Source organism: Acinetobacter sp. NEB 394 (genome assembly GCF_013374795.1).
Taxonomy (GTDB): Bacteria; Pseudomonadota; Gammaproteobacteria; order Pseudomonadales; family Moraxellaceae; genus Acinetobacter; species Acinetobacter johnsonii.
In genome coordinates this window covers 2,363,777-2,594,462 of sequence record NZ_CP055277.1, presented here as the reverse complement: position 1 = coordinate 2,594,462, position 230,686 = coordinate 2,363,777, and the positions used below count along the sequence as shown (strand labels likewise).

The window sequence follows — 230,686 nt, the reverse complement described above, 5'->3', positions numbered from 1 at the left end:
TTGATGCGATTTGTAGAATTTTACCGATCGCAGCTTCAACCTATTACCGGACTCTAGATCTCTGCGATGAGAAGCATTGCTTCGCAAGGGAACATCGAGCAAAGCGAGATTTACATGACTTGCATCATGCTGAGGAGATTAAACGAATTTGGAAGGAAAGTTCAGGTCGATATGGTGTACGTAAAGTCTGGCAAAAACTGAAACGTGAAGGCTATATTATTGCACGCTGTACTGTTGCTCGATTAATGAAAAAGCTAGGTATACAAGGTGTTTGGCGAGGTAAGAACAAACAAACCACCCGTAGCCGAGATGACCAAAAACGAGCACCTGACTTGGTGAAACGGAATTTTAGAGCTGATCAGCCTAATCACTTGTGGGTTGCTGACTTTACCTATATTCAAACAAATTCAGGCTGGGTCTATACCGCCTTTATTATTGATGTGTTCTCACGAGCAATTGTTGGATGGAAAGTATCTACACGGATGAATACAGATATGGTACTCGATGCACTTGAGCAAGCATTGCACGATCGAGGCATGCCAAAGAATGTGATTCATCATTCCGACAGAGGTGTGCAATATCTTTCCATTCGCTATACCAATCGTTTAGAAGCAGCAAATTTACGAGCATCAGTCGGTACAACGGGTGACTCATACGATAATGCTTTGGCTGAAACGGTGAATGGCTTATACAAAACAGAGGTGATTGAATATCTAAAAGCAGATTGGCAAGGTTTAGCAGATGTACAACTTGCGACACTAAACTGGGTAGATTGGTTCAATAAAAAGCGTGTACACAGTGCACTGGGTTATGTATCGCCTTTTGATTTTGAAGCAATGTACTATGATAAGATTAACCCGTTAGGTCAGGTGGCCTAACTTAAATAAAAAGTCTCCGACAAACCCGGTACGGTTCAGCTCCAGATTACACCACGCTTTGTAGAAGACAAAAGCATATTAATATTGTAATCAGCTACCAAAAAAGTAGCGATGGGCTGCATCTACTCATGGACTCTACAGGCATGAAGTTTCTAGGTGAGGGCGAATGGAAATGCAAGAAACATGGACCTGAATATCGTCGCCAATGGCGTAAACTTCATATTGGTATAGATGCTAAAACCCTACAAATACGAGCAGTTCAGCTTACAACCAATGTCAGTGATTCACAGGTGCTTGGTGATTTACTTAATCAGATTCCACAAGATGAGCAGATTAACTGTGTTTATACCGATGGAGCTTATGACACCAAGCAATGCCGTGAGGTCATTGCAGATCGGCAAGCGCATGCGGTGATTCCACCTAGAAAAAATGCGAAACCATGGAAAGATACAAAGAGTAGCTCGCTAGAGCGAAATGAATTACTTCGAACAATTAAACGTTTAGGCAGGACACTATGGAAAAAATGGTCAGGCTATCATCGTCGAAGTTTGGTTGAAACTAAGATGCATTGCATCAAATTATTAGGAGATAAACTCAGTGCAAGGAGTTTTGATAGCCAAGTGAATGAGATCCATGCACGTGTAGCAGTCCTTAACAGATTTACGGAATTAGGTCGACCACTTACCCAAGTTACGCCTTAAATTTGGCTCAATTAGGGGCGCTTTGCATTTCAAATCTTTGTGCAACAAAGCCTGTCTGAAATATTAATCGTGGTCATGATGTACCTCTATTTTACTCATCGAACAAAAACGAAGATTTACCCTAACCTAATTTCTCGTAGTCATGAGCTTTTTAAATACAACACCAACATATTATGTCTTAAAATTCACGAAGTATAAAAATTGTCAGTCTGTGTTTTATTTATAGAGTGCTAAGTTGATTAAATTATGCTGATGTTATTTTTATTTTCAATTCAGCCAACGTCTATTTACTGAGTTTCCAGCATTATTATAGTGGATAACTTTTGCATAATTACCTACGGCTGTTGCATTATCAGGAATATCTTTGGTCACTACACTCCCTGCACCGATGGTGGCATTATCGCCAATTTTAACATGATCGATAATACAGACATTTGGGCCAATATATACATTATCGCCAATTACAGCGGCCTGCCGACCGCCATTGGCACCAATCGTTGTAAACTGAGAAAGGTTGACATTGTTTCCAATCACAGTAGTTGGGTTGACAATCAAAGGTCCCCCATGACCGATGAACAAGCCATAGCCAATTTTTGTGGTGCAGTGGATATCGATTCCGTATTTCTTCTTCTTATAATAAAAAATAGGATAGGCCAGTTTGCCGATCCACGATTTTGAAGCCGAAAGACGTAACCAAACGCTAAAGTTAAAACCACGATTAAACAAATAAGTTTTGAGAAATGAACTTAATTTCGTATTGCCACAATACCGATATAAATCACTCAAAATCAATTGAACTAACATGGAAAAGAACTCATAGGTTGAATGCGCGATTTTACTTGATTTGACGCTGAGATGTTATCTCGATTTTGCCTTTCAGTATGGTCTCTTATTTTTAAAAAATATCAATTGGCTTTTATTTGTACAGTTGTTTCGAAATGTCATAGGCACTTGTCGAGAGTGAAAAATGCTTTTATATTGTACTTACAGTAGGTCGATAACTAAGACGCTACGATGTAGTTGGACGGATCAATGACAGCTCGTTGAGTTTGGAACGAAATGTTCAAGCAATAAATCAGCACTAGCCTTCCAACATAGAAAAGCTCGCAGCAATGCGAGCTTTTTTTATGTAAAAAAAATATGACTATGTATCTCGGTTGTTAAGCATATTTGATTTAAGTTTATGATTTATAGTTATGATTTTGAAAATATTTATATAAATTAACATTGCGATAAATTCTAACAACTCTAAGGGCGGTGTTGGAAAAAACTTGTGCTATAAGATTAAGCAGAGCTAAAAAAAGAAAAGGAAAATGACCATGACTCAGCTTGTAGATGTAAAGGTAAAGGACCAATACAGCCAAACTTATAATGTGAAGGCCCAGTTAAGGCAAGTACCTGAAAACTCCGAAGCAGAACGTTTGGATTTGTTTAAACGAATTGAACATATCGTTGTTGATGGTGAAGTGATTCTGCCTAGTATTGAACTGTTATTTGAAAGTCGGCAAACTGAGAGTATATACCGAGTTGTTGATTAACCTTTTTGAAAAAAGCCCATGTCTACATGGGCTTTTTTTTATGGGCGATCTACGTCGAGTTGCGTTATCCCATTGCAGTATATAAGAGATAAATTTTTTTGAGCGATTATCTTGAAGGTCATAAAATAAAATCAGCATTTCACTTCACACATAGTTATTATTTATCAAGCTGTTTGATGAATGGTTCGAGTAACCATTGTGCCAAAGTATTATAAAGTCGAAGAAAAACATTAAGATTTATTGCCTGAATGATAAAACAATAGATTGCTAATCAAACTCGTAGTCTTTAAATCTTAACTAAGGCCGAAAAAGACTCAATTATTATCCTTTGAATCTATTTATTTAGGCTGCCTGCAAACGCAACAGTGAGTGATTGATCTGTTGTAAGTGTTGGTTGAGTACTATGGGTTCTATTCGACTTTCCTGTAACGTCGTAATCCATTGCATTTGGCAGCGTTTGAGACTGTGTAAGTCTGTCGCCGATTGAATTTGAAGAATGAGTTGTTTTGCCATTAAGCCACAATAACGTTGTAATAAGCTCATCATCAAATCGCGTGTTTCTTCAAAGCTATAAGCTTTAAGCGGTGGGGCTGGGCTTTGTGTAGGGGTGGGTGGTGAAGGAGTCTGCGCTGTGCTGTCTAAATCTATTGGATTGACGTTATTCTGACTATTTTCGAGTACAGACGTCGATGATTGAGCCTCCGATGACGGCTGTATTGGGCTAGAGACGCGAGATGTTTGTATGGAATGAATTAAACCTAATTCAATTAATTGTCCGAGGATTTCAGGCGTTGCGATGCGTTGTTTGAATTGGTCAGCCAATTGTTCAAAATCTTCTGTACCAATTAAAACCAATAGTCGTCTTTGACGTGCATTGAGTGGGATATGACGTTGTTGTAAAGCATCTAAACCCAATGCTGTTTTTTGATAATGATTCATACCTTAACTTACTCCCCCGAACAAATAAATTAAGGCTGAACATACAGGGCGAAAATTACAACAATATTAAGAATTTATGACAATACATTTTAGAGCGTTTTAATGCTCGTATTTTCTAAAGCTTTACGTAAATACGGATCGAGTTCATCTTGACGCATTAACCACTGAATATAGTCAGCAGGGAGTTCGGCAATCGCTGTTCCGCGATGCTTGCCAAAATTAATGATTCGCGGAATACGAGCATCTTCAGAGACAGCAAATAATTGCTCCATGCTGTTTATTTTTAATTGATGAACCACATGCATTAAAATATTGGCCGTTAAAATAATATCCATATCGGCACGATGAGCTTTTTTAATCATTTCACGGGCTTTTTCACTGCCTTTTGAAATCATATAAATGAGTGCCGAAATATTGTGCGCTTCAGCATCAGGCCAGACCAAACGTGCAAGGGCGAGTGTACAAATCGCTTTAATATGAGAAGTATCGACACCACATTTTTCGATAGCCCGAATATCATAATCAATATTATGACCAATGATGTACTGTGTTTCAGCAGGTAGTTTAAAGGTCGTATAGTGCGGCTTCCCAACGAGGTCTGACTCTAAAATATGATGCACAGCCATCGCTGCGAATGAGATCGGTTCATCGACGGTATAGAGCTGATCAAATACTTGGCTTTTGTCTAGGCTTAATTTGCCATTTGCAATTTTAATCGGTGCATATGCAATCTCAATGGGTTGACCATTTAGGGTATGGGTTTCTGTGTCGAGAATAATGGCTTGCATGTGCATATCCGAAAATTAAAAGCTGAATAAATTTATCATTTTCAAGACTATCAAGACAGCCCATGACAGCTGGATTTGTGGTTTATTCGCTTATTTTGTGCGGTGATGTTGTTTAAATCATCTGGTGAATCTGCGTGATTAGAGATCAGACTTTATTGAGCAAGGGAAAAGTTGGAAGCTACTTGTCGATTTATTTAGGCAGATTGCAAGGAAAATGATTGCTTAAAATAAAAATGATTCTTTGGGATTCAGCTCAAACAAAGACTAGGAGAATGTTCTGCATCTAAATTCAGTTGTAGGGTCAGGATTTATTTTAAACTTCAAATCACTAGTTTTTATAACAAAGGCGAGTATGCATTTGCAGACAATGTTCACTTTGTATCATTCTCGTAAATGGTCTTGCCACGCGTCATTTTGAGGCGTAAATCATTAATGTATTCAAGTGATTTGAATCGTTACAACAAGAAAAAATGTCATAAAGGAATTTTAAGATGAAAAAACATATATTGGCCGTGTTCGTCAGTAGTTCTATGCTTGTTTTAACAGCTTGTGGAGGAGGGGATGGCGATTCAACTTCTGTTGGTGTGGATGATGGGATTCCTAAAAACAATATTGTTAATCCAGTCGTAACGACGCCAACAGCATATACAGCTACAGATATGTCAGCTACGGCTGGTGAAAGTGTAGTCATGACTTATAAAATGCTGGGTCAGGACAATAAAGAAACTCGCGCAACAGCATTGCTTTTTACCCCTAAAACAGTACCCCCCGCGAAAGGTTGGCCAATAGTGGTGTGGGCACATGGTACTACTGGTGTTGCTGATATTTGCGCGCCAAGTAAATCTTCTATGGATCTCGATGTAAAATCGATGATTAATGAGTTACTTAGCGCGGGATATGTCGTTATTGCTCCTGATTACGAAGGACTGGGAGAACCAAGTGGTACAGAAGCCCATCCTTATCTTAATTTAAAAAGTGAAGCTTTTTCGATTACAGATGCAGTAGTTGCAACACGTGACTACTTAACCAAGCAAGGTAAATCGGTTTCAAAAAACTGGGTGACGGTTGGACACTCACAGGGTGGTCATGCTGCTTTAGGTGCTGGTGAATATCAAAGTCGCGCGCAGTTAGATTATAAAGGGACAGTTGCGATTGCACCTGCGTCTAATTTAAAAACGATCTTTCAAGTGGGGGCTGCAAGTGTTGCAAATTTGCCAGCAACTCAACAGGTTGCTACTTATACTTCACTGAATACCTATGCTGCACTCATCACTGCAGGTATGCAAAATCCACCCAATATAACTTTGTACGGGCAAGTGTTTGAGTCTGAAGCAGCCCGTATTGCACGAACGGCTGAATCGGCATGTTCAGGGACTGTTTCTGTAAATTACTATACGGAAATGTGGGCTTTAGCGACTGGTTATAACACATTAAATGGATATTACCCAAAAACAGGATTTCTAGATTTGCCAGTCATAAAAAACTTTTTAGATAACACATCTCAGCCTTTGAAGGTCAAACAAACAGCGCCAATTATTATTTATCAAGGCACCAATGACACGACTGTTCCAAGAGCGATTACGAATATTTTATATGCTGGAGCTTCTCAAGCTGGAAACAATATTCGTTATGTGACTGATGATAGTGAAACGACGAAATGGACCCATACCACATCGTTTAGTGAAAATATCGATGATATTGTTGATGATGTCAAAACTCTCATGCCAATTCAGTAATTTGCTTTGACTCAAATCGCTCATGGCGTTCTGCTTCATGAGCGATTTTTTATTTAAAACTGCGTAAAGTTCGTTCTCGAAATTTATAAACTTCATGCTACAATACGCGCCAATCTTAGCACGGCTTAAAAGCCCTAATTTCATAGGACCTCGCTAATGTTTGCCAATATCTCAATTGCTGAATTTGATCCAGAAATCGCGCAAGCAATCACAAATGAAGATGCTCGCCAAGAAGCGCACATCGAACTGATTGCTTCTGAAAACTATTGCTCTCCAGCAGTAATGGAAGCACAAGGTTCAAAACTTACAAACAAATATGCTGAAGGCTACCCAGGCAAACGCTACTACGGCGGTTGTGAATATGTAGACGTGATTGAACAATTAGCGATTGACCGTGCTAAAGAGCTTTTCGGTGCAGATTACGCAAACGTTCAACCACATGCAGGTTCACAAGCAAACTCTGCTGTTTACTTAGCGCTTCTTAACCCAGGAGACACTGTTTTGGGTATGAGCTTGGCTCACGGCGGTCACTTGACTCACGGTGCAAAAGTAAGCTTTTCTGGTAAAACATATAACGCAATTCAGTACGGTTTAAACCCTGAAACTGGCGAGATTGATTACGAAGAAGTTGAACGTTTAGCAATTGAGCACAAGCCACGTATGATCGTTGCTGGTTTCTCTGCTTATAGCCAAATTGTAGATTGGCAGCGTTTCCGTGACATCGCGGATAAAGTTGGTGCTTACCTATTTGTAGATATGGCTCACGTTGCTGGTCTAGTTGCTGCTGGTGTTTACCCAAGCCCAGTTCAAATTGCTGACGTAACAACAACCACTACACACAAAACACTTCGTGGCCCACGTTCAGGTTTAATCCTTGCGAAAGCAAACGAAGAAATTGAGAAAAAATTACAATCAGCTGTATTCCCTGGTAACCAAGGCGGTCCATTGGTTCATGCGGTAGCGGCTAAAGCAATTTGCTTTAAAGAAGCAATGGCTCCTGAATACAAAGTTTACCAACAACAAGTGGTGAAGAACGCTCAAGCAATGGCTGAAGTTCTCATTGCTCGTGGTTATGACATCGTTTCTGGCGGTACAGAAAACCACTTGTTCTTGTTATCTCTTATTAAGCAAGATGTAACAGGTAAAGAAGCAGATGCATGGTTAGGTGCAGCTCACATTACTGTGAACAAAAATGCTGTACCAAATGACCCACGCTCACCATTTGTGACTTCTGGTATCCGTATTGGTACACCGGCTGTGACGACTCGTGGTTTCGGCGAAGCTGAAGTGCGTGAACTTGCTGGCTGGATCGCTGATATCTTAGACAGCAAAGGTGACGAAGCTGTGATTAACGCTGTTAAAGCGAAAGTTGAAGCTGTTTGTGCGAAATTTCCTGTTTACGCAAACTAAGTTCTGACTTGAGAAAGCCCCCTCAAGGGGGCTTTTTTTATAGCATTAAAAAATCAAAATCAGTTGAAATGTAATTTAGACTGCATTTCTGATATAACAGAAGTTATAGGCTAATAAATTATTTTTAATAAGAATTTTATTCATACCGTATTCAAATAGGAATGCAGCACATGGCAAACCCAGCAATTATCATTTCTGAGCAGGATCTTCATCGTTTAGAAACGATGTTAGAACATCAGCCTAAACTTACACCGACCATGCAGTTGCTTGAAGAAGAATTGGCACGTGCCGATGTTGTTGCTCCACAAGATATGCCTGCCAATGTGGTAACGATGAATGCAAAAGTTTTACTGACCATTGCGCCATCTACAGAAGCATCTGAAATTACCTTGGTTTATCCGCATGATTTTAAAGGCGAGAAAGGACAGGTCAATGTTGTAGCCCCAATTGGTGCAGCAATTCTTGGCTTAGCTGAAGGTCAAGAAATTGAATGGCCACAGCCAGATGGTCAAATGATGAAAGTCAAAATTGAAAAAGTGGTTTATCAACCTGAGCGTGAAGGCGATTATTTATAATATCGAACACCCCAATTTAAAGCCATGTTGATCATGGCTTTTTTTATGACTTCAAATATGCGTTTTTTTTCATAAAGGATTGTAACTCCATAGAAAATAAAAATAGAGTATGTATTGATTGGATCTTTTATTTCTACTCAATAGGTTTGGGTCCTAGTACGAATAGAGGACTTAATAACAGATATAACCTTCGTGATAATTTTTACGGCACAAAAGATGTCACAGCATTTTTGCAAAAATCTACATGTTATTTGACATAAAAGCTGTACTATAAAAATGATTTTATTCAATTTCTTTATTGGGTTAAAGCACTATGGCACAAATTGACGTTCTTGTTCCTTTAAGGGATATACCAGTCAATTCAGATGAACTTTTAAGTATCCAGCGTAATGATTTGGTTCCGTTGCTGAACGATCAATATCGTCTCAATCATTATGCAGATAGTGTCATTCAAGCGCAGTCTGCGCTGTTAAATGGAATAGACCCGCAGCTCACTTTACAGTTGAGCCAAACCATTGAGCAACTGATCCAGTCACTGGCTGACTCAAAAAAATATCTGAAGAAGCGTAAATTTAATGGGCTACAAAAGTGGCTCGGAATTGATATTGAATATGGTTCAACCCAAGTTGAATACTATAAAAAACTGGATCAGCTGTTGGATCGAGCCAATCATCTCAGCCAAAAATTGCAAATAGAAATTCAAAAGTCACAAGCACGTTATCAGCAGCTCACTGGTTTACGTGAGCAAATGGCCAAATATGTATCTGCGGCTGAAGCATTTTTAATGGAATATCCTAAATTTGTGAAGAATGCACATCCTTTAGATAATTTTGCAGAACGTTTATCCAAGAAAATAAACAGCTTGCAGACTTTGCAAAGCAGTAATGATATTGCGATCACTCAAATGCAATTGTCTCAGCAGCTTTCATTGAGTTTGTTGGACCGATATAAAGAGGCACAACAGGTCTTGATTCCAGCATGGCAATATCATGTCAAACAATCGCAGCAATCAAGCTCGACAATTGAACTGGAAAAGCTCGATAATAGCCGTGAAAAATTGATTCATACCTTAAAAAAATCACTACAGAAACCAACACTTTAAGAAATAGATTAGGTGAATTATGACCAACTCAGAACAAAACAGTCTTGTGGTAGAGCCAACCACCGAAGTGATTGAACATAAGTTTCAACAGTTAAATTTGCAAGAAATTGGCTTGCAACAAGATGACTTCAATGCGGTCTTGGCAGCACGGAAAGAGTTGGCAGAAATCAACCATAACGCCGTAGCGGAGTATGGTAAAAATATTGCGACACAAACCTCAGGATATACTGATGAGTTGTTAAATTTGGTGCAAAATAAAGACCTTGATGAAACTGGGCAAAAGCTGAATCAGGTGGTACAAGTTGCACAGCAGCTCAATACCTCAAGTATCTTAAATAAAAAGAAAAATTCAGGTTTCTTCGGTGGCTTGATAAGCAAAATTAAAGGCGCAAAGAATAATATTGATATGCACTTTAATACCACCAAAGAACAGATTGATACTTTGGTGAAAGAAATTGAAAAATCGCAGTCTGGTTTAAAAGCACGTGTTGATACGCTCGATCGGATGTTTCATGGTGTGCAAAGTGAATATAAACAGCTCGGTGTGTATATCGCGGCGGGTAAGTTGAAACAAGATGAAATTCAGCAGGAAATCTCAACACTGACTTCACAGGCACAAGATCAAACCACGACACAGAGAGTTTACGACCTCAATCATTTAGCCAATAATTTGGAAAAACGTGTAAGTGATCTGCAGGTTTTACAACAATCAGCCATGCAAACATTACCGATGATTCGTATTATCCAGTCTAATAATTTGATGTTGGTCGATAAGTTTTATGCGATTAAAAACATCACATTGCCTGCATGGAAAAATCAAATTAGTTTGGCGATTTCTTTAAATGTGCAGAAGAATAGTGTGCAGTTGGCCAATACCATTGATGATGCGACCAATGACTTATTGAAGCGTAATGCCGATTTGTTACATCAAAACTCAGTAGATACAGCAAAAGCTAATCAACGTTCAGTGATTGATATTGAGACGCTTGAACATGTACAAAACACCCTCATTAAAACAGTAAATGATGTGATTCAAATACAAAAGGAAGGGATGCAGAAACGTGCGGAAGCAACCACACGTTTGCGTAGTTTGCAGGACAATTTGAATCAACTGGTTTTAGACTCAAGTTCTAATCGTACGACACCATCTTAATGCCGAGTTGGGTGGTCGATAGAGGAGAAGTATTTGCCTTCCTTAGATGAGTATGTTGTTCAGCCTCAGCACATTGAACAAGGCGTGGTTGCACTCAAACAACGTCAACGTAAACTGAGTTTATGGTGTATGTTAAGCGCCGCCTTGTTTATTGCTTCCAGCATTAGCTATTTTCTACAACCTGATTTTGTCTATAGCTTTTTTGGACTGAGCACTGAAATACAGCAACTGCATATGCCCATGAGTGTCGATGAAAATCTCGCATCACTAGGACATCAGCCAGATTATTTTCTGAATTTGCTGTCGTGGTTTGGTTGGCTTGTGCTCAAGATTATGGTGTCTTTTATTGGGGCATTTGTATTGGTGCACTATGCACGGAAAATTCATTTTTTCTATGTGCGTTTTCAATCTTTTATACTGAAGTTTGTGGCATGGCTGATTGCCTTTATTCTGCTTTGGTCATGTCTGACCTATGTGCAATATGATTTAAAAGATGATGAAAGCAAGGCTTTTCAGCAAATCGTACACTACGATAAAAACATTCAGCAAAGTGAAATAGCACAGTATTTGCAGCAGTCTCAAATTCAAATGCCTGTAAAGCATTATTTGCTTGCACAGACGGCATTGTTACACCAACCTGTCGATAAAAATGCAGCCATTCCGCATGTGCTTGCTCTGGTCCAAGCAGAAAAAAATGATTCACATTTTATTGAATATGGGTTTAAGCCTGAACAGTTATGGACGATGCAGTATCAGCTTTATGGCAAAACACTCACGCCGATGGCTGCAAGTGTAGAAAAACAAGTTCAGCAAGCAGCACAGTTTACTACGGTCATGCAATTCTTCTCGCTTATCTTGATGCTACTGATGGCAGTCCTGTGTCTTGTGTTGTTTGGTTTGACGCGTCAGTTAAAAGCTAGAACTTTAAGAATTGAACAGCGGATGCAGAGTGAATCCTAAGCTTTGACTTCATAAAAAGTTTTATGGGGTAGTGAGACTTTTTATGAAGAATATCTTTAGATCTGAAAAACCGATTGCTAAAATAAAAACAAACTGTTTTATCTATTTTTAGATTTACTCTATGATTCTTTTATCAAATAATTTTACAGACTGCTTTGGAGAGCTTAACCATGTTAGATCAAAATACTTCAGCTCAATTAAAAACACTTCTTGAACGCCTTGAAGCTCCGATTGAATTGGTTGCGACTTTGAACGGTTCTGAGAAATCAGACAAAATCAAAGAATTAGTTGAAGAGGTTGCAGCACTGTCTCCACTGGTGACTGCACGTTTTGATGGTAAAAACTCACGTGCACCTAGCTTTGGTGTAGCAAAAGCCGGTGAAGAGCCACGTGTGTTCTTTGCGGGTTTACCGATGGGACATGAGTTTACCTCTTTGATCTTGGCATTGTTACAAACCTCAGGTTACGCACCCAAAGTATCAGATGAAGTTTTGGCTTCAATCAAAGCTTTGGGCATCCAGTCTGACTTTGACGTCTTTGTCTCATTAAGCTGTCACAACTGTCCAGACGTGGTGCAAGCGTTGAACCTGATTGCTATTTACAATCCGGGCACGACAGCAACGATGATTGATGGTGCATTCTTCCAAGACGAAGTCGAAGAACGCAAAATCATGGCTGTACCAATGGTGTTCCAAGACAATAACCATATCGGTCAAGGCCGTATGACCTTGGAAGAGATTGTTGCCAAACTGGATACCAATTCCGCAGCCAAAGAAGCTGAAAAACTCAATGCCAAAGATGCTTTTGATGTTTTAGTGATTGGTGGTGGTCCTGCGGGAAATACCTCAGCCATTTATGCTGCGCGTAAAGGCATTAAAACCGGGATTGTGGCTGAACGTATGGGTGGTCAAGTCATGGATACCATGGACATTGAAAACTATACCTCAATTCAAAAGACCCAAGGGCCGAAGTTTGCCGCTGAAATGGAAGCACATGTCCGTGAGTATGGTGTGGACATCATGAACTTACAACGTGTTTCTAACATCAAAGGTGCAGATGAGACCGCGAATGGCTTGGTTGAAGTCACTTTAGAAAATGGTGCAAAGCTTGAATCTAAAACGGTCATTCTTTCTACAGGGGCACGTTGGAGAGAAATGAATGTGCCGGGCGAAGCAGAATACCGTACTCGTGGTGTTGCTTACTGCCCACACTGTGATGGTCCCCTGTTTAAAGGCAAACGTGTTGCCGTAATTGGCGGAGGGAACTCAGGTGTCGAAGCCGCGATTGATCTTGCTGGGATTGTTGAACATGTAACTTTGGTTGAGTTTGATACCAAACTACGTGCCGACCAAGTGTTACAAGACAAATTGCATAGCTTGCCTAACACTACGGTGATCCTGAATGCACTCTCGACCGAAGTTGTGGGTGATGGTTCACAAGTGACGGCATTGAAATATAAAGACCGTGCAACTGATGTAGAACATACGGTTGAGCTTGCAGGAATCTTTGTGCAAATTGGTTTATTACCAAACACTGATTTCTTAAAAGAGACTGCTGTTGAGCTTTCAAACCGTAATGAGATTATGATTAACGATCGCAACGAAACCAATGTCAAAGGTGTATTTGCCGCAGGTGACTGTACGACTGTGCCATACAAGCAAATCATCATTGCCACAGGTGAAGGCGCGAAAGCATCTCTGTCTGCTTTTGATTATATTATTCGTTCTGGGCTGTAAGTGTGAAATGAAAAAGCCAACGCTCTCCCAAAATATACGTTGGCTTTTTCCCTTTATGTTGTATCGCTGATCTTTGGTTTTACCCTTGATAGGAACTGAGTCACTAACAGCTCAGTTCCTTTTTTTCGTTTAAAGCAAATATCTTGCACAAAGAAAAAGCCAAAGTGCTCCCCAGTCACTTTGGCTTTTTCATTTAGTTTTTGTTTATTGTTATTCTTTGCCCAGTTTTTGTTTTGAAACTCTGAGTGTGGTCAGTACTCGGTTTCTTTTCTACTTTCCCCAAGGTTAGACGCTAAATAAGTTCAATCCTTTAAATTTTTCTAACAGTTGTTGCTGTGTTTCAACGTGTTCTGGATGTGGCTCGATACAGGCAATTGGGCAAACATCGACACAGGTTTGGGTGTTATAAAAACCAACACATTCGGTGCAACGGCTGACATCTATTTCATAAATTTTATCACCTTCAAAAATAGCGGTATTGGGACATTCGGGAAGACACATATCACAGTTAATACATGCATCCGTTATTCGTAATGCCATGGCATCATCCCCTCAACTTGCAACATAGGCCAGTGAAGCTGCTGAAATGTCAGCATTTGAATGCGGTAAGTTACGAATAAGTAGGGCATAGCGCATATCGACATCAGCAGGAATAGGGATTTCAACCACATGCCCTGAGCCTTTCGCTTCAAGTATTAGATTGCCTTTTTTATCGAGGATTTCTGTTAGTTCAAAAGTGATGTTGCCTGAAGTGGTCATGAGTTCGAGCACATCGCCCACTACAAAACGGTTTTTGACATCGACTTTCAGATAATCGCCATTGCGTTCCAAAATTTCACCGCAGTATTGTTGATGGTCAAAACTGGATGAACCATTTTCATAGTTTTGATATTCGCTATGTACGTGGCGACGTAAGAAACCTTCGGTATAACCGCGGTTGGCTAGACCTTCGAGTTGTGTCATGAGTGATGGGTCAAAAGGTTTACCTGCAAGCGCATCATCTATGGCTTTGCGATAAATTTGGGCGGTACGCGCACAGTAAAAATAAGACTTGGTACGCCCTTCAATTTTTAAAGAATGGATGCCCATTTGAGTCAAGCGCTCAACATGCTGCACCGCGCGCAAGTCTTTTGAGTTCATAAAGTAAGTACCATGTTCGTCTTCTTCAGCAGCAAACATGTCTTCTTCATGACGTTGTAGTAATACGGGTTCATCGAACTGATGTTGTGCTTGCATATGCAGTTCATCAGCATCAGAGTTTGAACAGCAATTGGAGTCTGTATTCAGATTTTGGACTGGGATTACATCACCATTTTCATCTTGATGAGTCTCATGTACTTTGTATTCCCAACGGCAAGCATTGGTACATGCCCCTTGATTGGCATCACGTTTGTTCATGTAGCCTGAAAGCATGCAACGTCCAGAGTATGCCATGCATAGCGCACCATGCACAAAAACCTCAATTTCCATGTCAGGCACTTGCTGCTTAATTTCTTCAATTTCATCAATGGATAATTCGCGGGACAAAATGACTCGAGTCAGTCCCATGTTCTTCCAAAACTTCACTGTAGCCCAGTTAATGGCATTGGCTTGAACCGAAAGATGCACATCCATGTCTGGAAAATGTTCGCGTACCATCATAATCAGACCTGGATCTGACATGATCAAGGCATCGGGTTGCATCGCAACCACAGGTGTGAGGTCGCGAATAAAGTTTTTGAGTTTTGAGTTATGTGGTTGGATATTGACGACCACATAAAACTTTTTGCCTAAGTCATGCGCTTCTTGAATGCCGATAGCCAGATTGTCATGGTCAAATTCATTATTGCGCACACGTAAACTGTAACGAGGTTGTCCGGCATAGACTGCATCTGCACCATAGGCAAATGCATAACGCATATTTTTAAGCGAACCTGCAGGAGAAAGAAGTTCAGTAACGTGATGAATGCTCATGTTTAAACTAAGGCATATAAAAAATATGGGTTTATTGTAGGGCTTTAAAAAATAGATTCAACCTAGTAAAAAACTCGGAATTTGAGCGGGGGATAGACGCGAAAATCACACATTCAAATGTTCGATTTGAGTGCTAAATGGTAAATGTTTGAATATATGATTTTATGTGGCTAAGGATAAAAATGAATTTAAATCCCCTTGTTTTATAAAGTAAAAGATCTGTTATATAAAACTTATTCGAGGTTCTAATCATCAAAAAATTGGAGTTCTTTGTGGCCTTTTATCCGAAATAATTAGAGATCATTTTTATTAGATTTGATGTGTGGCTAGATTTTTTATTTCTGAAATTATTAAAAAATTAAAGAAAATAAGAATAAAAATCCTACATTGACGATGTAAGGTTCGGGTAAATAGGTAGCAAAACCGAGTAATACCCATATTCTAAATTCTGCGTTGATGTGTTTTATACATCTAGCCCTGCTTCAAGATGTCTTAAAATTTGACAATCATCAATGGTTGATTGAGTTGCGCAAGACTGCCGAAATTGTTGTAGTTGTATCTGGAATTTTTGTAATTCAATGATTTTTTGTTCGACTTGTTTCAAATGCTCATCGATCAGTTGATTGACCGCACTACAGTCTTGTTGAGGCTTTTGCTCCAGTTCAATCAGGTATTCAATTTCTTTGAGTGAGATATCCAGCGCGCGGCAACGTTTAATAAAAATGAGTCGTTTAAGTGCATCATCTTGATAATAGCGATAATTATTGTCCCCGCGAAAAGAAGGCTCTAATAAATGCTTTTTTTCATAGAAACGAATGGTATCGGCACTTAATCCCGTTTTATGGACTAAGTCTTTCATCAAATAAATAGCAGATGAGTTTTGTTGATTCATTTTGCTTGACCTTAGAGCGACTCCATAGTTTTTAATCATAATAGAAAATGATTAGGTCTGGATAGAGGTTGTGTATATGGCATGTTCTTCTTGCAGTTGTGCACCCGCACCGCAAAAGCCAAATAGTAAGTTTAGAACGGCATTGTGGATAGCCTTATTTATCAATTTAGCTATGTTCGTGGTGGAGCTTATTGGTGGAGCTTATGCACATTCGTCATCCTTATGGGCTGATTCTTTAGATTTCTTTGGTGATGCAGTCAACTATGGTATTTCCCTAGCGGTGCTTGGTGCGAGTTTATATTGGCGGGCGACAGTGGCACTGCTCAAAGGCATGACCATGGCGTTGTTTGGCTTGGTGGTGATTGGTAAAGTGATCTATGCCTATGCTTTGGGAATTCCACCTGAAGCTATGACCATGGGGGTGATTGGTGTGATTGCTTTGCTTGCGAATGTGGTTTGTGCCGTCATTTTATATGCCTTTAGAGAAGGTGACTCTAATATGCAATCGGTCTGGCTCTGTAGCCGAAATGATGCGATTGGGAATGTGGCAGTTATTTTTGCTGCAATAGGTGTGTTTGGTACTGGCAGTTTGTGGCCAGACATAATCGTGGCAGGCATTATGGCGACTTTAGGTATGACAGCGGGTTATCAAGTGGTGAGCAAAGCATTATCTGAGCGTAGATTACAGCTCGAGAATTAAGAAAACGCTAAATTTCTTAATCAAAGTAAAATTATTTTCCATAAAAATGCTCCGCAGCTGCTCGGAGCATTATGTTGTTTACATAATAAGAATAAAACTCTGCTCATTTGTCGGATTGATCTGGCTATAATGGCGCCTAATTTATGATCGCTGTTTGCGATCGACTATGACTGAAACTTACTTTTTAAAAATATAGACGATGATAAATACAATCACTCAAGTGTTTGAGCAATTGGGGTTAAGTGCACAAAAACGTGCCATTCATTCACAATTTTCACATGCTGCATTAAATCATGACATCTTTTTACAGCATATTGAAGGCACCCATGCATTAAACCAAGGTTTAAATGTTGAATTGATCTGCCTCTCAACCAATGCCCTGATTCCACTCAAACAATTTATCGGGGTACAAGTCGCGGTCGATCAGGTCACAGACCAAGGCACATTATTTCGCAGCACAGGGATCATCACCCAAGCCGAACAAGGACAAAGTGATGGTGCACTGACCCTGTACAAACTTCGCTTAGAAGATGCAACGGCACTTTGGCATAAACGTCGCAACAGCCGAGTGTTTATGAATAAAAGTGTGCGAGATGTCAGTGAAATACTCTTTAAGGAATGGCAGAGTAAAAGTCCGCTATTTGCTGCTAGCCTCAGGCTTGATCTTTCTGGTTTAAATACAGAGACCGATGTTCGTCCCTTCATCATGCAGTCAAATGAAACCGATTATGACTTTCTAACACGGCTCTGGCGCAGTGAAGGCATCAACTGGCTGATTGATGAAGCTGAACTCTATGTGCCTCATACTCGTCATCCGATTCAAGCCCAAAAACTTAGACTCTTGGATGACAACAGTCAGTTTCAAGCCTTAAAGCGTCGACAGATTCGTTTTCATCGTTCTAGTGCTACCGAACAACAGGATAGCATCATCAGTCTGAGTGCGCAGCGCAGCCTACAACCGACTGCAGTCCATATCCAACGTTGGCAAGCCGATCACCTGAGTCAAGAAGAAGGCGCAGGTTCAGTCCAAAGCGGCTTTGTTGCACAAACCTAGCCTATAAGGTTTATTCAGTCCTATAATTTCAAAATGAATAAACCTACTCCTAAAACTTATCGTACAACCAACTGGTCTTCCTATAATCGCGCTCTCATTAATCGGGGCAACATTTCCATTTGGTTTGATCCAAACACTCAGTGGTATGCACAACCACAAAACAAGCAAGGTCGAAATCAAACTTACTCCGATACGGCTATTCAATGCTGTTTAATGATCAAATCTTTATTTAGACTCTCTGAACCGTACCGGGTTTGTCGGAGACTTTTTTATTTAAGTTAGGCCACCTGACCTAACGGGTTAATCTTATCATAGTACATTGCTTCAAACTCAAAAGGCGATACATAACCCAGTGCGCTGTGTACACGCTCTTTATTAAACCAATCGACCCAGTTTAGTGTCGCAAGTTGTACATCTGCTAAACCTTGCCAATCTGCTTTTAAATATTCAATCACCTCTGTTTTGTATAAGCCATTCACCGTTTCAGCCAGAGCATTATCGTATGAATCACCCGTTGTACCGACTGATGCTCGTAAATTTGCAGCTTCTAAACGATTGGTATAGCGAATAGAAAGATATTGAACACCTCTATCGGAATGATGAATCACATTCTTTGGCATGCCTCGATCGTGCAATGCTTGCTCAAGTGCATCGAGTACCATATCTGTATTCATCCGTGTAGATACTTTCCATCCAACAATTGCTCGTGAGAACACATCAATAATAAAGGCGGTATAGACCCAGCCTGAATTTGTTTGAATATAGGTAAAGTCAGCAACCCACAAGTGATTAGGCTGATCAGCTCTAAAATTCCGTTTCACCAAGTCAGGTGCTCGTTTTTGGTCATCTCGGCTACGGGTGGTTTGTTTGTTCTTACCTCGCCAAACACCTTGTATACCTAGATTTTTCATTAATCGAGCAACAGTACAGCGTGCAATAATATAGCCTTCACGTTTCAGTTTTTGCCAGACTTTACGTACACCATACCGACCTGAACTTTCCTTCCAAATTCGTTTAATCTCCTCAGCATGATGCAAGTCATGTAAATCTCGCTTTGCTCGATGTTCCCTTGCGAAGCAATGCTTCTCATCGCAGAGATCTAGAGTCCGGTAATAGGTTGAAGCTGCAATCGGTAAAATTCTACAAATCGCTTCAACACCATATCGATCTTTATTGTTATGGATAAAATCCACCATTATTTGTGTGGGCGGTCGAGCTCCGCCTGGGCGAAAAAAGCGGCTGCTTTACGTAGAATTTCATTGGCACGCTTTAATTCTTTAATTTCACGTTCCATTTGCTTCATTTTTTCTTGATCAGATATCTGTTGTACTTTAATAGGATTTTGCTGATCTAAATGCTTTTGATGCCAGGCACGAAGTGTTTCAGGAGTACAACCAATCTTAGGCGCAATTGCTGTGATTGCAGCCCAAGTAGAAGGATAATCTTTTTCAGATTCAATCAATAATTGAACCGCTCTTTCTCTGATTTCAGGGGTATATTTTAATTTTGTCATCGGGGTAGTCTCTCAGAATATTGACTCTCCGACAAACCCGGTACGGTTCACTCTTTACGCATGGTCACAGGTTTTGTTCAAAGTCTGATTAAACTTTGTGGATTAAATTGGACCGCACCAGATTACAGTACGCTTTGTCGAAGACAAAAACATATTGATATTGCGATTAGCTATCAAAAAAGTAGTGATGGGCTACATCTACTCGTCGACTCAACTGGCTTAAAGTTTCTAGGTGAAGGTGAGTGGAAACGTAAGAAACATGGACCTGAATATCGTCGCCAATGGCGTAAGCTTCATATTGGCATCGATGCTGAAACCTTGCAAATACGTGCAGTACAGCTTACTACAAATAATGTGAGCGATTCGCAAGTACTCGGTGATTTACTTGCTCAAATTCCCTTAGATGAACGAATTGATTCGGTCTATACCGATGGTGCTTATGACACGAAGCACTGCAGACAAGTCATTCTAGATCGAGATGCACATGCGCTCATTCCGCCAAGAAAAAATGCAAAACCATGGAAAGATCAGAAATTGAGATCTTTAGAGCGGAATGAGTTACTGAAAACAGTTAAACGTTTAGGAAGAACGCTTTGGAAAAAATGGTCTGGTTATCATCGTCGAAGTTTAGTTGAAACCAAGATGCATTGCATCAAACTATTAGGTGATAAATTAACAGCAAGGAGTTTTTCTAGTCAGGTGAATGAGATTCATGCACGCATAGCCGTATTGAACAAATTTACAGAATTAGGTCGTCCTCATACCCAAGTTGTCACTTGAATTCTGTTCAAATGAGCAGAGTGTTATCTTTTAAATCTTTGTGCAACAAAGCCTGATGCAAATAAAATTAAAGTAGGTCAGAAAATATTTATTGGGAGTTCTAGTGCGTCAAATGAAATGATGCTTCAAGTCGCGGCTCCTAAAGAAGGTTATTTTATTGAAATAGATTATATTGTAAATGCTGGGGAGACTTTATTAAGTATCGCAAAAAAATATAATTTAAACGCAGAAAGAATTAAAAAAGATAATAAAATAATTGATGCGTATAGTCTTTATTCCGGTCAAAGACTAAAGCTAATAAATCATTCTGCAAAGTTTTTAGGCCTAAGTAATCAGAAGCTGATATTAAGTAAATTATATACTGAAGGTTTATTCCCAGTTACTAAGGTTGAGGGAGATTATACCCGACAAATTTCTGTAACTATTGGAGCACAGTTGTGGGAGATACTAGGGGCTTCTTTAGAAATAGGGGTTGCCTATGATGCTCGTGGTAGCTGGATGCTATACTATGCTGTTGAAGATTCTATAAGTATTGATAAAAATGCGATAAATTTGCATGATGGAAATGTAAAAAAATTAAGTGATGATATTGGATTTTCTCTTGCAGGAAGTAATATTAAGACTAATGCGAAACATGTTTCGGAATTGACTGGAGCAGGATATAGTCTAACAAACAGTGTTAACTTAGGAGCTTATAATGTGGGAGTTGTAAATGTAAAATCTAAGACAAAAGATTATGAAACTGGAGAGGATAAAGATATTGATGGGGTTGGTGGTGTGGGGCAGATAAATATAGGGAAAAAGAGTATAAAGACCCCAAGTATTGATCATCAAGTTGGAGCCTCAATTGTAATTCCTTTATTTATTTATAATAGAAAGGTTAAAAAGTGATTTAATCGTTCTTATTGGGATTTTTCTTATACTGGTCTAGCCAGTATATAGATTTTCCTAGTTCGTTTTTATCTTTATAGCAAAGAGAAATATTGTATTGTGCAAGATCATAACCCTGTTCTGCATATGGTTTTAATAACTCTATTGCTTTATCAATATTTTTTTCTGTCCCTTTACCATTTCTATAAAGAATGGCTAATTTAATTGCAGAGGCACTATAATTTTGATTTGAAGATCTCGTATACCAATCAAATGCTTGTTTGTAATCTTGCTTAACTCCTCTACCATAATAGTATACTTGTCCTACATTAAACTGACCGGCAGCACTACCATGATCTGCAGAAAGTAGAAACTTTTCTAAAGCTTTTGTTGAATCTTGTGGAAAGATGATCCCATTTTCATAATATATACCAATATAATTAATAGCTTCATAAGAACCAAGCTTAGCTGCTTTTTCAAAAAGGGTTAATGCTTTTTGATAGTCATGCTCTTTTTTTGCACTGTTAAATGCTATTAAGCCTAAGTTATGTATTGATGGGGCATGGTTTTGTTTAGCTGCTAATGTATACCAATGAATAGCTTTTGCTTCATCAGTTTCACCATTAAATCCATATTGATAACTTGCACCAATATCATTTTGAGCGGTTGGATTCCCTTGTTTCGCTAACTCGAATAAAATTGGAAAAGCTTTATCATATTGGTCATTATTGATGAAATTTTCTGCTTGTTTTAGCTTTTTGTTTGTTTCTTGATCATAAATATATACTGTTTCTGAATTTGAGTTCTTCGTATTTGTAGCGTGCTCTTGTTTTGTACTACCACATGAAATCAAGAAGATAAGTGATGCAAGAACCAAAAGATTTTTCATAGAAATTTTAAACTTTAATGGAACATAGATAACAATGAATTTTAATTTAAATTTTTATATATAACAATTAATTAGAAGTTTTATTGTTTGTTTTTTTGTAACAAGATAACCTATTTTTATAAAAATTAAGAAGATTAAATACTACAAACTATAAAGCATGAAGCGTATATCGTTAAAGTGAAACCAGTAAAACTTATAATATCAGTGGAAACATGTTATTAGGAAATTTTGGACTGTATGGGGGGACTATAGCTGGGGCAAAAATTGGCTTAATATTAGCGCCTACAACAGGTGGGACATCAATTTTACTTGGCAGAGTAGTAGGTGCTGGAATTGGTGCTGTATTATTAGGTGTTGGGTCTGGTTTTGCGGGTAGCTATGGTGGAACAACGATTGCTAGAAAATATACTGGTGTGTGATTAAAGGGTTTGTTTATGAATGAGGTTTTATCAGTAATAAAAGAAATGGTCTTTAATAATAGTATTTTTCTTAATGTAATTGTTTTATTATTATCTTTAATATTTTTTTGATGATTTTTACATACATTTATAATAAAATTTATATAAAAAATTACAAAGACGATTTTTTTGATTTGTTTTTTGGTAAAGAAAATAGTTTGGTTTTTAGAGAAGTTGGTGGAGATTTGGTTGTTGTTGCATATTGGTTTTTAATGCGTTATTCTTTTGAGTTATTTTTATCAAGAAAAACAAAATTTCCTTCTTATGAAGATATTTTAAATAAACCATTTTACATGACACCTAATGCTTATAAGGAAAATATTAGACTTCCGTCATAAATCAAAAAACGTACAATTTATTTGATCTTAAATTAATCAGCAAAATTATTTAATTCAAGAGATAATCCTTGGATGAAATTCAAAGATATTCAAAAATTATCAGACGTTAAGTTTCGTAGGCTTAGCGGTGTTAGTTGGGCTACATTTAACCTCATGTTGGCCGAGCTAAATAAGCATTTACCTCGTCATATTGGTAAAGGACGACCGCATAAATTACCGTTGGAAGATCGTTTGCTCTTATGTATAGAATATTGGAGAGAATATCGAACATTTTTCCATCTTGGTATGAGTTACGGTGTATCTGAAACGAGTGCAATTCGTATCACACGTGTTATTGAAGATACCTTAATCGGTTCTGGAAAATTTAACTTGCCAAAACAACTTCCTAATCGAGATGAAGTGGATTGGGAAGTTGTTGTGATTGATGCAACTGAAATATTAGTTCAACGTCCAAAAAAAACAGAAGAAATGGTATAGCGGTAAAAAAAGCGACATACCTTTAAATTTCAGCTATCTATGCACTATACAACAGGTGAAATACTGAGTGTATGTGGAAGTCATGGAAGCATGCATGATTTTAAAATATTTAAAAAAAGCATGAGGAAATTAAAATTTAAGCCCTTTTTTATTGTTGATAGGCTTTGTTGCACAAAGATTTAAAAGATAACACTCTGCTCATTTGAACAGAATTCAAGTGACAACTTGGGTATGAGGACGACCTAATTCTGTAAATTTGTTCAATACGGCTATGCGTGCATGAATCTCATTCACCTGACTAGAAAAACTCCTTGCTGTTAATTTATCACCTAATAGTTTGATGCAATGCATCTTGGTTTCAACTAAACTTCGACGATGATAACCAGACCATTTTTTCCAAAGCGTTCTTCCTAAACGTTTAACTGTTTTCAGTAACTCATTCCGCTCTAAAGATCTCAATTTCTGATCTTTCCATGGTTTTGCATTTTTTCTTGGCGGAATGAGCACATGTGCATCTCGATCTAGAATGACTTGTCTGCAGTGCTTCGTGTCATAAGCACCATCGGTATAGACCGAATCAATTCGTTCATCTAAGGGAATTTGAGCAAGTAAATCACCGAGTACTTGCGAATCGCTCACATTATTTGTAGTAAGCTGTACTGCACGTATTTGCAAGGTTTCAGCATCGATGCCAATATGAAGCTTACGCCATTGGCGACGATATTCAGGTCCATGTTTCTTACGTTTCCACTCACCTTCACCTAGAAACTTTAAGCCAGTTGAGTCGACGAGTAGATGTAGCCCATCACTACTTTTTTGATAGCTAATCGCAATATCAATATGTTTTTGTCTTCGACAAAGCGTACTGTAATCTGGTGCGGTCCAATTTAATCCACAAAGTTTAATCAGACTTTGAACAAAACCTGTGACCATGCGTAAAGAGAGTCTAAATAAAGATTTGATCATTAAACAGCATTGAATAGCCGTATCGGAGTAAGTTTGATTTCGACCTTGCTTGTTTTGTGGTTGTGCATACCACTGAGTGTTTGGATCAAACCAAATGGAAATGTTGCCCCGATTAATGAGAGCGCGATTATAGGAAGACCAGTTGGTTGTACGATAAGTTTTAGGAGTAGGTTTATTCATTTTGAAATTATAGGACTGAATAAACCTTATAGGCTAGGTTTGTGCAACAAAGCCTATCAACGATAAAAAAGGGCTTAAATTTTAATTTCCTCATGCTTTTTTTAAATATTTTAAAATCATGCATGCTTCCATGACTTCCACATACACTCAGTATTTCACCTGTTGTATAGTGCATAGATAGCTGAAATTTAAAGGTATGTCGCTTTTTTTTACCGCTATACCATTTCTTCTGTTTTTTTTGGACGTTGAACTAATATTTCAGTTGCATCAATCACAACAACTTCCCAATCCACTTCATCTCGATTAGGAAGTTGTTTTGACAAGTTAAATTTTCCAGAACGGATTAAGGTATCTTCAATAACACGTGTGATACGAATTGCACTCGTTTCAGATACACCGTAACTCATACCAAGATGGAAAAATGTTCGATATTCTCTCCAATATTCTATACATAAGAGCAAACGATCTTCCAACGGTAATTTATGCGGTCGTCCTTTACCAATATGACAAGGTAACTGCTTATTTAGCTCGGCCAACATGAGGTTAAATGTAGCCCAACTAACACCGCTAAGCCTACGAAACTTAACGTCTGATAATTTTTGAATATCTTTGAATTTCATCCAAGGATTATCTCTTGAATTAAATAATTTTGCTGATTAATTTAAGATCAAATAAATTGTACGTTTTTTGATTTATGACGGAAGTCTATTATAGTTACTGATGATATATTTCTTATTTGTGCTTTTTTAATTATTCCTTTTGGGATTCTATTGCTGTTATTTACATATATATATAATAGACTTCCTTCATAAATCATTTTTCAATCAATTTAATTGTTTATCTTTCACCCAATCTAAATTGTATATGCCAGCAAGTAAATTAAACCGCAGGTTTAATCTTTTACGACGATTTCTATATACACAAGATAAAATCTTAAAACATTTCATCCTTCCAAATACATGCTCTACTTGAATTCGTCTACGACCAATCTCTCTATTTAACTTTTTTAATTCAGAATCTAGTTTTTCAGTTTTCTTTGCTTTAGATGGCATGAGGCATCCAAAACCCAATTTCTTTATCCCTAAATACCCCTTATCAACAATAAAAAAGGGCTTAAATTTTAATTTCCTCATGCTTTTTTTAAATATTTTAAAATCATGCATGCTTCCATGACTTCCACATACACTCAGTATTTCACCTGTTGTATAGTGCATAGATAGCTGAAATTTAAAGGTATGTCGCTTTTTTTACCGCTATACCATTTCTTCTGTTTTTTTTGGACGTTGAACTAATATTTCAGTTGCATCAATCACAACAACTTCCCAATCCACTTCATCTCGATTAGGAAGTTGTTTTGGCAAGTTAAATTTTCCAGAACCGATTAAGGTATCTTCAATAACACGTGTGATACGAATTGCACTCGTTTCAGATACACCGTAACTCATACCAAGATGGAAAAATGTTCGATATTCTCTCCAATATTCTATACATAAGAGCAAACGATCTTCCAACGGTAATTTATGCGGTCGTCCTTTACCAATATGACGAGGTAAATGCTTATTTAGCTCGGCCAACATGAGGTTAAATGTAGCCCAACTAACACCGCTAAGCCTACGAAACTTAACGTCTGATAATTTTTGAATATCTTTGAATTTCATCCAAGGATTATCTCTTGAATTAAATAATTTTGCTGATTAATTTAAGATCAAATAAATTGTACGTTTTTTGATTTATGACGGAAGTCTAATAAAGTCTATATAAAGAATAATCAGAGAGATTTTTTGGTTTTCTTCTTTGGAGAGAAAGGTGGAGATGATTTTTCTAGAGTTGGAGGAGATTTGGTTGTAGTTGCTTATTGGTTTTTAATATATTACTCAAATTAGGCTTTGTTGCACAAACCTATCTGTAAAGGGTTTTTCAGCGATATAATTTTCAAATGAAGAAGCCTACACACAAAATCTACCGCACAACCAATTGGCCCGCATATAACCGAGCACTCATGAGTCGCGGAAATATTGCCATTTGGTTTGATCCTGCTACGCAATGGTATGCGCCATCAAAAGGCAAACAAGGGCGAAATCAAACCTACTCCGACGCAGCCATCCAATGCTGCTTAATGATTAAATCCTTATTCCGTCTGTCTTTACGTATGGTCACTGGCTTTGTGCAAAGTCTGATTAAACTTTGCGGATTAAATTGGATAGCTCCAGATTACACCACGCTTTGTAGAAGACAAAAGCATATTGATATTGTAATCAGCTACCAAAAAAGTAGCGATGGGCTGCATCTACTCATGGACTCTACAGGCATGAAGTTTCTAGGTGAGGGCGAATGGAAATGCAAGAAACATGGACCTGAATATCGTCGCCAATGGCGTAAACTTCATATTGGTATAGATGCTAAAACCCTACAAATACGAGCAGTTCAGCTTACAACCAATGTCAGTGATTCACAGGTGCTTGGTGATTTACTTAATCAGATTCCACAAGATGAGCAGATTAACTGTGTTTATACCGATGGAGCTTATGACACCAAGCAATGCCGTGAGGTCATTGCAGATCGGCAAGCGCATGCGGTGATTCCACCTAGAAAAAATGCGAAACCATGGAAAGATACAAAGAGTAGCTCGCTAGAGCGAAATGAATTACTTCGAACAATTAAACGTTTAGGCAGGACACTATGGAAAAAATGGTCAGGCTATCATCGTCGAAGTTTGGTTGAAACTAAGATGCATTGCATCAAATTATTAGGAGATAAACTCAGTGCAAGGAGTTTTGATAGCCAAGTGAATGAGATCCATGCACGTGTAGCAGTCCTTAACAGATTTACGGAATTAGGTCGACCACTTACCCAAGTTACGCCTTAAATTTGGCTCAATTAGGGGCGCTTTGCATTTCAAATCTTTGTGCAACAAAGCCGTTTGAAGTTGCTGGAAATACAGAGCCTGTTCAGGTTTATAGCATTGTGTGAATAGCACCCAAATATCGTCTTCATGATTGTCATCGTTAGCAAGGGTTGTATCATATGTTTCTGCAAGGCCATGACATGCATAGTAGCCTTGGGTAAATAAAGGATCATAGGCTGCGAGATTAGTTCTGAGTGCTTCACTAAACTTAATCACTTGTAATTCAGTACAAGCCAAAATGAGCAGCAAGTCTGCATAAGAATGAATATGTTCTTGAATAAATTGTGCGATTGCAAATGCTTCAGGCTTGGTCTGTTTTTGATCGGCGACATTGAGTTCAAGTTGCTGCATCAGTTGAAGAAAATAGACCAAATGCGATTTAGAGGGCGAGCTTTTCTCTAGTTGGTGGGTATTAAAACCCAATTCATCTAGAAGATTTAGTGACAACAAATAACGTGCATATATCTTGGCTGCAATGCGGTCTTGCTCCACGATATTACTGTCGTGCTCAAGTTGCAGCGCTTGATACATAGCCATACTCAAAGCATCAGTGAAAATTTTAACAATGGCAGTAATATAATTCAGATGAATAAATTTCAGCTGCTCAAGGCTCAGTTGGCATTGATGCAGCCGTGTCAGTATCGGATGTTGGAATAAAATATGTTCAGCTGTCGTTTGCTTTAAATGGCTGATCGCTTGAGTATTGGCTGCCCATGACGTTGAGCTTAAGGATCGTTCAATAAAGCGCAAAACTTCTGCGCGGGTATGTTCAGACTGGGTGAAGGAAAGTGCATTCATATACGAGGTAAATTTTAATTGTCATCATTTTTATCATAGTGAAAAAGACTCGATTCTTCTAGTGTTTTATTTATCTTAAAAACTATATATTTCAAATGGTTATTTTAATATTGATATTGTTTCTTATAAAAAAACGGTGTTGATCTAAATTTGATATATAATATCGTCTTCAATCGATGTATTTCGTTTTCATGTGCTGTTCTTTTGGGTTAATGGCTTAATTTTAAAGTTTTGTGCATCAGGTAAAATAAATGTCAAAAAAAGAAGACATCATTAACACAGCGCTTAATCTCTTTAACTCACATAGTTATAATTCTATCGGTGTGGATCGGATTATTAGCGAGTCTGGCGTTGCTAAAATGACGTTTTACAAATACTTCCCATCTAAAGCTAAATTAATTGAAGAATGCTTAGTGACCAGAAACCAAAATTTACAGCAGTCGCTTGAAGCGACGATTGCTGCATGTGACCCAAGTGATTATCTCTCCCATATTCGTGCAATTTTTGAATGGTACCATGCTTGGTTTCATAGCGCGGATTTTAATGGTTGTATGTTCCAAAAGGCAGTTGAAGAAATTTCAAAAATTTATCCTTCTTCACTACAGCCCGCAATTGATTATAAAGAATGGTTAAAAGGCAAGTTATGTCAGGCTTTGAATCGTCTAGGTGTGAAGCAGGATGAACAGTTGGCGGCTTTTTTATCCAGTATTTTGGATGGCATGACCATACAGGCGCAAATCGATCCGAAGCAAGTGCATTTGGAAGATTATTGGAAGCGTGTAAATACTTTAATCCAAATGGAACTTTCAGCTGTCTAATGTATCAACTTTAATCTTAGAGTTAACTCAATACACATTATATTGCTGGCTTAAATGAGTTTAAAATAAATCAAGTACAAATAAATAAGCGCCATAACGGTTAAGTTATCGCGCTTTGCTGATAATGATTATGTTCCATATCGCACATTATTTGACAATAATGCATGATATGAATATGAGCAACTTAATGTGCCTTCTTATATTTTTTGTACCCTCTGAATGTTTTCGGTCATTCAGTATTTCAGCAAAAATAGACAGACTTGTCTGTTTTGCTGAATTATAGAGACTTTGTGGAGAAAAACAACCAATCTCTCATTATTTTGGCTGAAATTTATTCATTATGCTTAATATTCCTTAAAATATGTAGGGTATTCATTATTTATTGTGTTATTCAGCCGAATAATTAAGGCACCTTGGGGGTAAATAAATGGTAAATTCATTGATTGGTTCAATCAGAACACTATAGGGTTTGAGCTGATCTTCATAGCATACAAGATTGAGCCTTGCTAAAAGTTCAAAGCGAGCATAATGCAGCGTTGCAGGTTTTGGATGTAAGCGCCCATGCCACACACGATAGCTGCCGAGTTTTCCATCGCGGCGATGGTAAAATCCTGCCAAAGGATGAGTCAAGAAGACCTGATAACTTTCTAAATTGGGAAAGCCTTCAAAATGCCATGGGTCATGTTCGGACTGAGACAAATGCACATCTGAAGTGGCCCATGCCGATTGAGTCCGCATTTTATATTGTGTATATCGACCCTCTGCATCTTGCTGACAATCAAACTCAATCTGTGCAGGATGCCACGGTAGTTGCCAGACATAACGAGGAACGATTAGCGTCCAAGAGTCCAAAGTCGTTCCTAAAAACCAAACACAACGTTCCTGTGTTTCCTGATCAATCACGTAGACCCGATAATTGGTTTGCCCCATAGTGAATTTTGGAAAAGGGTAAACCGCAGAGCTGAAATCTACATCGATGAAGGGCACTACCGACATCAGTGCATGTTGTTTGCCTTGGTATTGGACCGTGTCTAATTTAAATCGCGCTGGAATGATCTCTTTAAACTGCGCTGGGTCAACGGCATAAGTAATGAGGGCAAAATGCTGGAGTTTGCACTGTACATCGAGACCGCTGGGCTTGGGTTTTGGATGTAAATAGTCTTTAAATTTGAGTTCTGGAAAGGTCATGGGTTTAAATTCTAGATTTGTTATTTTTTTAATATTAGATAAAGCTATGCGTAGAGTAAATAAAAAACCGAAGCCTAAGCTTCGGTTTTTTAATATCTTTATACGATCTTATTTTTCAACGAATGCACGTTCAATCACGTAGTCACCAAGTACACCCATACGTGGCGACTCTTTTAAACCATGTTGGTCTAGAAGTGCAGCAACGTCATCGAGGAATGCAGGGCTACCGCAAAGCATTGCACGGTCCGTTTCTGGGTTGAAACGTGGTAAACCGATCTTCTCAAAAATCTCACCAGTTTCAATTACAGTTGTGACACGACCTTGGTTTGGATACTCTTCACGAGTAACCGTTGGGTAGTAAACCAATTTATCTTTAATGCCTAGCTCTTCAAAGAACTCATTGTTCGGAAGTTCGTCTAAAATAAGGTCTTGGTAAGCCAATTCAGAAATGAAGCGTGTACCATGAACCACAATCACTTTCTCAAAACGTTCATAGGTTTCAGGGTCACGAATGGTTGCCAAGAACGGCGCAAGACCTGTACCAGAAGAAAGCAGGTATAAGTTTTTACCTGGGTTTAAGTCATCAAGCACTAAAGTTCCAGTTGGTTTTTTAGATACCAAAATTTCATCGCCCACTTTAACTTTTTGTAAAATAGAGGTTAACGGGCCATCTGGAACTTTAATTGAGAAAAACTCAAGTTCTTCTTCGTAGTTTGCACTAGCAATAGAATAAGCACGCATTAACGGTTTGCCATTTACTTCAAGGCCGATCATCACAAATTGACCGTTTTTAAAACGTAGAGCAGTGTCGCGCGTCGTTTTAAAAGAGAATAAAGTATCATTCCAATGGTGGACGTGAGTAATCTTTTCGACGTTGAAAGCAGCCATTAAAGGTCTCAATAAATTATCAAATTAGAACAGGTTGCTATTCTAATCTAAAATCATTCTCGATAAACTGAATATATTTAATTGAGCTTATTAGAAAAAGTGATGATGACTGAGTTAACCTTGCCGATTATTGGCTATATGCACTCTTCTTATAAGGAAAAGTTTGGTATTCCTCGTCAGCCTAATTTGGTTCAGGTGGAATCGTATATTGAAATGTTAGCGCCCTATAATGATGTTCTAGCTTTTGAAGGGATTGAGGCATTTAGTCATTTATGGTTGGTGTGGCAGTTTCATGACAATAAAAATCCAGAAAAAAACCAGTTTCGTCCACAAGTTCGTCCGCCACGCTTAGGAGGGAATAAAAAAATAGGGGTGTTTGCTACGCGCAGCATGTATCGGCCTTCACAGATTGGTCTATCGGTGGTAAGGCTCAAGTGTGTCAAAAAAGAAGGGAAGTCAGTTCGAGTGTATGTCACAGGAAGTGATTTACTAGATGGCACCCCAATTGTTGATATTAAACCTTATATTCACTACTCAGATGTAGTTATAGATGCGGAAAGTGGCTATGCGCAAGATGAACCTAAACGTAAATCGGTGATATGGTCGGATCGGGCGATCGAACAGAAGCAGCAGCTTTTGATGAGTGAAAAACTTTCACTACAGACCGTACAAGAGCTTGAAGCCGTTTTATCTTTAGATCCCAGACCGGCGTATCAGGATGATGAAGCGCGAATTTATGGGATGAAATTTGCAAATTTAGATGTGAAATTTAAAGTGAATGAAACGTGTATAGAAATACAGGAGCTATAAGCTCCTGTATCGATTCAAACTTAAACCCACTGAGTTATTCGGAATAGATTTAAAACTTCAGGTTTTGTTTTAAATAATTTGCTGCAACTGAATTGTATAAATCACAACCTTTATTTAAGCCATCTGCCTTAGTTAAACGAGCGGTTTTCTCGTCGACAGACACATTCATTTGATTTATTCGCTCTTTCTCTGATTGAATATCATTTGCAAGATTGGACTCTACGCCAGCAGTTTCTTTTGAACTTGTATAGTAGGCGCCTTTATATTGAGTGTATCCACTAAAAGCGTGTGCTTCGGTTTCATCGTGGCTGTAATGATAGGCAAGCGCATTATTAAATTTTGTGTATTTAAAATATTTCTGCCCAGTTTGGCTGGCAAAAGCCGTTGCGTATTCATTAAAGTCCTGTTGATATACATCTTCTGCTTCAGATAAGAGTAAATATTCCTGATTATTGGAGTATTCTGTTTCCTGTAAACAGGTTGAACCCGCTGGGAATTTTAATGCTTGGTATGCTTTTAATTTTGTATTGATTTCATCTGGATACTTCACGCTATATTGAGGATAGTCCAAGTTCCAATTCAGGTCAGGGTCTACAGTTGAAAGTACGCTTTCACCAGCAATATTACGCTGAGCCACAGTTGTGGTGAATTCTAAACCTGTAGATCCGATTGCGGAATAAGGCCGAAGTTTGATTTGATTATTGATGAAGGTCATTTGGCCAATTAAAGCGCCATAGCTATTGGTAGGGCCGAATGTTTGATACTCGCCTTGTTCAGTTAAGTAAATTTCATTTGTATCATCATCTGCATCGAAAGTAGCATAAGCTTTGCCATCAGCCAGCGTAATTTTTGTATTTAGCACGCCGAAATCAACAGCTTGAGTATGTGAGTCATACCAATAATCAATACGAACAGTTTCCCATTGTTGGGCTGTATTTGTATTATTAGAGTTATTATTTGAAGAATTACTGGATGTTGAGTTATTGCTAGTACTGGTATTGTTAGAACTATCAGAACTTCCGCCACCACACGCGCTAAGCATTAATGCGCTAAAAACTGCAAGCGATAATATTTTAAATTTCATAAAGATCCTGATTCAAAAATATATTATTAATAAAGTTATTGTTTAAAAATGAAGCGGGCTGATTATAGATTAATATGATGAAAATAAAAAATTAAATTTTATAAAAATTAATTATTTAAATAGAATTAATCAATCGTCCACCAAAGTAGCCCAATCAATACCAGCATATGCAAAATCTGAATCGGGGCAAAAGCAATAAAGTATTGCTTACCACCTGTTAAGGCGGCATTAACGGATTTGGCAACAGCGTGTGCAGCCAAACCTAAGATAAATGCTGACATTGCTGCCGTGTCTGCCGGTGCTCCTTGCATCACGACTGTTGCCATCGCTGCATGAATTTCAAATAAAGAGGCCAACAAAGTCCCAGCGATTAAACCTGCATCTCCCAGCCAAAGGTTGAGTCCATACACAACCGCTTGGATGAGCGTCAAAGTCAGAGCAATAATGCCAGCCTCTTTTAGGCTAAACATGCGTGAATCAGTGGGTTGATGTTGTTCTTGCGCAGGTGCAGATCGTACCAACATGTAGGCACAGATCCCTAAAAGGACACTTGCCACAAGGGTCGGCAGCAGTATGGTTTTGAGCCAAAGTATACTCACACCTGCAACTATTATCAGCAATTGCAACAAAGTTGCAATACAGGACATGAGTGCTGCACCTGCATTGGGTTTGGCGAGTGCTCGACCTGCACGTACTTCCATGCCTAAGCTTGCAACAGTTGCTGTACTGGATACAAAACCTGAGGCGATTGCCGATAAAATCATGGCATTTTTAGTGCTCAGCAGTCGTTTGGCAATATGCGCAAGCGCTTGAACAGCAAGAATGAGTGTGACTAATTTTAAAATAATATGGGGATTCAGCACAGCACCCCATAAAGGCGTATTTGGCGTTAAGGGCAGGGCAATTAAAATCAGCGCTAGGAGAAAGATACCGTCTTTAAACTCAGCCTCGGTAATCCATTTTCCCGCAATGCTGTGCATCGGATGTTTGGTCATTAAAATAATGGTCAGGAGCACGGCTAAACCTGCCGCTAGAGGTGTATTCCATAAGCACATCGCCCCGATAAAATAGGTCATGACAAAGGCAAGCTCAGTGGTTGAACCCAAATCTTCTGTTTGGTTTTTCATTGAGAATATAACTATGCCGCCGATGATCAGCGCACCGACAATGCCAATATTGACACCAAATAAAAAACAAATAGCACCGAGGAGTGCACAAATTGCAAAGGAGCGTAGTCCTGCAAAGCTCTGTTGGTTTTCACGTTGTTTACTTCGTTCACGCTCTAAACCAATCAATAGGCCACAGCCTAATGCTGAAGCCAAGGTAATGAGGACCTCAGATAAAGCCAAGCTGTTGATGGGAATTGCGCTGAAGTCCAAGCCTATCTCACAAAAGCTAATGATCTATCTAAAATATAGGCGAATGCTGAAGGTGGATTCAAGTTAAAAGAGCAAGATTTGTGAGTAAATTCGTGATTATATTTATGAGCTTGGCTACTCCTCAATATTTGTGGGATTTGCTTATGCTTTGTGCGAATGAATACAGAAAATCTTGCTATAGTGGGGTTATGTTTGGGGACGTATAACAATGAATTTTAATTTTGAAATTGATACCACTTGGTGCTTAGATCAACTCTTTAAAGATGGGCGAATTACTGAAAAAGAAAAAAATCTAGTACAAACCTCGCACCGTCAACGCGATCAATTGAAGTGGCATCCATTACAGTGGATTGCTCATTTTAATCTGGTGGATCAGTCGCATCCACAGTCGAGACTGACATTAAATCGGCTCTGTCAGTGGTTAGCCGAAAAGACCCAATTACCGTTTTATGTGATTGATCCGCTCAAAGCCGATGTGCAAGCTTTGACTTCGGTGATGTCTCAAGAATTCGCCTTCCGCAATAAAATCTTGGCTGTTGAAGTTCAGGCCAATCAAGTGTTGATTGCAACAGATCAGCCGTATATGGAAGATTGGATCGCAAATTTGGAGCACAATGTTGCACCAAAAAAAATCCAGCGTGTATTACTCAGCCCTGAACAATTACAGCGTTATATGGTGGAGTATTATCAGGTGAGCCGTGCTGTCAGTAATTCACAGAAGTCTGGGAGTTATGACCGTGATAATAAAGGCGTTGAAGCACTTTTACAGTTGGGCGATAGTCAAAACCCTGATGCCAATGACCAACACATTGTTAAATTAGTCGACTGGGTTCTACAGTTTGCTTTTGAGCAAGGTGCCAGTGATATTCACTTAGAACCACGTAAAGACAACGGCAAAGTTCGTTTCCGTATTGATGGGGTGCTGCATACGATTTATAACATGCCTGCCAATACTTTAACCGCGGTGATTTCACGGATTAAAATTTTAGGTCGAATGAACGTGGCAGAGAAACGTAAACCACAAGATGGGCGTTTAAAAACACGGACACCGAAAGGACAAGAAACAGAACTGCGTCTTTCGACTTTACCGACTGCTTTTGGTGAAAAGTTGGTGATGCGTATTTTTGACCCTGAAGTTTTAGTGCGTAGTTTTCAGCAGTTGGGTTTTGAAGGGCATTTGCTCAGTGATTGGCAAGCGCTGACTTCGCATAGTCACGGCATTATTTTAGTGACAGGGCCAACGGGTTCAGGTAAAACCACCACGCTTTATTCTTCTTTGAAACAATTGGCTACCGAACAGGTGAACGTCTGTACCATTGAAGACCCGATTGAAATGTTAGAACCGAGTTTTAACCAAATGCAGGTGAATACAGGTATTGATCTTGGTTTTGCTGATGGTGTTCGCGCGCTGATGCGTCAAGACCCTGACATTATTATGGTCGGTGAGATTCGTGACCATGATACGGCCAATATGGCGATTCAGGCCGCACTTACAGGGCATTTGGTGCTGTCAACTCTGCACACCAATGATGCACCTTCCAGTCTAACGCGTTTGCATGATTTAGGCGTACAACCGTTCTTAACCGCGGCAACCATTTTAGGGGTATTGGCACAGCGTCTCGTACGTCGTTTATGTCCACATTGTAAAGTTGAAAAGCAAATCAACAGCCAAGAATGGGAGCATCTGACTTTTGATTACATTATGGAAATGCCTGAAAAAGTCTTTACCGCAGTCGGATGTGAAGAGTGTCGTCAAACGGGCTACAAAGGACGAGTCGGCATCTATGAGTTTATGCCTGTGAGTTTAGAGGCGAAGCAACTGATTGGCGCCAATGGTGACTTGACTGCATTACGTCAACAAGCCAAAAAAGAAGGCATTGAGCCTTTAAGAATTGCAGGGGCTCGTAAAGTTTTAGAAGGCGTCACTACGCTAGAAGAAGTGTTACGTGTTGTCCCACTCAACTAAGCGTTTAATGCGTTACTTGAAGCTTTCTTAAGATTCAGCTCATCTAGCTTTGGTTTAATGACTTCATCGAATAGGTGAACAATTAAATAGAGGTACTGGATATGAATATGATAATGAAAGCGTTATTGGTTGCTGGTGTTATTGGCTCAACCACTGTCGCTGTAGCAAATACGGCAGTGAACCAAGCGGCAGTTGCTGCTTCAACACCAACTACAGTTAAGCATGCGTTAACATTAAAAGATGACAGTCACGTCCAGTTAAAAGGTTATGTGGTCAAAGCCATTGGGGATGAGAAGTATGAATTCCGTGATCAAACCGGTTCAATTACTGTCGACATTGATGATGAATTATGGGGTGGCAAAGCAATTTCGGCTAAAACACCTGTAACCATTATCGGTGAAGTAGATATTGACTACAAACCAGCAAAACGCGTTGAAATTGACGTAGATCAAGTGAAATTCTAAACACACTTACCCAAGCTCAATTCAATTTTGATTGGACTTTCTTAAAAAACCACAGGGCTTCGATTGGATCTTAGCCCTGTGGTTTTTGTATTTTGAGCCATTTCACGGCATGATCTAAACAATCGTAATAAGGCAGGTTAAGCAGTGCGGATATTATTGGCAGAAGATGATGCCTCTCAAGCTGAGAGTATTAAAACTTGGCTTGAAATGGATGGCTACAGTGTCGATTGGGTGGAACGGGGTGACCATGCCATTTTAGCCATTGAACAGCATCACTATGACTGTGTGCTTTTAGATCGTGGTTTGCCGCATGCCACAGGCGATGACATTTTGCTGAAAGTCCGTGGCAAGAACCTCTCGACTCCTGTGATTTTTCTCACAGCGCGTGACAGTATTCGAGATCGAGTCGAAGGTCTAGACTTGGGCGCCAATGATTATTTGGTCAAACCTTTTAGTCTAGAGGAATTATCTGCTCGAATTCGCTTACAACTTCGACAGCAACAGCATAGCAGCTCGCAGGTATTGAGTTATGCCAATATCCAACTCGACCCACAAGCCAAAAGTGTGACTCAAAATGGTCAAGCTGTTAATTTAACTGCCAAAGAGTTTCAAATTTTGCATAAATTGATGCTCAAGCCCGAATATGTTGTTACGCGGGAACAACTTGAGGAAAGTCTTTATGCATGGGGCGATGAAATCGAAAGTAATGCGATTGAGGTCTTTATTTATCAATTACGAAAAAAACTCGGTAGTCATTGTATTAAAACCATACGTGGTTTGGGCTACAGAATGAATCAGGACACATAATGGCTCAGCCAATTTCACTGCAGCGTCAGCTTGTTAAAAGTTCGCTCCTCAGTTCGATACTGGCGGGGCTTTTGGCATTGCTGATGTTCATTGGGGTGTCCGTTTATCAGACCATGTCTATGCAAGATGAAATCATGGATGAAATGGCCGATATGTTGTTGGCAGATGATTTAACGGTCAGCAATGGTCAAGCTTTGGCAGAGCTTAGTGATGAGTTTGATATTCGCTATCGACTGGATAATGCACAGCAACTTTTGACTGCATCCGAAGATGTACCTGAAAAAATTACCGTGGATCATTTGAGTTTGGTTTCAGATGCACCTTATGGTTTTTATTGGTCAGAGCAGAAACTGTGGCGTATTTATACTGCACAGGATAATCACGGTTTACTGGTTCAACTGAGCCAGTCGATGTCCGAACGTTTCCATGCCTTTTGGCAAAGCATCCTAGTTTTCAGTGGTGTGTTGTTTTTAGTCTGGTGTTTACAGTGGTTGTTGATGCATTTTGCCATTCGACGTAAATTTCGAGTGATACATCAAGTTTCCGAGCAAATTTCAAATAAATCGGTCAATGATTTAGCACCTATTTCTATGCCAGAACCTGAGCTGATTGAGTTGCAACCGATGCTGTCTCAACTGAATGCCTTATTGGCGCGTTTAGACCAAGCTTTAGTGGCAGAGCAGCGCTTTACCGCGGATGCTTCACATGAGCTACGTTCTCCACTTTCTGCGATACAAATGCGACTTCAGGTGCTCAAGCGCAAGTTTCCTGAACTTGAAAGTGAGTTCAAACCGATCCAACAAGATGTCAGTCGTGGGGTGCAGGTGTTGGATAATCTGTTGTTGCTGGCACGTCTTGACCCTGAGCAAAAGGAAAGCTTGGCGAAGACTAAGTTTGACTTCAGTCTGCTAATGCAGGACGTGATTAAAGCTTTACAGCCGTTTGCGGACTCAAAACAGATTGAAGTTCAGATGGTTCTTGCAAAAGAGGTCTATGTATTTGCCAATGAACAGCTTTTATTCAGTGCACTACGGAATGTACTTGATAATGCGATTCGTTATAGTCCTGAGCAGGCAAAAGTTTTTGTGACGCTGACGATTGAAAGACAGCAGCTCAGACTGAGTATTGAAAATAGTGGACATGGGGTCGATTCTGCGGTTATCCAACGTTTAGGTGAACGCTTCTATCGGGCTTTAGGTACAAAAACACAAGGTTCAGGCTTGGGCTTATCGATTTGTCAGAAAATTGTCGATTTACATGCAGGGCAGTTGTTATTTAGTCCATCCGACTTAGGCGGTTTAAAAGTGGAGCTGCTGTTAAATAGGGTTGAGCCTTAGAAGTGCAGATTGTGATCTGTGATAAAAACAGCATAAATGATCAAACTTAAAGACACTAAAAAGCAGTACGCGCTGACATACTGCTTGTTTCCACGATTATTGTTATTGGGTTTTTATAGTTCTTATTTGGTAAGAATGAGTCGATTATTGCGAGTGAGTCGTAGACGATACTCTTCTCCAGCATGCATAATGCGAATTTCACGGCCTAGGGCAAATAAGTTGTTTGAGTGTAGCATTGGTAGTGAATGGGCTGTTTCGTTACGAGTAAATAAGCTAAATGGTGCGTTCATTCTGGCGACTCCGTGGTATATGTTGAACGATTTAAATGATAATCATTATCGAATGAGGCTGTCAACATTTTCTCGCTGAAAATATAAAAAACTTCAATATCGTTACATGCAATCACTCAATACACTACACATCTGAAATGGAATCTGATTATGTCAAAACCTTTGGTTCAAGTTGCTATAGCCATCCTTTTACATCAAGGCAAAGTGTTGGTGGGCTGGCGCCAGGCGGAACAGCATCAGGGCAATAAGCACGAATTTCCTGGAGGGAAGGTGGAAGCAGGTGAAACGCCTGAGCAAGCTTGTCGCCGTGAAGTGTTAGAAGAAGTAGGAATTGATATACAAGATTGGCATGCTTTTGACTGTATTCAGTTTGAATATGACGATGTGATTGTCAATTTGCATTTATTTCATGCCGTAGTATCAAATCATCTATTGGCAGACATTCACTCACCATGGGCGTGGTTCAAGCGTGCCGAATTACAAGATCTTAACTTTCCAAAAGCCAATCAGGCCATTTTGAAGCGACTTTATGCTGCACCCGTGATTAAAATTTCAGATCAAATCGATGTGTTGAAAGATTTGCCTGAACAACAAGTGCTGTATTGGCGAGTGCCTGCCAGTCCTGAACATATTTTAAAAATTGCAGAACTGAGTGTAGAACAATTGGCTCGGGTGATTGTCAATATAGAACTATGGAAAGGTTTAAATCCCCTACAACAGCAGGCAGTTGCGGCCATACACCTGAAACAATCTCAATTGATGCAACTGAGTAAAGGGGAGTTGAACGTTGGGCAGCGTTATATAGCGGCCTGTCATGACCGTAGCAGTGCTGAACATGCACAAGAAATTGGCTGTGATGCTCTTTTACTCAGTCCCGTACTTGATACACTCAGCCACCCCAATAGTGAAACTTTGGGTTGGCAACAGTTCAGTTTGATTGCAGAAGAGATTCATATCCCAATTTTTGCTCTCGGCGGCTTACAGTTAGCCGATTTAGCCAAGGCACAAAGTTATGGTGCTTATGGTATAGCAGGGCAGCGCTCCATTTAACGGAGCACGCTTTTAAGACAGACTTTTGATTGCTGTTTGGGCTTGTTGAATGGTTTTCTGATTCTTCTGCGTTTGACCCGCTTTTAAGATAACGCTCCAAAGCTGCTTTTTCATGGCATTGCTTTGGGCATAACTCAAGCCGCGACGTGCAAGCGATTCCGCATTTGCAGGTTGTTTTTGTTGATTGGCAATTAAAGCCAAATACAAAAAGGTCTCACTCGACTGTGGCGCTAAACGCTGTGCTTGCATGGCGTAGCTTTGTGCTTGACTCCACTGGCCTTGGCGATAGGCCGTTTGCGTTTTTTGCATCAGGCTTTTAAAAGCAGGAAGCTGTCGCCCATCATCAAACTGTTGTTTGCTTTTCTGTTCAGGAATCACAATCTTCTGACGTTGAATTTCTTCGCGGTCATAAGGGTGAATTGTGACCCCTGAGGATGTTTTCTGCTCTTTATCCGCCTGTGTCGGCTTTTCAGGTATCTTTTTTTCAGCTGGCTGTGGGAGGCTTTGACAGCCTGCCACAGTCACGATGGTTGCTAAGATACTTAAACGTTTAAACCACATCAAAATTTAAATCCGTCCTATTTATTCAGGTTCATAGCTACCACTCGAAATGACTTGCGTCTCATCTTCTAAGTTTCGTTGCATGTTCGATTCACTTTCACGAATATAGTTGTCTATGCTGTCGCCTTGTTCAGGTGTAGCTTGGTAACCATCTGTTTCAGGATTGTAAGTGGGTTCAACTTGATAATGCGGTAAGCCACATGTGGTTGCTTTGCGTGGTACGGTGTTTCGCAAGAGGGGAATATACATTGCACCCTCACAACCTTGAGCGGCAAGATAACCCGTGCCACGATCAATCCAATGCCATTGCACATCATCCGGTTGGCGTAAGTTGACTGGTTTTTGACGCAACTGGCTCATTACATTGGTCCACACTGGCAACGCGCCTGAAGAACCTGTTAAGCCAGTTTGTTTGTTGTCATCTAAACCTAGCCAAACCACAGAAACATAATTGCCCGAGTAACCTGCAAACCACGAGTCACGGGTGTCATTGGTGGTTCCAGATTTGCCTGCAAGCTGAAGCGAGTTCGGTAAAGTGTTATAAGCCGAACGACCTGTACCTGAGGTCATCACTTGTTGTAGACCATAGTTCAGGACATAGGCAGAAGCAGGGTCAATAGTTTGTTGGACATTTAAACCATAACGGGTCAGCAAGCGACCATTTTGATCGACCACAGTACGAATGGATTTAGTCGGATACTTAAAACCGCCTGTGGCAAAGTTGCCATAAATGCTGAGCATTTCCATTGGAGACATGTCTACCGCACCCAAGAAAATGGATGGATAGGTTGGGATGTTACTGGTCACACCAAAACGTTTTAAGTGGTTACTAAACGTCGATAAACCAAACTCTTGACCAAGGCGAACTGCTGACAAGTTATATGAATTAGACAGTGCTTGTACCATTGGCACAACGCCATGTTCACCACCACTATAGTTCTTAGGTGTCCATGCTTTACCATTGGCTTGAATACCAATGCTACTGTCTTCAATTGGGCTGGCCCAGTTGTAACGTCCCGACTGAATCGCACTGAGGTAAATCACTGGTTTAAGCAGTGAGCCGACTTGACGTTTGGCATCGAGTGCACGGTTAAAACCCGTAAAGTCTTGGGTTGAACCAACCGCTGCAACCAATTCACCATTTTCAGGATGCGCAACCAATACCGCACCTTGCAGCTCTTTCAGACGGCTTGAGCCACGGCTTAAGCGACTAACAGTCGATTTAAAGGCATCTTGAATTTTGGTTTGGGCAATTGGATCGAGCGTTGTAAAGATGCGTAGACCTTGGTTGGTCAAATCACCTTCTTGGTATTCGGTACGTAACTGACGGCGTACAATGTCTAAGAAATCTGGGAAACGTGAAGGGCCGAGAGTTGGTTTGGCAATCACATTTAAAGGGCGAGCTGTTTCAGTTTCATATTGTTCTTGGGTCAGATAGCCCATGACCAACATGTTGTTTAAAACAATATTACGGCGCTTTTTCGCAGCTTCTGGGTTACGCCAAGGGTTATATAAGGTTGGACCTTGTACTAGACCCACCAAATAAGCTTGTTGCGCAATATTTAGCTCACGCAAAGGCATGCCGAAGTAAAACTGCGAAGCTAAACCATAGCCATTAATAGAATAGTTGCCATTTTGACCGAGGTTCACTTCATTGAGATAGGCTTCTAAAATTTCATCTTTGTCATAGTGAAATTCGACCAATAAAGCCATAAATGCTTCATTGACTTTACGCTTAATGGTTTTTTCAGGGGTGAGATAGAAGTTTTTCACCAACTGTTGGGTCAGTGTTGAACCACCTTGACGTTTTCCACCCGTGACATTACTCACAATCGCACGTGCCGTACCACGAATCGAAACGCCGTGGTGACTATAGAAATTACGATCTTCTGTTGCAATTAAAGCCTCAATTAAAGGCTTAGGTACTTTGTCGAGTTTAATCAGGACACGGTCTTCATTATGCTGCGGATAAATCCCGCCAATCAGCATTGGCTCTAAACGTGCAATCCCTGTAGAAGAGGGTTTAGTTGCACTGACTTCAGCCACTTGCTCATCGGCAAAGGTGACTTTAAGCACTTGTTCAGGCTCGACACTATCACCGAAGTCAAAGCCACGGGTGTGTACATATAGCTCATTGCCAGAACTGACAAAGTTCCCTGATTTGGTATAGTTTTCCGAGGACTTATAGCCCAAAAGTTTTAACTCTTGAGTGAAGTCAGCCTGACTGACAGGGGCATTGGTATACACTTCGAGCGGGCGTGCGAATACCTTCGCAGGAATGTCCCAGCGCTTGCCTTCAAACTTGTCACGTACAACGGAGTCGAGTCTTATTAAATAAATACTAAACACCAAGAATGCTGCAATGACTAAGATGCAGAAGATCAGTGCAATTAAACCTATGCCACGTTCTGACTTCATAAATACGAATAAGATCCTGAGAAATTGTGCTAATCATGCGAAGCTTTTCGCTAATTTGCAATAATTAAACTGTGAACAAACTGAAATATAGACAATTCCGCGTATAGCAGCAGTCACTTTAGTTTTTGAATCAATTTAAATAAATAATGTTATGATAGGCGGGAATCGTAGCGGAGCGATGTTGCAGGTGCAAATTTCACATAAAACATTTCGAAACATAGGCTTAATTGGACGTCCAGATAAGTCTTCAGTTGTCGAAACCTTATGTCTTATTCATGATCATCTACTCAGCTTAGGGTTACATCCCGTTTTTGATGCGCAAACCGCTGAACTGGTTCCTTATAAAAACACGCAAACGGTGAGTCGTGCACTTCTAGGTGAAGTGGTCGATTTGGTGATTGTGGTGGGCGGGGATGGCTCACTTCTGCATGCTGCACGTGCCTTGGTTAAATTTAATACCCCTGTAATGGGTGTAAACCGAGGGCGTTTGGGTTTTTTAACCGACATCAAGCCGACTGAAGTGATTTTTAAGCTCGATCAAGTCTTAAAAGGTGAGTTTCAGTTAGATCGTCGTTTCTTATTGGAAATGGAAATTCGCTCAAAGGGCGAGACGATTTATGATGCGATTGCGCTAAACGACGTGGTATTACACTCGGGTAAGTCGGTGCATATGATTGACTTCGAACTTAATATCGATGGTCAATATGTCTACCGTCAACACAGTGATGGTTTGATTGTATCGACGCCTACGGGTTCAACAGCCTATTCGTTGTCAGGTGGTGGCCCAATCGTGCATCCGGGGATGGATGCGATTGCTTTGGTACCGATGCATCCGCATACCTTGTCTTCACGCCCAATTGTGGTGGGTGGACACAGTGAAATTAAGCTTCTGATTCGTGAAAACCGTGTCTTGCCGATGGTCAGTGCCGATGGTCAACACAGTGTTTCGCTCAATGTGGGTGACAGCTTACATATTCGTAAGCACCCCTTTAAACTGAATTTATTACATCCACCGGGTTATGATTTTTATATGTCATGCCGAACTAAACTTGGGTGGAACCAAGATTTTGACTCTTTTCAACAGGATTAAATCATGAATATTGAACAGATGCTTTCTATTTTAGATGCCGATATTGTTGAGCGTTTAAAAACAGCTGTAGAAATTGGTAAATGGCCAAATGGCGTTGCGTTGACTGCTGAACAACGTCAAACTTGTATGCAAGCCGTTATTGCTTGGGAGCATCAGAATACTCCTGAAAAAGAACGTACGGGTTATATTGATAAAGGGCATAAAGAAGAAGGTGAGGAGTGTGATTCTCATGTGCCTGAACCAGAATTTAAACCTATTCGCTTTATTTAATTGATTAAAAATACGTTGAGTCGCTCAGCAACAGATACTTGGTGATTCAACAACTGAATCTAAAAAGAAAATAACCTGTAAAACTGTTTCAATCATTATGCTTATAAAAATAATAAAGCTCACTCGACTCAGTTTATTCTTCATTACTGCAATTTCGAGCAATGTATTTGCTGAGACAGCAAGTGATGCAAGAAAAATTGAATGTTTATTAGATGTTTCTGTTTTACCGAGTCAAAATTTTCAAAATCCAGTTACACAATACACATCAATGAAAAATGATGGTTATCCGATGTTGTTGATTGGAATAAACATCCATAACGCCCATGCAGGTGAAGCATCGAAAAAGATAAAAAGCCATCAGCTCTATTGTTCAAGCCTCATTGGACAAAAAAAAGAGTAAGCGTCCGCTGAACCCCACTTTTCTTATTTTCTCAATATCCCGATAGTGTCCATTATTTATTAAATGGACATTATGTTTATGGCCTTAGACACTTTTATAGACACTGAACAAACGACAGAAAGAACCCGCAGAATCTTCGCAACTGAGTTTAAACAGCACCTGGTCGAGCTTTGCCTGCAGCCAGACACATCGGTGGCCAAGGTGGCAATGCAACATCAGATCAATGCCAATCTGCTACATAAATGGATTCGCCAGTCCAGATCAATGGTCCCGGCATTAAAAAGCCCACCCAGTCCACAGACCGACTTTCTTCCCGTCATTCTTCACCCGACTCCAGTCAGACAAGAAACACCTCCACCACCTGTGCCGGAGAAGAATGCTGTCGCTCATATCAGGATTCCATTGCATAAGGAACAAGGTTCCGCAAGGGATCAGATGATCGAGATCGACTGGCCGGTGGAGTCGGCAAAGGAATTACTGCCTTTAATTCAGGGCTTGATCAAATGATCCGTATCGATGAAATCTGGCTCTCTACCCAGCCGATGGATATGCGTGCAGGTATGGATACGGCCATGGCTCAGGTGCTGAGAGCCTTTGGCTATATCAAACCGCATTGTGCTTACCTGTTCTGTAATAAACGTGGCCATCGCATGAAAGTGCTGGTGCATGATGGACTGGGTATCTGGCTGTGTGCCCGGCGGCTGGAACAGGGCAAATTTCACTGGGCTCAGGTTCACCAGGGTGAAACCGTGGCGATCAGCCCGGAACAGTTACAGGCACTGATCCAAGGTTTAGCTTGGCAGAGAATCGGACTGCAGCAAGTGGTAACAATGCTCTAAACCAAGCTCATCCATTCTGCTATTCTCCAAACGTTTTATTTACACATATTCATGATCTCAGCCATACTGTGGTCATGAATACGCTGCCTGATTTAAGCCAACTGACCCATACACAACTGCTGGAATTTACCCGGCAGTTGGCGATTCAGCATCAGTCTCTAGCGCAATCAAATCAACAGTTAGATACCAAGGTTCAACATCTAGAAGTATCAAATCAACAATTAGATGCCAAAGTTCAACATCTTGAAGCATGCAACCAACATCTCTCTATTCTCACGCAAAAATACGAGCATGAGCTCGCACTATTTAAACAGCATAAATTCGGCAGTAAAAACGAACATCTAACCGCAAAACAAATCCACCTATGGGACGAAGCGGTTGAAGAAGATATCGCAGCGGTTGATCTGGAACTGGAACGACTGAATGCAGCTAAAACCGATGCAGCTGCGCAGAAAGCCACAGCCAACAAACCTAAACGTCGACCATTACCAGATCATCTACACACCATCCGTATTGAGCATGAACCTGCATCGACAGAATGTGCCTGTGGCTGTGCCTTGCGTCGTATCGGTGAAGATATCAGTGAAAAACTGAATTTCAGACCGGCACAGTTCTATAAGGAACAGCATATTCGAGGCAAATGGGTGTGTGATCAATGTGACACACTGACCCAACAAGCAATGCCGGCCTATGTGATTGAGAAAGGCATTGCCAGTCCTGAATTACTCAGCCATGTACTGGTATCGAAGTATGCAGATCATTTACCGCTGTACCGTCAGCGCCAGATCTTTCTACGCGCAGGTGTTGATCTGTCCAGATCAACCTTATCTGACTGGATTGGTCGCTGTGGTGTAGAGTTAGAACGCCTAACCGATGCATTAAGAAAGGTGATCCTACAGCAAGCGGTGATTCATGCAGATGAAACACCCGTCACCATCATGCGGATGGATGATAAAGATAAAAAACCGAAGAAAGGTTATGTCTGGGCTTATGCAACAACCCAATATAATCCAGTTCAAGCCGTGATTTATGACTTTCAAGACAGTCGCTCTGGTGAACATGCCGAAGCCTTTCTAAAAGATTGGCAAGGTCATTTAGTCTGTGATGATTACAGTGGCTACAAAGCACGCTTTAGATCAGGTAAAGTCATTGAGGTGGGCTGCATGGCGCATGCCCGTCGTAAATTTCATGAACTGCATGTGACCAAAAAAAGTCAGGTCGCTGAACAGGCATTACTGATGATTCAGAGACTGTATGCCATAGAAGCAGAACTCAGGAAAAAGACGGATGGTACAGCGCAACACCGCCGCGAATACCGACAACAGCATAGTCAACCGGTGATGCAACAACTCTATGAATGGCTCAACCAACATTATCTGACGGTGCCGTCGAGTTCTCCAATTGCCAAGGCTATCAATTACACTCTGAAGCGTTGGCCAGCTTTAAGTCGCTATTTGGATGATGGCAATCTACCGATTTGCAATAATTGGGTCGAGAATCAGATGCGTCCCTGGGCGTTGGGGCGCAAGAACTGGTTATTTGCAGGTTCGCTGCGCAGTGGTCAGCGAGCGGCCAATATCATGACTTTAATCCAGTCGGCAAAACTGAATGGGCTGGATCCGTATGCCTATTTAAGTGATGTCCTAAAAAGACTACCCACCCATAAAGTCACAGAAATTGAGGATTTGCTACCACACCGTTGGAAACCTGAACCTCGTTAAAACATAGTAATGGGGTTCAGCGGATGCTTACAAAAAAGATGTTTATTTATCTGGCCCTTATCAATCTAAAAAAATTGATATCCATATTGGTGATCAGTTGATACTCAGAAATATTCATTCTTCAGGAAAGCATTATCCTTACTGGGCCGACTTTTACTGGATCGAAAAGCGTGACGAATAACGTTTGAACCGTACCGGGTTTGTCGGAGACTTTTTATTTAAGTTAGGCCACCTGACCTAACTGGTTAATTTTATCATAGTACATTGCTTCAAAATCAAAAGGTGATACATAATCTAGCGCACTATGTACACGTTCTTTATTGAACCAATCCACCCAGTTTAGTGTCGCAAGTTGTACATCCGCTAAACCTTGCCAATCTGCTTTTAAATATTCAATCACCTCTGTTTTGTATAAGCCATTCACCGTTTCAGCCAAAGCATTATCGTATGAGTCACCCGTTGTACCGACTGATGCTCGTAAATTTGCTGCTTCTAAACGATTGGTATAGCGAATGGAAAGATATTGAACACCTCTATCGGAATGATGAATCACATTCTTTGGCATGCCTCGATCGTGCAATGCTTGCTCAAGTGCATCGAGTACCATATCTGTATTCATCCGTGTAGATACTTTCCATCCAACAATTGCTCGTGAGAACACATCAATAATAAAGGCGGTATAGACCCAGCCTGAATGAGTTTGAATATACGTAAAGTCACCCACCCATAGTTGGTTTGGATGATCAGCATTAAAATTACGTTTCACTAAATCATCTGCCCGTTTTTGGTCATCTCGGCTACGGGTGGTTTTTTTGTTCTTACCACGCCAAACACCTTGTATACCTAGCTTTTGCATTAATCGAGCAACAGTACAGCGCGCAATAATATAGCCTTCACGTTTCAGTTGTTGCCAGACTTTACGTACACCATACCGACCTGAACTTTCCTTCCAAATTCGTTTAATTTGTTCAGCATGATGCTCATCATGTAGATCTCGTTTCGCTCGATGTTCTGGATTGTCAGCGAGATCTAAAGTCCGGTAATAGGTTGAAGCTGCAATCGGTAAAATTCTACAAATCGCTTCAACACCATATCGATCTTTATTGTTATGGATAAAATCCACCATTATTTGTGTGGGCGGTCGAGCTCCGCCTGGGCGAAAAAAGCGGCTGCTTTACGTAGAATTTCATTGGCACGCTTTAATTCTTTAATTTCACGTTCCATTTGCCTCATTTTTTCTTGATCAGATATCTGTTGTACTTTAATAGGATTTTGCTGATCTAAATGCTTTTGATGCCAGGCACGAAGTGTTTCAGGAGTACAACCAATCTTAGGCGCAATTGCTGTGATTGCAGCCCAAGTAGAAGGATAATCTTTTTCAGATTCAATCAATAATTGAACCGCTCTTTCTCTGATTTCAGGGGTATATTTTAATTTTGTCATCGGGGTAGTCTCTCAGAATATTGACTCTCCGACAAACCCGGTACGGTTCAGTTCACGCTTTTGTTTGTCTACTCAGCTCAGAAAAGAGTACGCCAAAGCTGCTTGGCTTGTTGCATGGCATCGCTATATGTATCGCAGACCCCCATGGTATATAGTGCAATCCCAATGGTTTCAGTCACTGCCATTTCACCATACTCATGCTGTTTTTCACCCAGCCAAACTGCTTTAAACTCACCTAAATCTAGCTCTTCTTCAATTGGGCTTCGATTGTCGGTAAGTTTAGGTAGCTCATGTTCGTAGAGTTCACCATTTTTAATGCCGCAGATCAGTGTTTTGGCATCTGGGTTACGTTCAAATTCACCGCCTTCACCTTTAATGACCGCACTATTTTGATAGCCCAGTTTAAATGCCGCTTGCTGATGCGAACCACGATAGGCCGGGTGGAAAATAGCTTGCAGGGTTGCTTTGGCATTAAAAGGATTGATCAGGCGCGCAAGGGTATGAATGGGTGAGCGAAGGCCCATAACATTTCGTAGGGAAATTAAGTCACTTAAAATCGGGGAGATGGCGTGCAGCGGTAAATATGCAAAATTACGCGACGCTAATTCCTGTTCCACATCTGCTTGAGTTTGGCAAATATTAAAATCGAGATACTCCAATACCTGTTCAGTATAAATACGGTTAATGGTATGACCTGATGCACCGTGCATCACGACCTTATAACCTGCTTTGGCTAAAGTCAGTGCCGCTAAGAGAAACCATGGATAGTGTTTACGCTTGCCTGCATAAGAAGACCAGTCTAAATCGACCTCTAAAGGCGTGAACGGCAGTTGATCTCGTGTGGCCTGAACAAAGCCTGCCAGTTCATCTACAGACTCTTCCTTAACCCGAAGTAGCATTAGGAATGCACCGAGCTGTACATCTAACACTTGATTTTTCAAGATCATATCAAAGGCTTGGTAAGCTTCTTCATAACTGAGTGAGCGCGCACCATTTTTCCCTTTGCCAATAATGCGAACAAACTGGGCAAAAGGGTGCTCAGCATCTTTATAAATATTTCTTTTGTTGTTCATGGAAAAACCAAAGTAAGTGAAGGCTGTGTTGTGCTATTTTAGTGGAACAATCAAAAAAAACAGCACTTTTAATTTTAAATAAATTTTTCACCATTAGACTAAAGTATGAGTCATATTGTTTAGATTTTATACATTATGATTGAAATCAGTTTACTTTGATTAAAGAATGTTAGGTAAAATTTACCCAATAATTGTGACTCGCTAGTTTTTAGTCTCTCCCATTGCAGTAAATATGAATGAACTGTGATTTTTGTCACATTGCTGTTGTTTGTACACCATGAGTTTTTTACCCGGTGTTTGGATGCGGTCCAAACTGTGGGCTTTTTTGTGTTTATCAGAAAGCCCACTACCTATGAGGAAGTATAGGTATGCCGATTTTTTCAGTCTTTTGATTTACAGAAGTATTCGTTATGACTAAGAAACCAATCTATAAGTCACTATATTTTCAAGTTATTGTCGCGATTATTGCGGGTATATTAGTAGGACATTTTTTCCCTAGTGGTACGCAAGTTATCAATGGCGTTGAAAAATATGTACCCGGCTGGGGTGAGCTTTTTTATCCTCTAGGTCAAGGCTTTATTAAGCTGATCAAGATGATTATTGCGCCAGTAATTTTCTGTACCGTCGTGAGTGGTATCGCGGGTATGGAAAGTATGAAGTCTGTGGGTAAAACAGGCGGTGTTGCGCTACTTTACTTTGAAATTGTATCGACGATTGCACTGTTGATCGGTTTACTGGTCATTAACATCTGGAAGCCAGGTGTGGGCATGAACGTTGACCCTTCAACTTTGGATACTTCTGGTATCTCGAAGTTTGTTGAGTCGGGTCAGCAGCAATCGACTGTCGACTTCTTCATGCATATTATTCCAAACACCGTGGTTGGCGCATTTGCTGAAGGTGAAATCCTACAAGTGCTACTCTTTGCCTTGATGTTTGGTTTTGCATTACATAAATTGGGCGATGCAGGTAAACCTGTACTGAAGTTCATCGATCAAATTTCTCATGTGTTCTTTAACATTGTAAACATGATCATGAAACTTGCTCCAATTGGTGCTTTTGGTGCAATGGCATATACCATCGGTAAATATGGTATTGGTAGCTTGGCGCAACTGGCTCAGTTGATTATCTGTTTCTACATTACTTGTTTACTTTTCATTTTCTTGGTTCTAGGTACTATTTCACGTCTTTGTGGCTTCAGTATTTTGAAAATGATTCGTATGATTCGCGAAGAGTTGTTGATCGTACTGGGTACCTCATCTTCAGAGTCGGTTCTACCGCGTATGCTGAAAAAGCTTGAAATTGCAGGTTGTGAAAAGTCAGTGGTTGGTTTGGTTATTCCAACAGGTTATTCATTTAACTTAGACGGTACCTCAATCTACCTGACAATGGCAGCGATCTTCATTGCACAAGCGACCAATACTCAGCTGGATCTTATGCACCAAGTGACTTTATTGGGTGTGTTATTGATTTCATCGAAAGGTGCTGCGGGTGTCACAGGTTCAGGCTTTATTGTAATGGCTGCGACTTTGTCAGCTGTTGGTCATATTCCAGTGGCGGGTCTTGCTCTCATTTTAGGTATTGACCGTTTCATGTCTGAAGCACGTGCCTTAACCAACTTGGTGGGTAACTCATTGGCAACGATTGTTGTTGCGAAATGGGTGGGTCAGTTAGACCAAGAAAAACTACATTTTGCACTAGCAAACCCAGATGAAGTAGACCGCCAAATGGCTGTTGAAGAAAATGCTCACGCATAATTTCAGTTCATCTTAAAAAGGAAGCCGAATGGCTTCCTTTTTTTATGCGCATAAAAAAATGGCCTGATGCGGTCATGACAGTTGCCTTAAAAATGGCTAGCATGTGAACTGAATAATAAAACAACGTCACTACAAGGAAGAAACATGTTGAATTACGATGCAGACTTAGAACTATTTCGCGATAACTTTCGCCGTTTTATGAATGAACAGATTGCACCAAACTATGAACAGTGGGAACGAGAAGGATTAATGCCGCGCTCAGTCTGGAATGCCTTGGGTGAAAATGGCTTCTTATGTGTCGATGTTCCAGAGGAATACGGTGGTTACGGTGTTCCAACGCATTATTCACTGATGTTGGTGGAAGAGTCGGCACGTGCGGGTTTTAGTGCTTTATCGACAGGTATTTCTTGTCACTCTGAAATTGCTGCGCCTTATATTTTGCACATTGGAACGGAAGCGCAGAAGCAGTACTGGTTACCGAAAATGGTGTCAGGTGAAGTGGTCGGTGCGATTGGAATGACGGAACCGGGTGCGGGTTCAGACTTACAAGCCATGCGAAGTAATGCCATTTTGCAAGGGGAGCATTATATTCTAAATGGCTCTAAAACCTTTATTTCCAATGGGCAGCATGCCGACCTTGTGGTATTAGCGGTGAAAACTGATCCGCAAGCCCGAGCAAAGGGTGTTTCATTGATGTTGGTCGATACCCACTTGGATGGATTTAAAAAAGGCACCAACCTCGACAAAATTGGGCTACATTCGCAAGACACTTCTGAGCTGTTTTATGACAATGTTAAAGTGCCAAAAGACCAGTTATTGGGACAAGCAGGTCAAGGTTTTGCTTATTTGATGCAAGAGCTACCACGAGAGCGTACAGCAATTGCAGCAACGGCTATAGGGGCAATTCGTGGTTCGATAGATGTCACTATCCAATACGTCAAAGAGCGTCAAGCCTTTGGTCAACATATTTCGCAGTTCCAAAATACACGTTTTGTTTTGGCTCAAGCCAAGATTGATGAACAAGCCACAGCTGCTTTTTATAATCAAAACGTTGAGCTTTATATGCAAGGCAAGTTAGATGTCGAAACTGCAGCTGCGCTAAAAAGCTTTTCAACGGATATGCAAATGAAGGTGGCAGATAATTTATTGCAGCTCTTTGGTGGCTATGGCTATATGAGTGAATATCCAATTTCACGTTTCTTTGTCGATGCACGTATTCAACGCATTTACGGCGGGACCAATGAAATTATGAAAGAAATTGTCGCACGTAGCTTACTTGGGCGTTAAGCCTAGGTGCTGATATAAACATGCGTAAAAGAGCCTCAAGTAGGCTCTTTTTTATCGGTTCAGTACCAATAAACTTTCTTGAATAAAGGCGGGGAGGTCATATCGGGTTTGCGATGAAATGTATAAATTATTGTCATTCACAACACCTGTGTCATAAAGCACGGCACCTGCATCTTTTAAGTCTTGATGAAGGTGATGGATACACGTCATGCGTCTACCTTTCACAACCCCAGCATGCATTAAAATTTGCGGAGCGTCTGCGCTGCATAAAATAGGTTTTTGCGTGTTTGCAAAGTGCCTGACAAATAAGACATAGCGTTCATCTTGGCACAGGTTGTCTGGCGAAAACCCACCCGGGATGAGTAAGGCATCGAAGTCATGCACAGAGGCATCATCGATACTTTGGTCAATGGTGACAAAAGCTTTACGCTTTTTGCCATAAATGATTTTGCCAGCCTGACTTTCAAGGTTAATAATACTATGCCGAGCTGCTCGAAATGCTTCTACGGGTTCAGCATATTCGGCATCCTCAAAGTCATAGGTGACCAAGACTGCAATTTTTTTGTGCATGACAGTACCTACAGTTCATTATTGTTTTGTTTTATTGAGACTATAGAGCAATCGCTACTGCTGCATACTCTCTTTGTTATGAATACGTCAACTTAAGTAAAGCATATTTTAAAAGATATTCTAACGCACTGAAATACGGATGAATGGTGATTTTTGTGAAGGTGTAGCAAAATTTTTCAAAAGCTAGACAGGGCTTTAAAAGGGAAGAGCTCAGACTCGCAAAACATCGTCGTGGTATTTGGATTGGGCGATATTCTATGCATAACAGCAAGAAGAAAATAGGCAGGGCTCAGTGGTTTTATTGATGTCTATTATTGGGGCAGTTTATTGATAAACTTGATGATTAAATCAACTGTATGTTTTTAGCACTGAAACATACAAAGTCTTATTGCGCAAGATTTCAAAGCTAACTATTGTTATACTGTTTGCACAATGTATATGAAGGGCGACATAACAATGATCCAAGACGATCAAAACACAACGACTTCTCTTGACCTTAATCAAATCCGTCAGGATATCGACTCTGTTGATCAACAGATTCAACAGCTTATTAACCGTCGAGCGAAACTGGCGGAAGCTGTTGCAAAAGCAAAATTTGCTTCTGAAGAGAATCCAATGTTTTACCGTCCAGAACGTGAAGCGCAAGTTTTACGGAATGTTATGGAGCGTAATGAAGGCCCTTTGTCTGATGTGACCATGGCACGTTTGTTCCGTGAAATCATGTCTGCATGTTTGGCTCTAGAAGCACCGCAAAGTATTGCATTTTTAGGTCCTGTCGGTACGTATACGCACTCTGCGGTGTTAAAGCACTTTGGACATGATGCTGTGGTTCGTCCTTTACCGACTATTGATGAAGTGTTCCGTGAAGTGGAAGCAGGCAGTGCACACTATGGTTTGGTGCCGGTAGAAAACTCGTCAGAAGGTGTGGTCAATCATACTTTGGATTGTTTTAAAGCCTCACACTTAAATGTGATTGGTGAAGTTGAATTGCGTATTCATCACCAGTTTCTTGTGTCTGAAAACACGCGTAAAGACAGCATTAAACAAATTTATGCGCATCAGCAAACTTTGGCGCAGTGCCGTGCATGGTTGGACGCACACTATCCAGGTGTGGAACGTGTTGCTTTAAGCTCGAATGCTGAAGCGGCACGTCGTATTCGTACTGAATGGCATTCGGCTGCTATTGCATCTGATGTTGCAGCAAGTATTTATGATTTAGAAATTTTACACAGCAATATTGAAGATAATCCTGAGAACACTACACGTTTCTTGGTGATTGGTCGTGAAAGAATCCCGCAAAGCGGTAATGATAAAACGTCATTGCTGATTTCTGCACATGATCGTGCAGGTGCATTATTGGAAATCCTTGCACCATTTGCAAAGCACAACATTAGTTTGACCAGTATCGAAACGCGTCCAGCACTGCCTGAAAAATGGGCTTATGTTTTCTTCATCGACTTAGAAGGTCATGTGGAACAAGACAATGTTAAAGCGGCGATTGAAGAGATTCGTCCACTTGTGAAAGAAGTTCGAGTATTGGGTTCATACCCGATTGCAGTACTGTAATCTCTAAGGTGGTTGGGTTTGTTCCAAACTCAACCATGTACACCACTTGTAAGAATGGAAAGGTCACATGTCGTTTGCTCCAGCCAATGAAGGTATTGCGAAGTTAAAACCATATCAACCAGGTAAGCCAATCAGCGAATTAGAGCGTGAATTGGGAATGACCGATATTGTTAAGCTTGCTTCAAATGAAAACCCTTTGGGTTGTTCGGACAAAGTAAAAGAAGCAGTTGCTGCTGAATTGGCGGAAATTGGACGATATCCAGACGGTGGTGGTTTTATCTTGAAGGATCAAGTTCATACGCAGTTTGGTGTAGCACATGATTGTATTACTTTAGGCAATGGCTCAAACGATCTACTTGAAATTTTTGCCCGTGCATTTGTTTCAGATAAAGACTCGGTAGTGTATAGCCAACACGCATTTGCAGTTTATGCTTTGGTCACGCAAGCCATCAATGCTGAAGCGATTGAGGTACCTGCTCAAGGTTTTTCGCATGACCTTGACGCGATGGCGGCGGCAATTAAAGACAATACCAAATTGGTGTTTATTGCAAATCCCAATAATCCGACAGGAACTTGGTTTGAAGAGGCCGAATTTGAGCGCTTCATGCAAAAAGTACCGAGCCATGTGATCGTGGTTTTAGATGAAGCTTATGTGGAATATTTCCCAGAAAACTTTAATAGCTTAAAGTTTTTAGCACAGTATTCAAACCTGATTGTTAGCCGTACCATGTCGAAGTGCTTTGGTTTAGCGGCATTACGTGTTGGCTTTGCTTTGGCATCGGTAGAAGTGACAGACTTCTTAAATCGTATTCGTCAGCCGTTTAACGTCAACCATTTAGCCATGGTGGCAGCAGTTGCTGCACTGAAAGATGAAGATTTCATTGAGAAATCACGTGTGGTCAATAAAGCGGGCATGGTGCAACTTGAAACAGGGTTTAAAGCGCTAGGCCTAAACTATGAGCCTTCTCGTGCTAACTTCATTTTGGTCGATATACAAGCCGATCCTGCACAAATTTTTAATGCTTTATTAAAAGAAGGGGTGATTGTTCGTCCTGTGGGAATCGCCAATCATTTACGAGTATCGATTGGAACTAAAGCTGAAAATACGAAATTTTTAACGGCTTTAGCCAACGTACTAGGTTTAGAGGCGAACGCTTAAATTATGTCTGCGCCACTGTTTGAAAAAGTTGCATTTATTGGTCTTGGGCTGATTGGTTCAAGTCTTGCACGGGTGATGATTGCTGAGGGTTTAACCCAAAATATTGTAGCCTCTACACGTTCTGAAAAAACCTTACAGGATGCCAAAGCTTTGGGCTTAATCCAACAGGGGTATAGTGATCCTGTACAGGCGGTTCAAGGTGCGGACTTGGTGGTTTTGGCCTTGCCTGTTCGTGCAACGCAAAAAGTCTTGGAAACCATCAAACCATATTTGCAAGAACATACGATTATTACCGATGTAGGCAGTACCAAAGGCAATGTGGTCGACGCGGCCAAAGCCGTGTATGGCGAAGCATTACCTGCTGGCTTTGTACCAGGGCATCCCATTGCGGGTGCAGAACATACAGGTGTGCATGCAGGTAAGGTCGATTTATTTGCAAATCATAAAGTGATTTTGACACCGTTACCAACCAGTGCTGATTGGGCCGTAGAGAAACTGATCCAACTGTGGCAAGCTGCGAAAGCAGAAGTGATTTGTATGGATGTGGCCAAGCATGATGAAGTCTTGGCGCATACCAGTCATCTTCCGCATTTGATGGCTTTTAACTTAGTTGAACAACTGGCAAACCGTGAAGATAATTTAGACATTTTTCGCTATGCTGCAGGGGGATTCCGCGATTTTTCTCGAATTGCGGCAAGTGACCCACAAATGTGGCATGACATCTTTTTTGCCAATAAAAAAGCCATTTTAAATGCCGTAGATGGTTTTGAAAACCAACTGGCAACGATTCGTAAACTCATTGAAGATGAAGATTCACATGCTTTAATGGGCTTGCTCGGACATGCGCAAGCAGCACGCCAGCATTTTAACCATATGCTCGCTCAAAAACCTTTCATGGAGAACAATAAAGTGACGACACAGCAATTCACCATATTACCGGGTAAAAAGAGTTTCCAAGGTAAGTTTAGCGTGCCAGGTGATAAATCTGTGTCACACCGTTCAATCATGTTTGGTGCAATTGCGGAAGGAACGACGCATGTGACAGGTTTCTTGGAAGGTGAAGATGCGTTAGCAACCTTACAAGCTTTCCGTGATATGGGCGTGAGCATTGAAGGTCCTAAAAATGGTGAAGTGACGATTCATGGTGTGGGCGTAAATGGCCTAAAAGCACCAGCAAGTGCGCTTTACATGGGTAACTCAGGGACTTCGATGCGTCTACTTTCAGGCATGCTTTCTGCACAAAAATTTGACTCTGTCATGACGGGTGATGCATCACTGTCGAAGCGTCCAATGGAACGTATTGCTAAACCGTTACGCGAAATGGGCGCACAGATTCAAACCACAGGTGAGCGTGGTACACCTCCTGTTTCGATCACTGGAAACCAAGCTTTACAAGGCATTCACTATGACTTGCCAATGGCATCTGCGCAGGTGAAATCTGGGATTTTATTGGCAGGTTTGTGGGCGGCAGGTGAAACATCTGTTACCGAACCAGAACCTACGCGTGACCATACTGAACGTATGCTACGTGCATTTGGTTATGACGTGAAAACAGAGGGCAACCGTATTTCACTGCAAGGTGGCGGTAAGTTAGTCGGTACAGAGATTCAAGTGCCATCAGATATTTCATCGGCTGCTTTCTTTATGGTGGGTGCTGCGATTACCGAAGGTTCAGACGTCACTTTAGAAGCAGTGGGCATTAACCCAACGCGTACAGGTGTGATCGAGATTTTGAAGCAAATGGGTGCGAACATTACGGTTGAGAATGAACGTATTGCAGGCGGAGAGCCGATTGCAGACATTCGTATTCAAGGTACACGTACACTCAAAGGTATTCATATGCCTGAAGATCAAGTGCCATTGGCGATTGATGAATTCCCGGCATTGTTCATTGCTGCTGCATGTGCTGAAGGCCAAACCGTATTAACGGGTGCTGCTGAGCTACGTGTGAAAGAATCAGACCGTATTCAAGTGATGGCGGATGGTTTAAAAACCATGGGTATCGATTGTACACCGACTGACGATGGCATCATCATTGAAGGTAAAGGTCGTTCAGGTGAGTGGGGCGCGATTTTCACCGGTGGCGAAATTGAATCACATCATGATCACCGTATTGCGATGAGTTTCTCAATGGCAGGTTTACGCACCTCTGGTGAAATTAAAATCATTGGTACTGAGACGGTTGCCACAAGTTTCCCGACCTTTACGCAATTAAGCAATCAAGCCGGTTTAGCGATCCAGGTCACTGAATAAGACTAAAGCTTAGATATTTTGTGCGAGAACAGCCAAGCTTTTGCTTGGCTGTTTTGTGTTAAGCCATTATGCTAAACCCATATAACAAAAAAGCCTTTGGGATGATCAATGAGAAAATTACAATTTACTGCACAGCATGGACAGCAGCAGGATGTAAATGAAAGCGGTGTGGTACAGAAGCAAGTACAAGACCTACTGGTTCAAAAGTTAGGTCAATTTGGTTTTGAAACTTTGCCACAAAGTGGTGATCAAGTGGCTGTGAGTGTCGATAATCATACTTTGCCGCTGTCTATTACGTGCCAAGGTCATGACAGCGAAGGAAATCTGGTGTGCGAAATTGCCTCTTATCCAGATGAAGAGCAAGACTGGTTAGACCGAATTGCTGAACGAAGCTTGTTGAACCAACTTGCACAAGCGGTTGAAACTACACTAAAAACAGATAAAAGTTTTACTGAATTTGAGTGGAAGGGCTAATTGAATACATAAAAAATGCTGAATTGGTTTTTCACAATTCAGCATTTTTTAGGACAGAACACGTTTAATATTTTGATGGGTCAACGCGCTTATAACTGTATTTGCTAGAAGCCTTATTCCACACGTAACCAAGTTTGGCTACGTCCCACAGCAGAAACGCCTAAATATCCTCTTAAGAATAGCTTTTTACCATTTGGGCTAATTTTACCTTTTAGGCTATACAGCTTGCCTGAAACGGGATCAATGATTTTGCCATGCGTATAATTAATATTATTTTCAGTTTTTAAACCGGTAATCACTTGCATACCAATAATAGGCTTATCGGTGTAGGGTGCAGGGCAGTTGGTGCAAAACTCTTTTGCTGTATAACCTGGACGAGGTGTTGCTTTCAGTGCAGTTCCAGCATAAGTCCCGTTGGCTTGCTTTTCAATTTTCACCAGACCTTTGGGTTCTCCAGTTTTATCATCGATATAACGCCAAGTTCCTATAATGTCCTGAGCACAGGCAGATGTGGTGGCTATAGTGACTAAAACTGCCCCGAGAATTGTTTTCATAAAATCCCTGAATATTTTAAAAATTATTTAAATGAATAGCTCTCACGAGCTAAGATGTTGATTGTATAATTTAGTATTTGAAAAAGGTTATGCAGAATATACCAAGTTAAAAAAGATATAGTTGCATAATGTGCCATGATACGGTTTGAAGCTTCGCGGATATTTAAATGTGGGGAGCGTACGGTTTTGAAGCGATCCAATATGGAGTTCAAAAGAGATCATCAAAAAAACATAGAAGATGAAATAAGTGATTAAAAACGCGCTGTCCAGATCAAGACAATAAAATAAAGTGATACCTAAATGTGTAATCAAAGAAAAGTGCGAAGTGAAATGCTGGAAAACTCAAGAAAGAAATGTTCTAAAGAAGATCATCATTTCTCTCTTGAACTCCTTTAAGCATTAAATCCACAGAAAACGTGTAATTGCGATACGTAACTGCTTTAAATAACCTGTAAAGAAATGGTTTGCGCCCGGTAATACAGTCACTAAATGGCGCTGTGGTTTAGCCCACTGGATCATATCGGAGAGCAATGTGACATCATCGGCTTCACCATGAATAAACAAGATGTCACCTTTAAGTTGTGGTGTTACATAGTGGCGCACACCAGCGACCGTTGCCGTTGGTAGACCACATAAAATGGTCTGTTTTGGTCGAATTTCTTCTTGTAAAGCATCATAGCATTTTGCCATGACATGCGCACCGAAACTAAAACCACCTGCATAGAAGGGTAAAGTTGTATGTGCTGCACGAGCATGCTTAATCACTTCAAGAACATCATCAGTTTCGCCGTGACCTTCGTCGTGTAGACCAACACTTTGACCTGAGCCACGGAAACTTGGACGGTACACAATACAACTACGTTCTAAGAACATTTGCGCAAGTAATGCAGGAACCTTGTGTTGAGGTGTACCACCTTGGAGTGGATGGGGGTGAGTAACTACCGCGAATCCTTTCACTTCACCCTGTGGATAATCTACAAAAACTTCAATTTGCCCAACTGGACCTTGTATGAACATCTGCTCAGACATAGAGAATCGATACATATAACAGGAGAATGGGCTAGTTTAACCGTTTATGCTTATTAAAAACACAGATTGGCAATAAAATAAGTCTACTGATATAGTCTGTTTAATTGTTTTTTAATCAGGTTATCTATGCTTGCCCTTGTTTCTCCTGCCAAAACTTTAGATTACCAAACTGCTTTACCTACCGATGCGTATACACAACCCAGATTGCTGCAACATTCCCAAGAATTGATCGAAGTTAGTCGCAAACTGTCAGCAAGTGAAATTGCAAGCTTAATGAGCGTCAGTGAAAAAATTGCCACCTTAAACGTTGATCGTTTTCGCGATTGGCAGCCAGAATTCAACTTTGCCAATGCGCGACAAGCCATGTTTGCTTTTAAGGGCGATGTCTATACTGGTTTAGATGCTTATCATTTTTCAGAGTCAAACATTGAATATGCACAGCAACATTTACGAATGCTCTCTGGTCTATATGGTTTGCTACGTCCATTGGACTTGATGATGCCGTATCGTTTAGAAATGGGCACTAAACTTACGAACCTTCGCGGACACAATTTGTATGAGTTTTGGGGCAATCACATTACTGATTTAATCAACCAAGATTTAGAACAGGCAGGTTCTAAAATTTTGCTGAATATTGCTTCTGATGAATACTATAGATCTGTGAAAGAAAGCAAAATCCAAGCAGAAGTTATTAAACCTGTGTTTTTAGATCAGAAAAATGGCAAATATAAAGTCATTAGTTTCTATGCCAAAAAAGCACGTGGTTTGATGGCGCGTTATATGATTGAAAACCAAATTGATCAAATTGAAGGGTTAAAATCATTCCAAACAGATGGTTATTATTTTGATGTTGACAGCTCATTAAAAGGTGAGTTGGTCTTTAAACGAGATGAACAGGCAGCATAACGAAAGGGCCTTCCAATGGTGCAGTATACAAAACAGTTTCAGGACTATTGGGCGCTCACCGCAAAGCAATTGAGTTTGGATGAGGATACCACTCAAAATTTCTATGCGTCGCTGTATGACGCCTATTGTGAAGTACAGCGCCATTATCATAGCATTCAACATATTGTTGAATGTTTAGAGCATTTTCATCAGATCAAAACCCACTTGGACGATACTTTGTCTGTTGAGTTGGCCATTTGGTTTCATGATGTCATTTATAACCCGAAAGCACATGATAATGAGCAGCAAAGCGCCGATTATATGCAACGGATGCTTGAAAATGTGCTTGGAGCTGAGCAAATTGCCAAGATCTATGCATGGGTTTTGGCAACCAAAGCACATACACCGACCGCTGACACTGATTTGGCTTATCTATTGGATATTGATCTGGTTATTTTAGCCAGCGATCCTATGCGTTTTGCTGAATATGAACGCCAAATTCAGCAAGAATATGCTTGGGTTGAGCCTTCACTTTATGTGCAGAAGCGTCAGCAAGTGTTAAGGCACTTTTTAGAAACGCAACCACTGTACCAGACGCCATTTTTCCAAAAGTGCTATGAGCGTCTTGCTAAGCAGAACTTAGCCCAAACTTTAGGTGTTTAAAGCCCTTTAAATGCTTCGATAGCACGAATACGACTGGATTTTAAATCGACGATTGGTTGGGGATAGTCCAAATCCATATTCTGTTGCTTCGCATAAGGCTCATGAATGCTTTTGGCATCTAAAAGTGCAAGCTCTGGTAGCCACTGTCGAATATAGTCACCATTGCTATCAAATTTCTGAGATTGGCTCACAGGGTTAAAGACTCGGAAGTAAGGTACAGCATCGGTGCCCGTGGAGGCACACCACTGCCATCCGCCATTATTGGCAGCTAAGTCACCATCAGCCAAATGTTGCATAAACCATTGCTCGCCCAGTCGCCAATCAATCAACAAGTTTTTAGTTAAGAACATTGCAACAATCATACGGACACGATTGTGCATCCAGCCTGTCGCAAGTAGTTGCCGCATACCTGCATCTACAATTGGAATACCAGTACGACCTTGTTGCCATGCGTTTAAATCTTCAGGCGAATCTCGCCAAACAATACGCTGTGTGTTGGCTTTAAATGGCAGATGTTTAGATACATGTGGAAAATCAAATAAAATATGCTGATAAAACTCCCGCCAAAGTAATTCATCTAACCAAGTCTGCTGGCCCGTGTTATCAATCATAAATTGACCGTGTTGAGCACGAAACAGGGCATTGAGACACTGGCGAATCGACACGATCCCGAGATTTAAATAAGCCGAAAGTTGGCTGGTGCTATTTAAAAATGGAAAGTCTCTCTCTTTTTGATAGTCACTAACTTTGTGATCAATAAAATCATCGAGCACTGAAAGCGCATATATTTCCGTTTCAGGCCAATAGGCTTTAATTTGATTTAACTCATTCGTATTCACATCAATCAGTGATTCAATGTGTGGAATGGCTGTATTTAAATCGGCAGGAAGCTGTATAGGTTGCTGTGCAGAAGGGAGAGGGTAACACTGCGGTAAGCCAATATTTAAGCGCTCATAACAGGTTTTTTTAAAAGCGCCAAAGACTTGATAGGGCTTACCAGATTGGTTACGAATACTGTTTAAGGGAAAGAGGGTTCGATCTTGGAAGAGCGTAAATTCAATGTGCTGCTGATTTAAGCATTGTTGAACTTCGGCATCGCGCTTAAGCTCATTCACGCCCATTTCGATATTTGCAAAGATTTGTTGTACTTGCAGTGTATGACATAAAGATGAAAGCCGACGTGGAATATCTTGCCACAGCGGAATATTTAGAATGAGCAAAGGAATATTCAGCTGAGCAAGGCTCTGTTTTAAATCGTGCAATTGTCTGACATATAAATCAATTTTTACAGCCGCGTCATGATGTAATAGCCACTGTTGTGGGGATAGGATCACTAAAGCCAACATAGGTCCATGTTGGCTTGCATGCCAAAGTGCAGCATGGTCGTGTATGCGAAGATCTTGTCTAAACCAAATTATGTTCATAAAAGGTTAATCAACTGTAATTTTTTGAAATATAAAATATTACAAAATTGAGCACTTTAATCATATTCTTTTCTCACGCGTTTAACTTAATCTTATGTTATTGAAATAATTAAATCAGAAAAAACTATAAAGTGTGAAGATGCTTTTTATCTGATAAATGTGTTGCACTTTGTATTATTTGTTATGATTTGTAATCATGCTAAAGCAGTTGTGGATATTGTGAATGTCATGAAAAAAATTCTAATCCCTATTTTTGTAGCTGCAGTTTGTTTGCTTGGGTTTGCTGTTTTTCAGGATACAGAAACGAAAAAACAGCAACAGTTGAATCAACTGATGAACAGTACTGAGCCTAAAGTGCAAAAGTTGAGTCCTCTCTCAAAGGCAAAGGCCGTGCCTGAACAAGTCAGTAGCCCGCTTCAAAGTGATGCTGAAGCAATAATCGAGCAGGTCTCCATTAAAGTACTTTGACGTTTAAGATAGAATAAAATCATGTGTAAATGACTTATCATGTTGAATTTTAATTAAAAATAAATTTAAAACAATTAAAAATCAGTGTGTTATAATTCGCGCCAAGATATATTGAATTTTAGACTTTGAGTCTAAAATGACTTTTTTGTTGAAAGCTGCATACGGTTTATGCGGCTTTTTTGTTTAGGTATATATGGTTCGACCCTGCGTTTGAATCATTCATGGCTAAATAAACTTTTCCTAAATTGAGGAAATTTGGCATATTCATTGCTTTAACTTCCAGAAATTTAATCAGATTTTCATCGTACTGAGTGTCGAAATTTTTTGGCAGTTATACAGTTTTAAAAGTTTATTTACAGGGGCTAGGTCATGACGACTCCTAATCCATCTTCAGAAAATATGCTCGAGCGTATGTTCAAACTGAGTGAAAATAAAACCAGTTTTCGTACAGAGCTTCTTGCAGGTGTAACCACATTCTTAACCATGTGTTACATCATTATTGTGAATCCAATGATTTTATCCGAAACGGGGATGGATCATGGTGCTGTCTTTGTAGCGACTTGTCTTGCAGCCGCAATTGGCTGTTTGGTTATGGGTATTGTTGCAAATTATCCAATTGCATTAGCACCGGGTATGGGCTTAAACGCTTACTTTACCTATTCGGTGTGTATGGGTATGGGTGTGCCTTGGCAGACTGCTTTAGCTGCAGTGTTTGTATCAGGTTTGGTGTTCATTGCGATCAGTATGTTTAAGATCCGTGAAGCCATTGTGAATGCAATCCCAATGTCGCTTAAGCTTGCGATTGGCGGCGGAATTGGTTTATTCCTTGCGCTGATTGCTTTAAAAAATGCAGGCGTTATTGTGGACAATCCAGCGACTTTGGTTGGATTGGGCGACTTAAAGCAACCGACGGTTCTTTTGGCTTTATTTGGCTTCTTGATGGTGGTTGTACTGCATCACTTTAAAGTGCGTGGTGCTATTATTATCAGCATCTTGGCTTTAACTGCAATTTCAACAGCAATGGGCTTAAGCGAGTTTAAAGGTGTTGTTGGTGAGATTCCATCAATTGCTCCAACTTTCATGCAAATGGACTTTGAAGGTCTATTTACGGCAAGCTTAGTGGGTGTGATCTTTGTATTTTTCTTGGTCGATTTATTTGACTCAACAGGTACATTGGTTGGCGTGTCACACCGTGCAGGCTTACTGAAAGATGGCAAGCTTCCACGTTTGAAAAAAGCATTATTTGCAGACTCAACCGCAATTGTTGCTGGTGCAGCATTAGGTACATCTTCGACGACACCATATATTGAGTCGTCTGCGGGCGTTGCTGCTGGTGGCCGTACAGGTTTAACCGCAGTTGTGGTCGGTGTGTTATTTATCTTATGTTTGTTTTTAGCACCCTTAGCTCAATCTGTACCCGGTTTTGCAACAGCTCCAGCATTGTTATTTGTTGGCGTGTTAATGATTCAGGGGATTACCCATATTGATTGGGATGATATTACTGAAGCCGTTCCTGCGTTCTTAACCATTGTATTTATGCCATTTACCTATTCAATTGCAGATGGTATTGCGATGGGCTTTATTAGCTATGCATTGGTTAAATTGTTCACTGGTAAAGCGGCGACTGTACCGTACATGGTATGGATTGTAGCTGTGCTTTGGGCATTAAAATTCGCGTTATTTGGTGGCTAATTCATCAAATAGTGATAAGGGTGTAAACTCAGTTTACGCCCTTTTTTATTTTTAAAGAGGAAAAGATATGAGTCAATTGGAGCTCATTCGTGCTTTACCAAAAGCTGAATTGCATGTGCATATTGAAGGGACATTTGAGCCAGAACTCATGTTTGCAATCGGACAGCGTAATCAAATAGACATTCCTTATAAGTCGGTTGAAGAAGTGAAACAGGCTTATAATTTTCACAATCTGCAATCATTTTTAGACATTTATTATGCAGGTGCAAATGTACTGATTCATGAGCAAGACTTTTATGACTTAGCTTGGGCATACTTTGAAAAATGTGCCGAAGATCGTGTAGTGCATACCGAAATGTTCTTTGATCCACAAACGCATACTGACCGCGGTATTGCTTTTGAAACAGTGATTAATGGTCTGCAACGCGCATGTGATGACGCCAAGGCAAAATTTGGCATTAGTTCGCATTTGATTATGTGTTTCTTGCGTCATTTAAGTGAAGAAGCAGCCCTTGAAACTTTAGCACAGGCATTGCCTTATAAAGATCAAATCATTGCTGTGGGCTTGGACTCAAGTGAAGTTGGGCATCCTCCTTCAAAGTTTGAACGTGTCTTTGCTAAAGCGCGTGAAGCAGGATTTTTAGTGGTTGCGCATGCGGGTGAAGAAGGCCCAGCAGAATATGTGTGGGAAGCTTTAGATTTGCTTAAAGTGAATCGTATTGACCACGGTGTACGTTCTGAAGAAGATCCTGTATTAATGCAGCGTTTGATCGCAGAGAAAATGCCACTGACAGTTTGTCCACTCAGTAACTTAAAGTTATGTGTGGTTGACGATATGGCACAGCACAATATCCGCCGTTTGTTGCAACAAGGTGTGCAAGTGACGGTAAATTCAGATGATCCATCGTACTTTGGTGGTTATATGAATGATAACTTTATTGCCATTACAGATGCGTTAGACTTAACAGCAGCTGAGCTAAAACAATTGGCGCTGAACTCTTTTGAGGCGTCGTTTATTTCGGCAGAAGAGAAGCAAAAATGGGCGGCTGAAATTGCAGCCATTGCTTAATCTGATGCCCTTTTAAAGACAGAGTTCGCTCTGTCTTTTTTATGTGAGGTCGATATGAAAAAAATCATTGCATTGCTTGTGGTTATTTTTGTGCTCTTTGCAGTTTATTTGCTCAAAACAGATACAGAGTTAACTCAAAAGCTATTAAAGCCAGTGGTGGTGTATCAGTGCGGTATTGAGCTTGAAGCGACAAGGCTGTGGAAAGTCAGCACAGCATTGCTTGGTGAAGAGAAAAAGAATCAGCTCCAAACAAAAATCTGTGGTTGCGTGGGTGAAAATGCGTTAAAGGATATTCCAGCAACAACCTTGCTACATGCCTTAGTTGATGAACAAGTCAAAAAACAGGTGGTACAACAGGGTGTGTTGAATACGCTGAAAGGATGTGTGGTGAATGAAGTCCTAAAAGCAACAGATTGATGCTTTTAGGCTGGTTCAACTTGCTCTTACTTTGCTTGTTTGGTCATGCTATTTAACACATTATCTTTATCAATAAAATGGTGTTTCAGTGCTGCTGCAATATGACCTACCAACAGCAATCCTGCAGCCCATGAAATCCAGATATGTAAAGGTTTCACGATCGCGAGTAACTCTGGGTTGTCTTGTACTAAACGGGGAATTTCAAAAAGGTACAATACAGGTGCAGGGTGCCCAGCACTCCAGCTAAATAAACAGCCAGTAATAGGCAAAGCCAACAAAATGAAATATAAAGCCAAATGACCGAAGTGTGCCATTTTTTGCATGAACGGTGACATGCTGTCTGGAAGTTTGGGTGCAGGGTGGGTATAACGCCAAAAGATACGAATCACTACTAGAAAGATAATCGTGGTTGCAATGTTCTTATGTAAGGTAATGACATCCCCTTTAAAGCTACCATCAGCATCATAACTGAGGAAGTTTCCGCTATAAAAACCAATCAGCCAAGCAGCAATAAAGATAATTGCCATGAGCCAATGCAGGATTTGAGCAGTACGCGTGTAATGGGTATTTGCCGAGTTCATTAGATTCACATCCATTTTTATGTTGCGCTATTTTATAGAACTATAGATAGGTCAAAAATGTAGTAGATGCAACATAGCGTTGATATTCTGCAACGCTGCACAGACCAATGGCGTATGACTGATCTAAAGCTGTGCAATAGGCGAAAGATATTAAAATGGCATGGAAATAGTGTTTCCGTAAATAGCAAAGATTCGGCAAAATACGCGCACTTTAACTGTTATAAATGGATATATCCGTGAAAAAAATGATTGCAGTGCTTGCTCCTTTGGCTTTGATCCTTTCGGCTTGTACAACAACTGATATGGCAACGACCAATACGACGACCACCACGCAACAACTGGGTACAGCGGCGCTTAAAATTGCCATTAATGCAAAATGTACGACTGAGTTAAATAATCTGCCAGCATGGAAAACAGCAACCAGATTTATGACGGCTGACCAAAAAACCGATATTCAAACCGAAATTTGTGGTTGCGTAAGTGAAAAAGCCCCACAAAATATTACGGCTGTCGATGTGGCAACAGCGGCTATTGACCCTGCGGCGCGTACAACCATTATTAGCAATGCAGTAACCAAAACCATCAATGCATGTGTGGCTGAAGCGGTGAATTAAGTTGTGATATATCAAAGAAGCGGGGACATGCCTCGCTTCTTTGCAGTTTTTTTGTACTTTTTGGCGTTTATCTTTTATATTGATGTGAATAATAACAATTGAAGCCTAATTTCTTTTACAACAAAGGGTGTCTCTGTATGAAAAATGATAAGTTAATTCTCTGTTTGTTTGGCTCGCTTATACTTTCCGCTTGTGTATCGAATCCTTTATCTAGCTCAGATGATGATGGAATCTCGGCTATTAAAATGGCCTCACATGCAAAATGTATGGATGAAATCGAAACTAATCCGACATGGATCATGGGCAGTAAGTTGTTATCAGAAGACCAAAAACAAAAGAAAAAACGTGAAGTATGTAACTGTGTGGGTGATAACTCACCCAAAGTGTTGTCTAAAGAGCAGTTGGCTTTGGCGGCAATTGATCCCAAAGCAAAGGCAACCTATGGCGCTTTAGCAGCAACAAAAACAACAGCCATATGCGCCTCTGAAATGCTAAACTAAGCCAATAAATTGTTAAGTTTTAGAATGGCTGTTGATCAGCCATTTTTTATGAGAGTAGAAAATGCAAATTGCAGGTGCAGATGAGGCAGGGCGCGGCCCTTTGGTGGGTTCAGTGGTCGCTGCTGCGGTAATTCTAGACCCGAATAACCCGATACAAGGGTTGAATGATTCCAAAAAACTGACCGAAAAAAAACGTGAAAAACTTTTTGTCGAAATTCAGGAAAAAGCATTGGCATGGGCCATTGCTGAGGCGAGTGCTGCTGAAATTGATGAGATCAATATTTTACAAGCATCTTTGCTTGCAATGCGCCGCGCGGTTGAACAGCTCGCGATACAGCCCGAACATGTCTTGGTTGATGGTAATAAAATTCCACAAGGCTTAAGCATGAGCTGTGAGGCAATTGTGGGTGGGGATGCTTTACATGCTGAAATCTCAGCAGCGAGTATTTTGGCGAAAGTGACACGTGACCATCAAATGATTGAGATGGATCGAAAATACCCTCAGTTTGGTTTTGCCAAACATAAAGGTTATCCAACCAAAGCGCACTTTGAAGCGATTGCTGAACATGGGGTCATCGACGAGCATCGTCGTAGTTTTGGGCCTGTAAAGAAAGTGATCGAGGCGCTTGAGCAAAAAGAGGCTATATAAAAATTTAAAGCGGCCAATCGGGCCGCTTTATATCTGAATGTTTCAATCTTAACGATTGAAATTATTCTGCTGTGCACCTTCATCTTCAAATGCAGGCTGGTAATCCTGATCAAGATGTTGAAGATGTTCATGCATTGCACGTTCATGCTGAATGCGTTGATAAATCTCTTCACGATGTACAGATACTTCTTTGGGAGCATTGACACCAATACGAACTTGGTTGCCTTTGACACCAAGTACAGTAACACTTACTTGATCCCCAATCATTAATGTTTCACCGACGCGTCGGGTCAAAATCAGCATGTTTATCTCCTTGCAAAACGCTAAACCTGCAGTTGTACTAAAGTAAAATACATAATTTTTTGTATTTAAAAAAATTTAAACAAATGTTTAATACAACCGCATGACACTTGAATTTTTAGATATCTAGTGACATTAGGTATAACATTCATCTAAATTTAAGAAAGCCTCGGGCTTAATATAACAGAGCCACTATAGAAAAAACTATAGTGGCTCCTGATTTTTGTAGTCTTTTGCAGAAACTGTCAGACAATGACAAGTTTTTCGCAAGATTGCTTAAGCACGTGCGCTTGATTCACCATGTTCACGGTCTAAACCGAAAGCAGTGTGTAGAGAACGTACAGCAAGTTCTAGGTAGTTTTCTTCAATAATCACAGAAATTTTGATTTCTGAAGTTGAGATCATCAAAATGTTGATGCCTTCATCAGCCAAGGCAGTAAACATTTTACTTGCAACACCTGCATGTGAGCGCATACCAACACCTACGATTGAGACTTTAACAATGTCATCACGTGTAGCAACTTCGCGAGCACCAATGGCTTGAGCGGTTTCTTGAAGAATTTTTGTTGCTTTTGCAAGTTCGCCACGGTTTACCGTGAAAGTGAAGTCAGTTGTACCATCTTCTTCAACATTTTGGATGATCATATCCACTTCAATGTTGGCATTACCAATTGGCGATAAAATTTTAGATGCAATGCCTGGTTCATCAGGAACACCTAGAATCGTAAGTTTAGCTTCGTCACGGTTAAATGCGATACCAGAGATAATTGGTTGTTCCATGTTGTCTTCCGCCTCAGTGGTGATTAGTGTTCCGACGTTCTTTTTAAAGTCTTCGTCGAATGCGCCATCATCGTCATTATCAAAACTTGATAATACGCGTAAAGGCACTTGGTATTTTCCTGCAAATTCAACTGAACGAATTTGTAGAACTTTTGAACCAAGTGATGCCATTTCCAGCATTTCTTCAAATGAAATACGGTCTACTTTTTTCGCTTTTGGTGCAACACGTGGGTCAGTCGTATAAACGCCATCTACATCTGTATAGATTTGGCATTCATCTGCTTTTAATGCCGCAGCAAGTGCTACACCCGAAGTATCTGAACCGCCACGGCCGAGCGTGGTGGTGTTACCATCGGCATCAAAGCCTTGGAAACCAGCAACCACGATCACACGACCAGCATCTAAATGCGCAGTCATGGTATCGGTATCAATCGACTCGATACGTGCTTTGGTAAACGCATTGTCCGTTTTGATCCCGACTTGGCGACCTGTAAGTGACTTAGCTTCAACGCCAATAGAATTGAGCGCCATCGCTAACATTGAAATCGTTACCTGTTCACCTGTAGAAACCATTTGGTCTAATTCTCGTGGGTCAGGGGTTTCGGTAATGGCTTTCGCTAAAGCAAGTAGACGATTGGTTTCGCCACTCATTGCTGATACAACCACTACAACCTTGTGGCCGTGGTCATGCCAACGCTTTACACGACGAGCAACATTTAAAATGCGCTCTGGAGTACCCATAGAGGTACCGCCATATTTTTGAACGATTAATGCCATAGTTGTTCCATATAAACCATGACCCTGAATGCATCATTCAGGGTCAGTTACACAAAAGGTGAAGTTTTATTTCGCTTCAAGCCAAGCAGTTAAATCTGCCATCACTGTTGCAAACTTCTCGTTTAGTGGCGCGCCACCTTGTGCTAAGTCAGGTTTGCCACCACCTTTACCACCGAGCTCAGTTGCTAGATGTTTGATGATGTCACCTGCTTTAATAGAAGCAGTAAAGTCTTTTGCTACAGATGCGATCAGGCTAACTTTGTCACCTTCAACACCAGCAAGTACGATGACTGCATTTTCTAATTTTGATTTCACACCGTCATGTAGGTTGCGAAGTGATTTCGCATCCATGTTTTGAACAGTCGTGATTAGCGTTTGACGACCCGCAAGCGTTTGAACTTGGCTAAGCAGTTCAGCAGCTTGGAAGCTGGCAAGTTTTTGATTGAGTTGTTCAATCTGTTTTTGCAAGCTTGATGCTGTGTCGACTAAGGCTTCAACTTTTTCTAAAGTTTGGTCTTTTTGAGCTTTTAATAAACCGTTGATGGTATTGATATCACGGTCAGCTTTTTGAGCAACCTCAACGGCTTTGGTGCCCGTTACCGCTTCAATACGGCGTACACCCGCAGCTACACCACCTTCAGAAGTGATTTTGAAGAAGCCAATGTCGCCTGTGCGTTTAACGTGAATACCACCACACAGCTCAATTGAGAAGTTCTTTTCTTCAATGATTGAACCCATTGAAAGTACACGAACTTCATCACCATATTTTTCACCGAACAACATCATCGCACCTTTCGCTTTCGCAGATTCGATGTCAAGAAGTTCAGTGGTCACAGCGCTGTTTGCAATCACTTCGGCATTCACTAAACGTTCAATTTCTTGAAGTTGTTCAAATGAAACGGGCTGATCGTTGGCAAAGTCAAAACGTAAGATGTCTGACGCAACCAGTGAGCCTTTTTGTTGTACGTGTTCACCTAGAATTTGACGTAGTGCAGCATGCAAAAGGTGAGTTGCAGAGTGGTTGCGCGCAGTTGCAGCACGGATATCTGCTTTGACAGTTGCTTCAACATTTTGAGCAAGCTTAATGCTACCTACAGTCACGATACCTTGGTGTACAAAAGCGCCGCCCGATTTCTTGGTGTCTTGGACTTCAAAAATACCCGTGTCGTTTTTGAAAATACCCGTGTCACCAATTTGACCGCCGCTTTCTGCATAGAACGGGGTTTGGTTCAGTACGATGAGGGCTTCGTCACCTTCAACGACTTCATCAACTTGTTCGCCATCTTTATAGATCGCGATAATTTGACCTTCGCCAACTGTTGCGTCATAGCCGTCAAACTGAGTTTCGCCTTCAACTTTAACAACAGAGTTGTAGTCAATTGCGAATTTACCTGCATCACGTGCACGTTGACGTTGAGCTGCCATTTCAACTTCAAAGCCTGCTTCATCAATCGTTAAATCACGTTCACGAGCGATGTCAGCAGTCAGGTCAGTTGGGAAACCGTAAGTATCATACAGTTTAAACACCACTTCACCTGGAATTACAGAACCTTTCAGTTGAGCCAATTCACCTTCAAGCAATTTCAAACCTTGCTCTAAGGTTTTAGCAAATTGCTCTTCTTCTTTCAGTAATTGCGCTTCAATACGTGCCTTTTGTGCTTCAAGTTCTGGATATGCAGCACCCATTACTTCAATTAAAGGTTGCAACATTTTATGGAAGAATGAACCTGTTGCACCCAGCTTATTACCATGACGTACTGCACGACGAATAATACGGCGAAGTACATAACCACGGCCTTCATTTGATGGGTTTACACCATCAGCAATCAGGAATGAACATGAACGTGCGTGATCCGCAACCACTTTAAGTGATGCAGGGTACTGAACAGGTGTACCTTTTTCGCGAGCTTCTGCTTCAAGTGCAGCGGTATCTAAACCAATAATTTCAGTGGCCGCTTTGAGTAAGTGCTGGAACAGGTCAATTTCGTAGTTTGAGTTAACGTGTTGTAAAACTGCAGAAATACGCTCTAAGCCCATGCCTGTATCAACAGAAGGCGCCGGAAGAGGGTGTAATACGCCATCTGCAGTGCGGTTGAACTGCATGAAGACGTTGTTCCAGATTTCAATGAAACGGTCGCCATCTTCTTCAGGTGTGCCTGGTAAGCCACCCCAAATATGGTCGCCATGGTCAAAGAAAATTTCAGAACATGGACCACAAGGACCTGTATCACCCATTGCCCAGAAGTTATCTGATGCGTATTGGCCGCCTTTGTTGTCGCCAATACGAATAATACGAGATGCATCTAAACCAATTTCTTTGTTCCAGATGTCAAATGCTTCGTCGTCAGTGTGGTAAACCGTTGCATAGAGTTTGTCTTTAGGCAGTGCTAACCAAGCTTCACCAGTGAGAAAATCCCATGCAAATTTGATTGCATCACGTTTGAAGTAGTCGCCAAATGAGAAGTTACCTAACATTTCAAAGAAGGTATGGTGACGTGCGGTATAACCGACATTGTCTAAGTCGTTGTGTTTACCACCTGCGCGGACACACTTTTGTGAAGACACTGCACGTACATAATCACGTTTTTCTAGGCCTAAGAAACAATCTTTAAATTGGTTCATACCCGCGTTGGTAAACAACAAAGTAGGGTCGTTGGCGGGAACTAGAGAACTCGACGCGACACGTGTATGCCCTTGCGATTCAAAGTAGCTTAAAAAAGCTTCGCGAATTTCAGCTGATGTCATAAAACGAGTACTCACAACCAAGTCACTCCATAATTTCGATTTGGCTAATAGTAGCTGAAGAAAGTCTTATTCTAAATACGCTGACTTCAGATACTGGCTTAAAAATTTTAAAACGCCAAATTATAACGGAAAAAGGATGTTGCACCAATCACTTTAAGGCGAATTGATGACATTTCTATGTATTCGATAGTTCTAAGATTTTGCTTGTTATTGCTGGATATTTATATCATTTCATGGAAATGAGCTGATTAGTACGAGGCGGTCAGGCTGGTCAATTTATGACTTGAGGGTTCATATTCATCATCTTCACTGATGGATGATAGAAAAAGAAAGCTTAACCAAATCTGTATAAATCCATTAATATAGGCCTGATTTATCTTTCATCATTTTATAAATAAGGGCAAGTCATGCAACGAGTGGCGATAAATGGATTTGGTCGAATCGGACGTAATGTACTACGCGCTTGGTTTGAAAATCCAAAGAACTTTCAGTTTGAAATCGTCGCGGTAAATGATGTAGCAGATGTAGAAACCTTATTGCATTTATTTAAATATGACACCACGCATGGGCGCTTTCCCGGAAAAGTCGATTTAAGTTATGAAAATGAAAGAATTTATTTACATCTTTCTAAAGATCAAGCGCAGCTCAAAGTTGAAGTATTGTGTCAGGCCAACCCGCAAGATTTACCTTGGGCAAGCCTCCATGTAGACGTGGTTCTAGAGTGCACAGGTTTATTTCGCTCGCGCGAAGCGGCAACAGGGCATATCAGCGCAGGTGCAAAGCGGGTGATTATCGGCGCGGCACCTTTTGACTCAGTTGATGCAGCAATTGTGTATGGGGTGAATCACCATGAGGTCAAAGCCAGTGACCAAATCATTTCTAGCGTGTCATGTACCACGCAGGCCTTAGTGCCTTTGGTTAAAATCATTGATGATGCTTTTGGAATTGATACTGCGCTCATGACTGAAATTCATGCAGTGACTGCCGATCAGTCTGTATTGGATCATGCGCATCGTGATTTAAGACGTGCTCGTGCTTCAGGTCAAAATATTATTCCCACCACATCGTCAGCCCTTGGTGCTTTAAAACAAGTCATGCCAAAAATGGCCGATCGTATTGATGGTTATTCGATTCGTGTGCCGACTATTAATGTGGCGGCAATTGATTTGACCTTTATTTCGCAAACACCAATTACCGACCATAAAATTAATGAAGTGCTGATTCAGGCGGCGAAGTCAGACTACCGTGAAATTATGGATGTGACGGATGAACCCTTGGTGTCTTCAGATTTTAACCATTCACCCTATTCACTCATTGTTGATTTAACGCAAACCATGGTGGTGGGGCATCAAGCCAAAGTCTTTGCGTGGTATGACAATGAATGGGGCTATGCAAACCGCTTATTAGATTTGTGTGAATCTTTTAGTGCGTCAACCACCTAAAGGTCTTTATTTTTAAGCATCTTTTACTCTGAAAACAAGATGATAGGCATAGACCGAATACAGACTTGTGGTTATCATGAATTTATAAACGAAAATAATGTAGAGCGGTGCTTATGTTGATCTTAATTTGGGGTTTTATTTTGTTGTTGGCGGTCGCTGTCGTGTTTTTAATTTGGTTTCAATTTAAAAATCAGGCAGATAAAACCGATCCAAGCGTAGAGCAGAATCAACTGCAAGAAAAAGTACATCATCTTGAAGAAAATTTAAAAAAGACCTTGGAAATTATGCAAGATCTTGCAAAAAAGATGCATGTGCAACAGGAAGTGATCGAGCAGACCACTTCTAAGTTGCAAAAAGTTGAGCTACAAAACGCTGAGTTGGTGAATATTCTCGCTAAAGCTGTACAGCCTGAACGCTAAAAATTAAGTTTAAATGAGCACGGTACGTAATAATGCTGCGCTTAGCATACTGATCACAACGGTTGGTAAGAGTGAAAAGCGTGAAGCTGCAATTAAAGTGATGGCAATGGCGAGTAGATCTGCGACATTGTCTTTGACAAAATAAGGTGCAATTACTGAAATAAGTACGCAGCCCGGAACAACTTCCAAAATCTTTCGTTGTTTGTTGCTTAAAGTTTTATTTTTCAGCAAAACATAGCCCAATATACGCGTCAGATAAGTGGTGGCTGCGACTAATAAAATTGCGACAAGTGTAGTGCTGTGGATCATAGCTCATCCTCCTGAATAAATAAGAAAGCAGAGGCGATACCACAGATTGCACCAATAGGCACATACCAACCCGTCGGTAAATATAAATAAGCAATGGCTGCACTGATGAGACTGATAAGCCAAGGGCGTGCTGCGCTAAAGCCTTTCCACATACCACGCAGTAAAACCAAAAATACTGCAGCAAAGGCCATATCAAATCCATAACGGTGAACATCGCCTAGCAAAGGACCAAGAATGGCACCTAAGCTGGTAAAACTGACCCACATCAAGTACAGGGCAAAACAGATACCTGCGTAGTAGGACATGCTAAAGGCCTGTTGTAGCCCAAATCTTTTTTTCTTTTCTGCATCGGCAAGAGCTGCGGCCCAACTTTCATCACACATGAAAAACAGGGCAGGGAAAACCTGTCGATTAGGCAAATGGCGTAAATAGGGCACGAGACTTGCACCCATGAGCAAATGACGGCTATTGACTAGGAGCGTAATGAAAATTAAAACGAGAAAATTTGGTGGATTGGTCCAGACTTCGAGCACGGCAAACTCGGAACCGCCCGCAAAGTTTAGGCCAGTAAATAATGGAACTTCTAAATGGCTAAAGCCTTTTTGAGTAGCTTGTGTTCCTAAGACCAAAGCAAAAGGAATAATGCCCAGCAGCATGGGGATAGATGTTTTAATACCACGTTTAAACTCGACGTGGTCTGTGGAGTCATTGAGTTCTTGAGTCGTATTTCTAAGGGAGAACATTTAAAATCGCCTATCGCTACTAGGTTGTGGTACAGTAGGTGAATTAGTTTATGTTTTTTTATGAGATATTTTGTGCTTTATTTGGCGCATTGTTTTTATTTTTTAGAATAAAATACTGTGATTAATACAATATAAGCAATATTTTACTTCTGGGGGTGAATGCTATGGATCAAATTGATAAGCGTATTTTAAGAGTCTTGCAAGTCGATGGAAAACTTCAAAACAATGAGTTGGCTCAGCGCATTGGACTGTCTGCCTCACCGTGTTTAAGACGAGTAAAACAACTAGAAGAAGACGGGATTATTCGGGCTTATGTGGCTTTGGTTGATCCAGCTAAGGTGAATCTACGATTGACCGTTTTTGCACGCATTTGGCTAAAAAGTCAGGATCCGCAAACGGTGAACCAATTTGTTGAATCGATTCGTGAAGTTCCTGAAGTGGTCGAGTGTCATTTAATGGCAGGGGATTGTGATTTCTTTTTACGTATTGTGGTTGCAGACTTAGATGCCTATCGACAGTTTCAAATCCATCGTCTAAATAAAATCCCCAATATACAAAGTATTAAAACAGAAATTCCGTTGCAAAATATCAAACAAACCACAGAATTGCCGATTTGGTAGCTCAAAAGTTGATAGTGAAATCGCCTATGAATCTGGCAGCATGACTCAAAGTGATAGGACTTGTACTCTAGTCATGCTACTTAGGATATTATGACTCTTCGTTTAAAAAGCCTTCTTTAATTTCTTTAGGCAGATCTGCGTGCCACCATGCATAAATACTGGCTTTAATTTCTTCATCTTCTTCAGGATCATTTAAAGGTTCATCATCTTCACGAACCAGTTCATCACCTTCAAATTTGAACCAAAACTCCCAAGGATCATCATCACCGCAACCCCATGCTTGCGCATGGATGTCTGGAAGCAAGGCTTTCAGGAAGAATAAAATCGCTTCCATGAACTCATCACCTGATGAACCATGGACAAAGTGTGCGATGGAATAACCCGCGAGGGAGTATAGTGATTCAGGACCTAAGTCAAACTCGATATTATCGACGGTATTTAAAATATCTTCGGCCAGTTCAGCGCCATGTTCTGGATTGATGTCACAGACTAAAGCCGTAAATTGACTCGCATCGCCGCGATGTTCTTGAAATAATCGGTCTAATTTTGACATGATTTGAGCATCTGCGTGCTTGTAATATAAGTTGCTGTGTATTTCCATCGAAATTTCCCCAAGTAAAAACGGTGTGATTAAAAGTATTATCGGTATAACGATGTAGTATTTATTGTTGCTGTCAAATTGAGCTGACGTATAAAAGAATGTGTCTTTTGTGCAAGCACAGGTATAATTGGAAATAAAATATAAAACAAAGTCTTATATGAATTTTTCCAATCTGTGCAGAGCACTAGGATGAGTTAATATTATTGATTCTGATACTTAGGCATTGTCTAAAGCCATGTTTTGAATGGCTCGCTCAAAATCGCTAAGAATTTATAAAGTTGTTAACGATGACATCGAAACGATAAATTAAATTTTCCGAAATTGTCTAATGCACAGCACATTGTATCGTGATAGACTAAGAGAAATCGGGTGTGCCCCGATTTTTTTATGCGGATTCGTTCCGCGCAGACAAGATTTTAGGTTTACAACATGCCCATTTCAGAGACATGGTTATTACCTGATGGTGTAGCTGATGTACTACCAGAACAGGCGCAAGTGATTGAAACTTTGCGTCGTCAAGCATTAGATTTCCTCGCAACTCGAGGTTATCAGTTGGTGTACACGCCATTCATTGAATACATCGAATCGTTATCTTCTCTTTCAGAATCGAATCAAGATTTAGACTTAGCCACTTTTAAAGTGATTGATCAGCTTTCTGGTCGTTTGCTTGGTGTGCGTGCCGATATGACACCACAAGTGGCTCGTATTGATGCGCATGTACATCCAGTGGAAGGCGTTGCTCGCTATTGCTATGCAGGAACAGTCCTACATACCAAACCACAAGGCTTTAATACCACGCGTACACCTTTGCAGTTAGGTGCTGAGCTATTTGGTTCAGACAGCATCGATGCCGATGTTGAACTGATTGATGTGATGATCAGCCTGCTTGAAAAAACAGGTTTTGCAGACGGTATCCATTTGGATTTAGGCCATGTGGGCTTATTCCGTAGTATGGTGAAAGTTGCGGGTTTAAACAAAGCGACTGAACGTCAACTCTCTGATTTATATCAACGTAAAGCTCTGCCAGAATTGGCTGAATTTACCCAAGATTTAAACTTTGGTGCTGACTTTTATACTTTAGGTCGTTATGCAAGTGACTTAGCTGCCTTGCAAACGCATTTAAGTGCAGAAGTCATTGCCGATGCAGAATTTAAGCACGCTTTTGATGCATTAAAAACTACACAATCTGAGATTCAAGCGCGTTGGCCAAATCTTCAGATGGGTATTGATGTGGTTGAGCTGCGTTCATATCACTACCATACGGGCTTAATGTATGCCGTTTATGCACCAAACCGTGCTGCGCCATTGGCACAAGGTGGGCGCTATGACGGAATTGGTGAGCACTTTGGGCGTGCACGTCCAGCAACAGGCTTTAGTTGTGACTTATATGCACTTAGTGCAGGTCGTTTTCAGCAAAACAGTCTTGTGGTTGCACCCAAAGGTACTCAAACAGATTTGATCCAAGCGATTGAACACACGCGTGCTCAAGGCATGAGCGTGATTCAACTTTTGGGGCAGGATGATTTAACTACACTTCCATATGCAACGCACCAGTTGGTGAATGTTGCAGGTCAATGGACTGTAGAACAGATTTAATCACTTCTTCAGGTAAGCTAAAACCTGAGAAGTTCTTCAATTTTAACAGCATGATGCAATGAGGCTATTATGGGCAAGAATGTTGTGGTACTCGGTACCCAATGGGGCGACGAAGGTAAAGGTAAAATCGTCGACCTGCTCACAGATCAAGCGGCTGCGGTCGTTCGTTATCAAGGCGGACATAACGCAGGTCATACACTTGTCGTTGGTGGTAAGAAAACTGTATTACACCTCATTCCATCTGGTATTTTACGTGAAAACGTACTGTGCTTAATTGGTAATGGTGTAGTGCTTTCTCCTGAAGCGCTCATCAAAGAGATGGACATTCTCGAAAAAGAAGGCGTGCCAGTTAAAGAACGTCTACGTATTTCTCCGAATTGTCCACTGATTTTGCCAAACCATATTGCACTTGACCAAGCGCGTGAAATCAAGCGTGGTAATGCGAAAATTGGTACCACTGGTCGTGGTATTGGGCCTGCCTATGAAGACAAAGTTGCACGCCGTGCAATTCGTGTTGCAGACTTGGTTCGTGGTGGCGAGCATCTTAAAGCTCAGTTAACTGAACTTCTTGAGTACCATAACTTCCAATTAACACAATTCTACGGCGTAGAAGCAGTTAAATTAGAAGATGTACTTGCGCTGTGTGATCAATGGCGTGAAGTGGTTGCACCACTTGTGATTGATGTCACTACAGAGCTGCATAATTACCGTAAAAACGGTGACAACATCATGTTTGAAGGTGCTCAAGGTTCACTTCTAGATGTTGACCATGGTACATATCCGTATGTAACGTCTTCAAACACGACTGCTGGTGGCGTAAGCTCAGGTTCTGGTTTGGGTCCATTACATCTTGACTATGTATTGGGTATTACTAAAGCATACACAACACGTGTAGGTGCAGGTCCGTTCCCAACTGAGTTGGTTTATGACGCTGCAAATGACGTAGGTGATGCTATTGGTAAGCACTTAGGGACTGTGGGTTCTGAATTTGGTGCCTCTACGGGTCGTCAACGTCGTTGTGGTTGGTTCGATGCTGAAATCCTTCGTCGTTCTGTAGACGTAAACTCACTTTCAGGTATTTGCTTAACTAAACTTGACGTTCTTGATGGTTTAGAAGAAGTGAAAATCTGTGTAGGTTACGAAGCGGCAGATTCTGGTTGTGTTGGTTCTTCTGATGCGCTTGCATTTGAAACTTTAAAACCAATTTACGAAACGATGCCAGGTTGGTCTGAGTCTACCTTTGGTGCGAAATCAATGGATCAATTGCCACAAGCAGCGATCAACTATGTAAAACGCATTGAGCAATTAATCGAATGCCCAATCGATATCATTTCTACAGGTCCAGACCGTGAAGAAACGATTGTTTTACGTCATCCATTTGACGCTTAAGCGATAAAGCATTGAATAAAAAACCCTGTCTAGTACAGGGTTTTTTTATTTGTGCAGTACATCTGTACATGAGCGTGACAGGTATTGATTTAAGCTGCTGAGCTGGAATGATTTTCCCGACTAAAGTTGCATGAATAAGCACGACATAGTGTATAAGTGCTTGTTAGAATAAAATGCACAATAAACAGATGAGCAGGCAGGATGCAAAAGAATATCGCGGGAACTATTTTTTACTCACTACTTTTTGCTATGGGTGGTGCGCCAACAATCGCGATGATGATTATTCAAGGGCAAACCACTGATCCAGACGTGATTTATAGTGCGCTCATTGGATTGTCTGTGATTATTGCTTGTATCTTGGTGCCGATCATACTGCTCCAAAATGCATTTCTGTTTGCGAAGCGTAAAAGTGCGACCCTTGAGGAAAAAATTGAACCTTTAAGCCACCTGTATTTGGGTTTAAATATCCTGTGTTTGGTTTATTGGCTTTTAATTCAGTTTATGTAAGTAGGTTTAAGGTGGTGTGTAGATATCGCTCTAGCGCGGAAATTTGGCTTATTGTACTTAATTGTGAAGATATTTTTACATAATTGCTATGATAAAACGCGGTGATGATATTTAACACTTTAAATCTATTCAATATAATTCAGCACATTATGTAAAATGCTTTGAGATGGATGGAGTTAAGCAATAATGAAAAATAAAATATTAATGAGTTTGTGTGCAGCAGGTGTGGTTACCATTTCAGGTTGTGCAACTTTTGCGGAAGTGGCAGGTGCGGACACTGCAACATTAAATGCAGCAGCAACCCAAGGCTTCAACAAAACTGTGAATGAAGCGCGAAGCACAAAGACCTTAGATACCTCATCTACGACCTATAAGCGTATTTATGGTGTATTCAATCGCTTGAAGCCATATGCCGATCAAATGAATCAAACTGGAACGAAATTTGACTGGCAGTTGGCAGTACTTAAGTCAAATCAGGTCAACGCCTATGTTGCACCTGGTGGTAAGGTGGTGTTCTACACAGGTATTGTAGATAAATTGAACCTAACGGATGCTGAAATTGCAGCGGTGATGGGACATGAGATGGTGCATGCTTTAGAAGAGCACTCGAAGAGTAAGGTTGGTGCGCAGGCATTAACGGATTTGGCCTTGGGAATTGGTCTAAGTGCAGCAGGTGTAGGTCAAACGGGTTCAGCAGCAGCGCAGCTAGGTAGTCAAATTGGTATTGGTTTGCCTTACTCACGTAGCCTAGAAAGTCGTGCAGACCAAGGTGGCTTAATGTTGATGGCGAAAGCAGGCTATAACCCTCAAGCCGCAATTAGTCTGTGGGAAAAAATGAATAAGCTTGATGGAGCAGGCGGCTCTTCATTCCTGTCGACGCACCCATCAAATAGTCAGCGTATTGAAGCAATGCGTAAGAACTTAGCCGCTGCTCAAGCGGTTTATAATCAAAGACGTTAATTTGTTTTTGAGTAAAAAAGGACGCCAAGGCGTCCTTTTTATTGTCAGTTGATGATTTTGAAAATCATAAATTATTTGTGACAGATGAAGTCGTGCTTCACCTGAACAGCTAATTAAGAAATATCTATGGCGCAGGATTAGGTTGTTGCTGATGAATAGCTTGAATACCCTGTAAAACATCTTCGGATAAATCAATCTCAAAGGCTTGAATATTTTCTTTCAACTGGTCTAAGTTGGTCGCCCCAATAATCGTACTGGTCACAAAAAATTGCTGCTTGATAAAGGCTAAAGCCAGTTGTGTCGGCGTTAAACCATGACGTTCAGCCAGTTGTGCATACTGTTCTGTTGCCCATTCACTCTCTGGGTTGCTGTAACGACTAAAGCGGCTGAAAAGTGTCACGCGAGCATTCGCTGGGCGTGCACCATTACGGAATTTACCTGTGAGATAGCCAAAAGCGAGTGGGGAGTAAGCGAGTAAACCAACGCCTTCATATTTCGCAATTTCTGACATACCAATTTCATAAGTACGGTTCAGTAGGCTGTATGGATTTTGCACACTGACAAATTTAGACATGCCGAGCTGTTCTGCAATCTGTAGAAACTTCATGGTGCCCCAAGGTGTCTCATTAGATAAGCCAATATAACGAATACGTCCTTTTTGAATCTCTGCTTCTAATGCTTGTAGTGTCTCTTGCAAAGAGGTCACGGTTTGCGTGTTTTGGGCTTCACTGTTTTCATAGCCTAATTTGCCGAAAAAGTTGGTTGGACGTTGTGGCCAGTGTAGCTGATATAAATCGATATAATCGGTCTGTAAACGCTTTAGGTTGCCATCTAGAGCCGAAGAAATGTCGCTTGCATTAAAACGAGTCTGTCCATCACGAATATGACTACCACCTTGCGACGGCCCCGCAATTTTAGAGGCTAAAAATAGCTTGTCTCGACCGCCGCGCTGGGCAATCCATTGGCCAATAATACTTTCGGTTGCACCTTGGGTTTCATGTTTTGGAGGAACAGGGTACATTTCCGCAGTGTCCCAAAAGTTAATGCCTTGCGCCAAAGCATAGTCCAGTTGCTCAAAGGCTTCAGCTTGAGTGTTTTGCTCACCAAAGGTCATGGTGCCGAGACAAATTTCAGGAACCAAAATACCTGTATCGGCTAAGGGTTTAAATTGCATTCAACATTTCCTTTTATGGACTGCGTTTTTTCGGTCGAATTAGATTACACAGTTATGCCCAGTAGGTTAAATCACTATTTTTACAAAGTTTGTCATGATTTTGTCAAAGCAGAAGCAGATTTAAAGACATAAAAAAAAGCAAATCCTAAAATTTGCTTTTGGCTGTATCAGCTATGGAGGAAAGTCTTATTCTTCGTCTTCATAGTCATCAGCATTCGCTTTTGACTCTTCTAAAGAGGCATCAAAAATTAAGATGGCTTTACCATCAGTTTCGATCATGCCTTGCTCTTCGAGTGTTTTCAAAACACGACCAACCATTTCACGTGAACAACCGACAATACGTCCAATCTCTTGACGCGTAATACGAATTTGGCGGCCATTTGGTAAAATCATCGCTTCAGGTTGCGACGATAAGTCGATTAGGCAACGTGCAATACGACCTGAAACATCGATAAATGCAAGGTCAGTCACTTTACGTGTGGTATTTTTTAGACGGCGTACCAGCTGTGCAAATACTGCATAGCTTAGGTCAGGGTATTGCTTGCTGAGTTCATGGAAGTTTTCATAAGTTACTTCAGCAATTTCGCAGACATCACGTGTACGCACTTCAGCAGTGCGTTGTGAGTTTGCTTCGAATAGCCCCATTTCCCCAAAAAAATCACCCGCATTTAAATAAGCGACCACGATTTCACGTTCATCGTCTTCACGCAGAATAATGGAGACCGAACCTTTTAAAATCAAATATAAAGATTTAGATTCTGAGCCTGCATCTACGATGGTGGTACGCTTAGGATAACGATTAATATATGCGCGTTTTAATAATGCTTTGACTGACTCGGGGAGTTGACCTGGAGACAGCGCATCAGTGCTTAATTGTGAAAAGCTTGAAGTCATGCTAACGGTTCCGAAAATGGATAAAATATAGATCGCACAGACCTAGGGTGAACTTGTCACACAGTCAGAGCTGAAATTCCTTATCAACTCAATTTATGTTAGTGTACAGTCACTTCGTCAATCTATAGCTTTTTTTAGGTACTTGCAATGCAAACAACTGTTCATTGGTTAGAGAATGTTGCTTTCGAAGCAAAAACTCAAAGTGGTCACAGTGTTATCATGGATGGATCGCCAGAATATGGTGGTGAAAACCGTGGTCCAAGACCAATGGAATTGATCCTGACGGGACTGGGTGGTTGCGCCTCTTTTGACATCGTAACCATACTTAAAAAATCACGCCAAGAAATTACCAATGTACGCTGTGAACTCAAGGCAGAGCGGGCAGATAGCATCCCTGCAGTGTTCACAAAAATCCACTTACATTTCGTGATTACGGGTCATGCGGTGAAGGAAAAACAAGTCGCAAAAGCTGTGGAATTATCGGCAGAAAAGTACTGTTCTGCGAGTAAAATGTTGATGGATGGTGGGGTTGAAATCACCCATGATTTTGAGATTATTGAAGCAAATTAAACGCTGACTTTTAAGTCATTTGGGGCTGATCTGGTGATCGGCCTTTTTCATGCTTCACGCTTTTGTTTTGATTCCGTAAACTGGGGCACAATTCATCACACGAATAAATAGAAAAATGCGTTGCTTGTTTGATTAATAATTGATCAAGTGATTTTAGTTGTCACTGATTGATAGGTCGTTGTGGTTTTTAATACATAAATAATCTAGGTTGACGCTTGAAAATAAGACGGAGAAGACCCATCTTACAACCGAGTCTTATGAGTTTATTATTAAGATAAGCTAATGAAAAATAACTTAAAATGTAGAAAAATTAATTAAATTTGAATTGAATTTTGAGCAATTGTTCCCATATATCCATCAAGTTCGAAATTTGTTGTGAGGAAAACAAGAATGCGATTTGAAAAATTCACAAACCGCTTACAGCAAGCTCTCTCAGATGCTCAATCACTTGCAGTGGGGAAAGACCATACCGCAATTGAAGGTATTCATATTTTATCAACATTGTTAGATGAAACCTCCAATCTGAGTTTGTTGCAACAAGCGGGTGCCAATTTACCTGCTTTACAAAGTAAATTAAAACAAGCGCTAGCTGATGCACCAACACTGACGAATCCTACAGGGGACGTCAACTTAAGTTCAGAGGCAGTCAAAGCGCTGAATTTGGCAGATAGTTTTGCTCAAAAAGCAGGCGATGAGTTTTTGTCTACCGATTGGGTGATGCAAGCCTTGGCCGAAGTGGGGGCAACTAAAACGCTACTCAACAGTGTGGGCGTGCAAGCAGAAAGCTTACGCAAAGTCATTTTAAAAATTCGAGGTGATGAGAAAGTCATGAGCAACAATCATGAAGATCAACGTGATTCTCTAAATAAATACACCATTGATTTAACAGAACGCGCACTTGCAGGTAAGTTAGATCCTGTGATTGGGCGTGATGATGAAATTCGTCGTACCATTCAAGTTTTGTCGCGTCGTACCAAAAATAACCCCGTGTTGATTGGTGAACCAGGGGTGGGTAAAACAGCCATTGTTGAGGGCTTAGCACAGCGGATTATTAACCGCGAAGTGCCTGAAAGCCTACAAGGTAAACGTGTTTTATCCTTAGATTTGGGTTCATTGCTTGCAGGTGCTAAATATCGTGGCGAGTTTGAAGAGCGCTTAAAAGCAGTACTGAAAGATTTGTCTAAACAAGATGGTGAAGTCATTTTGTTCATCGATGAATTACACACGCTGGTGGGCGCAGGTAAAGGCGATGGTGCGATGGATGCAGGCAATATGTTGAAACCTGCTCTGGCACGTGGTGAGTTACGCTGTGTTGGTGCAACCACATTAGATGAATATCGCCAATTCATTGAAAAAGATGCTGCACTAGAGCGTCGTTTCCAAAAAGTGTTGGTCGATGAGCCAAGTGTGGAAGACACCATTGCGATTTTACGTGGTTTGAAAGAGCGCTATGAAGTACACCATGGTGTGAAAATTTTAGACTCTGCCATCATTGCAGCAGCGAAAATGTCGCATCGTTACATCACCGACCGTCAATTGCCTGATAAAGCGATTGATTTAATTGATGAAGCGGCTTCTCGTATCAAAATGGAGCTGGACTCTAAGCCAGAAGCTTTGGATAAACTTGAACGTCGTTTGATTCAATTGAAACTGCAACTTGAAGCAGTGAAAAAAGATGAAGATGCAGGTAGTCGTGCTGAAGTCGCCCATCTTGAAAAGCAAATTAGCGAAGTTCAACACGAATACAATGATTTAGAAGAAGTTTGGAAAGCTGAAAAAACCTTAGTCGAAGGCACCAAACAAGTTCAAGCTGAATTGGATCAGGCTCGTATTGCGCTGCAAAAAGCACAACGTGAAAATGACTTGGGCGAAATGTCGCGTCTTCAGTATGGTGTGATTCCAGAGCTGGAAAAACGTCTCAATGAAGAAGAAGTCGTTGAGGAAAAAGAAGAGCCAAAACTACTGCGTAACAAAGTCACTGACAATGAAATTGCAGAAGTTGTCAGTGCAGCAACGGGTATTCCAGTGGCTAAAATGATGCAAGGTGAACGTGAGAAACTTCTCCATATGGAAGAGTTCTTACATAACCGTGTCGTTGGGCAGGATGATGCTGTAGTTGCAGTATCCAATGCGGTTCGTCGTTCGCGTGCGGGCTTGTCTGATCCGAACCGACCAAGCGGCTCGTTTTTATTCTTGGGTCCAACTGGTGTTGGTAAAACAGAGTTGACCAAAGCACTGGCAAACTTCTTGTTTGATAGTGACGATGCCATGATTCGTATCGACATGTCCGAGTTTATGGAAAAACACTCTGTCAGCCGTTTGGTGGGTGCACCTCCTGGTTATGTTGGCTACGAAGAAGGTGGTGTATTAACCGAAGCTGTACGTCGTAAACCGTATAGTGTCGTGCTATTCGATGAAGTGGAAAAAGCACATCCTGATGTGTTTAACATCTTGCTCCAAGTATTGGATGATGGTCGTCTAACGGATTCACAAGGTCGCGTGGTTGACTTTAAAAATACCGTGATCGTCATGACATCGAACTTAGGTTCGAGTGATGTGCGTGAGTTGGGTGATAATCCTTTGGAGGAAGAAGTGCGAGCAGTGGTGATGAATGCTGTGACGCAACATTTCCGTCCAGAGTTTATCAACCGTATTGATGAGTTAGTGGTTTTCCATTCACTCAAAAAAACGCAAATTCGTGGTATTGCCGATATCCAATTGGATCGTTTACGTGATCGTTTGGTTGAAAAAGATATGCGCTTAACGGTGGATGATCAAGCCTTTGACTTATTGATTGACGCTGGTTTTGACCCTGTTTACGGTGCTCGCCCATTGAAACGTGCCATCCAACAACAGGTTGAAAACAACCTAGCGCAAAAAATATTGTCTGGTTACTATGTGGCTGGAGACAATATTATGATCACTGCACATGATGGTCAGTTGAGCTTTGATAAAGTGAAAATGAGTTAATCATTTAAACGATGCATTGAAACTAAAAAACCCAGCTTCGGCTGGGTTTTTTATTGCGTGATAGAAATGTTAAAAGATGACACTTTTAAGCAAAAATGTGACGTAAGTTTTCACATTTATGTGATGGGTATTGCATCTAAGTGATTTATTTGCAAAACAATTATCTTTATTTGACGATTCTCTTTATAATTTATTTTAATAAAAAACAAACAATTTGAGATAGAAGAAATGACTCAATTGAAGTGGGGTATTGGAGGCGTACTTACGCTTGCTGTGGTCGCAGTAGGGGGTAATCTTTATGCAGATAAAAGTTTGAAGGCTTATTATCAACACAGCACCAAACAGTCGAATGATTTAAAGTTACAATATCAACAATTTCACATGGGGGCTTTAAATGGCAGTGCGAACTGGACCGCTGAATTAGTACTAGACCCATGTAAACCGAAAGAAGTGATCCAATTGAAGGGGCAGGATCATATTCAACGGAGTTGGAATGGATATGCGATTCGTTCAGATATTAATATTACGCAAGCACCTAGCGCACTTCAGTCTTTGTTGAAGGAACCACTTAAAGTACAAAGCAAAGTGAATTGGTTGGGTACTTTGAATAGTACCTTGACTACGCCAGTGATTACCCGCAATGAGGCTCAACTCCAGTCTAGATTAGACCCGATGACATTAAAGTTTCGGGCAAAACCGATCGAACAGCAGTTAAAGATACTGGATTTACAGCTTGAAATTCCGAATCTCACAGTCACCGATCCAAATATACATTTGCAAATGGTGGGGCTAAAGCTAGAAAGTAACCAAGGGCTGAATGGTGAGTATCTTGAGGCGGGTGAAACCAAAATTAAGATGGATCTACTGAAAATGTCAGATCGAGATATCAATAAACCTACCAATGCCGAACTAAAGAATTTTAGTATAGAAACGCAAAGTGAACTGACAGACCGAGTTGTAAACACTGAAATGTTATTGCGTCTAGATGAAATGAAAATGCCTTCAGCGCCCGCTGTTCAAAACGTACAGTTTAATTTTAATGTACTCGATATAAACCGACAAAAATTGCAGACGCTGTTTGATATTTTGGCGAAAAGTGAAAACAGTTGTTTGGCAAAAGAGGCTGTGGAAAAAGATATGGAGCCTGCTTTGTTGGCAGTGATCAATGAAGGTTTCCGTTTTGAATCCAAAGAGAACCAATTTGCTATTGGGGACGGTGTTGCGCAGGCGAATGTGACGGGGCGTATTATGCCGAGTCATCAATCGACGCTGATGGGTATGGTGAAAATGATGCCAAGTTTAATGGAATACAAAGCAGATGTTCAGTTTGATAAAAATATGATCTCGCGCATCATGAATAATTATCTGCAAAAAGGAGGCATCAGCATGTCTGATCAAGAGATCGAAACCATGCTTTCGACGATGCAGAGTTCAGGGCAGGTGAAACGTGAAGGGAATGTCATGAAAATGTCAGTTGATTACAAATATGGGCAAACCAATTTCCTGACTGAATAATGCAAAAGATGATGATCTAACATAATAAAAGGGACGTATTTCGTCCCTTTTATTATATCTGAACATTGTCTAATGCAAAATTTAGTGAAGATGAAAGACCTGCTGGTATTTCATCTTCAGTGCATTAGTTTTTTGGGTGGGTGATTTTCCACGCACGGTGGATTTTTTGATTGCGCTTGAAGTCAGGCCCAATAGTTTCATTGGTAATTTCTTCGACATCAAAGAACGCCAAAATTTCTTCGTCCATTTCAAAACCACGGTAGTTGTTCGAGAAGTACAAGGTACCATCCGTGGTTAAACGGTTCATTGCACGTTTAAGCAATGATAAATGGTCGCGTTGTACGTCAAAGGTACCGTAGAATTTCTTCGAGTTTGAGAAGGTTGGTGGGTCAATAAAGATCAGCTCATACTGTTCATGACCTTCTTTTAACCACTCAAAACAGTCGCTTGCAAAGAATTGATGTTGTTCATCAGCATGATCGACTGTTAAGCCGTTCAAGACGAAGTTCTCTTTAGACCAGTTCAAATAAGTATTTGAAAGATCGACGCTGGTGGTACTTGCTGCACCGCCTAAAGCTGCATGTAAGCTGGCTGTAGAGGTATAGCTATACAAATTCAAGAAGTGCTTACCACGCGCTTCTTGTGCGATGCGTAGACGGATTTGACGGTGGTCTAAGAACAAGCCAGTATCTAAGTAATCGGTTAGATTGACTAAAATTTTCGCTTTGCCTTCCTGCACGATAAAACGCTTAGAAGCAGTACTTTGCTTGGTATATTGAGTTTTCCCTTCTTGGCGAGCACGTGTTTTGATAAAGATCGCATCACGGCCTAAACCTGTTACAGCACGAATCGCCTGTAAAGCAAGATTGAAACGTTTCTTGGCTTTTTCAGGATCGATTTTTTTCGGTGGTGCATATTCTTGGACGTGTAAACGTTCACCATACAAATCGACTGCGACGTTAAAGTCAGGAAGATCGGCATCATATAAACGTAAACAGTGAATGTTTTCTTTTACCGCCCATTTCTTTAAGGTCTGCATGTTTTTTTGTAAACGGTTAGCAAAGTCTTCAGCGCCTTCAATTGCTTCAAACTGTTGCGGTTGCCATGTTTCCAAGAACGGCTTGATCACTGCAACAGGTTTAACTGAACCTGAACGCACGTAAATTGGCAGTTTACCATTCATCAAACGCATGGTTTGCGGGTCATTCAGCGCCAATACATCGGCTTGCTCAACGGCTGCTGCGATGACCGCTGCGGTCTGATTTGGGAAGTTCTTTTGCAGTAAAGCAGATAAGCCTAAATATAAAGCACGGTTTGAAGCTTTATCACCTAAACGCTCACCATAAGGTGGGTTGGTCACAATAAAGGCTGTTTTTCCTTCGGCTTCAAAGTTCGGCCAGTCGGCTAAAGTCCGTTCTTCGATTTGGATCTGGTCAAGTACACGTTCAAAACCAGCAGCAATAATATTTTGCTTGGTGGCTTTTACTGCTTCCCAGTCTGCATCAAATGCGTAGAACTTAGGAAGAGGTTGTTCCAAGGCTGTTTGATGACGTTCAGCAGCTTCTGCTTTAATGCTCATCCACAGATCATGATCATGGCCATTCCAGCCATTGAAACCAAAACGACGAACTAAACCAGGTGCGCGGTCAGTCAGCATCATCAATGCTTCAATAATGAACGTCCCTGAACCACACATTGGGTCAAGGAAAATATCGGGTCTGTTTGCAAGGAGCTTGGCTTTTTGTAAAATTGCAGCGGCTAAGTTTTCTTTAATTGGGGCATCGGTCATATAACGACGGTAGCCACGTTTATGCAATGAATCACCAGATAAGTCTAAACAGTAGGTGTGTTCAGTTTTTCCTGCGAGTGCATAAATGGTAATTTCAGGTTGCTTAATATCAATACTTGGACGCTTACCGACAGCTTCCATGAATGAATCGACGATACCGTCTTTTACACGTAAAGTTGCAAACTGGCTGTTCACCTTAATTTCACGTTCAATATGTAAACGAACGGCAAAGGTACTTTGTGGTGCAAAAATCAGCGACCAATCAAAGTTCATTGCACCTTCGTAGAGCTCTTCAGCAACATCACGTGCGTCATGGCTAAATTCCAGCTCATGGACATGAATTGGTGTGAGTACACGCGACGCAAGACGCGACCACATACAAATGCGATAGGCATGTTCCAGTGTACCTTTGAAAACTAAACGCCCAGGAAAACGTTCAATGTTTTGAACACCTAAACCTTCTAATTCTTCTTGGAGTAAGGTTTCTAAGCCATCGGCACACGTAACCCAATAGCTGCTTAAACGCGAAGCGGTTTTCATAAATTTGAGAGACCAAAATAAAACAAAATAAACTCGCTAAAGTTTAACGTATTTTGCCTCTGAATGGTTTTTTAAATATGCTTCTACTCAGCGGAAATATCAAAATAAATGAATCACCATGTGAACAATAACGTTTTTGGTACGTATTTTGCTAAATCCTTGCAAGTTTAATTTGCTGACTGATTTCTGATAGATCGTTAGTAAATATTTTTCACTTGAAAGGGGATGAATATGTCGACCAAGTTAGATCGCGGTGTTGTAAGTCATGCTGATGCTTTTTCAATTGCAACTTTACTTTATGCACGTCTGCGGCGTGTATCGGGGCGTGTAATTGATGTGATGTATTTGGTGGAAAACCCAAGTTATGCACGTCAAATGGCAGAGCTTGCTTTAAGTACAGAAGATGCTGAACTGATTCGATTGGTGAGTCGTTTAGACAGTGTCATGGATGTTTTTAACTATGAAGAAACAGCCGTGATCGAAAAACCTAAACAGGTCGACACGACACGATATGAGTTGGAAGCCACTGAAGAAGAAATCTACCGTGCCCAAGTGTCACATCACTATATTGGCGCTTTACGATAAGAATCGCTGAAGTTGGATCGCTCTCGCAAGAGAGCTTTTTTAAATGTCCGCTTGGGATAAATAAGATAAGAAACTCTATAGAATTGATATTTATAGCAATTTGATGGACTCAGAATTTAGCTAATTTAGCCTTTGATGGTTTAATTTAACTGGTTGAAATAATAGATAAGAATTTCATAATCTTAGTTTTGAAGCCGATGATAATTAAGGCAATTGTTTTAAACTGAGGTCCAAATCAAAAAGAAAATCTGTATAATGCGTTAACTTAACGTACAAGGAATCTCTCATGCACTTGGCAGCATTGCATACTCCGAGTCAGATTCAGCTCAACCAAGATGGTCATCTCAAACACTTCCTCACCATCGAAGGTCTTTCTAAAGAAACTCTTACAAAAATATTGGACACCGCGCAGTCCTTTTTTAATGAACAAAATCAGCTGATTACCAACAACCTCTTAGAAGGTCGAACGGTAATGAACCTTTTCTTTGAAAACTCAACCCGTACTCGTACCACTTTTGAAGCAGCGGCAAAACGTCTTTCTGCAAATGTATTAAATATTGATATCGCACGTTCAAGTACTTCCAAAGGGGAGACGCTCAGAGACACTTTGTGGAACTTAGAAGCGATGGCTGCGGATATTTTTGTAGTACGTCATTCTTCGTCGGGTGCGGCACATTTTATTGCCCAAACCGTTTGTCCGCATGTCGCAATTATCAATGCAGGTGATGGCCGTCATGCGCATCCAACACAAGCTATGTTGGACATGCTGACCATTCGCCGTGAAACCAAAAAGAAATTTGAAGATATTTCAATTGCCATCATTGGTGATATTAAACACTCACGCGTGGCGCGTTCAGATGTTGCTGCATTACAAACACTCGGCTGTAAAGACATTCGTGTAATTGCACCGAACACACTGCTGCCATATGGTTTTGATGAATATGGTGAAGGTGTGCGTTTATTTAATAACATGGAAGCAGGGATTCAAGACTGCGACGTGATTATTACCTTACGCATTCAAAATGAACGTATTGATTCGCCTGCGCTGTCATCTCAAGCTGAATTCTACAAAATGTACGGTTTAAACAAAGAACGTCTTGCGATGGCAAAACCTGATTGCATCGTAATGCATCCGGGGCCTATGAACCGTGGTGTAGAGATTGATTCCAGTATTGCCGATGGTCCACAGTCTGTGATTTTAAATCAGGTGACCAACGGGATTGCTGTACGTATGGCAGTTTTGGCGCTTGCAATGCAAGGTCAACTGCAAGAGCAAGGTTTGTTAGATGCGATTGCTGGATAAGGAATAAGTCATGACTGTTGTAAAAATTGAAAATGTACGTGTTCTTGACCCAATTCATCAAACAGATGCGGTTCAAACAGTGTATATCGAGAATGGCAAGCTGGTTGCTGAAACAGCTAATGTCACTGAAACAATTGATGGTCAAAGCAAGTGGTTAATGCCAACCATGGTGGACTTATGTGCACGCCTACGTGAACCAGGTCAGCAACAGCACGGGACATTAAAATCAGAAGGTCGTGCTGCGCGTGAAAATGGTATTTTGCATGTATTTACACCGCCAGACTCAAAACCGATTGTGCAAGACAATGGTGCTTTGATTCATGGTTTGATGGAAAAAGCGATGTTGGATGGCGGCATTTATCTTGAAGTGATTGGTGCTCAAACCCAAGGCTTACAAGGTAAGCAACCTGCAAATATGGCGGGTCTTAAAAAGGGTGGTTGTACAGCTGTTTCAAATGCCAGTGCGCCTTTTGCAGATGACGATGTGGTGCTGCGCACTTTAGAATACGCAGCAGGCCTTGGTATGACGGTGGTGTTTTATGCCGAAGAACCGCAAATTGCCAAAGATGGCTGTGTCCATGAGGGCTTTGTGGCATCGCGTCAGGGCTTACCAACCATCCCTGCGATTGCCGAAACCATTGCGATTGCCAAGTATTTGCTAATGATTGAAGCGACGGGTGTTCGTGCTCACTTTGGCTTATTGTCTACAGGTGCTTCTGTCGATTTGATCAAAATCGCTAAAGATAAAGGCCTGCCAGTCACATGCGATGTAGCAATGCATCAGTTGCATTTAACAGATCAGCTGATTGATGGCTTCAACTCACTTGCACATGTCCGTCCACCACTACGTGCTGAGTCGGATAAAGAGCTCCTTCGCCAAGGTGTGAAAAGTGGCGTGATCGATGCGATTTGTACGCATCATGAACCGCTGAGCAGCTCTGCAAAGCTAGCACCATTTGCTGAAACACAGCCAGGCATTACCGCTTTTGATACCTATGTAGCTTTTGGTGTGCAATTGGTGCGCGAAGGTTTGTTCAGTCCTTTGGAATGGGTCGAAAAAGTCACGATTGCACCAGCCACGGTAGCCAATATGCTTGAACGTTGGTCTGCTGAAGCTGGCTGGGTGTTGATTGATCCTGAGTTAGACTGGATTGTGAATAAAGACAATATTTTGTCGCAAGGTAAAAATACACCTTTGATCAATCAAGTGGTGAAAGGAAAAGTAGAAAGGATATTTATTATTTAGTTTTAATAAAAAATCTTTTTATGAAAAGTAAATGAGCTGGTGTTTTATCAGCTTTTTTATTGTATTATTATGTGATGTTTGATTATACTTCTGCAAAAACTAAGGGGGTAATAATGAGACATACTGCAAAAAAATTAATTTTATCGGTAACTGTTTTGGGTTTGGCTGGCTGTAATAGCTTATTTGATCAACATGTAAAATGTAACGATGAAACTGCAAACAGTTTAATTTATCAAGTATTAAAAGATGATCTAAACAACTCTCTAGAGAGTCAGTTAAAAGACTTAATTCGTCAAAGCCAAATTAATGATTTAGATCCTGCCAAATTAAAGCTATCGGCTCAGAATATTCAATATGTTTTAGCTGATAGTCGTACAGATTTCATTGATCCACATAGCCCGAAAACGACTTGCTCGGTTGATTTAACAGTGACATTACCATCTGATTTAATTAAAAAATCAGATGAAGCTAGAAATAAAGTGGATCGTTGGAGTGTTGAGTCTCAAGCTGATGATATTGGGCTTGATTATGAGAATAATAAAATTAATCTAGTACTTGAATACCAATTACAACCTGCAGATAGTGGCAAAAAAATTTTTGCACATATGAAAAATACTTCAAATCTTCAAACATTGCTGTCTGATACTTTGACTTATGCATTTTTAAAGCCTCAAATTGAAAAAAATGAGATTCGTAATATAGAAGCGAATAAGCAAGCTGTTGTGCCTGAGTCTACCTATGCTGAGCCTATGGATACTACTGCAATTGAAGCAGCTGATGCGGCTGCAGAAGCTGCTAACTATTATGCAGAATAGTAAACTAAGTTTTTAATTATCTATTTATATTTCAAATGGTTGGGTTCACTATGAAAATAATTCCATTATTTATTATTGCAGGTAGTATTTTACTCGGGGGCTGCGATAAGGTTCAAAATTTAACAAGTGGAGCTGTTAAATGTGACAATGAAGCAGCAAAAAAATTAGTTGTTGAAAGTTTTAGTAAAGTTGTTAGTGATGCAGCGACAGAGCGTGTAAAAAGTTTGATCGAAAATGAAAATATAACGATCGATATGGGGAAACTCCGTAGTACGTTGCAACAAGTTACATTTAATGTGACTAATGTGAGAACTAATAACTCAGACCCTAATAGCAATAAACAATATTGTGTTACTGAATTTATCGTAAAACTACCAGAACAACTTGTTAAAGATGCTGATGCAGCTCGTGAAATTTACGGAGAAAGCAATGTTACTCAATCGGCAGTGCTTGCGGATTTGTCTTTTGAAATGAACCAATTGAAAAAAGACATTGATTATTTAGTACAACCGACTGATAGCGGAGATAAAGTTTTTGTTACTTTAGAAAACTCTGAAGCACTAGCCTACTTTGTTCGAGATATTGCAGTTGATTCTTTGATTAAAAATGCGCGTCAAAATGCAGTAGAAGTTGCTAAGCAAGAAGCATTGCAAGCTGTTGCTGATCAAGAGGCAACAGCCAAAGAGTATCAATCTGTTTTAGTCGATGAAGCTAAAGCTAAAGTTGACACTGCCAATGAAAATCTAAACCTTGTTTGGAATGCTACAACGAAGGAGATTCGTGATCAATTACTTGATGAACAAAGGATTTGGTTGAAGAAGCGTGAGCTTGAGTGCAAATTGGAAAGTACAAATGTAGATAATTCAGAAGTAGCCCGCTTAAATTGTGAGGCAACAATGACTAATCAACGTGTAAACGAGCTACGTCAGAAAATTTACTATTTAGAGTAAGAAATATATCCAAAAAAGTCAGCTTCGGCTGGCTTTTTTATTGGGCCTAGATAAAACTGATGCAAATACAATATTTTACAAAGTATAAAAAATGAACAGATAAACTGGAAAATGACGATGAAAACAATGAGAAAAAGTGGGGTAAGGCTTCATGAATGTCGATTTTATGGATTTACTAAAACAAAATGTCTCTGCAATTGTTTTAGAGGGTGATACACAACATTTACTTGAAAAAAATCAAGCAATTCAATCCTTTTTACCAATTTTACTGTCTATATTAAAGTCAAAGTCTGAACTGATTCCTGCATTTCAACAGCAGTTGAATCCACGTCTTAATGATGCTTTTGCATCGAATGTTAGTCTCAAGCAACAGTTTTTGGAGCATGTTCGCGGGGCAGCATCCGCAGATGAAATTGAAAGTACCTTGAGCCGTTCGATTACACCTGCATTAGCATTTTTAGCCACAGAGGCTGGTTCTTCAGAACCTGAAGCGATTTCCCATTTACTACAGGTCAACACAGATTCCATTAGTCGTGCCTTACCTGAGTGGGCAACTGCATTACTGGCTGGATTGGGGGTAAATATCTTACAAGGACAAGCTACACATGTTGCACCTGCAAGCGTACATGCTACAAAAGTAGATGAGAAACGGTCATTTTTACTGCCAGTTTTGGCTTTAATTATTTTTGCGGCATTGTTTGCTTTTATTTTTAGAGCCTGTACCGAAAAGGCCACAACTGAAACAGCACCTGCTGCAAATGTGAATGCCAGCCAACCTGCTAAATTTCAAATCACCACAGGGGCAACAGGAGATTTGGTCACTTGCCAAATTTTCTCAGCCAATGCGGCTTATGTTGAAATTTTGCAAAAAGAAGTAAAGCAAATTTTTAATAACAGCATCGGCTGTGGTGCAGATATGCAGAGTATGTATCACACTGAATTTATCGACCAAGATGCGATACCCAGTGTAATCAGTGCATTGAAAGGTGTGCCAAATATAAATTTAACATGGTTTGGCAATCAGTTATCGATTCAATCACAAGATCCAGCCAATGTACTTAAAGTGGCAGATCAAATTAAACCTTTGCTGCGCAATATGACAGTTGTGACTCAGCAACCACTGGATGTAAACCGTGCCGTGGATACCAGTATTAGTGATGCTGAGCGTGCACTGGCAGAAATTAATCCTGAGCAAGTTCGAGCACTAGACGTTGCCACGGCATTGAATTTGCAAATTATTAACTTTGATACAGCTTCATCGAGTATTCCTGATGTTAATAAGTCGATTTTGGATCAGGCCGCAGCGCTGATGCAAAAAGCACCGCAAGTTAAACTGACCGTGATGGGGCATACAGATGCAACGGGAGATGCGGCAGTCAATAAAACTTTGTCGCAAAATCGAGCGCAAGCGGTGGTGGATTATTTAATTTTTAAAGGCGTCGATCCTGCGCAGTTGAAAGCGATTGGTTATGGGCAAGAAAAGCCAATAGCAGACAATCAAACTGATGAAGGCAAGTTTAAAAACCGCCGTATCGAGTTTGAGGTTTTAAATACAGACTCGGGTGTGGTGCGTGAAGTGGATGATCGTGGTGTTGAAAAGGTCAACTAAGCGATGTTTTAACCCTGCTACGGCAGGGTTCTTTTATATAGCTACTCGCATAAAAGCTTATTTTTTGGTTAAATACGCTGCGAAAAACAACAGCCTTATGGTTTTATAACAATGATGAAGAAAACAATTTTTGCCAGTCTAATCTTGAGCAGTTTATTTTTAAGTGCTTGTAACCGAACCGAGAATAAAACAGAAACGGTTGCTGAACCGCAAGAAATGTCAGATTGGAGTTGTACGGCTCCTGCCAATGTCAAACAAATTCAAGCGCATTTAAAAGCTGAATACTTAAAAGCCCTAGACCGCCGTTTGCGTGATAGCCGTGAATATGAGGCCGATGAAAAATTATTAACGCAGATTAATAACGGTATTCGCTTTGAAATTAAAGGGATTTCAACAATTACAGAAAAGCCTGATACAGCGAAGCAATTGGACTGCGAAAGCCAGTTGGTGGTGATTTTCCCGAAAGGGTTACAGAAACGTGCTGAAAATGCGTTTTTAGCGCGTCCATGTGAAGAGTGTGAGGATGGTTATCAAAGTACTTTGCGTGATGTCTTAGAAGAGGGTGAATACTCACTCAGCTTAGATAATGATCAGCTACAGGGTGCATTTAGCTATAACATTATTAAAACGGATAAAGAAGGCATTAGCCTCAATGTACCGAATCAAAATGGCGTGATTGATGGTGTGGTTTTGGTGACGCAACATGCGGTGCAGTTTGCGGCATATGAAAAAGCCAATTTAGAGCAGCAAGAAAACATCAAACAATATAATGAGCAAGAAGTTGCGCAGATGGAACTGGCACAGAAAGCCATGAATATTCGTAAGAAAGAACTGGACGCTGACCAAGTCAAAGTGGTGGAACGTCTGAACCAAACTTGGGACAATTTCACTGAGGAACAAAAACAGCAGCTACAACAAGACCAAACGGAGTGGTTTGAAAAGCGTGATGTGGACTGTAAAGTGATTTCCCAAAAAAGTGTCTACCAAATGACGGATAGCGAAAAAGAAACTTATCAAAAGCAGTCGCAATATTGGGATGATGCTTTACGTGCCCAAGATCAACAATTGCAATATACCAAGTGCTTTAACCAAAAAACTAATGAGCGCATTGTGTATTTAAATAATGTGTTTAATTAATTGGACTAGGTTAAAAATACGCTTTATTGAGTATTTATAGAGTGAGAAAAGGACGAATATGATTCGTCCTTTTTTATTTAGATTGTATTTTCTTCCTTGGTTTAGAAGGTAGGCGGCATATAGGTCAGGCTACGGCCTAAAATCCAAAGTAGGAACAGCACCAAAGGCAGGTGGAAAACCAATTGAGTGACGGTAAAGCCGATCACATCTTTGGCTTTTAATTTGAGAATGCCGAGCATGGGCAACATAAAAAATGGGTTGATTAAATTCGGCAAGGCTTCCGCAGCATTATAGATTTGCACCGACCAGCCCAAATGCACTTTTAAATCATGTGCCGCTTGCATGACATAGGGTGCTTCAATAATCCATTTACCACCGCCAGAAGGAATGAAAAAGCCTAAAATGGCAGAATATAAGCCCATCACAATGGCAAAGGTCTCTTTGGAGGCAATCGAAACAAAAAACTCAGCAATATAATGTGATAGCGACAAATCATGACTGTTCAAGGCTTGCGTCATCATAAAGGCGATACTGCCATACAGTGGAAATTGAATCAGAACACCTGAGACCGTTGGCACGGCTTTGGTGACGGCATTGAGGAAATTTCGAGGCGTACCATGCAGTGCAATACCCAGCATCAGGAAAATAAAGTTGTAGGTATTTAGGCTTGAAATGGCCAAGATCGGATTACTTTTGCTGAACTCATTGAACATCCAAACCAGCCCCAAGAGTACAATCAAGATACTCAATAAAGGCGAGTTCTCTAACCAGTCTCCTGGGCGTTTTGTGGTTGAAGTCGGGTTAGTTTCTTCCTCAAACTGAATGGGGAATTGATCAATGGTTTTAATGTCTTGCCCTTTGGGTGCAGACCAAAATGCAATAGCAATCGAGGCAATAATCAATACAGCCGTCATGATCATCGACTGTGGCAAGAAAATGGTTTCGGTGAAGGGAATCACGCCCGTTAGATTGTAAATCGATTCGGGCAGGCTGGCTTTGTTGGCTTGCAGTTGTGCCGCAGAAGAACTAATACCTAAGGCCCACGTCGCGCCCATACCAATAATCGCGGCAGCAGCAGCAGCACGATAGTCCATATTCAGTTCTTTGCGTTTAGCTAAAGCAATTACTAACAAGGCAGTCAGTAACGTACTCATGGCCCAGTTAATCAGCGAAATTAATAAACTGACCGTGGCAACAAGTACAATTGCACCACGTCCACTATGGGGGATTCGAGCCATTTTTTGAATCAGCAGCTCTACAGGCTTTGAAACAGAAACCACATAACCAACCACAATCAGCATACACATTTGTAAGGTAAAAGGGATCAGACTCCAAAAACCATCACCAAAGGACACTGCGACATCTTTGGCAGGTGCGCCAATGCTGATCGAAGCAATCGCAACGATCACGACACCCAATAGGGCAAAAATATAAGAGTCTGGAAACCATTTCTCCGACCAATCACTGACACGTAGTGCAAAACGTTGCAAAATATTTTGAGAGTTTTCCATGCATTGATTCCATTTTTATCTATGAGGTATGAATTTTTGATTCAGCCTATCCGTGCTGATAGAAATGCCTTTAAAACAGGATCGCTGCTTTAAAGGCATTGGATTATTTTTTCTATTGTATAAATGATGTCGAATTAGCGGATCAGAGCAACACCTGTCACTTTTTGAATGTCTTCAAAACTGACATCTTTCGCCAGTTCAACTAATTTCACACCTTCATGCGTAATGTCCATGACACCGAGATCAGTAATCACGCGATGTACGACATTTTTACCTGTCAGAGGCAGGCTACACTGCTCGACAATTTTCGGCGTACCATCTTTTGCAGAGTGTTCCATGAGCACCACCACTTTTTGTACTCCAGCAACCAAATCCATCGCACCGCCCATGCCTTTGACTTTTTTACCCGGAATCATCCAGTTGGCCAAATCGCCATTTTGTGAGACTTCCATTGCCCCTAAAATGGCGATATTGACATGACCTCCACGGATCATGGCAAAAGACTCTGCACTAGAGAAAAATGCAGCTCCCTGACGTGCGGTAACGGTTTGTTTTCCAGCATTGATTAAATCGGCATCGACCGTTTCGGCAGTTGGAAACTCGCCAATACCCAATAATCCATTTTCAGACTGTAACCAAACGTTGACATTTTTAGGAATATAGTTGGCCACCAGTGTGGGTAAACCAATGCCTAAATTGACATAAAAACCATCTTCCAGCTCAAGCGCTGCACGTTGTGCCATTTCATTACGAGACCAAGCCATGGGTTAAGCCTCCTCTTTTAATGTGAGTTGTTCGATACGTTTTTCAGGGTTTGCATTTAGCACAATGCGATTGACATAAATACCCGGCAGGTGAATCTGGTCTGGATCTAAAGCACCAATTTCAACAATTTCCTCAACTTCGACAATGCAGACTTTTCCAGCCATCGCACATACAGGGTTAAAGTTTTGTGCGGTTTTACGGAAAATTAAGTTACCTGCAGTATCGGCCTTGTATGCCTTCACGAGTGCAATGTCAGCGGTGAGCGAGTTTTCTAGAATATATGGTTTGCCATTAAACTCACGTTCTTCTTTGCCTTCGGTAATGATCGTACCTACGCCTGTTGCGGTAAAGAAAGCCGGAATGCCCGCACCACCAGCACGGAGTTTTTCTGCCAGTGTACCTTGAGGGGTAAGCTCCACTTCAAGCTCACCACTTAAGAACTGACGTTCAAATTCTTTGTTTTCGCCTACATAGGAAGCAATCATTTTTTTGATTTGTTTGCTTTCTAATAAAAGACCTAAGCCGAAACCATCGACGCCTGCATTGTTTGAAATACAGGTGAGGTTTTTCACGCCCGTTTGTTTTAAGGCCGTAATTAGATTTTCTGGAATACCGCATAAACCAAAGCCACCAACCGCTAGGGTTTGACCATCTTGAACCACATCTTGTAGTGCATCATTTGCACTTGAATAAACTTTATTGACCATAGTGTTCTCGTTATCAATTGAATGGCTTAGGCACAGCGCTTTTGCCAGTAGGCATTGGCATAGTTAGATGGATTGGTGCGTTGTAGTACTTGGCTGATGTTTTGGCTGGCAATCATCAGTGCATCAAGATCAATCCCTGTGTCATAGCCCATGTTGGAGAGTAGGTAGTAAAGGTCTTCTGTGGAGACATTGCCCGATGCACCTTTGGCATAAGGGCAGCCGCCTAGGCCTGCAATGGACGAATCAAATACACGAATGCCTTGTTCTAAAGACTGGTAAATATTGGCAATGGCCATGCCATAGGTATTATGAAAATGTCCTGCTAAACTCGCAGCATCCATTTCAGCTAAACATGCCTGCCAGACTTTTTTCACGCGGTCTGGTGTTGCCGTACCAATCGTTTCACCTAAGGACACTTCATAGCAGCCCATGTCCAGCAAACGTTGACTGACGTGTGCAACTTTGCTCGGTGCAATTGCGCCTTCATAGGGGCAGTCGACAATACAAGACACATAACCACGCACTTTGATGTTATGGGCTTTCGCCGCAGTCATGATGTCTGCAAACTTTTCAAAGCTTTCGTCAATGGAGCAATTGATGTTTTTTTGGGTAAAGCTTTCAGAGGCTGCGGTAAAAACGGCAACCTCCTGACAGCCGGCTGCCAAAGCAGACTCAAACCCTTTCAAGTTCGGAGTCAGTAAACTAAAACTGATATTCGGATCTTTGGGTAAGCTGGCAAAGAGTTCGTCACTTTGTGCCATTTGTGGAACCCACTTTGCAGAGACACAAGAGCCCACTTCAATGGCACTGAGTCCTGTCTGCATTAAATCTAAAATCAGTTTGCGACGGTCATCCAAGGTGAGAGGTGTCTTTTCATTTTGCAAACCATCTCGCGGTCCGACTTCGACAATTTTGACAAATTCACTCATGCGGCACCTTCCAAGCTTGAAAACTCAACCAATTTATCGCCCGCTTTGACCTGATCACCGACTTGGAAGTAAGCCGCAGAGACAATGCCGTCATGTGGAGCACGAATTGAATATTCAATTTTCATCGCTTCCAGCGTGAGGAGGACATCATCTTTTTTCACTGCGCTGTTGTTTTGTACCAAGACTTGCGTGATCACACCTGGCATTGGTGCTTTTAAGTTGTTGGCATCAGAAGCATCATCTTCCGTATTAAAGTTAGGCTGAATATGTGCAAATTTATAGCTTTGACCATCTGCATACAGCGTTAGGCCGTGTGAATTTGAACTATAAGCATAGGTCTTTTTGCTTGTTTTACATTCAATTTTAGCTAAATGTGCCTCTAACAATTCACCCTGAATGAAAACGCTATGTCCATTGTACTTTGCTGTAAAGCCTTTTGCCGTTGGACTGAAATAGACTTTATGTTCTTCATCGTTTAGTGCCAGTTTAATGGCATAGCTGGCATTAATATTTAAACGCCATAGAGACTCGGCTTGCCATACAGGATTTGCAGCTATTTTATTGCTGGCAAAGCGAGACAAGAGTTCAATCAGTGCTGCCGTGATGATGAGCTCTGAAGAGGCTGTTTCATTGTGTTGCAGTAAAAACGCTTCTTCACGTTGAATTAAATTGGTGTCTAGGTTGGCGGTTTTAAACGATTCTGAACGGACCAAACGGTCTAAGAATGCTATGTTATTGCCCAAGCCATCGACATGAAATTGACTGAGTGCATGGTGCATTTGCGTGAGTGCGGCTTCACGATTCTTTGCCCAAACAATTAATTTGGCAATCATTGGGTCGTAAAAGGTCGTGATTTCATCCCCTTCAACAATGCCACTGTCTACGCGGACATGCTCATTTTGCTGAGGGTAGTGCAGGTAGTGAATTTTACCAATCGCAGGTAAGAAACCTTTTTCAGGCTCTTCAGCATAGACACGCGCTTCTAATGCATGACCATGAATACTGAGCTCGTGTTGTTGTTTAGGCAGCGGTTCACCAAAAGCGACACGTAGTTGCCATTCCACTAAATCTTGCCCTGTAATCATCTCTGTTACAGGATGCTCAACTTGCAGGCGAGTATTCATTTCCATGAAATACGCCGTGCCGTCTTGTTCCACAATAAACTCAACTGTCCCTGCACCGACATAATCGACTGCACGTGCTGCATCAATAGCGGCTTGGCGCATGGCTTCGAGTTTTGGCTCTGCCATTTGGGGTGCAGGCGCTTCTTCTAGTACTTTTTGATGGCGACGTTGTACAGAACAATCACGTTCAAAGAGGTGCACATAGTTACCATGTGTATCACCAAAAACTTGTACTTCAATATGGCGCGGTTGTACCACATAGCGTTCAACCAGTACATCGTCATTGCCAAAGCTTGAACGCGCTTCACTTTTACATGAAGCTAGATGGCTTAAAAAGTCTTCGCCGCGATCAACCAAACGCATGCCTTTACCACCACCGCCAGCACTGGCTTTAATCAGTACAGGGTAGCCAATGGCATCGGCTTGTTGTTTTAAAAAGTCAGGATCTTGGTTAGTGCCATGGTAGCCCGGTGTCAGTGGTACGCCTGCTTTTTCCATTAAAGATTTAGAGGTGGCTTTTAGGCCCATGGCTAAAATGGCATCTACAGGTGGACCAATAAAGACAATATTATTTTTTTGGCAGGCATTGGCAAATTCGTCATTTTCAGATAAAAAGCCATAACCCGGATGAATTGCTTCTGCACCCGTGTCTAAGGCAGCTTGGATAATACGTTCAATTTGTAGGTAGCTTTGTACAGCGGGAGATTCGCCTATATAAATGGCTTCGTCGGCTTGTTGCACGTGCTGTGCCTGAGCGTCAGCATCTGAATAGACTGCAACGGTGGCAATGCCCATTTTTTTTGCAGTTCGGATCACACGACAAGCAATTTCACCACGGTTTGCAATTAAGATTTTATTAAACATATCGATATCCTTTCTTGTTGTTATGCCGTCGTTTTGATCCAGACTGGACTGTGTTTATTTAAAAAAGCATTTAAGCCATTTTTCGCCTCTGATCCTTGGCGTACATGGGCAATATGTTGTGCGGTTTGCAACAACAATGCTTCAGTTAACACTTGCTGGTCGACCATTTGGATGAGTTGTTTTGAAGACGTTTGTGCTTCTGGCCCACCCAAAAGTAAGGCATCGACCATTTCTGCGACTTTTTCATCTAACTGTTCAGCATCGGCCACCACATGAGCTAGACCAATGTGTAGGGCTTGTTCCGCAGAGATACGTTCTGCGGTTAAAAAGTAGCGTGAAGCCTGACGTGCACCAATCGCACGAATCACATAAGGGCTAATGGTTGAAGGGGCTAAACCTAAGCGCACTTCAGAGGTCGCAAACTTAGCATCACTGCTTGCGACACAAATATCACAGGCAGAAGCCAGTCCCATACCACCACCAAATGCAATGCCTTGTACGCGGGCGATGGTCGGTTGTTTTAAAGTCGCTAAACTTTGTAGCATTTTCGCTAGTTTTAATGCATCGGCTTCATTTTCAGCCTGTGAGGCTTGTCCTGCTTCTTTCATCCAGTTCAGGTCAGCACCTGCTGAGAAACTTTTGCCACGTCCAGCTAAAATCACGACACGCACATCATCACGCGTGTTGAGCTCGCTAAAGCAGCGGTGCAGTTCTTCAATCACTTGAGTATTGAAGGCATTATGCATTTCTGCACGATTAATCCATACCGTTGCCACTTGATCGCGTTGTTCGAGTTGTAAATATTGAAAGCTCATCGCTCATCTCCTACATTCGGAACACGCCGAATTTGGTCGGTTGGATGGGTGCATTTAAGGCTGCGGCTAAACTTAAACCGAGCACCTGACGGCTTTGTGCAGGGTCAATCACACCGTCATCCCACAAACGTGCCGATGCATAATATGGATGGCCTTGACGTTCAAACTGATCGCGGAAAGGTTGTTTAAAATCATCTTCTTCTGCTGTAGACCAAGACTCGCCACGTTTTTCGATTTGATCACGTTTTAAGGTCGACAATACACTTGCCGCTTGTTCACCACCCATGACCGAAATACGCGAGTTGGGCCATGTCCACATGAAGCGTGGAGAATAGGCACGACCACACATACCGTAGTTGCCTGCACCAAATGAACCACCAATCACAAGGGTAAGTTTCGGGACATTTGCGGTTGCAACAGCCATGACCAGTTTGGCGCCATTTTTGGCAATGCCTTCATTTTCGTATTGGCGACCGACCATAAAGCCAGTGATGTTCTGGAGGAACAGTAGGGGAATATTGCGCTGCGTACAGAGCTCAATAAAGTGAGCCCCTTTTTGTGCAGACTCTGAAAATAAAATACCGTTGTTGGCAATAATGCCAACCGGCATGCCATAGATTTTGGCAAAACCAGTGACTAAGGTGGTGCCAAAGCGAGCTTTGAATTCATCAAACCGTGAACCATCGACAATGCGCGCAATCACTTCACGAATATCGAATGGTTTACGGGCATCACTTGGCACAACGCCATACAGTTCAGTTGCATCAAATAACGGTTCTTCAATCTCTGTTGCACGTGTATGTGGTGTTTTATTCAGATTGGCTACGATGTTACGTGCAATGGCAATTGCATGTTCGTCGTTTTCAGCCAAATGATCGGCCACACCTGACAGGCGAGTATGCACATCACCACCGCCTAAGTCTTCACTGCTGACCACTTCACCTGTTGCCGCTTTCACCAGCGGTGGGCCACCTAAGAAAATCGTGCCTTGATTACGCACAATAATAGTTTCATCAGACATGGCAGGTACATATGCACCACCAGCTGTACAGCTCCCCATGACCACTGCAATTTGGGCAATTCCCATGCTCGACATGCGGGCTTGATTATAGAAAATACGTCCAAAGTGATCACGGTCAGGGAAAACTTCGTCCTGCATTGGTAAATAGGCACCACCTGAGTCCACCAAATAAATACATGGCAGATGGTTTTGCTCCGCAATTTCTTGAGCACGTAAGTGTTTTTTCACCGTCAAGGGTAGTACGTGCCGCCTTTCACTGTCGCATCGTTGGCTACGATCATGCAGGTCACACCATTGACCTGACCTACACCAGCAACGACACCAGCCGCAGGTACATCGTCTGCATAGACGTTTTGTGCTGCCAACTGACCAATTTCAAGGAATGCCGTGCCTGCATCAATTAACTGATCAATACGATCACGTGCTAACAGTTTTCCGCGTGCCAAATGTTTTTGTCGCGCCGCTTCACCGCCACCTAAAGCAATTTGTTCTGCTTTTTGCTTTAAGTCATCGACCAAGCTTTGCATCGCGGTTTGGTTGGTTTTGAAGTCTTCACTTCGAATATTGATCTTGCTATGTAATTGATTCATCACGAACATCCTTGTCATTTTTATTGTTGTGGAGGATTAAGCTGTTTCATTAAACAGTTCACGGCCAATCAACATACGGCGAATTTCAGAAGTTCCCGCGCCAATTTCATAGAGTTTTGCATCACGCCATAGACGGCCTGCAGAAAATTCATTGATATAACCATTTCCACCTAAGGTCTGAATGGTTTCACCTGCCATCCATGTGGCTTTTTCAGCAGCATATAAAATTGCACTGGCTGCATCTTTACGTAGGCTACGGCTATGGTCAGCCTTGTCGCACTCAGCACCCACGGCATAGACCAACGCTTTACATGCCAACCAAGTTGAATACATATCGGTAATTTTGCCTTGCATCAACTGGAACTCACCGAGCGCTTGGCCGAATTGTTTACGGTCATGAATATATGGAATCACGGTGTCCATGCAGGCATCCATAATGCCTAAAGGACCTGCGCTTAAAACCGCACGTTCGTAGTCCAAACCACTCATAAGTACTTTCGTGCCGTTTCCTACACCGCCCATTACGTTTTCTTTTGGCACCTTTACATTGTCAAAGAACAGAGGGTAAGTGTTCGAACCACGCATACCCAACTTGTCTAAATGTGTGCCATGACTAAAACCTTCCATGCCTTTTTCTACAAGGAAGGCTGTCATGCCTTTAGCGCCTGCATGCAGATCAGTTTTGGCATACACCACAAGCACATCAGCATCACCACCATTGGTGATCCACATTTTTGAACCATTTAACAGGAAGTGATCGCCACAATCTTCAGCTTTGAGTTTCATGCTGACTACGTCTGAGCCTGCGTTTGGTTCAGACATGGCAAGTGCACCGACGTATTCACCTGAAATTAGTTTAGGTAAATAGCGCTGCTTTTGTTCCTCGCTGCCATTTCGGTTAATTTGATTCACACATAGGTTAGAATGTGCACCATAAGAAAGACCTATCGAAGCTGAAGCACGTGAGATTTCTTGCATGGCAATGATATGCGCTAAATAACCCAGTCCTGTACCGCCATATTCTTCACTGACGGTCAGACCGAGTAAGCCCATATCGCCAAATTTTTTCCACAACTGAGCTGGAAATTCGTTGTTCTGATCGACTTGTTGCGCAATAGGAGTAATTTCCTTGGCACAAAAAGCCGCAACGGAATCACGCAGTGCAATGAGTGTTTCATCTAAACCAAAATTTAAGCTTTGTAGGGTCATTTCTTCATTCGTCCTATGAGTGTATTTATTGTTCCTGATAAAGCATTTTTGTTGTGCTTGATTTTTACAATACATCGAATTTTTAAAAAAAGTGAACTAAAATTCACAAATTGATTTGCAATTCATTTTATCTGGTTGAGAATAGAATTATGAGTTATAAAAGATCATCGTTGATGCAAAAACGAATGGAACAAAATCGGGAAGCGATTTTGCAATCCGCTCGTGAACTTATTGCTCAAGGGGGGATTAAAGACGCGCAAATTCAAGCAATTGCTGAACGCGCGGGTGTTTCGAGTGGTTTGGTGTATCGATACTTCGATAACAAAAGCCAAGTGTTAATTGAGGTTTTGTCTGAGGCCATTCAGCATGAGGTGAAAATTTTAAATCACATTGCTGAAAGTGAGCTCTCGTCAAAACAGAAATTGGACAAGGCGGTAACCACGTTTGTGAAACGTGCCATGAATAGCCCCCAACTAGCGTATTCACTCATGTTTGAACCAGTCGATGCTGAGTTAGAACATGAACGTTTTCGCAGTAAACAGCTAATTAAACAGAGCATCAAAGAAATACTGGCCGCAGGGAAAATTAACGGTGAGTTTGGATTTGAAGATTTAAATACCGCAGCACTTTGTGTGGTCGGCGCCATGACTTTTGTGGTGATTGAGCCTTTAAATCCGTCTCGAAATGTGATGTTTGATCAAAACTATAAAGACTACTTTGTGAAACAAATTGCCGAATTTTGTGTCAATGCAGTTCAGGTTCAGGAGGAAAAATAGTAGCAGGTGTGAACACAAAGGCTTGGTGCTTGAAGGGAAGTAGTCATAGAACAATTAAAGTTCAATAACAAGATGATAATGAATCAAGGAGATCGATTTGATGACACAAGAACGGTTAAGTTATGCCTATGGAACGAGCAGTCAGCCCCTATTAGGCATGACGATTGGTGAGAAATTTGATCAGGCTTGTCAGCAGTATGCGGAACAAGATGCTGTTGTCAGCCTGCATCAAAATGTCAGACTCACGTATAAGGAATTGCAAACTCAGGTCAATGCGTTTGCCTGTAGTTTACTAAAACTGGGCTTGAAGAAAGGCGATCGACTTGCGATTTGGTCACCGAACTGTGTGGAATGGACGATCACCCAGTTTGCTGCGTTTAAAGCGGGCATCATTTTAGTCAACTTGAACCCTGCCTATAAAAGTAATGAGCTCGAATATGTGATGAATAAAGTCTCTTGTAAGGGCTTGGTCATTGCATCGCAATTTAAAAGCACGAATTATCAAGATATTCTAATGAAAATTGCCCCTGAAATTAAAGGTGCTGAAAATAAAGTGTTAAAGGCAGAACGACTGCCACATTTAAAATATATTATTAAAATTGATGAAGAAGAGCATACGGGTTTGCATCGTTTTAGTGATTTGCTCACTCCCCCCAGCAAGAGACAGCTCAATCAATTAGAGCTCGTTGCAAGCGAATCGCAGTTTGATGAAACCATCAATATCCAGTTTACTTCGGGCACCACAGGTAACCCGAAAGGCACAATGCTGACACATAATAATATTCTCAATAATGGTTATTTTGTTGGTGAAGCCATTCACTTAAGTCCTAACGATCGAGTTTGTATTTCTGTACCGCTCTTTCACTGTTTCGGTATGGTGATGGGTAATTTGGCCTGTATTACGCATGGTTCAACCATGGTCTATCCATCGGCGGTGTTCAATCCTTTAGAAACGTTAAAAGCCATTCAGCAAGAAAAATGTACGGCCGCATATGGTGTACCGACCATGTTCATTGCCATTTTAGAGCATGAACAGTTTGATAATTTTGATCTTTCTAGTTTACGTACAGGCATTATGGCGGGTAGTCCGTGCCCACGTGAAATTATGCAACGTGTTATTGATCGGATGCATATGTCTGAAATTACCATTTGCTATGGTATGACTGAAACGGCACCTGTCAGTGCACAAAGTTCAACCTCCGATTCAGTTGAACAACGGGTCGGAACTGTGGGGCGTGTCCATCCACACCTTGAAATTAAAATTGTAGATGAGCAAGGCAAAGTTGTGCCGCGCGGTCAGTTGGGTGAACTATGTGTTCGTGGCTATTCGGTAATGTTGGGTTATTGGGAAGACCATGAAAAATCAGGAGAAGTGATTGATTCAGCACGCTGGATGCATACGGGTGACATCGCAGAAATGGACGAAGCAGGCTTTGTGAAAATTAAAGGCCGAATTAAGGATGTGGTCATTCGTGGCGGAGAAAACTTATTCCCGAAAGAAATCGAAGACTTTTTATATACCCATCCTGATGTCAGTGATGTCCAAGTGATTGGTCTGCCAGATGCGCGTTATGGTGAAGAGTTGTGTGCATGTATTATTTTACATGAGCATCATGAAATTACTGAAGAGTCGATCCGTCAGTACTGTGCGGAACATATTTCACACAATAAAGTTCCACGTTATGTCCGGTTTTTTAATGAGTTCCCAATGACGGCTTCGGGCAAAGCGCAGAAGTTTAAATTGCAGGAATTTATGCATAATGAACTGGATTTGAAAGAAATCGCATAAGGTTGAAGACGGACTTTCCTTTGCTGGGTTAAAGCAAAAGGAATAGCATATGCACCTGAGAAATGATTGGACTCGCGCTGAAACACAAGCACTCTACCAACAGCCTTTTTTAGATTTGGTCTTTCAAGCACAGCAAATTCATCGTCAGTACTTTGAAGCGAATGCCATTCAAGTCAGTACTTTGCTGTCGATCAAAACAGGAAAATGCCCTGAAGACTGCAAATACTGTTCACAGTCTGCGCGCTATGACTCAAAGCTTGAAGCTGAAAAAAGAATTGCGGTTGAAAAGGTCATTAGCGAAGCACAGCAGGCGAAAGCCTCGGGTTCTACACGGTTTTGTATGGGCGCGGCATGGCGAAATCCACATGAGCGCGATATGCCTTATGTCTTGGATATGGTGCGTGAAGTTAAAGCTTTGGGTTTAGAAACCTGTATGACGTTAGGCATGCTGAATGCCTTTCAAGCCGAACGTTTAAAAGGTGCAGGACTCGATTATTACAACCATAACTTAGACACGTCGCGTGAGTACTATCCTAATGTGATTAGTACCCGTAGTTTTGATGACCGTTTGGATACCTTAAGTCATGTTCGAGAGGCAGGCTTAAAAGTGTGTAGTGGCGGGATTGTTGGCCTAGGTGAAGAGACCAAAGATCGAATTGGTTTATTGTTTGAATTGGCAACTTTACCGATACATCCTGAGTCTGTGCCGATCAACATGCTGGTTCCAATGAAAGGTACGCCTTTGGCAGAAGTTGACAAGTTAGATGTGACGGAGTGGATTCGAACTATTGCCGTAGCGCGCATTATTATGCCGAAAAGTTATATTCGTCTATCTGCGGGACGTGAATCGTTGTCCGATGCCGACCAAGCTTTGGCTTTTATGGCCGGTGCAAATTCACTGTTTTCGGGCGAAAAGTTACTCACCACACCAAATACAGCACAAGGCAAGGATCAACAACTCTTTCAAAAACTGGGTCTACATGCAGAAAAAGCCAAACCGCAACTTACTGAGTTAACGGTCGATGCTATGGCTGTGGCTTAAGTGCTAGAACATGCGGTGATGAAAGTGTAGATTTAGGGCGACGAATAAAAGTAGATGAGTGAACAATAAAATGGCGAAAGACTTTCAGAGTCAAACTGTAGTGGATGGTTATGATCAACATATTCGTAAGCTCATTCCAGGTTATGAGTTGGTTCATCTGCAAATTCAAGCCATTTTAAAAACACATCTACCAGAACATGCGCACGTATTGATTGTGGGATGTGGTACAGGTTATGAGCTTTCATATTTGTTGGCGCAGCATCCGACGTGGAGTTTTACCGCTGCCGACCCATCTTTGACCATGATTGAAAAAGCGCAGCAGTTATTGAGCGAGACCCATAGTGATTTAGCACGGGTTCACTTTGTGCATCGTGATACGACGACCTTACAGGAAAGTGCACAGTTTGATGCCGCTTTAGCCATATTGGTGGCGCATTTTATTCCACTTGAAGCAAAGCTATTCTTCTTTGCCGACATTTTACGCTGTCTTAAAACACAAGCTATTTTACTCAGCTATGACCTGATGCGTTCCAGTGATGACACTGAACTCAAGGTTTTACAAACCTTATGTCAGAGCAATGGTTTGACGGTGGTACAGAGTGAAAAAATGATTGAGCGCCTGCAACAAGATTTTTATTTGGTTTCGGCCAGCCAGATGCAAGAGCTTCTGACTAAAGTTGGATTTCATGAAGTACGAACTTATAGTCAACTCTTGAATTATTATGGTTTTTTTGCAAAAAAGTAAAAACCAATGGCAGTAAAAAGATACATTTTAAGGATAAGAATGAAGGAATACACATGGCGGCCTATTATCAACTTTTAAATCGTGAACAGCACAGTGATGGGAGCTGTACGGCGTCTTATCTTTCCAATATTCATGCACAAGGCGCATGGAACCCGCATGAACAGCACATGGCACCTGCAACAGGGGTTTTGTGTGCAGAGTTAGAGCAGTTTCAACCACGTGATGAGATGCGTATTGGACGCGTGAGTTTAGATATTTTTGGACTGATCGCTTTTGGTGAGTTTACGGTGCATACCCGTGTCATTCGTGCTGGAAAAACCATTGAACTGATCGAGGCGGAAATGCAGGCAAACGGGAAGACTTGTATTGTGGCCCGTGCTTGGAAAATGATGAAGCAAGATACCAGTGCAATTGAAGGGCTAGAAGATCAATCGATTGTACATCCTGAAACTTTGCCAGTATGGGATGGGATGAAATGTTGGCTGGGTGGTTATATCCAGAGTATTGAGACACGTGCGGCAGAAGGGCACCGTGCGGGTAAAGGCATTGTCTGGTTACATAATGATTTGGACATGGTGGAAGCTCAGGACACATCAAGTTTTGTGCGTTTATTGGGTATGGTGGATACAGCCAACGGTATTGTCCCACGTCAAAATCCAGCATCTGGATGGGGTTTTCCCAATTTAGATCTACAACTGCATTTATACCGTTTACCCCAAGGGAAATGGTTAGGTTTGGAAGCGACTCAGCAATATGGTGATGATGGTATTGGCTTAACCAGTGCGGTTTTGCACGATGAGCAAGGCCCATTTGGTCGTAGTGAACAGATTTTGACCCTGCGTAAGTTTTAGTTGGTCAGTGTCAATTTAATAAAAAAGGATGAATTGCTTCATCCTTTTTTTATTGGCATGCTGTAGGCACTTTAAAATAGTGAAATGAAGATGCGGATCAGTTTAATTGGAGCAGGGCGGGTGGCTCATCATTTGGCCAAAGCCCTGATGTCTCAGCATGAAATCGTCAATATTTATAGCCGAAGCTTCGACAAAGCTACAGATTTGGCACAAGTCGTACATGCAAAGGCGGTCAGTCATTTTAAGCAGTTAAATGCTGATGTTGATTTGGTGATTATTGCGGTAAGTGATCAGTCTATTCCGAGTGTAATTTCAGCCTTGACTGAATATATGCCGAATGTGTTGATTGTACATACTTCGGGGAGTACAGCGCTTTCAGTTTTGTCTACGAAACATGCACGTGCAGGAGTTTTTTATCCCTTACAGACCTTTAGCTTAGAACGTGAAATTGATTGGTCAAATACACCGTTGTTTGTAGAAGCCACTGAAAATACGGATCTTCAAAGACTACATACACTTGCAGAAAGCCTGAGTCAACGCGTGTATAGCTATAGCTCTGTGCAGCGTCTAAGTTTGCATTTAGCGGCCGTTTTTGCCTGTAATTTTAGTAATTATTGTTTTGACATGGCGAAACAAGTGGTGGATGCAGAGCAGGTCGATTTTAATCTGCTACAACCATTGATCTTAGAAACCGCACAGAAAGCTACACAGAATGACCCGAAGCAGATGCAAACTGGTCCTGCGATGCGTCAGGATCAGAATATTCTACAGATGCATCAACAGATGCTCGCGCAAGCTCAACGAGCGGATCTTGCTGACGTATATGCCTTAATGAGTCAGCAGATCAGTCAACGTCACAGTTGATATTTAAAATAATAAACGAAGAAGCGAGTCACAAAGAACAAGCAAAGCCACTGAAAACGTGGCTTTTTTTATGCCCTAAGATTCGGTACAGTGTTGCTTAAAATAAATACAAATAGAGGGTATATGCGTTCACATTCATTATTAGAACAAGTGCAGTGGAAAGATCTCGTTCATTTAGGTCGTACCGATGTGATCAGTGAGTTATTTATCTCTTTACCGTGGTTGATCGTCTCTTTCATTTTTGCAGGTTTACAGTGGTATGTCTTGGCGCTGTTTTGCTCGTTTATGTTTTTCTTAACAGGGCTTAGACAGGTGCATAACGCTTTTCATTTTGCCTTAGGTATTAGCCGTCCTGCGACTCATTGGGTCATGTTTGTTTTGAGCATCGTCATGCTCGGTTCGATGCATGCTGTACAAATTAATCACCTCCGCCACCATCAGCACTTTATGCAGGACGAAGATATTGAAGCAAAAAGTGCAACCATGAAGTGGTGGCAAGCTTTGCTTTTTGGCCCAGTTTTTCCATGGATATTACATAAAAAAGCCTTTGAGGTTGGGACTAAAACCCAGAAAAAATGGATGTCTGCTGAGCTGGTTGCCAACGTCATTGTCTTGTTTTTGGTTTTTATGGTCTTGGATATCAGTATTTTAAAATACCATGTCAGTGCCATGTTGATTGGGCAATGTATGACGGCATTTTTTGCGGTGTGGACGGTACATCATGATACGGAAGATCATGTCTATATGGCGCGTACTGTGCGTAATGAGTTTAAACGGATCGTGACCTACAACATGTTTTATCATGTGGAGCATCATTTGTTTCCCGCAGTGCCGACACGGGTGGTGTTTCAAAAAGTATGCTGAAAAAAACAATATGGCTTTTGATAAAATAGAGGTATGAAAATAACGCTACAAATCAAATGTCCTACCTGTCTAAGTAACAATATAAAGAGAAATGGCATCAAAGTAGATGGGAAACAAAACCATCAATGCAAAGATTGCAAACGTCAGTTTATTGGTGATCATGCATTAAGCTATCAAGGATGTAACTCAGGTATTACCGGCAAGATATTACATTTAATGGTCAGAGGAAGCGGTGTAAGAGATATTGCTGAAGTCGAGCGTATCAGCATTGGCAAGGTATTACGAACCTTAAGTGAATCGATCTATCAGATTCAGCCTAAACAAAGCCACTACGAATGTCTTGAAGTCGATGAACTTTGGACTTTTGTAGGGAATAAGAAAAATAAACAATGGCTTATTTATGCCTACCATCGAGAATCTGGAGAAATTGTTGCTTATGTTTGGGGTAAGCGGGATTTAGCAACGGTTCAACGTCTTAAAGCTAGACTTAAAAAGCTTGGGGTTCAATATGCTCGAATTGCGAGTGATCATTGGGATAGTTTTATTACAGCATTTCAATGTTGCAAGCAAGTGATCGGTAAGTTTTTTACCGTCGGTATTGAAGGTAACAATTGTAGAATTCGTCATCGAATCAGGCGTGGATTTAGGAGAAGTTGCAACTTTTCTAAAAAGCTCGAAAATCATTTTAAAGCCTTTGATTTGACTTTCTTTTACCTTAATAACGGATTTGTTTAACGCCAGCATACTTTTTGAAACACCACCCCGACACGACGTTTACATATTTTGGCAAAACGTTTGGATGAACATGATCCAACGGTTGAAATTCGGCATGTGTTTTAAAACATCGGCCATAAAAATAGGGCTCTTGGCCCTATTTTTATGAGATCTAAAATTTATTTAATTTTCTTAAATAAGAAGTCGTTGATCTTATGACCTTCTTCGAGTCCACGACGTTCAAATTTAGTTTGTGGACGCCAGTCTGGACGTGGGTAGCTGTTGCCTTTTCCTGCCATATTTTCAAGATTTGGACGGTTATCGAGTACATCAATCATCCATTCTGCATATGGTTCCCAGTCTGTCGCTGCGTGGAATGTGCCACCCATTTCTAACTTTTGCTCAACCAGTGGCATACGGTCATGGGATACGAAGCGACGTTTGAAGTGACGTTTTTTCTGCCATGGGTCTGGGAAGTACAGTTGCACAGCGTTGATGCTGTTATCTGGCATTTCACGTAATACTTGAATGGCATCTGCATCTAAAAGACGAAGATTGGTTAAACCTGCAATTCCAGCTTCATACACACATTGCGCAATCCCCGGAACATGCACTTCAATCCCGACATAGTTACGTTCAGGGTTGGCCTGTGCCATCAAGACCAATGAACGTCCCATACCAAAGCCGATTTCAACCGTGAGCGGACGTTCTGGATGTTCAAACTGCTGGCGTAGGTCACCTACAGGATATTCCAAAATCATGTGACCATATTGTTCAAGCGCAGTACGTTGCGAGGTGTTCAGCGGAGATGAACGACGCATAAATGTCACAATTTCGCGGTGTTCATTTAAGTTGTCTAGCTCGACGACTTGCTGGTCTAATTGATCATTCGTCATAATTTTGGCAGATGTAGAAATTCGAAAGCGGTATTGTAAGTCCTGAGCAGGACAAGTCAAATTTTTTACTCAGAATTTATCAAATTCAGCACCATCGAGTTTGCGCAGCCTAGAAACTGTCATCATTTATTAATCATGATGTAACGAATAAAAATTAACCTGCCATCTGATTTAACCAATTGATAAAAAATGATGAAAAATTTTAAGCCACAGATATTAAGCCTGAGCCTGATTTTGGCGGGTTGTTCGTTCCCTGCGTATGCACAACTATTATTGAGTCAGTATGTAGATGGAACTTCAAATAAGAAAGGATTAGAAATTTATAATCCAGATCCGACGACGGTCAATTTGGCAGAATATCAGATCAAGCAATACGCAAATGGCAGTACCAGTGCAAATTTGACGGTGAATTTGACAGGGCAATTGGCAGCAAAGGGGTATCATCTGGTCGGGCATTCTGCTTTAAAAGAAGCTCTAGGCGATGCGGTGCAACAGCAGGCGAACTTAGCTTTCAATGGTGACGACACTTTGGTGCTTTATCATAATGGCATTGCGATTGACCGCTTTGGTACAGTGGGCGAAAGACCAAGCACTGGATGGGGTAGTGTTGCAAAGGGAAATAGCTTTAAACGCACTTTATTAAGCAATAATGTTTCTAGTAGGAGGATAGACGTTACCGCACCGTTTGATTTGGCATCGGCATGGGAAAAATGGTCAGATCGAAACGCATTTTCCAGTTACCTTGCTGGAAATACGGCACCACCCCTAACCACTGTGAGCTGTAGTACGACAGCCACCCCAATTGCGACATTGCAAAGTGCAGCGCAAGATGCGGAATATGTGGTGAAAGGCGTAATCACGGCTGATTATCGTTATAACAATGGTTTCTCAGGTTTCTTTATCCAAACCCCAGATGCTCAAGCCCAAGCCAATACCAGCAACGCGGTGTTTGTCTATGTTCCTTCTTCAAGTAGCGTGACAGGTGGGCAAGTGGGGCAGGAAGTCATTTTCAAAGGCAAATTGAAAACCTATCAAAACCAATTACAGCTTCAAGATTTAAGCAGTGATATTAATGTCTGTAATACTTCGGCAAGTGATTGGGTTAAACCAATGGCGATCAATTTGCCCTTTGATAATTTGACTGAAGTGTCAGGCCACGCACCAAAACGTTATCAGGGCATGTTGGTCAATATTCCTCAAACCTTAACGGTCAGTGAAAACTATGATTATGGGCGTTATGGTCAGTTGGCTTTAAGCCCCGCGCGCTTATATATCCCAACCAATTTATATCCTGCCAACTCAACCGAAGCCAAAGCGCTTGCACAACAGAATTTACGTTCGAAACTTATTTTGGATGATGGTTACAACAATCAGAACAGAACACCGTGGTTGCCAACTTCCTTTAGTGCTAAAAACACCTTACGTACAGGCGCGAAGCTGCAAAATGTACAAGGCATTTTAGAATACCGCTATAACCAATGGCAAATTCAACCTGTGCTTGGTGCAACAGCGCCGCAAGTCTTAGACACGACAAACCCACGTGCAAGCGTTCCAGCAAAGGCTACACAGCAAGTTCGTGTTGCAGCATTTAACGTACTGAATTATGACAATGGTTTGGCACAAGGTTTTCCAACGGAACGTGGTGCAAGTTCAGAAGCTGAGTTTAAAAAGCAGCATCAGAAGATCGTCAGTGCATTAAAAGCGATTGATGCGGATGTTTATGGTCTGATGGAAATTGCCAACAATGGTTATGGCGAGCGTAGCGCAGTTGCTTATTTAGCCCAAGCTTTGGGGAGTGACTGGAAATATGTAACGCCTCCGAATGCTGATAAACTTGGAACTGATGCGATTGCTGTTGCTATTATTTATAATGCCAAGCGTGTAAAGCCAATCAATGTTGCGGCGGTCTTTGATGACCAGAGTCAGAAAAATCGAGTCACGATGGCGCAGACCTTTCAAGCCTTATCAGGCGGGAAGACTTTTACAGTTATTCCCAACCATTTGAAGTCTAAAGGTAGCTGTCCAGATGATAAAACTTCGATAGAGGCAGATCAGGGCGACGGTCAAGGTTGTTGGAATCCAACCCGCGTTAAAGCGGTGCAAGCGTTAATGCAGTGGATCGCGAAGAATCCAACACAGGTGAGTAAACCGAATGTCTTACTGTTGGGTGATCTGAACAGTTATGCCAAAGAAGATCCAATTCTGGCGCTTGAACAAGCCAACTATAAAGTCTTGTTGAATGATGAAAAAATTGGTCAGGGGAAAGCAGCTTATAGCTATGTTTTCGGCGTAGCCAGTAATGCTCAAGGTTATGGTGGTGCAGGAAATCTAGATCATGCGATTGCCGATGCAGCACTTTATCCTTTGGTGAAAAAAGCATTTGCATGGCATATCAATGCAGATGAACCGACGGCACTAGACTATAACGAAGAATATAAAACTGAGGAGCAAATTGCTGCATTTTATGCAGACGATGCTTACCGCTCTTCTGACCATGACCCTGTGATTGTGGATTTAGACTTAAACGATGCAGTGGTTAACGATGATGATAAAACCAGTGCAGGAAGTACAGGGCTGTGGTCTGCATTAGGGTTAATTGGTTTGGCCTTGTATAGCAGCCTAAGACGCCGCAAGAATCAGTCTTAATTTGCTTTATGGATAATAATAAAAGGGCGTCATCGCCCTTTTATTTTGTTTATGGTTTCAACTTTATGAGCTGATACGGTCAATGAGGGTGCTGCTGGCTTCATTTAAGCCTAACACCTCGACCACTACACCGTGGGCTTCAAACTTTTCAACTACCGCATTTAACATTTGGACTGAAGTCATATCCCAAATATGAGCATGGCTGAGTTCAATTTCAACCTTCTGAATATGTTCGTTAAAGTCAAAAAACTGAAAGAATTTCTCTGAACTGCTAAAGAAAATTTGACCGCTTACCAGATAGCGACGGGTATGGTTATGCAGTTCAGACTGAACATGAACCGCACTTTCCAGTTTGTTGATGAAAAATAATGCGGACAGCAAAACTCCGACAAAGACACCCAAAGCAAGATTATGTGTGGCTAAGACAATGATCACCACACTCAACATCACTACATTACTTTGTAGCGGATGTTTAGAGAAGTTTTTAACCGAGTTCCATTGAAAGGTTGTAAATGCCACCATGATCATAATGGCAACCAAAGCTGCCATTGGAATATAAGACAGCCAGTCTTTAAAAAACACCACCAAACACAGTAAAAACACACCTGCCACTAAGGTTGAAAGTCGAGTACGCGCCCCAGAACTGACATTAATCACAGACTGTCCAATCATGGCACAGCCTGCCATACCGCCCATAAAACCGCTCACAATATTGGCCATGCCTTGTCCACGACATTCTTGATGACGGTCACCTTCCGTGCCTGTGACTTCATTTACCACCGTGGTGGTCATCATTGTTTCAAGCAAACCGACGGTCGCTAATGTGATGGCGTAAGGGAAGACAATTTGCAGCGTTTCAAGGGTTAGTGGAATATCAGGCAGTAGAAAAATAGGTAAAGTATCGGGGAAATGACCTAAGTCACTGACCATACGCATATCTGTGTCTAAAAACAGCGCCAAAGCGGTCAGGACGAGAATACAAATAAGCGGTGAGGGAATGGTTTTACCCACTTTAGGCAGATAAGGAAATAGATAAATCACCGCGAGGCCAAGTGCGACAAATGCATAACCCCAGTGATTCATTTGGCTGAGCTCTGGAAGCTGTGCCATGAAGATTAAAATTGCCAGCGCATTTAAAAAACCATACACCACCGACTGCGACACAAAACGCATCAGTTTGGCAACTTTAAAATAACCCGCAATGATTTGAATGGCCCCAGTGAGAATGGTTGCCGCCAGTAAATACTGTAGGCCATGCTCTTTGACTAGCGTGATCATGAGTAGTGCCATCGCGCCAGTTGCTGCTGAAATCATGGCTGGACGACCACCAAAAAAAGCAATGCTCACTGCGATACAAAAGGAGGCATACAGTCCGACTTGAGGGTCTACACCTGCAATTGCTGAAAAAGCAATAGATTCGGGAATCAGTGCAAGTCCTACCACTAAACCTGCTAAAACATCGGTACGAATGTTAGAAAACCATTCATCTTTTTTAAGGCTAATCACAGATCAAATTCATTTTAGGGACAAGGGAGCTATGTTAAAACAACTCTGTTGCAAATTGCAGTGTTGTTGTACTTGAAAAAAAATGTGAATTAGACAATATTCAATAGGCGAACGAATGATTTTTCGTTTACGCTTTTTTGCAATTTACAGGTTTTGATCACTTGAAAGTTTGTTAGAAGCCATTTAAAACAGAGAATAGAGTTATAACAAGGATCAGATATGAAGCTTTATTATGCACCGGGTGCGTGCTCACTTGCGGCGCACATTATCCTCAATGAAATTAATGTTGACTTTGATTTAGTCCGAGTAGATTTAAAAACACATAAAACAGAAAAAGGTGCTGATTATTACGAAATTAATCCAAAAGGATATGTACCCGCTTTAGAAATTAATCCAGGTTTGATTCTGACTGAAAATGTAGCCATTTTACCATTTTTAGCACAACATGATCCAAAACAAGATCTTATTCCGCCATCAGGCTTAGGGCGTGCCAAAGTTTTAGAATGGCTAGGTTATTTAAACTCTGAATTGCACGATGCTTATGCCGTTTTCTTCGGTGCGCCATTAGATGCTGTTGCCAAAGAAAAAGCCTATGCAGAGATTGATCGTTTACTTAGTTATATCGACAAACAAATTGGTGAGTCGGATCATGACTATTTGGTCGATGATAATTTTGGCCCTGCGGATGCGTATTTATTTGTCCTCACCAATTGGTCAAATGGCATCGAACATGATTTATCACCGTATAAAAATATTATCTTTATCCGTAATAAAGTGGCTGAACGTCAGTCAGTACAAATTGCAATGCGAGATGAAGGTCTAATTCCTTAATTTTGATGCATTGCAGAAGCGCCGAAAGGCGCTTTTTTTCATACTTTAAAGTTTATTGTTGATATTTAGTCAATAATATTTTGCAGATTCACTACTTTTTGGCGCTGAACAGACTCTCTATAGTGCCTACATAGATTTTGGCTTTTAGGCTTTTCCCATGAAAAATATTTTATTAATTAACGGCGCAAAAACCTTTGCACATTCGAATGGCCAGTTAAACGATACCTTGACTGAACTTGCACAAGAGGTGTTGTTAGACTTAGGACATCAGGTTCAAGTGACACGCGCCGACAGCGAATATGATGCAAAAGCTGAAGTGGAAAAATTCCTGTGGGCTGACACCGTGATTTACCAAATGCCGGGTTGGTGGATGGGTGCGCCGTGGACTGTGAAAAAGTATATCGATGATGTCTTTACCGAAGGGCACGGTAGTCTGTATGCCAATGATGGTCGCTCACGTTCGGATGCTTCAAAAAAGTATGGTTCAGGCGGTCTGATTCACGATAAAAACTATATGCTGTCGTTGACGTGGAATGCGCCGATGGATGCATTTAACGACGCTGAACAATTTTTCCATGGGGTTGGGGTCGACGGGGTTTATTTACCTTTTCACAAAGCCAATCAATTTTTAGGGATGCAAACCTTACCGACGTTTATTGTCAATGATGTGATTAAAGCACCTGAAGTTGAAGCCTATATGGCACAGTACCGTAAGCATTTGACGCAAGTTTTTGCTTAATTGGGAGATGTGAGTATGTTAACTGTCATTGCTGAAATTATTTGTCATTCAGAGCAAGATTTTAAAACGGTTCTTGATTCATTCAACAACATCCGTGAGCAAGTATTACAAGAGCCCGGTTGCCATCTCTATGATGTGCATATCGACCATCCTGCTGTTGAGAGTGCATTACAAACCAAAGTACCGTTTTCAATCATGATGTATGAAAAATGGGAAAGCATGCAGCATTTAGAAACACATATGCACAGTATCAATATGTAGCAACATGCTCAAGCAACTGAAGGTGCAGTTGCTCATGTACAAATTCGTATTTTAGAAGCGCAATAAGTGATGCATATGAGTTTGACAGCGCTTTTCTTCGCTCTGTTTATTTAAACTCCAGTGGCTCATTGAACTGAACCTGTTCGAGTTTCAATGCGTAGCGCTGTTTGAGTGTTGTCCATTGAACTTTGACAGGTTGTGTTGTTTCAGCAAACTCATTTTCACCTGTCGTACTTTTTACTTTACCTGTCATAAAGTTGATACTTCGCGCCGTGATGTCGCCTGATGCACGGTGGAAATCATCGACATCATAACCAATCAGTTTAAATGCACGGTCTTGGTATCGGAAGGTATACGTGTGATTGGTCACATACCACGAACCACAGCTTAACCAGTAGTGCAGATGAACCTTGAGCACACCTTTTTGAATGCTTAACGCTTCAGTCTCACCGAGTGGATCAGCGAGGCAAGGGGACTCTATATCGCCTTCTGTCGGCAAAGTTCTATTAGTTGCCGCAAGTTGATAACCATGTGTTTGCTTCAATAAAACCAACAGCTTTCGTTCATTGATATTGAGGACATCACTCCCTAAGCCATCATTTTTAACAATATGTTCAGGATTGGTGTCTTCAATAATCAGGGCAATATCCGCTTGACCATCTTGGTTTAAATCACCTTGGACTTTTTCTAAAATCTTCCAGTTTTTTGGCACAAAAGATTGGTAGCTTGTTTTGAGAGTCGGTTTTTCCTCTACTTTGGCCCAAGCATTGCTTGTGAGTGTGATGAAAAATAGGGTGTTGAGTATGAGTGTTGGTCTGATCCATTTTTGCATGGGCATCGTTTCCTCTCATTTTTATATGGTTATAGATATTTGAAGATGGATATTATTGAGTGTATCAAAGCGTGTGGCGGAATATCTCTACAAGCTAAGTCAGCATAAAATACTGACTTTATATTGAAATAAATGAAAAAGAACTCCGAAGAATCCTTTTTGATTGCATAACACAGATCAAGAGATTATTTAAAGAAATAACCTGTTTCTGGTGAGCTTGCATTCGCCATACGTTTGCGAGGCATACGACCTGCGAGGAACGCTTCTCGACCCGCTTCAACTGCTTTTTTCATTGCAGAAGCCATTAAAATTGGATGTTGAGCGGCAGCAATCGCGGTATTCATCAACACGCCATCACAGCCGAGTTCCATGGCAATGGCTGCATCGCTTGCCGTCCCCACACCTGCATCTACCAATACTGGCACTTTGGCATTTTCTTTAATAATAGAAATCGTGTGTGGATTCAAAATTCCTAAACCAGAGCCAATCAAACTGCCTAAAGGCATGATGGCAACGCAGCCCATGCTTTCAAGTTCTTGTGCCACAATTGGGTCATCCGAGGTATAGACCATGATTTCAAAACCATCGTCAATCAAGGTACGTGCCGCTTTCAATGTTTCGGTAATGTTTGGATATAGCGTTTTTTCATCGCCTAATACTTCAAGCTTCACCAAGTTATGACCGTCTAATAATTCACGCGCCAACATACAGGTACGCACGGCACTATTGGCATCAAAGCAGCCTGCTGTATTCGGGAGAATGGTGTATTTTTCAGGTGGGACCACGGACAATAAGTTTGGTTGGTCGGGGTGTTGACCAATATTGACGCGACGAATCGCAACCGTCACGATTTCTGCGCCACTGGCTTGGATGGCCAAATCGGTTTCTTGCAGGTCTTTATATTTACCTGTGCCCACCAGTAGACGAGATTGAAATGATCTAGAACCAATGATGAGAGGGCTGTCTTGCATGTGAACTCCGTATTAACCGCCACCGACGGCATGAATAATTTCAATTCGATCCATTGCACAAATTGGGGTGTGTTCCAATTTACTTTTACTAATAATATTTTCATTTTGCTCAACAGCAAAACGTTTGCCTTCAAGTGCAAAGGTTTGCACCAGTTCAAGCAGGTTTTTACATTCGGTGTGCTGTAGTTCGCCGTTTAAATAAATCTGCATCGTGCTCATCCCTAGTTGTTTACTTGGCATATTTCATGGCATTCCATGCCAGAACCAACCAACCTGCAATCATCAATGCCCCACCAATCGGGGTAATCGCACCTAGGCCACGCGGTAAGCCCAATGCCATAACATAGAGGGAACCACAGAAAAAGAAGATGCCGACTTGAATTAGTAAAAAGCTGGTTTTGATGGGAAGTTGCGGGATGACTTTGGCCAAAATACCAAGCGCCAGTAAACCAAGCGCATGATAAAAAAAGTAATCAGTTGCAGTTTGCCACCAGGCCAATTGGGCTTCAGTAGCACGTGCTTTGAGACCATGTGCACCAAAGGCACCTAATATAACGGCAAACGCTAAATTCAGCGCTGAAATCGCAATCCACATATGCAATGCTTTACTTATATCACTGTGCGCAACAAAGTAGCATATTTTGAAGAAAGGTTAAAAGACAAAAAGCCTCATTTATTAGTAAAAAGAAAAGGGCATTTCGCCCTTTTCTGTATTGGTATCATCTTAGTTTGATGACATCGCCACTTTAATTTTTTCCATGGCATTTTTTTCAAGCTGACGAATACGTTCGGCCGAAACATTATATTCAGCAGCCAGTTCGTGCAGCGTCGATTTTTCATCATCTAACCAACGGCGCTGTAAAATATTACGCGAACGGTCATCAAGCTGTTCCATGGCATCATGCAAAGCATTGGTGCTCTGTTCTTCGTAATCTTCTTCTTCAGCCAAACGCGCTGGGTCGTAGCGGTTATCTTCAAGATAAAGCGCAGGTGCAACATGGGTTGAACCTTCATCGTCATCATCGCCTTGAGCTTCAAACGCTGCATCATAAGCAGTTAAACGACCTTCCATTTCTAACACCTGTTCAGGTGTCACATTGAGATCATTTGCAATCGATTGAGCTTCTTTTAGAGTGAGCTTTTTAGACGATTTTTTTAGACTACGTAAATTAAAGAACAGTTTACGCTGTGCCTTAGTCGTCGCAATTTTGACAATACGCCAGTTACGAATCACATATTCGTGAATTTCTGCTTTAATCCAGTGCACAGCAAAAGAGACCAAGCGTACGCCCATGTTTGGGTCGAAGCGTTTAACGGCTTTCATTAAGCCCAAGTTACCTTCTTGAATGAGGTCGCCTTGAGGTAAGCCGTAGCCTGCATAACTGCGGGCAATATGAACCACAAAACGTAGATGCGACATGACTAAAAGTTTAGCGGCATCGAGGTCTTGGTCATAATAGTAGCGTTCAGCTAACTCTTTTTCTTGTTCCGCTGTCAAAATCGGGATTTGGTTGACAGTACTAATATAAGCGCCCAAGTTTACACCTGGTGCCGATAATGACAGGGGCATCAATTGATTGCTGCTGTCACTCATGTGTTCTCCTTAGGGATTTCATTTTTACCCAACAATTGAATTTATCTTAATCCAATCTTCCACTGAATAATGGAAAATTGGGTATAGAAATGTAAACTTTTATGCAAATGTGAATAGACTTAGTGTAATTGAAAAGAATTAAGATTCAATGAAGTAGTGAAATTCATGTCCATTAATTTGTTTCAAAACACAAGTTAAATGATGGATTTCGCAATAACGCGTGATATCGATCTGACTGTGCGGATCAGACGATTTTAATAGAAAATGCTGCGCCGGACTCTTTTTAAGTGCGCGTTTAAGCAACAACAGAGGCATAGGACATGGTTGCCCTATTGCATCAATAATGTTGGTATTTTGTTCGATATCACTCATATAGCTTAGTAAGGCTTCACAACATTTAGGTGGGTAGAAATAGTAGCAAATTCAGTGCCAAAACCCAAATATTTCATGCTTTATAGGCCTATAGTCGCTATATCTAAAATTACAAATAACTAGTTAAAAAATATGCTGAATTAAAAAGACGATTAATCAAAAAAAAGGGTATGAATTGTTTTTAACCCATGTTAAGCTCGTCGCGTACTGGGATTTAACACAACCATAAATTGTTTTAAATCCTATTTTACAAATGGATGTAACCGGGATTTTGTTAATAGTTATACAGAATGATTACAAGCTTAGAAATAATAAATATTTTTAAACCTTGTTTGGTCTGCTGTTTGCAACACCGGGTGGTCCTTCTTTTAGATACAATGAGGATTAACTTATGACAGCTCGTGAACAAGGCGTAGTTAAATGGTTCAACGACACTAAAGGCTTCGGCTTTATCCAACGCAATGGCGGCGACGATGTATTCGTTCACTTCCGTGCAATCCAAGGCGACGGCCACCGTTCACTACGTGACGGCCAACGCGTTGAATTCAGCGTTGTAAAAGGTCAAAAAGGCTTCCAAGCTGAAGAAGTACAACCTTTAGACTAATTGTCTGAACGTACTTTAAAACGCCCCAATGTAAATTGGGGCGTTTTTGTTTATACTACAGATCAATTTTCGTGATTTTTCGTCAGAGCGCACTTATATGTCATCAGGTTTTGAAACCTTAAATTTACATCCTCAACTTAAACGAGCTATTGATGCTTTAGGTTTTAAGGATATGACGCCTATTCAGCAAAAGGTTTTAAAATTCACTTTGGCGGGACACGATGCAATTGGTCGTGCGCAAACAGGGACTGGTAAAACAGCGGCATTTTTGGTGAGCGTCATTAACGACTTGCTGAATAACCCAATTCAAGAGCAGCGCTACCGTGGTGAACCTCGTGCCTTGATTTTAGCACCGACTCGAGAGCTTGCACTGCAAATCGAAAGCGATGCGAAAGAACTCACAAAATTCTCAGATTTACATGTCGTGACGCTTTTAGGCGGCGTTGACTTTGATAAACAAAAAGCACAACTCGATAAAAAACCTGTCGATATTATGGTGGCGACGCCAGGTCGTCTGATTGACTTTGTTGAGCAAAAAGAAGTTTGGCTCGACCAGATTGAGTTTTTGGTGATTGATGAAGCCGATCGCTTATTGGATATGGGCTTTATTCCTTCAGTCAAACGTATTGTTCGTTTCTCACCGCGTAAGGAACAACGTCAGACTCTGATGTTCTCTGCAACGTTTAGTTACGATGTTTTAAACCTTGCGCAGCAGTGGTTGTTTGAACCTGTAACTGTTGAAATTGAGCCAGAGAAGAAGACCAATGCAGACGTTGAACAACGTGTCTACATGGTCGCAAAGTCTGATAAATATAAATTGCTACAAGACATTCTGCGTGATGAGCCCATTGAAAAAGTGATGATTTTCGCAAATCGTCGCGATCAAGTGCGTAAGCTCTATGACAACTTAAAGCGTGATGGCTATAAAGTCGTGATGTTATCAGGTGAAATTGCACAAGACAAACGTTTGAAAATGTTAGATCAATTTAAAAATGGTCAACATAACATCATGATTGCAACAGATGTTGCGGGGCGTGGTATCCATGTAGATGGTGTATCGCATGTTGTGAATTTTACGTTACCTGAACAGTCGGATGACTACGTACACCGTATTGGTCGTACAGGCCGTGCAGGTACAAGTGGTGTAAGTATTAGTTTTTTATCTGAAGATGATGCGTTCTATCTACCCGAAATTGAAAAAGCCATTGGGCAAAAACTACCGTTGACACGTTTAGAAGGCTATTGCTAATCGTTTGACGTGATTGGTGTAAAAAAAACCGCTCAGATGAGCGGTTTTTTTATGGCATCTTTATTTTGCTTTACACGAAAAAGTCAGGATTGTTTGATAGTCACTGTCTTGGTTAATGCCTGAGTTTGTGCCCGAAATAGAACCCAGTACAGATGCGGCTGCTTGGATCATTTTTCCAGTTTCGTCACTCACTACGCCTTTTAAAGCACCTTGATATTCGGTTTTTTCATCACTCACAATCGCCGTTGCTTTAGAGCCACACGTTTTAGCTGCTGCTTCAATGGCGTTGTTTTTTGCAATCAATGCAGTTTTACCAATACCCGTAACTTCGTATTGATTGTCAGCTTTTTGGATCGCCAAAGAGTTGCTTGGTGTCGATGCACAAGCGCTTAGAAGTAGTGTTAGTGCTGCTGCTCCAGCAATAGCGATATTCTTTTTCATTTCATACCCCAGTCATGTTTTATTAAATCATTGTTTATTGGAACATAGCTTGTAGGATGAATCATGTAAGAAATGTATGAAAAATGCAGTCTTATCGAACAGTTTAAAAAGTGCTCGGAATTTTAAAATTAGTTTTGCCGAAACTGAGTATTTCATACTGAAGCGCTAGAGCAAACTTTTCAGAGTGTGCTACTCTAAAACGTATTGTTTAATTTGAAAGATTAAGAGCCTAATGACGGAACTCGCGGTAGATATCGTTCACCAGAATATGCATCAACGTCAATCGATTGGCCATTTGGTCGAGCCTGCTCCCAATGCAGAACAATTAGAGCGGGCATTTCAAGCCGCATTGACTGCGCCAGATCATCATCGTTTAAAACCGACACGTTTTATCGTAATTTCTGAAGATCAACGTGAGGCATTTGGTGAGTTATTGTCACAAGCCTTGGCTGATTTGGGTGAGACTGAGTCAGCACAGTTAGAGCGTGTTAAAAATCATCCTTTTCGTGCCCCATTACTGGTTTTGGCATTGACTAAATTTCAATCGCATCCGAAAGTCCCTAATTTTGAGCAGACTTTAAGTAGTGGAGCTGCTATTCAGAATTTTATTTTGTCCCTACAAGCTCAAGGTTTTTCGAGTATGTGGCGTAGTGGGGCAGTGGTGGAATCGGTGCATTTCAAACAGGCTTTAGGCCTCAGCGCAGATGATTTGATCTCAGGTATTTTATATATTGGTACGGCAGTTAAAGCGATTCCGCCACGTGCCGAAATTCAAACCCAAGATTATGTAAGTTATTGGAATCAATAGTTCCATTTTAGGATATAAAAATAATGTCAGAGTTAAAGTTTTCCGATTTGGTTGAACCTGTAGCAGTAGATCAAAAAACGGCACTACGTATTACCGTTTTGGGTGGAGGTAGTTTTGGGACTGCGATGGCGAATACCGCGGTTCGCAATGGCTGCGATACCATGATTTGGATTCGTGATAAAGCGGTTGCGGCTGATATCAATGCGACACATGTGAATAAACGCTATTTGCCCGATTTTAAACTTGAAGATGGTTTACGTGCAGTTTCAAATATAGAAGAGGCGGTTCGTGATCGCGACATTATTTTGGTGGCGATTCCGAGCCATTCTTTCCGTGATGTCCTTAAACAAATTAAACCGTTTATTACTTCGCAAGCAGTGGTGTCTTTGACCAAGGGTATTGAAGCGAATACTTTTAGTTTTATGAGTGACATTATTCGCTCAGAGCTACCAGAAGTGCCTTATGGCGTGTTATCTGGGCCCAACTTGGCCAAGGAAATTGTGGCAGGACAACCAGCTGGGACGGTCATTGCAAGCCAGTCTGACTTAGTGCGTTATGCGGTACAACAAGCTTTGCATAGTGCCTTGTTCCGTGTTTTCGCCAGTGATGATGTGCATGGTGTAGAACTCGGCGGTGCGCTTAAAAACATTTATGCGGTTGCGATGGGAATGGCTGCTGCATACAAAGTCGGTGAAAATACCAAGAGTATGATTTTGACCCGTGCTTTGGCGGAAATGAGTCGTTTTGCTGTGAAGTTAGGCGCAAATCCACTGACCTTCTTAGGTTTGTCTGGTGTTGGTGATTTATTTGCAACGTGTAGCAGCCCACTGAGTCGCAACTATCAAGTCGGTTTTGCATTGGGTCAAGGTAAGAGCTTGGAACAGGCAACCACTGAATTGGGGCAAACAGCAGAAGGCATTAACACGATTGTGCAAGTCAAAGCACGTTCCGAAGAGTTGGATGTGTATATGCCGATTACCAGTGCGTTATACAGTGTTATTTTTGAAAATGCGCCACCAATGACAATTGCATTATCCTTAATGAAAAATGGACACCGCAGTGATGTGGAGTTTGTTTTGCCGCATCATGAGGTTTAAAGTCACTTAAAAAACGAAATAAAATGAGCGTTTAAGTGGGTAGAATGACTGAATTGTCATAAAAATTAATTAAAATAATCAGGATTTGAATAAGGATTTTTTATGCAACTGACTTTGGTACGTCATGGCGAAGCTGCACCACCAATCATGGGGAATGACACTAAACGCCCACTCACCGAACGTGGGCATGCACAGGCAGAGCAAACTGCTGACTTTTTAAAGTCACGCATCCAGCCTGATGTCTTTGTGGTTAGCCCATTGCTGCGTGCGCAGGAAACATTGGCACACATCAAACAGCACTTTGCGGATGTGCCTGTTGTAATTTGCAATACTATTAAGCCCGATGATGATGCAAAAGCGGCTGTGGAATGGTTATCACATTTGCCGTATGAGTCTATTGTGGTGGTGTGCCATATGAATGTGGTGGCGCATATGGCCTCGATTTTGGTGACAGAATCTTTCAATCCTTATGCTTTGGCTGAAGCGCGGATTTATGAGCAAGCAGTTATCGCGGAAGGCTTGTCGACACAAACAAAAGCATTTATACCTAGCATATAAAAACCAATTAAAACGGCAGAATATAATACATGTTGCAAATTTGGATGCCCGAAGCCGATGGAACATGGCACTGGTCTATAGGGGAAAGATGGCAATCTGCCCATACACTTGAGCAATTGATCCAAGATATACAAGCGCATCATGGTGAGGAAGCAACTGTTTTCTTTCCAAGCCGTGATGTGCAAATTATTCAGCAAAATATGCCTAAGGCCCAATACAAGCAGTTGGGGGCTGAAGGTGTGAAGTATTTGCTGGAAGAATATACATTGAGCTCAATCGAACAGATGAAAGTATTACATCACTTTCAAGCGCCTGAGCAACTCACTGTTTTGGGTATTTCAAAGCATCGTTTAGAGACTTTGCAGCATGCCTTGAGTTTGATTCCTGTGAAGCTAGTCAGTCTATTGCCTGATTTTCTGATTTTGCCTGTACCTGACGCAGAGCAGGTAATCTTGGGTTGTATTGAAGAGCGACTCTTATTTCGCTCTAATACTTGGTTGGGCGGATCAATTGATGATCTTGCTGTATTTTTAGATTACCAAGCAGCCAATCAAAAATATAAAATTTGTAACTTTAGTGCTTCGCACATGCATAGCTTAAACGCCAGTGTGACGCAGGAGCAGCTTGAGTCTTTCCATTATGAATGGGCGGCATTGCCAAGAGCAAAACAACATCCATGGAATCTTTTGCCGAAGGTGAGAGAGCAACATGTTTCAACGGGTTATTGGAAAGCCTGTGCAGCGGTATTGGCTGCGTTGATTGTGACGCAACTGACCTACGATGCGACGCGTTGGTATCAAAATAAAAAACTTGCAGAGCAAGTGGCTGTGCAAGCAGTCGATCAATTTAAATATTGGTTTGGTGCGAACTATCCTGTGACCGAGCAAACGCTGCGAAGCCAGTTTGAATATCAACTGAATATGAATAAACAAGCGAATGCTCAAGCTTTGTCTTTATTGAGTCGCGTTGGCCCTGTGCTCATGCAACAGCAAATTGTGGCTAATCAGGTGGTGTATGAAGCAAATAGCTTAAATATGCAACTTAAAGCCAACTCGGCAGAGGCTTTACAAACACTCACTCAGCAGCTTAATCAACAGGGTTTTCAGGTTGAATTAGGCAATATTCAGCCGACCACGGGTGGGGCAATTGGAATGGTGAAAATACAATAATGAAAGCCATGCAAAATTTACAAACAGTTGTAGATCAGCGTTTAGAGCTGATCAGTACTTATTTTGATCGTCTTACACCGCGCGACCGTGTATTAGCCATCTTCTTGCTCATTTTCGTATTGGTGAGCTCGATAGGGGCTGCACTTTGGTATACCCATGCTGCGGCAGAGAAACAGCAAAAACGCGTGAACCAGCTCAAAGAAACCATGATATGGATGCAGAGCAATGCAGTCACCATGAAATCGAGCTCAGATGGTCAACTAACCCCGATGGAACAGATCCAGCGTATTGCACAGCAGCAAGGTTTGTCGGTTGCTTCGCAGCAAAATGCTGAACAAATTCAGTTGGTAGTAAGCCATGCCAACTATGTAGTGTTAGCCAACTTTTTGACCCAACTAACGCAAAATGGTTTGAGTATTGAAAAAATGGAGTTGGTCTCAGACGCAGGGCAGATTAAATTATCGGCGAGCGTGAAATAATCGCTAAAAATAAAGCCAGACGAAGCATGGTGTTTTAGCGAGGCTATGCCTATAATATGGCGACTTAAAAAGCAGTAGACTTTTACAGATATGTTGTATTCTCTTGCCCGCCCTTTGTTGTTTACTTTAGCACCAGAGCGTGCACATGAGCTAACACTATCGCTATTGAAATCAACGCATAAGCTAGGCTTAATGCGTCAAAATATAGCGGCTAAACCGGTGACATGTATGGGCATCGAGTTTCCCAATCCTGTAGGTTTGGCTGCTGGTCTAGATAAAAATGGTGTTTATATTGATGCACTGGCAGGTCTAGGGTTTGGTTTTATTGAAATTGGAACCATTACTCCACGTCCACAGCAGGGTAATCCTTTACCGCGTTTATTCCGTATCCCACAAGCTAAAGCCATTATTAACCGTATGGGTTTTAACAACGCTGGTGTGGATCAATTGATTGAAAATGTCAAAGCGGCAAAATTTAAAGGTGTTTTGGGGATTAATATCGGCAAAAATGCGGATACCCCAGTCGAAAAAGCAGTAGATGACTATCTCATTTGTTTAGAAAAAGTCTATAACTATGCGTCTTATATTACTGTTAACATTTCTTCTCCAAATACTAAAAACCTGCGTAGTTTGCAAAGTGGTGATGCTTTAACCGAGCTGCTAGAGACGCTGAAAAAACGTCAGTTAGAGTTGGCTGAAGAGCAGCAGCACTATGTACCCTTGGTGCTGAAAGTTGCGCCAGATTTAGAAGCGGAAGATATTCAATTTATTGCGAAACAACTGCTTCAGTTTAAAATTGATGGTCTGATTGTCACCAATACGACTTTATCTCGTGAAGGGGTGGAAAACTTACCTTTTGGTGATGAAGCGGGTGGTTTATCTGGTGCGCCTGTGTTTGAGAAAAGTACAGCGTGTTTAAAAGCCTTTGCTGAGGTTTTAAAAGGTCAGATTCCTTTGATTGGTGTGGGTGGAATTTTGTCGGGTGAGCAGGCGCTTGCAAAACAAAATGCAGGGGCAAACCTTGTACAAGTTTATAGTGGCCTCATCTATACAGGACCAACCTTAATTCAAGACTGCGTCTCTGCAATGAAAACAACATGAATGCCATTGATATCTTCATATTGATTGTATTGCTCATTGGAGGGCTCAACGGTTTGCGTCAAGGATTTGTTAAAGCCTTTGCGAACTTGATAGGATGGATTTTAGCGCTGATTGTTGGTGCTAAATTTGCAAGCGTCCTAGCACCTTCGATGGTCTCACTCAGTGACGATCCAGTGGTTCAAAAAATTGCAGCTTTTGCATTTATTGTATTGGTTATTGTGGTTTTGACGTGGATAGTCACGGCATTACTGAATAACATATTGAAGAGTTTAAAACTCGGGCCTTTGAATCGATTAGCCGGCGGTGCTTTTGGTTCATTAAAAGGGTTGTTAATTGTTCTGATTACGATGCAAGGTGTGGGTTCTTGGGTTGAAAGCTCTCCATATTGGAGACAATCCAAGTTTGTCCAAACACTTTTGCCTTACGCGCCTTGGGCGATGGAGCTTTCTAAAGAGGCTGCAAGCGAGGCGATGTCACATATCAAGTCTAAAGATACACATGTATCTTCAGATTCTTCACCGAAAATTTCCTCGAAAAATGCTGAGGGACAGGGTGAGTCAACAAATAATCCTTTTTATTAATCCTAGCTTGTCTGCGAGGTTGCTATGTGTGGAGTAGTTGGTATAGCTGGTAAATCAGCTGTTAACCAAATGTTGTTTGATGCATTAACGATGTTACAACATCGTGGGCAAGATGCAGCTGGGATAGTAACCTGCCACGAAGGTCGTTTATTTTTACGTAAAGACAATGGTATGGTTCGTGATGTGTTCCACACTCGCCATATGCGTGCATTACAAGGTAACTATGGTATTGGGCATGTGCGTTATCCTACTGCGGGTTCATCGAGCAGCGCTGAAGCGCAGCCTTTCTATGTGAACTCACCTTACGGGATCACGTTAGCGCATAATGGTAACTTAACCAATGCTGAAGAAATTCATGACGATCTGTTCAAAACAGACTTACGTCATATGAATACGGATTCAGACACAGAAGTACTGTTAAACGTATTTGCGCATGAGTTGCAAAAACGCGGCAAATTGATGCCTACAGCAGACGATATCTTCCATGTGGTTAGTAAAGTACATGAGCGCTGTAAAGGTGGTTATGCTGTAGTTGCAATGCTTACTGGGCATGGCTTAGTCGGTTTCCGTGATCCAAATGGTATTCGTCCACTGATTTACGGTTCGCGTGAAACTGATGCTGGTATGGAATATATCATTGCATCTGAGTCTGTCGCTATTACGGCACTCGGCTTTAAAGTTGAGCGTGATATTGCGCCGGGTGAAGCGATCTTTATCGACTCACAAGGGCAGATGTTTACCAAGCAGTGTGCTGAAGCGCCTGAATACCGCCCATGTATTTTTGAATATGTTTACTTTGCGCGTCCAGATGCGATTATTGATGGCATTTCAGTCTACAAAGCACGTTTAAAAATGGGCGAAAAGCTTGCTCAAAAAATCTTGACGGAGTGGAGTGAAGAGCACGATATCGATGTCGTGATCCCAATTCCAGATACCTCGCGTACCTCTGCACTTGAACTTGCAAATATGTTGGGCGTGAAGTTCCGTGAAGGCTTTATGAAGAACCGCTACATTGGCCGTACCTTCATTATGCCGGGTCAGCAATTACGTAAAAAATCAGTACGTCAAAAGTTGAACCCTGTTGAACTCGAGTTCCAAGGTAAAAATGTACTTTTGGTGGATGACTCGATTGTGCGTGGTACTACGTGTAATGAAATTATCCAGATGGCACGTGATGCGGGTGCGAAAAAAGTCTTCTTTGCTTCTGCTGCGCCGATGGTGAAATATCCAAACGTGTATGGCATTGATATGCCAGCAAAAGAAGAGTTGATTGCATCTGAGCGTACCGTTGAAGAAATTCGTGAAATTATTGGTGCAGATCGTCTAATTTTCCAAGATTTGGAAGACTTAAAGGCAGCTGTGCGCACCAGCAAAGTGCCAGATTTACAAGAGTTTGACTGCTCGGTATTTGATGGTAAATATGTTGCTGGTGGTATCGATGAAGCTTATTTAGATGAATTACAAGCGAAACGCCGTGAAACATCGAAAAAGAAAGACAGCTATATTGATGTCAATATTGATGCAGCTTCCGTTGATTTGACGGGTGTGAAAGAAGTCTAATTGATTCAGATTTGAGAAAAGCGGGAGTTTCCCGCTTTTTTCATTTATGATGGTTTGATTCAAACAATGTAAGAAAAGGGATTTACATTGAAGGGTGTAAGTTATTCAATCATAAAGAATAAAAACATGTTGTGGTCTGCCAGTATCTGTTTGCTAGCGGTACTTTTGTCGCTATTTATTTTAAATACTGTTACTGGACTGCTGGTTTTTTATTTTGATTCGAGTCAAAGCATTTTTTGGCATAGCTTGAGTATTTATATCATTGGTTTATTGCTCTTAGTGATGAGTTATTCCGTGGTATATGAGCTGTATGTGTTCCGTTCGGGTGGACATAGTCTGGCCAAGCAACTGCGTGCACGACGTTTAAGTTTGATTGAAAGTACACCAGAAGAAAGTATTGCGCTGAAAATTACAGAAAAATTAGCTGATACTTTTTTAATTGAAACACCTGCTGTCTATGTTTTGCCCGATGAGGTGGGGGTAAATGCCTTAACCGCTGGTTTTTATCCCAAAGATATTGCGATTATTTTAACGTGGGGCGCCCTGCAAAACCTCGATGAACTTGAGCTGACGGGGTTATTGAATCATGAGTTTAATCAAATTTTATCAGGTGAGACCGCTGAAAATACACGGTTAAAAATTTTATATAGTGCTCTCACGACCTTTAGTCAGTGGGGCAGTAAAATTGCTAAATTGGGATTTTCAACCCATCATAAAAAGTCGCAAAGTTTTGAAACCACTTTTGTCGCAACAGGTGGTGTGATCTGGTTGGTCGGAAGTTTGGGGGTGCTGGTTACCCGCTGCATTAAGTTTCTGACGTTGGGGGGGCGTACTTTAAAAAATGATATGAAAACACGTCGTCTGATGCAAAATGATGCCAATATTCAAACCCTCATGCGTATCTATGTGCATCACGCAGGTTCACAAATTCACAGTGAATACTCTGAATCGATTGCACACATGTGTTTTGCCAACTCATTAAGTGCGCAAAGTTGGATGAATATTCATCCAAGCATTGAAGAGCGTATTTATGAAATGAATCCGAATTTGGTTCAAGACATACAGTTGGAAAACCTAGAAAAACTGCGCAACCGTCCGCTATTTGGCTTGTTTCGTTCCTTGGAAGAGCAGTACGCGGATTTTCAAGCCCCTTGGACTTCACCGCAGCCTTTGCCCTTATTACGACTGTCTCCGATTAGTTTTGCCATTAAAGATGCGATTAAACCGCTTAACCCTGAAGTACGTGCGCATATTGAACGTCCAGAGCTCATTCAGCGTGCTTTACAAACCGCAACAGGTTCACGCGAGCTGATGGTCGCAATTCTCATGATTCGCCAATTCCGTGAGTTTATTCCTGCTGAGGCTGAAGTCAGCCGTGCCATTGTTGATTCATTGTTAAACCTAGATGGTCGTGTTCATATTTCAATTTTCCATGAGGCATGCCGAAATATTGGTGGCATGCCAGCGACAATTGCACGCCAGTTTTTATTAAAGTTGGCGAGGATTATTCAAGAAGATGGTGAAATTGGGCTGTTAGATGCGCTGTTACTCGAACGAGTCAAGTTTGAGCTGAATTTGTTGCCTGTACATACACCTGCGGCCCTAGATGAAGTTAAACCGCAGATTGTGCGTTTAATTGATGCTTTGTTACATGTGCAACAAATCAATAGTGAAACACAGTTGGAGGTACGAGTGAAAATCTTGCGTCGAGTTTTAACTGTGCAAGAGTTGGAGCAGTATGCGGAAATTTCAGATGAGCCGATTGATTTGGCCGAAATTTTAAATGATATGGCAGGGCTCCTGCTGCGAGATCGTTTGAGTGTTTTGGGGGTGGCTGAAATTTGTCTATGGAACGACCGCATTATTACCCAAGATGAGCAGGATGTTTTGGAATTGCTCTATTGGCGTCTCGGTTTTGACAGTGAAGAGATCGTTGAGCAAATGCAAAAGAAAAATCGCTTGATGATTGTTTAATTGAGTGGTGAATTTTACATTGAGCATGTTCTTGATATTTGCATACTGTCTATGCGAATAAAATGTGAAAAGAACAGCATCTCTAAGCATTTCTCGATAGAATATGCACTGAATGAAGTGTGAAGGTAAAAGATGATCGGGCATCAGCGTGAGGTTTTGGCGAGTTTAGGAATTGATTTGTGGGTTCCTGCTTTTTTGCCGTCTCAACAAAATGCAACCACATCGATCTGGCGAGATCAAAGCACAACTGAGATCATTTCTGAAATTGTGCGACCTCAATCTCAGCCCGAAGCCAAAAGCATTCCTGAACATCCATCTGTAAAGAATAAGCTTCCACATCCAGCGCCTCCTGTTGAAATTGCAACGCAGCCGATTGAACAAGAAGTTGTTACAGTAGTAAAAGAAGAGATTGTCCGAGAGGCCATCCATGTTGAGGCTTTTCAGTTGCAAGCTGTTGCTTTGGACCGCTGCGCCTTGGTCGTTGAAGCGACACAATTGAGCCTGGAGCAGCAACAGTTGTGGCAAAATATTGTGCAAGCCTTACCTGCACAAAAGTATGCGCTGAATTGGCCTTTTCCTTTGTTGAATTTCCAAGATGGGCGCGGTGTTCAGAGTTATATTCAAGGTTTCATTGATGGTTTAAGTCAGGGCAAAACAGTTATTGCATTGGGCTCTATACCAAATGCTAATGGTATAAAAGTCACACAATCAGCAAGCTTACAAGAAATGCTTGATCAGCCATTACTTAAAAAAGCCCTGTGGCACATGATGCGAGCAAAACAACAAAATATGGAATAGGTATGAAGCAGAAAGTCGTTGTTTTTAGTCAAATAGATGCAGAAGTATTACAGCGCCTAGAGCAGCGTTATCACGTGGTGGTCATCAACCCGAAAGCAGGTGATGTAAATACGCAAATCCGTGAGCAAGTTGCGGATGCGGATGCCATGATTGGTGCAGGGCGTTTACTGCATCAAAACAACCTAGAAACTGCGAAACAGCTCAAAATTATATCTAGTGTTAGTGTTGGCTATGACAATTATGATCTGAACTACTTAAACCAAGCAAAAATTTGGCTCAGTCACACCCCACATGTGTTGACTGAAACGATTGCCGATTTGGCCTTTACTTTGTTGATGAGTGCGGCGCGTCAAGTGCCTTATTTGGATCAATGGACCAAAACAGGTCAGTGGTCGCGTACTGTTGGTCAGGCACAATTTGGTCAGGAAATTTTTGGTCAAACATTGGGTATTATTGGCTTAGGAAATATTGGTGCGGCAATTGCGCGACGTGGTTTTCATGGTTTCAATATGAATATTTTGTATCACGGGCGCCGAGAAAAATTAGAATTGGCACAACCCTTAAATGCACGTTTTTGCGAATTAGATGAGCTGTTGGAGCAATCGGACTTCATTGTTGTGGCGGTTGATCTAAACGCGAATACGCAGCATTTGATTGATGCAGAAGCATTTAAGAAAATGCAATCTCATGCCGTCTTTGTAAATATTTCGCGTGGTGCCGTAGTAGATGAGCAGGCACTCATTCAGGCCTTGGAGCAAAAGCAAATTTTTGCAGCTGGGCTGGATGTTTATGAAAAAGAACCCTTGCAAGATTCGGCACTGTTCCAGCTTCACAATGTAGTGACGTTACCGCATGTCGGTTCAGCAACCTCCGTAACACGAAAAAAAATGGCAGAGTTGGCTTACCAAAACTTGGTGAAAGCATTGGAAGGTGGTCAACCTCAATATGTGGTGAATCCTGAATTTAGATAAAGAATTGATAACACTTCATTGCATTTTCATTCAATTATCAATGTTATAGTCATTCGATTCCTTTAAATAAAGTCGGGGTGAGGGTTGAAGCGTTTTCTGTGTGCGTGCAGTTTAAGTCTTATTTCGACTGTTGGTTTTGCAGAAGGTCAATTTCTTACGAATGCTCCACAGTTCAATGTGCCTGAGATTGGTTCAGGTATAGGTTTTATTGATCAATATAATGAGCACTATATTGGTGAAAAAGTTTATCGTGAAGTACAGCGTCAGCTACCTGTTACGCAAAATCCATGGCTAGAAGACCAACTGATGAATGCTTTTTCAAGCATTTTGAGTCAAACCCAGCTTGGTCAACCCATAGGTCTGGTGGTCATTAATGACCCGCAAATTAATGCCTTTGCAGTTCCGGGTGGTTTGTTTGCATTAAACGCTGGTTTGATTACCAATGCCAGTAATATGGATGAAGTTGCTGGTGTAATGGCGCACGAAATTGCGCACGTCACACAGCGCCACTACAGTCGTTCGCAAGAGGCGTTTAAGGGGCAGGGATTACTCGCGCTGGCAGGGATTTTGGTTGGTGCTTTGGTTGCATCTCAAGCCGATGGTGATGTTGGTTCAGCGGTCATGGTTGGTACGCAAGCCGCACTCATGGACAAGCAGCTGTCTTATAGTCGTAACCAAGAGCGTGAAGCTGACCGTATAGGGATGCAGTACATGTATAGTGCTGGTTATAACCCTCAAAGTATGGCTGATTTTTTTGAAGTGATGCACCGTGCAACCAGTCGAGTCAGTTTTTTACCCGACTTTTGGTTCACACACCCACTCACAACTGAGCGGATGAGTGAGGCGAGGCTTAGAGCCAATCAATTGCCTAAAGTGAAATCTACTTGGCGTGATGAAGACTTTGAGATCTTGAAGCTGTATACCATGGTGATCTCTAATCAGGCGACAGAACAGCAACTACAGATGTTGGTGAGTCGTAACAGCTATGCAGCACAACTGGCTTTGGCTAGTTTTTACCTCAAACAAGGTGACTATAAACTCGCTCAACAAGTGTTAGATCAGGCCAAGTCACATCAGAAATTACATAACCTGCAAACCTTGATTCAAACTGATATTTTACTTGGACAAAATCGGGTGAATGAAGCTCTTACCGTGATCCAATCACCTGCGAGCATCATGCCTGAAAATCGGGCTTTAAATTATAAATTGGCTGAAGTTTACATTCGTCAGAATCGACCTGAGCTTGCGCAGCCTGTACTTAATCGGTTTTTGAAAAATAATCCGCGTGATGTGAATGCGTGGAGATTGATGCAGCAAGCCGCGAGTTTGGATAAAAAATCGCCAATGCATACCATTAATGTTTTGCGTTATCGGGCTGAAGTGCAGTTCTGGTCGGGTTTTGAAGAAGAAGCGATTAAATCTTTATTGCATGCTCAGCGTTTAGCGAAAGATAATGAATCAATGTCAGCGACCATTAAAACGCGTTTAACCCAAATGCAAAAGGATCGACAATTTAGAGCTTAGAAAAGTGGTATTGCAAATAGAGAGGTAAAACAGAGATGAGTCAGGAGCTGTTTTAAAGCTGAGAATGAATAGATAAAATAAAAAAAGAATAATAATTTTTATATAGAGTAGAACTTTGAACTGCCTTTTTAAGGTCAGTTCAACGTAATCGATTTGAAAATTTTTAAATTAAGCCAGTTTTGCTTTAATTTTTGCTGAAACTTGAGAAGGATCGGCGCGCCCGGCTATGAGCGGACGCAGAGAATTCATCACCTTACCCATATCTTTCATGCTAGTAGCTTCTTGCGCTGCAATCGTTTGCGCAATCATGGAATCAAGTTCTTCCTCAGTCATAGCTTCTGGTAGAAATTGAGATAAAACCTCAAGTTCGGCTTGTTCCTTACTAGCTAAATCTTCTCGACCAGCGCCTTCAAAGGCTTTGATCGATTCTTTACGTTGTTTAATTTGTTTTTCAATGACCGCAAGAACTTGAGCGTCGTCAAGTTCTTTGCGCTCATCGACTTCGATTTGCTTAATTGCCGCCTGTAGACCACGAATTACCGTTAACTTATCCATTTCTTTAGCACGCATAGTGGCTTTCAAAACTTCAGTTATTTGGCTTTTTAAAGTAGTCATTATTTAGTCCAGGCAGTCAATCACAAATTAATCTTAGTAAAGGCGAGTAGTACGTACTGATTCACGCGCCAATTTCTTTTGGTAGCGTTTAACAGCAGCAGCTTTTTTGCGCTTACGTTCTTGAGTTGGTTTCTCGTAGAATTCGCGCTTACGAACGTCAGCTAAAACGCCCGCTTTTTCGCATGAACGTTTGAAACGACGGATAGCTACGTCTACTGGTTCGCCTTCTTTCAATTTAACTTGTGGCATGAAGAATCCTCATTAAGTTATGGATAAGATCTGGGCGACATTGCCCTGATCACAAGTGAAGGTCAGTATTTTACTCATTTACATCTCATACCACAAGTCTATAATGGTTCACGCAATAGATTTGATACAGGTTATAGGCAGTTTAATGATCGTTTTAGGCTTAGAAACATCTTGTGATGAAACAGGACTTGCCCTTTATGACAGCGAGTCGGGTTTGCGTGGGCAAGTGCTGTACAGCCAAATTAAACTGCATGCAGAGTATGGTGGTGTGGTACCAGAGTTGGCATCGCGGGACCATGTGCGTAAGCTGATTCCATTGATGAATCAACTGCTTGAAGAAAGTGGTGTAAAAAAATCTGAAATTGATGCCGTGGCATATACGCGTGGCCCAGGTTTGATGGGCGCGCTGATGACAGGTGCGCTGTTTGGTCGAACTTTGGCCTTTGCTTTAAATAAACCTGCAATTGGTGTGCATCATATGGAAGGGCATATGTTGGCACCACTTTTATCTGAAATGCCGCCAGAATTTCCTTTTGTAGCACTTTTGGTCTCAGGTGGACATTCTCAACTGATGGCTGCCTATGGTATTGGGCAGTATGAATTGTTGGGTGAATCAATTGATGATGCTGCAGGTGAGGCCTTTGATAAGGTTGCGAAAATGATGGGATTACCGTATCCAGGTGGCCCAAATATTTCAAAACTGGCTGAGCAAGGTGATCCGAATGCCTTTGCTTTCCCACGTCCAATGCTGCATCAAGGTTTGGAGTTTTCATTTAGTGGTTTAAAAACAGCCGTATCTGTGCAAATGAAAAAACTCGGTGACGAAAACCGTGATGCGGATATTGCAGCGAGTTTCCAAGAAGCCATCGTGGATACCTTAGTTAAAAAATCTGTGAAAGCGTTGAAGCAAACAGGTTTGAAACGTTTAGTGATTGCAGGTGGTGTCAGTGCAAATAAACGTTTACGTGAGCGTTTGGAAGCAGATTTAACCAAGATTCGTGCTCAGGTTTACTATGCCGAACCTGCACTTTGTACAGACAATGGTGCCATGATTGCTTTTGCTGGTTATCAGCGCTTAAAAGTAGGGCAGCATGACGGTTTGGCTGTAACGACAACACCACGCTGGCCAATGACTGAGTTGACCAATCCCAGTGAAGTCTAAGACTTTCATTTGATCAGTTTAAAGCCCGACTAAATGTTGGGCTTTTTTACATTTAGGTCTTTACCAAAGGGCTATTCAAAAAACGCTGCTTAGACTTTAAAAATATTTTTTGACTCATTTAAATGTAGCTTAGCATCAAGTTAAAAGTATTTACCCATAGGTTTATCCATAGAAATTGGGGATAAGTATGCCTAGCGTGGTTTTTGATTGATCTCAAGAGATTAAAACTTTGAGTATTTTGACTTCAATTGAAATTCTATTTTATATGGTTTTAAGGTATTGATTAATATTAAGAGTTTGTATTTTTCTTAAGTTTTTATTTCTATACGAGGATAAAACTCAAAGCCACGAAGGCCAATTACAACACGTAAGATGATTTAGCTTCCTGAGCGCAAAATTATTCATTAGTTTATATGAAAGGCAGATATAGATTTTCTTAAAAAATATCTTGGTCGTATAAACCTCAAAGCTATGACGGTCTGTTTTAGGAACTTTCATTACAACAATGGAAGTACATAATTAGAAGAAAATTTTAGAGGTGTTACCCATGGCGGCTACTATACTAATGGAATGCTAGACCCTGATGATTCGATAATTCTACTGATTGATCATCAAAGTGGACTTTTTAATACCGTACGCGATGTACCTGTACCCGACTTACGCAATTATGTGATTGCAATTGCAAAAGCGGCAACTTTATTAAATATACCTGTAATTACCACTGCATCTGTACCTGACGGCCCTAATGGTCCTTTAATTCCTGAAATTCACCACTTTGCTCCGCATGCAGTTTATGTACCACGGACTGGACAAATTAATACTTGGGACAATCCCTTATTTGTAGATGAAGTTAAAAAAACGGGTAGGAAGACACTGATTATTGCTGGAACGCTGACCAGTGTATGTATGACTTTCCCTGCTGTAAGCGCTCGTAAAGAAGGTTATAACGTCTATTGTGTTGTGGATGCATCAGGTAACTGGAGCAAGTTAGCCACAGATACATCAATTGCTCGTGTGACCCAAGCGGGCGCAATTCCAACCGATACTTTTGCAATCGTGGCCGAGTTAATGCGTACTTGGAACCGTCCAGAAGGCTCCCGTTTTGCTGAAATTCTTTCAGATCATGTCTGCCCAGAATATAAATGCTTAATGGAGAGTTATGCAAAAGCACAAGCTGTGGTTAAAGATGGGCCAGAAACAAACTTAGATAAATATCAATAATCAGATCAAAACGATTTGAACTGATATTTATCCCTAATTTTCAAAGAAATAACCCAAATTCTAATGCGAAATTTAGGTTATTTCTTTGATCAGAATGAACTATTAAATATAAAAATAATTGAAATAAAATAGATGCTTAAGCGCCGATCAGTATTTTTATCCTAAAGCTGTTTTAATTGTTGTGAACCGACCCAGTGTTTAGAAAATTGATACGCGGCACGTCCAGAGCGTTGTCCACGCGCTTGACACCAACGAAGCGCTTCGGCTCGTACCATATCGTCCATGGAGATTTGAGCTTTTGCTAAGTAGTGCTGCACAATGTCCAAATATAAGTTTTGATCCATTGGATAAAAAGATAGCCATAATCCAAAACGATCGGAGAGTGAAATTTTTTCTTCAATCGCTTCTTGTGGATGCAGTTCAGTGTACTGCGGTACATCGACCCGAGTTACTGGCGTGTTTTCATGCATAAACTCAGGCAGCAAATGACGACGGTTACTGGTGGCATAGATAATAAAATTACTTGAACCTGACTGCAAAGACCCATCTAGCACACTTTTTAAACTGCGATAGTTTTCATCTTCGGCGTTAAAAGCCAAGTCATCACAATACACAATAAACTTTTCAGGGCGCTCTGCAATTAGCTTTTGAATTTCAGGCAGTTCGGATAAATCATCACGTTCAATTTCAATCAGCCTTAAGCCTTGATCTGCATATTCCGTTAATAAAGCACGTACAATAGAGGATTTACCTGTACCGCGTGAGCCTGTAAGCAGGACGTCATTGGCAGGTAAACCATTGAGGAACTGTTCTGTATTTTGCAGTACTTTTTCTTTTTGGCGCTCAATGCCTTTTAAATCATTTAATTCGATTCGTTTGAGCTGATGAATGGGTTTTAACTCGCCATTTTCCCATTTAAAGGCAATCGCTGAAAAATCAGGTGCTTGTTTAATTTTTGGTAGGCTTTGCTGTAGTTGTTGGAGTACAGTCGATAGTGCTTCTAAGATATTGTTCGGTAGGTCAATGGTCGCCATGATTAATCAGCTTATAATTACACTTGTTGTCGATCTTAACATCCGATTTAGTCGCATCAAACCCTTAACGTGGTGTAGATTTTCCAATTTTAGGGTTGAAATGGCAATTGTAATGCTCACATAATTTGCACATAGTCAGTTAGACTGACGGTTGAACGTGTCAGTGAAATTTTAGGAAAACAAAAAAAGTGGGTGAGGATGAATATGTTGTTTAAAGATTTCACACGGGAAATCAACCCGCACCAAGCCTATCGAATCAAAAAACTGAAAAACCAATTGGCTCAGGCAGAGAACTATACTGAGTGGAAAAGCATTGCGCTTAGAATTGATGAAGAGTCAGGGGCGCAAGAGTGGAAGTATGACAACTGTTCACCTTATTTCGATGCAGAAGTGATTACCCATCGTTTGGGGTTGTTGAAACGTTATCGCCAACAAAAGCGTACGACCGATTTGATGTACTTGCTACGGGAAGGTCTGAGTTATGACATTGCCAATATCGCTCACCCCATGTTGTTTACCGCAACTTACGTCGGCACCAAAAAAATTATTGAAGACTATATTGAAGAAGTTAGTCGAGGTTTAGCATTTGTAGCATCTACGGATTGCCAGTGTTTAGAAAAACAGCAAAAAATTGAATTTTTTCAGCACTGCCAAAAAGCCTTTGGGCAACCAGCCATGATGTTTTCAGGCGGTGCAACATTAGGACTGTTTCATACAGGTGTGTGCAAGGCTTTGCTTGAGCAAGACCTGATGCCGAAAGTGCTGTCTGGTTCAAGTGCTGGCGCCATTATGACAGCGATGCTGGGGCGAGCAACGCCTGCAGAAATGCTGAGCATCTTAAATGGTGAAAACTTTTTTACCGATGCTTTTCAATTTCGAGGCTTTCGTGAGGTCTTAAAGGGCAATGGCGGCTTAGCGGATGTAAAACATCTAAAAAACTTTTTAATTGCAAATTTGGGTGATGTCACCTTTGAAGAGGCATTTAAGCAGTCAGGCTTATATAACAATGTCGCAGTTGCACCTTATGATGCCTCACAAAATCCGCGCATTATGAATACCTTTACTTCACCTGACTTATTGGTATGGAGTGCTGTACTCGCGTCTTGTGCAGTCCCGATTCTATTTCCACCAGTCAAGCTCACCAGTAAACGACATGATGGGTTGTATACACCTTATATGTCATCTACGCGCTGGGTTGATGGCAGTGTGCGTAGTGATTTCCCGCAGGAAAAAATGGCGCGGTTATACAACTTAAACTACACCATTGCCAGTCAAGTGAATCCGCATGTGGTGCCGTTTATGCAGTCGGATGAAGCACGGTTTCGTAAAGATATGTTGAGCTGGCCTGAACGGATTGTACGCCGACAAGGCAAAGTGATTAGTAAAGGGGTGATGGACTTTGCCCGTGAGCGTGTGGGGATGATTCCACCGATCCGCCGTTTACTGGACCATGGCTATGGCGTGGTCGATCAGCGTTATTATGGCGATGTGAATATTGTAGGGAAATATGGCCTGCGCCATTATAGTTATATGCTGCAAAATCCAAGACCACACTTGTTTAAACTCTTACAACGTGAAGGCGAACGTGCAACTTGGCCAAAAATCTCAATGATTGAAACACATGCTCGTGTCGGGAAAACCATTCAACATTGTTTAGAGGTCTTAACTGCATTGGATACGGCAGAGATGAATGAATCCGAATTCTTGGCAGTTTAATCGTCAAGAATTAAATGCTCTCGCGATGTCGCTTCATATTCCGACTCAGCGTTTGGGTTGGGGGCGAAGGCTTTATCGCTTTGAAGTTGCAGGGCAGGGGTATTGGTTAAAGTATCAGTCGCTATCAGAGCATGTGGCGTTAATTAACGGCTTTGACACTGAACTTAGTTTTTATCAACATGCACTTGCGATGCTGCAACTGCCAAAGTTCTTGCCTGAAGTACAAATCCTTGAAAATTTTGAGTTTCACTCAGAGCAAGTGAAAGTCGCACTCATCTTAAAAAATGTTCCATCATTACTTATGGCGAACCCCCGTCAGTTAAGTCGAGATCATATCATTCATATCATTTTTAAAATGCTGAATGCTGTTGAAGAATTACATCAGATGGGGTGGATTCATGCTGATTTAAAAGCTTCGCATTTTTTGTTAGACGGTTCTACATGTAAATTAATTGATTTTGAGCAGAGCCAAAGAATTGGTGAAACTGCGCGTCAAAAGGCTTTAACAGCGACACCACGCTATATGGCACCCGAATTATTTCATGGTGAAGCAAAGACCGTACAAACAGACCTATATGCACTCGGGATCATTCTACTTGAGTGGTTGACTGATCAACGTTTGCAGGCAGCAAGCTACCAAGACTGGGCGTATTTACACTGTCAGTCTTTGAATATAGCACTTCCAGAACCTTTTCAGGGTTTTAGTCCACTTTTACAGGGACTTTTAGCTAAGCAACAAAGCCAAAGATGGCAAAATATTATGGCTGCAAAACGATGCTTAATGACTGAAATTGAATGAGAAAAAGCCAAGTATATGATTTTTGTTTCTTATTTAATCAAATGAGTGTGTTTTTCTTAAAAATTGCTTGTCATGCGAAAATGATCCCTATAGTATACACAGCCATTGGGGACGTGGCGAAATTGGTAGACGCACTGGATTTAGGTTCCAGCGCCGCAAGGTGTGAGAGTTCGAGTCTCTCCGTCCCCACCATAAATCATTTGAATTAAGATGGTTTATAAGGCAATAGAGGATTGGTGTAATGGTAGCATGACGGTCTCCAAAACCGTTCGTCAAGGTTCGAATCCTTGATCCTCTGCCAACTTAAAGTCTAATGCAAAGTTAGCACCCTGATGGGGACGTGGCGAAATTGGTAGACGCACTGGATTTAGGTTCCAGCGCCGCAAGGTGTGAGAGTTCGAGTCTCTCCGTCCCCACCATCAGTAATGAAGCAAGGTATTAAGCCTTGCTTTTTTATTGCCTAAAATTTAGTAAAGAGCTGAATAGTCTTTTTATACAGATAGAGCATAAAAATAGATTCAACTGCCGATTTTATGACAGAAAAGCGGGTGATTGCTTATAAAAGCGCTTGTCATATAGTGTCTATCGCTATAATATACACAGCCATTGGGGACGTGGCGAAATTGGTAGACGCACTGGATTTAGGTTCCAGCGCCGCAAGGTGTGAGAGTTCGAGTCTCTCCGTCCCCACCATAAATCATTTGAATTAAGATGGTTTATAAGGCAATAGAGGATTGGTGTAATGGTAGCATGACGGTCTCCAAAACCGTTCGTCAAGGTTCGAATCCTTGATCCTCTGCCAACTTAAAGTCTAACGCAAAGTTAGCACCCTGATGGGGACGTGGCGAAATTGGTAGACGCACTGGATTTAGGTTCCAGCGCCGCAAGGTGTGAGAGTTCGAGTCTCTCCGTCCCCACCATCAGTAATGAAGCAAGGTATTAAGCCTTGCTTTTTTATTGCCTAAAATTTAATAGATGATTCATATATAAAAAAAGCCCCTTTAAGGGGCTAAATTTTGATTCATCACGCGAAGTAAGTATGGAGCAATTTAAGCTTTCAAATGGTCTTCGAATTCTTCACCGAGCTGCATGGCCAAGTTATTACCCGCTAGGTCGCAAGTTACCAGTCCATATTCTTTTTTAAAGCTAAAAGTAAAGCCACGGTTGTCTGCTAAGGTTTTAACTGAATAACCTAATTTCTCTAGCCAAATACGAAAGGCAATGAGGTTTTTTGCTTTCACTACTTTTTTCACGAGGATATTCCTTTTTCACTGATAAATTATTAATAGGGATATTTCACGCTTTTTTAAAGGGGATTTTTTTATATATTTTTGTTTTTGTCTCTTTTTAAAGCAATCTAAACTAAGGCGAAAACGTATAGAAAGCATAAACGAGAGTCTTTCATTGTTTAACATAATTTTATCATGATGAAAAATAATAATATTTTGAGATGAGTCTCAATACAATGGAATTATGTGCGTTCGTGATAGAGAAATATTTTGTCGTAAATAGAAATGTAATGATTTTTTTCAAAGTCTGGGTATTTTGAGACAGTATTATCATCCAGTCTTGGTCGAGATCATTTGATTCAGGCATCGTGTGGCTTGAAACTGCGTAGGTTGAAATTTTGAGAGCTCAAAGGTTAAGGGTGGGAGCCCAAACTGATCGTTATAACTTAATAGAAGCATACATACATAATAGGAGACTGCGTTAGTCAGCAGTCTCTAGAAGGGGGGAAGCCAATTAAAATTGATCCTTCAGATCACGTAGTCTTTTAAACTCTTCCACATTTTCTGTACGTAAAAAAGGATTGGTTTCAAGTTCGATTTCAATACTGCTAGGAAGGGTACATTGACCCAAATAGCGCATGGTTTCGACACGGTCTAAACGCTCTTGAATAGCGATATTGTCTGGTTCGACATGGTTGGCAAACTTCGCGTTAGAGAGCGTGTATTCGTGCGTACAATAGACTTTGGTTTCGGCAGGCAAAGCTGCTAAACGATTGAGCGAATGGTACATCTGCTCATGTGTACCCTCAAACACTCGCCCACAGCCCATAGCAAACAGGGTGTCACCGCAAAATAAAGTCTGGATGGATTCAATAAAGTACACAATATGGCCCAGTGTATGGCCAGGAACTGCTAAAACGTCGACATGTAAATCATGAAATGAAAAATAGTCATCATCCATCAATGCATGGGTGATGAATGGAATTTTAGATAATTCCTCACGTGGCCCATACACAGGAATATTCCGACTCGCAAGCAGGTCAGCGACACCACCAATATGGTCTTTATGCCAATGAGTCAGCCAAATTTGAGCAATGCTTAAGCCATGTTTATTGCAATAATCTTCAACTAATCCAGCCTCAGTTGGATCAACCACCACGACTTGCTTTGATGAGCTGTGTTCCAGCAGCCAAATATAGTTTTGGAGTTGGTTTTTCACATCAATCATATGAACTTGATAAGTCATTTTTCTTCTTCAAAGAGCTGCATATATTCACTCTACTGTAGCGGGTACACGCACTGAATTCCAGTTATGAATTATGTGTAGCGCATAAAGGATAGATATTTATTGTTCTGGATTTTTCTCTTTCTTGTCATATTGTACTGTTATCTTGGACATAAAAAACCACGCTAAAAAGCGTGGTTTTTTATGTGTTCAATCTAAATTAGATTAGATTTTACCTACTAGGTCGATTGAAGGAGCAAGAGTTGCTTCGCCTTCTTTCCATTTAGCTGGGCAAACTTCACCTGGGTGAGCGTGAACGTATTGAGCTGCTTTAACTTTACGAAGTAATTCTTGAGCATCACGACCAATACCACCAGCGTTGATTTCAACGATCTGGATTTTACCTTCTGGATCGATTACGAAAGTACCACGGTCAGCAAGACCAGCAGCTTCGATTAGAACGTCGAAGTTTTTAGAAAGAGTCCAAGTTGGGTCGCCGATTAATGGGTATTGGATTTTACCAATAACTTCAGAAGTGTCGTGCCAAGCTTTGTGAGTGAAGTGAGTGTCAGTAGAAACACCGTAGATTTCCACGCCTAATTTTTGGAATTCAGCGTAGTTGTCAGCAAGGTCACCAAGTTCAGTTGGGCAAACGAAAGTGAAGTCAGCTGGGTAGAAGAATACTACAGACCATTTGCCTTTAAGATCTGCTTCAGTTACGTCAACAAATTGACCGTTGTGATATGCAGTAGCTGCGAATGGTTTTACTTCAGTATTAATCAAGCTCATCATTGTCTCCATGATTGGGGTTTGTATTTAATGTTGAATAGGGTATCGAAATTTTTGTTATTGCTGAAACAGTATTTTTACATTACAAGAATCGGAAAAACCGAATCTTACTCCAGACTATTTCAGCGAATGTGATCATTCTGTTCATTTAGCATGATAAATATGATGACTAAATGACAAAATCATCTATTCCGCAACTCGTTTACAGACATGATGTCCCTAGGCTTAAAATTCAAGGGGATATTTGAAAAAAAGTTAAAATTAAAAAATTATGCTGTACTTTCGCTTCGTTGTATTACCACGTAAACTAAGCGATTGATGTTTTTGATGTAGGTATTTTTTCTGTGCAGCGTCCTTTAAATATAGAGCAATTGGTGATGGTCAAAGACCGTCATCGTTTAAACCGACTCAAAAAAGGAAAAGATGCCAACGAAAAGCAATATCAAGCATTATTTGAACAGTCGCATTTAAAAGTTCTAGAGCGTATTGAACGCATTCCGAATATTAAACTGAATCAAGACCTGCCTGTTACGCAGTATGCAGATAAGTTAATTGATGCCATTCAAGAGCATCAAGTGATTATCGTTGCAGGGGAAACAGGTTCAGGTAAAACCACACAGCTACCGCAAATTGCGATGCTAGCAGGTCGTGGTTTAACGGGTCTGATTGGTCATACACAGCCACGTCGTTTGGCTGCGCGTAGTGTGTCCCAGCGTATTGCTGAAGAAGTTGGTGAGAAACTTGGTGAGTCGATTTCCTTTAAAGTTCGTTTTAATGAACAAGGGTCGCAGGATTCTATTGTCCGTTTAATGACGGATGGTATTTTGCTGGCAGAACTGGCCAATGACCGTTATCTCAATAAATACGACACCATTATTATTGATGAAGCACATGAGCGTTCGCTTAATATCGACTTTATCATGGGTTATCTCAAACAGCTTTTGCCTCGCCGTAAAGATTTAAAAGTCATCATCACTTCTGCAACTTTAGATGTAAACCGTTTTAGTCAGTACTTTAACAATGCACCTATTTATGAAGTAGAAGGTCGTAGCTTTCCAGTGGAACTACGTTATCGCCCAGTCTCTGAAATGAGCATTGTTGGTAGTGATGATGATGAGTTTGATGACTTTGAAGAAAATCTACCTCGTGCTGTCGTGCAAGCTGTGGAGGAATGTTTTAGGGATGCACAAGAAAAAGGCCATCCTGAATATGCCGATACTTTAATTTTTGCCAGCACTGAACAAGAGATTCGTGAATTACAAGAAACTTTGCAAAAGCATGGGCCGCGGCATACAGAAATTTTACCCTTATATGCGCGTTTGGCCTTAGCTGAACAACAAAAAATCTTTAATCCATCAGGTGGCGGGCGACGCATTATTATCGCCACCAACGTTGCAGAAACAGCGCTGACTGTACCCAATATTCGTTATGTGATTGACAGTGGTTTTGCGCGTATTTCTCGCTATAACTATCGTTCACGTGTACAGCGTTTACCGATTGAAGCGGTTTCTCAGGCCGCAGCAAATCAGCGTAAAGGTCGTTGTGGTCGTATTGCTCCAGGTGTATGTATTCGTTTGTATTCTGAGGAAGACTTTCAAAGTCGCCCAGAGTTTACCGAACCCGAAATTAAGCGAACGAACTTAGCTTCAGTGATTTTGCAGATGCAAAGTTTAGGGCTGGGGGCTTTAGAAGATTTTGATTTCATTGAGCCGCCAGATCATCGTTTAGTTAACGATGGTCGTAAGTTGTTGGTTGAACTTGGGGCAATGACGGAGAAAAGTAAACCCCCTGTTTTGCAAAGAGGAGGCGGGGGAGATTCATCTGAAGAAAATCCCGCTCAATCCCCCTTTTCCAAAGGGAGGGGTAAAGGAGATTTAACCAAAATTGGTCAACAGATGGCCAAAATGCCAATTGACCCACGTCTGGCCCGTATGATTTTGGGTGGGGCACATTTTGGTGTGTTGAATGAAGTCTTGGTAATCGTTGCCGCTTTGGCTGTACAAGACCCACGTGAACGCCCAGCGGATAAACAAATGCAGGCAGATCAAAAACATGCGTTGTTCCGTGAAGCCGATTCTGATTTTTTATTTTATATCAAACTTTGGGACGTACTGGTTGCCAACCGAGATATGAGTGAAAACAAACGTCGTACTTTTGCACGTAATCACTTTTTAAGTTGGTTGCGTTTACGTGAATGGAAGAAAACTCATGAGCAATTGGTCGATTTGGCAAAAGGCTTAAAGCTGTCTTTTAATGAGAAAAAAGCCAGTTATGAAAATTTACACCGTGCACTTTTAACGGGTCTGTTGTCTTTTATTGCCAATAAAACCGATGAACGCAATGTGTTTATGGCGGTGCGTCAGCAAAAGGCCCGCATTTTTCCAGCATCTACCTTACATAAGACCAATACGCCTTGGGTCATGGCTTTTGAGATGGTAGAAACTTCACAGGTCTACATTCGTACACTGGCAAAAATTGAACCTGAGTGGATTTTGCTTGCAGCAGGTGATTTGCTGAAGCACCACTATTTTGAGCCGCACTGGTCGAAAAAAGCAGGTGTGGTCAATGCCTATGACCAAATTTCACTATTTGGCTTAATTATTGAGCCGAAACGCCAGATCAACTATGAAAAAGTTGATCATGTTGCAGCACATGAAATTTTCCTTCGAGATGCACTGACGACAGGACATTTAGGCATTGCACCACCATTTTTAAAACACAACCTGCTTAAACTTGAAGAAGTAGAGCGGGTCGAAGATAAGCTACGCCGCCGTGATTTGGTGGTGGATGAAGAGACTATTTACCAGTTTTATGCGGCTAAAGTTCCTGAAGAGGTCGCAAGTCGTCGTAGTTTTGAAGACTGGCGCGCAACGGTTGAACTGCAAAACCCACGTTATTTATTTATCGATGATGATGCGCTGTGGATGAACGACCGTCCAACCACACAACAATTTCCCGATTTTTTACGCAATGGTGAACTGCGCTTTGCTGCCAGTTACCGTTTTGATCCAAGCCATGACGAAGATGGTGCAACAGTGAAAATTCCGTTGCAAGCCTTGCCTCAGGTGGATGAAAACTTGTGGTCGTGGGGCATTCCCGGCTGGCGTCAGGATTTAATGGAAGCCTTACTCAAGGCGCTGCCTAAAGATAAACGTCGTCACTTGGTGCCTATCCCTGATACGGCTGCAAAGCTAATGGCGAAAGTAGATGCGATGCATTTGCAGCAGCATATTTTTAGTTTTTTAGCCTTCCAGTTACGTGGCGAACAAATCTCTGAGAAAGACTTTAGCTTTGAGCGGGTTGAACAGTATTTATTGCCATTGATTAAAGTCATTGACGACAAAGGCCGTGTGATTGAACAAGGTCGTGACTTGTCTGAGTTAAAAGCGCGCTGTCGAACAGAAACTCATAGTCCAGTCAAACAGCTCAAAGGTGAGTTCCAAACTTTTCCTGAAAATTTTGTGTTTGAAGCATCACAAAAAGTGACGGGTGTGGTGGTGAAGCAGTATCAAGCTTTAGTCCCGACTAAGGCATTTGCCGCACTGGAACAAAAGGATGAGTCTGGTGTGGTGATTCAGACCTTTAATGATCAAGCTGAGGCGATTAAACAGCACCGTGAGGGTGTACTCCGTTTGGTGCATATACAACTGGGGGATTTGGTCCGTCAGTTGAAAAAGCAAATTTCCAAACCGTTGGCATTGGCGTATTCACCTTTGGGCGATAAGGCGCAGCTGGAGCAAATGTTAGTTTATGCCACACTGCAAATGTCGATCAATGAACTACCTGTCAATGCACAAGAGTTTGAAAACTTGGTTGCAAATGTCAAAAAAAATTTTCTGACCCATGGGCAAAAAGCACTGGCAGATGTGACAGAGATCTATATTCAATGGCAGGATATACGTCGAAAACTGTTGGTCTTAGATGATGCAGTGTTTGGGAAAAATATTGATGATGTTGAAGATCAGCTAGATTTGATGTGCTTATCAACTTTTGTTTATGTGAAATCTTCCGACATTTGGCTTGAATTTCCTCGATATTTGAAAGCATTGGTCTTGCGTTTGGAGCGCCTGCCCAATAACCTACAGAGGGATAATTCTGCCATTGATCAAGTTGACCCGTGGATGGAAAAATTATTTAAGTTTAAAAATGACACTCGCCTTAAAGAATTGTATTTCATGGTTGAGGAGTTTCGGATTTCTTTATTCTCTCAACCGATGAAGACAAAGATGCCCATTTCTCCGACTCGCTTGCAAAAAGTATGGGAAAAACTTGGAATCAGTTAAGATATAGGTAATTTAAAGAAGGAGTTTTACATGGGCATCCGCATTACAGGTACGGGTCTTTATCATCCTGAAGACATCATTACCAATGAAGAGTTAGTTGAAAGTTTAAATGCTTATGTGGAACAGTATAACTTAGACAATGCTGACAAAATTGCTTCGGGCGAGTTGGAAGCCCGTCGTGGGTCAAGTGCAGAGTTTATTGAAAAAGCATCTGGTGTAAAACGTCGTTATGTGGTTGAGAAAACAGGGATCTTAGATCCAAAGCGTTTACGTCCATTGTTACATGAACGTTCAAATGATGAACTCTCGATTCAAGCCGAATGGGGCGTGATCGCTGCAAAACAAGCGATGGAAAATGCAGGCGTGACTGCAGAAGATATCGATGTGGTAATTTTATCGTGCTCTAATTTACAGCGTGCTTATCCTGCTGTTGCAATTGAAATCCAAACAGCATTGGGTATTCAAGGCTATGCCTACGACATGAACGTAGCATGTTCGGCCGCAACCTTTGGCATTAAACAAGCGTATGATGCGATTAAAGCGGGCGGACGCCGTGTATTATTGGTGAATGTAGAAATCACCTCTGGTCATACCGACTACCGTTCACGTGATTGCCACTTTATTTTTGGTGATGTTGCAACGGCTTCAATCATTGAAGAAACCGACAGCAAAACTGGCTTTGAAATTGAAGACATTAACTTATTCACACAGTTTTCAAATAACATCCGCAATAACTTTGGTTTCCTAAACTTAAGTGAAGTCGATGCAGACATTGAAAATAATCGTTTTGCTCAAGACGGTCGTAAAGTGTTCAAAGAAGTTTGTCCACTGGTTGCCAAAATGATTACAGCGCAACTTGAGAAAAACAACATTGCACCGACTGATGTGAAGCGTTTCTGGTTACACCAAGCCAATGCCAGCATGAATGAGCTGATTCTGAAACTGGTCGTAGGCAAAGAAAATGCTCAGCCTGATTTAGTGCCGATCATTTTAGATGAATTTGCAAATACCTCTTCAGCAGGTGTCATCATTGCGTTGCATCGCACAGCAGACCAAGTCAATGACGGTGAATACGGTGTCTTGTGTTCATTCGGCGCAGGTTACTCTGTTGGTGCTGTGCTTGTGAAAAAACACGTCGCATAAGCCCGTATGTTGCAGGTTGAGCATGATGCAAAATGGATTAAACGCCTGAGTGCTTTATCCAAAGTTTATTTCACACCGACATTTATTGGTGCTGAACAGTTAGATGCATCACAACCTGCAATGTATGTAGGAAATCATTCTATGTATGGTGTGCTTGATTCACCTATGTTGATTGATTATCTCTACAATGAGCATCAGGTGGCTGTGGTCAGTATTGCTGATCATAGCCATTTTTATTTGCCACTGTGGCGCAGTGTGGTGAAAAAATTTGGTGCGGTCGATGGCGTCCCAGCCTATGTGCGTGAAGCCATGCAACAAGGCTATTCTATTTTGGTTTTTCCTAGTGGCGGACGCGAAGTTCTAAAACGTGAGGGCGAACAGTATCACCTGATTTGGAAACAGCGCTACGGCTTTTTAAAGCTCGCTCAAGAATTTGGCTATGACATCGTGCCGTTTGCCGCGTTAGGCGGAGATGAAGTCTTTGATATTGGTTTTGATGCAAATAAAGTGGTTCAGCACCAATATTTTCAAAAGTTGCTACAAGTGCCACAGTTGAGTCGCTTGCTGCGTAAAGGGGAGGTGATCCCATCTTTGCCGAAACATTTGATTCCGAAACGCTTGCCTTTTTATTTTAAGTTTATGCCCAGACAACGTTTGATGCATATTGAAAACCTAGAACAGTTACAGCAGTTCCGCGACTTGATTGCAGCAGAAATTTATATTGGACTTGCAGACTTAAGAGTATTGCGTCAACAGCAACATGGTGACCGATTTGATTGAGCATTTACAGGCGTAAACTCGGCTTAGTCTTCCTGTAGATCTTTCAACAAATGTGCAATTTTTAAAGTATGGGTCTTATTCCCTTTGACTTCCATAACCTTATTTTCCACCCACCATAAATATTCAAAAATTTCAGTTTCACTGGCTTGTTCACAAATGAAGCGAAATAAACTGGGTAAGTATTCCTCATATTCATCTTGTAGTGCAGGATTACGATAGATTCGCAGTGGATCCCAGTCTTTAATCAGTATTTTGTTAATCGCATGTAATAAAGAAACATGTCGATTTTCCTCGGTAAACATAATACACCCCGCTGTCCTTGGGTTAGTTTGACGTTTAAAAAAGAAGTTGTGATGAAGATTATTTATCTATTGTTTTTATGTTTGAAAAGATCTTAGCGTGTTTTCGCATCAGTAAATAGCACGCTCAGATAAATGGAAGCTAAAGAAAAATGTTTAATAAAGTGGCAGTAAAGTTAGATCACAGATTTACTTCAAAATATTTTTCAGAATAAATGTTTTAAAATGGTGCGTAATTACGTATCAAGTAACATATAGTAATAATTTAAAAATCAAGAATTTGTTTGAAGGACGCAATTTTCACTAATACCGCGAATTTCATCACTATCTAAATTTATATCATCCCATTTTTGCATTTGCTGTGTGAGCCAAACAAAATCCGAAACTTGCGGCTGGGCTTGTTCTGGAATAAAACCACGAATGATGTTCTGAATCAGGTGATATTTTTCGACGTGAACACTTGCTGAACATGCAAAGCGAATGATGTTGTAATCGACCAAGACTTGCCAAACAGGTTCAATATCCTGCATCTGTTTAAGTTCAACTTGTGCTTTTTGGATGGCTTGGACGAGGGCTGAAAGTGTATTAGGATTGGAGATAGCCCATTCTTGAGTCACAGCCAGTACTTTGTCTGCGACGCGAGGAATAATGTCTGAGCCAGTCGCAATGATTTGGCTATAACCTTGAATTTCCGCTTGTGTGTTCCAAGGTTCCCCAACACAAAAACCATCGATCAATTGGTTTGAAATGGCTTCCACCATATAGGGCGGCGGTAAAGTGCGGAGATGTACGCGTTTGGCAAATTCAGGATTGGCCAACGCCAACCACTCACGTAAACAATAATGATGAATAGACTGCTTAAACACATGGGCAATCGGAAGATACTGTTCATGCTGCATGGCACTAAAGAATTTCTGTGCAGTGGTGGCTGCATCGTCAGTTTTTTTGATATCAAGCGCGTAGCATAGTTTTTGGCTTAAGCTGATAAAAGCACTGTTGTAGCTTAAGACGAGAGGGGTTTGTAGCGGAATACCGAGTTGATCTTGAGCGAGTGCAGCAGCAGGCAACATGGCAGATAAACAATGCGCGGCGTCTAGAAATCCAAAAGCCAAACGATCTCTTAAACTTGCCCAAGACGCTTCTTTGACTAAGCTCACGTCTAAGCCCACGTCCTCAAAAAAACCGCGTTGTTTAGCCCACAGTAAAGCAACACAGTCTAAAAGTGGAATATAGCCCAGATGAAGTTGTGACTTTTCGAGTTGAGCCATGACTTAGTCCTTGAGTTGAGATTGTAAAAGCTGTTGAGCATCCAACAGACGTCTTGCCATTTCACCGATGGTCATACGGTGGCTCATGGCATTTTTACGCAGCAATTGAAAGGCATCATCTTCAGATAGTCCATGTAATTGCATCAGCAATACTTTCGCACGCTCCACATCTTTACGATCGGCGAGTTTATTTTTGGTGTCTTGTAAGTCTGTGAGCAACTTTTTGTGTTTACGAAACTGTTCGATCGAGATTTCTAAAATATTTTCTAACTTTGAAGGATCTATCCCGTCCACTATATAAGCCGTCACTCCAGCATCTATGGCACTTTTAATGGTGTCTTTATGGCTATTTTTAGTAAATAAAACAGTGGGTAGGTTAAATTGACTTACACAGCTTTCAATAATGTCACGTTGCGGATGGTCCATATCTAACAAAATGACGTCAGCACTTAATTGTTCAAGACGGCTAATATTGATGTGATCGATAATCAGGCAGGCAACCACATCAAAATCATGTTCGATGAGGGAACTTCGAATATATTGTGCGCGTTCTTGATTGTCATCAATCAATGCAATTTTCAGTTTAGGCATACTGTACAGTGCTCAGGAAAACCTGAAAATGAGATCTAAAAGTGTACAAGCAATTTAAATGCCAAACTTAACAAATGCCAGCTTTATCTCGGATTAGGCAGTCAATCTTTATGGTCGCGATTACAGACAAAGTATGCATGTTGCATATGTTGTGATCGGAGTTTTCATGAAAGAGTTTACGGATATGGATTCAGTAAATTGAAGTGTTGATGTTCACAGTCGATTTGTACATCTAAGGGAGAACTTCTAGATGTCGTGCTTAGAACAAAGCAATGTCGTTTATTTGAGAAAGCAGATGCTCATCGATAATGCAAAATGCACCAAGAGGTAGCAGTGTTTTAAAAAGTCGGAAAAATTAGCTGTTGTGCTCTAAAAGTAAAAAGAGCTGCTTATATCGAATTATAAGATCTTATTTTAAATAAAGTAATAAAAAACAATATATTAAAATTAAATTATAAATATTGGCACACTCGTTGCATTATCCCTAATGAGTCAAAGACGACTCTAAATCAAATTTGTAAGACGGCCAACGACGTCCGTTCTGATCGCTTCTACATAGCAAGTGTTTATGCTGTAGAAAAACTATACGCTCAGTTCAGTCTGGAGAAGGTTATGTCTTCAAATTTACATGCTAAAAAAGCAACAAAAATAAGTCTTTTCAGTTTTAACGGCGCAGCAATGAGAGCCTTCCACATGAGTTGGCTCGCCTTTTTTGTTTGCTTCTTTGCTTGGTTCGCTTGTGCTCCGCTGATGCCAGTGATCGCGGGTGAATTTCATTTAACCAAAGATCAAATTGCCAATATTAATATTGCGGCCGTAGCCATCACCATTTTAGTTCGTCTTATTGTGGGGCCATTGTGTGATAAATACGGCCCGCGTAAAACCTATACCGCACTTCTTGTACTCGGCAGCATTCCAGTCTTTGGAGTAGCGTCTGCAAATAGCTATGAATCCTTCTTGTTCTTCCGTCTATTGATTGGTGCGATTGGAGCAAGCTTTGTCATCACTCAGTATCACACCAGCATTATGTTTGCGCCAAATGTTGTCGGGACTGCAAACGCAGCGACAGCAGGCTGGGGCAACGCAGGCGGTGGTGCAACACAAGTACTCATGCCATTGATGCTCGGTGCCTTGGTGATGTTTGGTGTAGAGCAAGCGATGGGCTGGAGAATTGCACTGATTGTTCCGGGTGTCTTGATGCTGATCGTGGGTTTGATGTATTGGAAATTTACTCAAGATTGTCCACAAGGCAACTTCCAAGAACTTCGTGCAGAGGGCGTCAGTGTTGGTTCAGATAAAAAAGGTGGTGTAGCGATTCTGATGCATGCTGCGAAAAACTACCGTGTTTGGATTCTATTTGGTGCCTATGCCGCGTGTTTCGGAATCGAAATCTTTATTCACAACATTGTCGCGATGTACTACGTTGACCACTTTAGCTTTGGTTTAAAAGAAGCGGGAATGGCGGCAGGTATTTTCGGTTTACTGGCATTGTTTGCTCGTGCTCTGGGTGGCATTGTGTCAGACAAAGTTGCAACCAAAAAAGGGCTTGATGGTCGAACCAAAGTGTTGTTTGGCATGATTCTGCTGGAAGGCCTTTTCCTCGTCCTATTCTCTCAAATGAATACCCCCATCTTCGCGATTCTCGCAATGACAGTCTTTGCATTGTTCACGCACATGGCATGTGGTGCAACTTATGCCTTGGTGCCTTTCATTGATCGTGATGCCTTGGGTGGTGTGGCAGGCATTATTGGCGCAGGGGGGAACGTGGGTGCGGTGGCAGCAGGTTTCCTACTCAAAGGTATGTTGGATATTCAAACCACACTGATGATTTTAGGTGGCTTGGTGGTCATCGCTGCAAGTTTTGTTCTCATGATTCGCTTCTCTGTTGAGCATAAAGAAAAGGAACAGCGCTTATTCGAACAAGCGGTACATGATCGTAGCATTGCTGAAGCGCAAAACTAAATAAAGAGATTAAACCCAAGCCTCAAGGCTCAGGCAGAACAAATGAAATATTGCGGAGAAAGAATATGAAAATCATCATGATTGGTCATGGCATGGTTGGCCACAAATTTATCGAATCAGTACTCGAACATGTGGGTGATGATGTTGAAATTACCATCTTGGCCGAAGAACCGCGCTTGGCTTATGACCGCGTACATTTGACTGAATATTTCAGTGGTAAATCAGTAAAGGATTTAACCCTTTGTCGTGCAGATTTTGCTGATGCTTATGGCATAGATTTACGTTTAAACACCAAAGCGGTTGCAATTGATCAAAGCCATAAAACGGTGACGACGAATCATGGTGATGTTCTTAGTTTTGACAAATTAATCTTGGCAACAGGTTCATACGCTTTTGTTCCGCCTATTTCGGGTAATGACCGTGAAAACTGCTTTGTTTACCGAACCATTGAAGACTTAGATGCGATTCGTGCTGCAAGTCTCAATGCGAAATCGGGTGTGGTGATTGGTGGCGGTTTATTGGGCCTAGAAGCCGCTAAGGCGCTACGGGATCTGAACTTGGAAACCCATGTGGTTGAGTTTGCACCACGTCTCATGGCGGTTCAAATTGATGACTTGGGCGGAAAGGTTCTACGTGCAAAAATTGAAAACTTAGGCGTAAAAGTTCATACCCAAAAAGCGACTTCATCAATTGAGGAAGGTGCAACGACGAAGCATGTGATGAAATTTGGTGATGGTTCTGAGCTTGAAACAGACATCATTTTGTTCTCAGCGGGTATTCGCCCACGTGATGAGTTGGCACGTCAAAGTGGTTTAGCCCTCGGGGAGCGTGGCGGGATCATGATTAATGATTATTGCCAAACGTCAAATCCAGATATTTACGCCATTGGTGAATGTGCACTGTGGCAAAACAAAATTTATGGTCTGGTGGCACCAGGCTATGACATGGCACGTATTGCAGCAAAACATGTCACTGAACAAGCTTGTGCTGAATTTGCAGGTGCAGACATGAGCACCAAGTTGAAACTGATGGGCGTTGATGTTGCTTCTGTCGGTGATGCACATGCGATGACACCAAATGCACTCAGTTATTTCTATGCCGACGAAGACACACAAGTCTATAAAAAAATCGTGGTAAATGCCGAAAAGACCAAGCTACTTGGTGCAGTTTTAGTGGGCTGTGCAAAAGAGTACAACGACTTACTACAAATGATGCTGAATGGTTTAGCACTTCCAGAAAATCCTGAAAGTTTAATCATGCCGGGTTATGCACAAGCCTCAAGTAAATCGGGCGGCAGTGGTGTAGATTTGCTACCGGACAGTGCAACCATTTGTTCATGTAATAACGTGTCCAAATCTGATATTTGTAGCGCGATTGCGGATGGTTCAACTTCATTAGGCGCTTTGAAAAAATGCACCAAAGCTGCAACGGCTTGTGGCGGATGTGCAGCGCTGGTTACACAAGTTTTAAAATCTGAATTACAACGCCAAGGCGTGACCGTGAATAACCACATTTGTGAGCACTTTGCCTATTCACGTCAAGAGCTGTATCACTTGGTACGGGTCAATGAAATCAAAACATTTGATGACCTGATTCAACAACATGGCCATGGTTTGGGCTGTGATATTTGTAAGCCAACAGCAGCCAATATTTTAGCATCGTGTTGGAATGACTTTGTTTTGAAACCAAGCCATGCAGGTCTACAAGACAGTAACGACTACTACCTAGGCAATATTCAAAAAGATGGTTCTTATTCTGTAGTTCCACGGATGGCAGGCGGTGAAGTGACGCCTGACGGCTTGATTGCAGTGGGGCAAATTGCTAAAGAATTTGGCTTATATACCAAGCTCACTGGTGGGCAACGTGTCGATATGTTTGGCGCGCAAATTCACCAACTTCCTGAAATTTGGGAAAAGCTCATCGCGGCGGGCTTTGAGTCAGGCCATGCTTATGGGAAATCGTTGCGTACAGTAAAGTCTTGCGTCGGCAGTACGTGGTGTCGTTACGGTGTGGATGACTCGGTGGGTTTAGCTATTTTCCTAGAGAACCGCTACAAAGGCTTACGTTCACCGCACAAATTAAAAATGGCTGTTTCAGGCTGTACCCGTGAATGTGCCGAAGCGCAAAGTAAAGATGTCGGTGTGATTGCCACTGAAAAAGGCTGGAACCTGTATGTCTGCGGAAATGGAGGGATGAAGCCTCGCCATGCCGAGTTATTGGCTTCGGATCTCGATACCCAAACTTTAATTAAATACATCGACCGATTCTTTATGTTCTATGTGCAAACCGCAGACCGTTTACAACGAACTTCGGTATGGCGCGACAACATGGAAGGTGGTTTAGATTATCTCAAAGATGTGGTTGTGCATGATTCTTTAGGTCTAGCTGCTGAACTCGAACGTCGTATGAGCCATGTGGTGGGGACTTATCAAGATGAATGGCGTACGGCTGTTGAAGACCCAGAAGTACGTAAACGCTTCGTGACTTTCATCAATGCCAAAGCTGAGCAACAACAAGATCCGCATATTCAGTTTGCAGAAGTTCGTGGCCAGATTCGTCCTAAAACTGCGGCTGAACGAGATCGTAGCCGTATTCCAGTGGTTGAAGCTTAACAAATTAGGGTATTCAAACTTCTTTCTTCAGCACTCTCTCAAAAGCAAAGATAGAGGGACTAAATGAATGAATAAGTTTAAAAGGATCAAGATGATGACAATTTTAAAAGAAATGAATGAGCTAGATTGGGTTGATGTCTGTGCGCTAGATGATCTAACGCCAAATACAGGCGTAGGTGCACTTATTGAACATCAGCAAATTGCTATTTTTCGTGTCGGTGCTGAAAAGCGGGTATATGCCTTGAGCAATCAGGATCCATTTAGCCAAGCTTTTGTAATGTCGCGCGGCATTATTGGTGATTTACAAGGTGAGCGTGTGGTGGCATCCCCGATTTACAAACAGCATTTTAGTTTAGCAACAGGACGCTGTTTGGAAGATAAAGACCAAAAACTGTTAGTTTTTCCAAGCAAAATTGAAAATGGCCGAGTGTGGATTAGTCCGACCCCACAAAAAACCTATATCACCAACACAGGTACATCTCAGGAAAAAATGAAGTTGGTGCTGGTTGGCAATGGCCTAGCGGGCATGCGTTGTTTGGAAGATTTACTCGACATGGCACCAGACCGTTATGAAGTGACGGTGATTGGTGAAGAGCCTTGGGGGAACTACAATCGTATTATGTTATCGCCAGTGTTGTCAGGGGATAAAACCATTGACGACATCATGTTGCATCCACATGCGTGGTATAGCGACAAAGGCATTCGTTTCATTGCGGGTGATCCTGCGGTACGTATAGACCGTCCTCGTAAGCAGGTCTATACCAAAAAAGGTGAAGTGGTCGATTATGATCGTTTAATTTTAGCGACAGGTTCGAAACCGTTCATTCCTCCAATTGCTGGAGCGGATTTGGAAGGTGTCATTAGTTTCCGAGATATCTATGACATCAATACCATGCTGGATTACTGCAAGACCAAGAAAAACGCCGTGGTAATCGGCGGCGGTTTGTTGGGACTTGAAGCTGCATATGGTCTCAAACAACGTGGGATGAATGTCACCGTTTTACATCTGATGGATCGCATTATGGAGCGTCAATTAGACAGTAAAGCCAGCCAAATGCTACGCCATAGTATTGAACAAAAGGGTATCTCCATTATCACTGAGGCCAATACTGAAGCATTGGTGGGTGTAGATGGTCATGTCACTCAAATTCGCTTGAAAGACGGTACAGTCTTAGCGGCGGATCTTGTGGTATTTGCAGTCGGTATTCGTCCGAACATGGCACTTGCACAAAGTGCAGGACTGCGCTGTAACCGTGGTGTGTTGGTGAATGACACCATGCAGACTTTTGACCCAAGTATTTACGCCGTGGGAGAGTGTATTGAACATCGTAGCCAGACTTTTGGCTTGGTTGAGCCACTTTGGGGGCAGGCATTCATTTGTGCCTCACATTTGGCGGAGCATGGCAGCTTAACGTTCAAAGCACCAACTGTTCCAACACAGTTAAAGGTAAGTGGCTGTGATGTGTTCTCAGCGGGTAATTTTGAACCGAAGGATGACTTTGAAGACATCATTTTAAATGATGAAAAACGTCAGATTTATAAACGCATTATTATTCAAAAGGATAAGGTCATTGGTGCGGTGTTGTTTGGGGATACCGAAGATGGTGTTTGGTATGCAGAACTTATTTCGGATCAAACCCCAATTTCATCAATTCGAAATAAACTGTTATTTGGTAAAGATTTTGCATTAAAAAAAGCAGGGTAAAAACTTCCTCGTGAAAGGAGGGGGATAGATTTCTGATAGTTAATTTGATACGCGGAAAAGTCATTCACAACTTGTTTGAGGCAGGGTTACTTATGAAAATTAATGTTTCTGCGAATAAGTTGGAGTGAAGATGGTATGGGACGAGTTTTGTGAATGACAATGGTTTTGCCTACTTTTCCCAAAAGAAAAGTAGGTCGAACCGAAGGTTAATCCTAAATCTAAACACAAAAGTAAAGACGCCGTTGTGAGTGATTCAAAATAAATGAAAGGCAAATAGGAGCGAAGCAGAAATGAATAGTATCCCTGTAATGGAACTGCATAGCTCCACAGAAAAAATGATAACAATCACACAAACCACTTGTCCATATTGTGGGGTGGGTTGTGGGGTAACAGCAACTGTTGAAGAAACGGCTTTAGGGCAAAAAGTTTCTGTGGTGGGTGATGCTCAGCATCCATCTAATTTTGGAAAGTTGTGCATTAAAGGCAGTAATTTAGCCGACACGGTAGGTTTAGAAACGCGCGTCTTACATCCCATGTTGGGGCGTAAACCGCAACGTGAGGTAAGTTCATGGGATACCGCAACAGATTTAATCGCCAACAAATTTCAGCATTATATCGATCAATATGGGCCTGAAAGTATTGCTTTTTATGTCTCAGGTCAACTGCTGACTGAAGACTATTATGTGGTCAATAAATTTGTTAAAGGCTACTTGGGTACGGCCAATATCGACACCAATTCACGTTTGTGTATGTCTTCAGCCGTTGCTGCGCATAAACGTGCTTTTGGGGAAGACTTAGTTCCAGCCAGTTATAGTGATTTTGAACATACCGATATGGTGGTTTTAGTCGGTTCAAATACAGCTTGGTGTCATCCTGTGCTGTATCAACGCATCATGAAAGCCAAAGAGGAGCGAGATCTTTTTGTCGTCGTGATTGACCCGCGTTTTACTGCAACCTGTGAGGCGGCTGATTTACACTTACCAATTTTACCGGGGCAGGATGTCGCACTGTTCAATGGTCTATTACAGTATTTAGCAACCAATCATTATACCGATACCGATTTTATTGCAAAGCATACTCAAGGCCTAGAGCAAGCGCTGGCAAGCAGCGCATCTGAAGCATCAATAGCGAGTGTGAGCGAACGGACGGGGATTTCTGTTGAAAAATTAGCACTCTTTTTTGAAAAATTTGCTCAAACAGAAAAAGTGATGAGCTTATTTTCAATGGGTGTGAATCAGTCTTCACGTGGGGTAGACAAAGCCAATAGCATTACCAACTGTCATTTGTTAACGGGCAAAATTGGCAAATTGGGCGCTGCACCTTTTTCGATGACGGGCCAGCCGAATGCAATGGGCGGGCGTGAAGTGGGTGGCCTTGCCAATATGCTGGCTGCCCATATGGATTTGGATAATCCAAAGCATCAACAATTGGTACAGCAGTTTTGGCACAGCCCAACGATTGCAAAGCAAGTGGGTTTAAAAGCCGTCGACCTTTTTGAAGCAGTTGAAAGCGGTAAAATTAAAGCCATTTGGATTATGGCGACCAATCCTGTGGTGAGTTTACCCAATGCCGATCAGGTGAAACGCGCACTAGAGAAATGTGAGTTTGTGGTGGTGTCAGACATTTGTCTAGATACCGATACCACTCAATATGCCGATGTGTTACTGCCTGCATTGGGTTGGGGTGAAAAAGATGGCACAGTCACCAATTCAGAACGCCGTATTTCCAGACAGCGTGCCTTTTTAGACATTCCAGAACAAGCACAAGCGGATTGGTGGTCAGTTTCACAAGTTGCGAAAAAATTAGGATTTCAGGGTTTTGACTTTGAAAGTAGTCATGACATTTTCAAAGAACATGCCCAGCTCTCAGCTTATCAAAATGCAGAAATTGCTTTACGTTCATCGACTGAAACATTCCGCTATTTCAATTTGGCAGGTCTGACGAATCTTTCACTTGACGACTACCAAGAACTTGAACCGACGCAATGGCCTGTACTCGTACCTTTGAAAAATGGCCAAACCAAACCAAACACTTTTGCTCAATTATTTAAAGATGGTCAGTTTAGTCACGCAGATGGTAAAGCCAAGTTTATTGCAACAACGGCAGTTGGTGCGGTGAATCCAATTAGCAGTGAGTATCCATTGGTGCTGAATACAGGACGCATCCGCGATCAATGGCATACCATGACACGTACAGGTTTATCAGCCAATTTAAGTACGCATAAAGCAGAACCTTATTGTGAAATTCACCCAAATGATGCCCTGAAATATGGTCTGAAAGATGGGGAATTGGTGGAGATCAAATCGGCTTGGGGAAATTGTGTGCTGCGTGCCACGGTCAGTGACAATATCCGCCGTGGACAGATTTTTGCTCCGATTCACTGGAGTGATCAATTTGCATCTGATGCACGGATTGGCAAAGTGGTGAATCCTGTGGTGGATGCGATTTCAGGAGAACCTGAGTTCAAACATACCCCTGTGATGATTCATCCGTTTTATACGCAATGGCAGGGTGTCTTTTATGTGCGAACAGGCTTTGAACATTTGGTGCAACAAAGTATTGAACAAAGCATTTGGTGGACCAAAATCAAAACGTCCAAAGCTATTCGTTATGAGCTGGCAGACCGTCGACGTTTTACGGAAACGACCGAACAACTCAAAGCTTTATTGCCTTTTGATGATGAAAGTTTTGAATGGCTCAATGTAGAAGATCAAACCGCTCATATCAGTCATAGTGTGGTGTTACAAGATGGACACCTCATTGCAAGTCTGTATATTGCGCCCAAAGCGTTATTGCCAGATCGAGACTGGGTGGCAAGTCTGTTTAAGCGCGAACGCTTAAGTGCTATGCATCGGAAAGCTTTATTGGCAGGGCAAGCGATGTCAATGACTAATAGTGATGGCCCACTGGTCTGTAGCTGTTTTAAAGTTGGGAAAAATCGTATTATCGATGTCATTAAAGAAAAAAATATCACCCATGAAAAACAAGTCACTGCATGCTTAAAGGCAGGAGGCAATTGCGGTTCTTGCTTACCTGAAATTCGAGGTCTGATCAAAGCGTGTCAAACGGAGGATGTAGAATGAAAAGAAAAATATTCAAACCCGTGAGTTACCCAGAAACTGAAGTTGTTATTTTGGCGGGTGGTCAGGCGCGCCGTATGAATGGTATTAATAAACTCTTGCAAAAATTTGATGATGAAATTCAACTTATCAAAATTCATCAGCAGCTAAAATCGCGAGCAACCAAGGTATGGGTCAACAGCCATCGGGATCATTCCATTTATGAGCGGTTGATTCCGTCGATTGGCTTTTTTGAAGATGAGGCAACAGGCTTTCAAGGACCCTTGATGGGGATGAAAAGTGCATGGGCACATGTGCAATCAGACTATGTGCTGTTCGTACCCTGTGATGTAACTTTTATTCCGAAAAAAGTGTTTTCACGGCTACATCAAGCGATGCAACAAGATCCGAACTGTGGTGTCGTTATTGTAGAAATCAATGACCGTGCATTGTATCCGTTTTGTTTGTTAAAACGGAGCAGTCTACCGACATTGATTCAGCACCTTGAACAAAATCAGCGCAGTTTAAGGCAGTGTTTTGCAGATTTGCACCCACAAGTGGCACGATTTAAAAATCATGCACTGTTTTTTCACAGCATTAACTCGTTGGATGAGTTACAACAGCATCGGCAACTCAATTTTTTATAAATACCTCAGATATTGAAGAGAGGAGGTTTGTGTCGAGAGTAGAAGATGTTGCCATAAACCGATTTGACTGTTTAAATAAAAATCTATAAAAGAACCAAATAAGTATTCATGTTGATATTAAATTTTTTATAAAAACAATCATTTGAAATGGTTTTAGGGAAAGGCATTATCTTATTTAGATATTGAACGTATGTAGCAGTGATCACTCATTACGGCGGTGATCTGAAATACTCAAAATTTAGAAAGTGCACAAAGTTGGAACAGTTATTGCAATTTATACTTTAGAAAATAGGGCGTGAAATATGAACTGCACCCACATCGCTCAAAGGACGCATAGGCAAGACAGATGAACAGCATGACCCATGTATCTGCAGTTAGAGTATTCCAAGATCAGTTTGGACGTGAAAAGCGCAAACTACGAATCTCGGTGACGGATCGTTGTAATTTTAAATGCGTCTATTGCATGCCAGAACATCCCGAATGGATGAAAAAACACGACTTGCTCAGTTTTGAAGAACTCTACCATTTTTGCAAATTTATGGTGCAGCATGGCATTGAGCAAATTCGTATCACGGGTGGTGAACCGTTAATGCGCCAAGGTGTGGTACATTTTATCGAACAGCTACAAAGCCTAAAAAAACAGGGGCTGAAGCGTATTTCCATGACCACCAATGGTCATTATTTAAAACAATATGCCGTTGCTTTAAAGCAAGCAGGGCTAGATGATTTAAACATTAGTCTAGACAGTCTAGATGCCGAGCAATTTCAACACCTCACAAAAAAACAACTACATACAGTGCTGGAAGGAATTCAGGCCGTACAACAGCTTGGTTTTAACATCAAAATCAATACCGTGCTGATGAAAGGTATCAATGACGATCAAATTGTCCCTTTGGTGCAGTGGGCAAAGCAGCAAAAGGTAGAACTGCGTTTTATTGAGTTTATGCCTTTAGATGGCGATCAAAATTGGTCGCAAGCCGATGTTGTCACTGAACAAGAGATTTTGTCCCAACTCAGCTCGCAATTTACGGTGCAAGTGCTTGAAGGACAAGGTGCCAATCCAGCTCGTAGTTATCAGGTAGATGGTGCGAACATTGGGATTATCTCCACCATTAGCAACTCGTTTTGTGGGGAGTGTGACCGACTGCGGTTGAATGCACAGGGTGAGTTTTATAATTGTCTTTTTGCCAAGCAAGGCTTAAATTTAAAGTCAGACATTCAACAACTTGCCCAAACCAATCAGCATGAACCCTTTGTTTTAGAGGGGAAAATTTCAACTTATGTTTGGCATAAAGAGCAAGGCTTTCATGCTATTCAAAAACAGCAATTGCATCAGCCCGTACGAAAAATCAGTATGCATATGATTGGAGGTTAGGATGACTCAGGAATTAAACAATGTGATTAGAGTGAAGATCGAAGCTTTTGGTGCGATTGAACGGCAGTTACCCCCCAATTTAATGCTGCAATGTGAGCCTGATTCATCGGTTACGGTGGTTTTAAAGGATCTCGTTGCTCAATACCCAGCTGTCCACACGTTATTGGAGCGCTGTGCCTGTGCAGTCGGTGAAGACATTATTCCAAGGCAGACCATTTTAAGTCGAGATAGTACTTTGGTGTTGTTGTCCCCTGTGGCAGGAGGTTGATATGGAATTAAAACAATTTCCGCGGATTCAAACAGTGACTTTTACCCAAAATGACTTTGATGGCATCCAGCATTTTCCTGAGTGTGGCGGTATAGGCATATTCATTGGTACGGTGCGGAATCACCATCAAGGCAAAGCTGTAAAAGCGTTAAAATATACCGCTTATGCACCAGTCGCTGAAAAAATGATTCGTCAAATTGAACAAGAAATCCAATTAAAATATGGCGTGTCTTATGTTCGGGTGGTGCATCGCATTGGTGCTTTAGATATTGGCGATACTGCGATTATTGCGATGGCTTACGCTGCGCACCGCCGTGAAGCCTTCCAAGCTTGCGAGGAAGCAGTAGAGCGGGTGAAACATGAAGTTCCTGTCTGGAAAGAGGAGTTTTATGTGGATGGTACCAGTCAGTATGTCGAGGGTTGCTGTATTCGAACAGATCATGAGGTGCCAAAACCTCATAGCCATGAGCATTGCGAGCATGTACATGTTCATCCCTAGTAAATGCATCATGCAATGCCAATATTTACCAATAATCCCTTTAAGACCTGAATGAAGAAAATTTAGTATCAGTTGCGTATGAATGAAAAGTGGAGAGATAATTGAAAGAAAAATCTTCTGAAAACTTTATGAAAAATAATGCTTAGGTTAAGATGATCCATTCTTATATTTGAAGTCTTTTGAATCGCTATGCAACCATTTGTTCTATATAACTCAGAGCAACGCAAAAAAGTAGAATTCGTACCTCGTGTTGAGGGGCATATTGATATGTATGTCTGCGGTATGACGGTATATGACTACTGTCATATTGGACATGCGCGCGTGATGGTTGCATTTGACTATATTATTCGCTTCCTGCGTAGCCAAGGTTGGAGCGTTAAATATGTACGTAACATTACCGACATTGACGACAAAATCATTAAACGTGCCAATGAAAATGGCGAGTCGATTACTCAACTGACAGACCGCTTTATTCAAGCGATGAATGAAGATGCTGAAAATCTAGGTTGTTTACATCCAGATGAAGCACCGCGTGCGACGGATTATATTGATCAAATGCAAAGCATGATTGGTAATCTGGTTGAAAAGGGTACAGCTTATCCGTCTGCCAATGGTGATGTATATTTCCAAGTAGAAAAATTCGCCAAGTATGGTCGTCTTTCAGGTCGTAAACTGGAAGATATGCAAGCGGGTGCATCTGAACGTGTCGATATTGAAGTTGAGAAAAAACATCCTTTTGACTTTGTACTTTGGAAACATGCCAAAGAAAATGAACCTGCATGGGCTTCGCCGTGGGGTAAAGGTCGTCCAGGCTGGCATATTGAATGTTCTGCGATGTCGACTTGCTGCCTAGGGAACCATTTTGACATTCATGGTGGTGGTTCAGACCTCATGTTCCCACACCATGAAAATGAAATTGCACAGTCTGAGGCTTCAACTGGCGAGCAGTATGTCAACTATTGGATGCATGTTGGTTTCATCAATGTTGATGGCGAGAAAATGTCGAAGTCATTGGGCAATTTCTTTACCATTCGTGATGTGATGGATAAGTTCCACCCTGAAGTGATTCGCTACTTCATTGTGTCATCACACTATCGTAGCCCTGTGAACTTCTCTGATGTTGCTTTAAAAGAAGCAAAAACAGCGCTGTCACGTTTCTATCATTCATTCAAAGCTTATCAACAAGCCTATGGCGATACACAAGTCGATACCTTAGATGAAACATTGCTGGAGCGTTTCAATAGTGCCATGCGTGATGACTTCAATACCGCTGAAGCCATTGCGGTATTGTTTGAAGTCAACAAAGAATTGAACCGTGCCGTGAAAGAGCAACAAGCGGAACAAGCGGCGCTTTACTATGCAACTTTGCGTCATTTAACCAATATTCTAGGTTTGGTTCAGCACAATGTTGAAGAGTTCCTGAAGTCTGACATTGGGCAAGAGGCTTTGGCTTTGTCTGAAGAGCAAATTGAAGATTTGATTCAACAACGTCAAGATGCGAAGAAAGCCAAAGAATTTGCCAAAGCGGATGAAATTCGTCAGTCCTTGTTAGATCAGGGCGTTGTTTTGGAAGACACCCGTCAAGGGACAATTTGGCGTCGTGCTGATTAATTCAGCAATTGCATTATAGAGTGTTGACAGTTTGATGAAACTCTCTATAATGCACATCCATATTGCGGGAATAGCTCAGTTGGTAGAGCACAACCTTGCCAAGGTTGGGGTCGCGAGTTCGAGTCTCGTTTCCCGCTCCAAAATTTAAAAACCTCAAGTTCAACTTGGGGTTTTTTTATACCTATAATTTGAGTGTATTGAAAATAATTCATTTAAATGTGAAATTATCTCGGCGTTTCAGCCCATAATTTTGACAAAAATATGCTTAAATTATTCATCCTCATTTGTGAATAAAATTGTGTTTCTTCAACCCCATAGCACTGTCGTACAGACCGAAGCTCGAGACTATCCTGAATGGCATTTGGGACGAGAACGCTATGCACTTTGGTATATTGAAGTGGATGATCCCGTTTTGATCAACTATTTAAAACAGCTTCGTGAGCAGTTTTCAGATCTACTTTATCAACCAAACCAACGGCAGTTCCATATCACTTTATTTGTTGCTGGTTTTTGGGTGGAACAGGTGACACAGTCGGATGACTTTAGTCGAGCGCAACTGACTCAGCAGATTGAACGCCTTAAAAATTTAAAACTAGAATCTTTTCAGTTACAGATGGGTGAATTAAATAGTTTTGAAAGTGCCTTATTTTTAAAAATGGATGATACCGCAGGCGTGTTGGATAAAATTAGAAAAACATTGCTGCATACATCGCAGGAAGTCGCGGCATTAAGTTATTGTCCACATATTACATTAGGTCTATACCGTGAAGCAGTGAGTAGTGATCATGTATTGGCACGGATGGCTGAAATTGAAGATATTAGCTATAGCTTAAATGTCTCACAGCTTACATTTGGCTTTTATCAGGCACATGTCCTACAAGGGCCATTGTTTTCACAGACACAAATTGAGTTGGGGAATGCGCAATGCAGCTGATTTTAGGTGGTGCACGTTCGGGGAAAAGCCGCTTGGCGGAGCAGATTGCACAACAGTTGGCGCAGCCTGTGGTTTATGTGGCAACTGCACAAGCCTTGGATGGAGAAATGCAAGCGCGTATTCAACACCATCAACAGCAACGACCCGAAGATTGGGGGCTGTGTGAGGAACCCATTTATCTTGCAGCGCAGTTGGTCAAATTAGATCGCCCAAACCAAACCATTTTGGTCGATTGCCTGACCTTATGGATGAGTAATTTACTGATGCATACTGACCCAGATTTACAAGTTCAGGAATGTCAGAAGTTGTTAGATGTAGTCGGAAATTTACAGTCCGAGCTGATTTTAGTGAGTAATGAAACAGGCTTAGGTGTGGTTCCTATAGGACAAATTAGCCGACGCTTTGTCGATGAAACAGGGCGATTGCATCAGCAGTTAGGTCAAATCGCTCATAAAGTGGTGTTCTGCGTGGCAGGATTTCCCATGATTTTAAAAGGAGAACAAGTGTGAGTTGGTGGTTAGAAGCATGTCAAAGTCCGAGTGAGTCTGTATTGGCTCAAGCCCTAGCACGCCAGTCACAGTTGACCAAACCGACAGGCTCGTTGTCGGAGCTTGAATCGGTTGCAGTGACTTTAGCCAGTTTGCAAAACACTGTAAAACCCAAGATTGACCGCCCATGGATTACAATTTTTGCAGGTGATCATGGGGTGATGGAGGAAAAGATTTCTGCCTACCCACAAGCGGTGACACGTCAAATGTTGCAGAACTTCGCAACTGGCGGGGCATGTATTAGTGTGATTGCCAAAGAGTATCAAGCCAAGTTACAAGTCATCGACTGTGGTTCGGTCGGTGAAGCGTATGAATATGTCGGGGTTGAACGCCACTGCATCCGCGCGGGGACGGCTAACTTTGCTCAAACCCCAGCCATGACTGAAGCTGAATGTGAAGCTGCTTTTGCTTTGGGGCAAAAAAGTGTGGAAGATGCCATCGCTTATGGGGCAGATATCTATGTCGCGGGTGAGATGGGCATTGGAAATACCTGTTCAGCCTCAGCCGTGGCTTGTTTTTTATTGGCTGAACCCGCTGAAAAGCTCACGGGTGTTGGAACAGGTATCCGTACTGAACAATTGATACATAAAAAACAGGTGATTGATCAAGCACTTGCATTGCATGCACAATATGTCGGGAACGATCCGTTTAAAGCCTTATGTGCCGTGGGTGGACTTGAAATTGCAGCCATGACAGCTGCGTATATTCGCTGTGCACAATTGGGTCTACCGATAGTGGTGGATGGGTTTATCAGTACTGTTTCGGCATTGCTCGCAGTACGTTTAAATCCAGACGTTCGTGCTTGGATGCTCTTTGGGCATCAGTCGGCTGAATATGGTCATGTCCGTTTATTAGAAGAGCTTAAAGCAGTGCCATTATTGAAGCTAAACCTACGTTTGGGTGAAGGCAGCGGTGCAGGAGCTGCACTGGGGTTGATCAAACTAGCGTGTCGCTTACATAATGAAATGGCGACATTTGCTGAAGCAGCCGTGATTGGTGAGAAAGTTTAAGGATGTTGTATTTAGACTTCCTACGCCACGGCGAAACCAGCTTAAGCCATACCTTACGGGGTAGAACGGATGATGCTTTGACTGCGAAAGGATGGGCGCAAATGCGATCTACCATCACACAGTCTGAGCAGACTGGTCAGGCGTGGGATGTCATTTATAGCTCACCATTACAGCGCTGTCGTCTGTTTGCAGAGGAGTGGGCGGAGCAAAAACAGCTCCCTTTGTATATAGAACCGAATTTGCAAGAAATGGATTTTGGAGAATGGGAAGCTCAGCCGACCGAGCGACTCTACCAACTCTTTCCAGATGAATTGGCTCAATTTTGGCAAACGCCGTTAAGTTTTACACCGCCTCAGGCAGAAAGCTTATTGGCATTTAAAAGCCGTGTTCTCGAGTCTGTAGAGACCTTGACCCAGCAAATGCATAAGCAGGGCTGGCAACGGGCGTTGATTATTTCCCATGGTGGAGTGATTAAACTCTTAAAATGCCAAGCGCTGAAGCAAAATGATAACGATCTTTTAAAAATGTCAGCAGAGTTGGGACAATTGAACCGCTTTGTATTCGATCAAGGACAACTTCAGTTTATTCAAAGTGAGGATGTGTAATGACACCTTTTTGGATTGCACTGCAGTTTTTAACGACGTTTCCAGTTCGTTTAAGCACAATGCCAACGCCTCAGCAAAATGCGCAGGCATTGTTGTTTTATCCTGTAGTGGGTTTGCTTATGGGAGGCATTCTATATGGGATCGCCCTGTTATTGCATGCTTTGCCACTTGTGCTGTTAAGCAGTGTGATTCTGGTGTTATGGATTTGGCTGACGGGTGGTTTGCATCTGGATGGTTTGGCAGATACCGCAGATGCTTGGGTCGGTGGTTTTGGCGATAAAGCACGCACACTTGAGATCATGAAAGATCCGAGTTGTGGGCCGATAGGTGTACTCAGCCTTGTCATTGTATGCATATTAAAGTGGTCTGCACTGTATGTGTTATTGCAGCAGCAGTGTTATAGCACACTCATTTTATTTCCTGTCTTAGGGCGTCTCGTACCGCTATTTTTCTTTTTAAGCACAGACTATGTGAGTGCTCAAGGACTCGGCAGCCAGTTGAGCCAACATTTAGCACGACCAATTGCAATGGCACTTTTACTGCTGATACCTTTGGTGGCTTTGTATTGGACATGGATTAGTGTTGTGGTGATTGCCACGTTTTATCTGGTATTGTGGTATTTGCGGTATAAGTTTATACAGCGTATTGGTGGTGTGACGGGAGATACCATTGGTGCCAGTATTGAAATGATTGAATTAGCGACACTCTTTAGTTTTGTGGTGGCTACTTTTTATTCAGTTTAAGTTAGGGAATCAATAAGAGCCTCTCAGCGTGAAAGGTGTGCAGTCATACGTTGCCGAAATAAAAAAAGAAACGAGCTATATGTACTTGAAACAAAGGTCTTCCATCATCAGCAAAACACATTTGTAGATATGTTGTGAAAATCCAAAGATTTCCGCGCTAGTTGTCTACAGAGATATGATAAAATTGCGAAAATTATTTTTTATGTGCTGACGTTTCATTTCGTCACACGGTTCAGGTAAAACAACGTTGAATTCTGAAAATATGTCAAATCCCATTGATTTCCAAAAAGTTGCTTTAGAAACACTAGAGATAGAGCGTCAAGCACTCTCGGTACTTGCTCAGCAAATCGATGATCGTTTTAGCCGTGCTTGTGAAATTATCTTAAAGTGCAAAGGTCGCTTAGTCATTACTGGCATGGGTAAATCAGGGCATATTGGCCGAAAAATGGCAGCCACATTTGCCTCTACAGGTACGCCATCATTCTTTATGCACCCAGGTGAAGCGGGGCATGGTGATTTGGGGATGTTGGTTGCAGGTGATGTGCTGATTGCGATTTCAAACTCGGGCAAGAGTGATGAAATCATGATGCTGATGCCTTTGATCAAATATTTGGGTGTGCCTTTAATTACCATCAGTGGTGATGAGCGTGGGCCGATGCCACAGAATGCTGATGTGGCGCTGACGTTGGGCAATATTCAAGAAGCTTGTCCATTAGGTCTAGCACCAACATCAAGTACAACGGCGACTTTAGCCTTGGGTGATGCATTGGCTGTTGCACTGTTAGATGCACGCGGGTTTACTTCCGATGACTTTGCACGCTCGCATCCTGCGGGTGCTTTGGGTAAACGCTTGTTATTACATGTGAAGCATTTAATGCACACTGGAGACGAACTACCGAAAGTGTCTCCAGATACAGCAATGAACAAAGTTCTGTACGAAATCTCTAACAAACGCCTAGGTTTAACCACAATTGTGGATGATAATGATCATCTATTGGGGATTTTTACCGATGGGGACTTACGCCGTTTGATTGATAAACAGCAAGGTTTTGATGTGAACTTGGCCGTGTCTGATGTGATGATTAAGAGCCCGCTGACGATTTCACCGGAAGCGCGTGCTGTTGAAGCATTAGAGCGAATGAATGAAAAGAAAATTAACCAGTTTGTTGTCGTTGATGAGAGCAATAAAGTCATTGGTGTTTTAAGTATGCATGACCTGATTCAAGCTGGGGTAAATTAAAAAATGGCTTCTTATATTCTGTTAGAACAAGCGCGTTATGTAGAAGCTCTAGTTTTGGATGTTGATGGTATTTTAAGTGATGGTTTTGTGACTTTGACCAACTCGGGGGACGAAATCAAATCTTTCGATATCCGTGATGGCTTAGGTATGAAACTGGTTCAGCAAGCTGGTGTGAAAGTGATTATTATCACAGGACGTAAAAGTCAGATCGTAGAAAAACGGATGTCTGATTTGGGCGTGGACCTTGTTTATCAAGGCCGTGAAGACAAAGGTGTTGCACTGCGCGAGGCTTGTGCAAAATTTGGTATTTCAGCCGAAGATTGTTTATACATGGGTGATGACTGGCCTGACCTATCTGCATTTGCCATTGCAGGCATGAAAGTGACCGTGCCAAATGGTCATTTAGAAGTGCGTCGTCGTGCCGATTTGGTGACTCAAGCGATGGGTGGACGTGGCGCGGTACGTGAAATCTGCGATATGATTTTACAAGCCAAAGGTGTATACGAAACTTTACTTGAAAAGTACACCGCAGTCCCGCATTAATCTGTATGCATGCATGAGAGTTTAGTTAACATTTATGGATACTAAAGTTTTATATATCACTGCTGTAGCCATTGCGGCTATCAGTAGTGGTTATTACTATTACAGCGGAAAAGGGCAAAAGCTCGAGGTCGATGGTGCGCAAAGCATGACCTATTCTGCTGAACAGATCCAACTGACTCAAACAGATGAGCAGGGTCATTTATACGTCCGCGCAAAAGTAGACCGTCTTGAGCAGGATATGCAAAAGAAGACCTCTAAGTTAGAGAACTTAAATGCTGAGATGTATAAAGATGGAAAAGTGGATGCGACGTTCTATGCTAAGCAAGCCAATGGCATCAACGACAACGAAAAAGTCGTTCTGACAAACCAAGTGGTTGCAAAGAAAATGTTGGATCAAGGTCAGATGCAGTTTGAAACCGCAGAACTGACTGCGTTTCCACAGACGCGTGAATTGGAATCTCAGCATCAAGTGGTTGTTACGACACCACAAGCCGAATTTGTTAGTCAGGGCTTAAAAGCGAATTTAAATACGGGTCAATATGACTTTTTCCATATTCGAGGGAAGTATGAACCATAATCCAAAATTTTCTATTTCGAAAACTTTCCTCAAGCAAACACTTGCACTGAGTTTAGGTGTGGCTGTTTCAACTTTTGCTTTGGCATTGCCAAGTGACCGTAGTAAAGCGATTTCGTTGGTGGCAGATCGAGCAACATTTAATGAAAAAATGGGTGTAACGACGTACACGGGCAATGTCATCATTGAACAGGGCACGATGAAACTACAAGCGGATTCGATTGTTGCCAACTTAAATCAAACCCGTCAAATTAGCACCATTACGGCCAATGGTAAGCCTGCACGTTTCCAGCAGCAAGTCAGTACCAATAAAGGTATTGCCAAAGGTCAGGCGCAAAAAATTATTTATAATGCAGAAACAGGTATTATTACCTTATCAGGCAGCGCACTTCTAGAACAAGATGGTGCCAGTATTCGCGGTAATACATTACGTTATAGTATGAACAAAGGTGATATCGAAGCGATTGGTACACCAAACAGCAGTGGTTCGTCGAGTGGTCGTGTTCAAATTGTGATCCCACCTTCAGGTTCTCAATCCTTCCCAGGAGCGCGTGACTAATGGAGCAAACTCTCAATCAGCCACAAACCCTATGTATTAAGCATCTCGCGAAAAACTACAGTAAGCGCTGGGTAGTGAAAGACGTATCTTTTAGCATGCAAAGCGGACAAATTGTAGGTTTGCTCGGTCCTAACGGTGCAGGGAAAACCACCAGTTTCTACATGGTGGTTGGACTGGTGCGTATGGATAAAGGTGAAATTCATCTTGATGACCTAGATATGTCTGATTTGGCCATGCATGAACGTGCGCGTAAAGGCATTGGTTACTTACCTCAAGAAGCATCAATTTTTAGAAAACTCACCATTTCTGAAAATATTATGTCGATTTTGGAAACGCGCAAAGATCTAAATAAAGAACAACGTAAACAGCGTTTGCATGAATTACTGGCAGATTTCAAAATTAGCCATATTAAAGATTCATTGGGTATGAGTGTGTCTGGTGGTGAACGTCGTCGTGCTGAAATCGCACGTGCGCTGGCAGCCGATCCAAAATTTATGTTACTCGATGAGCCTTTTGCTGGGGTTGACCCAATTTCAGTGGGTGATATTAAAGATATTATTCGTACTCTAAAAGACCGTGGTATTGGCGTTCTTATTACGGATCATAACGTTCGTGAGACTTTGGCGATTTGTGAACGTGCTTATATCGTGAGTGAGGGTGCGGTGATTGCTGAAGGTTCTCCAGATGAAATCTTAGCCAATGAAACCGTGCGTCAAGTTTACCTTGGTGATGACTTCACTGTATAAGCCTTTTCTGCGCCAAGAAAATAATTGGCGCAGATATCCCTCTCATATGTTTAATCGATCGCTTTGCATTGAATTAATAATAGGGTATTCCTTTATATATTCAAACTGTGCGCTCTACCATCCTTTTGAAATCGCTTCTTTCAGCATGCTCCACAGTATGCATGTCTGTTTATTTTGTGTGGGCTTAAAGCGAAAAGCCATTTTCATGCGATAGCTGATTGAAAATACGTTATAATTTTTTGTGAAATTTTTAAAAATTACGCTATGCCATTTACCATCTCTAGTTTAGTGAGCTATGAAGAAGACATTAAGAAAAGTCGTTTTCAAGCTTTTGCTGTGCCTGTAGAAAATGAACAAGCCGTTAAAGATTTTCTAGAGCAATATAAAGATATCAGCACCACGCATCAGTGCTGGGCATGGAAAATTGGCCACAATGTTCGTTTTAATGATGACGGTGAACCTTCAGGTACCGCAGGTCGTCCTATTTTAGCGACCATTGAAGGCAATGAACTGACCAATATTTTGGTTTTGGTCAATCGTTGGTATGGTGGTGTCAAGCTAGGCACAGGCGGGCTGGTACGTGCTTATGGTGGAACTGCAGGACAGTGTTTACTGTTGGCTGAAAAAATAGAGCTCATTGAGAAGAAAAAAGTGCATTTTGCCTGCCAATTTAATGAATGGGCAATTTTCCAGTACGAGCTGAATAGCCAGCAGATTGAGTTTAATGAGCAATATACTGCTGATGGCGTACTTGTAGAAGCATTATTACAAGTGCATCAGATTGAAGCGCTCAGACTTAAAATACAAGACGTAACCCGTGGGCGTGAAGCGTTAAAAATTGTGGATGACCATCATGACTGATCCCTTATTAAAATATCGTGAGCAGCATAAGCATCGCTTAAACTATATGCCCTGGTTATATTGGTCACTCAAGCCTAAAAACCGTGTGTGGGCTGAAGCATGGCAGCAAGAATACCAAGCTTATCTAATGGAAATGGAAACCGTTGAAATTGGTCAAAACTGTTTTATTTCTCCATTGGCACACATATTTGCAGAGCCTGGTCGTAAAATTGTCATTGGGGACAACACGTTTATTGCTGCTGATTGTACTTTGCATGGGCCTTTAGAGATTGGCAGTGAAGTCGCGATCAACCATCATTGTATTTTGGATGGTGGTCGTGTGGGGATTAAGTTACATGATCAAGTGCGTATTGCAGCCTATTGTCACTTATATGCCTTTGATCATGGCATGGCACTCAGTGATCCTATTTATCAACAACCTGTACGCTCACAAGGGATAGAAATTGGACGGGATGTTTGGTTGGGTGCACATGTGGGCGTGAAAGATGGAGTGAAAATTGGCGCACATGCTGTGGTGGGGATGAATAGTATGGTCACCAAAGATATCGCCGAGCAATCGATTGTTGCTGGCAATCCCGCACAGTTTATTCGTTTACGTGATTAAGATATCAAAGAATATTGAACATTTATCAATACTTAATTACATAAAAACCTGCCATCAAAAAAAAAGATATGCTAAGTTTAGAACAACAATGAGACCTTATACCAAATGCGGTGTAATGAGAGGCGATAATGAAACGAGTCATTGCATGTATCGATTCTTCCCCTTGTATCAATGCTCTAGCAGAAGCTGCGGCGTGGATTGCAAAACAGACGGGGCGGGAATTGGTCCTTTTACAAGTTTTGGATTATTATCCTGCAAGTTATCACTTAGGTGAAATTAGCGGGGTAATTGGATTTGAAAGCAATGCAATGTTGCTCAAAGAGCTGGCTGAATTAGAGCAAAAACAAAGTGAACTTGCGCTCAGTTATAGCAATAATTTACTCGATCATATTTCTAAACTCATTCTCGAAACGCATGGCCTGCATACGACGCATATTCAAGAAAAGGGTGACTTTCTAGAGCAAAGTTTTAACTTATTGCATGAAGATGACATTGTGGTGATTGGCCGTGTGGGTGAGAAATCGGCTGAACGCAATAAACCGTTGGGCAGTAATGTTGAGAATTTTATCCGTGGCGCAAACTGTACCGTCATGACGGTAGGCGATAGTTTTAAGCCACCTACGCGCTTTATCTTTGCCTACGAGTATTCACCGACGTGTGTGAAGATGATGAAGCGGATTGCGCAAAGTGATTTACTGCGCCTCTTACAATGCCATTTGGTCTATGTCGGTGACCACCCTGAAATTTTAAGAGAGCCTGAACAGTATCTGAAAGATGCAAATTTGGATGTGATTACAGAATATCGTTATGGCGACGTGGCTGAAAATATTCTGGAATACCAAAATGAGCATAGCATACAACTGATTGTGCTCGGTGCGTTCAGCCACAGTAAAATTCATCAGTTCTTCTTGGGCAGTATTGCAACCACCATTTTTAGGAATGCCAAAGTTCCTTTACTGGTTGCCCGTTAATTTAGAGTAATTTATCTAAATTGGAACTGTTTTATCCATAGTTATCCGCATTAATTGTGGATAACTATATGGACAGTAAATGTAAGTTTATAATTTATATAAGCTTAAATTAATCGATTGTTTTTTAATCTAAGTTTTGACTTATTTTACAATGGCTAAGGCAAATCCATCATGTCCTTTGCTACCGACAGTTTGAAGTACGGTGCACGACAAAATTTTCGGATGATTTTGCATTGCTTTGAACATATCTCGAATCCCTTCAATACTTGGTTTATGATTTTCAGGATTGATAATATCGCCTGCACGAATCACGTTATCAAGGAAAATCAAAGTACCTGAATGAGATAGGTTCAGGCTTAATTCCAAATACTCTGGGTAGCTTTGTTTATCGGCATCAATAAAAATAAAGTCGAAAGGTTCAATGTCTGCCGGCAGTGATTTAAGGATATCTGCTGCACGTCCACATTTGAGTTCAATGGTTTGTTTGAGTTGAGCTTTGTCGATATTTTCTTGGCCCATCGCGGCATGCGTATCACGACCTTCAATCGTTAAAATATAACCATCTTCAGGTAAGGCGCGCGCTAACCACATGGTGCTATAGGCAGCAAAAGTGCCAAGCTCTAGCACACGCTTACATTGATTCATTTGAATCAGCATTTGTAAAAGCATGCCTTGGTTCGGTGCAACAGCTAAGTGATCTGGAAAACCATGCTTCTCTGTATTTTCTAAAGTTTGCAGTAGAATGGGGTCTTCAGGAATTAAATGTGCATCGATATAGTTATCAATCTCTGTCCACATTTGTTGCATAGCATGTTCACCTTGGTTGCGATGTGGAGCATTTTAAACTTTTATTTTCAGAGTGCAATTTATCCGACCATATTTGTTGAAATCAATGCTCAAAAAAAGAGGTCATATTGACCTCTTTTTAATTTTTAAAAACTAGTAACTACACATCGAAGAATTGCGACTGAGGTCTGGGCCCCATGTACGATATCCTTGGGTATCAATGTGAATCTGACCAGAAGCATATAAACCTAAGCCCATGTTCAAGCTCTGACCATGTTGGGTCCAAAATTGGCATAGACGATATTTTGTATTTTCAATATAAGCATAATCTTCAGGTTGTGGGTTTTCAGACCCAATTCGAAAATCGATAGCAGAATTGAATAAGTGGCGTGACGAGTTTGCACCGCCAGCACATTGGTTTAAAGGCAGATCACGATAAACTGAAGTGACTTCAAAATCGGTCAGTACTTTGGCTGCAACTAAATATTTGAACACTTTTAAGGTCGCAATTTGGTTTTTCCAAAGTTCACGATTGGGCACCATATATTGTGCTCGACCACATTTTTGCCAGTCACGCGCTGTTCTGAGTAGTTCAAAGCTTGGGATGATATTTCCCACGCCATTACGTTCAAGAAAAACTTCATACTCACGTACGCGTGCTAGCGTGTCACCGACAGACATCCAAGCATTGTAGGTATAAGGAATAATTTTAGGTGGAGCAGGGCGGTCAAAAATAATTTTCTCTTGTGGGATAAAAATACGTTTTCCATCAGGAGTTGTGATGGTCTGGCCTTTGTGGGATGAAGTCATACAGCCAATCATCACCAAGGGGATTATGCTAACCGCAAATAATCCCTTTAAAAATTTCTTCATTATAGAAATCAAATATTTAAAAAATACGCCTATTATTTTAATCCAAATTTGTGAGGAAAAATTGGAAATATTGCAATCAAATGTGTGTTTTAGGTATAAAAAAAGATCAGCTTATGCTGATCTTTTTCTGGCTTACTTTTCTAAGTATTGTAACTTATCTGCTTTACCGTTCCATTCTTCACGGTCAGCAGGTTGGTCACCAATCTGGGTAATGTTCGGCCAAGTTTGTGATAACTCAGCATTTAGTTCAATAAATACTTCTTGACCTTCTGGCAGTTCATCTTCAGAGAAAATTGCATTTGCTGGACATTCAGGTTCACACAGTGCGCAATCGATACACTCATCTGGATTGATCACTAGAAAGTTTGGACCTTCATAGAAACAGTCTACTGGACAAACTTCTACGCAGTCTTGATATTTACATTTAATACAATTTTCAGTGACAACAAAGGTCATGGCGAAGGCTACCTAAAAATATGGTTCTAATAACTAATGTGTATTTTAGGCAAAAACAGCACCAACTAACAATTGCTTTTATTGATATTTGTTATATGCACGGCTGTTAAATTTGATAAAAACTGAACATTCTGCTGAAAACTGCTTTTGACAATAAAAAAGACCGTCATTTTGACGGTCTAGATGGGTTACAAAAATAGAAAACTACTATGAATGTAACTGATCTTTTAATGCATAAAGCTGCTGTAAAGCTTCACGTGGGCTTAAGTTATCGACATCAATGCTCTTGAGTAGTTCAAGTGCGGCAGAAGGTTTCTCAATTTCGACCACACGTTCAATGATTTCAAGTTCAGGCGTTTCTATCGCGGCAAACAAATCATTTTGAACGACTTTAGGTTTTTGCAGTTGTTGCTTCTCTAAAATTTTCAGACGATTTTGTGCTTCTTTGATCACACTGGCAGGAATACCAGCCAATTTTGCTACCTGTAAGCCGTGACTTTGGCTCGCTGGCCCATGTTGGACTTTATGTAACAAAATGAGGTTGCCGTTGAGTTCTTTTGCGGTGACATGGTAGTTATCAATAGCAGTTTCTTTGGCCAGTTCGGTCAGTTCAAAGTAGTGTGTGGCAAATAAACATAAGCATTTAATGCGTTTGGTTAAGTCAAGTACGCAAGCCCATGCCAAGGATAAACCATCATAGGTACTGGTGCCACGACCAACTTCATCCATCAAAACCAGTGACTGATTGGTTGCATGATGTAGGATTTGCGAGGTCTCGGTCATTTCCACCATAAAGGTCGATTTGCCTGTAGATAGGTCATCTGCAGAACCAATACGGGTAAAGATTCGATCAATAGGGCCTAAGACTGCTGATTGGGCTGGTACATATGAGCCACAATAGGCCAATAGGCTAATTAAAGCCGTTTGACGCATAAAGGTTGATTTACCCCCCATGTTAGGACCCGTAATAATGGCCATACGGTGGTTAAAATCAAGTGTCGTGTCATTCGGTGTAAATGAGGCTTTGTTCAAAGCCTCAACCACTGGATGACGTCCCGCAATAATTTTAACCCCAATTTCTGGACTATACTCAGGACGCGACCAATTGCGTAAGCGAGCCTGATGTGCAAAGTTGGCTAAGAGGTCGATCTGCGCAATAGCGCTGCTCATCATTTGTAAATGACCAATATCGGCTCGGAGTTCATCTAAAAGCATTTCGAACAGCATTTTTTCGCGGGCTAATGCACGGGACTCACTCGAAAGTACCTTATCTTCAAAGGTTTTCAGCTCAGGCGTGATATAACGCTCAGCATTTTTTAAGGTCTGACGACGAGTGTAGTGATCAGGTGCTTGCTCGGCTTGCGCACGGGTCAATTCAATGTAATACCCGCTGACACGGTTATAGCCAATTTTTAAGGTCGAAATGCCAGTATTTTGACGTTCTTGAATTTCAAGGTCGATCAAGTACTGTCCTGCATGATCGCGGATTTTACGGAGTTCATCGAGTTCATGATCAAAACCTTCCGCTATCACATTTCCATCTCGTAAAAGCACAGGTGGATGTTCAACGATGGCAGACATTAAACGTTGATGTAAGCCATGGAAATCACCCAATTCCTCATTCAATTGGGTAATGAGTGCGGACTGTTTGCTTTGGATCACGGGTTGAATGGCATGACGTAAATAAGGGACTTGCGCACAGGCTTGGCGCAGTTGCACTAAGTCACGCGGACGGGCGCTACCTAAAGCCACCCGACTGAGGACACGTTCGATGTCTCCAATCTCTTTTAATACTAAACGGACTGGTGATTCATGGTAACCATCCACAAGACTCTTGGTGGCATCTAAACGTGCGTCTAAGAGCTTGGTATCACGTAACGGTTGCATCAGTGTACGACTAAGTAAACGTCCACCCATGGCTGTTTGACAGTCATTGATGAGTTGGAATAATGACGTGCCGTGTTCAAACAGAGGCTCAACTAGCTCTAAGTTTCTACGTGTCACAGGGTCAAGCGCAATGAAATCACTGCTTTGTTCAAGCTGAATAGAGCGAATATGCGGTAAGGCTGTTTTTTGCGTTTCTTTGGCATAATGAATCAGGGATGCTGCTGCTGCTTTGGCAAGTGGCAAATGGTCAATACCGAAACCGGCTAAAGTCGATACTGCAAACTGATCACATAAAGTTTTTTGTGCATTGTTTAGGTTAAAGTCGACATTTGGACGGCGTGTCACAGAGCAGTCGAGCAGTTTTTTAATGTGTTCAATGATATTGGGGTCGACAATATTTTCATCGACCAAAATTTCACTTGGCATGAGGCGAGACAGTTCAATACCGAGTTGTTCAAGTTGGAACTCTTGTTGCTGAACTTTGAATAAACCTGCACTCAAATCTAACAGCGCAATACCAATTTCGTTTTGTTGTACGCAAAGCGCCACAAGGTTTGAACTTTGATGTGCAGTCAGTAAGGCATCGTCAGTCAGTGTACCTGGGGTAATAATCCGGACAACGCCACGTTCAACAGGTGCCTTACCTGTAACTTCACCAATTTGCTCACAGATGACGACGGTTTCTCCTTTTTTCACCAAGCGAGCAAGGTAGCCTTCAGCTGCATGGTAAGGAACACCTGCCATAGGGATGGGTTCACCATTGGCTTTGCCACGATGGGTCAGGGTAATCCCGAGAAGTTTAGCGGCCTTGTGTGCATCTTCAAAGAATAGCTCGTAGAAGTCACCCATACGATAGAACATCAAAGAGTGCGGATGTTGCATTTTGACGCCCATATATTGTTGCATCATGGGAGTGAGGGTGGACAAATCAGTTATGATTCCCGAATTGCTCATGTAGGTGAAATCCTTAAATCTTTGAAAATGCACAATATAAAAATAGACCGAGCGACACCGCTTACCGTGTGTATTTATGCGCTATGAACAGCTATTGTATGAATGGCAATATCTTAGCAAAATTGAAAACGACTAAACAATAAATCATCTATAAAGCGAACAGTTGTTAAACAGCCAAGTGATTATTGCTGTAGGCCTTAGGCGTAAAGCAAAAATAAAAAAGCCTAAACAGATGTTTAGGCTTTTTTATTTTTAAGGCTTATACAGACCGAGTTCAGTCAGGTGCAACCGCAGGATACGACGTAACTCAAGAACGGCTTCAGGCGTTTCTTGAATAGAATGTCCACCTTTAATAAGCTTCTCAGACAATGCACCATCTAGATGGGCACTCGTATAAGGCACGACATCGTCTGTAATGATATTGAGGTCATCACTTTTGGTCGCATTCCCCATGATGCTGTGGAATTTCATGCCTTTGTATGGATCGACGTTTTTAGTTAACCGAGTAAAATTAGAGTTCTTGCTGAGATCACTTGGTCCATTTTGAATGAGTCCATTATCTACATCTTTAATGAAGGCTTGTAGGTCAGGGTCACTACTTTGTATAACATCGGTCAGTGCCCCCAAAAACGCACCAGGTAGACGAATGACTTTACGTGCTGCAAGGGTAAACCAGCGGTCAGCAAACTCTGTCCCACGATGTGGGGCTGCTAAGAAAATGGCCCGACTGAAGTTTGGAATTGGTTGAATGTCGAGGCGTGATTTAAATAGAGGGTCATTTTTAAATTGTTGCGCACGTCGATTGGGTAGCAGTTTCATTGCCGCAGGGGTTAAGTCAGCATCGCTTACCAAAAGCCGCGCAATAATACCGCCCATACTATGACCTACTAGCACGGCATCCTTTTTGGCAGGCGCTTTGCTATCGACCAAATTAAAACTTTGTTGAATGATTGCATAGATTTGGAAACGACTTTCCAAAATTGGCATATTGGTCGAGTAGAACACTTGCCAGACTTGATAGTGTTCACGTAGCACGGGATCGCCCATGACATCATTCGTCAAACGAATCCATGCCTCTGGACTACTGGCTAGTCCGTGAACGAGCACCACCACTTTTTTATTTGGGTTGTACGGCTCAAGCATGTATAGGTGCGGCATAGTGAGGCGTGCATCACGATCAATCAGTGATAAATACGCGGCTTTGCCTAAATTGTTTTGTGCCAACCATAAGCCATAAGGTGCAGAAAAGTTTGCAGCAAGAGGGTAACTTTTGCCTGCAATTTTCGCAGATTCAAACTTATAGGGATCATAAGCTGAGATTTCAAACTCAGGGTTGTTTAAGATCTCATCGGTACTGGATGCAGAGCGTGGCTGTGCAGTAATGGTCGCCGCTAAATAACGGGCATTGTGAATGTTGGGATTACGACCATTGGTATACTGATAATGCAGTGGATCGACAATATATTTGGCTTTTTCGGGGGAGGTGTCGTTGTGCTCGGGTGGGAGGACAATCAGAAACTCTGAACCAAAACCATCGCGACGTGTGATAGAGCGCAGGCCTGAAAAGTTCATATTGTAAGTTGACATTAGTTGTTCAACTTGACGGTTTTTTAAAAGTGGGTAGTTATCGTAATTTATGCGGTAAATACTTTCTCCCACTTTGATTTGATTGCCGACTTCTGCTGGTCCATGGCGTAGTCCATAACTATGTACAAGTTTAGCGATAGCTTGGTTATAAAAGTCACGGAGTTGGACTTGTCGGTTATCAAAAATACGATCTTGGGGGCCACGTTTGGTGTTAAACATGTATGCATAACTGTAGCGAATACTTTTATCCAACATGCCGAGTTGTTGATCTAGGCAGCTTTGGTAGTTTTGTTTTTGTAGCGCTTTTTTTTCTTCAGACTGGGTCTTGGCTAAAATACTCACTTTACAGGCAGATGATTTTTCTAAGGAAATTGCTTTAGCGAGATACAGTTCGCTGGCAGTAGAGAGAAGTTGTTCATCTTGAATTTGTGGAATTTGTCTGAGTTCGCTGACACATTCTTCAGGTTGCTCTGAACAGATTTTGGCTTCTCGACCTGTCATGGACAGCACGTTTAGACTCGCTTCACTGAGCTTATCCCGCGTTAAAATACTTTCACGCTCATTGGTAATCGTGACGTTCAGTGATTGATTTTTCACACTGACCACTTGGCAACCACTCAAGAGCGAAAATAGAGTGGTTACCATCAAGGTGCTACGGATGTATTTAGGCATAAAAAGCGTCGACTACCGTTTATTCTTTTGAATTTTTTAAATCATACGATAATTCTCGGATTTATCAATTCGCCTAAAATAAAAATAGACCGAAAATTCGGTCTATTTTTAAGTACATCAGAAGTGATAGAATTATTTTGCAGTATTTAGAACTTGCCAAACATTCCAACGACCTTGTTTTTCAATTTCATTAATCAAGCGATCTGCAACTTCGGCTTCTTGTGGATATTTCAGTTTGTAGTTTTTCAAGGTTTGCACCGCATTTTTCTTTTGTTCCATAGCGATGTAGTTATTTGCTGTCGCTAAATAAGCTTCTTGAACACCAGATTTCATTGCTTTATCGAGGTATGGCATCGCTTCGCGTTGGCCACCACCTTCAGACAAAGCAAAACCGAACCAGAAGTTTGCTTCAGGGTCTTCTTGGTTAATTTTTAAAATACGCTGTGCATAAGCCAAAGATTTGGTGGTATAGACTGAACCGAGGTCTAAATTACGTGCCATAACGCTAGCTTTGAACGCACGAACCAGTACATCAAATGAGGCATTGTCTTTCGACGCTAACGTATCGAGCTGTTGTGTCACTTCTTTCAGTTTTAACTCAAAACCTTTACGCTCTTGGCGTTCTGTAAAGCGTGGTGGGTAGTGACGTGCTTTGCCTTCAACCAACTGTAAGAAGTCATCAATTTCAGTAATGTCGACTTCATTGTCACCCGCCAGTACGGCAAACTTCAACTGACGGTCTTTGCTGTTTACGGTCGGAATAATCAGTTTATTGGTGTCTAAAACCATTTTTTTAGATGGATCGTCAGAGCGAGTCACTTCCATTTTTGTTACAGGCTGAGCCGCTGCTTTTTTTAAGTTAATTTCAAATGGAGGTGGCGCATCATAATTAAATGGATTGAGTGCATAAAATGGTGCAGTTAATTCAGGCTCTGTAAAAACGATGGTATCGTTGTTATTCTTCGTTGGGTTTGAGCTACACGCTGTTAAAAACGAGACAGCAAGAACAGCAACCGCTAAGGGTTTAAGCATCATAAGGTTCATCCATTCATTATTTTAAGAAGTGGTATAAAAGGCATGTTCGTCAGTCTAAAAAAACTCTGATGAACATGCAAGGTTTGCTATAGGCAGGTTTTCAAAAACTAACACTTTTCATGTTTAGTCGTTGGATGGCAGGCTTTGAGCTTCACATTCGCGGCGTACATCTTCCAAAATTTTCAATTCTTCAGCACTAAAAGGTTGTTCATTTTGTTGTTGCTTTTTAAAAGTTGGATCAAGTAAAGACAAACGTTGGCAAAGGGTGTTCATCCGTTTCTCATTCAGCTGAATGCGGTCAAGTAGAACACGCATACCTTCAAGAATTGGATCAGACTGGTCTTGCGTTGCAGCATAAGGTTGGAAACCAATACTTTCTGCATAATCGCGACGACGTGTTTCTGCTTCATCTTTCGGTTTATCTTTAGAAATAAAGCGTGCAGGGTTACCAACTGCGGTGGTGTCGGCTGGAACAGCTTTGGTGACGACTGCATTTGAGCCGACTTTCGCATTTTTACCGACAGTAAAAGGGCCTAAAATTTTAGCACCAGCACCAACCACCACGCCGTCTTCTAAGGTCGGGTGACGTTTGCCTTTATTCCATGTGGTTCCACCTAAAGTGACACCGTGATATAGGGTCACATCGTCGCCAATTTCAGCGGTTTCACCAATCACGACGCCCATGCCATGGTCAATAAAAAAACGACGACCAATTTTAGCACCCGGGTGAATTTCAATACCTGTTGCAAATCGGCTAAAAGAAGACAATAAACGTGCTGAGCCTTTACATTCTTTTTTCCATAACTCATGCGCCATACGGTGCATAATCAAAGCATGAATACCTGGATATGTGGTCAGAACTTCTAAAGTGTTTCGTGCCGCAGGATCGCGCGCGAATACAGCTTGTATATCTTCTTTGAGCTGTTTAAGCATTATATTGATCCTCTGTTTGATCCGTATTTGACTTTTTCCATGTGCCATTATTTAAAGCTTGTACTCGACTAAAAATACCACGAAGTAAATGATATTCCATACGATCTAATTGTATACGTCCAAAAAGACGACGCAAGCGTAAAGGCAGTAACCGAGGATTTTTTGGATCTAAAAATTCAATCTCGGCCAACATTTTTTCAATGTGCGGGTAGAACTGTTCCATTTGCTCATGGGTGACCAAAGGCTCATCCCATTGCATAGACTCAGTATCTGTGACAGGCATGGTTGCAGCTTCATCTTCAGCGCTTTCTACTGCAGCAAGAGTTGCCATACGCATTTCATAACAAATCACTTGAATCGCTTGAGCCACATTTAGCACGCCATAGTCTGTATTTACAGGAATGGTGACATGATAGTTAGCCATGGCCAGTTCTTCGTTGGTCAGTCCGCGGTCTTCACGACCAAATACAATAGCAACGTCTTGCTGATCATTCACCACTGCTGAAATTGATTTTTCTGCCGCAGGGCGTGCGTCAAGCAAAGGCCAAGGAATGGTACGACTACGCGCACTGGTACCAAACACTAAATGGCAGTCTTTGATGGCATCGGCAAGGGTTTCAACGATTTCAATCTGCTCAATTAAATCAGTTGCACCCGCAGCCAAAGCATCGATATCGGGATGTGGATAGGTTTTTGGCGCAACCAAAACCAGTTTTGAGAGTCCCATCGTTTTCATGGCGCGCAGTGCGCTACCAATGTTCGCAGGGAGTGTGGTATTGACCATGACAATACGCACATGGGAGAGATGCGCTGAAACAGCGGCATTGTCAAATTGGCTCATGATTTTTCCAATGAATCTTTAAAATTTAAATAATTAAGAGAACTGACCGACTTCAGCCTGATATAAGTCCATGGCATCATCCATGCTCATATCCGCAGGTGGCGGTGGTACATCTATCGGTTTGGCTTCTTCATAGCTCACCGCTTTGGCTGCTTTGGATTTGACTTGATATTCCACATGAAGATTTTCTTTACCAAAATAGTCACGGAGTTTAGAAAGTAGTTCATCCTGCGGCGCCACTTTCCAATTAATCCCTAAGTGCAATTCAGCCGTGGCATACGGGTAGCCCAACAGCAATTGCAGCGGAATGTGATTACACATATCGACATTACAAAAGGGTGCAAGAATATTTTTTAAATCTTGGCTCAGTGTTTTTGTGCTATGTGTTGGGTCGAGACGAATTTGAATACAGTTGGCACGTTTTTGGCGAATTTCATTCAGGGTAAATGCTTTGGTTAAGCGTCCCATTGGACGGTCAAAACCTTCACGCTCGTAAATTTCACCTTCAATTACCACCACTTTTTCATTTTGAATGATGTCTTTAAAACGCATAAAGCGTTCATGATTCGCAGAGACTTCAATTCGTGAGGTACCATCATCCAACGTCACCATCATTCGGTTCGGGAAGTTGGCTACATCGACCACGAGACCTGCAAAAACCGTAGTTACCCCACGACGGGTTGGGGTAAGTTCATTAATTTTGTTCGGAATAAACGCTTTCAACTCAGTGCGATAGACATCGATCGGGTGACCTGTTAAATACAACCCTAGGGTGTCTTTTTCACCTTTGAGACGGACTTCATCTGACCATGGCTTAACAGGTTTGGCAGGTTTACGTTGTACTTCTTCAACCTCACCAAATAAGTCCATGATGCCTGTTTCACGGTTTGATCGAGCTTGATCCGCCGCTTGTACCGCTTCAGGAAGCTGCGCCATTAGACTTGAACGTTCAATGCCGAGGCAGTCTAAAGCACCTGAGCGAATCAATGCTTCTAAAGTCCGTTTATTGATTTTTTTCAGATCAATACGATGGCAGAAATCAAATAAGTCACGATAAGGCCCATCTTGAATACGCGAGTCAATGACCGACTGCATCGCTGCTTCGCCGACGCCTTTAATTGCACCGAGTCCATAAACAATCGTTTTGTCGTCCGAAGCATGGAATTGATAGATAGACATATTGACCGAAGGCGGCAATACCTCTATATCATTGTGTCGACAGTCATCAATCAAGAACACCACGTTATCGGTGTTTTGCATTTCCGATGACATCACCGCTGCTAAGAATTCAGCTGGATAATGCGCTTTGAGCCATGCCGTTTGATAGGCCACTAAGGCATAAGCTGCGGCATGTGATTTGTTAAAGCCATAACCTGCGAACTTTTCCATATAGTCAAAGATATGGTTGGCAGTGGCTTCATCAATGTCTTTTTTCGCTGCACCTTCCGTGAAAATTTGGCGCTGTTTGACCATTTCTTCGGGCTTTTTCTTACCCATCGCACGACGTAGTAAGTCCGCACCACCCAAGCTATAGCCCGCACAATACTGTGCTGCCTGCATTACCTGTTCTTGGTAAACCATAATGCCGTAAGTCGGCTCAAGTACACCTTCAAGTAGGGGATGAAGATATTCAAACTCGCCACCATGCATACGGTGGATAAAGTCAGGAATCAGGTCCATCGGACCCGGACGGTAAAGGGATACGAAGGCGATAATTTCTTCAAATTTACTTGGACGTGCTTCCTTGAGCATTTTTTTCATGCCCACGGATTCAAACTGGAATACCGCTGTGGTATTGGCATTGGCAAAGATCAGGTATGCATCTTTGTCATCAAGCGGAATGAACGCAATGTCTAAAGGCACATCTAGCTGAATGCGCTTATTGATATTCTTCACGGCATCTTCAATGACCGTTAAGTTGCGCAGACCCAAGAAGTCGAACTTTACTAGACCTGCAGATTCAACATCGTCTTTATCGTACTGCGCAACACGGCCTGTACCATCTGCATCACACATCACGGCAGAAAAGTCGGTAATTTTAGTCGGGGAAATGACCACGCCACCCGCGTGTTTACCTGTGTTACGGGTAATGCCTTCGAGTTTTAATGCCATTTCCCAAATTTCAGCCGCATCGTCATTGTCTGGGTTGGATGGGTTAGTGACAATATCTTTAAGCTGTGGCTCTGCTTCAATCGACTCTTCGAGGCTAAGACCTAAAGGCTTGGTCGGAATCATTTTTGAGATTCGGTCTGCCAAACCATAGGATTTACCCAAGACACGTGCCACATCACGAATAGCACCTTTGGCTGCCATGGTGCCGAAAGTGGCAATTTGTGATACTGCATCGCGTCCGTATGTACGCGCCACATAGTCAATCACACGATCACGACCAGCAATACAGAAATCGACGTCGAAATCGGGCATTGAAACACGTTCTGGGTTTAAGAAGCGTTCGAAGAGTAGTCCGTATGGGAGAGGATCGAGATCCGTAATTTTTAAGCTGTAAGCAACAAGTGAACCTGCACCTGAACCACGACCCGGACCAACGGGCACGCCATTACCTTTGGACCATTGGATGAAGTCCATGACAATCAAGAAATAGCCCGGAAAACCCATTTTAAGAATGGTCCCGATTTCATACTCTAAACGATCATCATATTCTTTACGTTTTTCAGGCCAGTATTCATCACGCGTTTCAGGTGGATATAAAAAGTCTAAACGCTCTTCTAAACCTTCTTTGGATAAATGTGCAAAGTAGGTGTCAATGGTATGGCCTTCAGGAATAGGGTAGTCAGGCAGGAAGTATTTACCTAATTGCAGCGTGACGTTACAACGTTTAGCAATCTGATAAGTATTTTCAATTGAAGAGGGAATGTCTGCAAATAATTCCGCCATTTGTTGGCCAGACTTAAAATATTGCTCTGGAGAGTAATTTTTTGGTCGGCGGTTATCCCCTAATACATAACCATCGGCAATACAGACTCGGGCTTCGTGTGCTTCAAAGTCTATTTCTTTCATGAAGTGCACATCATTGTGCGCAACTACACCAATATTGTATTTTTTAGCCAGTTTTAAGGCTTCATAGTTGAAGTCATCTTCACCTGAGCGTTCTGTTCGACATAGAGCCAAATAAACACGATTGCCAAATTTTGCAATCCATTCTTCGAGTAAAGGTTCGGCTTTTTGTGGATTTGATGTACAGAGCATTTTGCCGACATCAGATCGCATGCCAAGTAGCGCAATCAGGTCATGGTTTTGTTCTAAAATCCAGTCTTTTGCAACGCAAGGAATATCAAGCTGTTGACCTCGGATAAAACCTTCTGAAACCAGTTCGGTTAGATTACGCCAGCCAACATTGCTCATCGCCAATAATGTCACGCGATGTTCAGCATCGTTCAAGCGAACTTCTGAACCCATAATCGGTTTGATACCATTATCTAAGCATTTACCATAAAATTTTACAGCAGCATGTAAGTTAGATAAGTCAGTAATGGCAAGGGCTGGCATACCTTCTGCCTTAGCAGCTTTGACTAAATCAGGTATACGTACAATTGATTCTGTGATTGAAAATTCTGTATGAATACCAAGATGTACAAAGTGCATAAGTGAGTCCCTGCAAAAACCGCTGGATAGTTTAACATGCTCTGCCTTCATTCTGAGTGCCATTCAAATGAATTGGCAAAATTTAATAGGTCGCAGTGTTTGGACTGTTTATTTTATTGTCAGTAAGTTCTAAACGACTTAGAAAAGTCAATGTTAGTCGCATTGTTTCTTGGCATAAAAGCCTTTAGCAGGCCACTGCTTGCTGAATGGCAAAGCTGCTTAACCGTCCATTTTTAAAACCAAAGTTGAGATAAGCCGTGTAGGGTGGGGCAAAGTCTTGCGGTTCTTTCAGAAAGGCTTTGATTTCATTGGGTTGTAAGAGCAAAACTAGGGCTTCCCCTGATGTTGCCATACCTTGTGCACTGTATTTAAAGTCTTGTTTAAACTGCTGTAAAGTATAATTCGGTGTGATCTGAATATTTTGCACACGTATATTTTCGCTCATCGCTTGAGTGCTTTCCCAGTCAAGCCAAACACGGCCTTTGGTGTGACCGAGTTGTTTTAAACTCGCTTTGTCTTTATAGAATTTTTCAGCCTGAATTTTGGGATTATCTTCGTTAAAAATCTCAAACTTTAGGCTTTTGGGTTGGGCAGTTGTAATACTGTATTCATAGTTGCCTGTACATTCGGCATATTGTTTGCTGGTTTTTCCATTCGGAGGAGCGAGTAATTGACTGACTTGATGTGCTGTCACAGGTGCATTGAGTTCAACCTGATTCACTTTCACACTGGTGACGTAGTTATAGGGATTTGAAGCTGCATGACTGAGCATCGGCAAAAGACTTAGACTGATCAATAGAGTTGTTATTTTCATCGTTATAGCTTTTAAAAGTTTTGTTTGCCAGATTATATAAAATTGAGACCTGAAAAAAAGCTCCCAATATTGAGAGCTTAATTTTGTTAGCGTAGTTTAGACAGCCAATCGCCAACGGATTGTACAATTTGCACCATGATCAACAGCACAATCACTGTGAGTATCACGACACTAGTGTCAAAACGTTGATAACCATAAGATATAGCAAGGTCACCAATACCGCCTGCACCCACTGCACCGGCCATCGCGGTTGCACCAATTAAGCTAATCGTGGCTGTGGTTAAGTTCAAAATCAATGAACTGCGTGCTTCAGGCAGAATAAATTTGAAGATGATTTGTAGTGGCGTTGCACCCATTGCTTGTGCAGATTCGATAATCCCCTCATTCACTTCAAGTAATGAAGTTTCCACCAAACGACCAATGTATGGTCCAACATAAATGGTGAGCGGAACAATCGCAGCCCACGTGCCAATCGATGTGCCGACGATGAGTTTGGTCAAAGGTAAAACCGCAATCAGCAAAATAATAAAGGGCAGAGAGCGTAGAGCATTCACAATCGGGTTCAGGCTGTGATAAATCGCTTTGTTGGGCAAAATACCATCAGGACGTGTGACCAATAAAATGATGGCCTGAATAAAGCCCCAAATACAGCCGAACAGCATTGCAAAAAACACCATATGAAATGTTTCTTGCAAAGCAGTAATAAACTGATCAATCGATAAAGAGCTTTTCCAAAAAGGTGCTGTGATTTGAGTTAACCACTGGACAATTAAATCTCTCATGCCAGCTCTCCTGATTGTTCAACAGCCACACCATGTTGTTTTAAAAACTCAACCACTTCAGCGATCAGGCTTTCATCGCCCAAGAGCTGAACAAACATTTGTCCAATCACATTGCCATCAATTTCAATCATGTTGGCAAACAGGATATTGAGACTAATATCAAACTGTTTAATTAAGTTTTGAATTACGGTTTCGTGGGCAGAGTTACCCAGGAATTGTAAGCGGTAAATACTATGATGATGCTTATGTTCGAGGTTATTCAGAAGCTTAATAGGTAGTTGTTGATGCAAAATCGTTTGAATAAAATTCTGTGTCGTTGCATGTTGTGGACGACTAAACAGGTCCACTGTTTTTCCAGTTTCAACCACTTTACCGAGTTCCATCACGGCTACATGTGAGCAGATGCTTTGGATCACATCCATTTCATGCGTCACCATGACGATGGTAATACCTTGCTCTTGATTGATTTTTTTGAGCAAGTCTAAAACTGACTTGGTGGTTTGTGGGTCTAGTGCAGAAGTCGCTTCGTCACAAAGTAATATTTTAGGATGGTTGGCAAGCGCACGTGCAATACCGACACGTTGTTTTTGACCACCCGAGAGCTCGTCTGGATAAGCTTCTTTTTTGTGTTTGAGATCAATAAACTCAAGTAGCTCATTCAAACGTTTTTCACGTTCAGCTTTGCTATAACCTAAAAGTTTCATTGGCATTTCAATATTGGCTGCAACGGTTTTGGTTTGCAGTAAATTAAAATGCTGGAAAATCATGCCAATATTTGCACGTTCTTGACGTAATGCTTTTGCATCTAATGCAGTAAAGTCTTTCTGATTGATAATTACTTGGCCTTCGGTTGGACGTTCAAGTAAATTGATCAAACGAATGAGGGTACTTTTACCTGCACCACTATAGCCAATAACGCCAAAAATACTACCTTCTGGAATATCCAAATTGATTTGGTCCAGTGCAAGAATGGTTTGGCCTTTCAGCTGATAGTGCTTTGAAATGTTTTTAAATTGAATCATATCGTCAAAAACTACACAAAAATGAAAAAACAGGCAAAGAGACTTTGCCTGTTTCGTTGATTTGATTATATTACTATTTAGCTTGAGTAAGGTAGCTTACTGGCTTGTTCACATCAATTTTTGTGCCGCCAAAATGTTCTTGAACATATTTGCCTACTGCAGCGACATGGTAAAGCTCACCGACTTTTTTCAGTACAGGGTCATTTTGACGCGCTTCAGCCACCGCAAGAACGTTCACATTCATTTTTGTGGTTTGATCGATTGGCTCATAGTAAATCGCATCTTTCAATACGTTTAGACCGCCTTCCATTGCAAGGGTATTACCCAAAACAATTGCATCAACTTCGTCTTTCACACGTACAGCCGTTGCCATTTGAATAGGCTTGATGACGAGAGCTTTGTTGTTTTCAACGATGTCTTTCGAAGTACCTTTCACGAAGTCGAAGTCATTTTTTAACTTCACTAGACCCGCAGATTGTAATAATAACAATGCACGTGATTCGTTCGCACCATCATTTGGAATTGCAATCGTAGCACCATTTTTAAATTCAGCCAGTGTTTTGACTTTGCTTGAATAGATGCCCATTGGCTCTAGGTAGGTCGTTGAAAGAGGGGCAATCTTCGCTGTGTTCGCTTCGTTATATGCTACAAGGTAAGCATAAGATTGGAATGCGTTGACATCGACTTCATTGTTTGCAACAGCAGTGTTCATTGCAACATAGTCAGTGAAGTTTTTAATGTCTAACTTTAAGCCAGCTGCTTTAGTTTCTGGCAAAGTTGCAATGTGGCGCCAAATATCAGCATCAGAGCCAGTCGATGCGATGGTTACTGTTTGCTCAGCTGCTGCAGTATCCGTTTTAGCCGCATCTGTTGCAGGTGCTTCAGGTTTGCTACAACCGGTTAAAACAACAGATAAACCCAGCGCAATTCCTAGAATTTTTTTCATTTTTTCTTCCCGATTAAGCATCCAAACGAGGCTTAACTTAGCTGAACAATAGAGAGATCAATTGATTTTAAATCAGGCATTCCTGATTTGATGCATATGACTGTAATGTGAGTTTTGCAAGTGTGCAATTCGATATCAGTCGAATATAGGCTTTCACTTTGGAAAAGATTAACTTTTTCAACTCACTAGAAACATCTCTGCTCAATCGTTAAATTTTGCACATCATATCAACAAAGTAATATTCGATATAGAGCATAAAAGTTCAATACTTATCTTATTTAAAGATTAGAAATTTGCATTTTGTTTATAATTTTATAATGAAAACAATATATTATTTTTAATTAATCTATTTAAAAATAAGAATTTGCATAAATTTTATGCTTTATAAGATTTTATCTAAACTAAATACAAAAAATAGATATAACGAGTATAAAGTGTAAAACCTAATGTATGCAGAGTAGTCATCCTAATGCTCTTAAAAGAACGGCATGGGCTTAATGCATTTGGTGTATAGGAGAAATAGTTATTACAAGGTGTATGTTCTATTTTTAAAGCAACTTAAAGAGTCTTAGTTATTTTTTGATGCTTGTGAGAACAAACTAAAGCAATCACTAAAAAAGAGTGATGCTTTAGTTTGAGCTGTATGCGAAGAAGTTGAAATATCAAAAAACCAAAGGCTCGGTTGATATTTCAATCAATTATCCCTTTAAAAAGGTTGCAGATTCATATGCAGGATTTGGGTAGCTATAGAAACCTTGTCCTGTTGGAAGACCTAACTTATTTTGATTGATGAATTCGTTTTCAAGGCGTTCCTTAATACGTGCCATGATTGGGTTCACATCAGCATGTAATTTTGCAATATTGTATGCTGTTGTAATACCAATAATATCCAAAATTGCAAATGGACCTTTAGGTGAACCAAATGACTTCATCCATGTTTTATCGATGGTATGAGGGTCAGATACTTCGTTTATCCAAAGCTCTAATGCTGAAACACAGTAAGGTAGTAACATTGAATTTAAGATAAGGCCAGGTTGCTCTTTATAAACAGGTAAAGCCACCATACCAATTGCTTTGGCAAATTGTACTAAATCTTCAAATACTTGTTTGTCAGTGGTGTCATGCCCCATGATTTCAGCCATGTTGTTGACCCAAATTAAATTGGCAAAATGTAGTGCTAGGAATTTCTCTGGGCGACCGGTCAAGTCACGGAACTGGCTTGGCAACAATGTTGAGGTATTGGTTGCGAAAACGGTTTTAGCGGGTGCCACTTGACTCAATTTTTCATAAAAATCGGTTTTGATACCGACATCTTCAGGCACTGCTTCAATGACTAAATCCGCATCTTGCACGGCTTCTGCAAGGTTTGAATAGTAACTGAGATTGTTAAATGTATTGTCGAGTTGTTCTTGGGTCGCATTAATATCGCGTTTATAGCATTCGCTTAATTCAAAGAACTTAGCTTTGGCTTTAGCAAGTACTTCGTCATTAATGTCATATACCGACACTTTAAAACCATGAAAAGCGGTTTGAAACGCAATTTGATAACCGAGTACACCACTGCCAGCAACAGTTACATTCTTAAAATTCATTCTATATTCCTTGTTTTATCCTTGATGAAAAATGTAGTGTTCATATCCATGTGCTACATTTATTCGCGCCAGCGTTTTATGTGTTTGAAGCGCAAAATTGATGAACAAATAAATTGCTCATAGGGCTATTCTGCCGTGGCTTTTTTATGCTAACTTGACGTAATGAGTCAATTTTTTGACGTATTGAGACAGGGATTGTGGAAATGAATCAGGAAGATTCAATCGCAGTTCAGTACCCGAGAAATATCCATGAGGATATGGTGCATAGTTCAGGGCTACGTGGCTATCTAGAGGTAATGCAACACTTGGGCATCGACCCAATGCCGTTGTTGGCCAAGTATGGAATTCAACTTGCACAATTACAAGATGACAATGCATGGATTTCGCATACAGCACTAATCCAACTTCTAGAAGAAAGTGCGCAACAGGCCAACTGTGCCGATTTAGGTTTGCGGATCTCTCAGTATCAAGATATTGGCATTTTGGGTGTACTTGGGCTGATCTTACAAAGTGCATCGACACTTCATGAAGTGATTAAATACAGTTCAGATTTACTGTTTTTACATGGCTCTGCTCTACGTTTATATATCAATGATCGTGTTAGCACAGATGCATTTGAACCCAGCTCGGATATTGTAGAGCTTATTTTTGATATTCAGCTGCATGACGCTACGCATATTTTGAGTAAACGACAAACCATGGATCTGGGGCTTGCTGTGTGTCATCGGGTTCTACGTTATTTGAGTGGTGAGCGTTATCAGCCGCTTCGAGTTGCACTACCGCACAGGCCCTTAAATGTGTATAAACGGTTTTTTCATGCCGAAGTCATGATCGATCAACAGCATGCAGCTTTGTATTTCCACAGAGATATGTTGAATATTACTTTAGATAGTATTGATCATGGCTTACGTGAAATTGTGGACAGTTATCTGGATAGGAGTTTTCGGAGTCATCAAGGTTCATTTAGTGATCGTGTACGACATGCGATACGCATTCATTTATCGGGCCCAAAGGCCAATAAAACAGATATTGCAAATATGCTTGCGATGCATCCTCGAAGCTTACAACGTAAATTAGATGAAGAAGGGACCAGCTTTGAGCAGATTCGAGATAAACTCATACAACAGTTGTTGTTGCAATATTTAGCAGACTCAAAAGCGTCGATGAGTCAAATCGCTTCTGTACTGGGTTTTTCCGAGCAGTCCGCATTAAGCCGTGCTTGTAAAAATTGGTTTGGTGTAACACCGAGACAGCTAAAAAAGCTTCGCAGCGGTTTGCAATAAAAAAACCCGCATTTAGCGGGTTTTTACGGTATGAATGTTTTTAAGCATTTTCACGCGCAATAGCACGATAACCAATGTCTGTACGATATTGCATACCCGTAAATGTCACTTGACCACAAACTTCTAAAGCATTGACTTGCGCTTCAAGTACGGTATCACCAAGAGCTGTGACACATAAAACACGACCACCTGCAGTCAAGATGTGACCGTCGGCACTCATTGTTGTGCCCGCATGGAAGATTTTTGTGTTTTCAGGAGATTGGCCAAGACCAGAGATGACGTCACCTTGACGAACGGTTTCTGGGTAGCCTTCAGCTGCAAGAACAATACCAATTGATTTGCGTTCATCCCATTCAGCTTCTGCTGGAAGATTACCTGCAATACCAGCTTCAACCAGATCGACCAATGATGATTTTAAACGCATCATAATCGGCTGAGTTTCAGGGTCACCAAAACGACAGTTGAACTCGATCACTTTTGGTTGACCTTTGTCATCAATCATCAAGCCTGCGTATAAGAAACCTGTATAAATGTGACCGTCTTTTTTCATACCTTCAACGGTAGGACGCATCACTTCATTCATGGTTTTTTCAAATACATCTGCAGTCACCACAGGAGCAGGAGAGTAAGCACCCATACCACCCGTGTTTGGACCTTGGTCGCCTTCAAAAATACGCTTATGGTCTTGAGATGTTGCCATTGGTAAGATGTTGTCGCCATCAATCATACAAATGAAAGACGCTTCTTCACCAGCAAGGAATTCTTCGATCACAACACGAGAACCAGCATCACCAAACTTGTTGCCCGCCAACATGTCATCAATCGCATCAAAAGCTTCTTGATTAGTCATGGCTACAATTACGCCTTTACCCGCAGCAAGACCATCGGCCTTGATCACGATTGGCGCGCCATTTTTTTCAACAAATGCTTTCGCTGCATCGACTTCAGTAAATACATCGTAGAACGCAGTAGGAATGTTGTGGCGTTTTAAGAAGTGCTTAGCAAAAGCTTTTGAGCCTTCTAGCTGGGCAGCAAATTGAGTTGGGCCCCAAATTTGAAGCTCAGCCGCGCGACAAGCATCAACTACACCATTTACAAGCGGTGCTTCTGGACCCACAATAATCAAATCTACTGCATTATTTTTTGCAAAGTCGATAATTGCAGCATTGTCTAAAATGTTGAGAGCAACATTTTCACATTTGTCTTCTGTTGCAGTTCCTGCATTACCTGGTGCAACAAAAACTTTTGCAACTTTTTCATCTTGCGCGATTTTCCATGCCAACGCATGTTCACGACCGCCATTACCCAAAACTAAAATGTTCATCTAAAAATCCCTCAAAGAAAAGAATCCCTCCCGACCTCCCTTTAAAAAAGGGAGGGGATCACGCATGAAAACCAAGGTTTCTTACGTGAAAAGTCCCCCTTTTTACAAAGGGGGATTTAGGGGGATTAATAAATATGACTTCTAATCAATTAATGACGGAAGTGACGCATGCCAGTGAAGACCATTGCAATACCTGCTTCATCTGCAGCAGCAATGGTTTCTTCGTCACGCATAGAACCGCCCGGTTGGATAATACATTTAATACCTGCTTTTGCTGCATTATCAATACCATCGCGGAATGGGAAGAATGCATCAGACGCCATTACAGCACCTTCAACTACTAGGCCGGCATGTTCCGCTTTAATCGCAGCAATACGCGCTGAGTTAACACGGCTCATTTGACCTGCACCTACACCAATGGTTTGACGACCTTTAGCATAAACAATGGCATTTGATTTTACGTATTTCGCAACTTTCCATGCAAAAATTAAGTCATCAATTTCAGCATCCGTCGGTGCGCGTTTCGTCACGACTTTTAGATCATCTTTGGTGATCATGCCTAAGTCTTGGTCTTGAACCAATAAACCGCCATTGACGCGTTTATAGTCAAGTTGTGGCGCACGCTCATCAAGTGCAGGTAATTCACCACAAACCAGAACACGTACATTTTTCTTCGCACCCGTGATTTCAAGTACGCCTTCAGCAATGCTTGGTGCAATGATCACTTCAACAAACTGACGGTCAACAATCGCTTGTGCAGTTGCAACGTCTAATTCACGGTTGAATGCAATAATGCCGCCAAAAGCTGATTCAGGATCTGTTGCATAAGCCAAGTCATATGCCGCTTGAATACCATCAAAAGACACCGCAACACCACATGGGTTGGCATGTTTAACGATGACACAAGCAGGTTTTGCAAATGATTTCACACATTCAAGTGCGGCATCTGTATCTGCAATGTTGTTATAAGAAAGTTCTTTACCTTGAAGTTGTTTCGCTGTTGAAACAGAGGCTTCAGTTGCTGTGCTTTCTACATAGAATGCTGCTGACTGATGCGGGTTTTCACCATAACGCAAGTCTTGAGCTTTATTTAACTGTGTATTGAAGGTACGTGCAAACTTGTCTGCTTGACCTTCTTCCTTGCCTACGCGAGCGCCTAGGTAAGAAGCAATCATGCCATCATACTGTGCTGTATGTTCAAATGCTTTAACGGCTAAGTCAAAACGAGTTTCGTAAGACAAAGCACCATTTGCTTTTAGCTCAGCAATAACAGTGTCATAGTCTGTAGCATTGACCACAATACCGACAGAAGCATGGTTTTTCGCAGCAGCACGCACCATGGTTGGGCCGCCGATGTCGATATTTTCAATCGCATCCGCAAGTGAGCAGTTTGGTTTAGCGACTGTTGCAGCAAATGGGTAAAGGTTTACAACCACAAGATCGATCGCATCGATATTGTGTTCAGCCATCACAGCTTCGTCTAGACCGCGACGAGCTAAGATACCACCATGAATTTTCGGGTGTAGCGTTTTTACACGACCATCCATCATTTCTGGGAAACCCGTATGCTCTGAAACTTCGACTACAGCGATATTGTTGTCTTTTAACAACTTATATGTACCGCCAGTAGATAAAATTTCTACCCCTAGAGCAACAAGGTTGTGAGCGAACTCAACAATGCCAGTTTTATCGGAAACAGAGATTAAAGCGCGTTTAATGGTCATGATCTTCGTCACAGTTATCAAGAATTAAAACAAAAAGCCAAAAATAGCAGGTAAAAAAAATGCCCGCGGAAGCCGCAAGCATTTTATCATTTATTCACTCATTAAACCGTGAGCTTTTAACTTTTTACGTAAAGTTCCACGGTTAAGTCCTAGAATCTCCGCAGCACGTGTTTGGTTACCGCGGGTATATTCTAAAACTACAGATAGAAGAGGTTTCTCCATTTCTGCCAGCACCATGTCGTAGACCTGAGATGGTTGCTCGCCTTGCAGTTGTGCAAAATAGTGGCGAACTGCGCGATCTACGTGAATACGAAGAGCGACATCAGACTGTGCAGTAAAAATAGGAGATTTGCTATTCATGCGAAGTAATCCGAAAATCTAAATATCACTTGGGTAAAGTGACATATATAAAGTGGTCTAAAATTAAAATGAACTTCGTTTTAGATCCTAAAACGACTAGTTCTAAAACTGTACATTTAGCATGCCACAATATCGCTAAGTTGGTCGAAATATAAGCGTAACAATAGTTAAATATTTGTTACCGACCTTTTTTAAACAAAAAAATCTGCTCAATACGCGATATTTCGATAACGCGCATTTTTGCTGATGTTCTATTTGTATTAAAAGACTGAGGAGATTGCAGCACTAAGCTTTTGTGGCGGGTATCATACCATTGTCTAAGAAAAAGTGAGCAAGAAAACTGCATTTTTTTTCACTTTTTTTACATTTTTTTTAAATTTTAGGGCTGGACTATTTCTAAACTGTAATGATTGAAGCTTTTACGGCTGACTGGCAGGCTAAATTTGAATTTGAACGGACTATTTTTAGGAATTCGTTTGATTCCAACCAGACTATCAATCAAATATTCATTTGCATGTAGTTGATAGGTTGAATCGACTTCACCATCCACTTTTAAAATGACCTTAAGATCTGGTAGGGGAAGACTGGTGTCATGATAGTTGATCAGTTCACCTGAAAATTGAGTTTTCTGTGCGTCTACACGTTTTACTTTTAATTTATTAATGCTGATTAGACTATAACGTTCTTGTAGGCTGCTACAGTTCAGTACAAGACAAATTTTATTATAGGTTGCGCCTAATGCGGGGCTGTTATTCAGGATATGTGGGTTAAACCATAAGTATTGGAAACACAATAAAGCCAATAAGCTGAAGTTAATTACACCCCAAAGCATATAGTACATCGGGCTTTTTTGGGGTTTCGCTGGATTGTTGTCTGCCAAATTCATGGCAGGATAGTTACCAATGGGGTCGGTACTAAAATAGTTTAAATTGTTTAAATAGGTTTTGAGGTCAATGTTGGAGTGCTCAACTTTCAGGTTGAAAATATCAAGCAAATTTGATGTCGACATTGAAAGCGCAGCAGATTGTGATAAATCAAAATGAATGCTGTCTACACGAGGAGAGGAAAATGCTGAATTTGAAGACATGCTCATGTCATTCTGATTCGACGATCTTTCCTCACCTGTGTCAAAAGTATGACCCGTGGTTAAATGCGAGAGCGCATTAAAGGTCATCGAACACTTTGGGCAACAAACCATACCTTGCGCAACAGTGAGTTGTGCAACACTTACTTTGTAGATGGTTAGGCATTTAGGGCAAGAGGTTTGTTTGTCGCTCATAGTGTATTAAGGGTTCATTTAAAGGGTGTGGCGTTTACCCGAGATTCGGCACCAGTTTTCATCACGTTTCTCGACCTCTAATATATCAAAAAACTCAGAATAAACACTAGAAACATCAGAAACTTGCTCTTCAATTACACCTGCAAGTGCGAACTCTCCCTCAGATTTGACCAAAGTTGCGAATTCAGGCGCTAACATCATGAGCGGGCCTGCCAAAATATTTGCAACAAAGACATCTGCTTTTTGGTCAGCCAGCTCTAAATTGAACTCGTCTGGTAAGCCGACATAAAGGTTCTCAGCCACGCCATTGAGCGCCGCATTTTGTTCAGTGGCTAAAATTGCTTGAGGGTCAATGTCTGTGGCATAGACTTTTTTTGCACCTAGAAGTAGAGCAGCAACACCTAAAATACCTGAACCGCAACCATAGTCGATCACGATTTTATCTTTAACATCAGTTTTACCTAACCACTGCAGGCAAAGAAAAGTAGATGCATGGTTCCCCGTACCAAACGCTAAGCCTGGATCAAGTTTAATGTTCACTGCATCTGGTTCTGGTGCTTCCATCCATTCAGGCACAATCCAGTATTTGTCAGCAATTTGAATTGGTTCGTAGGCATCCATCCAGGTGCGTTCCCATTCTTGGTCTTCAAGAAATTCGCTACGCATCGGTGCATCAGGCATTTGAGTGCGAATAAACGTTTCTAATGCATTGACATCAATTTCTTCATCGTCTTCTTGCGCATAAATACCTGTCACAATGACTTTATTCCAAAGTGGCGTTTCACCTGGAAGTGGTTCAAGTAAGTCTTGGTTTTCTGCATCATCTAATGTGACACTGACTGCACCCAAAGATTCTAAAAGGGTTTCAGTAAAATCGACTTGCGCTTGATCAACCGTAATATGAATTTGTAGCCACTTCACAGGAATAACCTAATATTTATGTATAAATAAATATTGTAGCGGAACAGGGGGCAGTTCGACAGCATTCCTCAAAATAAAAAAGGATGCCGAAGCATCCTTAGACCTACATGTGTTCTAGGCTTGTTCTGTACTGGTTTGAACCGATGGGGCAAAACGGTTGAGTAATGTCCCAAAGATGGCAGCAAAGATATACATAAAAATAGAATAGACAGCTGCGGGCATGGCAATCGTAGTACTGGCCATCACGGTGAGTGCAATGGTCATGGCAAGGGTGCTGTTATGAATGCCAATTTCAAAGGCACAGGCTCGTGCTTGAGCACTGTTGATCCCCAGTAGTCTTGGTACAAAATAACCAATCATTAAACTACAAATACAGAAAATGACTGTGGCTAAACCGACCTGAGTCAGATACTCCAGAATATGGGCGCGTTCTTTGGCTATTGCGCCAACAATGATTAAGACCAAAAATACAACAGAAAAAATACGTAAGGGTTTATTCAGCTTCTTGGTAAAAGAGGGTGCATAGTGGCAAATCAACATACCAATACAGACAGGGATAAGAATAATTGAGAAAACCTGTAAGATTTTACTAAACTGCATACTGACGTGTTGTCCATCCTGCATAAAGTACTGAATGGCAAAGTTGACAATTAGCGGTAAGGTAAACGCTGCAATAACGGAGTTAATGGCTGTTAATGTAATATTGAGCGCAATATCACCTTTAAACAAATAGCTAAATAAATTTGCAGTACTGCCACCAGGAGAAGCTGCTAATAGCATTAAGCCAACGGCAAGCAGTGGCGGTAAGTTGAGCACTTTGCAAATCACAAAGGCAATTCCAACAAGAAGTACCAACTGACAAAATAAAGCAACCAATACTGCTTTGGGGTGTTTGCTCACACGTGCAAAATCCTTCGGGGTTAACTCTAAGCCCAAGCCAATCATGATGATGGCAAGAGCTAGAGGTAACATAATAGTGATAATTCCTGAATCCATAGGTGTATATTCTCCTTAAAATTATATAAATCATGACCGTGAAATTATTCAGCTGCGGTCTCTTTCTTAAACAATAGACTGTCATTTCTTCGCGAGATTAATAGGCCCAATAACGCAGCAAATACAAACATGAAAATAGAATAAATACCGGCAGGAATGGCCATGGCGGTGTTGCCTAAGACGGACAGGGCAACCGTAATGGCAAGTGCGGTGTTATGAATGGTGATCTCAAAGGAGCAGGTCAACGCTTGTTTTTCTGGAATATTGGCCAGATGTGGCACAAAAAAACCAATAAACATGCTACAGAAGCAGAATAAGGCTACGGCTGGCCCAATCTCAAACACATATTCAACAAAATTATGTCGCTCTAAGTACAGTGCGAGAAAAAAGATAAAAAGGAGACAGCTCGCAGACAAAATACGCATTGGGCGGTTTAATCTGTCGGCGAGTTTTGGGAAGTAATAACGTAAAAACATGCCCATGCTGACTGGAAGTAAGTGATGAAAAAAACTTTCATCATTTTCATGGCGGGCATGTCAACGGGTTGTGATGTTTGTAGAAAGTACATCAGTGAAAAATTAATAATAAAAGGCAGGGTTAGTGTTGAAATGATGGAGTTTGTAGCCGTGAGAGTAATGTTGAGCGCAACATCACCTTTAAATAAATAGGTCAATAGATTTGACGTTGGTCCGCCCGGTGAGGCTGCAACGAGCATCAAACCAATCGCGAAAATAGGCGCTAAATTTAAAAATTGGCAAATCAGGAACGCAATGCCAACTAGCAGCACTAACTGTGAAAATAACGCGATGAAAATGACTTTGGGGTGCAGTGTGAGGCGATAAAAATCAGCTGGGCGTAGGTGTAAACCAAGCCCCATCATCATCAATGCCAAAGTCAAAGGCAAAAAAACTGTAAACAATTCCGAATCCATGGAATACCTTTTTTTATTCGTTTTTATCTTTTGTGTTTTTGAGTGTATACAGAATTCAATAATTTACAAGGTAGAAAAAAGGGTAAAAAATGGACTATTTTTTACCCTCAATACAGCATGAAATTTAAGTTGTTTTGATTACATTCTTGGTTTAGGTGCTACAAAACCAAGGGCACATTTGCCTTTGATTTCTTTACCTTCGATATTGATTGATGTCGCTTTTGAGTCGCCTTGGCAAATGCTGGCTAACTCAGCTTCATCACCATGAATATTGGCATTTTTTGAGCTTGGGAAAAATTGAGGTTCACAGGTACCATTCCAAATAATGCCTCGATAGGCAAAACTAACCGCTGTTCCTTGTGACTTGCCTTTACAGACTTGTTGATAACGTTGACTATCATAGACTTTTTCAACTTTGTCGTTGGCTGATACAAAAGGCGAAAAAAATAAACCGCAGAGAATGGATGAAAAAAGAATCTTCTTATTCATAATGCTTACCTTTGGTTGTTGTATGATCAACTTATAGGATAAAAAATGATCAAATTAATACAAGGCTTTTCAGGTAACAAAACGCATCCTTTGTTGAGTTTTTGCTATTGCTCTGCAAGTAAAATTACATAAGCCTAGCGCTGGCGCAGTCAGCACAGCGCCGCATATACAATAAATTCCACGGAATCTGTCAACTTACAATCGAAAATTTGCTATAATCTTTCGTTATCATTTTTTAATCTCCTTTACCACTATGCATTATCCTAAAGTTTACGATGTCATTGTTATCGGCGGCGGTCACGCAGGTACAGAAGCAGCATTGGCTGCGGCACGTATGGGGCGACAGACTTTACTCTTAACTCATAATATTGAGACTTTAGGGCAGATGAGCTGTAATCCAGCAATTGGTGGTATTGGTAAATCGCATTTGGTGCGTGAAATTGATGCCTTGGGTGGTGCTATGGCGTTGGCTGCCGATAAAGGTGGTATTCAATTCCGTATCCTAAACTCACGTAAAGGTGCAGCCGTTCGTGCAACACGTGCACAGGCAGACCGTATTCGCTATAAAGCCGCGATTCGTGACACTTTAGAAAACCAAGCAAATCTCGATATTTTCCAACAAGCCGCAGACGACCTGATTGTTGAGGGTGATACTGTCAAGGGCGTTGTAACTCAAACGGGTATTCGCTTTGATGCGAAAACAGTCGTACTCACCGCAGGGACGTTCTTGGGCGGTGTAATCCACGTTGGTCTTGAAAAATCAAGTGGTGGCCGTGCAGGTGATCCACCTTCAATTTCACTGGCACACCGTTTACGTGAATTGAATTTGCCAGTGGGTCGTTTAAAGACAGGTACGCCACCACGTATTGATGCGCGTTCGGTTGATTTTTCTGTGATGATTCCACAGCCGGGTGACTTCCCATCACCGACCATGTCATTCATGGGTGATGCATCTATGCACCCTGAACAAGTGAATTGTTATATTACACATACCAATGAAAAAACCCATGACATCATCCGCGGCGGTTTAGACCGTTCACCTATGTACACTGGAGTCATTGAAGGCGTGGGCCCACGTTACTGCCCATCCATTGAAGACAAAATTCACCGTTTTGCCGATAAAGACTCACATCAAGTATTCTTAGAGCCTGAAGGTCTAGATACACATGAGCTTTATCCAAATGGTATTTCAACTTCACTTCCGTTTGATGTGCAGTTTGAGCTGGTTCGTTCAATTCGTGGGATGGAAAATGCGCACATTTTACGTCCGGGCTATGCTATTGAATACGATTATTTCAACCCGCAAGCGTTGAAGTTTACTTTAGAAACCAAAGCCATCAATAACTTGTACTTTGCCGGTCAAATCAATGGTACGACAGGTTATGAAGAGGCGGGTGCACAAGGTCTACTAGCAGGCTTAAACGCTGCGCGTCGTGCGTGGGATCAAGAGCAATGGACACCAAAACGTGATGAAGCTTATATGGGCGTATTGGTAGATGACTTGATTACGCTAGGCACGAAAGAACCGTACCGTATGTTTACTTCACGTGCCGAATATCGTTTGATGTTGCGTGAAGACAATGCGGATCAACGCTTAACGCCAGTGGGTCGTGAAATGGGCTTGGTGGATGATGTGCGTTGGGCAGCTTACTGTGAAAAAATGGAAGCCGTTGAACAAGAAACTGGTCGTTTACAACACCTTTGGGCTGCACCAAATAACCCGATGGGTAAAAAGTTTGTTGAAATGACAGGTGCGGATTTATCGAAAGAGTGTTCTGCGATTGATTTGTTAAAACGTCCAAATATTTCATTTGCTCAAATTGCAGAACTCACAGGTTCTGAAGTGTCAGCGCAGCTCGGCGATCAAATTGAAATTGCGGTGAAATATGCAGGTTATATTAACCGTCAGCATGAAGACGTCGCGCAAATGAAGCGTTTGGAAGAAACCAAAATTCCGGCCGATTTTAATTATGATGTAGTTTCAGGTTTATCTCGTGAAATTACTTTAAAATTGAAAGATGTACGTCCTGAGACATTGGCTCAAGCCAATCGTATTCCGGGGGTAACACCTGCAGCAGTGCAATTGATCATGATTACGATCCGTAAAAATGCACAAGCGAAAAAATCTGCTTAATCTTTGAAAGTTATTGAAAAAGTCCGCTTTATGCGGGCTTTTTTTTGGGTAAAATCTGTGCAGGGGAAATATACAATAAAAAATAAGGTGAATTATGTCATTACATTATAAAAGTGGAGAAGAGATTTGCGCGGGTGATGTGGTTATCTGGCTCAATCAAAGTAGTGAGTTTTATCAATTTGATCAAGCCATTATGAAAGTTTGGGAGGTTGCTAAAACCAATGATGGTGAGGTGGTTGGGGTGAATTTAATGCCACCACAAGCTGAATCTCCTATGCAGATGCTGAGAGCTTTAGTCCGACCAGATGACCCTGAACCATCTTCTGACATTGTGAAAATGAAAGATGTTCCGGGACTCTATAGCATTACACGATGGTTTTTACCCTTGGAGCAGGTGTCTAAAAGTTTGGGATTGATTGAGCGTATTGAGTATTTCTCTGAGTATAAAACTGGACATGGGGCGTTAATCCTTCAATTAATTAGAGGTAAAGCCGAGCAATATCGGGGTATTTATCAATATTATTTGGCAGATCAAGCCTACCAAGAGCGTGAGTTTCAGCTCTATATTGATTTACTACGTCAATCTGCTCAGTCGGGTTATACCCCTGCGATGTGTCAGTTAGCGCAGCAATTATTCATTGGTGGAATTTTACAAAAAAGTCTGGAAGGAAGTTTTAACTGGTATCGAGAAGCCGCGTCCAAAATGGATAGCATAGCACTATATCAGTTGGCGGGATGCTATGCACGAGGTCATGGCTCCGAACAAGATTTACAAAAAAGTTTGCAGCTCTTGGAGCAGTCCTCTGAACAAGGTTGTTGGGCAGCCACATTGGGGTTGGCGGCTTATTATCGTTTTGGCTGGTTAACGTGTTTCTTGGTCAATTCAGTTTATCCAAATTATGGCGTGGTGAGCGAACATGTGATTCACTCGGCACGAGCATTCTATCTGTATCATCGAATTGCATTACAAGCGCCTGAAACTGAAAAAGGTGTTTTAGCAAATGCTTATTATCATTTAGGCTGGATGTATCAAGATGGTATCGGGACACAACAAGACTACGAGCAGTGTGCATTTTGGTATCAAAAATCTGCTGATCTGGGTAATCCCGTTGCGATCAATAATTTAGCGGATAAGTATGAGCATGGTTTAGGTGTACCACTGGATTTAGATATGGCTATTGGACTGTATCAACAAGTAGCAGGTCAGGTCATAGCGGCAGATTTAAGTTTGGGCCGTATGTATTTAGAGGGACGAGGTGTTGAGCAAGACTTCGAATTGGCTCGAAAACATTTAAATGTGGTACTGGCTGCGCGTATTAGTGGGATAGATGAGATGCAGGCAGAAGCAATGCAATTAATCGCATCCTTTACCGAAGAAAGTCCACTGCAACAGGCTCAACACGTTCTCAAAAATGCACGTAATTATTCGATTGAACAAGTTTCGGAGCAGATTAGAAAAATTGATTCATTTTTACATATGGATGAAGCCAAACAACTATTCTTCAAACTATTTTTACTGAATGCCCAAAAAGGAGAAGCTTCCTCACAGTATCAAGTGGGTTATTGGTATTTAAATGGCTTGTACACTGAGAAAGATTTGGAAGAAGCCGTGTATTGGATTCAAAAAGCGGCTGATCAAAAAGACCAATATGCGGAATGTAAAATTGGCTATTTGTATGAAAAAGGGCTCTATTTTAATGCCGATTTAGACGTTGCACAAAAATGGTATGAGCGCTCATTAAGAAAACCTTGTACATCGTATACGCCTGAATATATCGGAGAGCAGTTGAATCCTGAGTATTTAAAAATGTATGACAGAATCAATAATGAAGCCCTCAAGGGATTGGTGCGTATTGAAGAAAAGCGACCTAAACGTAGCAAGTGGCAATTTTGGAAGAAATAAAAGCGGATGATTTGTAACGATTACTGTCGAAAGGTTCTTGCAATCCACATTGGAAATGCAAGGGCCTAATCATAAGCCTGCTAACCATAAGGCTGGCTTTTTGTTTTGGCAGATAAACAAAGCAAAATAGTTGTTTAAGATAAAAACAGATAAAAATAGCCAATCATGTTATTTCACAAAAGTATCGCCATCCTTTAAATTGATTTTACGTTCTTAACATGAGGTCAACACCATGACGATGAAATCGATCCGTTTTAACAGTGGAGAGCTTGCATGCCAATGCTAGTTTGTATCAATCACCAAAAACAGCGCACTTATCTTGGTTTAGGGAAGGCATTAAACCAAGATGAGCAATGAAAACGACAAACCCAAGCAATTCAAATATCTAATACCAAAAAGACTGTAAAGCCCCTAATACTTGGGGCTTTTTTTATTTTAGTCGGTGATGGTCTGATTAACTGCATCACGAACTTCTTTGGGTTCAATGTGAGTAATTTTATGGCCAAAACTACGTAACCACCACACCAGTTGATTGGTAAAAGGTACGGTCGCATGAACCAAGATTTGCCCATTTCCAAGCGGTTCTAAAACCTGATTGGTGCTGAGCTTGGTTTCTTCCAAATACAGTGCATCTATTTCAGTCATAGTCAGGGTAAGTGCAACGGTTTTTGTAGGTTTTGAAAAGTCTACACGGAAACCTAATGCACCCGATTCGATGTATTCATCGATATCAAAATTGACTGGGTGCAAGGCACGTGTGTTTAAAACCGTCGCTGATTTGAAACGGTGCAGAGCAAAGGTTTGAATATCGGTTTTGTCGTGGCGGGTACAAATCAGATAAATAATTGCACCTTTTTGAACCAGTGCCAGAGGGTTGAGGGTATAGGTTTTTGCTTCAGCCGCTTGGTTTAAGCCTTGATAAACGCATTCCAGCTGTTTGTCTTGGAGCAGTCCTTCATAGATGGCTTGCTGCGCTGTTTTCTCCACAATCGGGGGAATCAGCGGTTGTGTCGCAGGCACAATGCGTACGCGGTTAATCCATTGGCGCACATTGTTTTGGGTAGAGAGGCTACGACGTGCTAAGTCAAACCATGGATTCATTTCTTCAATTAAGCTGGGTGGAAGAAGATGTTTAAGGTGTTCTTCAACCATCATAAATGTCACCGCTTGAGAGCTGGTCATGTGCGGTAAGCTTTGAATCGGAGCATCAGAACGCCAACGCCAGCCTTGAGGCACAGCCCCATTGTTTTCAATCGGAAAGCGTTGAGAGATTTGGTTTAAATCACGTTGAATGGTCCGTAAAGTAATATCGATGCCTTCACGTTGTAAAATCTCTTGCAGCTCTCGAGTGCCCATCCATTTTCCAGAGGAAAGGCGAGACAAAATTTGCCATTGGCGATAGAGACTATTGGACGTTTCTTTTTCTTGTATAGACATAGTTTAATAAAATATAGGAGTCGAAATTACTTACTTGAATGTGAACACAATAAGAAAACTCATTCGTTTAAGCAAGCTTTGCTTGAAATTTTTCAGTTATATTTTTTGACACAACTTAATGCGAAATAGAATTGAAGCAATGCGTTTTTTATCGATTAATTAACAAAGCATCTTTAGAAATCCATGGCATAGATATTGCTACGTATGGGTTACATATCGATAACAATTGAGAGGTTTGTATGTTTAAAGAAGATAAAGATACAAATGTAAATACGATGTTGGACGGATATAAGCTTAACTCTCCTGTATTAAATCCGATTCACTCTCATGATCGTCTATCGAGCCAGTCTGTTGGATTGTTTCATCAAATGACCTCGAATTTCTTTAATGAAATGACAGATGACCAAGCGATGTCGGGTGAGGCTTGTGCACGTATTGAGCACTGGTTGTCACAGCATAGTGTAGAAGAACTCGAAGAACTGAACCAAATTGCCAAACAGCATTTTTTATATGAAGGTATTACGTTTACTGTATATGGTGAATCTGAGGGCATTGAGCGCACCATCCCTTATGATTTAATTCCACGTGTGATCGCTAAACAACAATGGAATAAAATCTCCCTTGGCTCTGCACAACGTGTGCGAGCTTTAAATCTATTTTTACATGATATTTACCATCAACAAGACATTCTTAAAGCGAAAATTATTCCAGAACTGCAAGTTTTGACGCATGAAGCTTATCAACCGCATATGTATGAGCACCATTTAAAAGGTCAGATTTATAGCCAAATTAGTGGAATTGATATTATCCGTGATGGGCAGGGTGAGTTTTATGTACTTGAAGATAATTTAAGAACGCCGTCGGGCGTGTCTTATATGCTTGAAAGTCGTAAGATTAGTGAAAAACTCATGCCAGATTTGATGCAGAAGAACCATATTTTAGGCATAGAACAATACCCACAATTACTTAAACAAATCTTGGCTGAAAATGCTTATGTCGATCAGCCTTTCATCGTGGTGTTGACACCGGGGCGTTTTAATAGTGCCTATTATGAACATGCCTTTTTAGCCCGTGAAATGGATGTGCCTTTGGTGACATCGCGCGATTTGTTTGTAGAGCATGATAAGGTCTATGTCAAAACCATTCGTGGCCGTCAACGGGTAGATGTGATTTACCGCCGTTTGGATGATGCATACCTTGACCCGCTGTGCTTTATGCCGAATAGCACTTTAGGTGTCGCAGGGTTGATGTCGGCTTATCTGAGTCATAACGTGGTTATTGCGAATGCACCAGGCACAGGGGTTGCGGATGATAAGTCGATTTATCCTTATGTCGATAAAATGATTCAGTTCTATTTAGGTGAAAAACCTATCTTAAAAAATGTTCCGACATATCAATGCCGTGACAAGCAAGATTTGGCTTATGTACTGGAGAACCTTGAGCAGTTAGTGGTCAAAGAGGCGCAAGGTTCGGGTGGGTATGGTATGCTGATTGGACCGCAAGCCTGTAAAAGTCAAATTGAGCAATTTAGAGATAAGCTCATGGCGACGCCGCATTTATATATTGCCCAGCCTACTTTAGAGCTTTCTGTCAGTCCAACCATGACTGAATCGGGTGTGTCTGAGCGTCATATTGACCTTAGACCGTTTGTGCTCAGTTCACCGTATCGTACCGAAATTGTCCCTGGCGGTTTAACACGTGTTGCGATGAAAGAAGGTTCGTTGGTGGTCAACTCATCCCAAGGAGGAGGAATTAAAGACACTTGGGTCGTGGAAAACTTACATTCATAAAATAAACAAATATGAGGGTAGAACTATGATTTTATTAAGCACCAATGCTGAAAATATTTTTTGGTTAGGGCGTTATTTAACACGTACTCAATATTTGTGTGCTCAGTTTCCTTTTACCCAAGATCAGCCTGCAATGGATTATGCGCATGCATTTTGTTTGCCTGCTTTTGATGCGTGTTCATTGAATGAGTTGATTTTAAATCCAAACAATCCTGCTTCATTTAACCAGCAATTTCAAAGTGCTAAGAGTAATGTTCAAGACTTGCGTGGAATTTTATCTGCAAAAGCGTATGCAGAACTGAATCAATTTATTAAAAATGCCACAGAAAACACCGCTTACATTTGTGATGTGGTTGGAGAGTGTCAGGATGTACTTGAGTCTGAAGCCAGTGATATCTTTTTATTCTTTAGTTTGGGGCAAATGATTGAGCAGCTCGACCGCCAAATTCGTCTAAAACAAGATGCACAAAATACTTTAGTTGAAATAGAAAACATCGTCATGTTGTTAAAAGAAGTGGGCTGGCTAAATTTGGCACAGGCTTGGCTAGAGCTCAAATCTCAACCTGATGCGATGAATTTTTATCATTTTAGTGATTATATTCAACAATTGTTTGAGGTTGATGTATGAAACTTATGATCAATCACCAAACGCATTATCAATACAGTGAATTGGCCCTGAATAGCATTCAATATATCAAAATGACACCCACGAATAATTCACACCAAAAGGTATGTCACTGGCATGTGAGTGTGCCAGGAGAGCGTGAAGAAAAACGGGATGCCTTCCAAAATATTTGGATTACCAGTTCGCAACGTGAAGCGTATCAACAGCTGACCATAATGGCACAGGGCATTGTTGAAATTAATAGCTTGGCAGAACATGGCATCCAAGATCGTCTGAATCCCAATTTATTTTTACAACCGACGCCCAATACTCAGTGCAATGCCGAAATGAAGGCATTTGCACATCAGTATGTGCCTGAGCTGGATCGGGAAAATTTGATGAAACTGTCAGAAGCAGTTTTAGCGCATATTCCTTATGTACCTGCTGAAACCTCGGTACTCACTTCGGCAATCGATGCATTCAATGGGCAGCAAGGCGTATGTCAGGACCATAGTCATGTTTTTATTGCCATGTGTAAGCATCTTGGCTTACCAGTACGTTATGTATCGGGGTATTTGCATGTGCCTGAAACTTCACACCTCGCCAGTCACGCGTGGGCCGAGGTGTATATTGATGATGCATGGTATTGTTTTGATACCAGTAATCAATTGTTCAAACCACAGTCACATATCTATGTAGCTATTGGGCGCGATTATTGGGATGTGGCTCCCGTTCGTGGCGTACGTGAAAAAGGTGGGGTGGAATCGATGCATTCCATGGTACAAGTTTTAAGTTGTTAAGGTTTAGCTGAAAAAGGATGTTCTATGACCTATTGTTGTGCACTTCGTCTTCAAGATGGTTTGGTTTTTATAAGTGATACACGTACGAACGCAGGTGTAGACCATATATCCGTGTTTAGGAAACTGTATACCTTCGGTGTGGAGGGTGAACGCTTTATTGCGATTCAAACCTCAGGAAATTTAGCAACGACCCAAGCGGTGATTGGACATTTAAAAAATCATCTGGAGTTAAGCCAAGAACCGAATTTATATAGTGTCAATACCATGTTCGAAGCGGCTGAGTTGGTTGGACATACTTTGAAAAAAGTATTGGCGGATATGGCGCCGGACACGCAGGAACAGAGTAATTACTACTGTAGCTTATTGGTCGGTGGACAAATTAAAGGGGCAGAAATGCAACTTTATAATATCTACCCGCAGGGGAATTTTATTTGTGCGACCAAAGATACGCCGTATTTTCAAATTGGTGAAAGTAAATATGGCAAGCCGATTCTAGATCGTGCATTACGGTATGACATGCCTTTAGCCGAAGCGGTGAAGTGTAGTTTGATTTCTTTTGATTCAACCTTACGTTCCAATGTTTCTGTAGGTTTGCCCTTAGATGCTTTGGTGTACACGAGAGATAGTTTACATATTCCAGTGGGTAAGCGGATTGATGAAGAGGATCCGTATTTTTCAAGCATCAGTAAGCAATGGTCTGATACCTTAAGAAAAGGATTGCAAGAATTGGCAAAGCCGACGGATGACTATTTAGTATAAACGTGTTAGATGCTAAAAATAATGAAATCAATCAATTGGGGAAGTCTATGCGGCAAATTTGCTATGCAAGTACTTCAACTTCGGATCATGTACAGCTTCTTCAAGATGTTCGGGACATTTTAAGCGAAGCATGTGATTTTAATACAGTACATAATATTTCAGGCGTTCTTTATTATGCTGATCAGCATTATTTCCAGTGCTTAGAAGGGGATGAAGCTGCTTTAGAATTATTAATGTCGAAATTATTGAAAGACCCTAGACATAAAGATATCAAAGTCTTTGAGGCGAAAACCATTCACGCGGCACATTTTAGAGCTTGGGGCATGAAGTATGTGCAACGTATGAGTCGCGTACATACCAAAATGCGTGAGATGGGTTTTGCAACATTTCAACCGCAGAGTATGAGTCAACAACAAATTGATCAGTTGTTACAAGACCTTTACGATGCCCAGTCTGATGAGAGTTTGTGTTGAAAAAAGCCCAAGTAGAACTTGGGCTTTTTTTGTTAGATTTGCTTACGTATAGGGCGATTACTTAACCGGCAAAGTAGCTCATAACCAATGGTTCCATTGGCTTCCGCAACATCGTCAACTAAGCGGTTTTCACCCCAGAGCTCAACCTTTGTACCGAGTTTGGCGTTTAAACCCGTCACATCGATAGCAATCATGTCCATCGCCACTCGGCCCACAACAGCTACTGCCTGACCATCTATAGCAACATAGTTTTGCTTTGGAAATGCACGTGGATAGCCATCTCCATAACCAATCGAAACAATGGCCAGTTCAGTTTCTTGGTTGGCGACAAAATGTGAACCATAGCCGACACCTTCACCTGCTTGAATGGTATTTAATGCAATAATTTCCGCAGTGAAAGTCATAACTGGCTTTAAGTCCAAGTCGTGTGCATTTTTATTGGCAAAAGGTGATGCACCGTAAAGCATGATACCGGGACGAACAAAATCAAAATTAAGTTCTGGCCATTTAAAAATAGCAGCTGAGTTACAACATGAGGCTAAAATTGGTGAACACGCTTCTTTGATGTGTAGAAATTGCGCACGTTGCTGCTCATTGAGTGGGTGATCCGCATCGGCATTGGCAAAGTGCATTGCTAGGACACATGTAAAGCCTTCTGCTTTTAAAGTGTTGATAACATCAATGATTTCGGCAACTTTAAAGCCTAAACGGTTCATACCGCTATTGAGTTTGACCCATACTTTAAGCTTTTGTGCGATATACGCGGTTTTATGTGCGATTAACCAATCGACTTGCTGTTGCTGATGAACCACACACTCGATATTTTGTTCAATGACGGTTTGCATTTCATCTGCTGAGAAAACACCTTCAATTAGGGTAATCGGCTGTTTAAAGCCGAGTTCACGAATCTCTAATGCTTCTTCTAAACAGGCGACGCCAAAGGCATCGGTTTCACTTAAGGCTGCTAAACAGTCTTTGACTCCGTGTCCATAAGCATTGGCTTTGACCATGCTGACGATTTTCGCGTTTGGGGCAAGTTGTTTGACACGGTTTAAATTATATTGCAGCGCTTGGCTATCAATATAAACTGTTGCTTGACGCACCCTAATTACTCCTACAGGGTCATGGAAGGGCGACGATGAGGTTTTAATTATTCCTCATCATCGTACTGAGCATAAAACTCAGGGGATAAGTTACTAAAGCGGGTATATTGGCCTTCAAAAGCAAGTCGAACGGTACCAATAGGACCGTTACGCTGTTTACCAATAATAATTTCAGCGGTGCCCGCTTCTTTGGACTCTTTGTTATAGACCTCGTCACGGTAAATAAACATGATTAAGTCGGCGTCCTGCTCGATCGCACCGGATTCACGTAAGTCTGACATCACGGGACGTTTGTTGGGACGATTCTCGAGGGAACGGTTAAGCTGCGATAGTGCAATTACAGGGCACATCATTTCTTTGGCAAGAGCTTTTAAGCTTCGTGAAATTTCTGAAATCTCACCGACACGGTTATCACCCATACCTGGTACTTTCATCAGCTGTAAGTAATCGACCATGATGCAGCCGAGTTTACCATCGTGCTGTTTGGCAATACGACGTGCGCGAGCACGAACTTCTGTAGGTGGAAGAGCAGAGGAGTCGTCGATATAGAGCTTTTTCTCTTGCAGTTGCAAAATGGTGCCGGTAACTTTTGACCATTCATCACCATCGAGTTTACCTGAACGTAAATGTCCCTGATGGACTTTCCCGTAAGAGGAGATCAAACGCATGGCGATGGAGTCGGCTGGCATCTCCATGGAGTAAACCAAGGCAGGTAGGTCATTATTAAACAGCACGCTTTCCACCAAATTCATGGCAAAAGTGGTTTTACCCATCGATGGACGAGCTGCAACAATAATCAAATCACCTGCTTGCATGCCCGAGGTTTTATTGTCGAGCTCAAGGAAGCCTGTGGTTAAACCCGTAATGCTGCCTTCCATTTGCGACAGCTCATTCAGCTTATCAAATACATCAGCTACAACTGTATTGATGGCTTTAGGCCCTTGAGCTTTGGCATTGTTATTGTGTTGTTCTGCCAAAGAGAAAATATTGGTTTCGGCCAAATCTAAAATTTCACTCACGTTACGACCTTTGGTGTCATAGGCATTTTGCAAAATTTCAGAGCTAACCTTGATCATGCTACGCAAAGTTGAAAATTCTTTGATCTTGGTGGCATAAGTTTCCATGTTATAGAAACTAGACGGGGAGTCTGCCATCAATTGCATCAGGTACTCTTCACCACCAACCGCATCGAGTAGGTTTTGTGTGGTGAGCCAGTCATGCACTAAAACCGCATCATAGGGTGAACTGTCTTTGGAGAGTTGCGCAATGGCGCGAAAAATATATTTATGGCGCGTCGCATAAAAGTCATTTTCAGTCAGTACATCGCCAACTTGTTCAAAGGATTCAGCAACCGTCATTAAAGCGGCAAGTACAGCTTGTTCCAATGCTAAGTTATGCGGAGGTGTACGGAATTCTTTCAGTTGCCCTGACTCATTCGGTTTATTGTCTTGTTTCGATGAGCTCTTTTGAGCAGTGGCATTCGCCTGTGACATATAACGCCCTGATTTTAATACAGTAAGAGGGATAACTTAAGATAAATTTCACTGTAAATTTGGAAAAAATTACAGCCATTTAACTCTATGCACTTTAACAAAAAATGCAGCTGCTGTGTGCTGAATTCAAGGCTTATGGATAAAACCCATAATATTCAAATTTGGCATTTTACGGGGCAGACTGATAAAGTTTTAAGCTGAGCGAAGAAACTACTTTTTCATAGAGATAAAAAAAGAGCATGCAAAAGCATGCTCTTTTTTTTGCAAGAAATTACTCAGATACGATAGTAACGAGAACTTCAGCAACAACATCATGGTGCAATTGGATTGCGATGTTGAATTCGCCAGTGTGACGAAGTGCACCGTTCGGTAAACGAACTTCTGCACGGTCAACTTCAAGACCAGCATTTGTTAACGCGTCAGCGATATCACGAGTACCGATAGAACCGAATAGTTTACCTTCGTCACCAGCTTTCGCAGTGATTACGATGTTAACTTCGTCTAATTGGCTAGCACGCGCTTGAGCAGCAGCTAAAATATCAGCTTCAGCTTTCTCAAGTTCAGCACGACGAGCTTCAAAAGCAGCAGTGTTAGCTTCAGTAGCTGCTACTGCTTGACCTTGAGGGATAAGGTAGTTGCGGCCGTAACCAGCTTTAACTGAAACTTTATCGCCTAATTTACCAAGGTTTTTAATGCGTTGTAATAAGATAATATCCACAGCTCAACCTCACTTATGATTGTCAGTGTAAGGGATCAAAGACAAATAGCGAGCTTGTTTAATAGCAAGCGCTAATTGACGTTGGTAACGAGCTTTAGTACCTGTAATACGGCTAGGAACAATTTTGCCGTTTTCAGTGATGTACTGTTTTAAAGTGTCGATATCTTTGTAGTCGATGTACGTAACGTTCTCAGCTGTAAAGCGGCAGAACTTGCGACGACGGTAAAAACGTGCCATTGATGTTCTCCTTATGCTTCAGCAGAGTCTTGAGCGTGTTGTGCTTCTTCACGTTGAGCTTTACGCGCACGTTTTTCTTCAGCACTCTTAGCCAATAGTGACTCTTCAGTGATAGCGTTCTCACGACGGATGATAAGGCTACGAATAATTGCATCGTTGTAACGGAACAATTCTTCTAACTCATCAAGAGTAGTTTGACCACACTCAACATTCATAAGAATGTAGTGAGCTTTGTGGATCTTGTTAATTGGGTAAGCCAATTGACGACGGCCCCAGTCTTCAAGACGGTGAATTTGACCTTCAGCTTCTTTGATGTGAGTTAGGTAGCGTTCTACCATACCAACGACTTGATCGCTTTGATCAGGGTGTACTAAAAGTACGATTTCGTAATGACGCATTGTCAGCTCCTTACGGTTTAAACAGCCCCTAACAAAAAAGTTGTTAGAAGCAAGGAGTCACAACCTAGGTTGTGTCGCATTAGATGCGAAGGGGGAATTTTAGAGACTTTGCTCGCCAAATTCAAGAACTTCTCTTAAAAAGCCCTAATTATTTTGAGGTTTTGAGCGTAAAAGGAAGACGACATAGCCTTTAAAGTTCGGATCATTTTCAAGCTTGGGCGGTCTATGCCACTCACCATATTGAACAATGCCAATTTTATAAGGCAGTTTTAGTGCTGAAACTTTTTTTAGATAAGCTGCATAGTTGGGTATGGTGGTTGAACTTTGATAAGTTTGAATGACCAACTCGTCGATGGTGTTATTCAGGAGGTTTAAAGTCTCCTGATTTGTCACATTGGTCCAGTCCATTAAACCCGTGATACTGAGTTGATAGTGCTGCGGCAATTGTTTTCTTAATTGACTTAAGAATAGCGCATATTGGTGAATGTGTTTGGTTTTGGCATCGAAATCAATTTGTATGCCTTGAATATGATTCCCTGCATTTTCCCATTGCTGAACGCGTTTTAAAATTTGTGTAAGTTCTTGGCCCTGCCAGTCTAAATGATAATTACGAAAAACTAGCCACACCTTTTGCTGAGGAATTTTTAAGACGCTTACGCCTTGCGGTATAAGCTTAGAGTGATGTTTTTGGGAGTCTAAACGGATTTCACCTTGTAAAATATAAAGTTCTTTAGCCACTTTTAGGTAAGGGGCAGTTGAAATATTGCCCCAAATCCAAAATGCATCATAGTCTTCGGCATTTACCGAACCAAATGTTGAAGCTGGCTGACTCGGCTGACAAGCCATGATGCTCAGCATACAGATCAACGTTATAACAACTGAAAAAATATGCTTCAACATATACGTTTTACCAATAATACTTTAAAGATTGTGCCCAAGCGGTAGTTGGATAGTCGCGTTTAATGTGGTCGAACCATTGTTTACGGGTAGATTTTTCAACTTCTGCATCCTGACAGTCATTCACCCCGCTTGGTGAATAACACATGATTGAGCGATAAAGTGCATACGCTTTTAAATCGGCTACAGAACTGGATTTGATGATGTCTTTATACACTTGGCCACGGGTAAAAATTGCACCTTGGAAGCTAGCAGTTTCTTTTTCTAAAGTGGTGACATAGCTTATGTTATAACCTTGAGGCGAGCGCGCATATTCACCCAAACAAAGTCGGAGTTTTGAATCTTGAGGTGAATTTTCAAGTTTCTGAGTCAGACTGAATAAGTCAGGGCATTGAATCTGTGGCGTAATTTGCGTTCCTGCCCAAATGAAATCACTAAGGGGCGGTTGATTTTTATAGTTTTGATATGTTTCTGAGTCATATTTATACTTCGCAGCATCTTGTGGTAGTAGTACAAAGGCTTGATTAAACAGTTTAAAGTTTTGATGCACCAATGATTTTTGCAAAGTTTTATATAAAGCTAAATTTTTTTGATCTGTATTTGATGCTTTGCTCTGTACAATTTGCATTAAGCTTTTTTCATTGGCTTCATTTTCAATAAAGCTTTTTTGCAATGAAGCTTGTTTGATTTTAGCATTTGAACCGATAAAGGCGCTGGCATTTTGCTGTTGGGTATAATGTGGATATAACATCAGCTCAAATAAGCCACGTTGTTCAACTCCTTTTGATTGACTAAGTAAACCTTCCCAATACTGCTGTGCATTTTGAGTTTGTCCGAGTTTCTCTAGAATACGACCTTTTAACAAGATTTGACTGAGTTGAAGGTGGCTATCAATTGAATTAGAGGAATGTTCTGGCAAATATTTTAAAGCTTCGGCTGGTTTGTCTTGCACAAAGAATAAGTGATTGGCTTGTAGATATTGGAACAGTTCTGGCTGACTCTTAAATAGTGTTTTTTGGTTGTTGAGTTCAGACCAGCTTAAGACTTTATCTTCTGCCGATGTTGCCTGACGCATTTGCATTAAGTCTGAAATAGCCAGAAAGAACGGATCTTTTAGATTTTTTGGATTGAATGAGCGGCTTTGAAAAACATGGCGATCCATTTCAAAGGCTAGATTATCGAGCTCTAAATTATAGTATTTGGAATCAGGATGATTGATTTGCCATGCGAGTTCGTTGGTCAGGAGTTCGGTATTCCCACTCAGCCAATAACAACGACGCAGTAAACCGCGTGCACTTGCCGCATATTTTCCCTCAGGAAAGCGTTTGAAGTAGGTCGTGATATGCTCATAGGTATTTTTGAGTAAAGTCTGATCTACTTTATCGATTTTTAAGTCACCATATTCACCGACACCCGACTGATAACTTTCATTGAGGCTGCTACGGATCAACATATATTGTGATGTTTCTTTGATCCAAGACTGATCAACCGTAGTTAATACTGAGTAAATTTTAGTAGCTGTGGAAAAGTTACTATTATAAAAGGCAATGGTTGCATTTAAATAAGACGCATACTGACGTGCTTGTATAGACCAGTTCGGATTGACTTGGATGAGGGCAAGATCACGGTCACAGGCCGAGATATTTTGTCTTTCTTGAATCAGTAAATCTTTTTCCACTTTGCTGAGATTTTGGTCGGCTTTCACCTGTTGGGTAAATTGATCCGCACCATTGTCTAGACTACTGCAATGTTCTTGGTAGGGTGTTTTTTCATTGCTTGGTTTTAATCGGGCATTCGGTCGTTTATTGGTTGCGCTTTCAAACAATGTTTTAGCCGCAAATGGTACGTTGCTATATTCAGTTTCCCAAAGCGGACTATTTGGCTGATTAAAATTCAATTTGGCCAAGCCCATGTCGCTCAGGAGTAGGAGCATATTGGTTTGATTGTCATTGGCGGGCGTGAGCGCAGGCAAATTGTCACAGGCTGTATACGCATTGGTTTGAATGTTGGTCGATGGGTAGCAAGAAACATCGAAACCAGAAAAACTGTGCGTGCTATAAGCAAGAGTGATAGGGAATAGACTAATAAAAATAGATTTTTTAAAAAATTGTGATGGCATTTTCATTGCAGAGCATGAGTTATTGTTGTGTCTGCTATGGTAACAATTTAAAGACTAGACTTAAATATTGAATAAGTTGAAATAAAAAAAGATAGAGAGAACTCTATCTTTTTAAAACAGCGGCAAATGTGGCGCAGGTGAGACATAGCTAAAACTAAAACTAAAACTTAATGCAGTAATTAAAATCACTGAATATAAGAAATAGCGTTTTGCCCAAACCTGATCATTTTCAGCTTTAAAACCAATGATTGATAAATATACCCAATAAGCACAGAGTGCGTTAAAGGTGATAAGAAAAAACATATTGGTATAGCCAAAACAATACAAACCATTTAACACCGCAGCAAACAGCAAGACATAAATCAAGCTTTCAACTTTCGTGCGGAAAATTGAACGTGCTACAGGTAAAATTGGAATGCCTGCATTTTTATAGTCGTCAAAGCGGTATACCGCAATTCCCCATGAATGAGGCATTTGCCAAAGTGCATATGCTAAGAAAAGCAACAATGCGGCAACATCAAATTCATTGGTCACAGCTGTATAGCCGATCACTGGTGGACTAGCACCAGAAATACTTCCAATCACGGTTTGGTGAATAGATGTGCGTTTGCTCCATAGACTATAAAAAATCACATAAACCACAAAACCAAGTACAGCAAAGCCAAAGGCATAAGCATTAACAAAGAACCAGAGTAGGGCGAAACCTAATATTCCAAGCGCAGCAGAAAATGCCAAAGCAACGGAAGGACTGATGGTTTTTTTAACTAATGCACGGTTCATCGTCCGTTCCATCTTTTGATCAATATCTTGATCAATGACGTTATTGACGACA

Annotated in this window: 213 protein-coding genes, 7 tRNA genes, 8 pseudogenes and 3 other annotated features (3 of these 231 running past the window's edge); of the genes and pseudogenes, 134 read left to right on the top strand and 94 right to left on the bottom strand. The window is 41.4% G+C overall.

Going from position 1 to position 230,686, the window contains the following annotated elements; all coding sequences use genetic code 11:
• The gene (locus HUK62_RS12465; protein ID WP_176538023.1) for an IS3 family transposase occupies positions 1–878 on the top strand; it begins 357 nt to the left of the window's first position. Within the gene, positions 1–878 belong to an annotated coding region that runs on past the window's edge; the region does not span the whole gene.
• Positions 1–35 (top strand) — a sequence feature (AL1L pseudoknot); it begins 82 nt to the left of the window's first position. Its footprint overlaps the gene before it by 117 nt.
• A gap of 35 nt (positions 879–913) precedes the next feature.
• A pseudogene (locus tag HUK62_RS12460) lies at positions 914–1,579 on the top strand (IS5 family transposase); the annotation flags it as partial.
• Positions 1,580–1,846: 267 nt separating this feature from the next.
• Here the strand turns inward: HUK62_RS12460 and HUK62_RS12455 are convergent.
• Positions 1,847–2,383: a DapH/DapD/GlmU-related protein gene (locus HUK62_RS12455; protein ID WP_125281858.1), complete on the bottom strand. Its 537-nt coding sequence runs from the start codon at positions 2,381–2,383 to the stop codon at positions 1,847–1,849.
• Between the two features lie 515 nt (positions 2,384–2,898).
• Between HUK62_RS12455 and HUK62_RS12450 the strand changes: the two genes are divergently transcribed.
• Positions 2,899–3,117: a hypothetical protein gene (locus HUK62_RS12450; RefSeq protein WP_176538022.1), complete on the top strand. Its 219-nt coding sequence runs from the start codon at positions 2,899–2,901 to the stop codon at positions 3,115–3,117.
• A gap of 342 nt (positions 3,118–3,459) precedes the next feature.
• Here the strand turns inward: HUK62_RS12450 and HUK62_RS12445 are convergent, their stop codons facing one another.
• Positions 3,460–4,056 carry a hypothetical protein gene (locus HUK62_RS12445; RefSeq protein ID WP_078389472.1) on the bottom strand — a complete coding sequence of 199 codons (597 nt, stop codon included), beginning with the start codon at positions 4,054–4,056 and terminating at the stop codon, positions 3,460–3,462.
• A gap of 89 nt (positions 4,057–4,145) precedes the next feature.
• A complete protein-coding gene (locus tag HUK62_RS12440) occupies positions 4,146–4,844 on the bottom strand; it encodes an exonuclease domain-containing protein (RefSeq protein WP_176538021.1) in 699 nt (232 codons plus the stop codon).
• A 491-nt stretch (positions 4,845–5,335) separates the two neighbouring features.
• Here HUK62_RS12440 and HUK62_RS12435 point away from each other — a divergent pair, with 491 nt between their 5' ends.
• The 7 genes from HUK62_RS12435 (at position 5,336) to ahpF (ending at position 13,516) form a co-directional block, all read left to right on the top strand.
• Positions 5,336–6,580 carry an alpha/beta fold hydrolase gene (locus HUK62_RS12435; RefSeq protein WP_176538020.1) on the top strand — a complete coding sequence of 415 codons (1,245 nt, stop codon included), beginning with the start codon at positions 5,336–5,338 and terminating at the stop codon, positions 6,578–6,580.
• Between the two features lie 156 nt (positions 6,581–6,736).
• Positions 6,737–7,990 carry a serine hydroxymethyltransferase gene (gene glyA / locus HUK62_RS12430; protein WP_005400534.1) on the top strand — a complete coding sequence of 418 codons (1,254 nt, stop codon included), beginning with the start codon at positions 6,737–6,739 and terminating at the stop codon, positions 7,988–7,990.
• A gap of 170 nt (positions 7,991–8,160) precedes the next feature.
• Entirely contained in the window at positions 8,161–8,565 is a 405-nt protein-coding gene (gene rnk, locus HUK62_RS12425) for a nucleoside diphosphate kinase regulator (protein ID WP_004696044.1), read from the top strand.
• Between the two features lie 313 nt (positions 8,566–8,878).
• Positions 8,879–9,667 carry a tellurium resistance protein gene (locus tag HUK62_RS12420; RefSeq protein WP_176538019.1) on the top strand — a complete coding sequence of 263 codons (789 nt, stop codon included), beginning with the start codon at positions 8,879–8,881 and terminating at the stop codon, positions 9,665–9,667.
• 19 nt (positions 9,668–9,686) lie between these two features.
• Positions 9,687–10,820: a toxic anion resistance protein gene (locus HUK62_RS12415; RefSeq protein ID WP_176538018.1), complete on the top strand. Its 1,134-nt coding sequence runs from the start codon at positions 9,687–9,689 to the stop codon at positions 10,818–10,820.
• 33 nt (positions 10,821–10,853) lie between these two features.
• A complete protein-coding gene (locus tag HUK62_RS12410; RefSeq protein WP_176538017.1) occupies positions 10,854–11,780 on the top strand; it encodes a hypothetical protein in 927 nt (308 codons plus the stop codon).
• Positions 11,781–11,950: 170 nt separating this feature from the next.
• Positions 11,951–13,516, top strand: coding sequence for an alkyl hydroperoxide reductase subunit F (ahpF, locus tag HUK62_RS12405; protein WP_176538016.1), 1,566 nt, complete (start codon positions 11,951–11,953; stop codon positions 13,514–13,516).
• 285 nt (positions 13,517–13,801) lie between these two features.
• On the opposite strand, the gene HUK62_RS12400 is transcribed toward ahpF, so the two are convergent.
• From HUK62_RS12400 to HUK62_RS12390, 3 genes are all read right to left on the bottom strand, one after another.
• Positions 13,802–14,056, bottom strand: a complete 255-nt coding sequence (locus HUK62_RS12400; RefSeq protein WP_176538015.1) for a YfhL family 4Fe-4S dicluster ferredoxin — start codon at positions 14,054–14,056, stop codon at positions 13,802–13,804.
• Positions 14,057–14,068: 12 nt separating this feature from the next.
• The gene (gene yegQ / locus HUK62_RS12395) at positions 14,069–15,469 is read right to left on the bottom strand and encodes a tRNA 5-hydroxyuridine modification protein YegQ (protein WP_176538014.1); all 1,401 of its coding nucleotides are present in this window, start codon (positions 15,467–15,469) and stop codon (positions 14,069–14,071) included.
• Between the two features lie 463 nt (positions 15,470–15,932).
• Positions 15,933–16,361, bottom strand: a complete 429-nt coding sequence (locus HUK62_RS12390) for a Cd(II)/Pb(II)-responsive transcriptional regulator (protein WP_176538013.1) — start codon at positions 16,359–16,361, stop codon at positions 15,933–15,935.
• Between the two features lie 76 nt (positions 16,362–16,437).
• On the opposite strand from HUK62_RS12390, the gene HUK62_RS12385 reads away from it, so the two are divergent.
• The 3 genes and pseudogenes from HUK62_RS12385 to HUK62_RS12375 all read left to right on the top strand — a co-directional run.
• Positions 16,438–17,061 carry a cation transporter gene (locus tag HUK62_RS12385; RefSeq protein ID WP_004696060.1) on the top strand — a complete coding sequence of 208 codons (624 nt, stop codon included), beginning with the start codon at positions 16,438–16,440 and terminating at the stop codon, positions 17,059–17,061.
• 199 nt (positions 17,062–17,260) lie between these two features.
• Positions 17,261–18,094 (top strand): annotated as a pseudogene (locus HUK62_RS12380) (phage late control D family protein); the annotation flags it as partial.
• Between the two features lie 54 nt (positions 18,095–18,148).
• Positions 18,149–18,374, top strand: a pseudogene (locus HUK62_RS12375) (transposase); the annotation flags it as partial.
• A 19-nt stretch (positions 18,375–18,393) separates the two neighbouring features.
• Here HUK62_RS12375 and HUK62_RS12370 read toward each other — a convergent pair.
• Positions 18,394–19,628, bottom strand: a protein-coding gene (locus tag HUK62_RS12370; RefSeq protein ID WP_176538012.1) for an IS3 family transposase whose coding sequence is annotated in 2 segments (ribosomal slippage) — positions 18,394–19,352 and positions 19,352–19,628 — 1,236 coding nt in all. Because the reading frame shifts where the segments join, the coding sequence is not laid out codon by codon here.
• Positions 19,237–19,353: a sequence feature (AL1L pseudoknot), on the bottom strand. (Overlaps the previous gene by 117 nt.)
• Before the next feature lie 51 nt (positions 19,629–19,679).
• Here HUK62_RS12370 and HUK62_RS12365 point away from each other — a divergent pair.
• A pseudogene (locus HUK62_RS12365) lies at positions 19,680–20,408 on the top strand (IS5-like element ISAha2 family transposase); the annotation flags it as partial.
• Positions 20,409–20,525: 117 nt separating this feature from the next.
• A complete protein-coding gene (locus tag HUK62_RS12360) occupies positions 20,526–21,299 on the top strand; it encodes a LysM domain-containing protein (protein ID WP_228723689.1) in 774 nt (257 codons plus the stop codon).
• Position 21,300: 1 nt separating this feature from the next.
• On the opposite strand, the gene HUK62_RS12355 is transcribed toward HUK62_RS12360, so the two are convergent.
• Positions 21,301–22,167 (bottom strand): tetratricopeptide repeat protein, encoded by an 867-nt coding sequence (locus HUK62_RS12355; protein ID WP_176538011.1) that lies wholly within the window; start codon positions 22,165–22,167, stop codon positions 21,301–21,303.
• A 212-nt stretch (positions 22,168–22,379) separates the two neighbouring features.
• Here HUK62_RS12355 and HUK62_RS12350 point away from each other — a divergent pair, with 212 nt between their 5' ends.
• The 3 genes from HUK62_RS12350 to HUK62_RS12340 all read left to right on the top strand — a co-directional run bounded on the left by HUK62_RS12350 (position 22,380) and on the right by HUK62_RS12340 (position 23,440).
• Positions 22,380–22,586, top strand: coding sequence for a hypothetical protein (locus tag HUK62_RS12350; protein ID WP_078426854.1), 207 nt, complete (start codon positions 22,380–22,382; stop codon positions 22,584–22,586).
• Between the two features lie 107 nt (positions 22,587–22,693).
• On the top strand, positions 22,694–22,963 hold the full coding sequence (locus tag HUK62_RS12345; protein ID WP_228723688.1) for a hypothetical protein: 270 nt from the start codon (positions 22,694–22,696) through the stop codon (positions 22,961–22,963).
• Positions 22,964–23,035: 72 nt separating this feature from the next.
• Positions 23,036–23,440 (top strand): transposase family protein, encoded by a 405-nt coding sequence (locus HUK62_RS12340; RefSeq protein WP_176537337.1) that lies wholly within the window; start codon positions 23,036–23,038, stop codon positions 23,438–23,440.
• Positions 23,441–23,653: 213 nt separating this feature from the next.
• Here the strand turns inward: HUK62_RS12340 and HUK62_RS12335 are convergent, their stop codons facing one another.
• From HUK62_RS12335 to HUK62_RS12315, 5 genes and pseudogenes are all read right to left on the bottom strand, one after another.
• Entirely contained in the window at positions 23,654–24,586 is a 933-nt protein-coding gene (locus HUK62_RS12335) for an IS5-like element ISAha2 family transposase (protein ID WP_176538010.1), read from the bottom strand.
• A gap of 7 nt (positions 24,587–24,593) precedes the next feature.
• A pseudogene (locus HUK62_RS19290) lies at positions 24,594–24,764 on the bottom strand (hypothetical protein); the annotation flags it as partial.
• 37 nt (positions 24,765–24,801) lie between these two features.
• Positions 24,802–25,206, bottom strand: a complete 405-nt coding sequence (locus HUK62_RS12325; protein WP_176538009.1) for a transposase family protein — start codon at positions 25,204–25,206, stop codon at positions 24,802–24,804.
• A gap of 204 nt (positions 25,207–25,410) precedes the next feature.
• Positions 25,411–25,800 carry a transposase family protein gene (locus HUK62_RS12320; RefSeq protein ID WP_079270576.1) on the bottom strand — a complete coding sequence of 130 codons (390 nt, stop codon included), beginning with the start codon at positions 25,798–25,800 and terminating at the stop codon, positions 25,411–25,413.
• Positions 25,801–25,839: 39 nt separating this feature from the next.
• Positions 25,840–26,244, bottom strand: a complete 405-nt coding sequence (locus tag HUK62_RS12315; protein WP_176537337.1) for a transposase family protein — start codon at positions 26,242–26,244, stop codon at positions 25,840–25,842.
• Positions 26,245–26,522: 278 nt separating this feature from the next.
• On the opposite strand from HUK62_RS12315, the gene HUK62_RS12310 reads away from it, so the two are divergent.
• On the top strand, positions 26,523–27,452 hold the full coding sequence (locus HUK62_RS12310) for an IS5 family transposase (RefSeq protein WP_176538008.1): 930 nt from the start codon (positions 26,523–26,525) through the stop codon (positions 27,450–27,452).
• On the opposite strand, the gene HUK62_RS12300 is transcribed toward HUK62_RS12310, so the two are convergent.
• Entirely contained in the window at positions 27,420–28,289 is an 870-nt protein-coding gene (locus HUK62_RS12300; RefSeq protein ID WP_228723687.1) for a hypothetical protein, read from the bottom strand. The two genes, HUK62_RS12310 and HUK62_RS12300, sit on opposite strands and share 33 nt — an antisense overlap.
• Before the next feature lie 251 nt (positions 28,290–28,540).
• On the opposite strand from HUK62_RS12300, the gene HUK62_RS12295 reads away from it, so the two are divergent.
• Positions 28,541–29,107 carry a TetR/AcrR family transcriptional regulator gene (locus HUK62_RS12295; protein WP_176538007.1) on the top strand — a complete coding sequence of 189 codons (567 nt, stop codon included), beginning with the start codon at positions 28,541–28,543 and terminating at the stop codon, positions 29,105–29,107.
• A gap of 387 nt (positions 29,108–29,494) precedes the next feature.
• Here the strand turns inward: HUK62_RS12295 and HUK62_RS12290 are convergent, their stop codons facing one another.
• Both HUK62_RS12290 and HUK62_RS12285 read right to left on the bottom strand, forming a co-directional pair.
• Complete coding sequence (locus HUK62_RS12290) at positions 29,495–30,295, bottom strand: DUF2071 domain-containing protein (RefSeq protein WP_176538006.1); 801 nt, start codon at positions 30,293–30,295, stop codon at positions 29,495–29,497.
• A gap of 108 nt (positions 30,296–30,403) precedes the next feature.
• A complete protein-coding gene (locus tag HUK62_RS12285) occupies positions 30,404–31,183 on the bottom strand; it encodes a ferredoxin--NADP reductase (protein WP_004696086.1) in 780 nt (259 codons plus the stop codon).
• 102 nt (positions 31,184–31,285) lie between these two features.
• Between HUK62_RS12285 and tsaA the strand changes: the two genes are divergently transcribed.
• Positions 31,286–31,993: a tRNA (N6-threonylcarbamoyladenosine(37)-N6)-methyltransferase TrmO gene (gene tsaA / locus HUK62_RS12280; protein WP_176538005.1), complete on the top strand. Its 708-nt coding sequence runs from the start codon at positions 31,286–31,288 to the stop codon at positions 31,991–31,993.
• Between the two features lie 49 nt (positions 31,994–32,042).
• Here the strand turns inward: tsaA and HUK62_RS12270 are convergent, their stop codons facing one another.
• Both HUK62_RS12270 and HUK62_RS12265 read right to left on the bottom strand, forming a co-directional pair.
• On the bottom strand, positions 32,043–33,077 hold the full coding sequence (locus HUK62_RS12270; protein WP_228723686.1) for a hypothetical protein: 1,035 nt from the start codon (positions 33,075–33,077) through the stop codon (positions 32,043–32,045).
• Between the two features lie 125 nt (positions 33,078–33,202).
• Entirely contained in the window at positions 33,203–34,456 is a 1,254-nt protein-coding gene (locus HUK62_RS12265) for an MgtC/SapB family protein (RefSeq protein ID WP_176538004.1), read from the bottom strand.
• 208 nt (positions 34,457–34,664) lie between these two features.
• On the opposite strand from HUK62_RS12265, the gene HUK62_RS12260 reads away from it, so the two are divergent.
• The 4 genes from HUK62_RS12260 (at position 34,665) to HUK62_RS12245 (ending at position 39,030) form a co-directional block, all read left to right on the top strand.
• Entirely contained in the window at positions 34,665–36,422 is a 1,758-nt protein-coding gene (locus HUK62_RS12260; RefSeq protein WP_176538003.1) for a GspE/PulE family protein, read from the top strand.
• Positions 36,423–36,523: 101 nt separating this feature from the next.
• The gene (locus HUK62_RS12255; RefSeq protein ID WP_176538002.1) at positions 36,524–36,886 is read left to right on the top strand and encodes a NirD/YgiW/YdeI family stress tolerance protein; all 363 of its coding nucleotides are present in this window, start codon (positions 36,524–36,526) and stop codon (positions 36,884–36,886) included.
• Between the two features lie 144 nt (positions 36,887–37,030).
• Complete coding sequence (locus tag HUK62_RS12250; RefSeq protein WP_005400550.1) at positions 37,031–37,693, top strand: response regulator transcription factor; 663 nt, start codon at positions 37,031–37,033, stop codon at positions 37,691–37,693.
• Positions 37,693–39,030 (top strand): HAMP domain-containing sensor histidine kinase, encoded by a 1,338-nt coding sequence (locus tag HUK62_RS12245; RefSeq protein ID WP_176538001.1) that lies wholly within the window; start codon positions 37,693–37,695, stop codon positions 39,028–39,030. Before HUK62_RS12250 ends, HUK62_RS12245 begins: the two co-directional genes overlap by 1 nt.
• Before the next feature lie 122 nt (positions 39,031–39,152).
• Here HUK62_RS12245 and HUK62_RS12240 read toward each other — a convergent pair whose 3' ends face one another.
• Entirely contained in the window at positions 39,153–39,320 is a 168-nt protein-coding gene (locus HUK62_RS12240) for a hemin uptake protein HemP (protein WP_004696105.1), read from the bottom strand.
• 150 nt (positions 39,321–39,470) lie between these two features.
• Here HUK62_RS12240 and HUK62_RS12235 point away from each other — a divergent pair, with 150 nt between their 5' ends.
• On the top strand, positions 39,471–40,370 hold the full coding sequence (locus tag HUK62_RS12235) for an NUDIX domain-containing protein (RefSeq protein WP_004982385.1): 900 nt from the start codon (positions 39,471–39,473) through the stop codon (positions 40,368–40,370).
• A gap of 12 nt (positions 40,371–40,382) precedes the next feature.
• Here the strand turns inward: HUK62_RS12235 and HUK62_RS12230 are convergent, their stop codons facing one another.
• Both HUK62_RS12230 and mrcB read right to left on the bottom strand, forming a co-directional pair.
• A complete protein-coding gene (locus HUK62_RS12230; protein ID WP_176538000.1) occupies positions 40,383–40,931 on the bottom strand; it encodes a tetratricopeptide repeat protein in 549 nt (182 codons plus the stop codon).
• 21 nt (positions 40,932–40,952) lie between these two features.
• Positions 40,953–43,349 carry a penicillin-binding protein 1B gene (gene mrcB / locus HUK62_RS12225; protein WP_176537999.1) on the bottom strand — a complete coding sequence of 799 codons (2,397 nt, stop codon included), beginning with the start codon at positions 43,347–43,349 and terminating at the stop codon, positions 40,953–40,955.
• A 151-nt stretch (positions 43,350–43,500) separates the two neighbouring features.
• Between mrcB and HUK62_RS12220 the strand changes: the two genes are divergently transcribed.
• The 6 genes from HUK62_RS12220 (at position 43,501) to HUK62_RS12195 (ending at position 47,669) form a co-directional block, all read left to right on the top strand.
• Positions 43,501–44,439 (top strand): NAD(+) kinase, encoded by a 939-nt coding sequence (locus HUK62_RS12220; protein WP_004696112.1) that lies wholly within the window; start codon positions 43,501–43,503, stop codon positions 44,437–44,439.
• Positions 44,440–44,442: 3 nt separating this feature from the next.
• On the top strand, positions 44,443–44,709 hold the full coding sequence (locus HUK62_RS12215; protein ID WP_058869973.1) for a DUF1315 family protein: 267 nt from the start codon (positions 44,443–44,445) through the stop codon (positions 44,707–44,709).
• A 97-nt stretch (positions 44,710–44,806) separates the two neighbouring features.
• On the top strand, positions 44,807–45,109 hold the full coding sequence (locus HUK62_RS12210; RefSeq protein ID WP_228723685.1) for a hypothetical protein: 303 nt from the start codon (positions 44,807–44,809) through the stop codon (positions 45,107–45,109).
• 78 nt (positions 45,110–45,187) lie between these two features.
• Positions 45,188–45,616, top strand: coding sequence for a transposase (locus tag HUK62_RS12205; protein ID WP_044108693.1), 429 nt, complete (start codon positions 45,188–45,190; stop codon positions 45,614–45,616).
• Positions 45,613–45,948, top strand: a complete 336-nt coding sequence (gene tnpB / locus HUK62_RS12200) for an IS66 family insertion sequence element accessory protein TnpB (RefSeq protein ID WP_004669045.1) — start codon at positions 45,613–45,615, stop codon at positions 45,946–45,948. The genes HUK62_RS12205 and tnpB overlap by 4 nt, the downstream gene beginning before the upstream one ends.
• Before the next feature lie 74 nt (positions 45,949–46,022).
• On the top strand, positions 46,023–47,669 hold the full coding sequence (locus HUK62_RS12195; RefSeq protein WP_034595387.1) for an IS66 family transposase: 1,647 nt from the start codon (positions 46,023–46,025) through the stop codon (positions 47,667–47,669).
• 223 nt (positions 47,670–47,892) lie between these two features.
• Here HUK62_RS12195 and HUK62_RS12190 read toward each other — a convergent pair.
• A protein-coding gene (locus HUK62_RS12190) for an IS3 family transposase (RefSeq protein WP_176537340.1) occupies positions 47,893–49,112 on the bottom strand; the annotation gives its coding sequence in 2 pieces (ribosomal slippage) (positions 47,893–48,836 and positions 48,836–49,112; 1,221 coding nt in all).
• Positions 48,721–48,837, bottom strand: a sequence feature (AL1L pseudoknot). Its footprint overlaps the gene before it by 117 nt.
• A gap of 77 nt (positions 49,113–49,189) precedes the next feature.
• Positions 49,190–50,185 (bottom strand): glycosyl transferase family protein, encoded by a 996-nt coding sequence (locus HUK62_RS12185; protein WP_176537998.1) that lies wholly within the window; start codon positions 50,183–50,185, stop codon positions 49,190–49,192.
• Positions 50,186–50,595: 410 nt separating this feature from the next.
• On the opposite strand from HUK62_RS12185, the gene HUK62_RS12180 reads away from it, so the two are divergent.
• The gene (locus HUK62_RS12180; protein ID WP_087012100.1) at positions 50,596–51,939 is read left to right on the top strand and encodes a dicarboxylate/amino acid:cation symporter; all 1,344 of its coding nucleotides are present in this window, start codon (positions 50,596–50,598) and stop codon (positions 51,937–51,939) included.
• A gap of 144 nt (positions 51,940–52,083) precedes the next feature.
• Positions 52,084–53,226, top strand: coding sequence for an acyl-CoA dehydrogenase family protein (locus HUK62_RS12175; RefSeq protein WP_176537997.1), 1,143 nt, complete (start codon positions 52,084–52,086; stop codon positions 53,224–53,226).
• Between the two features lie 51 nt (positions 53,227–53,277).
• Here HUK62_RS12175 and HUK62_RS12170 read toward each other — a convergent pair whose 3' ends face one another.
• Complete coding sequence (locus HUK62_RS12170; protein WP_159152868.1) at positions 53,278–53,796, bottom strand: DJ-1/PfpI family protein; 519 nt, start codon at positions 53,794–53,796, stop codon at positions 53,278–53,280.
• Between the two features lie 456 nt (positions 53,797–54,252).
• Between HUK62_RS12170 and pheA the strand changes: the two genes are divergently transcribed.
• The 4 genes from pheA to HUK62_RS12150 all read left to right on the top strand — a co-directional run bounded on the left by pheA (position 54,253) and on the right by HUK62_RS12150 (position 59,248).
• The gene (gene pheA / locus HUK62_RS12165) at positions 54,253–55,362 is read left to right on the top strand and encodes a prephenate dehydratase (protein ID WP_004696123.1); all 1,110 of its coding nucleotides are present in this window, start codon (positions 54,253–54,255) and stop codon (positions 55,360–55,362) included.
• A 67-nt stretch (positions 55,363–55,429) separates the two neighbouring features.
• A complete protein-coding gene (gene hisC, locus HUK62_RS12160) occupies positions 55,430–56,521 on the top strand; it encodes a histidinol-phosphate transaminase (protein ID WP_176537996.1) in 1,092 nt (363 codons plus the stop codon).
• Between the two features lie 3 nt (positions 56,522–56,524).
• Positions 56,525–58,774, top strand: a complete 2,250-nt coding sequence (locus HUK62_RS12155; protein WP_176537995.1) for a bifunctional prephenate dehydrogenase/3-phosphoshikimate 1-carboxyvinyltransferase — start codon at positions 56,525–56,527, stop codon at positions 58,772–58,774.
• Between the two features lie 108 nt (positions 58,775–58,882).
• A complete protein-coding gene (locus HUK62_RS12150) occupies positions 58,883–59,248 on the top strand; it encodes a hypothetical protein (protein ID WP_058869966.1) in 366 nt (121 codons plus the stop codon).
• A 113-nt stretch (positions 59,249–59,361) separates the two neighbouring features.
• On the opposite strand, the gene HUK62_RS12145 is transcribed toward HUK62_RS12150, so the two are convergent.
• Together HUK62_RS12145 and HUK62_RS12140 are read right to left on the bottom strand one after the other, a co-directional pair.
• Entirely contained in the window at positions 59,362–59,802 is a 441-nt protein-coding gene (locus HUK62_RS12145) for a DUF2147 domain-containing protein (protein WP_010327146.1), read from the bottom strand.
• 399 nt (positions 59,803–60,201) lie between these two features.
• Positions 60,202–60,831: a hydrolase gene (locus HUK62_RS12140; RefSeq protein WP_176537994.1), complete on the bottom strand. Its 630-nt coding sequence runs from the start codon at positions 60,829–60,831 to the stop codon at positions 60,202–60,204.
• Between the two features lie 126 nt (positions 60,832–60,957).
• On the opposite strand from HUK62_RS12140, the gene yaaA reads away from it, so the two are divergent.
• Positions 60,958–61,737, top strand: coding sequence for a peroxide stress protein YaaA (gene yaaA, locus HUK62_RS12135; protein WP_176537993.1), 780 nt, complete (start codon positions 60,958–60,960; stop codon positions 61,735–61,737).
• A gap of 15 nt (positions 61,738–61,752) precedes the next feature.
• Positions 61,753–62,379, top strand: a complete 627-nt coding sequence (locus tag HUK62_RS12130) for a metal-dependent hydrolase (protein WP_176537992.1) — start codon at positions 61,753–61,755, stop codon at positions 62,377–62,379.
• Here the strand turns inward: HUK62_RS12130 and HUK62_RS12125 are convergent.
• Positions 62,376–63,803 carry a deoxyribodipyrimidine photo-lyase gene (locus tag HUK62_RS12125; protein ID WP_176537991.1) on the bottom strand — a complete coding sequence of 476 codons (1,428 nt, stop codon included), beginning with the start codon at positions 63,801–63,803 and terminating at the stop codon, positions 62,376–62,378. The genes HUK62_RS12130 and HUK62_RS12125 overlap by 4 nt on opposite strands.
• 228 nt (positions 63,804–64,031) lie before the next feature.
• Here HUK62_RS12125 and HUK62_RS12120 point away from each other — a divergent pair, with 228 nt between their 5' ends.
• From HUK62_RS12120 to HUK62_RS12105, 4 genes are all read left to right on the top strand, one after another.
• Positions 64,032–64,271 (top strand): hypothetical protein, encoded by a 240-nt coding sequence (locus HUK62_RS12120; RefSeq protein WP_228723684.1) that lies wholly within the window; start codon positions 64,032–64,034, stop codon positions 64,269–64,271.
• A gap of 369 nt (positions 64,272–64,640) precedes the next feature.
• The gene (locus tag HUK62_RS12115) at positions 64,641–65,963 is read left to right on the top strand and encodes an NCS2 family permease (RefSeq protein ID WP_004696144.1); all 1,323 of its coding nucleotides are present in this window, start codon (positions 64,641–64,643) and stop codon (positions 65,961–65,963) included.
• 67 nt (positions 65,964–66,030) lie between these two features.
• Entirely contained in the window at positions 66,031–67,032 is a 1,002-nt protein-coding gene (locus tag HUK62_RS12110) for an adenosine deaminase (protein ID WP_176537989.1), read from the top strand.
• A 54-nt stretch (positions 67,033–67,086) separates the two neighbouring features.
• The gene (locus HUK62_RS12105; protein WP_176537988.1) at positions 67,087–67,449 is read left to right on the top strand and encodes a hypothetical protein; all 363 of its coding nucleotides are present in this window, start codon (positions 67,087–67,089) and stop codon (positions 67,447–67,449) included.
• Between the two features lie 26 nt (positions 67,450–67,475).
• On the opposite strand, the gene HUK62_RS12100 is transcribed toward HUK62_RS12105, so the two are convergent.
• Complete coding sequence (locus HUK62_RS12100) at positions 67,476–68,045, bottom strand: cytochrome b (protein WP_176537987.1); 570 nt, start codon at positions 68,043–68,045, stop codon at positions 67,476–67,478.
• Between the two features lie 221 nt (positions 68,046–68,266).
• Between HUK62_RS12100 and HUK62_RS12095 the strand changes: the two genes are divergently transcribed.
• From HUK62_RS12095 to rnhB, 3 genes are all read left to right on the top strand, one after another.
• Complete coding sequence (locus HUK62_RS12095; RefSeq protein WP_125273526.1) at positions 68,267–68,644, top strand: hypothetical protein; 378 nt, start codon at positions 68,267–68,269, stop codon at positions 68,642–68,644.
• A gap of 137 nt (positions 68,645–68,781) precedes the next feature.
• Entirely contained in the window at positions 68,782–69,144 is a 363-nt protein-coding gene (locus HUK62_RS12090; protein ID WP_176537986.1) for a hypothetical protein, read from the top strand.
• A 61-nt stretch (positions 69,145–69,205) separates the two neighbouring features.
• Positions 69,206–69,793, top strand: a complete 588-nt coding sequence (gene rnhB, locus HUK62_RS12085; RefSeq protein ID WP_126037233.1) for a ribonuclease HII — start codon at positions 69,206–69,208, stop codon at positions 69,791–69,793.
• Positions 69,794–69,841: 48 nt separating this feature from the next.
• Here the strand turns inward: rnhB and csrA are convergent, their stop codons facing one another.
• The 3 genes from csrA to alaS form a co-directional block, all read right to left on the bottom strand.
• Complete coding sequence (csrA, locus tag HUK62_RS12080; RefSeq protein ID WP_004982340.1) at positions 69,842–70,096, bottom strand: carbon storage regulator CsrA; 255 nt, start codon at positions 70,094–70,096, stop codon at positions 69,842–69,844.
• A 273-nt stretch (positions 70,097–70,369) separates the two neighbouring features.
• Positions 70,370–71,650 (bottom strand): aspartate kinase, encoded by a 1,281-nt coding sequence (locus HUK62_RS12075; protein WP_010327134.1) that lies wholly within the window; start codon positions 71,648–71,650, stop codon positions 70,370–70,372.
• Between the two features lie 66 nt (positions 71,651–71,716).
• On the bottom strand, positions 71,717–74,410 hold the full coding sequence (gene alaS / locus HUK62_RS12070) for an alanine--tRNA ligase (protein WP_176537985.1): 2,694 nt from the start codon (positions 74,408–74,410) through the stop codon (positions 71,717–71,719).
• A 392-nt stretch (positions 74,411–74,802) separates the two neighbouring features.
• On the opposite strand from alaS, the gene HUK62_RS12065 reads away from it, so the two are divergent.
• Together HUK62_RS12065 and HUK62_RS12060 are read left to right on the top strand one after the other, a co-directional pair.
• Positions 74,803–75,837 carry a type I glyceraldehyde-3-phosphate dehydrogenase gene (locus tag HUK62_RS12065; protein ID WP_176537984.1) on the top strand — a complete coding sequence of 345 codons (1,035 nt, stop codon included), beginning with the start codon at positions 74,803–74,805 and terminating at the stop codon, positions 75,835–75,837.
• A 113-nt stretch (positions 75,838–75,950) separates the two neighbouring features.
• Positions 75,951–76,256 carry a hypothetical protein gene (locus tag HUK62_RS12060; RefSeq protein ID WP_004696167.1) on the top strand — a complete coding sequence of 102 codons (306 nt, stop codon included), beginning with the start codon at positions 75,951–75,953 and terminating at the stop codon, positions 76,254–76,256.
• 9 nt (positions 76,257–76,265) lie between these two features.
• On the opposite strand, the gene HUK62_RS12055 is transcribed toward HUK62_RS12060, so the two are convergent.
• Entirely contained in the window at positions 76,266–76,565 is a 300-nt protein-coding gene (locus tag HUK62_RS12055; protein ID WP_004696169.1) for an AzlD family protein, read from the bottom strand.
• Entirely contained in the window at positions 76,562–77,308 is a 747-nt protein-coding gene (locus tag HUK62_RS12050) for an AzlC family ABC transporter permease (RefSeq protein ID WP_176537983.1), read from the bottom strand. Before HUK62_RS12050 ends, HUK62_RS12055 begins: the two co-directional genes overlap by 4 nt.
• Positions 77,309–77,472: 164 nt before the next feature.
• On the opposite strand from HUK62_RS12050, the gene HUK62_RS12045 reads away from it, so the two are divergent.
• Positions 77,473–77,928, top strand: coding sequence for an Lrp/AsnC family transcriptional regulator (locus HUK62_RS12045; protein ID WP_176537982.1), 456 nt, complete (start codon positions 77,473–77,475; stop codon positions 77,926–77,928).
• Between the two features lie 88 nt (positions 77,929–78,016).
• Here HUK62_RS12045 and HUK62_RS12040 read toward each other — a convergent pair whose 3' ends face one another.
• On the bottom strand, positions 78,017–78,529 hold the full coding sequence (locus tag HUK62_RS12040) for a hypothetical protein (protein WP_176537981.1): 513 nt from the start codon (positions 78,527–78,529) through the stop codon (positions 78,017–78,019).
• 429 nt (positions 78,530–78,958) lie between these two features.
• Here HUK62_RS12040 and HUK62_RS12035 point away from each other — a divergent pair, with 429 nt between their 5' ends.
• The 4 genes from HUK62_RS12035 (at position 78,959) to HUK62_RS12020 (ending at position 82,981) form a co-directional block, all read left to right on the top strand.
• Positions 78,959–80,125: an ATP phosphoribosyltransferase regulatory subunit gene (locus HUK62_RS12035; RefSeq protein ID WP_078388960.1), complete on the top strand. Its 1,167-nt coding sequence runs from the start codon at positions 78,959–78,961 to the stop codon at positions 80,123–80,125.
• A 69-nt stretch (positions 80,126–80,194) separates the two neighbouring features.
• Positions 80,195–81,514, top strand: a complete 1,320-nt coding sequence (locus HUK62_RS12030; protein ID WP_004696178.1) for an adenylosuccinate synthase — start codon at positions 80,195–80,197, stop codon at positions 81,512–81,514.
• Between the two features lie 201 nt (positions 81,515–81,715).
• A complete protein-coding gene (locus tag HUK62_RS12025) occupies positions 81,716–82,021 on the top strand; it encodes a hypothetical protein (protein ID WP_004696180.1) in 306 nt (101 codons plus the stop codon).
• A gap of 186 nt (positions 82,022–82,207) precedes the next feature.
• Positions 82,208–82,981 carry a M48 family metallopeptidase gene (locus HUK62_RS12020; RefSeq protein WP_176537980.1) on the top strand — a complete coding sequence of 258 codons (774 nt, stop codon included), beginning with the start codon at positions 82,208–82,210 and terminating at the stop codon, positions 82,979–82,981.
• Between the two features lie 124 nt (positions 82,982–83,105).
• On the opposite strand, the gene HUK62_RS12015 is transcribed toward HUK62_RS12020, so the two are convergent.
• Together HUK62_RS12015 and crp are read right to left on the bottom strand one after the other, a co-directional pair.
• Positions 83,106–84,155 carry an NADP(H)-dependent aldo-keto reductase gene (locus HUK62_RS12015; protein ID WP_176537979.1) on the bottom strand — a complete coding sequence of 350 codons (1,050 nt, stop codon included), beginning with the start codon at positions 84,153–84,155 and terminating at the stop codon, positions 83,106–83,108.
• A gap of 186 nt (positions 84,156–84,341) precedes the next feature.
• Entirely contained in the window at positions 84,342–85,049 is a 708-nt protein-coding gene (gene crp, locus HUK62_RS12010; RefSeq protein WP_004696183.1) for a cAMP-activated global transcriptional regulator CRP, read from the bottom strand.
• A 147-nt stretch (positions 85,050–85,196) separates the two neighbouring features.
• Between crp and HUK62_RS12005 the strand changes: the two genes are divergently transcribed.
• The 3 genes from HUK62_RS12005 to HUK62_RS11995 all read left to right on the top strand — a co-directional run bounded on the left by HUK62_RS12005 (position 85,197) and on the right by HUK62_RS11995 (position 90,104).
• Positions 85,197–85,619, top strand: a complete 423-nt coding sequence (locus HUK62_RS12005; protein WP_125281299.1) for an OsmC family protein — start codon at positions 85,197–85,199, stop codon at positions 85,617–85,619.
• 390 nt (positions 85,620–86,009) lie between these two features.
• Positions 86,010–88,589, top strand: a complete 2,580-nt coding sequence (clpB, locus tag HUK62_RS12000) for an ATP-dependent chaperone ClpB (protein ID WP_176537978.1) — start codon at positions 86,010–86,012, stop codon at positions 88,587–88,589.
• Between the two features lie 228 nt (positions 88,590–88,817).
• Positions 88,818–90,104 carry a DUF945 family protein gene (locus HUK62_RS11995; protein WP_176537977.1) on the top strand — a complete coding sequence of 429 codons (1,287 nt, stop codon included), beginning with the start codon at positions 88,818–88,820 and terminating at the stop codon, positions 90,102–90,104.
• Between the two features lie 124 nt (positions 90,105–90,228).
• Here HUK62_RS11995 and rlmKL read toward each other — a convergent pair whose 3' ends face one another.
• Positions 90,229–92,433: a bifunctional 23S rRNA (guanine(2069)-N(7))-methyltransferase RlmK/23S rRNA (guanine(2445)-N(2))-methyltransferase RlmL gene (rlmKL, locus tag HUK62_RS11990; protein ID WP_176537976.1), complete on the bottom strand. Its 2,205-nt coding sequence runs from the start codon at positions 92,431–92,433 to the stop codon at positions 90,229–90,231.
• Between the two features lie 231 nt (positions 92,434–92,664).
• Between rlmKL and HUK62_RS11985 the strand changes: the two genes are divergently transcribed.
• The 7 genes from HUK62_RS11985 to HUK62_RS11955 all read left to right on the top strand — a co-directional run bounded on the left by HUK62_RS11985 (position 92,665) and on the right by HUK62_RS11955 (position 100,078).
• Positions 92,665–93,018 carry a hypothetical protein gene (locus HUK62_RS11985; protein ID WP_176537975.1) on the top strand — a complete coding sequence of 118 codons (354 nt, stop codon included), beginning with the start codon at positions 92,665–92,667 and terminating at the stop codon, positions 93,016–93,018.
• Positions 93,019–93,304: 286 nt separating this feature from the next.
• Positions 93,305–94,321 (top strand): aspartate carbamoyltransferase catalytic subunit, encoded by a 1,017-nt coding sequence (locus HUK62_RS11980; protein WP_176537974.1) that lies wholly within the window; start codon positions 93,305–93,307, stop codon positions 94,319–94,321.
• Positions 94,322–94,331: 10 nt separating this feature from the next.
• The gene (locus HUK62_RS11975) at positions 94,332–95,567 is read left to right on the top strand and encodes a dihydroorotase (RefSeq protein WP_176537973.1); all 1,236 of its coding nucleotides are present in this window, start codon (positions 94,332–94,334) and stop codon (positions 95,565–95,567) included.
• Between the two features lie 113 nt (positions 95,568–95,680).
• A complete protein-coding gene (locus HUK62_RS11970) occupies positions 95,681–96,382 on the top strand; it encodes a hypothetical protein (RefSeq protein WP_176537972.1) in 702 nt (233 codons plus the stop codon).
• Positions 96,383–96,432: 50 nt separating this feature from the next.
• Positions 96,433–97,332 (top strand): lysozyme inhibitor LprI family protein, encoded by a 900-nt coding sequence (locus HUK62_RS11965; RefSeq protein ID WP_176537971.1) that lies wholly within the window; start codon positions 96,433–96,435, stop codon positions 97,330–97,332.
• A gap of 151 nt (positions 97,333–97,483) precedes the next feature.
• On the top strand, positions 97,484–98,941 hold the full coding sequence (locus HUK62_RS11960; protein WP_176537970.1) for an OmpA family protein: 1,458 nt from the start codon (positions 97,484–97,486) through the stop codon (positions 98,939–98,941).
• A gap of 114 nt (positions 98,942–99,055) precedes the next feature.
• Positions 99,056–100,078: a DUF1311 domain-containing protein gene (locus tag HUK62_RS11955; RefSeq protein WP_176538488.1), complete on the top strand. Its 1,023-nt coding sequence runs from the start codon at positions 99,056–99,058 to the stop codon at positions 100,076–100,078.
• 101 nt (positions 100,079–100,179) lie between these two features.
• On the opposite strand, the gene HUK62_RS11950 is transcribed toward HUK62_RS11955, so the two are convergent.
• The 8 genes and pseudogenes from HUK62_RS11950 to HUK62_RS11915 all read right to left on the bottom strand — a co-directional run bounded on the left by HUK62_RS11950 (position 100,180) and on the right by HUK62_RS11915 (position 109,613).
• Complete coding sequence (locus HUK62_RS11950) at positions 100,180–101,589, bottom strand: TIGR00366 family protein (RefSeq protein WP_176537969.1); 1,410 nt, start codon at positions 101,587–101,589, stop codon at positions 100,180–100,182.
• A gap of 134 nt (positions 101,590–101,723) precedes the next feature.
• Positions 101,724–102,353 (bottom strand): CoA transferase subunit B, encoded by a 630-nt coding sequence (locus HUK62_RS11945; RefSeq protein WP_176537968.1) that lies wholly within the window; start codon positions 102,351–102,353, stop codon positions 101,724–101,726.
• A gap of 3 nt (positions 102,354–102,356) precedes the next feature.
• Complete coding sequence (locus tag HUK62_RS11940) at positions 102,357–103,061, bottom strand: CoA transferase subunit A (protein WP_176537967.1); 705 nt, start codon at positions 103,059–103,061, stop codon at positions 102,357–102,359.
• A gap of 26 nt (positions 103,062–103,087) precedes the next feature.
• Complete coding sequence (locus HUK62_RS11935; RefSeq protein WP_176537966.1) at positions 103,088–103,990, bottom strand: hydroxymethylglutaryl-CoA lyase; 903 nt, start codon at positions 103,988–103,990, stop codon at positions 103,088–103,090.
• Positions 103,987–105,978 (bottom strand): acetyl/propionyl/methylcrotonyl-CoA carboxylase subunit alpha, encoded by a 1,992-nt coding sequence (locus HUK62_RS11930; protein WP_176537965.1) that lies wholly within the window; start codon positions 105,976–105,978, stop codon positions 103,987–103,989. The genes HUK62_RS11935 and HUK62_RS11930 overlap by 4 nt, the downstream gene beginning before the upstream one ends.
• Positions 105,979–105,998: 20 nt before the next feature.
• Positions 105,999–106,793 (bottom strand): enoyl-CoA hydratase/isomerase family protein, encoded by a 795-nt coding sequence (locus HUK62_RS11925; RefSeq protein ID WP_151836394.1) that lies wholly within the window; start codon positions 106,791–106,793, stop codon positions 105,999–106,001.
• Between the two features lie 10 nt (positions 106,794–106,803).
• Positions 106,804–108,404 (bottom strand): annotated as a pseudogene (locus HUK62_RS11920) (carboxyl transferase domain-containing protein).
• Positions 108,405–108,440: 36 nt separating this feature from the next.
• On the bottom strand, positions 108,441–109,613 hold the full coding sequence (locus HUK62_RS11915) for an isovaleryl-CoA dehydrogenase (protein WP_176537964.1): 1,173 nt from the start codon (positions 109,611–109,613) through the stop codon (positions 108,441–108,443).
• Between the two features lie 149 nt (positions 109,614–109,762).
• On the opposite strand from HUK62_RS11915, the gene HUK62_RS11910 reads away from it, so the two are divergent.
• The 8 genes from HUK62_RS11910 (at position 109,763) to HUK62_RS11875 (ending at position 117,279) form a co-directional block, all read left to right on the top strand.
• A complete protein-coding gene (locus HUK62_RS11910) occupies positions 109,763–110,389 on the top strand; it encodes a TetR/AcrR family transcriptional regulator (RefSeq protein ID WP_176537963.1) in 627 nt (208 codons plus the stop codon).
• Positions 110,390–110,489: 100 nt separating this feature from the next.
• Positions 110,490–112,178, top strand: a complete 1,689-nt coding sequence (locus HUK62_RS11905; RefSeq protein WP_176537962.1) for an AMP-binding protein — start codon at positions 110,490–110,492, stop codon at positions 112,176–112,178.
• A gap of 49 nt (positions 112,179–112,227) precedes the next feature.
• Positions 112,228–113,220 (top strand): biotin synthase BioB, encoded by a 993-nt coding sequence (bioB, locus tag HUK62_RS11900; protein ID WP_176537961.1) that lies wholly within the window; start codon positions 112,228–112,230, stop codon positions 113,218–113,220.
• A gap of 70 nt (positions 113,221–113,290) precedes the next feature.
• Complete coding sequence (locus tag HUK62_RS11895) at positions 113,291–113,965, top strand: class I SAM-dependent methyltransferase (protein ID WP_176537960.1); 675 nt, start codon at positions 113,291–113,293, stop codon at positions 113,963–113,965.
• Between the two features lie 53 nt (positions 113,966–114,018).
• Entirely contained in the window at positions 114,019–114,816 is a 798-nt protein-coding gene (locus HUK62_RS11890; RefSeq protein ID WP_176537959.1) for a thioesterase family protein, read from the top strand.
• Between the two features lie 90 nt (positions 114,817–114,906).
• A complete protein-coding gene (locus tag HUK62_RS11885; protein ID WP_176537958.1) occupies positions 114,907–115,680 on the top strand; it encodes a Rossmann-like and DUF2520 domain-containing protein in 774 nt (257 codons plus the stop codon).
• 123 nt (positions 115,681–115,803) lie between these two features.
• Positions 115,804–116,544 carry a fatty acid desaturase gene (locus tag HUK62_RS11880; RefSeq protein ID WP_176537957.1) on the top strand — a complete coding sequence of 247 codons (741 nt, stop codon included), beginning with the start codon at positions 115,804–115,806 and terminating at the stop codon, positions 116,542–116,544.
• 33 nt (positions 116,545–116,577) lie between these two features.
• Positions 116,578–117,279, top strand: coding sequence for an IS1 family transposase (locus tag HUK62_RS11875; RefSeq protein WP_004282345.1), 702 nt, complete (start codon positions 116,578–116,580; stop codon positions 117,277–117,279).
• A gap of 158 nt (positions 117,280–117,437) precedes the next feature.
• Here the strand turns inward: HUK62_RS11875 and trmB are convergent, their stop codons facing one another.
• A complete protein-coding gene (gene trmB / locus HUK62_RS11870; RefSeq protein WP_005400603.1) occupies positions 117,438–118,154 on the bottom strand; it encodes a tRNA (guanosine(46)-N7)-methyltransferase TrmB in 717 nt (238 codons plus the stop codon).
• Between the two features lie 192 nt (positions 118,155–118,346).
• Between trmB and HUK62_RS11865 the strand changes: the two genes are divergently transcribed.
• Positions 118,347–120,800 carry an ExeM/NucH family extracellular endonuclease gene (locus HUK62_RS11865; protein ID WP_176538487.1) on the top strand — a complete coding sequence of 818 codons (2,454 nt, stop codon included), beginning with the start codon at positions 118,347–118,349 and terminating at the stop codon, positions 120,798–120,800.
• 63 nt (positions 120,801–120,863) lie between these two features.
• On the opposite strand, the gene HUK62_RS11860 is transcribed toward HUK62_RS11865, so the two are convergent.
• Positions 120,864–122,306: a SulP family inorganic anion transporter gene (locus HUK62_RS11860; protein WP_176537956.1), complete on the bottom strand. Its 1,443-nt coding sequence runs from the start codon at positions 122,304–122,306 to the stop codon at positions 120,864–120,866.
• A gap of 219 nt (positions 122,307–122,525) precedes the next feature.
• On the opposite strand from HUK62_RS11860, the gene HUK62_RS11855 reads away from it, so the two are divergent.
• From HUK62_RS11855 to HUK62_RS11845, 3 genes and pseudogenes are all read left to right on the top strand, one after another.
• Positions 122,526–123,137, top strand: coding sequence for a glutathione binding-like protein (locus HUK62_RS11855; RefSeq protein WP_176537955.1), 612 nt, complete (start codon positions 122,526–122,528; stop codon positions 123,135–123,137).
• A gap of 157 nt (positions 123,138–123,294) precedes the next feature.
• Positions 123,295–123,876, top strand: coding sequence for an NAD(P)H-dependent oxidoreductase (locus HUK62_RS11850; RefSeq protein WP_176537954.1), 582 nt, complete (start codon positions 123,295–123,297; stop codon positions 123,874–123,876).
• Positions 123,877–123,891: 15 nt separating this feature from the next.
• Positions 123,892–124,203: pseudogene (locus HUK62_RS11845) on the top strand (antibiotic biosynthesis monooxygenase).
• Positions 124,204–124,243: 40 nt separating this feature from the next.
• On the opposite strand, the gene HUK62_RS11840 reads toward HUK62_RS11845, so the two are convergent.
• From HUK62_RS11840 to HUK62_RS11815, 6 genes are all read right to left on the bottom strand, one after another.
• On the bottom strand, positions 124,244–124,969 hold the full coding sequence (locus HUK62_RS11840) for a hypothetical protein (RefSeq protein ID WP_176537953.1): 726 nt from the start codon (positions 124,967–124,969) through the stop codon (positions 124,244–124,246).
• Between the two features lie 185 nt (positions 124,970–125,154).
• Positions 125,155–125,940, bottom strand: a complete 786-nt coding sequence (locus HUK62_RS11835) for a thiazole synthase (RefSeq protein WP_005400610.1) — start codon at positions 125,938–125,940, stop codon at positions 125,155–125,157.
• A gap of 12 nt (positions 125,941–125,952) precedes the next feature.
• Positions 125,953–126,150, bottom strand: a complete 198-nt coding sequence (thiS, locus tag HUK62_RS11830; RefSeq protein WP_004696245.1) for a sulfur carrier protein ThiS — start codon at positions 126,148–126,150, stop codon at positions 125,953–125,955.
• A 19-nt stretch (positions 126,151–126,169) separates the two neighbouring features.
• Entirely contained in the window at positions 126,170–126,535 is a 366-nt protein-coding gene (locus HUK62_RS11825; protein ID WP_004982244.1) for a DUF423 domain-containing protein, read from the bottom strand.
• Positions 126,536–126,664: 129 nt separating this feature from the next.
• Positions 126,665–127,534: an RNA polymerase sigma factor RpoH gene (gene rpoH, locus HUK62_RS11820; RefSeq protein ID WP_004982243.1), complete on the bottom strand. Its 870-nt coding sequence runs from the start codon at positions 127,532–127,534 to the stop codon at positions 126,665–126,667.
• 138 nt (positions 127,535–127,672) lie between these two features.
• Entirely contained in the window at positions 127,673–127,906 is a 234-nt protein-coding gene (locus HUK62_RS11815; RefSeq protein WP_125280742.1) for a sulfurtransferase TusA family protein, read from the bottom strand.
• A 391-nt stretch (positions 127,907–128,297) separates the two neighbouring features.
• Between HUK62_RS11815 and HUK62_RS11810 the strand changes: the two genes are divergently transcribed.
• Complete coding sequence (locus HUK62_RS11810) at positions 128,298–128,510, top strand: cold-shock protein (RefSeq protein WP_004648643.1); 213 nt, start codon at positions 128,298–128,300, stop codon at positions 128,508–128,510.
• Positions 128,511–128,607: 97 nt separating this feature from the next.
• Entirely contained in the window at positions 128,608–129,759 is a 1,152-nt protein-coding gene (gene rhlB / locus HUK62_RS11805) for an ATP-dependent RNA helicase RhlB (protein WP_004982241.1), read from the top strand.
• A 60-nt stretch (positions 129,760–129,819) separates the two neighbouring features.
• Here the strand turns inward: rhlB and HUK62_RS11800 are convergent, their stop codons facing one another.
• Positions 129,820–130,200 (bottom strand): hypothetical protein, encoded by a 381-nt coding sequence (locus HUK62_RS11800; RefSeq protein ID WP_004982234.1) that lies wholly within the window; start codon positions 130,198–130,200, stop codon positions 129,820–129,822.
• Positions 130,201–130,432: 232 nt separating this feature from the next.
• Here HUK62_RS11800 and HUK62_RS11795 point away from each other — a divergent pair, with 232 nt between their 5' ends.
• The 12 genes from HUK62_RS11795 (at position 130,433) to HUK62_RS11740 (ending at position 142,820) form a co-directional block, all read left to right on the top strand.
• Positions 130,433–131,008 (top strand): nitroreductase, encoded by a 576-nt coding sequence (locus tag HUK62_RS11795; RefSeq protein ID WP_176537952.1) that lies wholly within the window; start codon positions 130,433–130,435, stop codon positions 131,006–131,008.
• A gap of 23 nt (positions 131,009–131,031) precedes the next feature.
• The gene (locus HUK62_RS11790) at positions 131,032–132,105 is read left to right on the top strand and encodes an NAD(P)H-dependent glycerol-3-phosphate dehydrogenase (RefSeq protein WP_176537951.1); all 1,074 of its coding nucleotides are present in this window, start codon (positions 131,032–131,034) and stop codon (positions 132,103–132,105) included.
• Positions 132,106–132,207: 102 nt separating this feature from the next.
• Positions 132,208–132,663: a phosphoglycerate mutase family protein gene (locus HUK62_RS11785; RefSeq protein WP_005400615.1), complete on the top strand. Its 456-nt coding sequence runs from the start codon at positions 132,208–132,210 to the stop codon at positions 132,661–132,663.
• A 29-nt stretch (positions 132,664–132,692) separates the two neighbouring features.
• A complete protein-coding gene (gene gspL, locus HUK62_RS11780) occupies positions 132,693–133,832 on the top strand; it encodes a type II secretion system protein GspL (protein WP_176537950.1) in 1,140 nt (379 codons plus the stop codon).
• Positions 133,832–134,311: a type II secretion system protein GspM gene (gspM, locus tag HUK62_RS11775; protein WP_176537949.1), complete on the top strand. Its 480-nt coding sequence runs from the start codon at positions 133,832–133,834 to the stop codon at positions 134,309–134,311. Before gspL ends, gspM begins: the two co-directional genes overlap by 1 nt.
• A 90-nt stretch (positions 134,312–134,401) precedes the next feature.
• Positions 134,402–135,412, top strand: coding sequence for a quinone-dependent dihydroorotate dehydrogenase (locus HUK62_RS11770; RefSeq protein ID WP_176537948.1), 1,011 nt, complete (start codon positions 134,402–134,404; stop codon positions 135,410–135,412).
• Positions 135,409–135,993: a CvpA family protein gene (locus HUK62_RS11765; RefSeq protein WP_176537947.1), complete on the top strand. Its 585-nt coding sequence runs from the start codon at positions 135,409–135,411 to the stop codon at positions 135,991–135,993. The genes HUK62_RS11770 and HUK62_RS11765 overlap by 4 nt, the downstream gene beginning before the upstream one ends.
• Before the next feature lie 24 nt (positions 135,994–136,017).
• Positions 136,018–137,553 (top strand): amidophosphoribosyltransferase, encoded by a 1,536-nt coding sequence (gene purF, locus HUK62_RS11760; protein ID WP_176537946.1) that lies wholly within the window; start codon positions 136,018–136,020, stop codon positions 137,551–137,553.
• A gap of 87 nt (positions 137,554–137,640) precedes the next feature.
• Positions 137,641–139,527 (top strand): M48 family metalloprotease, encoded by a 1,887-nt coding sequence (locus HUK62_RS11755; protein ID WP_218015297.1) that lies wholly within the window; start codon positions 137,641–137,643, stop codon positions 139,525–139,527.
• Between the two features lie 132 nt (positions 139,528–139,659).
• Positions 139,660–140,325 (top strand): hypothetical protein, encoded by a 666-nt coding sequence (locus HUK62_RS11750; RefSeq protein ID WP_176537944.1) that lies wholly within the window; start codon positions 139,660–139,662, stop codon positions 140,323–140,325.
• 2 nt (positions 140,326–140,327) lie between these two features.
• Positions 140,328–141,296 (top strand): D-glycerate dehydrogenase, encoded by a 969-nt coding sequence (locus HUK62_RS11745; RefSeq protein ID WP_176537943.1) that lies wholly within the window; start codon positions 140,328–140,330, stop codon positions 141,294–141,296.
• A gap of 84 nt (positions 141,297–141,380) precedes the next feature.
• Positions 141,381–142,820 (top strand): M48 family metalloprotease, encoded by a 1,440-nt coding sequence (locus HUK62_RS11740; protein WP_176537942.1) that lies wholly within the window; start codon positions 141,381–141,383, stop codon positions 142,818–142,820.
• 168 nt (positions 142,821–142,988) lie between these two features.
• Here HUK62_RS11740 and HUK62_RS11735 read toward each other — a convergent pair whose 3' ends face one another.
• Both HUK62_RS11735 and rpsU read right to left on the bottom strand, forming a co-directional pair.
• Positions 142,989–143,435 carry a GatB/YqeY domain-containing protein gene (locus HUK62_RS11735; protein ID WP_004982206.1) on the bottom strand — a complete coding sequence of 149 codons (447 nt, stop codon included), beginning with the start codon at positions 143,433–143,435 and terminating at the stop codon, positions 142,989–142,991.
• 33 nt (positions 143,436–143,468) lie between these two features.
• Positions 143,469–143,684, bottom strand: coding sequence for a 30S ribosomal protein S21 (gene rpsU, locus HUK62_RS11730; RefSeq protein WP_001136722.1), 216 nt, complete (start codon positions 143,682–143,684; stop codon positions 143,469–143,471).
• A gap of 145 nt (positions 143,685–143,829) precedes the next feature.
• On the opposite strand from rpsU, the gene tsaD reads away from it, so the two are divergent.
• Positions 143,830–144,846, top strand: a complete 1,017-nt coding sequence (gene tsaD / locus HUK62_RS11725) for a tRNA (adenosine(37)-N6)-threonylcarbamoyltransferase complex transferase subunit TsaD (RefSeq protein WP_176537941.1) — start codon at positions 143,830–143,832, stop codon at positions 144,844–144,846.
• Positions 144,847–145,416: 570 nt separating this feature from the next.
• A complete protein-coding gene (locus tag HUK62_RS11720; RefSeq protein WP_176537940.1) occupies positions 145,417–146,067 on the top strand; it encodes an isochorismatase family protein in 651 nt (216 codons plus the stop codon).
• Positions 146,068–146,228: 161 nt separating this feature from the next.
• On the opposite strand, the gene HUK62_RS11715 is transcribed toward HUK62_RS11720, so the two are convergent.
• Entirely contained in the window at positions 146,229–147,101 is an 873-nt protein-coding gene (locus tag HUK62_RS11715; protein WP_176537939.1) for an ATP-binding protein, read from the bottom strand.
• A 204-nt stretch (positions 147,102–147,305) separates the two neighbouring features.
• Here HUK62_RS11715 and HUK62_RS11710 point away from each other — a divergent pair, with 204 nt between their 5' ends.
• The 8 genes from HUK62_RS11710 to HUK62_RS11675 all read left to right on the top strand — a co-directional run bounded on the left by HUK62_RS11710 (position 147,306) and on the right by HUK62_RS11675 (position 150,536).
• On the top strand, positions 147,306–148,817 hold the full coding sequence (locus HUK62_RS11710; protein ID WP_176538486.1) for a DUF3336 domain-containing protein: 1,512 nt from the start codon (positions 147,306–147,308) through the stop codon (positions 148,815–148,817).
• Complete coding sequence (locus HUK62_RS11705; protein ID WP_176537938.1) at positions 148,792–149,616, top strand: protein kinase; 825 nt, start codon at positions 148,792–148,794, stop codon at positions 149,614–149,616. Before HUK62_RS11710 ends, HUK62_RS11705 begins: the two co-directional genes overlap by 26 nt.
• Positions 149,617–149,723: 107 nt before the next feature.
• Positions 149,724–149,808 (top strand) — tRNA-Leu (locus tag HUK62_RS11700).
• A gap of 35 nt (positions 149,809–149,843) precedes the next feature.
• Positions 149,844–149,917: transfer RNA gene (locus tag HUK62_RS11695), tRNA-Trp, on the top strand.
• A gap of 33 nt (positions 149,918–149,950) precedes the next feature.
• Positions 149,951–150,035: transfer RNA gene (locus HUK62_RS11690), tRNA-Leu, on the top strand.
• Between the two features lie 189 nt (positions 150,036–150,224).
• A tRNA-Leu gene (locus HUK62_RS11685) sits at positions 150,225–150,309 on the top strand.
• 35 nt (positions 150,310–150,344) lie between these two features.
• A tRNA-Trp gene (locus HUK62_RS11680) sits at positions 150,345–150,418 on the top strand.
• A 33-nt stretch (positions 150,419–150,451) separates the two neighbouring features.
• A tRNA-Leu gene (locus HUK62_RS11675) sits at positions 150,452–150,536 on the top strand.
• A 129-nt stretch (positions 150,537–150,665) separates the two neighbouring features.
• Here HUK62_RS11675 and HUK62_RS11670 read toward each other — a convergent pair.
• From HUK62_RS11670 to ahpC, 3 genes are all read right to left on the bottom strand, one after another.
• Complete coding sequence (locus HUK62_RS11670) at positions 150,666–150,869, bottom strand: hypothetical protein (RefSeq protein WP_004696295.1); 204 nt, start codon at positions 150,867–150,869, stop codon at positions 150,666–150,668.
• Positions 150,870–151,359: 490 nt separating this feature from the next.
• Positions 151,360–152,091 (bottom strand): hydroxyacylglutathione hydrolase, encoded by a 732-nt coding sequence (gene gloB / locus HUK62_RS11665; RefSeq protein ID WP_176537937.1) that lies wholly within the window; start codon positions 152,089–152,091, stop codon positions 151,360–151,362.
• A gap of 204 nt (positions 152,092–152,295) precedes the next feature.
• Entirely contained in the window at positions 152,296–152,859 is a 564-nt protein-coding gene (ahpC, locus tag HUK62_RS11660; RefSeq protein WP_004982189.1) for an alkyl hydroperoxide reductase subunit C, read from the bottom strand.
• A 344-nt stretch (positions 152,860–153,203) separates the two neighbouring features.
• Here ahpC and hrpA point away from each other — a divergent pair, with 344 nt between their 5' ends.
• Genes hrpA through HUK62_RS11645 form a run of 3 tightly spaced genes read left to right on the top strand, consistent with a single transcriptional unit; the run spans position 153,204 to position 159,065 of the window.
• Positions 153,204–157,142 carry an ATP-dependent RNA helicase HrpA gene (gene hrpA / locus HUK62_RS11655; protein WP_176537936.1) on the top strand — a complete coding sequence of 1,313 codons (3,939 nt, stop codon included), beginning with the start codon at positions 153,204–153,206 and terminating at the stop codon, positions 157,140–157,142.
• Between the two features lie 30 nt (positions 157,143–157,172).
• Positions 157,173–158,285 carry a beta-ketoacyl-ACP synthase III gene (locus HUK62_RS11650; RefSeq protein ID WP_004696303.1) on the top strand — a complete coding sequence of 371 codons (1,113 nt, stop codon included), beginning with the start codon at positions 157,173–157,175 and terminating at the stop codon, positions 158,283–158,285.
• Between the two features lie 6 nt (positions 158,286–158,291).
• The gene (locus tag HUK62_RS11645) at positions 158,292–159,065 is read left to right on the top strand and encodes a 1-acyl-sn-glycerol-3-phosphate acyltransferase (protein ID WP_176537935.1); all 774 of its coding nucleotides are present in this window, start codon (positions 158,292–158,294) and stop codon (positions 159,063–159,065) included.
• A gap of 23 nt (positions 159,066–159,088) precedes the next feature.
• Here HUK62_RS11645 and HUK62_RS11640 read toward each other — a convergent pair whose 3' ends face one another.
• The 3 genes from HUK62_RS11640 to HUK62_RS11630 all read right to left on the bottom strand — a co-directional run bounded on the left by HUK62_RS11640 (position 159,089) and on the right by HUK62_RS11630 (position 161,223).
• Positions 159,089–159,367 (bottom strand): hypothetical protein, encoded by a 279-nt coding sequence (locus HUK62_RS11640; protein ID WP_004696307.1) that lies wholly within the window; start codon positions 159,365–159,367, stop codon positions 159,089–159,091.
• 269 nt (positions 159,368–159,636) lie between these two features.
• Positions 159,637–160,632: an ABC transporter substrate-binding protein gene (locus HUK62_RS11635; RefSeq protein WP_176537934.1), complete on the bottom strand. Its 996-nt coding sequence runs from the start codon at positions 160,630–160,632 to the stop codon at positions 159,637–159,639.
• A gap of 3 nt (positions 160,633–160,635) precedes the next feature.
• Positions 160,636–161,223, bottom strand: a complete 588-nt coding sequence (locus HUK62_RS11630; protein ID WP_004696311.1) for an ANTAR domain-containing protein — start codon at positions 161,221–161,223, stop codon at positions 160,636–160,638.
• A gap of 612 nt (positions 161,224–161,835) precedes the next feature.
• On the opposite strand from HUK62_RS11630, the gene HUK62_RS11625 reads away from it, so the two are divergent.
• From HUK62_RS11625 to HUK62_RS11515, 23 genes are all read left to right on the top strand, one after another.
• Positions 161,836–163,185 carry an MFS transporter gene (locus HUK62_RS11625; RefSeq protein WP_176537933.1) on the top strand — a complete coding sequence of 450 codons (1,350 nt, stop codon included), beginning with the start codon at positions 161,836–161,838 and terminating at the stop codon, positions 163,183–163,185.
• 65 nt (positions 163,186–163,250) lie between these two features.
• Complete coding sequence (gene nirB / locus HUK62_RS11620; RefSeq protein ID WP_218015296.1) at positions 163,251–165,797, top strand: nitrite reductase large subunit NirB; 2,547 nt, start codon at positions 163,251–163,253, stop codon at positions 165,795–165,797.
• Between the two features lie 94 nt (positions 165,798–165,891).
• Positions 165,892–167,502, top strand: a complete 1,611-nt coding sequence (gene nirD / locus HUK62_RS11615) for a nitrite reductase small subunit NirD (protein ID WP_176538484.1) — start codon at positions 165,892–165,894, stop codon at positions 167,500–167,502.
• A 290-nt stretch (positions 167,503–167,792) separates the two neighbouring features.
• Positions 167,793–170,585: a nitrate reductase gene (locus tag HUK62_RS11610; RefSeq protein ID WP_176537932.1), complete on the top strand. Its 2,793-nt coding sequence runs from the start codon at positions 167,793–167,795 to the stop codon at positions 170,583–170,585.
• Complete coding sequence (locus tag HUK62_RS11605) at positions 170,582–171,208, top strand: molybdenum cofactor guanylyltransferase (protein ID WP_125273474.1); 627 nt, start codon at positions 170,582–170,584, stop codon at positions 171,206–171,208. Before HUK62_RS11610 ends, HUK62_RS11605 begins: the two co-directional genes overlap by 4 nt.
• A 346-nt stretch (positions 171,209–171,554) precedes the next feature.
• On the top strand, positions 171,555–172,583 hold the full coding sequence (moaA, locus tag HUK62_RS11600; RefSeq protein WP_176537931.1) for a GTP 3',8-cyclase MoaA: 1,029 nt from the start codon (positions 171,555–171,557) through the stop codon (positions 172,581–172,583).
• A 1-nt stretch (position 172,584) separates the two neighbouring features.
• Positions 172,585–172,851, top strand: coding sequence for a MoaD/ThiS family protein (locus HUK62_RS11595; RefSeq protein WP_176537930.1), 267 nt, complete (start codon positions 172,585–172,587; stop codon positions 172,849–172,851).
• 1 nt (position 172,852) lies between these two features.
• The gene (locus HUK62_RS11590) at positions 172,853–173,350 is read left to right on the top strand and encodes a molybdenum cofactor biosynthesis protein MoaE (RefSeq protein ID WP_125273471.1); all 498 of its coding nucleotides are present in this window, start codon (positions 172,853–172,855) and stop codon (positions 173,348–173,350) included.
• A gap of 189 nt (positions 173,351–173,539) precedes the next feature.
• The gene (gene cysS / locus HUK62_RS11585; RefSeq protein WP_176537929.1) at positions 173,540–174,961 is read left to right on the top strand and encodes a cysteine--tRNA ligase; all 1,422 of its coding nucleotides are present in this window, start codon (positions 173,540–173,542) and stop codon (positions 174,959–174,961) included.
• A 64-nt stretch (positions 174,962–175,025) separates the two neighbouring features.
• Positions 175,026–175,101: transfer RNA gene (locus tag HUK62_RS11580), tRNA-Gly, on the top strand.
• A 146-nt stretch (positions 175,102–175,247) separates the two neighbouring features.
• Positions 175,248–175,895 carry a 2'-5' RNA ligase family protein gene (locus HUK62_RS11575; protein ID WP_176537928.1) on the top strand — a complete coding sequence of 216 codons (648 nt, stop codon included), beginning with the start codon at positions 175,248–175,250 and terminating at the stop codon, positions 175,893–175,895.
• On the top strand, positions 175,886–176,404 hold the full coding sequence (gene cobU, locus HUK62_RS11570; protein ID WP_176537927.1) for a bifunctional adenosylcobinamide kinase/adenosylcobinamide-phosphate guanylyltransferase: 519 nt from the start codon (positions 175,886–175,888) through the stop codon (positions 176,402–176,404). The genes HUK62_RS11575 and cobU overlap by 10 nt, the downstream gene beginning before the upstream one ends.
• Positions 176,401–177,453 (top strand): nicotinate-nucleotide--dimethylbenzimidazole phosphoribosyltransferase, encoded by a 1,053-nt coding sequence (gene cobT, locus HUK62_RS11565; RefSeq protein WP_176537926.1) that lies wholly within the window; start codon positions 176,401–176,403, stop codon positions 177,451–177,453. The genes cobU and cobT overlap by 4 nt, the downstream gene beginning before the upstream one ends.
• A gap of 2 nt (positions 177,454–177,455) precedes the next feature.
• Positions 177,456–178,058, top strand: a complete 603-nt coding sequence (locus tag HUK62_RS11560; protein ID WP_176537925.1) for a histidine phosphatase family protein — start codon at positions 177,456–177,458, stop codon at positions 178,056–178,058.
• Positions 178,058–178,801 carry an adenosylcobinamide-GDP ribazoletransferase gene (locus tag HUK62_RS11555; protein WP_176537924.1) on the top strand — a complete coding sequence of 248 codons (744 nt, stop codon included), beginning with the start codon at positions 178,058–178,060 and terminating at the stop codon, positions 178,799–178,801. The genes HUK62_RS11560 and HUK62_RS11555 overlap by 1 nt, the downstream gene beginning before the upstream one ends.
• 262 nt (positions 178,802–179,063) lie before the next feature.
• Positions 179,064–180,041: a KpsF/GutQ family sugar-phosphate isomerase gene (locus HUK62_RS11550; protein WP_058869901.1), complete on the top strand. Its 978-nt coding sequence runs from the start codon at positions 179,064–179,066 to the stop codon at positions 180,039–180,041.
• Positions 180,042–180,044: 3 nt separating this feature from the next.
• Positions 180,045–180,584, top strand: coding sequence for an HAD-IIIA family hydrolase (locus tag HUK62_RS11545; RefSeq protein WP_004696343.1), 540 nt, complete (start codon positions 180,045–180,047; stop codon positions 180,582–180,584).
• A 34-nt stretch (positions 180,585–180,618) separates the two neighbouring features.
• The gene (lptC, locus tag HUK62_RS11540) at positions 180,619–181,161 is read left to right on the top strand and encodes an LPS export ABC transporter periplasmic protein LptC (protein ID WP_078389214.1); all 543 of its coding nucleotides are present in this window, start codon (positions 180,619–180,621) and stop codon (positions 181,159–181,161) included.
• The gene (lptA, locus tag HUK62_RS11535; protein WP_176537923.1) at positions 181,151–181,717 is read left to right on the top strand and encodes a lipopolysaccharide transport periplasmic protein LptA; all 567 of its coding nucleotides are present in this window, start codon (positions 181,151–181,153) and stop codon (positions 181,715–181,717) included. Before lptC ends, lptA begins: the two co-directional genes overlap by 11 nt.
• The gene (lptB, locus tag HUK62_RS11530; protein WP_004696348.1) at positions 181,717–182,463 is read left to right on the top strand and encodes an LPS export ABC transporter ATP-binding protein; all 747 of its coding nucleotides are present in this window, start codon (positions 181,717–181,719) and stop codon (positions 182,461–182,463) included. Before lptA ends, lptB begins: the two co-directional genes overlap by 1 nt.
• A 264-nt stretch (positions 182,464–182,727) precedes the next feature.
• Complete coding sequence (locus HUK62_RS11525) at positions 182,728–183,324, top strand: YigZ family protein (protein ID WP_176537922.1); 597 nt, start codon at positions 182,728–182,730, stop codon at positions 183,322–183,324.
• Positions 183,317–183,928, top strand: coding sequence for an acyltransferase (locus HUK62_RS11520; protein WP_125273462.1), 612 nt, complete (start codon positions 183,317–183,319; stop codon positions 183,926–183,928). Before HUK62_RS11525 ends, HUK62_RS11520 begins: the two co-directional genes overlap by 8 nt.
• 128 nt (positions 183,929–184,056) lie before the next feature.
• Complete coding sequence (locus HUK62_RS11515; RefSeq protein WP_176537921.1) at positions 184,057–184,899, top strand: universal stress protein; 843 nt, start codon at positions 184,057–184,059, stop codon at positions 184,897–184,899.
• 141 nt (positions 184,900–185,040) lie between these two features.
• Here HUK62_RS11515 and HUK62_RS11510 read toward each other — a convergent pair whose 3' ends face one another.
• The 14 genes from HUK62_RS11510 to HUK62_RS11445 all read right to left on the bottom strand — a co-directional run bounded on the left by HUK62_RS11510 (position 185,041) and on the right by HUK62_RS11445 (position 203,682).
• Complete coding sequence (locus HUK62_RS11510) at positions 185,041–185,706, bottom strand: O-methyltransferase (protein WP_176537920.1); 666 nt, start codon at positions 185,704–185,706, stop codon at positions 185,041–185,043.
• 132 nt (positions 185,707–185,838) lie between these two features.
• A complete protein-coding gene (locus HUK62_RS11505) occupies positions 185,839–186,558 on the bottom strand; it encodes a D-Ala-D-Ala carboxypeptidase family metallohydrolase (protein WP_176537919.1) in 720 nt (239 codons plus the stop codon).
• 132 nt (positions 186,559–186,690) lie between these two features.
• Positions 186,691–187,014 carry a ferredoxin FdxA gene (gene fdxA / locus HUK62_RS11500; protein WP_004696359.1) on the bottom strand — a complete coding sequence of 108 codons (324 nt, stop codon included), beginning with the start codon at positions 187,012–187,014 and terminating at the stop codon, positions 186,691–186,693.
• Between the two features lie 207 nt (positions 187,015–187,221).
• Positions 187,222–189,855 (bottom strand): DNA mismatch repair protein MutS, encoded by a 2,634-nt coding sequence (gene mutS / locus HUK62_RS11495; RefSeq protein ID WP_176537918.1) that lies wholly within the window; start codon positions 189,853–189,855, stop codon positions 187,222–187,224.
• Between the two features lie 252 nt (positions 189,856–190,107).
• Positions 190,108–192,114 (bottom strand): alpha/beta fold hydrolase, encoded by a 2,007-nt coding sequence (locus HUK62_RS11490; RefSeq protein ID WP_176537917.1) that lies wholly within the window; start codon positions 192,112–192,114, stop codon positions 190,108–190,110.
• 132 nt (positions 192,115–192,246) lie between these two features.
• Positions 192,247–193,149 (bottom strand): hypothetical protein, encoded by a 903-nt coding sequence (locus HUK62_RS11485; RefSeq protein WP_176537916.1) that lies wholly within the window; start codon positions 193,147–193,149, stop codon positions 192,247–192,249.
• 123 nt (positions 193,150–193,272) lie between these two features.
• A complete protein-coding gene (gene cysE, locus HUK62_RS11480; RefSeq protein WP_004696365.1) occupies positions 193,273–194,082 on the bottom strand; it encodes a serine O-acetyltransferase in 810 nt (269 codons plus the stop codon).
• Complete coding sequence (locus tag HUK62_RS11475) at positions 194,075–194,923, bottom strand: RNA methyltransferase (protein WP_176537915.1); 849 nt, start codon at positions 194,921–194,923, stop codon at positions 194,075–194,077. The genes cysE and HUK62_RS11475 overlap by 8 nt, the downstream gene beginning before the upstream one ends.
• Positions 194,924–194,956: 33 nt before the next feature.
• Complete coding sequence (dnaE, locus tag HUK62_RS11470) at positions 194,957–198,526, bottom strand: DNA polymerase III subunit alpha (protein ID WP_176537914.1); 3,570 nt, start codon at positions 198,524–198,526, stop codon at positions 194,957–194,959.
• A gap of 184 nt (positions 198,527–198,710) precedes the next feature.
• The gene (locus tag HUK62_RS11465) at positions 198,711–199,340 is read right to left on the bottom strand and encodes a hypothetical protein (protein WP_176537913.1); all 630 of its coding nucleotides are present in this window, start codon (positions 199,338–199,340) and stop codon (positions 198,711–198,713) included.
• A gap of 86 nt (positions 199,341–199,426) precedes the next feature.
• Entirely contained in the window at positions 199,427–200,122 is a 696-nt protein-coding gene (locus tag HUK62_RS11460; RefSeq protein WP_004696373.1) for a methionine ABC transporter permease, read from the bottom strand.
• Entirely contained in the window at positions 200,119–201,144 is a 1,026-nt protein-coding gene (locus HUK62_RS11455) for an ATP-binding cassette domain-containing protein (protein ID WP_176537912.1), read from the bottom strand. The genes HUK62_RS11460 and HUK62_RS11455 overlap by 4 nt, the downstream gene beginning before the upstream one ends.
• 73 nt (positions 201,145–201,217) lie before the next feature.
• Positions 201,218–202,090, bottom strand: a complete 873-nt coding sequence (locus HUK62_RS11450) for a MetQ/NlpA family ABC transporter substrate-binding protein (protein WP_004982088.1) — start codon at positions 202,088–202,090, stop codon at positions 201,218–201,220.
• 698 nt (positions 202,091–202,788) lie between these two features.
• A complete protein-coding gene (locus HUK62_RS11445; RefSeq protein WP_176537911.1) occupies positions 202,789–203,682 on the bottom strand; it encodes a 3-hydroxyacyl-CoA dehydrogenase in 894 nt (297 codons plus the stop codon).
• 203 nt (positions 203,683–203,885) lie between these two features.
• Between HUK62_RS11445 and HUK62_RS11440 the strand changes: the two genes are divergently transcribed.
• A complete protein-coding gene (locus HUK62_RS11440) occupies positions 203,886–204,965 on the top strand; it encodes an AraC family transcriptional regulator (protein ID WP_176537910.1) in 1,080 nt (359 codons plus the stop codon).
• A 40-nt stretch (positions 204,966–205,005) separates the two neighbouring features.
• On the opposite strand, the gene purD is transcribed toward HUK62_RS11440, so the two are convergent.
• From purD to HUK62_RS11400, 8 genes and pseudogenes are all read right to left on the bottom strand, one after another.
• Positions 205,006–206,289: a phosphoribosylamine--glycine ligase gene (purD, locus tag HUK62_RS11435; protein ID WP_004982082.1), complete on the bottom strand. Its 1,284-nt coding sequence runs from the start codon at positions 206,287–206,289 to the stop codon at positions 205,006–205,008.
• Positions 206,290–206,438: 149 nt separating this feature from the next.
• The gene (gene purH / locus HUK62_RS11430) at positions 206,439–208,013 is read right to left on the bottom strand and encodes a bifunctional phosphoribosylaminoimidazolecarboxamide formyltransferase/IMP cyclohydrolase (RefSeq protein ID WP_176537909.1); all 1,575 of its coding nucleotides are present in this window, start codon (positions 208,011–208,013) and stop codon (positions 206,439–206,441) included.
• 90 nt (positions 208,014–208,103) lie between these two features.
• Positions 208,104–208,373 (bottom strand): DNA-binding transcriptional regulator Fis, encoded by a 270-nt coding sequence (fis, locus tag HUK62_RS11425; protein ID WP_001086304.1) that lies wholly within the window; start codon positions 208,371–208,373, stop codon positions 208,104–208,106.
• A gap of 379 nt (positions 208,374–208,752) precedes the next feature.
• Positions 208,753–209,652, bottom strand: a complete 900-nt coding sequence (locus HUK62_RS11420; protein WP_078425886.1) for a DUF3426 domain-containing protein — start codon at positions 209,650–209,652, stop codon at positions 208,753–208,755.
• 18 nt (positions 209,653–209,670) lie between these two features.
• Positions 209,671–210,573, bottom strand: a complete 903-nt coding sequence (gene prmA, locus HUK62_RS11415) for a 50S ribosomal protein L11 methyltransferase (protein WP_004696394.1) — start codon at positions 210,571–210,573, stop codon at positions 209,671–209,673.
• A 114-nt stretch (positions 210,574–210,687) separates the two neighbouring features.
• Positions 210,688–211,569 carry a bile acid:sodium symporter family protein gene (locus HUK62_RS11410; protein ID WP_176537908.1) on the bottom strand — a complete coding sequence of 294 codons (882 nt, stop codon included), beginning with the start codon at positions 211,567–211,569 and terminating at the stop codon, positions 210,688–210,690.
• Positions 211,570–211,613: 44 nt separating this feature from the next.
• Positions 211,614–212,500: pseudogene (locus HUK62_RS11405) on the bottom strand (bile acid:sodium symporter family protein).
• Positions 212,501–212,638: 138 nt separating this feature from the next.
• A complete protein-coding gene (locus HUK62_RS11400) occupies positions 212,639–212,989 on the bottom strand; it encodes a hypothetical protein (protein WP_004696401.1) in 351 nt (116 codons plus the stop codon).
• Positions 212,990–213,242: 253 nt separating this feature from the next.
• Here HUK62_RS11400 and mnmG point away from each other — a divergent pair, with 253 nt between their 5' ends.
• Positions 213,243–215,123 (top strand): tRNA uridine-5-carboxymethylaminomethyl(34) synthesis enzyme MnmG, encoded by a 1,881-nt coding sequence (mnmG, locus tag HUK62_RS11395; RefSeq protein WP_176537907.1) that lies wholly within the window; start codon positions 213,243–213,245, stop codon positions 215,121–215,123.
• 94 nt (positions 215,124–215,217) lie between these two features.
• Complete coding sequence (locus tag HUK62_RS11390; protein ID WP_176537906.1) at positions 215,218–217,026, top strand: tetratricopeptide repeat protein; 1,809 nt, start codon at positions 215,218–215,220, stop codon at positions 217,024–217,026.
• A gap of 435 nt (positions 217,027–217,461) precedes the next feature.
• On the opposite strand, the gene HUK62_RS11385 is transcribed toward HUK62_RS11390, so the two are convergent.
• Complete coding sequence (locus HUK62_RS11385) at positions 217,462–218,463, bottom strand: WYL domain-containing protein (protein WP_176537905.1); 1,002 nt, start codon at positions 218,461–218,463, stop codon at positions 217,462–217,464.
• 239 nt (positions 218,464–218,702) lie between these two features.
• Between HUK62_RS11385 and HUK62_RS11380 the strand changes: the two genes are divergently transcribed.
• Genes HUK62_RS11380 through HUK62_RS11360 form a run of 5 tightly spaced genes read left to right on the top strand, consistent with a single transcriptional unit; the run spans position 218,703 to position 222,889 of the window.
• Entirely contained in the window at positions 218,703–220,253 is a 1,551-nt protein-coding gene (locus HUK62_RS11380) for a circularly permuted type 2 ATP-grasp protein (protein WP_176537904.1), read from the top strand.
• A 25-nt stretch (positions 220,254–220,278) separates the two neighbouring features.
• Complete coding sequence (locus tag HUK62_RS11375) at positions 220,279–220,881, top strand: alpha-E domain-containing protein (RefSeq protein WP_176537903.1); 603 nt, start codon at positions 220,279–220,281, stop codon at positions 220,879–220,881.
• A complete protein-coding gene (locus HUK62_RS11370; RefSeq protein WP_176537902.1) occupies positions 220,878–221,657 on the top strand; it encodes a transglutaminase family protein in 780 nt (259 codons plus the stop codon). The genes HUK62_RS11375 and HUK62_RS11370 overlap by 4 nt, the downstream gene beginning before the upstream one ends.
• A 24-nt stretch (positions 221,658–221,681) precedes the next feature.
• Entirely contained in the window at positions 221,682–222,416 is a 735-nt protein-coding gene (locus HUK62_RS11365; RefSeq protein ID WP_176537901.1) for a proteasome-type protease, read from the top strand.
• A 47-nt stretch (positions 222,417–222,463) separates the two neighbouring features.
• The gene (locus HUK62_RS11360; RefSeq protein WP_176537900.1) at positions 222,464–222,889 is read left to right on the top strand and encodes a BLUF domain-containing protein; all 426 of its coding nucleotides are present in this window, start codon (positions 222,464–222,466) and stop codon (positions 222,887–222,889) included.
• A gap of 32 nt (positions 222,890–222,921) precedes the next feature.
• Here HUK62_RS11360 and alr read toward each other — a convergent pair whose 3' ends face one another.
• The 8 genes from alr to cyoE all read right to left on the bottom strand — a co-directional run.
• Entirely contained in the window at positions 222,922–223,992 is a 1,071-nt protein-coding gene (gene alr / locus HUK62_RS11355) for an alanine racemase (RefSeq protein WP_176537899.1), read from the bottom strand.
• Between the two features lie 47 nt (positions 223,993–224,039).
• Positions 224,040–225,485: a replicative DNA helicase gene (gene dnaB / locus HUK62_RS11350; protein WP_004696432.1), complete on the bottom strand. Its 1,446-nt coding sequence runs from the start codon at positions 225,483–225,485 to the stop codon at positions 224,040–224,042.
• Between the two features lie 271 nt (positions 225,486–225,756).
• Complete coding sequence (rplI, locus tag HUK62_RS11345) at positions 225,757–226,203, bottom strand: 50S ribosomal protein L9 (protein WP_058869869.1); 447 nt, start codon at positions 226,201–226,203, stop codon at positions 225,757–225,759.
• A gap of 9 nt (positions 226,204–226,212) precedes the next feature.
• Entirely contained in the window at positions 226,213–226,440 is a 228-nt protein-coding gene (gene rpsR / locus HUK62_RS11340; protein WP_004278792.1) for a 30S ribosomal protein S18, read from the bottom strand.
• A gap of 11 nt (positions 226,441–226,451) precedes the next feature.
• Positions 226,452–226,838, bottom strand: coding sequence for a 30S ribosomal protein S6 (gene rpsF, locus HUK62_RS11335; RefSeq protein ID WP_004278789.1), 387 nt, complete (start codon positions 226,836–226,838; stop codon positions 226,452–226,454).
• A gap of 144 nt (positions 226,839–226,982) precedes the next feature.
• Positions 226,983–227,738, bottom strand: coding sequence for a DUF3142 domain-containing protein (locus HUK62_RS11330; RefSeq protein WP_125280494.1), 756 nt, complete (start codon positions 227,736–227,738; stop codon positions 226,983–226,985).
• Positions 227,739–227,745: 7 nt separating this feature from the next.
• Positions 227,746–229,854, bottom strand: coding sequence for a hypothetical protein (locus tag HUK62_RS11325; protein ID WP_176537898.1), 2,109 nt, complete (start codon positions 229,852–229,854; stop codon positions 227,746–227,748).
• A gap of 111 nt (positions 229,855–229,965) precedes the next feature.
• Positions 229,966–230,686: the 3' portion of a heme o synthase gene (gene cyoE / locus HUK62_RS11320; protein WP_004982036.1), read on the bottom strand. Its footprint extends 158 nt past the window's final position; 721 of the gene's 879 nt are visible here — the last part of the coding sequence; its start codon lies beyond the right edge, outside the window; the stop codon is at positions 229,966–229,968.

Bases quoted from the DNA above. Each gene is read 5' to 3' on its own strand.
- HUK62_RS12455 (WP_125281858.1), bottom strand. From the start codon at position 2,383: ATGTTAGTTCAATTGATTTTGAGTGATTTATATCGGTATTGTGGCAAT.
- HUK62_RS12450 (WP_176538022.1), top strand. From the start codon at position 2,899: ATGACTCAGCTTGTAGATGTAAAGGTAAAGGACCAATACAGCCAAACT.
- HUK62_RS12445 (WP_078389472.1), bottom strand. From the start codon at position 4,056: ATGAATCATTATCAAAAAACAGCATTGGGTTTAGATGCTTTACAACAA.
- HUK62_RS12440 (WP_176538021.1), bottom strand. From the start codon at position 4,844: ATGCAAGCCATTATTCTCGACACAGAAACCCATACCCTAAATGGTCAA.
- HUK62_RS12435 (WP_176538020.1), top strand. From the start codon at position 5,336: ATGAAAAAACATATATTGGCCGTGTTCGTCAGTAGTTCTATGCTTGTT.
- glyA (WP_005400534.1), top strand. From the start codon at position 6,737: ATGTTTGCCAATATCTCAATTGCTGAATTTGATCCAGAAATCGCGCAA.
- rnk (WP_004696044.1), top strand. From the start codon at position 8,161: ATGGCAAACCCAGCAATTATCATTTCTGAGCAGGATCTTCATCGTTTA.
- HUK62_RS12420 (WP_176538019.1), top strand. From the start codon at position 8,879: ATGGCACAAATTGACGTTCTTGTTCCTTTAAGGGATATACCAGTCAAT.
- HUK62_RS12415 (WP_176538018.1), top strand. From the start codon at position 9,687: ATGACCAACTCAGAACAAAACAGTCTTGTGGTAGAGCCAACCACCGAA.
- ahpF (WP_176538016.1), top strand. From the start codon at position 11,951: ATGTTAGATCAAAATACTTCAGCTCAATTAAAAACACTTCTTGAACGC.
- HUK62_RS12400 (WP_176538015.1), bottom strand. From the start codon at position 14,056: ATGGCATTACGAATAACGGATGCATGTATTAACTGTGATATGTGTCTT.
- yegQ (WP_176538014.1), bottom strand. From the start codon at position 15,469: ATGAGCATTCATCACGTTACTGAACTTCTTTCTCCTGCAGGTTCGCTT.
- HUK62_RS12390 (WP_176538013.1), bottom strand. From the start codon at position 16,361: ATGAATCAACAAAACTCATCTGCTATTTATTTGATGAAAGACTTAGTC.
- HUK62_RS12385 (WP_004696060.1), top strand. From the start codon at position 16,438: ATGGCATGTTCTTCTTGCAGTTGTGCACCCGCACCGCAAAAGCCAAAT.
- HUK62_RS12360 (WP_228723689.1), top strand. From the start codon at position 20,526: ATGATGCTTCAAGTCGCGGCTCCTAAAGAAGGTTATTTTATTGAAATA.
- HUK62_RS12355 (WP_176538011.1), bottom strand. From the start codon at position 22,167: ATGAAAAATCTTTTGGTTCTTGCATCACTTATCTTCTTGATTTCATGT.
- HUK62_RS12350 (WP_078426854.1), top strand. From the start codon at position 22,380: ATGTTATTAGGAAATTTTGGACTGTATGGGGGGACTATAGCTGGGGCA.
- HUK62_RS12340 (WP_176537337.1), top strand. From the start codon at position 23,036: ATGAAATTCAAAGATATTCAAAAATTATCAGACGTTAAGTTTCGTAGG.
- HUK62_RS12335 (WP_176538010.1), bottom strand. From the start codon at position 24,586: ATGAATAAACCTACTCCTAAAACTTATCGTACAACCAACTGGTCTTCC.
- HUK62_RS12325 (WP_176538009.1), bottom strand. From the start codon at position 25,206: ATGAAATTCAAAGATATTCAAAAATTATCAGACGTTAAGTTTCGTAGG.
- HUK62_RS12320 (WP_079270576.1), bottom strand. From the start codon at position 25,800: ATGCACTATACAACAGGTGAAATACTGAGTGTATGTGGAAGTCATGGA.
- HUK62_RS12315 (WP_176537337.1), bottom strand. From the start codon at position 26,244: ATGAAATTCAAAGATATTCAAAAATTATCAGACGTTAAGTTTCGTAGG.
- HUK62_RS12310 (WP_176538008.1), top strand. From the start codon at position 26,523: ATGAAGAAGCCTACACACAAAATCTACCGCACAACCAATTGGCCCGCA.
- HUK62_RS12300 (WP_228723687.1), bottom strand. From the start codon at position 28,289: ATGAATGCACTTTCCTTCACCCAGTCTGAACATACCCGCGCAGAAGTT.
- HUK62_RS12295 (WP_176538007.1), top strand. From the start codon at position 28,541: ATGTCAAAAAAAGAAGACATCATTAACACAGCGCTTAATCTCTTTAAC.
- HUK62_RS12290 (WP_176538006.1), bottom strand. From the start codon at position 30,295: ATGACCTTTCCAGAACTCAAATTTAAAGACTATTTACATCCAAAACCC.
- HUK62_RS12285 (WP_004696086.1), bottom strand. From the start codon at position 31,183: ATGGCTGCTTTCAACGTCGAAAAGATTACTCACGTCCACCATTGGAAT.
- tsaA (WP_176538005.1), top strand. From the start codon at position 31,286: ATGATGACTGAGTTAACCTTGCCGATTATTGGCTATATGCACTCTTCT.
- HUK62_RS12270 (WP_228723686.1), bottom strand. From the start codon at position 33,077: ATGAAATTTAAAATATTATCGCTTGCAGTTTTTAGCGCATTAATGCTT.
- HUK62_RS12260 (WP_176538003.1), top strand. From the start codon at position 34,665: ATGAATTTTAATTTTGAAATTGATACCACTTGGTGCTTAGATCAACTC.
- HUK62_RS12255 (WP_176538002.1), top strand. From the start codon at position 36,524: ATGAATATGATAATGAAAGCGTTATTGGTTGCTGGTGTTATTGGCTCA.
- HUK62_RS12245 (WP_176538001.1), top strand. From the start codon at position 37,693: ATGGCTCAGCCAATTTCACTGCAGCGTCAGCTTGTTAAAAGTTCGCTC.
- HUK62_RS12240 (WP_004696105.1), bottom strand. From the start codon at position 39,320: ATGAACGCACCATTTAGCTTATTTACTCGTAACGAAACAGCCCATTCA.
- HUK62_RS12235 (WP_004982385.1), top strand. From the start codon at position 39,471: ATGTCAAAACCTTTGGTTCAAGTTGCTATAGCCATCCTTTTACATCAA.
- HUK62_RS12230 (WP_176538000.1), bottom strand. From the start codon at position 40,931: ATGTGGTTTAAACGTTTAAGTATCTTAGCAACCATCGTGACTGTGGCA.
- mrcB (WP_176537999.1), bottom strand. From the start codon at position 43,349: ATGAAGTCAGAACGTGGCATAGGTTTAATTGCACTGATCTTCTGCATC.
- HUK62_RS12220 (WP_004696112.1), top strand. From the start codon at position 43,501: ATGATAGGCGGGAATCGTAGCGGAGCGATGTTGCAGGTGCAAATTTCA.
- HUK62_RS12215 (WP_058869973.1), top strand. From the start codon at position 44,443: ATGAATATTGAACAGATGCTTTCTATTTTAGATGCCGATATTGTTGAG.
- HUK62_RS12210 (WP_228723685.1), top strand. From the start codon at position 44,807: ATGCTTATAAAAATAATAAAGCTCACTCGACTCAGTTTATTCTTCATT.
- HUK62_RS12205 (WP_044108693.1), top strand. From the start codon at position 45,188: ATGGCCTTAGACACTTTTATAGACACTGAACAAACGACAGAAAGAACC.
- tnpB (WP_004669045.1), top strand. From the start codon at position 45,613: ATGATCCGTATCGATGAAATCTGGCTCTCTACCCAGCCGATGGATATG.
- HUK62_RS12195 (WP_034595387.1), top strand. From the start codon at position 46,023: ATGAATACGCTGCCTGATTTAAGCCAACTGACCCATACACAACTGCTG.
- HUK62_RS12185 (WP_176537998.1), bottom strand. From the start codon at position 50,185: ATGAACAACAAAAGAAATATTTATAAAGATGCTGAGCACCCTTTTGCC.
- HUK62_RS12180 (WP_087012100.1), top strand. From the start codon at position 50,596: ATGACTAAGAAACCAATCTATAAGTCACTATATTTTCAAGTTATTGTC.
- HUK62_RS12175 (WP_176537997.1), top strand. From the start codon at position 52,084: ATGTTGAATTACGATGCAGACTTAGAACTATTTCGCGATAACTTTCGC.
- HUK62_RS12170 (WP_159152868.1), bottom strand. From the start codon at position 53,796: ATGCACAAAAAAATTGCAGTCTTGGTCACCTATGACTTTGAGGATGCC.
- pheA (WP_004696123.1), top strand. From the start codon at position 54,253: ATGATCCAAGACGATCAAAACACAACGACTTCTCTTGACCTTAATCAA.
- hisC (WP_176537996.1), top strand. From the start codon at position 55,430: ATGTCGTTTGCTCCAGCCAATGAAGGTATTGCGAAGTTAAAACCATAT.
- HUK62_RS12155 (WP_176537995.1), top strand. From the start codon at position 56,525: ATGTCTGCGCCACTGTTTGAAAAAGTTGCATTTATTGGTCTTGGGCTG.
- HUK62_RS12150 (WP_058869966.1), top strand. From the start codon at position 58,883: ATGAGAAAATTACAATTTACTGCACAGCATGGACAGCAGCAGGATGTA.
- HUK62_RS12145 (WP_010327146.1), bottom strand. From the start codon at position 59,802: ATGAAAACAATTCTCGGGGCAGTTTTAGTCACTATAGCCACCACATCT.
- HUK62_RS12140 (WP_176537994.1), bottom strand. From the start codon at position 60,831: ATGTCTGAGCAGATGTTCATACAAGGTCCAGTTGGGCAAATTGAAGTT.
- yaaA (WP_176537993.1), top strand. From the start codon at position 60,958: ATGCTTGCCCTTGTTTCTCCTGCCAAAACTTTAGATTACCAAACTGCT.
- HUK62_RS12130 (WP_176537992.1), top strand. From the start codon at position 61,753: ATGGTGCAGTATACAAAACAGTTTCAGGACTATTGGGCGCTCACCGCA.
- HUK62_RS12125 (WP_176537991.1), bottom strand. From the start codon at position 63,803: ATGAACATAATTTGGTTTAGACAAGATCTTCGCATACACGACCATGCT.
- HUK62_RS12120 (WP_228723684.1), top strand. From the start codon at position 64,032: ATGAAAAAAATTCTAATCCCTATTTTTGTAGCTGCAGTTTGTTTGCTT.
- HUK62_RS12115 (WP_004696144.1), top strand. From the start codon at position 64,641: ATGACGACTCCTAATCCATCTTCAGAAAATATGCTCGAGCGTATGTTC.
- HUK62_RS12110 (WP_176537989.1), top strand. From the start codon at position 66,031: ATGAGTCAATTGGAGCTCATTCGTGCTTTACCAAAAGCTGAATTGCAT.
- HUK62_RS12105 (WP_176537988.1), top strand. From the start codon at position 67,087: ATGAAAAAAATCATTGCATTGCTTGTGGTTATTTTTGTGCTCTTTGCA.
- HUK62_RS12100 (WP_176537987.1), bottom strand. From the start codon at position 68,045: ATGGATGTGAATCTAATGAACTCGGCAAATACCCATTACACGCGTACT.
- HUK62_RS12090 (WP_176537986.1), top strand. From the start codon at position 68,782: ATGAAAAATGATAAGTTAATTCTCTGTTTGTTTGGCTCGCTTATACTT.
- rnhB (WP_126037233.1), top strand. From the start codon at position 69,206: ATGCAAATTGCAGGTGCAGATGAGGCAGGGCGCGGCCCTTTGGTGGGT.
- csrA (WP_004982340.1), bottom strand. From the start codon at position 70,096: ATGCTGATTTTGACCCGACGCGTCGGTGAAACATTAATGATTGGGGAT.
- HUK62_RS12075 (WP_010327134.1), bottom strand. From the start codon at position 71,650: ATGGCATTAATCGTTCAAAAATATGGCGGTACCTCTATGGGTACTCCA.
- HUK62_RS12065 (WP_176537984.1), top strand. From the start codon at position 74,803: ATGCAACGAGTGGCGATAAATGGATTTGGTCGAATCGGACGTAATGTA.
- HUK62_RS12060 (WP_004696167.1), top strand. From the start codon at position 75,951: ATGTTGATCTTAATTTGGGGTTTTATTTTGTTGTTGGCGGTCGCTGTC.
- HUK62_RS12055 (WP_004696169.1), bottom strand. From the start codon at position 76,565: ATGATCCACAGCACTACACTTGTCGCAATTTTATTAGTCGCAGCCACC.
- HUK62_RS12050 (WP_176537983.1), bottom strand. From the start codon at position 77,308: ATGTTCTCCCTTAGAAATACGACTCAAGAACTCAATGACTCCACAGAC.
- HUK62_RS12045 (WP_176537982.1), top strand. From the start codon at position 77,473: ATGGATCAAATTGATAAGCGTATTTTAAGAGTCTTGCAAGTCGATGGA.
- HUK62_RS12040 (WP_176537981.1), bottom strand. From the start codon at position 78,529: ATGGAAATACACAGCAACTTATATTACAAGCACGCAGATGCTCAAATC.
- HUK62_RS12035 (WP_078388960.1), top strand. From the start codon at position 78,959: ATGCCCATTTCAGAGACATGGTTATTACCTGATGGTGTAGCTGATGTA.
- HUK62_RS12030 (WP_004696178.1), top strand. From the start codon at position 80,195: ATGGGCAAGAATGTTGTGGTACTCGGTACCCAATGGGGCGACGAAGGT.
- HUK62_RS12025 (WP_004696180.1), top strand. From the start codon at position 81,716: ATGCAAAAGAATATCGCGGGAACTATTTTTTACTCACTACTTTTTGCT.
- HUK62_RS12020 (WP_176537980.1), top strand. From the start codon at position 82,208: ATGAAAAATAAAATATTAATGAGTTTGTGTGCAGCAGGTGTGGTTACC.
- HUK62_RS12015 (WP_176537979.1), bottom strand. From the start codon at position 84,155: ATGCAATTTAAACCCTTAGCCGATACAGGTATTTTGGTTCCTGAAATT.
- crp (WP_004696183.1), bottom strand. From the start codon at position 85,049: ATGACTTCAAGCTTTTCACAATTAAGCACTGATGCGCTGTCTCCAGGT.
- HUK62_RS12005 (WP_125281299.1), top strand. From the start codon at position 85,197: ATGCAAACAACTGTTCATTGGTTAGAGAATGTTGCTTTCGAAGCAAAA.
- clpB (WP_176537978.1), top strand. From the start codon at position 86,010: ATGCGATTTGAAAAATTCACAAACCGCTTACAGCAAGCTCTCTCAGAT.
- HUK62_RS11995 (WP_176537977.1), top strand. From the start codon at position 88,818: ATGACTCAATTGAAGTGGGGTATTGGAGGCGTACTTACGCTTGCTGTG.
- rlmKL (WP_176537976.1), bottom strand. From the start codon at position 92,433: ATGAAAACCGCTTCGCGTTTAAGCAGCTATTGGGTTACGTGTGCCGAT.
- HUK62_RS11985 (WP_176537975.1), top strand. From the start codon at position 92,665: ATGTCGACCAAGTTAGATCGCGGTGTTGTAAGTCATGCTGATGCTTTT.
- HUK62_RS11980 (WP_176537974.1), top strand. From the start codon at position 93,305: ATGCACTTGGCAGCATTGCATACTCCGAGTCAGATTCAGCTCAACCAA.
- HUK62_RS11975 (WP_176537973.1), top strand. From the start codon at position 94,332: ATGACTGTTGTAAAAATTGAAAATGTACGTGTTCTTGACCCAATTCAT.
- HUK62_RS11970 (WP_176537972.1), top strand. From the start codon at position 95,681: ATGAGACATACTGCAAAAAAATTAATTTTATCGGTAACTGTTTTGGGT.
- HUK62_RS11965 (WP_176537971.1), top strand. From the start codon at position 96,433: ATGAAAATAATTCCATTATTTATTATTGCAGGTAGTATTTTACTCGGG.
- HUK62_RS11960 (WP_176537970.1), top strand. From the start codon at position 97,484: ATGAATGTCGATTTTATGGATTTACTAAAACAAAATGTCTCTGCAATT.
- HUK62_RS11955 (WP_176538488.1), top strand. From the start codon at position 99,056: ATGAAGAAAACAATTTTTGCCAGTCTAATCTTGAGCAGTTTATTTTTA.
- HUK62_RS11950 (WP_176537969.1), bottom strand. From the start codon at position 101,589: ATGGAAAACTCTCAAAATATTTTGCAACGTTTTGCACTACGTGTCAGT.
- HUK62_RS11945 (WP_176537968.1), bottom strand. From the start codon at position 102,353: ATGGCTTGGTCTCGTAATGAAATGGCACAACGTGCAGCGCTTGAGCTG.
- HUK62_RS11940 (WP_176537967.1), bottom strand. From the start codon at position 103,061: ATGGTCAATAAAGTTTATTCAAGTGCAAATGATGCACTACAAGATGTG.
- HUK62_RS11935 (WP_176537966.1), bottom strand. From the start codon at position 103,990: ATGAGTGAATTTGTCAAAATTGTCGAAGTCGGACCGCGAGATGGTTTG.
- HUK62_RS11930 (WP_176537965.1), bottom strand. From the start codon at position 105,978: ATGTTTAATAAAATCTTAATTGCAAACCGTGGTGAAATTGCTTGTCGT.
- HUK62_RS11925 (WP_151836394.1), bottom strand. From the start codon at position 106,793: ATGAGCTTTCAATATTTACAACTCGAACAACGCGATCAAGTGGCAACG.
- HUK62_RS11915 (WP_176537964.1), bottom strand. From the start codon at position 109,613: ATGACCCTACAAAGCTTAAATTTTGGTTTAGATGAAACACTCATTGCA.
- HUK62_RS11910 (WP_176537963.1), top strand. From the start codon at position 109,763: ATGAGTTATAAAAGATCATCGTTGATGCAAAAACGAATGGAACAAAAT.
- HUK62_RS11905 (WP_176537962.1), top strand. From the start codon at position 110,490: ATGACACAAGAACGGTTAAGTTATGCCTATGGAACGAGCAGTCAGCCC.
- bioB (WP_176537961.1), top strand. From the start codon at position 112,228: ATGCACCTGAGAAATGATTGGACTCGCGCTGAAACACAAGCACTCTAC.
- HUK62_RS11895 (WP_176537960.1), top strand. From the start codon at position 113,291: ATGGCGAAAGACTTTCAGAGTCAAACTGTAGTGGATGGTTATGATCAA.
- HUK62_RS11890 (WP_176537959.1), top strand. From the start codon at position 114,019: ATGGCGGCCTATTATCAACTTTTAAATCGTGAACAGCACAGTGATGGG.
- HUK62_RS11885 (WP_176537958.1), top strand. From the start codon at position 114,907: ATGCGGATCAGTTTAATTGGAGCAGGGCGGGTGGCTCATCATTTGGCC.
- HUK62_RS11880 (WP_176537957.1), top strand. From the start codon at position 115,804: ATGCGTTCACATTCATTATTAGAACAAGTGCAGTGGAAAGATCTCGTT.
- HUK62_RS11875 (WP_004282345.1), top strand. From the start codon at position 116,578: ATGAAAATAACGCTACAAATCAAATGTCCTACCTGTCTAAGTAACAAT.
- trmB (WP_005400603.1), bottom strand. From the start codon at position 118,154: ATGACGAATGATCAATTAGACCAGCAAGTCGTCGAGCTAGACAACTTA.
- HUK62_RS11865 (WP_176538487.1), top strand. From the start codon at position 118,347: ATGAAAAATTTTAAGCCACAGATATTAAGCCTGAGCCTGATTTTGGCG.
- HUK62_RS11855 (WP_176537955.1), top strand. From the start codon at position 122,526: ATGAAGCTTTATTATGCACCGGGTGCGTGCTCACTTGCGGCGCACATT.
- HUK62_RS11850 (WP_176537954.1), top strand. From the start codon at position 123,295: ATGAAAAATATTTTATTAATTAACGGCGCAAAAACCTTTGCACATTCG.
- HUK62_RS11840 (WP_176537953.1), bottom strand. From the start codon at position 124,969: ATGCAAAAATGGATCAGACCAACACTCATACTCAACACCCTATTTTTC.
- HUK62_RS11835 (WP_005400610.1), bottom strand. From the start codon at position 125,940: ATGCAAGACAGCCCTCTCATCATTGGTTCTAGATCATTTCAATCTCGT.
- thiS (WP_004696245.1), bottom strand. From the start codon at position 126,150: ATGCAGATTTATTTAAACGGCGAACTACAGCACACCGAATGTAAAAAC.
- HUK62_RS11825 (WP_004982244.1), bottom strand. From the start codon at position 126,535: ATGTGGATTGCGATTTCAGCGCTGAATTTAGCGTTTGCCGTTATATTA.
- rpoH (WP_004982243.1), bottom strand. From the start codon at position 127,534: ATGAGTGACAGCAGCAATCAATTGATGCCCCTGTCATTATCGGCACCA.
- HUK62_RS11815 (WP_125280742.1), bottom strand. From the start codon at position 127,906: ATGAGTGATATCGAACAAAATACCAACATTATTGATGCAATAGGGCAA.
- HUK62_RS11810 (WP_004648643.1), top strand. From the start codon at position 128,298: ATGACAGCTCGTGAACAAGGCGTAGTTAAATGGTTCAACGACACTAAA.
- rhlB (WP_004982241.1), top strand. From the start codon at position 128,608: ATGTCATCAGGTTTTGAAACCTTAAATTTACATCCTCAACTTAAACGA.
- HUK62_RS11800 (WP_004982234.1), bottom strand. From the start codon at position 130,200: ATGAAAAAGAATATCGCTATTGCTGGAGCAGCAGCACTAACACTACTT.
- HUK62_RS11795 (WP_176537952.1), top strand. From the start codon at position 130,433: ATGACGGAACTCGCGGTAGATATCGTTCACCAGAATATGCATCAACGT.
- HUK62_RS11790 (WP_176537951.1), top strand. From the start codon at position 131,032: ATGTCAGAGTTAAAGTTTTCCGATTTGGTTGAACCTGTAGCAGTAGAT.
- HUK62_RS11785 (WP_005400615.1), top strand. From the start codon at position 132,208: ATGCAACTGACTTTGGTACGTCATGGCGAAGCTGCACCACCAATCATG.
- gspL (WP_176537950.1), top strand. From the start codon at position 132,693: ATGTTGCAAATTTGGATGCCCGAAGCCGATGGAACATGGCACTGGTCT.
- gspM (WP_176537949.1), top strand. From the start codon at position 133,832: ATGAAAGCCATGCAAAATTTACAAACAGTTGTAGATCAGCGTTTAGAG.
- HUK62_RS11770 (WP_176537948.1), top strand. From the start codon at position 134,402: ATGTTGTATTCTCTTGCCCGCCCTTTGTTGTTTACTTTAGCACCAGAG.
- HUK62_RS11765 (WP_176537947.1), top strand. From the start codon at position 135,409: ATGAATGCCATTGATATCTTCATATTGATTGTATTGCTCATTGGAGGG.
- purF (WP_176537946.1), top strand. From the start codon at position 136,018: ATGTGTGGAGTAGTTGGTATAGCTGGTAAATCAGCTGTTAACCAAATG.
- HUK62_RS11750 (WP_176537944.1), top strand. From the start codon at position 139,660: ATGATCGGGCATCAGCGTGAGGTTTTGGCGAGTTTAGGAATTGATTTG.
- HUK62_RS11745 (WP_176537943.1), top strand. From the start codon at position 140,328: ATGAAGCAGAAAGTCGTTGTTTTTAGTCAAATAGATGCAGAAGTATTA.
- HUK62_RS11735 (WP_004982206.1), bottom strand. From the start codon at position 143,435: ATGACTACTTTAAAAAGCCAAATAACTGAAGTTTTGAAAGCCACTATG.
- rpsU (WP_001136722.1), bottom strand. From the start codon at position 143,684: ATGCCACAAGTTAAATTGAAAGAAGGCGAACCAGTAGACGTAGCTATC.
- tsaD (WP_176537941.1), top strand. From the start codon at position 143,830: ATGATCGTTTTAGGCTTAGAAACATCTTGTGATGAAACAGGACTTGCC.
- HUK62_RS11720 (WP_176537940.1), top strand. From the start codon at position 145,417: ATGCTAGACCCTGATGATTCGATAATTCTACTGATTGATCATCAAAGT.
- HUK62_RS11715 (WP_176537939.1), bottom strand. From the start codon at position 147,101: ATGGCGACCATTGACCTACCGAACAATATCTTAGAAGCACTATCGACT.
- HUK62_RS11710 (WP_176538486.1), top strand. From the start codon at position 147,306: ATGTTGTTTAAAGATTTCACACGGGAAATCAACCCGCACCAAGCCTAT.
- HUK62_RS11705 (WP_176537938.1), top strand. From the start codon at position 148,792: ATGAATCCGAATTCTTGGCAGTTTAATCGTCAAGAATTAAATGCTCTC.
- gloB (WP_176537937.1), bottom strand. From the start codon at position 152,091: ATGACTTATCAAGTTCATATGATTGATGTGAAAAACCAACTCCAAAAC.
- ahpC (WP_004982189.1), bottom strand. From the start codon at position 152,859: ATGAGCTTGATTAATACTGAAGTAAAACCATTCGCAGCTACTGCATAT.
- HUK62_RS11650 (WP_004696303.1), top strand. From the start codon at position 157,173: ATGGGCATCCGCATTACAGGTACGGGTCTTTATCATCCTGAAGACATC.
- HUK62_RS11645 (WP_176537935.1), top strand. From the start codon at position 158,292: ATGTTGCAGGTTGAGCATGATGCAAAATGGATTAAACGCCTGAGTGCT.
- HUK62_RS11640 (WP_004696307.1), bottom strand. From the start codon at position 159,367: ATGTTTACCGAGGAAAATCGACATGTTTCTTTATTACATGCGATTAAC.
- HUK62_RS11635 (WP_176537934.1), bottom strand. From the start codon at position 160,632: ATGGCTCAACTCGAAAAGTCACAACTTCATCTGGGCTATATTCCACTT.
- HUK62_RS11630 (WP_004696311.1), bottom strand. From the start codon at position 161,223: ATGCCTAAACTGAAAATTGCATTGATTGATGACAATCAAGAACGCGCA.
- HUK62_RS11625 (WP_176537933.1), top strand. From the start codon at position 161,836: ATGTCTTCAAATTTACATGCTAAAAAAGCAACAAAAATAAGTCTTTTC.
- nirB (WP_218015296.1), top strand. From the start codon at position 163,251: ATGAAAATCATCATGATTGGTCATGGCATGGTTGGCCACAAATTTATC.
- nirD (WP_176538484.1), top strand. From the start codon at position 165,892: ATGACAATTTTAAAAGAAATGAATGAGCTAGATTGGGTTGATGTCTGT.
- HUK62_RS11610 (WP_176537932.1), top strand. From the start codon at position 167,793: ATGAATAGTATCCCTGTAATGGAACTGCATAGCTCCACAGAAAAAATG.
- HUK62_RS11605 (WP_125273474.1), top strand. From the start codon at position 170,582: ATGAAAAGAAAAATATTCAAACCCGTGAGTTACCCAGAAACTGAAGTT.
- moaA (WP_176537931.1), top strand. From the start codon at position 171,555: ATGAACAGCATGACCCATGTATCTGCAGTTAGAGTATTCCAAGATCAG.
- HUK62_RS11595 (WP_176537930.1), top strand. From the start codon at position 172,585: ATGACTCAGGAATTAAACAATGTGATTAGAGTGAAGATCGAAGCTTTT.
- HUK62_RS11590 (WP_125273471.1), top strand. From the start codon at position 172,853: ATGGAATTAAAACAATTTCCGCGGATTCAAACAGTGACTTTTACCCAA.
- cysS (WP_176537929.1), top strand. From the start codon at position 173,540: ATGCAACCATTTGTTCTATATAACTCAGAGCAACGCAAAAAAGTAGAA.
- cobU (WP_176537927.1), top strand. From the start codon at position 175,886: ATGCAGCTGATTTTAGGTGGTGCACGTTCGGGGAAAAGCCGCTTGGCG.
- HUK62_RS11560 (WP_176537925.1), top strand. From the start codon at position 177,456: ATGTTGTATTTAGACTTCCTACGCCACGGCGAAACCAGCTTAAGCCAT.
- HUK62_RS11555 (WP_176537924.1), top strand. From the start codon at position 178,058: ATGACACCTTTTTGGATTGCACTGCAGTTTTTAACGACGTTTCCAGTT.
- HUK62_RS11550 (WP_058869901.1), top strand. From the start codon at position 179,064: ATGTCAAATCCCATTGATTTCCAAAAAGTTGCTTTAGAAACACTAGAG.
- HUK62_RS11545 (WP_004696343.1), top strand. From the start codon at position 180,045: ATGGCTTCTTATATTCTGTTAGAACAAGCGCGTTATGTAGAAGCTCTA.
- lptC (WP_078389214.1), top strand. From the start codon at position 180,619: ATGGATACTAAAGTTTTATATATCACTGCTGTAGCCATTGCGGCTATC.
- lptA (WP_176537923.1), top strand. From the start codon at position 181,151: ATGAACCATAATCCAAAATTTTCTATTTCGAAAACTTTCCTCAAGCAA.
- lptB (WP_004696348.1), top strand. From the start codon at position 181,717: ATGGAGCAAACTCTCAATCAGCCACAAACCCTATGTATTAAGCATCTC.
- HUK62_RS11525 (WP_176537922.1), top strand. From the start codon at position 182,728: ATGCCATTTACCATCTCTAGTTTAGTGAGCTATGAAGAAGACATTAAG.
- HUK62_RS11520 (WP_125273462.1), top strand. From the start codon at position 183,317: ATGACTGATCCCTTATTAAAATATCGTGAGCAGCATAAGCATCGCTTA.
- HUK62_RS11515 (WP_176537921.1), top strand. From the start codon at position 184,057: ATGAAACGAGTCATTGCATGTATCGATTCTTCCCCTTGTATCAATGCT.
- HUK62_RS11510 (WP_176537920.1), bottom strand. From the start codon at position 185,706: ATGCAACAAATGTGGACAGAGATTGATAACTATATCGATGCACATTTA.
- HUK62_RS11505 (WP_176537919.1), bottom strand. From the start codon at position 186,558: ATGAAGAAATTTTTAAAGGGATTATTTGCGGTTAGCATAATCCCCTTG.
- fdxA (WP_004696359.1), bottom strand. From the start codon at position 187,014: ATGACCTTTGTTGTCACTGAAAATTGTATTAAATGTAAATATCAAGAC.
- mutS (WP_176537918.1), bottom strand. From the start codon at position 189,855: ATGAGCAATTCGGGAATCATAACTGATTTGTCCACCCTCACTCCCATG.
- HUK62_RS11490 (WP_176537917.1), bottom strand. From the start codon at position 192,114: ATGCCTAAATACATCCGTAGCACCTTGATGGTAACCACTCTATTTTCG.
- HUK62_RS11485 (WP_176537916.1), bottom strand. From the start codon at position 193,149: ATGATGCTTAAACCCTTAGCGGTTGCTGTTCTTGCTGTCTCGTTTTTA.
- cysE (WP_004696365.1), bottom strand. From the start codon at position 194,082: ATGCTTAAACAGCTCAAAGAAGATATACAAGCTGTATTCGCGCGCGAT.
- HUK62_RS11475 (WP_176537915.1), bottom strand. From the start codon at position 194,923: ATGAGCCAATTTGACAATGCCGCTGTTTCAGCGCATCTCTCCCATGTG.
- dnaE (WP_176537914.1), bottom strand. From the start codon at position 198,526: ATGCACTTTGTACATCTTGGTATTCATACAGAATTTTCAATCACAGAA.
- HUK62_RS11465 (WP_176537913.1), bottom strand. From the start codon at position 199,340: ATGAAAATAACAACTCTATTGATCAGTCTAAGTCTTTTGCCGATGCTC.
- HUK62_RS11460 (WP_004696373.1), bottom strand. From the start codon at position 200,122: ATGAGAGATTTAATTGTCCAGTGGTTAACTCAAATCACAGCACCTTTT.
- HUK62_RS11455 (WP_176537912.1), bottom strand. From the start codon at position 201,144: ATGATTCAATTTAAAAACATTTCAAAGCACTATCAGCTGAAAGGCCAA.
- HUK62_RS11450 (WP_004982088.1), bottom strand. From the start codon at position 202,090: ATGAAAAAAATTCTAGGAATTGCGCTGGGTTTATCTGTTGTTTTAACC.
- HUK62_RS11445 (WP_176537911.1), bottom strand. From the start codon at position 203,682: ATGAATTTTAAGAATGTAACTGTTGCTGGCAGTGGTGTACTCGGTTAT.
- HUK62_RS11440 (WP_176537910.1), top strand. From the start codon at position 203,886: ATGAATCAGGAAGATTCAATCGCAGTTCAGTACCCGAGAAATATCCAT.
- purD (WP_004982082.1), bottom strand. From the start codon at position 206,289: ATGAACATTTTAGTTTTGGGTAATGGCGGTCGTGAACATGCGTTGGCA.
- purH (WP_176537909.1), bottom strand. From the start codon at position 208,013: ATGACCATTAAACGCGCTTTAATCTCTGTTTCCGATAAAACTGGCATT.
- fis (WP_001086304.1), bottom strand. From the start codon at position 208,373: ATGAATAGCAAATCTCCTATTTTTACTGCACAGTCTGATGTCGCTCTT.
- HUK62_RS11420 (WP_078425886.1), bottom strand. From the start codon at position 209,652: ATGAGCGACAAACAAACCTCTTGCCCTAAATGCCTAACCATCTACAAA.
- HUK62_RS11410 (WP_176537908.1), bottom strand. From the start codon at position 211,569: ATGGATTCAGGAATTATCACTATTATGTTACCTCTAGCTCTTGCCATC.
- HUK62_RS11400 (WP_004696401.1), bottom strand. From the start codon at position 212,989: ATGAATAAGAAGATTCTTTTTTCATCCATTCTCTGCGGTTTATTTTTT.
- mnmG (WP_176537907.1), top strand. From the start codon at position 213,243: ATGCATTATCCTAAAGTTTACGATGTCATTGTTATCGGCGGCGGTCAC.
- HUK62_RS11390 (WP_176537906.1), top strand. From the start codon at position 215,218: ATGTCATTACATTATAAAAGTGGAGAAGAGATTTGCGCGGGTGATGTG.
- HUK62_RS11385 (WP_176537905.1), bottom strand. From the start codon at position 218,463: ATGTCTATACAAGAAAAAGAAACGTCCAATAGTCTCTATCGCCAATGG.
- HUK62_RS11380 (WP_176537904.1), top strand. From the start codon at position 218,703: ATGTTTAAAGAAGATAAAGATACAAATGTAAATACGATGTTGGACGGA.
- HUK62_RS11375 (WP_176537903.1), top strand. From the start codon at position 220,279: ATGATTTTATTAAGCACCAATGCTGAAAATATTTTTTGGTTAGGGCGT.
- HUK62_RS11370 (WP_176537902.1), top strand. From the start codon at position 220,878: ATGAAACTTATGATCAATCACCAAACGCATTATCAATACAGTGAATTG.
- HUK62_RS11365 (WP_176537901.1), top strand. From the start codon at position 221,682: ATGACCTATTGTTGTGCACTTCGTCTTCAAGATGGTTTGGTTTTTATA.
- HUK62_RS11360 (WP_176537900.1), top strand. From the start codon at position 222,464: ATGCGGCAAATTTGCTATGCAAGTACTTCAACTTCGGATCATGTACAG.
- dnaB (WP_004696432.1), bottom strand. From the start codon at position 225,485: ATGTCACAGGCGAATGCCACTGCTCAAAAGAGCTCATCGAAACAAGAC.
- rpsR (WP_004278792.1), bottom strand. From the start codon at position 226,440: ATGGCACGTTTTTACCGTCGTCGCAAGTTCTGCCGCTTTACAGCTGAG.
- rpsF (WP_004278789.1), bottom strand. From the start codon at position 226,838: ATGCGTCATTACGAAATCGTACTTTTAGTACACCCTGATCAAAGCGAT.
- HUK62_RS11330 (WP_125280494.1), bottom strand. From the start codon at position 227,738: ATGTTGAAGCATATTTTTTCAGTTGTTATAACGTTGATCTGTATGCTG.
- HUK62_RS11325 (WP_176537898.1), bottom strand. From the start codon at position 229,854: ATGCCATCACAATTTTTTAAAAAATCTATTTTTATTAGTCTATTCCCT.